Here is a 230,686-nt window from a genome sequence, read left to right as displayed (position 1 = left end):
TTTTCATATTAAATGCAAGGCCGATTAGGCCAAATGCCGTCAGGTGCCAAACCAGCTTGCCTTGTTTGACCGCCCGAAGCAGGCATGATGAACCGAGCAATAAGGTAAAGACAAGCATGCTGTCAATGTTGTTTGTCCGGCTGACGGCGACTGCAATCGGTGTCAGCGCCATGACAAGCGCGGCGGTGCGGGCCGCTCCAATGCCGAAAGTCGGTTTGATCATTCTGTACAGGAGGATTATCGAACCAACCCCAGCGAGAGCCTGAGGAATGATGACACTCCACGTATGAACACCAAAGATCAGCGCGAAGAGGGTTTGAATCCATAGTACAACAGGCGGTTTATCAACTGTTACAAATCCGGAAGGGTCAAATGACGCATAGAAGAAATTGTGGAAGCTTTGCGTCATGCTTTTCACCGCTGCCAGATAATATTGGTTCGCAGCGTCATCCTGCCAAATGTGATAGGTGTTGAGGTAAGCCGCTGCAAGCAAAATAAAAATAAGGACTGTGTCGAAACGTTTGGTTCTCATTGTTTTTCACCTCTTTATGATGTCTTATTGTAAAAAACAAATATGAAAAACTTATGAATAAACCATAAAGATTCAAAGAATGACTTACAGTTTTTTTCATAAAAAAGAGGCGGAGACATGTTCCCCGCCCATTTTCTATGCTGAATTTCGCTTTCTCTCTTTCTGAAGGACGTATCGATCGCGTCCTGCCCCGAGTCCTGCTGTTCCCATGACGATTAAAGCAGCAATAAGAAGCACAATCGGCATTGTCCATGAATGTGTCTGGTCAAAGAGAAACCCGACAAAGATCGGCCCGACAGCAGCAAGAAGGTAGCCAAATGACTGGGACATGCCTGACAGCGCTGCAGCCTGATACGCATTTTCACTGCGGAGCCCAATGAGAGCAAGTGCCAGACTAATGCTGGAGCCTTGTCCGATACCGATAATCACCATCCAGATGGCAAGCATAGCATGGCTGCCGCCTGTTAATAATCCGCATAGACCAATCAGATAGACTGCGGTCAGCGCTGCAACGATCCCGCGCTGATGTTTCACGCGGTCAGCTAAAACCGGTGTCAGAAACGTGGAAGGCAGACTCGCAAATTGCATGAGTGATACCAGCCATCCGGCGGTTGACGTATCAATCCCGTGTGAACGGAGAATCTCAGGAAACCAGGCGATACTGCTGTAAAATAAAAAGGATTGCAGACCCATGAAGATGGTGACGAACCATGCCATTTTGGAAGCCCAAATCGGACTGGTTTGAAGCTGCGGCGTCTGGTTGGACACATCCCGATGGCGAAGCTGGGGGATCCAAATCAGCAAGGCTAGACATGCCAAGCCTCCCCATAAAAGAAAGCCCTGTTTCCATCCGCCATCCAACTGGGCCGCTAAAGGTACGCTGATACCTGATGCTAAAGCAGCGAATATATTCATTGATGTCGTATACAGGCTGATCATGAGCCCTGGCTTTTCAGGGTATTTATGTTTGATTAAGCTTGGCAAAAGTACGTTTCCGATCGCAATTCCGATTCCGATGAGTGCCGTTCCGAAAAACAAAGCGGCAGTATGGCCGGCAGAGCGAATCAAAACACCGATAAACAGTACCAGGAGACCAAGCCATAAGGTTCGCTCATTTCCAAGACGACGTCCTAGCTTAGGCGCGAGCGGAGAAAGAACGGCAAACGAAAGCAGCGGCAGTGCGGTCAAAAACCCGGCTGCCCCATTGGACATGTGCAGCTCGGTCCTGATGGAGCTGATGACCGGCCCGACTGAAGTGATTGCAGGTCTTAAGTTAAACGCGATAAAGATAATACCGGCAATCAGCCAAAACGATTGGATTTTTTTATTTTGTGGATGTGGCAAAGCAGTTACTCCTCTTTTCTAACATATACTTAATATCATTCCGATACATGTAAGCAAGTATGCGAGTGCGGGTTATGATTTGTCCTCTTTCTGCAATTCAGCCATTTTGGCAAGCAGGATATGCTGAGGCATATGCATGATCTGTTCAAGCGGCAGATTCAAAGACTCTGCAAGCTTTTGTGCAGTTTCAGCAGAAATTTGCAAAGGTCTCACAAAGATCCCTCCTCTCTTTTGTCCATTGTACAAGAATCAGATGTGAAACGTAAGAAGATATCACAAAGGAATGGTGCAATCCGAAAATGCCCCTTATAAAAGAGATAAGGAGGGTTCATCATGAATAAACCGTTATCATTATTAAAACAAATGCTGTATGAGCATCAGATAGACACTGAGAGAGCTGTCACATTGGAAGAATATATCGCTTTGCGGCATAAGCTTCAGGAGCTGATGGGGAAATTTGCTTCATTTGAAGAGTGGGAGCTGTATCAAAAGGCGGCGGATATCATGATGCGTACCGGATTCAAATGGATGGAATAGCGTGTCTTACCCGCTAAAAAAAGCCCCGCGGCAGCGAAGGCTTCAGTTTGTTAGAAAGAGAGTTCCTCTTCCACATTTTTATGCTGGTCATAAATCACAAGCTTTGCCGGGCTGTTCTCTTTGGCTACCTGCTTCGCTTTTTCAATTGCGGCGTCTTTAGAGGTGTATAAAGCTGTAGGCGCCACATTATCCACTGTGATAAACCAGCCGTCCACATCGACGTTGGGTGTTACGGCGTATTTTTTCAGCATATTTATTCCTCCCTCAAGTTTTATCAGTTTTTTTCCCCAGGCTGACACTGTCCGAAACTATCCAATCTGCTGACTGAAAAAAATAGGAAACAAAGAATTTTTCTATTTTTTTTCTGGATAAATGGTAAAATGGAGTTTGGAGATTTTTTAATGAGAGGACGGTGCTTAGCATGACAGACCTTCTGAATGATCGGCTGCCGCCGCAAAATATAGAAGCCGAACAAGCCGTGTTAGGCGCTATTTTTTTACAGCCGTCTGCTTTAACACTGGCTTCAGAGGTATTGATTCCAGATGATTTCTATAGAATGTCCCACCAAAAAATTTATAATGCGATGCTGGTGCTCGGAGACCGCGGTGAACCGGTTGATTTAGTTACGGTGACGTCAGAGCTTGCCAACACGGACCTGCTGGAAGAAGTAGGAGGCATATCGTATCTGACTGATATCGCAAACTCGGTGCCGACAGCGGCTAACATAGAATATTACGCAAAAATCGTTGAGGAAAAATCAATTCTTCGCCGGTTAATCAGAACAGCGACAACAATCGCTCAGGACGGATATACCCGCGAGGACGAGGTCGAAGATTTACTCAGTGAAGCGGAAAAAACGATTATGGAAGTAGCGCAGCGCAAAAATACAAGCGCCTTTCAAAATATCAAGGATGTCCTTGTTCAGACGTATGACAACATCGAACAGCTTCACAATCGAAAAGGCGATATTACCGGGATTCCAACAGGGTTTTCTGAGCTTGACCGGATGACTGCCGGATTCCAGCGCAATGACTTGATTATTGTGGCTGCCCGTCCGTCAGTAGGGAAAACGGCCTTTGCCCTGAATATCGCGCAAAACGTAGCGACGAAGACCGACGAGAGTGTAGCCATTTTCAGTCTTGAGATGGGTGCCGAGCAGCTCGTTATGCGTATGCTTTGTGCCGAGGGAAATATCAATGCCCAAAACCTTCGTACAGGAAATCTGACAGAAGAAGATTGGGGCAAGCTGACGATGGCGATGGGAAGCCTGTCCAACAGCGGAATTTATATCGATGACACACCAGGTATCCGTGTCAGTGAAATCCGTGCCAAATGCCGCCGTTTGAAGCAGGAAAGCGGTCTTGGCATGATTTTGATCGATTACCTGCAATTGATCCAGGGAAGCGGACGTTCAAAGGATAACCGTCAGCAGGAAGTATCAGAAATTTCCCGTGAACTGAAATCGATCGCCAGAGAGCTTCAAGTCCCTGTTATCGCGCTTTCTCAGCTTTCGCGTGGCGTTGAGCAGCGTCAGGATAAACGTCCGATGATGTCTGATATTCGTGAATCAGGAAGTATCGAGCAGGATGCAGATATTGTTGCGTTCCTTTATCGTGATGACTACTATGACAAAGAAACTGAGAACAAAAACATTATCGAAATCATTATTGCCAAACAGCGTAACGGCCCGGTAGGAACCGTGTCTCTTGCGTTCGTAAAAGAATACAATAAATTCGTCAACCTGGAACGGCGTTTTGATGACGCAGGTGTTCCGCCCGGTGCGTAAACCCCAAGAGCTTCTTCTTGGGGTTTTTTTCATCCAAAAGACGGAAGAGAAACCAGCCGCTTAGTGGATGTAATAATGAAAGCGGTTTAATAAAATGAGGCAAAAAGGAGAGGGTAACAATGAGGAATCGTTTTTCACAATTTCATGCCGCACAAATTCGGATAGCAAGACATACGGGCCGGCTTGACCAGATCATTCGGTTTTATGAAAAAGGGCTGGGCTTAAAACGACTTGGTGAATTTCATCAGCATAATGGGTATGACGGTGTCATGCTTGGACTCCCCCACACCGATTACCACTTGGAATTCACCCAGCATGAAGGAGAAAGTATAGCGCCCGTTCCCCATCCAGACAGCCTGCTCGTCTTTTATGTGCCAAACGAAGAAGAAATCAAAGCCATCACTGCAAAATTAAAAAGCATGGGCTATCAGGAGGCGGAACCTGAGAACCCATACTGGAGTCATGGAGGGGTGACAATAGAAGACCCGGACGGCTGGCGGATCGTTTTCATGAACACTAAAGGGATTTCAGACAAGTGATTCTTTCCTCTGCTAAAGGATGAAAGTTTCATGAGCTTTTCGAGGAAAAGCTTCAAGAAAACGCTTCTAATATCAATTAAAGCGAACGAATAAGGATTTACAAGAATTTAATGTTCGGATTTGCAATTGACTTTCTGTTTCTTCACTGATAAACTTGATTTGTTTGAATAGAATCGTTTTTGAAAGGTTAACGGAGGTGCACGGACATGTCTTCAGTAGTTGTAGTAGGTACGCAATGGGGCGATGAAGGAAAAGGTAAAATCACAGATTTCCTATCAGAAAATGCAGAAGTGATCGCCCGTTATCAAGGCGGAAATAACGCAGGGCACACCATCAAGTTTGACGGAGTCACATACAAGCTTCACTTAATCCCGTCTGGAATTTTCTATAAAGATAAGACGTGTGTGATCGGAAACGGAATGGTTGTAGATCCAAAAGCATTAGTCACAGAGCTTGCGTATCTTCATGAGCGCAACGTCAGTACAGATAACCTGAGAATCAGCAACAGAGCTCACGTGATTCTGCCGTATCATTTGAAGTTGGATGAAGTGGAAGAAGAGCGAAAAGGAGCAAACAAGATCGGCACAACGAAAAAAGGAATCGGCCCTGCTTATATGGATAAAGCAGCCCGAATCGGCATTCGTATCGCGGATTTGTTGGATCGTGACGCGTTTGCGGAGAAACTCGAACGTAATCTTGAAGAAAAAAACCGTCTGCTTGAGAAAATGTACGAGACAGAAGGATTTAAAATAGAAGATATCTTAGATGAGTATTATGAATACGGACAGCAGATTAAGAAATATGTCTGCGATACATCAGTTGTTTTAAATGATGCGCTTGATGAAGGCCGCCGCGTGTTATTTGAAGGCGCACAAGGGGTTATGCTTGATATCGACCAAGGAACATACCCGTTTGTTACGTCATCTAACCCGGTTGCCGGCGGTGTAACCATCGGTTCAGGTGTCGGCCCGACAAAAATAAAGCACGTAGTTGGCGTCTCAAAAGCCTATACGACTCGTGTCGGCGATGGTCCTTTTCCGACTGAGCTGAAAGACGAAATTGGAGATCAAATCCGTGAAGTCGGACGTGAATATGGAACAACAACAGGCCGTCCACGCCGTGTCGGCTGGTTTGACAGTGTCGTTGTCCGCCACGCCCGCCGTGTCAGCGGAATCACAGATCTTTCTTTGAACTCAATTGACGTTCTAACAGGAATTGAAACGCTGAAAATCTGTGTGGCGTACCGCTATAAAGGCGAAATCATCGAAGAATTCCCTGCAAGCCTTAAAGCACTTGCTGAATGTGAGCCGGTATATGAAGAAATGCCGGGCTGGACTGAGGATATTACAGGTGCGAAAAGCTTGAGCGAGCTTCCTGAGAACGCGCGTCACTATCTTGAGCGCGTGTCTCAGCTGACAGGCATTCCGCTTTCTATTTTCTCTGTCGGCCCAGACCGTTCACAAACAAATGTCCTTCGCAGCGTGTATCGTGCGAACTAAGCAGAATACCCGTAAGCCCCTGTTTTCAGGGGCTTTTTTTTGTTTGAAAAATGCAGATAAGTTGGTCTGAGAAAAAAATATGAAAAAAAACCAAAAAAGTTATTGCCACTTCTATTTGTTCGTGATATTATAAATCTCGTTGTTACGGAAACTACTTCAATAGAGTACAAGATAAGAACTTGATCCAAGTCGTTTGCTCTATGAAAAATCCGGCATCTTAGGAGCCATTAGCTCAGTTGGTAGAGCATCTGACTTTTAATCAGAGGGTCGAAGGTTCGAGTCCTTCATGGCTCACCATTTTTGTGAAGGCCCGTTGGTCAAGCGGTTAAGACACCGCCCTTTCACGGCGGTAACACGGGTTCGAATCCCGTACGGGTCATTGATTTACTTTAGCGTTATTGCTAAATTCCTTATTTGTCTGCGAGAGCTGACACGACAGCTCTCCAGACAAATTACTGTAAGGTCCGGTAGTTCAGTTGGTTAGAATGCCTGCCTGTCACGCAGGAGGTCGCGGGTTCGAGTCCCGTCCGGACCGCCATTTTACTTTACTTAGTAGAGAAAAATAAATCATTTGGCTCGGTAGCTCAGTTGGTAGAGCAACGGACTGAAAATCCGTGTGTCGGCGGTTCGATTCCGTCCCGAGCCACTTACCAAACGCATCTGCAATCGTAGGTGCGTTTTTTCTTTTAAGAAAAGATAGACATGCGGAGTGTTATAATAGAAGAAAAAGGGAGAACCGGCCCTGCGGCCGGTTCAAAGAAGAAGACGTCAATGAAAAGACGCACGCAGGTGAGGGGAGGTTTCATTTAAATTATCTTTTTTAAGAAAAGTTGAAAAACATGACAAAAGATAGACAACTGGTGGATGAAGGTGAAAAATGTGTTTTTTTCTAAACCTTTATTTTTTTTATCTTTTGACCTTAAACCGTTATAATAGACAAGGACCCATTGTTCTATTTGGGCCATAAGTGATGTAACGAATGTGATATAGATGAAATGAAGACCATTCGGCAGGAGGAAAATCAAAAATGATGGATAAAAAGATCCTTGTAGTAGATGATGAAAAACCGATTGCAGATATATTGGAATTTAACTTAAGAAAAGAGGGCTATGAAGTGCATTGCGCCTATGACGGAAATGAAGCCGTCGAAATGGTGGAAGAGCTTCAGCCTGATTTAATTCTTTTAGATATTATGCTTCCAAATAAAGACGGCGTTGAAGTATGCCGTGAAGTCAGAAAGAAATACGATATGCCTATCATTATGCTGACGGCTAAGGATTCAGAAATTGATAAGGTCATTGGGCTTGAAATCGGCGCTGATGACTATGTGACGAAACCATTCAGCACACGTGAGCTTTTGGCCCGTGTGAAAGCGAACCTGCGCCGCCAGCTGACAACAGCGCCAGCGGAGGAAGAATCATCTTCCAACGACATTCATATCGGCTCCCTCGTGATCTTCCCTGACGCGTATGTAGTGTCTAAAAGAGATGAAACGATCGAATTGACCCATCGTGAGTTCGAATTGCTGCATTACCTGGCAAAACACATCGGTCAAGTCATGACACGTGAACACTTGCTGCAAACAGTCTGGGGCTACGATTACTTTGGGGATGTCAGAACGGTTGACGTAACAGTGCGCCGCCTTCGTGAAAAAATTGAGGACAACCCAAGCCATCCAAATTGGATTGTCACACGCCGCGGCGTCGGTTATTACTTGAGAAACCCAGAACAGGACTAATGCCCAATGAATAAGGTTGGTTTTTTTCGGTCGATCCAATTTAAGATTACCTTGATTTATGTGCTTTTGATAATCATCGCGATGCAAGTCATTGGTGTGTATTTTGTCAATCAGGTAGAGAAGTCGCTGATTACATCTTATGAACAATCGCTTAATCAGCGAATCGACAACCTTTCTTATTATATTGAGCAGGAATATAAGAGTGATAATGACAGCACCGTCATTAAGGATGATGTCAGCCGTATTTTGAATGACTTCACGAAGAGTGATGAGATTCGGGAAATTACTTTTGTTGATAAAAGCTATGAAGTGGTTGGCTCTTCAAGGCCATATGGAGAAGAAGTTGCAGGGAAACAAACGACGGATCTCATTTTCAAAAGAATTTTTTCTACTAAACAGTCTTATTCTAGAAAATATTATGACCCGAAAAGCAAAATAAGAGTCCTCATTTCCGCAAAGCCCGTTACCACTGAAAACCAAGAAGTTGTCGGGGCGATTTATGTGGTAGCGAGCATGGAAGATGTCTTTGGCCAAATGAAGACCATCAACACAATACTGGCCTCCGGCACTGGTTTGGCCCTCGTTTTGACAGCCCTTCTCGGTATTTTTCTGGCCAGAACTATTACCCACCCGCTTTCAGATATGAGGAAACAGGCAATGGAGCTTGCGAAAGGGAATTTCTCCAGGAAGGTTAGAAAGTATGGTCATGATGAAATTGGACAGCTCGCCACAACATTTAATCACTTAACGAGAGAGCTTGAAGATGCACAGGCCATGACAGAGGGTGAACGCAGGAAGCTTTCCTCTGTTATTGCTTATATGACGGACGGCGTTATTGCCACAAACCGAAACGGAGCGATTATCCTCTTGAACAGCCCGGCGCTGGAGCTGCTGAACGTTTCACGTGAAACAGCTTTGGAAATGCCGATTACAAGCTTGCTGGGGATTCAAGAGAATTATACCTTTGAAGATTTAGTTGAACAGCAGGACTCTATGCTGCTCGAAATTGAGCGGGACGACGAACTGACAGTGCTTCGCGTCAATTTCTCCGTGATTCAAAGGGAGCATGGCAAAATCGACGGTTTAATTGCGGTCATTTACGATGTAACCGAGCAGGAGAAAATTGATCAGGAACGCAGAGAGTTTGTGGCGAATGTATCACACGAGCTGCGGACGCCGCTTACGACAATGCGCAGTTATTTAGAGGCGTTAGCTGAAGGTGCATGGGAAAACAAAGACATTGCACCGCGTTTCCTAATGGTGACGCAGAATGAAACAGAGCGGATGATTCGGCTTGTAAACGATTTGCTGCAGCTATCTAAATTTGACAGCAAGGATTATCAATTTAATCGTGAGTGGATTCAAATCGTCCGATTTATGTCCCTCATTATTGATCGTTTTGAAATGACGAAAGAACAGCATGTGGAATTTATCCGCAATTTGCCGGACAGAAACCTGTATGTGGAGATTGACCAGGATAAAATTACGCAGGTGCTCGATAATATTATTTCCAACGCTTTAAAATATTCTCCTGAAGGCGGACATGTCACCTTCTCGATTGACGTAAATGAAGAGGAAGAACTTCTCTATATCAGTGTTAAGGATGAAGGGATCGGGATTCCGAAAAAGGATGTTGAAAAAGTCTTTGACCGCTTCTACAGGGTCGATAAAGCGAGAACGAGAAAGCTCGGCGGGACCGGTCTGGGACTTGCCATTGCGAGGGAAATGGTTCAGGCGCATGGCGGAGATATTTGGGCAGACAGTGTAGAAGGAAAAGGCACAACGATAACTTTTACTCTTCCATATAAAGAAGAACAAGAGGATGATTGGGATGAAGCGTGAAAATATAAAAACAATATTACTTACGGTACTCGTCGTCATCAGTCTTGTTTTTACATGGAGCATATGGACATTTCAGCCTAATTTTTCTGAAGGCTCGTCATCAGCAGAGTCTATGGTGCGTGAGAAACATAAAATTGAAAAAAATACCCAAAAGCTGTCTGAAACGGTAAAACCGCGGGAAATGTTCATTCATGATGACGGTGCTCATTATAAGGTCGATGATGAAACACTTTATGATGAAGTCTGGTCAGATTTGCCGCATTGGGATGTAAAAGGCATTAAAGATATATCGGATCAATATGATAAAGCCGGATTCAAAAGCTGGTTTTATGGAAGAGGCGGTTCTGCTGCCAAGCTTGATCTGCAATTCAGTGACACGATACCTATTGATATTATTCAAACGCTTCTTAAATGGTCCAATCAATCGTTTGAATACAGCTCGTTTGATCATATTATGATCCCATTCGATGAAACAAAAACGAATAAGAAGATTTATTTGGTATCATACAGCAAGCAGCTTATTCTGGAAGTGACGGTTGAATCAGCAAACTATCGGAATATCATGAATGATTTACAAAACAAAAAATCAAACATGCCTGCGTACAGTTTGTTTTCGATCGGAACAAAGAAAGAGTTCTTGCTTCCGAACAAATCGCTTACGATGGATAAAAAGGAATTTGTCACGGAATCTATTAAGACAAACACGTTTAAACAGGCACTGTTCAGCGATCCGAGCATCGTAAGAGAAGATTCAAATTATAATAACAGAAATGTACTGACGGATGGCATCAGCCGTTTAGATGTCAGCCTGACTCAGCGGCAGGTTCAATTTCAGCAGCGTAATTTAGTGCAGAGCACCTCGTATCAAACAGGTGAGTTAATCAAAAAGAGTCAGAAATACCTAGAGGATACAGGAAGTTGGACGGATCACTATCAATTTTTTAATATCAATGACAGCCAGCAGCTGAGTTTCTATATCACGATGGACCAGCTCCCGGTCATTAACAGCATGTCTAAACCGTTTGGCGGCACTTCGGCAATCACCGTGCAATGGGCCAATGACGATATTCTCAGCTATAAACGGCCGAACTACAGTCTCGGAACGAATCCGATTAAAACAAGTGAAACAGAGCTGATGAGCGGCAGTGAAGTGAGAGCTCTTCTGTCCAAACAAACGGCGTATGATACGGACAAAATTGATCAGATTTTCCCTGCGTATCAGTTGGTGTCAACATCAACCAACGATGATCCTCTTGTTGAGCTTGAACCGGTTTGGGCTATGAAAATAAACGGAAAAATGGTGCCGATTACGAAGGAATTATTGACGAAGGAGGGGGCAGACAATGGAGTGGAATAAGACAAAAACAATCTTCATCGTTGCCTTCCTCATTTTAGATATTTTCTTAGGCTATCAGTTTTTTGAGAAGCGATCGATCAGTAAAGAATATGAAGTCATTAAAAACGATGTAGAGCATGACATGAAGGCAGACCATATCACGTATGAAGGTCTGGATAAGGAAGCGATAGAAGGCTATCGGATCACGGCGAATCAAAAGGTCTTCACGAAGGATGATATCGAATCACTCAAGGATCAAAAGCCTATGATGGATATGCCTAGTGATGATCATAAAGTAACGAACCTAAAGATGAAGTTTACGAGCCCGATTGGCCTTTCTAAGAAAAACATAGAGGGCGATGCACAGGCGCTTGTGGCTTCTAAAATTCAAGATGGTGAAAAATATAAGCTTTGGAAGGTGGATAAATCTAAAAAAGAAATCATTTACTTCCAAACGTATGAAGGCCATTACATTTATCAGAAGACTGACAACTCCTCTAATATGATCGGACAAGTGATTTTGCACTTAAACGATAAAAACGAGGTTGTGTCATACGAGCAGTCGACGCTTGAGACCTTTAAGCAGATTCAGAAAGAAAGCTTAATTACTGAGCTTGATGCGGTTGAATTATTGTACTATCAAAATCAGTTAAAAGAATACTGCACCATAAAGAGTGTGAAATTCGGCTATGTTGCGCAATATCCGCTGACAAGTACGCAGGTGCTGGCGCCGGTATGGAGAGTTACGGTGGAGTATGATAAAAAAGTGAACGGCGAGAAAAAGAAAGTACAAGAGTATTTTACTGTGAATGCTTTGGAGAGTACGATTTTAGATACAGATCAATCAAAATAATGGAGTGAACTGAAATGAGCTTGCAATTTAGCGTACTTGCGAGCGGGAGTACGGGAAATGCGTTTTACCTGGAAACAGAGGATCACGCGTTTTTAGTGGACGCCGGTTTGAGCGGGAAAGCCATGGACGGATTAATGGCGCAAATCGGACGTAAGCTTGATGATGTGGACGGCATTTTTGTGACGCATGAGCATAGTGACCATATTAAAGGCCTCGGCGTCATCGCCAGAAAGTACAAGCTTCCGATCTATGCGAACGAGAAGACGTGGAAGGCGATGGAGAACCAGATCGGCAAAATTGATACCGATCAAAAGTTTGAGTTTCCGATGGAGACGGTGAAGTCATTTGGCGGACTTGATGTAGAATCGTTTGGCGTCTCTCACGATGCGGCTGAGCCCATGTTTTATGTGTTTCATTGTAATGGGCGCAAGCTCGCGTTAATGACAGACACAGGATATGTCAGCGACCGGATGAAGGGCATTATCCGGTCTGCGAATGTGTTCGTTTTTGAAAGCAATCATGATGTCGGCATGCTGCAAATGGGAAGATACCCTTGGAGTATTAAGCGGCGGATTTTAAGTGACGTCGGGCACGTTTCAAATGAAGATGCTGCTTTGGCGATGACTGATGTCATCGGCGATGAGACATCTCGTATCTATCTCGCCCATTTGAGTCAGGACAACAATATGAAAGAGCTGGCCAGAATGTCTGTCCAGCAGACCTTGGCTTCTAAAGGGTTTGTGGCAGGCGAGACATTTGATTTGTTTGATACCGACCCGAAAAAGGCTACTCCGCTTTGCGCTGTATAATTTTTTCTTATGTAACATGACTATTATAGGCGTTTCTAATCCACAATATAACCATATCAACGTTCTCTGAAAGGATGGAATATGGTGGATTACGAGCGTGAGGAACATAATACTCCTGAACAGCCGAAGAGAAGCAAAAAAGGTTATTTTCTTTCAAGTCTGATCGGGGTGATTGTCGGCGCTGTATTGATGGCGTTTCTAATGCCATACCTTTCAAATGAGGGGTTAGATACAGGTGAGGCAGATCAGCAGCTGAACAACAGGCGGGAGCCAATTCGAACAGTGAATGTTAGTGTGAACAACGCTGTCACTAAGATTGTCAGCAATGTGTCGCCAGCTGTTGTCGGTGTCGTAAACATTCAAAAAACAGATATTTGGGGAGAAAGCGGTGAAGCTGGGAGCGGCTCAGGCGTCATCTACAAGAAAAATGACAACTCAGCTTATGTCGTCACCAACCATCATGTGATCGAGGGCGCTTCCCAAATTGAAATCAGTTTAAAAGACGGTTCGCGCGTGTCTGCTGAGCTTGTCGGCAGCGACCAGCTGATGGATCTTGCCGTCTTGCGGGTGAAAAGCGATAAAATCAAAGCCGTCGCTGATTTTGGCAATTCAGATAAAGTGAAATCAGGCGAACCGGTAATTGCGATCGGCAATCCGTTAGGCCTTGAATTTGCAGGCTCTGTCACACAAGGCGTCATTTCGGGAACAGAGAGAGCGATTCCGGTTGATTCCAATGATGACGGTCAGCCTGACTGGAATGCAGAGGTGCTGCAAACCGATGCGGCTATTAACCCGGGGAACAGCGGCGGCGCTTTGTTAAATATGGATGGTAAAGTCATCGGCATCAATTCAATGAAAATCGCGGAGTCAGCGGTTGAAGGGATTGGCCTGTCTATTCCATCTAAACTTGTAATTCCGGTGATTGAGGATTTAGAGAAATACGGTAAAGTGAAGCGCCCGTTCCTTGGCATTGAAATGAAATCGTTAAATGATATCGCAAGCTACCATTGGAATGAAACGCTGAAGCTTCCTAAACATGTGACCAACGGAGCGGTGATAATGGGTGTAGATGCCTTTTCACCTGCCGGAAAAGCGGGACTCAAGGAGCTGGATGTCATCACTGAATTTGACGGGCAAAAAGTAAATGATATTGTGGATCTTCGGAAGCGGCTTTATCAAAAACGTGTTGGTGATCGGGTGAAGGTGACGTTTTACCGAGGCGGAAAAGAAAAGTCCGTTGAAGTGAAACTGTCCTCTGCAGATCAGTTAGGAAGATAATAGAAACAGTCTGGCACCAATGCCAGGCTGTTTTTTATGTAAAAAAGCGGAACGGGGGTTACGCCCGTTCCATAGAAAATACACGGATGTTACACGTGAAACAGTGTGTAAGGGCTTGTCAGCTTTCCATTTTCAGCGTTTATTTTATGGTTTGTTCTGTATGATACTGGTTTTTATTTTGCGTGCAGAGAAAACTTCTTCAGCCGGTATTGCAGGCTTTGTCTGCTGATGCCGAGCTCCTGGGCGGTTTTTGAAATGTTATGGCCGTGTTTTCTTAGAATGTTCTCGATTACATATTTTTCGAAGCTTTCCATTTTTTCTTTTAAATCAGCTGTTGGCTGATGCCCTTCGGTTTCTGGCTCCGATGTGTCAGCCGGCTTGATTTTCATGCGGTATTGATATGGCAGGTGGTTAGCCGTAATCATTTGTTCATCTGTCATGAAATTCATCGCACCCTCGATCATATGCTCAAGCTCGCGAATATTGCCCGGCCAATCATAGGATAAGAAAAATTGCTTCACATCTTCACTGATCTGTTCGACATTCATTTGAAATAGGTGGTTGTTTTTCTGGATGAACTCCGACGCGAGAAGCAAAATGTCCTCTTTGCGCTCCCGAAGAGGCGGGATGATCAGCGTCACGACGCTCAGCCTGTAATACAAGTCCTTGCGCATTCGTTCACCCGCAATGGCATCAATCGGGTCTTCGTTCATCGTGGCGATAATGCGCACGTCAATCGGTGTATCCTTGGTCGAACCAATGCGTCTGATTTTCCGTTCTTGCAGGGCGCGCAGCAATTTTGCCTGCAAGCTCAAATTCAGTGAGTTGATTTCATCTAACAGAAGTGTGCCGCCATGGGCTTGCTCAAACAGGCCAGGCTGGTCAACGGCACCTGTAAACGCGCCTTTTTTCGTCCCGAACAGGATGCTTTCCACCAAGCTGTCCGGCAGAGCCGCACAGTTTTGAGAAATAAACGGGCCGCTTGATCGGTCGCTGCCGTTATGGATACTTTGTGCGAACAGCTCTTTACCCGTGCCGGTTTCACCTGCGAGAAGAACCGATGAAGACGTGCGGGTCGCCCGCTTGGCGTTTTCGATAACATCCTGAATCGCCGGACTGGTGCCGAGAATGCTGTCAAATGTGTACGTCGCGTTTCCTTTTTTATTCATATTCTCTCTGATCAGGCGTTCAAGCTTTGTCACATCCTTGGCAATTTCGACAGCGCCTTTGATTTCGCCGTCTTGGATAATCGGATATGTATGATTGATCGTCGTGATTTCCTGGCCTTTATTATTGAAATAGCTCTGCTTTACATTGTTGATCGTTTTGCCTTCCTGAAGGGCTTGCACAAGCGTGCTGTCCTGCTGCTTCGAAAACATAAATACATCCATCAGGTTTTTATTTAAGACGTCCTGCTTCTCCATATCTTCAATCTGCATCATTTTGTTGTTATAAACAATCGTGTTTCCATGCTCGTCCACCACGTGCAGGCCGACATCAATTTCATCCAAAATGCTCTGAAACACTAATGTGAGGAATTCGCTGTCTTTGACCAAAGTATAAACCTCCCTCATTTATTTTCTTAATATTGCTTCTATTTTATAAAAGAATGGAGAGGATATGCAAAAGAATTTTGCACTTATGATTCAGTCACAGTCAATCCTTTATCACTCTTATATTGTATATTGACTGGAAAAACAAAATGATTTAGTATTTAGGTAAATATCTAAATGGTAATGTTTTCTAAATGGAGGGAGAATTATTTGAATAAGGCTTTTAAAGCTCTGGCCGATCCTACAAGGAGAAGGATTCTTGATTTATTAAAACAACAAGATTTAACAGCCGGGCAAATTGCTGACCAATTTGATATGTCAAAACCTAGTATTTCTCATCACTTAAATATTTTAAAAAACACTGATTTAGTTCGAGATCAAAAAAAGGGACAATATATTATTTATTCTTTAAATACGACTGTACTTCAAGATCTTATTGGCTGGTTTTTTTCCCTTACAGAAACAGACCATGACAAAGAAGGAAGGTGAAGAATAATGAAAAAATATCTCTTTGCACTAGTTATGATAGCATTAACAGTTTTAGCTTGGATTATAACATATTCACACTTACCTAATGAATTGGCAACACATTGGGGAATAAGCGGTAAAGCAGATGATTTTTCTAAGAAACCTACCGCTATAGCTACATTGGTAGGTATAATGATAGTCCAATATATTCTTATGGTGCTTATTCCTAAAATTGATCCCCGTCGGAACTATTCGGCTTTTACTCGTGCATACTTAACTATTTTTAATACCATGTTTCTCGTCTTATTTATCATTAATTTGATTACAATATTGACGGGGTTGGGGGTTAAACTTCCTATTCCATATTTAGGATCATTTATTCTTGGGGCTATATTTATGGTTTTCGGTAATTTTCTTCAGCAGGTTAGACCAAATTTTTTCTTGGGAATTAGAACTCCTTGGACATTAAGCAGTGAAAATGTATGGAGGCTTACACATAGATTGAGTTCAAGAATATTTGTTTTAGCCGGAATCATTATTGTTTTAACTGCATTTATTCCTGAGTCTTTTACCGAGCCGATTATTTTTATAGCAGCAATAGGCAGCATACTCTTATCCGTATTCGCATCTTATTTCATATTTCAAAAAGAACTGGATAAAAAGGCGTAATCATCCTACGGATTACGCCTTTTTATATTGTAACGAATACGCATTCTTTTAACATGTCATTCTTGTATCAATTATATTTATTTAAAGGAATTCTTCTTATCGGACTTGTGTATACCTTTTTTGTTGAACATCTTCATTCGAAAATGCAAAAGAATTTTGCACTAAAAGAAAATCCCGCGCAAAATATCTGAATATTTTTGCACCCTTGCCTCGAATATTGTAGAAAATACACGAATGTGCGAGTTGGCACGAAACTTGCATTTATAAAAAGGGAAAGCAGGATATAGTGTGGAAACAGAAAACAAGGGGGAATTCAAATATGCCAGCTTTATCAAAATCCAAAGAAATTATTGATCAGACGTCTCACTACGGTGCCAACAATTATCATCCGCTGCCGATTGTTATTTCTGAAGCGCTGGGTGCTTGGGTAAAGGACCCGGAAGGCAATGAATATATGGACATGCTGAGTGCTTATTCTGCGGTGAATCAGGGACACAGACATCCGAAAATCATTCAGGCATTAAAGGATCAGGCTGATAAAATTACGCTGACGTCTCGCGCGTTCCACAACGATCAGCTCGGACCGTTTTACGAAAAGGCGGCTAAGCTGACGGGCAAAGAGATGATTCTGCCGATGAATACGGGGGCTGAAGCGGTTGAGTCTGCGGTAAAAGCAGCGAGACGCTGGGCTTATGAAGTGAAAGGCGTAGCCGACAATCAAGCGGAAATTATCGCATGTGTCGGGAACTTCCATGGCCGGACGATGCTTGCGGTTTCTCTTTCTTCTGAAGAAGAGTATAAAAGAGGATTCGGTCCGATGCTTCCGGGAATCAAACTAATCCCTTACGGAGATGCGGAAGCGCTGCGTCAGGCGATTACGCCAAACACAGCGGCATTCTTATTTGAACCGATTCAAGGCGAAGCGGGCATTGTGATTCCGCCTGAAGGGTTTTTGCAGGAAGCGGCGGCGATTTGTAAGGAAGAAAATGTGCTGTTGATTGCCGATGAAATTCAGACGGGTCTCGGACGTACAGGCAAGACATTCGCTTGTGACTGGGATGGCATTGATCCTGATATGTACATTTTAGGAAAAGCGCTTGGCGGCGGTGTATTCCCGATCTCATGCATTGCGGCGGACCGCGACGTTTTAGGCGTGTTTAACCCGGGCTCACACGGCTCCACATTTGGCGGAAATCCGCTGGCGTGTGCGGTGTCCATCGCCTCACTGGAAGTGCTGGAAGATGAAAAGCTGGCGGAGCGTTCTCTTGAGCTTGGCGAGTATTTTAAACAAGAGCTGGAGAGCATTGATAACCCTATCATTAAAGAAGTCCGCGGCAGAGGGCTGTTTATCGGTGTGGAACTGACGGAAGCGGCGCGTCCGTATTGTGAGCGTTTAAAAGATGAAGGGCTTTTATGCAAGGAAACGCATGATACCGTCATTCGTTTTGCCCCTCCATTAATCATTTCCAAAAAGGATTTGGATTGGGCGATTGAAAAGATTAAGCATGTGCTGCAAAAGGCATAAATCCGCATCATGGCGGGATATTCACTTCATTTGTATAAATTTACAACATAAAAATCAGCACTCCCTATTTGCTCAGCTACAGTATTTTAGTATAATGTATCTTTATGAGAAGAAGTGAATTTTATATTAAATAGATAGAGACTCTTTGGACAGCAAACTGGGATACGCACCATGTAGATGTTCCAGCTTAGATCCAATACAAGTTGCTGAAGGGGTGCAGAATGTGAATACGAACCAAGATAACGGAAATCAGCTCCAGCGGACAATGAAATCTCGCCACTTGTTTATGATTTCATTGGGCGGAGTGATCGGAACCGGTTTCTTCCTGGGAACCGGGTTTACCATTAACCAAGCGGGGCCGCTCGGTGCGGTTCTGTCTTATTTAGTGGGCGGCTTTATCATGTTTTTGACCATGCTTTGCTTAGGGGAGCTTGCGGTCGCCTTTCCTGTGTCTGGGTCCTTCCAGACCTATGCGACAAAATTTATCAGTCCGGCCTTCGGGTTTGCGTTCGGCTGGCTGTACTGGCTCGGCTGGGCGGTTACATGCGCTATTGAATTTTTATCAGCGGGACAGCTGATGCAGCGCTGGTTTCCACATGTGGAGGTCTGGATCTGGTGTCTGGTCTTTGCGGCCCTCATGTTTACCTTAAATGCGATAACCGCGAAAGCCTTTGCAGAATCTGAATTTTGGTTTTCGGGCATTAAAATATTGATTATCCTTTTATTTATTATTCTCGGCGGAGCCGCTATGTTCGGCTTCATTGACCTAAGAGGCGGAGAGCAAGCACCGTTTCTGACGCATTTTTATGAAGATGGGTTATTCCCGAACGGCATAAAAGCAATGCTGATCACAATGATTACTGTGAACTTCGCGTTCCAGGGAACAGAGCTGATCGGGGTTGCTGCGGGAGAAAGTGAAAACCCTGAAAAAACGATTCCGCGGTCAATCAGACAGACGGTTTGGAGAACACTGGTCTTCTTTGTTCTATCAATCGTTGTCATTGCCGGCATGATTCCGTGGAAACAGGCGGGTGTTGTGGAAAGTCCGTTTGTTGTCGTATTTGAGCAAATCGGAATTCCATACGCTGCTGACATCATGAACTTTGTGATATTAATCGCGCTGCTATCCGTTGCAAACTCAGGTTTATACGCATCGACACGTATCCTGTTCGCGATGGCGAATGAAGGACAGGCCTTCAAAGCGATTGGCAAGACAAATAAACGCGGTGTGCCGATGAATGCGTTAATCGTGACGATGGCTGTTGCCTGCCTGTCACTTCTGACAAAATTTGCGCAGGCTGAAACCGTATATATGGTGCTTCTATCCTTGGCGGGCATGAGCGCACAGGTCGGCTGGATTACGATTTCGCTTTCCCAAATCATGTTTAGACGCAAATATATCCGTGAAGGCGGCAAGACGGAAGATTTGAAGTTTAAAACACCGCTATATCCGGTGCTTCCGCTGATCGGCCTAACGTTAAATACAGTCGTTCTCATCAGTCTCGCGTTTGATCCGGAGCAGCGTATCGCGCTGTATTGCGGAGTACCGTTTATGGTCATTTGCTACATCATTTATCATGTCGTCATTAAAAAACGCAAGCAGGCAAATCGTCAGCTAGAGCTTTAAAAACGTTGTCCGTAAGTCATCTTTGTTATAACCCGCATAGGACATTATCTTATATGTTGAGGTGGAATCACAGATGGATAAAACGATTTCGGTTATTGGAATGCCAATGGATTTAGGACAAGCACGACGAGGAGTGGACATGGGGCCAAGTGCCATCCGGTATGCCCATCTGATTGAGAGGCTGTCAGAAATGGGTTATACGGTTGAAGATCTCGGTGACATTCAGATCAGCCGTGAAAAGATCAAAAACGATGAAGAACTGAAAAACCTAAATTCCGTACTGGCAGGAAACGAAAAGCTCGCTCAAAAGGTGAACACCGTGATAGAAGAGAAAAAATTCCCGCTTGTCCTCGGCGGCGATCACAGTATCGCGATCGGCACGCTCGCAGGTACAGCGAAGCATTACGATAAGCTCGGCGTCATCTGGTACGACGCGCACGGTGACCTGAATACGCTTGAAACATCACCTTCAGGCAATATTCACGGCATGCCGCTTGCGGTCAGTCTTGGCATCGGGCACGAGTCACTGGTTAACCTTGAAGGCTACGCGCCTAAAATCAAACCGGAACATGTCGTCATTATCGGCGCCCGGTCACTTGATGAAGGAGAGCGCCAGTATATTAAGGAAAGCGGCATGAAGGTGTACACCATGCATGAAATCGACCGACTCGGCATGACAAAGGTGATCGAAGAAACCCTCGATTATTTATCAGACTGCGATGGCGTCCATCTCAGCCTTGATCTGGACGGACTTGATCCAAACGACGCACCGGGTGTCGGGACCCCTGTCGTCGGCGGCATCAGCTACCGCGAAAGCCACCTGGCTATGGAAATGCTGTATGACGCAGGCATCATTACCTCAGCTGAATTTGTTGAGGTCAACCCGATCCTTGATCATGAAAACAAGACTGGCCAAACAGCAGTAGAGCTCGTAGAATCCCTGCTAGGGAAGAAATTGCTGTAGACATGTGAAAACCCCCGCATCCCACGGGGGTTTTTTTATTATCCAATCATCTTTTCAGCGACTTTCATCTCTTGTGAATGCGATTGATGATCTGCAATAAACCAGCCGGATAAAATCACTGCTGCAACGCCTGCGCCAATTAGAAATTTTTTCATTTACATAACCTCCGTTTGTTTAATGAGTTCTTCAATCTGTAATGCTTCATAAAAAAAGTGGGCAGCTTCTTTGTAAAGCTCATTTTCCCTATACCGTTCGCCAGCCAAAATGGAAAGTTCTCTTACACTGTCGTATTCTCTTTCCGACATCAACACACCCATATGTTCTTTGCATAAGTGAAACGTTTCCGCATGACCTCCTTCTGCGTAAATGGCATATAAAATATCAATTTTTGCCTCACATACCTTATTCGGCTCAGTATTTAATTTTTCCTTCAATTTTTGGTAATAAGCTAGGGCTTGTTCTTTCTTTTCCGTCTTAAACAGCTCTCGTATCAGCAAGTAAACAGAATGATAGTAATAGGCAGATCGGGCGTACTCTTCGTTCTGTAACGCCTCTTCTAATTTTGAGATCGCCTCGTCTGATTTGCCGCTTTGGGCATGGAGAAGTCCAAAGTTATGTAAAAGCTGGGCTTCAAAAAAATGGTCCTCTAATTCTCTCGTCATGCGAATGGCTTCATCCAAATAGCTTTCCGCCTCTTCAAACTGGTTCATCTCGGTAAAATTGCCTGACATCGTAATTAACGCGGAGGCGAGTTTCTTTTTGTAATCCATTTCTTCTCTGAAGGTTTTGACCGCTTGCCTTGTATGGTTGAGAGACACAATATTTTGTCCCAGCTTATAATAGAGCTTTCCGACCTTCAGATGAAATTCGGCCTTTTCGATCGGATCTGGGATGTTGCTGAGATACTGCTCCGCTTCTTTATAGAGCCCGATGGCAATTTCGTAGTTATTTTTATAGGCTTCATACATGCCTTCAAACAGAAAAAAGTAATATTTCAGCATGTCTGACGTAGCATTCATATGAGGAGACTCCTCATGCTGAAAGCCCAGCCCTCTCGCTTCATGAAGCAAAACTTTATGGCGCAATTCTAATAAGGAGAAGTAGGCAAGCACCTCCTGATCCTCTTCCATATCATCCAATAAAGGCTTCACTTCTTCAAAGATACGGGCGGACTCTTCAACTTCATGTTTCTTGATCGCAAGGTACCAATCGTTGAGCATGTTAGCGATTTCTGCAGGTGCAATCTTATTCATTTGAAACTCCCTTCTCTATTCATTTATCAATCTCATTGCTTATCATGATAGTAACACCTCCTTCTATTTTATGTAAAATCCTCTAGTCAATAAATAAAGGAGAGGCGATATGACCATTACGCTGACCCCTATGCAAGAAGACGAATTTCGATCCTATCTGACATACACGACTAAGCATTATGCAAAAGAAAAGATAAAGGCAGGATCGTGGCTCCCTGAAGAGACCATGCTTTTGTCCAAACAGACTTTCTCTGATTTGCTGCCGAATGGGCTGCACACGCATCATCACCATCTGTGGAGTATCATCCTGAACGGTAAGGAAACGGCTGGCTGGCTCTGGATTCACGCAGAACCGGAACACCCGCAGCAGGAAGCGTTTATTTACGATTTCGGATTGTATGAATCATATCGGGGAAAAGGTTTTGCGAAGCAAGCCTTGAACGCCCTGGATGAGATGGCAGGAAACATGGGCATTCGAAAGCTGTCTCTCCACGTATTCGCTCACAATGAGACAGCAAGGCGGCTATATGAGCAAACTGGATTTCAGGAGACTGATGTGATCATGAGTAAGAATTTTTAGGCCTGGGGAAGGCCTTTTTTGTGAGACAACCTCCCTGTAAATGATTTCTAAAAATTCTGTAAATCACCTAGTTACCTTCCACATTTCCCTAATATAATGTTGATAAAGGAAAGCATCTTTCCTACACACATGAAAAGAGGAGATGTCATGAGTATGAAGAAAAAGGTATCAATTATTTTGGTAGCGCTTACAATGTGCGTCGGCCTGTTTGTTTCTCCCGCAAAAGCTGCAAGGACCACGAACTATGCTGAACAAATCGCAGCGCTTCAGCCAGGCACGACCCCAGAAGAAATCACAAAGTCCGCCAGCCAGATTGCCAAACAGCAACACGTAAAGACCGATGTGATTCTCAAACAGTTTTACAAGGAAATCACCGCCGATAAAGCAGAAGGAGACCAGCTCGCCAAGGAAAGCGGCATGTCCGTGATGGGCGGCTCCTCCGGTACGAAAAAACTTCCCACTAGCACGAAAGGAAACATCTACTACACCAACTCCTACACAGCCTACTACAACCATGGCCACGTCGGCATGTATTCCGCCGCTGACAAGATTGTTGAATCGGTTCCAAGCGACGGTGTCAGGCAGATCGCTTATAATGCCAGAGACGTGGAAGACAACTCCATCGTACAAACAGTCAACGTCACCTCATCTAAAAAAACATCCGCTGCCGACTGGGCGGTATCAAGAGTCGGCGATCCATACTCATTTAACTTCGTCAATAACAGAAATACCGGCCATGACGGCGCCAAAAACTGTTCGAAGCTCCTATGGTCTGCATTTTTACTGAAAGCCGGCATTGATATCGACAGCAATAAAGGGTTAGGCGTTTACCCGCGCGACATCACAAGTTCTTCCTATACGACAACCGTCATGACCATCAATTAGGGAGACGGATATGAAAAAATGGATGATCACCATTGTTATGCTGATTCTCGCAGGAATCGCACTATTTGTCTTCGTTTCTCCTCTCAAAAGCCATAAAACCGTGAGTCAGCAGGATCTCCGAGACCCTGATTTTCTGAACGACAAAGAAGTCCTGCTGTATTTCTCAACCTCTGCAGATCAAGATGCATTCGGCGGCGGGAAAAGCTATGCCCTGTTTATCAGCCAAGACAGGTCGCTGTCTTCATTTCAGATGAAGGGCCTTGAGCTGGGTTCCGCCAAGGTTCATGACGACAGTGTGATGCTGGAGGACAAAAACACGATTTTCACGATCAAAAACGGCTTGCACTCCCATAAAAGAGCCTATCAGCATACAGGCGACAGCGCAGGATTTCTGCAAAACACGGACGGCTTTTACACCCTCTACAATTCCGGCTACGACAAAAAGGGAGACGGGTACCGCTCTGAGCTGTACCGCCAGATGAACGGGGAGTGGAAAAAAGACATCATCCCGTACTACATCCGAGCCTCCGGTTTTCACGGTGGCGCCATTTACGCACTTGTCCCGACAGGCGACGAGAAAGGCTATCAGCTCCTCCAGATTCAGGCTGATCAAAAGAAGCTTACCTATCACGCCATCACGGAATGGCAGTATGGGGAAGGAGCTTCAATCGAATCTCAGCTTGCTGCGGACGATCAAGCTGTATATGTGATGGTTCGTGGGCAAAAAGCCAGCAATCTCTATCAAATGGTGAAAATCAATAAGAAAAACGGCAAGGTGGAGCTTTATGATATCGCCGAATACAAAAACGACGAGCAAACAATATACAGCTCTATGCCGTTCAGCTTCAAAAAAAGCTTTTTCTCTCATGATGGATATCTGTACTTCATTGAAGGCTTCGGAAAGGTATACAAGATCGATGCAAAGACAGGAAAAAGCCGGATTGCCTTCACCCTTTCCCCAGAAAAAATGAAGGCCGATTTTAAAGAAATCACACAAAGAGGCAGCAGCCTCTATTTCTTCACATATACCTACAACCAGCCTGCATACATTGAACAATACAGCCTGAAAACCGGAAAGAAAGTGAAGGAAAAAGAAATCGGGAAGGTAAAGGAGATTGTGACGCCGAAGAGTCATTTGAAGCTGTATGATTTTGAGATGATGAAGGATTTTTAAGGTGAAGGGGGTTCCGACTTGGGAGCCGTTATACTGCTCGTCGTTTTTGTTTTTCCGATGATGTCAGGCGTAATTGGTGCAGCGGGTTATTTCATATGTAAGAAAGTTTGGATGGGTCCGCTCATCGTGCTTATTGCGAGTTTGATATTGTTGTTTACGTTAGCCTCTGGTAACAGTTCATTCATGTTTTGGGTTGTGCTTTATACTGCAATTGCGTTAGCAGCCAGTGTTGTCACATTATTTCTCAGGAAATTATTATTCAACTGACCGCTGTTTATGAAGAGACTTGTGAAGTCTCTTTTTTCTGTTGCGCAATTTGATACATACCAATGATAGAACGTTGTCCAGCCTCCATCTAAAAATGGTTCAAAACGATAAAGCTTAAATGGCCTTTTCAAGCAAACAGGTGTTAATTACTGTAAAATGAATATATAAAATGGATGCAGATAAAGGAGGAATCATATGCGCACCAAATGGGTCATTCTTCTTGCAGTTATCATCAGTCTGATTTCGGCGGCTACGATGTTCCTATTAAACGGAGGAAAAGCAGATTGGTTCGACATCATCGGAACCATTATGGGCTGCTTTATTGGCATATTTGTTGTTGTAAGAATGCAGAAAAAGCAGGCGTGAAAAAGGGAAAGGGTCATGCCGAACCGAAGTCATGTTCAAGGACCAAGAGTCCAAAGACATGAATGGGAGGAATGGCGTTGAGAGGAAACAAAGCGGTTGTGTACAAAGGCAAAGGAAACGTGGCGGTGGAGGATATCGGCTATCCGGAGTTAATCTTGAAGGACGGGCCCGGCGTTCCGAAGGCGAATGTGAATCGGAAATGTGAGCACGGGGTTATTTTGAAGGTGATTACCACAAACATTTGCGGTAGCGACCAGCACATGGTCAGAGGCCGCACGACGGCGCCAGATGGCTTGGTGCTGGGGCATGAAATTACGGGAGAAGTCATTGAAACAGGTCGGGACGTTGAATTTATCAAAAAAGGCGACATCGTATCCGTTCCCTTCAACATCGCCTGCGGGCGCTGTGTGATGTGCAGAACGCAGAAAACGCACGTGTGCCTGAATGTCAATCCGGACCGGCCGGGATCGGCTTACGGTTACGTTGATATGGGCGGCTGGGTCGGCGGGCAGTCGGAATACGTCATGGTGCCGTACGCTGATTTTCAGCTGTTGGTCTTCCCGGATAAAGAACAGGCGTTAGAAAAGATTCTCGATTTGACGATGCTGTCCGACATTTTTCCGACAGGATTTCACGGTGCATATACAGCGGGTGTGCAAACAGGGTCGACCGTCTATATCGCAGGAGCGGGACCTGTCGGCTTAGCCGCCGCACACTCCGCCCAGCTCCTTGGCGCTTCCACAGTGATTGTAGGCGATTTGAATGAAGACAGACTGGCACAGGCGAGAAGCTTTGGCTGTGAAACGGTCAACGTGCAAAAACACGACCGCCTTGGCGAGCAAATTGAACAAATACTAGGTGAACCAACCGTTGATGCCGCAGTGGACTGTGTCGGCTTTGAAGCATCTGGACACGGAAGCCAAGGAGAAGCGCCGGCCGCCGTACTGAACTCGATCATGGACGTCACCCAGGTTGGCGGAAGTCTCGGTATTCCAGGCTTATACGTGACCGAAGATCCCGGTGCAAACGATGCGGACGCCAAAACAGGGTCATTAAAAATCCGCTTCGGACTCGGCTGGGCCAAAGCCCACACCTTCGTCACCGGACAAACACCCGCTATGACATACAACCGCAACTTGATGAAAGCGATCCTAAGCGGCAGAGCGCAAATCGCAAAAGCCGTCAACGCCACCGTCATTTCTCTGGACGACGCGCCAAAAGGCTACAGCGACTTTGACAAAGGAGCGGCGAAGAAATTTGTGATTGATCCGCATGGAACATTGAAATAAAAAAAAGCCGGCCGTTCAATCGAACGCCGGCTTTATTGCTGATAATCGGTTTCTTCAAAGCGATCTCCTGATTCGTCTTGGACGATTAAATCCCCTTCGATTTTGTCCAGTCCAATCAGAATATAGGGGTTTTTCTCATTTTCCTCGGGAGCCGGCTTTCGTTTCACAGTTACAATCGTTTCTTTAGGCGAGTATTTGACGTCTGACACCTCAAGCTTCTTATCCTTATCGCTGCTTCCGAGAGACACAATAACCATCTTTCTGCCTTCTAAAATGGTGAAGACTTGATACCCTTTTACGTCATCATGTGTTTGAAGGTAATTTGCGTATAATTCTAGCTCGGAACTGCCTTCACCGATCCGATCCTTCTCTAACACCCAATAAGACGACTGACACCCAGTAAGCAACAACATGATCACAAAAAGCCGAACCCATCTGAAGCGCACATGCAGACCTCCCCAAACATCGGTTACATCCAAACTAACATACGAGCGAAATAGAGTCATCAACAGCTTGTTTGTCGATTTGTGGATAAAACTCAGCCCGAAGCACTACTAACATGTGAATAAATAGGTTATATTGGGAAGAGAATATTTGCAAAATGCAAGAAACCATCGGAGGATTTGAACATGAAACAAACGTATTATTCCTGTGAAGAACACATCGAAACCGTGCTGGATATGTACATAGACGACCACGAGCTGCCGCCCGAAATCAGAAAAATCGAACATACTAACAGTTTATCCACAGCCTGTGAATTATGTGGAGATCCCGCAATATATATAGTGGGGAACGAATGATCTTACACAAAATACAGAAAAGATATCCACAATTGTGGACAACATATATGAATAACTTGTTTTTAAAGTGGGGATGACCTGTGAATATCAATATTGTGACAATCGGAAAACTAAAAGAAAAATACCTCAAGCAAGGCATTGAAGAATACACCAAACGACTTTCGGCCTACGCAAAAATCGACATCATTGAACTCCCGGACGAAAAAGCGCCGGAAAACCTAAGCGACCAGGACATGAAAATCATAAAAGACAAAGAAGGCGACCGCATCCTATCAAAAATCAGCCCCGACGCCCACGTCATCGCCCTCGCCATCGAAGGAAAAATGAAAACATCCGAAGAACTAGCCGATACAATAGATAAGCTGGCTACTTATGGAAAAAGCAAAGTCACCTTCGTCATCGGCGGATCACTTGGATTGAGTGACGCGGTGATGAAGCGAGCGGATGAAAAGCTGTCGTTCTCGAAAATGACGTTTCCTCATCAGTTGATGCGGCTTATCTTAGTAGAGCAGATTTATCGGGCTTTTCGGATTAATCGTGGGGAGCCTTATCATAAGTAAATAAAATTCTCAATTATAATAAAATTTTATATTGAATCTTTGAACTTGATTCACATATTAATTAAAGGAGGATAATCATTGGCTTCGAAGATAATAAAAGGGGTAAGGTTTATTTTTAAAAAGACCTATGCTGTTTGTTATATTGAAACATTTTCTGATGACTTAAAAAATATTATAAAACAACATTTATCTTCAATATGTCATGGCCCTTCAAAAGCATCTCAACCTAGAAAAGCATATAATTATAAAAATACCGTTAGGTCTTTTTTAGAAAGATATGAAAAAAAAGCAGAAAAAACAAAAATTGGGATGGTCGGTGAGCTATTAACTCATATTTTTATACTACAATTTTTAACTGAGTTCAAGACAGTGTCCCCTTTTTTCAATATGGAAGAGAGGAGTATAACAAAAGGATTTGATATATTATTATATTCTAAAAATCAAAATGAATTATGGATAACAGAGGTAAAGTCTGGAGAACTACAAAAAGATAAAAATTCAAACCAAACAAATAATATATTATTAGGAAAAGCAAAAATTGATCTAAAAACAAGATTAAACGAGAATAAAGATACCTTGTGGGAAAATGCTATAAATGGAGCGACAATTGCTCTGGATAATATCAAAGATACAAAAGAAGCAGTTATTTCAATACTAGGTGATATAGAAGATGAAATCTATGAACAAAAAGCGATAAGTACAGATAAAAATGTAATATTAGTTACTTCACTTTTTTCCAATTTAAAAGACCAATTACAAGAAAGTACTATTGAAAGATTCTATACTTCAACATTAAATGAAAAAATATTTAGAAAGGTATTAGTTCTATCTATTCAAAAAAATACTTATAAAAAAGTAGTAGAATTCTTAAAAGATGAGGCGGAAATATGAAAAGTCTTTCATTAAGGAGATTAAGAAATACAAAATTCAGCGAATTGTTCAAAAAATTAGCACTTGAAAAGAATTTGTCAGATTTAGAATATAAAAAGTTACTGTCGTTAGCGATAATATTTATTAACGAAAAGGATGAGAACATATTTAAACTTGGTTACAGAATAATAGTATTCTATTCTAACCAAACCAAAGACTACAGACCATTATATGATATTTCTATGAACAAAGGTCTTTACCCAGTAGTTAAATCTATAGAAAAAATTGAAAATTACAGTAAAAAAATCGAAGAATCTTTTTTTAAACTGTTTAATGCCTCCTTTGGAGAAAATTATAAAGAGGGAAATATTTATTTAAGTGAACAACAAACTGATTTATATTCATTTTTTCAAACAAAAGAAAAAGAATCAGTATCTGTAATAGCACCTACTTCTTATGGGAAGTCTGAATTAATAATCTCAACATTAAAACAAAATCAAAATAGAAACACTTGCATTGTAGTCCCTACAAAAGCGCTTATTGCACAAACAAAAAAAAGAATCATAGAGGCAAATATCAGTAATATTAAAAAAATAATTACTCACCCCGAGATGTTTTTAACAACAGATGAAAATATCACAGTGGTTTTAACACAAGAACGATTATTAAGGCTTCTAAGAAAAGAACGAGAGTTGAAATTTGATACTGTTTTTGTAGATGAAGCACATAATTTATTAGAAAATAACGAAAGAAGCCTTTTATTAGCTACTGCTATTTCAATACTAAAAAAACGAGATGAAAATGTAAAATTTAAGTTTTTAACTCCATTTCTAGTTGACAGTAACAATTTATTAGTTAGATATGCAGAGTATAAAACAGAAGCTTATAAAGTTAACGAATATATAAAGACTGAAAGATTATATATTTATGATCATAGAAAAGAAAAGAAATTAAAACTATATGATCAATTTTTAAATGAATTTTATTATGACGATGTTAGTACATTTACTGATGAGATTGATTTAATAATAAAAAAAAGCAAAAGAAAAAATATAATATATCTAAATAAACCAGCAGACATACAAAAGTTCTCACTTTCTTTTTCTAACAGACTATCATATGTTATAAATGATGAGATACAAAGAGCTGTACAGAATATAAGTAGCCTTTTAGATCCTGATTATTCGTTAATACATTGTTTAAAAAAGGGATTTATTTATCACCATGGATCGGTACCTGATAATTTGCGGTTATACATTGAAAATTTATATTCGGAGTTAGAGGAATTGAGATATATAGTAACAAGTTCCACTTTATTAGAAGGAGTTAATATTCCGGCAGTTACACTGTATTTATTGGATAATAAAAAGGGGAAACCTAATTTAAGTCCTTCACAATTTAAAAATTTAATTGGAAGAATATGCAGATTCAATGAACTATTTTCTCCCTCTGATGGTGATTTAAAAAATTTAGAACCAACTATTTATTTAGTTGGATCAAATTTCACATCTAGCAATGCAAATTTAGATAACTTTATTAAAAATTGCATGAGAGTTGATAAACCAGAAGCCGATAATGTAACTAATGTATTACTAGAACAAGTAGAAATCACAAGTGAAAATCACCAACAAAAAGAAGATGCTGACGAGTTTATTGAAAACTTTGAGCCTGGAGTAATAGAAGATTATAATAAATCATATGCTCAAACTGAAATTGGGAAGTTATGCTTTATTAATAACATTACAGAAATAGATATAATATCTAATGAAAAGCAAATGCAAAAAATTTTAGACTTAAATAGAAATGTAAAACTAAATTCTTCAAGTGAAGTTTTTGAGTATTTTCAAAGGATTTTTTTACCTTTTGTGAAAAATGCTGATAAGTACAATAATCTTCGAAGATTATCCTATGTTGAATCTCGAAATTTCTATAAGATGTTTTTAGATTGGAGAATTAGAAGTGCTTCATATAGAGAAATGATATCTAGCTTCTTGAGATATTGGAAAAGGATAGAAACTGAAAGGGAAGAAACAGATATATATGTTGGAAAATGGGGCGATAAAACTAAGAATGGTTTTAGAGAACTATGGACTGATATAAAAACTAAGTCACATAAAGAACGAGTTAACTTAGCGATAGTTCGTATAAAAGAAGAACAAGATTTTCTTGATAATATTTTTATTAAATATATAGAAGTATTAAATGATCTTGATCTACTTCAAACAGAATTTTATGAACGAATTAAGTATGGTACATCAGATAAGAATAAAATTACACTTATAAAAAATGGTTTAAGTCTTACGGTTAGTAATTTACTTATGAATAAATATAGGGCTTATTTAGATATAGACACAAACTTAAATAGTATAATAATAAATCCAAGTATTATTAAAGAAATGCAATCTAATAATGAAAATGATATTCTAATTTATGAGGTTGTGTATAATACGAAAATAAAGGAGACAAGATAGTAATTTTATTATGAAGTTCTTTATATGAAAATTACACTGTGTTTTACAATTAACTTCATTCGATATTTCAATTAGTAATTTTTTGATCACTTTTCAATTTTTATAATATGTTAAAGTGGTCTCCTTTTTCTTTATGAAAATCAAGGTTCTTCTTAATAAAATGTTCTCCCATTTGCTCATAAAACGATTATTTCCTCTAGCTTTCTTTTAACATTAAGCTCATTCCATCTGGTCAACGCAGATTTTTGGAAAACTTTTCGTGACACCTCTCTAAGTGTAGTCGTTGGATAGATGTCCTTCACGACAACGTGTTTTAGTTCCGTGGAATAGAATTTTATTTAGAATGTTCCACTCGATTGACAGTATGTTTAGTTCTCTTCTTTTGAACATCATTTCCCAACCATCAATAAGCTCCCCAAAGGCAAACATATTTTTTATTTCAACCTTTACGGGAGCCTATTATAATCTCTGAACCCCACATCCTCACTTCATATACCGATACTCCCGCAAACTCTCCAAAATCGCCACCTCCTGCAACAATTCCTCACCAACATTCGTTTCCTTCACTTTCTTCCGCTCAAGCTCTTTGTCCACTAATCGTTTCACCGTTAAGACATCAGTTCCGGTGCTTAGGACTTCTGCCTTGGAGTTGAAGTGTTTATGGGCGACGAGCTGCATGCCGTAGGAGTTGTATAGCAGCGTGTAGCCGGCGATGCCTGTTGTGGATTGGTAGGCTTTGGAGAAGCCGCCGTCGATGACGATCATTTTTCCGTTTGCTTTGATTGGGTCTTCTCCTTCGATTTCTTTTACTGGTGTATGGCCGTTGATGATATGGCCATGATCTGGATTGAGGCCGAATTCTGCCAGGATGTTTCGGCAGGTTGCCTCGTCTTCGCGTAAATAGTAATACGGGTTTTTCTTCTCTTTATGCGTTTCCTTTTCTTTGATGAAATACCGCTCAAATGTCGTCATGGCGCGTTTTCCGAAGAGGGAGGAGTACTCGCCTGTCCATAAATACCAAGCCATATCTGTCGCCAGGTCATCGGTTTCTTCCGGGTGGGCAAACGCTTCCCGTAAGAACCGCTCAAATACATCGAGCAGCTCACGGCCCGCATACGGTTTATCCTCAATCATCATCGTTTCCATATTGCCGTTTTCATCGACAGGAATACAGCCATGGATTAACAGGTTGCCGTTATATTTTAAATAAAGGCTGCCTTTTTTCATCATGAAATTCATATGACGGCCCAGCTTTTCGGAATGCTGGACAGAGAATAGCAGCTTGTCTATGACTTCTGCTTCTTCTTCTAATAGCTGATCTGGCTGCTCCGGATTGATTGTCGCAAAGCAGGTGTTTTCCAGCTGATATGTTTTTCCGTGCAACGTGATTTCATTTTTATCATAATCAATTTTCTCTAATAACAAGCGTTCTTCCATATTAAAGTTCGGCCGTCTCTTGATAATCGGGCTCTCAAGCTTGAATTGGATCATGGCAATGGCTTGATGGATTTTGGTGATTTGCTTAATCTCATCCTCTGGCCTGTTGTCATCTGCTTTCGGACGGAACGCTGGATTATCATCGTAATATTTTTCGGCCAGATTCATCAGCGGTCTTAAATTGATGCCGTACACGTCTTCAATAATGTCCAGGTTGTCATAGCGGGCACAGATGCGGATAATATTGGCCAGGCACACTTTGGAACCGGCATAGGCGCCGATCCAAAGGACATCGTGATTTCCCCACTGAATATCGACAGAATGGTAGTTGATCAGCTCCTCCATAATCCGATCCGGCTGCGGTCCGCGGTCGTAAATATCGCCGACCACATGCAGATGGTCGACCACCAATCGCTGAACGCTGTAAGCGAGGCCGGTGATCAGCTTATCAGCTTGGCCAAGTTCAATGATCTGATCAATGATTTCGGAGTAATATTGCTCCTTGTTGCCAGCTTGTTCTGTTTTGTATAACAGCTCCTCGGTAATATAAGCAAACTGGGCAGGCAGTGCTTTACGCAGTTTGGAGCGGGTATACTTCGAGGAGCAATAAGAAACAAGCCTAATCATTCGGTTAATCGTTTCTTTATACCACTCGTTTAACGCTTCTTTCGCATCAAAATCATGTTTGATTAACTTCAGTTTGTCTTCCGGATAATAGACCAATGCTGCTAAGTCATCAATTTCTTTATCGTAAATGACACCGCTGAAAATGTCGCGTATCTTCTCTTTGACTCGTCCCGAACCATTACGCAGCACGTGCTGGAATGCTTGATATTCCCCGTGCAAATCACTGACAAAATGCTCAGTGCCCTTTGGCAGGTTCAGTATTGCTTTTAAATTAATGATTTCCGTTACCACTTTTTCTTCACAATCATATTTTTGTGCGAGTAAATCTAAGTACTTGCTTTCCAAAACCGTCCATCCCCTTTTTAGAATAAACCTCTATTTATGAGCATGTGCATATCAGGTTAATTTAAAAGTATGTCATTATTTTTAAACATTGGACCCTTATACGATAGTAACGCATAACTCCTTTTAGAGACAATGAAAATGAGGGAAAGAGGGTGGCGAAATGAGTGAGGATAGAGAGAAAGGATTCTTCCTCGTGCCATAAAATTTACATCCAATACTTATAAATAAGGTGTTGACGAACTATTGTTTCTTTATTATTACAGTGCGAACAGTTGGCTTTGTTTCTCTCTACTTGAAGATTTGATCATTTACAAATTTCAACATAGTAATTCGAACTAATTCAAGCGGAATGGATTTTTATATATATTTACCTATTGTAGTCTAATGCTGTTTTGTTACGTACTCCGGTTCCTTCGAGGCTTTAAATTAAACTATGACTTTTAATCTATTCGGTATAGGTCCGTAGGGAATCTATGCAGAAGGACGAATGAGAGATATATCCTAATAACAAAAACAATATTCAGATTTTTTAGTATAATTTATTGACATACATTGGACTATATGGAATAATTGGGTTATATTAGTAGAAAAGGAGGGGATAATATGAAAAAGGAAAACACAAACAATGAGACTGTAAAAAACTTAGAATTCAAGGGTCTATTAGATGAATCACAAAAGTTAGCGAAAGTTAATGACCTTTGGTATTTTGTAAAATCAAAAGAAAGTCGCTGGATTCTTGGAAGTGGTCATTAATTAGAAGGGTATAAAGGAGAGTCTATCTCTCCTTTACAACTTTTTTGGGGGATTAGTCATGTATGATAAAACAGTTTCAATCAATTTAGATTCTAAGTGCAATGCATCTTGTGACCATTGTTGTTTTTCTAGTTCACCTACCTCTACAATTAAGATGGAAAAGGATTACATAAGAGAGTTAGTAAATGAATTTGCAAAAAACAAAACCATTCAAGTGATCTCATTTACTGGTGGGGAAATTTTTTTAGATTATGAGTTTTTGAAAGAACTAATGGAAATCATTAAACCATATGAAAAGCAAATAACGTTGATTTCTAATGGGTTTTGGGGCGTCAGCAAGAAAAAGGTTCAAGAATATTTTAATGATATGAATTCATTAAATGTAGTGGCATTAACTATAAGCTATGATGAGTATCATGCTCCATTCGTTAAATCATCAAGTATTAAAAGAATATTTGAACATAGCAGGAAATACTCAAATATCGATATTTCTCTTAATATGGCAGTTACTAAAGACAAAATGTCAAATCATATTTTGGAAGAGTTGGGTGATTCAATCTTAGGTGTAAAGATAACAAAATTTCCGATGATATCAGTTGGAGCTGCCAGAACTAGGATTAATCAAGAAAACATACATAAGTTTTACAATCTTGACGATGAAGACTCCTTGTATTGTCCGGGGTATGAAGTCGTATATCATCATGATGGAGAAATCTACCCGTGTTGTTCTCCTGCTATATTTGAAACAAAAATAACTTTAAGGGAAGAATATAATCAGAATTTCGAAAGAACAGTGGAAAAGCTAAGTTCCAATTTGTTGTTATTTATTATTAGAAAAGAAGGGTTCAAATGGTTTTTGGATATTTTAAAAGAAAATAATAAAATAGAAGAGTTTGATATCCCTTATGAATTTTCTTCTATATGTGGTGTTTGTGGATCATTATTCAACTCTGAAGAGAAGATAAATTATTTTTATCCTTACATGGAAAAGTATTATTATGAAAATTTTGAAGTATGAAGATGAAAAATATGAAGTGATTGTACAAAATAACGTATTTATAAAAGACAAAAAAAGTGGAGACTATTATAAAAACAGTTTAGATTCTATTACAAATGAACAATTATCATATTTTAAAGTTTATAAGGAGAAAGTGTCACCAAAGTTTTTTTACCTATTCGTATGTTTTACGGCTATTATGTTCATATTAAATTATATTCATTTAATAAAATTGCAAAATGAATTTTCTTCTTCTGTATTATATGGATGGAAAATGTGGATAATTATAGTTGTTTATTTTATAATGAACATAGTGCTTCACGAAATGGGACATATTTATTCTTTAAAATATTTTGGGAAAAAATTCGATAAAGTTGGATTTAAACTGAATTTTTATGTATTCCCTGCTTTTTATGTCCAATTGAATGCAACCTACATGATATCAAGAAATGAAAAGATAATTGTTCATTTATTTGGCTTGTTTATTAATTATTTTGTAATCAACACTTTAGAAACCATAAATCAATTTACAATTTCCAGTGAACCCTTAACGATGGCATTTATGCTTTTCTCGTCTACTTTATTGTGGAACTTAGTGCCAATTTTGAATTCTGATGGCTACAAAATTCTTTTAGCTTTTCTTAGCTTAGACGAATATAGTCGTTTTAAAACAAATCATTGGTTAGTTCTTACTATTCAAATAATAGGGATTAGCCTTGCGGTAAATTCCGTTGTTCATTGGATATTATATATTGTAAACTAGAGTAAAAGATCTCCAATTTAATCATCGAAAGAACATCTCTTACAGTCCGAATCGGTAAACGAAAGAGGTACCTCAATACGAAAACATTAGTAACCAAATTTCAAGGTAGAAGCGTTTCATTATTATGCAAATATTTCCTAGGAGTATGTATATGAATATAGCGAATTATACTTTAAAAGTGAAAGGCAAAACGTTACTTGAGGATACTGACTTACATTTTTCTAATGGGGAAATGAACCATATTGTTGGAAAAAATGGAGTCGGTAAATCACAGCTTGCTAAAGACTTTTTATTAAATAATAGCAAACGAATCGGTAGAGATATTCGTCAAAATGTTTCTTTAATCTCTAGCTCGTCGAATATACCTCATGATGTTTCTAAGGACTTTTTATTAAACTTTTTGAGTGAAAAGTTTGATTCAGAAATGATAAATAAGATTGCGAGTTTACTTAATCTTGATAATATAGATGGTAAAGTTCTTATCAAAAACTTAAGTGATGGACAAAAGCAAAAATTGAAATTGCTTAGCTTTTTGCTGGAGGACAAAAATATTATTGTTTTAGATGAAATAACGAATTCGTTAGACAAAAAAACGGTTATGGAAATTCATCGTTTTCTGAAAAAGTATATCCAGGAGAACCCAGAGAAGACGATCATTAATATTACACACGATTTGTCTGATTTAAAGGCGATAGAAGGACATTATTACATATTTAACAACCAAAAAATCGAAAAATATAATTCAGTAGATAAATTAATTGAAGTGTATATAAATGAGTAATAAAACAGTGGGGGCTTATGATGAAATTAGAGTTTAAAAAAAGTATGAGCAACAAAGTTTTCATTATTTTAGGATCTATGTTTGTATTTTTATTTTTACTGGGTTATTTTTTATTGGTTGGAATCGATAAAGTTAGCAATGTTACACCTGAGATGTTTTTCTTTAGCTCCTATACCGTTGCTACTCAGTTTGGTTTGATGTTATTTTCATTTGTTATCGCTTTTTTTATTAATCGAGAATATTCAAATAAAAATATTCTCTTTTATAAATTAATTGGAGAAAACATTTTTACTTTCTTTTATAAAAAGATAGCTGTTTTATTTTTGGAATGTTTTGCGTTTATCGCGCTTGGTCTGCTCATCATCTCGTTGATGTACCATGATTTTTCCCATTTTGCATTATTGCTTTTTTTATTTTCTGCCGTTATATTGCAGTATATTTTAATTATTGGAACTATAAGTATGTTATGTTCGAATATATTAACTAGTATAGGTGTTAGTATCGTTTATTGGATCACTTCAGTTATTTTAGTAGCAATAAGCAATGAAACGTTTGGTTTTATTGCTCCTTTTGAGGCAGGTAACACTATGTATCACCGAATAGAAAACGTGTTGCAATCTGATCATATGACACTTGGCAATCATGATATTTTATATATTATTTTATATTTAATTTCAATCATGATAATAAACGTAATTGTACTTCGTATTTCTAAAACTAGATGGGTCAAAATGGGCATTTAAAAGGAAGCTACTTCACGTTGAAGTAGCTTTTTTTGTACGATAAGATGACGTGCTGTGTGTATGAGTTTTGTTAAGGTGGGGTGTTTTTTAGATTTCATCAACATCTTTCTGCAATCTATTGCTGTTTTTCTTTCACCATCTTTATAAAGAGAAAGAAGATAATAAATACGATAAAGTAATTCATTGGATTCTTAAAGATACTCATATCGAGTGAGAGCTGTAATAAAATCCATAGGGCAAATATGGCTAGTATTGAAGGAATGATGATTTTGTACATTTCGATCACCTTCTATCGTTAATAAAAATGAGGGAGTGATCCCCTTTTAAAAGCAAGATGCAGCAGCCCCTGTCATTGCACCGCCAACAGCGCCAGTAATTGCACCAACGGCACCAGCACCTACAGTTCCAATGCCGGGTATCGTGACTGTTCCTACAGCAGCACCAGCAAGACCCAGAGTACCTCCACCAGTTATCGCACCGCCGCCAGTACCTAGAATACATTTTCCAACCGATTGGGTACTGACTGTACCGCTGGTTTGTCCAGATTCATGGCTTACTAGTTTGACCAGAACGCCATGATCAATTTTTTCGTATTGTAGTGTAACAGGATCACCATTTTTGTCAGTTGAGCTATTAGGGAGAACTTGCTCTTTTCCCACTACGTGATCTTTTAGTGTAGCATTTCCATCAGCGTCAATATGAACATCTGCATGATCGAACGTCATCTTCAGCACACTATCATTGAGGTTTTCAACTTTATATGTAGCTTGGGATTCTGCGGCATCTGCAAAGTTAGGCAAAACCGGGAGGGCTAAGGCACCTACTAGGAATACTAAGGCTGCCAGTTTTACTTTGGTTAGCTTTATTATGTGCATAATTATCCTCCTCCTTTGGTTGCCATACTAACAGAGACGTTTCGCCTGTTAAACCCTTTATTAAGAAATGACTGAAACTTCATTATATCGAACTACCCATATTTGCATTTCCCCTTCAAAAGTTATAGATAATTGAAAGAGACTTTTCATTCTAATATCTCACTAATCTTTTTCTAGTTACGAAAACCAAATTTTTTCTATTGAAATATTAGTAAAAGAGCTTCGTGGTTGTTAAAGTAAAACAGTTTCACAACAAAAAACTATTCGCCTGCACCACAAACTGCGACTGCTCATAATTATACGATATCTTCGAGAAATCAAACGGCTGCCCATTTGTCAGATGAAAAATACTTTCTATATAAAGCTTGGGCAGTCCAGCCTCCAGCCCCAAGTATTCCGCTTCTTCCTCATTAAGCTGACCCACGTGCAGAAACAAATCAGAAAAGCCAATCTTCAGTCCCAATCCTTCCCGGATGTAATGAAAGATTGAGTGAGACACAATTTCCTTGTTCAAGTACGTCACGATGGATTTGTTGTAATAGGATTCTTCGTAGCATAGGGTTTCGCCGTTGATGTAGCGGACCCTTTTGACAAAGTAGATGTCTTCATCTTGTCCGATATTGAGGTTTTCTGCCGCTTCCGGTGTCGGCTTTCTCACGTCCAGCTCAATGACTTTTGAGGTGACGTTGAAATCTTCGAGATCCTTTTTAAATCCTTGATTCGACAGGAGGCTGATGTAGCCTTTTCGTTTATGCTTTCTGACGAAGATGCCGCTTCCTCTGAGCTGAAAGATCGCGCCTTTTTGTTCTAGTAGATCCAGAGACTTTGTGATTGTGCTTTTGCTGACCTCAAACTGGGCCATGAGGGTTTCTAGCACTGGCAGCTTATCTCCCTGTTTCAGCTCGTGTTCTTCTATATAGTTTTCGATTTCCGCTGCGATTTGCTGGTACTTTAACATACGCATTCCTCATTCATTCGTTTAGTTTCACTTGTCAAAATTATAGCATAAACCGCTTACAGAAATGATAAAGGTATAAATACTTTGTTAGAGTATTGATAAATTATACCGGTACAATTATAATGAAAGCGTAACCAAAACAAAGGGGTGGGTGAAAATGTCGGGGAAAGTGAGAGATTATACGAGACTAGCAAAAGACATTTTGGAGGCGGTAGGCGGGGAAGAGAATGTGATAGGGGCTTCTCGCTGCGCAACCAGGCTTCGCTTGGTGCTGAAGCGGTCTAACCCTAAAGCGAAGGATATTGTAAAGTCGATGCCTGGCGTCATTACGGTTGTAGAGAACAGCGGTCAATTCCAGATTGTCATTGGACAGCATGTAGGGGACGTTTTCGAAGCGTTTTCTAAGCTGGTCAATATTGATCTTTCCGGCGAACAGAGCGAGAATAAAGGAACGATGTTGAACCGGATTATTGCGACGATGTCAGCTGTGTTTGCGCCGTTTGTGTACATTCTGGCCGCTGCTGGTATTTTGCAAGGGGCATTAATTATCATTAACTTATTGTTTTCTGGTTTTGAGAAAACAGGAGTTTATCAGGTTTTCAGTTTCATATCTTGGGCGCCGTTTACGTTTTTGCCTATTTTTATCGCGATTACGGCATCAAAGCATTTTAAAACCAACATGTATATAGCTGTGGCGTGCTGTGCCGCGTTAGTCAGCCCGACATGGGCGGAGATGGCCGCTCAAATCGCCGACGGCAAAAGCATTTCCTTCTTAGGGATTGCTTTATCGCAAACGACATATACGTCTTCCGTGCTTCCACCATTATTTTTAGTGTGGATGTTGTCTTATCTTGAACGATTCTTGAATAAGAGAATGAACGAAGTGATCAGACCGTTATTTGTTCCTTTCCTATGTATGGTCATTATGGTGCCAGTAACAATTGTCCTCATTGGCCCTGTGACAACATTAGGCGCAAATGGAATTGCAAACGGTTACAACTTCTTGGCGGAAAACGTGCCGGCTTTGGCTGGAGCCATCATCGGCGCATTCTGGCAGGTCATCGTGATCTTTGGCGTACATTGGGGCATTACGCCTATGGTATTGGCGAACTATGATCTATACGGACGGGATTCATTCCAGGCGTATCAAACGATCGCGGTGGTTGCACAGGTTGGCGCAGTGCTTGGCGTCATCTTAAAGGCGAGAAATAAGGAAACGAGAAAAGTCAGTGTGTCAGCTGGGATAACCGGTTTGTTTGGCATTACTGAGCCGGCGATCTACGGTGTGACCTTGAGATTTAAGAAGCCGTTTATCTTTGGCTGTATTTCCGGTGCGGTTGGTGCCATCACGGCCAGTTTCTTTAATCCGTATTACTTTGCGTATGCCGGACTTCCGGGTCCTCTGACGATCGTGAATGGCATCAATGAACAATTCCCGACGTCCATCTGGGGTATTTTAATCGGTGCTGCGATTGCGGTGATTCTTCCTGTTGTGCTGATTCAGATCTTTGGCTATGGTGAAGATACAGCTGCACAGCCGGAAAAGGAAAGTCTTCAAACGGCACAGGCAAATGAAGAAACCGTATATGCTCCGTTTAGCGGCAAGGTCATTCCGCTTTCTAAGGTGCCTGATGAGGTATTCAGCTCAGGTGCCATGGGTCAAGGCTTGGCGATCGAGCCATCCGATAATAAGCTCTATGCTCCGTTTGACGGAACCGTCGTTATGGTCGCGCCTACAAAGCATGCGATCGGTCTGCGTTCAACCTCTGGTGTTGAGTTGCTTGTGCACATCGGGCTGGATACAGTGACGTTAGACGGAACTCCTTTTGCCTTAAAGGTGAAAGAGGGAGATATAATTAGAAAAGGCGAGGTGCTTGCCGAATTTGATAAAGCACTCATTGAACAGAAAGGGTTAACAACGATTACCCCAGTCATCATCACGAATTCACATGCGTATCAGGAGATTCTCATCGAGGATCTTGAAGTAAGTGCGTTAGACCAAAAATTATTTACAGTCGTAAGCTAGGGAGGAATATAAGATGGAAAAAATGCCGAAGGATTTCTTATGGGGCGGCGCTTTAGCTGCCCATCAATTTGAAGGAGGATGGAATCAGGGCGGTAAAGGGCCAAGTGTCGTCGATGTGATGACAGCGGGTGCGCACGGCGTACCGAGAAAAATCACGGAGTCCATTGAAGAGAACGAATTTTATCCGAACCATGAAGCCATTGATTTTTATCACAGATACAAGGAAGATATCGCTTTGTTTGCGGAAATGGGATTAAAATGCTTGCGGACGTCCATCGGCTGGAGCCGGATTTTCCCGAAAGGCGATGAGGCTGAACCGAACGAAGAAGGCTTGCAGTTCTACGATAATGTATTTGATGAATTGCTGAAGCATGGAATCGAGCCGGTGATTACCCTGTCTCATTTTGAACTGCCGCTTCATCTGGCAAGAGAATACGGCGGCTTCAGAAATCGAAAAGTCGTAGACTTTTTCGTCAAATTCGCTGAGGTTTGCTTCAACCGATATAAAGATAAAGTGAAGTACTGGATGACATTCAATGAGATCAATAACCAGATGGATGTGAACAATCCTCTGTTCCTATGGACGAACTCAGGAGTTGTGGTCGGAGAAAATGAAAATGCCAAGGAAGTCATGTACCAAACGGCGCACCATGAGTTACTTGCAAGCGCATTGGCAGTGGCAAAAGGAAAAGAAATCAACCCTGAGTTCCAAATTGGGGCTATGGTGTCACACGTGCCGATTTATCCTTACTCCTCTAATCCGGAAGATGTGATGCTTGCTGAAGAAGAAATGAGAAAGCGTTATTTCTTCCCGGATGTGCAGGTTCGCGGTTATTACCCAAAGTATGCGTTAAAAGAGTTTGAAAGAGAAGGATACAATATCACGTTCGAAGATGGCGATGACGAGATTTTGAGAAATGGGACGGTCGATTATTTGGGCTTCAGTTATTATATGTCGACTACTGTGAAAAGCGATGTCGAAAATGACAATACGGGCGATATCGTCAACGGCGGATTACCGAATGGTGTAGAAAATCCGTACATCACATCGAGTGACTGGGGCTGGGCAATTGATCCAACTGGGCTGAGATATACGTTAAACCGTTTTTATGATCGATACCAAATTCCGTTATTCATCGTTGAAAACGGCTTTGGGGCGGTCGATACGCTTGAAGAGGACGGCACCATCCATGATCCGGAACGTATTCAATATTTGAAATCACATATTGAAGCACTGGAAAAAGCGGTCACTTATGACGGTGTAGATTTAATCGGCTACACGCCGTGGGGCATTATTGATATCGTCTCCTTTACAACAGGCGAAATGAAAAAACGCTACGGCATGATCTATGTTGATCGTGACAACGAAGGAAATGGATCCATGAAGCGGTATAAGAAGGATTCATTTGAGTGGTACAAAAACGTCATTCAAACGAATGGTGAGGAATTATAAAGCAGATGGCCCGAATCGAGCACTTAACTTAAGTGCCTGGTTCGGGTTTTTGATGTGCAAAAAAAGCCGCTATACTGCAGCTCGAGCAGCATAGCGGCTTTTCATATTAGTTACGGATAAGGTAATCAAACGCGCCTAAAGCGGCAGTTGCTCCTGATCCCATTGAAATAATGATTTGGTTGTAAGGACCGTCTGTGCAGTCGCCGGCAGCAAATAAGCCTGGTACGCTTGTTGCGCCGTGTTTGTCGACAATGATTTCGCCGATGCGGTTGCGTTCAACGGTTTCGTCTAACCATTCCGTGTTTGGCACGAGACCAATTTGGACGAATACACCTTGAAGTTCAACGTGTTTTTCTTCGCCTGTTTCGCGGTCTACATATGTGATGCCGTTAACACTCTGATCACCTGTGATTTCTTTTGTTTGTGCGTTTTTCACGACAGTAACGTTTGGCAGGCTGTAGAGACGTTTTTGCAAGACTTCGTCTGCCTTCAGTTCCGGCGCGAACTCTAGCACAGTGACGTGATTGACGATACCTGCAAGATCAATCGCTGCTTCGATACCAGAGTTTCCGCCGCCGATAACGGCTACGTCTTTGCCTTCAAACAATGGGCCATCACAGTGCGGGCAGTATGCGACACCTTTGTTTTTGAACTCTTGTTCACCAGGTACGTTGACATTGCGCCAGCGGGCACCTGTTGAAAGGATGACTGTTTTACTTTTCAGGACAGCACCGTTTTCGAGTTCAAGTTCGAACAGATCTTTTTTCTCAAGTCGTTTTGCGCGCTGAAGGTTCATGACATCAATATCATATTCCTTCACGTGCTCTTCAAGACTTGCAGCAAGCTTCGGTCCTTCAGTTGCTTTTACGCTGATGAAGTTTTCGATGCTCAGTGTGTCGAGAACCTGTCCGCCGAAGCGTTCAGCGACAACACCTGTGCGGATTCCTTTACGTGCCGTATAAATGGCTGCACTTGCGCCGGCAGGTCCGCCGCCGACAACAAGAACGTCGTAAGGATCTTTGTCAGCAAACTCAGATGCATCTGCGCCGCTGCCCATTTTCGCAAGAATCTCTTCGAGGGTCATACGGCCGCTTCCGAAGGATTCGCCGTTTAGGTAAACCGTTGGCACTGCCATGATGTTTTTGCTTTCAACTTCTGCTTTGTATGCCGCACCGTCAATCATGGTGTGAGTGATGTTCGGGTTCAGCACGCTCATCATGTTTAAGGCTTGTACAACATCAGGACAGTTGTGGCATGTCAGGCTGATATAAGATTCAAAGTGGTATTCACCGCTGATCTTCTTCACCTGATCAATGACTTTTTGATCTACCTTAGGCGGTCTGCCGCTCACTTGCAGCAATGCCAACACTAAAGAAGTGAATTCGTGTCCTAGAGGAATACCGGCGAAAGTGACGCCAGTGTCTTCTCCGACGCGGTTCACACTGAAGCTTGGCGTTCTGTTCAATTCAGCTTTTTCAACAGTGATTTTAGATGACATGGAAGCCAGCTCATCAACGAGAGCCAGCATGTCCTTAGAAGTGTCATCTTCACCTGCACTCACTTTGAGAACAATGTCGTTCTCAATTAGCTGCATGTATTGATTTAATTGTGCTTTGATATTTGGATCAAGTACCAATTGAATGCACTCCTTAGATTTTACCTACTAGATCAAGGCTAGGTGTAAGAGTTTCGCCGCCTTCTTCCCATTTAGCCGGGCAAACTTCACCTGGATTTTGACGAACGTATTGTGCTGCTTTTACTTTGCTGATCAGGTTGCTTGCGTCACGGCCGATACCGCCTGCATTGATTTCAACAGTTTGGATCACGCCATCTGGATCGATAATGAATGTTCCGCGGTCAGCAAGACCAGTTTCTTCGTCAAGCACATCGAAGTTGCGAGAGATCGTTTGAGATGGATCACCGATCATTGCGTAAGTGATTTTGCCGATTTTTTCAGAGCTGTCATGCCAGCCTTTGTGTACGAAGTGAGTATCTGTAGAGATAGAGTACACTTCAACACCTAATTCTTTAAGTGCAGCGTATTGGTTTTGAAGATCTTCAAGCTCAGTTGGGCATACGAAAGAGAAATCTGCTGGGTAGAAGCAGAATACGCTCCATTGACCTTTTAGAGATTCGTTTGTTACATCGATGAATTCACCGTTTTTGAATGCTTTTGCTTCGAATGGTTGTACTTCTTTACCGATTAAAGACATAATGTTATTCCTCCTAAAAATGGTTTAGAAAGCAATAGTGCTTTCAATAATAATTCTAATTATATATGAATTATTAATTAATATATATTTTTTGTCAAGACAAAACCCCTTAATTATTTTCTCTTTTTCCTCTCATCGTGAAGGAAAGTGCTGGTGTGATCAGCATAAATTGCACTTTGACACATATTAAATTTTATATGTTTGATTCTCAATTAGTTGTGATATGTGAGTTTATCCTATAAAAAAAGCTGGCAGCTGGTATAAAAGCTCCAGCTGTCAGCCTTAACTATTAGTTTGATTCAGACCAATTGGTATGGAAAACGCCATCCATATCTGTCCGCTCGTACGTATGGGCGCCGAAATAATCGCGCTGCGCCTGTAATAGGTTGGCGTTGGAACGCCCTGTACGGTAGCCGTCGTAGTAAGAGAGCGCGGTGCTTAAGCATGGGAACGCGCTGCCGGCGCTGATTCCCTCGCAAACAACTTTTCGCATGCCTGTCTGATAGGCTTTCATTTTTTCTGAAAAATAAGGTGCAATCAGCAGGTTTGAGAGATCAGGCTGCTCTTGGAATGCCTCGCTGATGACATTTAGGAAATCCGCGCGGATGATGCAGCCGCCGCGGAAAATCAAAGCGATGTCTTTCAGCGGCAGGTTCCATCCGTAAAGCTCAGATGACATTTTATATTGAGCAAAGCCTTGTGCGTAGGCGCATACTTTTCCCATGTATAAGGCTTGTCTGACGTATTCAATCCAGAGGTCCTTATCGTAATGTTTTTCCTCTGTTTCCGGACCGGCTAACAATGGTTCAGCCGCCATACGTTCTTCTTTTAAGGACGACAGGTAGCGGGCGAACAAGGACTCGGTGATAATAGCGGATGGAATGCCGTTATCAATGGCTTGCATGCTTGTCCATTTTCCTGTGCCTTTCTGGCCGGTTTTATCAAGAATGACATCGATCAACGGCTGACCTGTATGTTCGTCCTTTTTCCGTAAAATCACCGCTGTAATCTCTATTAAATAGCTTTTCAGCTCACCTTGATTCCACGTTTCAAAGATGCTGGCAATTTCTTCGAGCGGCAGACGAAGCGTTTCTCTAAGAAATGTATAGGCTTCTGCAATCAGCTGCATATCTGCATACTCAATGCCGTTGTGCACCATTTTTGTAAAGTGCCCTGCCCCTTTTGGCCCGATGTAGACACAGCAGGGGTCTTCTCCGACTTGCGCTGCGATTTTGGTCAGGATCGGAGCGGCTTTTTCATAGACGTCTCGATCTCCGCCGGGCATGATGGAAGGTCCTTGTAATGCGCCGACTTCCCCGCCGGAAATGCCGATTCCCAAGTAGCCGATTCCTTTTTCCTTCAGCTCGTCATATCTTCTTTCTGTGTCTTCGTAGTGGGAGTTGCCTCCGTCCATAATGACGTCTCCTTCTTCAAGCAAAGGCATTAACGAATGGATGACGGAATCGACCGGTTTTCCCGCTGTGACCATCAGAAAGATTTTTCTAGGTGTTTCTAGTGATTGAACAAAATCTTGAAGCTCGTAGTACGGGCTTAGCGATTGTCCATCCAGCTTTTTCACAAGCTGGTCCGTTAAATCTCTGGTGTAATTATAGACGGCGACTTTTTCGCCTTTATTTGCCATGTTTAAGGCGATATTGCTTCCCATTACGCCTAAGCCTATGACACCAATTGTATTGAACATGTATTACATCTCCTTCATTAATTTCATACAACTAAACTTAACAATAATATAAATCCTAGTCCAGCAACGGAGATAATTGTTTCCAGCAAGGTCCATGTGGAAAATGTTTCTTTCATGCTTAATCCAAAATATTCTTTGAACATCCAGAAGCCGGCATCGTTGACGTGTGAAGCGATGACGCTTCCCGCGCCAGTTGCGAGCACCACTAATGCAAGGTTGGCATCGGACTGTCCCAGCAATGGAATGACGAGCCCCGTCGTGCTTAATGCGGCAACGGTTGCTGATCCTAAGGAGATGCGCAGGATCGCTGCAATGAGCCATGCCAGCAGAATCGGTGATAATGCCGTTTCTTTGAATAAATCTGCTACGTAGTCGCCGACACCGCCATTGATTAACACTTGTTTAAAGGCGCCGCCTCCCCCGATGATCAACAGCATCATGCCAATTTGCGAGATGGCTGTAGAACAAGAGTCCATGACGGTTTTGATTGGAATGTTGCGTGCGATTCCCATTGTGTAAACAGCAACGAGCAGTGAGATGATCATGGCAGTCGATGCATTTCCGATTAAACGGATGAAAGCCAGGAAACTGTTATCCGCAAATCCTATTGTTTCTTGAAGCAAATCAATGATGGTAGCGATCGACATGATGATAATCGGAAGCATTGCTGTAAATACACTGATTCCAAAGCCTGGTGTTTCTTCAAGCTTGAATGTTTTTTGTGTGCCAAGTGACGAAATATTTCCGTTTTTCGCAAATGATGCAGGAACGATTTTTTTCGCCAACTTTGTAAATATTGGCCCTGCAATCAGAACTGTCGGAACAGCAACAATGAAGCCGTACAGCAGCACTTCACCGATGTTTGCGCCGTATTCCCCGGCAATCGCTGTCGGTCCCGGGTGCGGCGGCAGGAACCCGTGTGTGACGGATAATGCTGCGACCATCGGTATACCGAGATATAAAATAGAAATCTTCAATTCTCTTGAAATCGCAAAGACAATCGGGATTAATAGAACCAATCCTACCTCAAAGAACAACGCGATTCCGATAATAAATGAAGCAATCACAACAGCCCACTGTATATTTTTCTCGCCGAATTTGTTGACGAGCGTCATTGCTATACGCTGTGCGCCGCCTGAATCAGCAATCAGCTTGCCCAGCATCGCACCGAGTCCGAAGATGAGTGCGATGTGGCCAAGTGTCCCCCCTATACCTTCTTCAATAGAACTGACAACTTTATCAAACGGCATCCCAAGTGCCAGTGCCACGCCGAATGATACGATCAGTAATGAGATAAATGTGTTTAATTTTAAGCCCATAATCAAAATCAGTAAAGCTAGGATCCCAAGTGCAACAATGATTAACGGCATGGTAATGCCCTCCCCTTCATGTCATGTGCTATTTGTGTGTAATTAGGCTTCTTTGATAATTTGCAATTTGGGTATATTGATTTTCTAATGATCTTGATAGATTAATGAAAATCGGCATTAATGTTCTATATTCTTTGGCTGAGTCTTCAATTGGCGTATGTCTGTACGTGCTGCCGACCATGTCGGACACGGCATCGAACGAATCGATTGTCCCTGTCGCATACAGGCCTAAAATGCAGGCGCCGAGACATGAACTTTCATAGCTTTCCGGAACGACAACCTCTGATTCAAAGATATCCGACATCATTTGCCGCCAAACCTCTGATCTTGCAAAGCCGCCAGTCGCTTGAATTCGGGTGACTGGTCCGTCCATGCATTCTGTTAGCGCCAGGAACACAGTGTACAGGTTGTATATGACCCCTTCTAATGCTGCACGTATCATATGTTCTTTTTTATGTGACATGGTCAGGCCGAAAAATGAGCCGCGTACATCCGAGTTCCATAACGGAGCGCGTTCCCCGGCGAGATACGGATGGAACAGCAGGCCGTCAGAACCCGGTCTGACGCGTTCAGCAATCTTCGTCAGCACGTCATAAGGGTCAATTCCCAGTCTTGTCGCTGTTTCAATTTCTGATGAAGCAAATTCATCTCTGATCCAGCGAAGAACGATGCCCCCATTGTTCACCGGACCGCCGATGACCCAATGCTTGTCCGTTAACGCGTAGCAGAAAATTCTCCCCTTTTCGTCGGTTTGCGGCTGGTCGATAATGGTTCGGATAGCGCCGCTCGTACCGATCGTAACGGCGATTTCTCCTTTTTTAATGGCATTCACACCGAGATTGGACAGTACGCCGTCGCTTGCGCCGATGACAAAAGGTGTGTCCGGATTGATTCCCATCTGTATCGCTAATTTCGGGCTGCAGTGCTGAAAAATCTCGGTTGTCGGCACGAGTTTGGATAAGTGATCCGGCGTAATGCCTGCGATCGTCAGTGCTTCCTCGTCCCAATTCAAGCTTTTCAGGTTCATCATCCCTGTCGCTGATGCCAATGAGTAATCGATTACATACTCATTGAATAGCTGTTTAAAAATGTACTCTTTGATGCCGATATATTTTTTGGCTTTAGAAGCAATTTCTTTTCGTTCGTTTGTGATCCATGTAATTTTGCTTAACGGTGACATCGGATGAATGGGTGTTCCTGTTCGTTTGTAAACCTCATGCCCATTGAGCTCATCTTTAATCTTATGCGCCCAGCCTTCGCTTCGGTTGTCTGCCCACGTGATGCATGGCGTCAGCGGCTGATCATTTTCGTCCATGGCAATGACGCTGTGCATGGCGCTGCTGAAGGAAATAAATGCGATTTGTTTTTCCGGGTGCTGTTTCGTGATTTTTGCAGTTGTATGGATGACAGCCTGAAAAATCTCTTCCGGATTTTGTTCAGCTGTTGAGATGTCCGGTGTATGGAGCGGGTAGCCGATGCTTTCTTTCTGTACCACGTCTCCGTTTTCAGTGAATAATACAGCTTTTGTGCTGGTCGTACCGATATCGATTCCTAACATATAACTAGTCATTTTGGTGTTCAGCTCCTTTTGCCAGCATTTGTTGTGAGAGCCAGAGGTCCTCTACTTTTTCTTGCACATCGTCAAAATTCTGGTGCAGAGACTGAACCATCAGCGCCCTGTCCTTTGTTTTGATCGCTTGAATATATAGCTCATGGTTGTCCAGAATCCTTGAGAAATCTTCGTACTTTTCCTTTAACCGTACCCGCATTGATAAAAGAATAAAGCTTTCCATTACGGGTTTTAGATTGTTCCAGATCATCTGAATGTATGAGTGATCAATGGCGCGGATAATCGTTTCATGGAATAACACATCCTGAAATGAAAACTCGTCCGCGTCCTCGTATTTGATGGAGACTTTCATGATTTCTAGAATCTTGCTGAGATCTTTGACTAAAGGCTCAACGTCGATTTTGACAAGCCGTTCAAAGACAAACGTTTCTAATAATAAACGCACGTCATATATTTCTGCGATTTCCTTTTCAGTTAACCCAATCACAACCGCTCCCATTCGTTCTAAACGAATGATTTTTTCGGAAGCCAGTATTTTTAACGCTTCGCGAACCGGCGAACGGCTTACTGAAAACTCAGCCGCGATTGTATTTTCTGATAGAATGGTACCGCTTTCAATCATGCCTGAAATAATTCGCATTCTCAGCTCGCATGCAACGCGAACGCCGGTTGACGCTTTTGAAAGCCATTTTGCGGGATATAACAGGTCCTTGGAGTCTAGCATACGCTCACCTTCTTCACTAAGGAGTATACTTGTATACAAGTATGATAACGTGAATGTTTTATTAATGCAAACACTTTCATTTCTAATTTTTAATAAAATTTTTCCTGAAAAATTGGTATATATCGCCAAAAGTAATTATGGTAAATTGAAGAAAAGACACTGTGAATCATCACTTTTTGAAAGAGGCGATTGGATGAAAATCATTATTGCACCAGATTCTTTTAAGGAAAGCTTATCAGCGTTGGAGGCGGCTCACGCCATAGAAAGAGGCTTCAAAACAGTTTTCCCGAATGCTGAATATCGGAAGCTGCCGATGGCGGACGGCGGTGAGGGAACGGTACAGTCATTAATCGATGCCACAGGCGGAATCATAAAAGAGCAGATGGTTACGGGTCCGCTGGGGGAACCGGTAAAAGCGTTTTTTGGCGTAATGGGAGACGGAAAAACGGCTGTGATTGAGATGGCTGCCGCATCGGGATTGCACCTTGTGCCCGCAGAGAAGAGAAATCCGTTTGCCACATCTACTAGAGGAACGGGAGAATTAATCGGAGCCGCTCTTGATGCGGGTGCAGAGCAATTGATCATCGGGATCGGCGGAAGCGCCACAAACGATGGCGGAGCCGGGATGGTTCAGGCGCTGGGCGGGAGGCTTCTTGATGAATCAGGCCATGAAATTGGCCCAGGAGGCGGCGCGCTTTCTCAGCTTTCTTCAATAGATATGGCAGGACTTGATCCCAGATTACGAAATGTAAAAATCGAAGTCGCCTGCGACGTGGACAACCCGTTAACAGGGCCAAGAGGGGCTTCCGCGGTTTTCGGTCCTCAAAAAGGCGCCACGCCTGACATGGTGCGTATCCTTGACCAGAACCTGTCCCGCTTTGCGGATGTGACAGAGAAAACGCTTGAAACAAGCTTCAGGGAAACAGAGGGCGCCGGTGCAGCAGGCGGTCTCGGATGGAGTCTTCTTGCTTTTCTCCGTGCTGATTTGAAGAGAGGCATTGACATCGTCCTCGATGCGGTCCAGTTTGAAAGCGAGGTTCAGGATGCAGATCTTGTGATTACCGGCGAAGGACGGATTGACAGCCAGACAGTTTACGGGAAGACGCCGATTGGCGTGGCCAAAGCGGCTAAGGCATACGATGTGCCTGTTATTGGACTTGCGGGATCCGTTTCGCGAGACAGTGATGCGGTCTATGCACACGGGATGGATGCCCTTTTTAGCATCGTGCCGGGAGCCGTGCCCCTTGCAGACGCACTTGGGCATGCAGCCGAGAATATGGAAAGAACGGCAAGAAACATTGCGGCATCCTTAAAACTGGCGAAAACGATGTATCTGATATAAAGCCGGTCAAGCACATGCCCGTGCATATTCACCCTCCTTTCTGGGTACAGACAGGTAACAAGCACAACCTAGAAGGAGGACGCAGACATGACTGTACAAGAAATCAAAGGCAAAAAACTAGGTAAAGGCATCGCGCCGAATGTGAAACCCGAAGCCTTATTAAATGATAAACGAAAAGTATTTTTGTTTGGTTCCCCGAGTTACACAAACATCGGAGACCAAGCGATTGCGTATGCGGAAGAGAAATTTATTAAAAATCATTTTCCGTACTATGAATATATTGAAATTATGGACTACGCGACGGACGAAGGCATTGAATTGGTGAAGGAGATCATCCGTGAAGACGATATTGTCTGCTTTACCGGTGGAGGAAATCTGGGCAATCTTTATCTCGATATTGAGGAGGACAGAAGGAAGGTCTTTGCAGCGTTTAAAGACTATAAATCCATTTCTCTTCCTCAATCCGTCTATTTTGAAGATACAGAGGACGGAAACAAAGAAAAGAAAAAAACACAGGATGCGTACCATCAAAATCCACATTTAACGATTGCCGCGCGGGAGACGCAGACGCTCGATGTTGTGAAAGAAACCTTCAATTCAAATGTGATCTTTACACCGGATATGGTGCTGTCTTTGGATATCGTACCGAAAGAGCTTGAACGGGACGGCGTTCTTTTTATTTTAAGAGCGGATAAGGAGAAGGTAACCGATGAAGATTTTATTTCACACATGATGAAATGGGCAGAAAAAACAACCTATGCGGAGCGTACAGACACGGTGCTTGATACGGTCGATATGATTGATTACGAGGATCGGGAAAAGCATTTTATGGAGATGCTCGACCGCATTGGTTCCAGTCAATTGGTTGTGACAGATCGCCTTCACGCTATGATCTTCTCGATTATCACAAAAACGCCATGCCTCGTCTTTGGAAATAGCTACGGCAAAGCTAAACATTCATACCGGGATTGGCTTGAAAGCTTAAACTTCATTGAATACACAGATAAAAATGATATTGAGGAATTAGAGCAAATGATTGACCGCCTGCTTCGAGCAGAGCCGAATGATGTTGATTTGTCTAAGGATTTTCAGCCGCTGGTTGATTTCTTTAGATCGTAATGGGAAAAGCAGACTGGGAACAGTCTGCTTTTTTCTGTGCTGCGCCACTTTGTCGGAGATAATATCTTCTTTATTTTAAGCGATATGGACTCTCTACCTTATAAGCCAATGGAATTGATTACACTCGAAACATCGGAATGAACTTTATCAAATGAAAGGTGATCTTTCATTTTATCAGTGACACTATCTATTGCTTTTCCAGACATATGATGGTTGAGGATTTCTCGTTTTGTCTTTATAGCCTGCTCGGCATCAGTAATGTTTTCAAGGATCGAAGACAAATTCTTACGGTCTTCCTGAAATGCATAGCTTAATTGTTTTTTGATTGAATTCATCAACGCCAATTTTTGTTCTTGTCTCTTCTTCTCTTTGAACGCCGCCAATTGTTCAGGTGTCATTTCAGAGGTATTTACATCAGCATGTGAAAAAATTGAAGTGCTTGAATGCTGACTCGTCATTCTTTGCATAAAACGGTCAGTGTCTGTTGGTTTCTTATTCATAAAATCCATGTATCTTTCTCTCCTTATGAAATCCCCATTCGACTGGCCGCTGCCAGATCTGCATCATGATACGCATGTCCCATATGTCCGAGATCATCTGCAATCATCTGTAGAAAGTGTTGCAGATTGAGCGCTGCATCTACTGCCTGATCATATGTTTCTTTTGAGTAAAAAAGGTGGTGCGGTTTGTTCATTTTGATCTTATTGATCAGATCATCGACATCGGAAACTGATAATTCATCATAGGCGCCAAAACCAACCATTCGTGCATGCATATTCCTGACATCCTCAATTGAATCCTTTACTTTGTCATCAATTCTTTCAATCTGGCGTATAATCTTAGACCATTCTGATTCAGCGATATGTTTTAACTGGGTGCTTGTATTCATTAATACATGTGATTTGATAAGAATCGAAACACCTGTATTGGCCTTCACATTCGTTGATTTCATTTGCTTAAGCATCGCTAATGCAAAGTCAGGGTTGTTCTTTAAAACATCATCCACAGTTTGGGCAGAGCCATCTGAATGGAAGCTGTATCGATCCAAGCCGTGACTTCCCATCAAGGCTTCAGCAAATAGTGTAATATCAAGAGATTGATTGCCATAATGTTTGAGTCCAAGGCCCAGCATTTTCACTTCATCAGGGAGGCTATTATTCTGTACACCATTCGGCAAAGCTTCGTCATACATCACTTTCACTTTGCCTACCTCAGCAGCATCCCGATTCAGCAAGGATAATCCATCATTTAAATTAATATATTCTGTTAAACGGCTGCGAAACTCTCCCTTTAACGCTCGGGCTTTTACATCCTCAGGCAGGTTTTCATATATGTTAGGATTCTCGAAAGTGACACCGCGTTCTATAAAGTCATTCATCACTACGACATAGCCTGCATTAGAACCGCCTAATGAATGACCCGTTACTTGAATGTCAGCATTTTTAAAATTTTGATGTATTGTTTTTGCATATTGATCTGCCTGAATGGCCTGATTATCTGTTCCATCATCAAACGGCTTTTTGCCAACTAGATAACTAGTATCCATGTGAAGCCAATCCTGCAAAATCTCATTTGAATATTCACGAAGCCCTTTTGCTGAATCATAAAAGGAACCATCTTCATCTTCAGGAATGTTGATTCCTTTTTTCTCTACTTCTTTAATAAGCTGTTCCCGCTCATCACGATATTGTTTTATTGTATCTTGGAATTGGCCGGGGCTGATGGGTTCTGATCCACGGTATGCGATGATGGCGTTTTGGATTTTTTCTTTGTCTTTTCCATGGTTGGAAATTTTGTAATCTTTTTCGGATACTAAAGTAAGGGCATCAAGCCCTTTTTTCGTTTTTTTATGATCAACTACATATAACTTTTGTCCATTACTTATCTCAATGTTAGTACCAATACGATAGTTTCTAAGATTATATGCAGCACTTGATGCTTTATTATAATCTTCGTCTGTAAGTGAATTCTTTTTTCTAGACATAACTTCACTCTCCAAAAACTTGTATATATTGTATAATAAATTAAAAAAGGATGAAATACCATGTCATTTGTAAAAAAAATACTTATAATAGGTACGATCGTATTGATTGTTGTATTAGGTATTTCTTACGGAATAGTAAAAAAAATGAATATATCAGATCGAACAACAGAAGAGACTGGAGGTAAACAGACAGTGAAAAAAGAAGAAAAAAGCGATAAAGAAAAAGCAGAAGAATATGTAGAAAAGATGAAACCAAAAATTAAAGAACATCTAAAGGAGGAAGATATTCATAATTTTATTAAAAAAATTACTTTCGAGGATAAAGTTGAAATAAACCCAATGGGAAGAATAATAGTAAATGGATATATAAATGACAATCCAGATAAGTTTTACTTCTCAGCAGATTTAATTTATGATTCCAATAAAGTGGACGGAATGAGTTACCCTGAGGATGTAGGTAATCGTTTTACAGATTGGAGCGAATACACCAAGAAAGAAAAAGAAGAATACATCAAAACCGCTTACCCCGATAAAAAAGAGCGTGAACAATATTTAAGAGATATCGGAGAACTAAAATAAACAGGCCAAAATGCCTGTTTACTTTCGCCGATTCGTATCCCAAAAAAGACTGCCCTCCTCCGGGGCAGTCTTTCTTTATTAAATATGAAACAGCCAGATGACAAGCGGTCCGAAAAATGAGCCGAGAACCGCATAGAGTGTCATGGAGACAGAACTCATGGATACGGCTAGTTCTCCATATTCAAATGCTTTTGAGACAAGCTGCAGCTTTAGAAGCCAAGGAGCTCATCTATCGTTTTACCGATCCTTCCGATAGAAGAGTCAGTCTGTTTACTATTACAAAACTCGGCAAACAAGCATTAAAGGCAGATCAGCAGATGCGCCTAGAACGTTATGAACAGATGCTGAAAGAGTGGTCAATACATGAAAAAGAGATGTTTGGCGAACTTCTGCAGCGTATGAACAAGGCCTTTGTCGATTAACATCAAAAAACCCATGCATGTTAAATCTGCATGGGTTTTTATGTGTGCAATCAAATGGGAAGCTCTTATTTGGTGCGTTTAACGGCAGCCCAGACACAAGCAAGCCCGACAGCCGCAGCCGCAGTTACCGCCGGGCGCTTTGTGGCCTTTACATAATAGCTTCTTGACCGAAGCCACCCTTTATTTGTCCCCCTGTCATGCATGCCGTAGCCCGCATGGTAAAGCGCGCTTTCTTCACGCGGTTTGGACGGTCTTTCCGCATGCTGGCTGTAGTACATGATTTTTTCCATCAGTCTGTCGGTCAGCTGGGGAAAGAGTGCACCCAGCATGGCGATGGCTTTTGCCTGCGAGCCGATGTACATGTCGCGTTTCGGATGTTCAGCGGCAAACAGGATGGCTTCGGCTGCAGCTTCCGGCGGATAGATCATAGAGCGGTAATGAGCCGGCTGTTTGTCCAGGTAGCTTCTGGCGTGTTCGTTGTAGGGTGTGTCGATTCTGCCTGGATGGATGAGTGTGACCGAGACGGGTGCCTGTTCTTTTTCAAGCTCCATTCGGATGCTTTCTGTCCATCCGTGAAGCGCGAATTTTGCAGACGCGTAGGTGGATTGAATGACGGTTCCTCTGTCGCCGAACAGGCTTCCTACATTGATGAGAGCACCCGGACCGCCTCTGCTTGTAAAGTGTTTGACGGCTGCCCTTGTTCCATAGACTGGACCCCAGAAATTGGTGTCAAACACGCGCTTCATGTCTTCGGTGGTCACATCCATGGCGTGTCCGAAAACCGAAACAGCAGCGTTGTTAACCCATGTGTCAAAGCGGCCGAATGTGCTGATCGCGGTTTCTGCAATGCGGTTGACGTCTTCTTCTTTTCCCACATCCGCTTTTACATAGATGGCTTCGTGCCCTTTTTTCTTTACTTCATCAACGAGCTCCTGAAGGGCATCTTCATTTCGGGCTGCTGCGACGACTTTTGCTCCTTTTTCGGCTGCCATTCTCGCGGTGACGAGGCCGATTCCGCTTGTAGCACCGGTAATGACGATGACTTGATCCTTTACTTTTTTCAGTTTGAGCTTCGTTTTCGGATTTTGCTGTTTTTCAAGCTGTTCAGTATTGGTGACCGTATCATCATTTGTCATTGAGAATCCCCTCCTAGACATGTTTGTCTACATTTACCCCATCCAGGAGGTTCTTACCCCTTTTGACAATCCCATGGTTCTTTTTTATATTATATAAGTCGCTCTACCATACCTAGGAGGGAATGTTTCAATGACTAGCAGAGGAGATTCACGTGAAAAAATCCTTCACACAGCGTCACGTCTGTTCCAGCTGCAAGGATATCACGCGACGGGCTTAAACCAGATTGTGAAGGAAAGCGGTGCTCCTAAGGGATCGCTTTATCACTTTTTTCCGAATGGCAAAGAAGAGTTAGCAATTGAAGCGGTTTCATATACAGGAAAGATCGTTGAACATGTGATACAGCAAAGCATGGATGAATCCTCTGATCCAACAGAAGCGATTCAGCATTTTATCAAAAAAACCGCCAGCCAGTTTGACAATACGGAAAGCATTCAAGGAATTCCAGTCGGCTTGCTGGCAAGTGAAACGGCGTTAATCAGCGAGCCGCTGCGCACGGTTTGCATGAAGGTGTTTAAAAGCTGGGAAGCGGTTTTCGCCAGAAAATTAAAGGAAAACGGATTTGCAGAAGAAGAAGCAAATCAGCTGGGAACGCTGATCAACTCGATGATTGAAGGCGGTATTATGCTTTCTTTAACGAATAAAGACAAAACGCCCCTTCTTCTCATTGCCGAACAAATTCCAGTATTGGTGAGAAAAAAAGGGTAGCAATTTGTTATCCTTTCCCCTACAATTATATAGAACGGTCTACTCAGAAACCTAAAATATATAGACTGGTCTAAATTGGAGGAAACAACATGAAAACGTTAAGTAAACATTCACTGCCCAAAGAAAAAGTGCCTTACTTGCTCCGCAGCGGAGAGGGAGAGCGCTACTTGTTCGGCAGACAGGTCGCAACAGTGATGGCAAACGGAAAGAGTACGGGAGATTTGTTCGAGATCGTGCTGCTTTCTGGCGGAAAAGGGGATGCCTTTCCGCTTCACATTCACAAAAATACGCATGAAGGGCTTCTTGTTCTGGACGGTAAGCTTGAACTGACGCTTGATGGTGAACATTATCTTTTAGTAGCTGGTGATTATGCGAACATTCCGGCCGGAACGCCGCACAGCTACCGGATGCAGAGCCACAGAACACGGCTGGTGTCTTACACAATGAAAGGAAATGTCGCACATATGTATTCCGTGCTTGGAACGCCATATGATCACGCTGAACATCCGCCGCACGCAAGCGAAGAGGTATCAAAAGAGCGTTTTGAAAAAGCGGCTGAGGTGGCGGACATTATGTTTGCGGAGGATGAAAACCCTGCCGGTGCTCCAAAACTAGTGGAGAATACAGAACTTCCTGATAGCGTTGTTCCATATGTGCTTGAGTCTGGAGAAGGAGACCGTTTGTTGACGGGCGATCAGCTACACCGGATAGTGGCTGCGCAAAAGAATACAGACGGGCAATTTATCGTTGTATCATCTGAAGGCCCTAAAGGCGATCGCATCGTTGATCATTACCATGAGCATCATACAGAAACATTCTATTGCCTTGAAGGGCAAATGACGATGTGGGCCGATGGTGAAGAAATTCAGCTTAATCCAGGAGATTTTCTGCATGTTCCTGCCAACACTGTACACTCCTATCGCTTGGATTCTCACTATACAAAAATGGTGGGGGTATTGGTTCCGGGCTTATTCGAGCCGTTTTTCCGCACGTTAGGAGATCCGTATGAGGGGCATATCTTCCCGAGTGAACCTCAAGCTTTGCGATTCGACCGTGTCTTGCAGAATATCGAAACATTAGATTTAAAGGTCATGAAACCATAATATCATCAGGCTTCCTGTGAAGCCTGGTTTTTTATTGTGAAGGTGACAACATTGTAAGGTTTTTCCTTTGTGTTGCCATCTAAATCGATGTTTCTTTGCTTCTTTTTTTCATACGCTTGAGGTATAGAAAAAAAGGAGCGTGATTCATATGGCTTCATTACAGCCGACTCTGACAAATGAGCGGATTGGTGTGCTTGACGTGTTAAGAGGAATTGCCATTTTCGCTATCCTATTTGTGAATTTGGCGCACTTTAGTTATCCGGATATGTATTTGTCTATGCTTGGGAACGATAATTTTTTCACGGAAAAGTGGTCTGATGCAGATTTTGCTGCAGCAGACATATTGAAATTTTTGATTCAAACCAAATGTATTTTACTGTTTTCATTTTTATTTGGGTTTGGCATGGTGGTGATGATGGAGAGAGCGTTCAGCAAAGGAAAACGTTTTGTCCCGCTTTATATCAGAAGATTATTGGCACTCTTCATCTTTGGAACCATTCATGCTTTTTTGATATGGGACGGGGATATCTTAACGGAATACGCCCTGCTTGGTTTGGTTTTCCTTTTGTTCAGAAAAGCAAAGCCGAAAACACTGTTGATATGGGCAGTCTCTTTGTATCTCCTGTTTTCTCTTCCGTTCATTTTGGCAAGCTTTCATCAAGCAAACGGACAAGAATGGGCACAAGCGGCCATTCAGCAAGCGAAGCAGGCGCTGCATGCTTACGGAAATGGCAGCCTGAAAGACATTGCGGAACAGCGAATCCACGACCGTCTCGTTTATATGTCAATGAATGGCATGCTGACCTATAATCCGCTGAATTTCTTTTTTGCCTCCATCCCATATTTCAGTATGTTTTTGCTGGGCGCCGCGGCGGCAAAATCAAGATTGCTGCATCAGCCGGAAAAGCACCGCAAAGCGTTAAAAAGAGTATGGCTGTCTGGGCTGGTCATTGGCATCAGCGCTCATATATTGTACAGTGTGACCGAAAAAGAAGTATTTTTGCTGGTTGGAGCGCCTTTTCTTATGTTTTTCTACGTCACTACGATTGTGTATTTATATCATAAGACAAGACTGGCTAAGCCGCTGCAATACTTTTCTGCAGTCGGGAGAATGGCATTTACCAACTATCTCATGCAATCGATCATCTGTACGTGGGTTTTCTATCATTACGGGTTGGGGTTATACGGAAAAGTGTATCCGGCTGCGGGCGTGCTGATCACGATCGCGGTATGTGCCCTTCAAATGATTCTCAGCCACCTGTGGCTTCGAGTATTTAGAATGGGGCCGTTTGAGTGGCTTTGGAGGAGCCTTACGTATATGAAATGGCAGCCGATCTTGAAGAAATCATAGATAAATAAAAGTCTAGACTCGTATTGGAGCCTAGACTTTTTCATGTTCTCAATTATTTATATACAACCCGTGTGCGGCAAATGATGTCATGCAGGCCCTTTTTCTCTCCGAAAGCCACCATGATAAAACCGATATAAAAGATAATTCCAGATAATATGTACGCAAAGTAACGGCCGATTGCCTGCCCGATAGACACGCGTCCACCTTGTTCATTGACTACTTTCAGCCCGAGAATTTTCTTGCCGAGCGTACCTTGCATTTTAGAAGCTGTAAGCAGCCCGTAATATAACACACTGATGACGATCATAATCAGCATGGTGGGCAAAAAGGCAAGCGTTAAGTATTTCACCATATATTCGTCTTGTGTCATGTATGGGTCTGTTGCGATGGATCCAGCGATAAATACCGAATTGATAATAAATAGAATTATATAGCTAGGAACAGATACAATAATGCCATCAATCAAATAAGCTAAAACACGAATCCAAAATCCTGCCGGTTTTTCCATGTATATTTCTCTCTCCTTTGAATTAATCTGGAACAGTATACTTTGTAAAAAAAGCTTTTGCAATATGATATGGTGATAAAATCCTGATATTACTGAAAAATGAGTCTTTTATCCTTTCTTTTCTACTATATAAATATACCAGGGATGATTAAAAAACATGTCTAATACATTATTAGAAGCCATAAAGCAGTGCCAAATGACTGAGGATGCAGTTCGTTATGATGAGAAAATCGGCTTGCTTCTGCCGGATAAACGAAAGGCGAAGGGCATCGGGTGTTTAGTGTGGACGATAAGAAACGGCTGCTGTTGATCGACAGACGGGTTGGATGATATAGCACGAGCTGCGGCAGGTATGGGAGCTAATTGAAGAGAATCTGGAGAGCGAGGAAGGGGTTGGACCCTCGCATACTGGGTATTTACACCAGGTTTTGGCATAGAACACAACACTGAGATTAAGGTAGAAACACCATCGATTTCTATTAGTTTTTGCTTTATGATAATAAAGGTTAATATTTCTATTTTAGGAGGTGTCAATTGATCATGTCCAGAAAAAATCGCGTGGTGATCATGACTACAATTTCTGCATTCCTTTTTTGCGCTATGATTGCTGCGGCTTCACTTTCTCCGCTGGCAGACACGGGGTCCTCAGCTAATCAGTTCAACTCTATCGGTATGTGGTCGGCAATTGGTATGGTACTTGTTTTCTATCTCATTCCCACCCTCATTTATATGCTGGGTGTGGATGCGATGAGATTTGTGATGGCGGCGCTTTGCGGCATGGGTTTGCTGATTCACTTATCTACTGCATCCATTGTGATGATGATCAGTATATTCGGTGACCACCCGCTTTCTGACGTAATCACTGTGATGGTGCTCTGTCTCGCTTCAGCGGCTGTAAACATCATTTGGTTTTTTGCCGCTTTTCGTTCTTCGTCAAAGAAACCTGTCACAAGGGACTTTACATAGTTTTCTATTTTCATTCATGCATCATTTTTATGTGAACTACATTTATTCACAAACTGGAAATGACTGAAATGGGGAAGAAAATATGAAACTTTGTCGGGGATGATAGAAAAAGAGAATCTGCAAGGGATGCAGATTCTCTGAACCATGTTTATTTAGCTGCTTGAATAAACACACCTTTTTCATGGGAGAACTCTTTAAATCCGTATACCCCATGGTAAGAGCCGATTCCGCTTGTATTCACGCCGCCGAATGGCAGGTTGACGTCACTGAAATGAACGACGACATCATTGATGGCTGCATTTCCTGATGTGGTGTGCTGAAGGACATTGTCGATCAGGTCTTGGTTGTGGCTGAATACATAAAGCGCGAGCGGTTTATCGCGGTCATTTACGTAATCAATGACTTCATCGATGTCTTCATAGTTCATCATCGGCAGGATCGGTGCAAAGATTTCTTCCTGCATGATCTTCATATCTCGCGTAACGTTTTTTAAAACGGTTGGTGAAATGGTACGGTCGCTTGCGTCAAAGACGCCGCCGAACACAACTTCCGCGCCTTTCTCGATGGCATCGTCGTATAAAGCTTTGACGCGGTTAAAGTTGCGGTCATTGACAATTTGCGTAAATTTGTTTCGATCCGGCGTGTAATCATCTTCCATAAATCCTGCGTTGACAATGGTTTGTAAAATGCCTGCGAACTTGTCCTGCACGTCTTTTTTAATGAAGACATAATCCGGCGCGATGCAGGTTTGACCGGCATTTACGAACTTGCCGACAGCAATTTTTTTCGCTGCGTCCATTAAGTCGTATTCACTGTCGATGATGGTCGGACTCTTGCCGCCAAGCTCAAGCGTGACAGATGCCAAGTGTTTGGCGGCTGCTGTCATGACGATTTTTCCCACATTTGTGCTTCCGGTGAAGAAAATGTGGTCGAACGGCTGATCAAGAAGCTCAGTGGCCACTTCAACCTCTCCTTCAAAAATGGCAACTTCTTCTTCGTCGAAAGCATCTCGGATGACTTTTGCGGCAATGTTGCTCGTGTTCATCGTAAAGTCTGACAGCTTCACAATGGCGCTGTTTCCTGCTGCGATAGAAGCGGCAAGCGGTGCCATCGTCAGCATAAACGGGTAGTTCCATGGACCGAGGATGAGCGTAACGCCTTTAGGCTCGTACATAAGGATTCCGTTAGCATCAGAGCTTATGGATGAACCGACTTCTTTGGGTGCCATCCATGTTTCCAGGTTGTTCATATTATCTCTGATCGCTTTTTTTGTACCTTCGATTTCTGCTTTTTTGACCTCGTGATACGGCTTCCGCACGTCTTTGCGGATCGCTTCGATGATTTCCTCTTCATGTGCGATGACGGAATCCAAAAAGCGCTGAAGCTTTTCTTTGCGCTGTTCCGCTGTTGAAGCACGCAGCACTTTTTGCTGTTTTTTCTGAAGTTGGAAGACGCGCTGAATGTCGTCTTTTACTTGCTGTTCCATTGTAAAATCCCCCTCATTTGCTTTCTGCTTATCTCGGAACTATTATAAAGTGGTATCTTTTCTATAAGAAAGACAACGGAGAATCATCTATACGTTACCGTACATATATCGAACATCTGTCTAAGTTTGGAGGTGACTCTTTTGCCGGAATCTGCTGAGACTCAAATCAAACAGGCGCTTCTGGATTTATTAGAAAAAAGGGATATTCGACAGATTACAATGAAAGAAATTGCTGAACACGCACAAGTGAGCCGCGGGACACTCTATCTTTATTACGAGGATAAGTTTGCAATCATTGAGGATTTGATGGGTGACATGCAGGAAGGATTGAGCGAAGCGCTCTATGAAGCTTTCAAGCACATGGATACGCTTCATCTCAGCCAAAAGCGGCAAACCGTGCATCCGACATTGTCTTTTGTTCATCAGCATCAATCTTTCTTCTCAGCAATGATGGTTAGAGACAACGTCCCGTATCACAATTTCCACCGATTTTTTAAAGATGTGTTTCAGCAGGATGTCATGCTGTCTCCGATTCATGTCAATTTGACGCCCATGGAGCAGGAGATTTACGGACATTACAGGGCTTTGTATACGTATGCGATTATTTTGTACTGGCTGAATGAGGATGCGTCAGCGTCTCCAGAAGCCATCAGCCACAAGGTATGGGAACTTGTTTCTCAGAAACGGTTTTATTGGCTGTTTGGACAGGCTGTTGAAGCGGAGCCGGAGGAGAACAAGCAAATTGACCGTCGTGTTGTCCGCACGAGACAGGCGCTGCAGGAGGCGTTGCTGGACGTATTGGCGGAGAAAAAAGACTATGCGGCGGTGACGATTTCGGATATTACGAGAAAAAGCAACATTCGCAGGGCGACCTTTTATGATCACTATGCCAATAAAGATGAGCTGGTACAAGCGATGATTCATCAATCGTGTGCAGATATGATTGACCGGCTGACGGTGAGTGCCAGTCCGGATGAGCTTTCTTTAGCGGAAGCTGAGACGGCGCTTGCCAGCCTGCTTTCTGCGTTATCGGAGCGCTCGCCTATTGTCCGGTTTCTCAATCCTGAATGGGGAATTCCTCATGTGATACCCAGCATGTTCAAAGCGCTGGAATCTTTTTACCTGCATCAGCAGCTTGATATCCGCGCGGGAAAGAAACTTTATGCTTATTATGTTTCCGCTATGATTATCGGTTTGATGTTGTATCGGCTGGATGAGGGAAAGGCGCACGATCCGAGGGTGCTGGCCAGGGAGTTTTTGCAGTTTTTGGATGTGAAGAAGTATAAGGTTGTATTGCTTTGAAAAAAAGAGAGGGCTGAATCCCCTCTCTTATTTCGTTTCTTCCTTCCATTTCTCATCAATCAGCATCTTCCCAGGCCATGTATACGCCATGATGCCGCCGTCTGCGGTGATGTCTTCGCCTGTGACGTATGAGCTGTCGTCAGATGCGAGGAACAGCGCCACCGTCGCCATTTCCTTCGGTTTGCCGAGTCGGCCGAGCGGCGTGATCCATTTGTTGGCTTCGCGGAATTTCTCGCCCATTTCCTGTTCCTTGGTGCCAGCTAATTTGTCAATAAGCGGCGTTTCAATCGTACCCGGTGAGATGGAATTGACCCGGATGCCGTTTCTTGCGTAATCAATTGCCATCGCTCTTGTCAGGTTGGTGATACCGCCTTTTGCGGCGTTATAGCCTGAGCGGTCGAGGTCCGCAGCCCTGCCTGACATGGAGGAGGTGTTGATGATCGAGCCTCCTTTTTCGAGCATGAGCGGAATCAGGTATTTGCTGCAAAGGAACGTGCCGCGCAGATCGACTGCGATAATGCGGTCAAACAGGTCAACGGGATATTCGTGCACTTTTCCGCCTTCCTGATCGACGCCAGCGTTGTTAAAGAGAATATCAATTGTGCCGTACGCGTCTTTGAGTTGATCAGCAAATTGTTTCACATTTTCCTCATCTGACACATCAAGGTGAAAAGCCTCAGCCTGTCCTCCGTTTTGTCTGATCGCTTCGACTGTCTCTTTCATTTGATCTTCATTATTGTCGCCGACAATCACACGCGCGCCTTCATTGGCAAAAACCTCTGCCGTTGCTTGTCCAATGCCTGTCGCAGCGCCTGTGATCACAGCTGTTTTGTTTTCTAATCGTCCCATAACAAGAATCCTCCTTTTTTATTTGTCTTCCCGCTGTGTGCAGTGATAAACATGTGAAAAAAGTAATACCTGCATATGGTAAGATGAATGAGAAATTGTTGGGAGGTTTTATGTGTTTTGAAGATACAGCATAAGAAGGAACTCAAATTTTATTGTCTTGTCACGATTCCGGCTGCGTTTGCTGTGCTGACTGTCATCTCTTTTTTATTGAAAGAGATTACGTTTCCGGTTACAGCTAGCGCACTTCTGAATGCTTCATGGCATAATCTATTGTTTCTGATACCGTTCTGTTTGTTTTTCTATCCGGTGCATATTTGGATGAAGCGGGAGTTTGGCCGTTGGAATGATGCAGGAGAAAAGAGAGGCTGATCCTCTCTTTTTCTTATCAGACTGTGGAAAAAATAGTGAAAACTCACCCAACTAATGTTAAATTGACATATATATGCATCTATCGTTCTTTGATGAAAACCATATTGACAGAAGTCATCATTTGTGATAAATAGATGCTGAAAAGAGTTTACATAACATCACAAAGCATGAAAAAGGAGCGAGCGGAATGGCCAAAAAAGAGTTTAAAGCAGAGTCCAAACGACTGCTGGATATGATGATTAACTCCATTTACACCCAAAAAGAAATTTTCCTGCGCGAGTTAATTTCCAATGCGAGTGACGCGATTGACAAAATCTATTACAAAGCGCTGACGGATGATGCGCTAACCTTCGATAAAGACAATTACTACATAAAAGTTGCAACTGACAAAGGCGCGAGAACACTGACGATCACGGATACAGGGATCGGAATGACAAAGGACGAGCTTGAACAGCACCTCGGTACAATCGCCAAAAGCGGCTCTCTTGCGTTTAAAAAAGAAAACGAACTGAAGGACGGTCATGACATCATCGGGCAATTCGGTGTCGGATTTTATGCGGCGTTTATGGTTGCCGACGTGGTGACCGTTATCAGTAAGGCGCTCGGCAGCGAAGAAGCGTATAAATGGGAGTCTGCAGGCGCGGACGGCTACACAATTGAACCGTGTGAAAAGGATTCTGTCGGCACAGACATTATTCTGAAGATCAAAGAGAACACGGAAGATGAGAGCTATGATGAATTTTTAGAAGAATATCGTTTAAAAGCGATCATCAAAAAGTACTCCGACTTCATTCGCTACCCGATTAAAATGGATACAACAGTTAACAAGCCGAAGGAAGGCAGCGAGAATGAATTTGAAGAGGTGCAGGAAGAACAGACGGTTAACAGCATGGTGCCGATCTGGAGAAAAAACAAGAGCGAGCTGACAGATGAAGACTATGAAACGTTCTATTCTGAAAAGCATTACGGATTTGATAAACCGCTCACACATGTTCATATCAGTGTGGATGGTGCCGTTCGTTACAACGCGATTCTATTTATTCCAGAAAACATGCCGTTTGACTATTATTCTAAGGAATATGAGAAAGGCTTGGAGCTGTATTCCAACGGCGTGCTGATTATGAACAAATGCGCGGATCTGCTGCCGGAACACTTCAGCTTTGTAAAGGGTATGGTCGATTCTGAGGATCTGTCGCTGAACATTTCCAGAGAAATGCTGCAGCATGACCGCCAGCTGAAGCTGATTGCGAAAAACATCAGCAAAAAGATCAAAAGCGAGCTGCAGAGTCTGCTGAAAAAAGACAGAGAAAAATATGAGACCTTCTACAAATCATTCGGCAGACAGCTGAAGTTCGGCGTGTACAATGATTTTGGCGCGAATAAAGATCAATTGAAGGATCTCTTATTATTCTACTCTTCCAAAGAGAAAAAACTGGTCAGCCTAGACGAGTATGTATCCAGAATGCCTGAAGAGCAGAAATATATTTACTACGCGACCGGTGATTCATACGATCGCATTGAAAAACTGCCGCAAACGGAAATGGTAGCAGACAAAGGCTATGAAATTCTTTACTTTACAGAGGATATTGATGAATTTGCGATCAAGATGCTTGCTTCATATCAAGAAAAAGAGTTTAAATCTGTATCAAGCGGTGACCTTGGCATTGATTCAGAAGAGGATCAAAAGCAGTCTGAAGAAGAAGAAAGCAAGTACAAGGATCTGTTTGAGGAAATGAAAAATATTCTGTCCGGCAAAGTGAAAAACGTCAGAGTATCCAAACGCCTCAAATCTCATCCGGTCTGCCTTGCAGCTGACGGTGAAGTGACAATCGAGATGGAAAAGATCTTAAATGCGATGCCGGACAGCCAAAATGTAAAAGCGGACAAAGTGCTGGAAATCAACCCGAATCACGAGGTATTCAACACGCTGCAGAACGCTTTCGAACAAGATAAAGAGAAACTAAGCCTGTACACATACCTCCTGTACAATCAGGCGCTTCTGATCGAAGGACTGCCAATTCAGGACCCTGTGGAATTTACGAACAATATGTGCAAAGTAATGGTGTAAGAATAAAAAAGGAATCGTCCAAATGAGACGATTCCTTTTTTTATTTATGACGTTCGTTCATTGAGCACACGGCTTTGTCTGTTGTTTTTTCTTTTAAAACGTTGTTTCAGGCTTGCTTCAATTTCTTCTAAGCTTTTCCCTTTGGTTTCAGGAACCATGTAAAGGGCGAAGAAAAATGAGAGAAGACAAATGACTGAGAAAATCATAAAGACCCATGCGATGCCCATCACGCTGAGCATAAGCGGGAAGACGAGCGACACGATCAGGTTGGCTGCCGATAGCACCAAAGTGGTGAACCCTGTCGCTGCTCCGCGCGCTTTGGACGGGAAGAGCTCAGGCATGAGCACCCAAACCACCGGCCCCCATGTCGCCTGGTAGAATACGATATAAACTCCGAGAAATACGACGGTGAGCCAAGCTGTTGATGTAGAGAGCCCCAGCATCAGGAGCACAGCCGATAGTGCGGCCAAGCTCAGCGTAATGCCGACACTTCCCCAGATCAGAAGCTTTTTACGGCCGACACGGTCAATTAAGATCATGGCGGTGATACACATGATGACGTTGAGGACACCGATTCCCATTGTGCCGAGTGCAGAAGCTGACGTACCAAGGCCAGCCTTTGTAAAAATGGTCGGCGCATAGTATATCACCGTGTTAATGCCGACAGCCTGCTGGAATATAGCAAGACCGACCCCAATCAAAAGCATGGGACGAATCCATTTGGCTTTTAACACGCCGAGTGTTGTTTCTTTTTTCTCAGCTTCCCCTTGCTTCATCTCCGCCAATTCTATTTCAATATCTTTTGGATCATGAGTGATTTTCATGATTCGTTTTGCTTCATCTTCACGTCCGCGCTTCACGAGCCATCTTGGCGATTCCGGCATAAACGCGATCCCGATTAATAAAAGCACGGCAGGAACCGCAGCCAGCCCCACCATCCAGCGCCACGCTTCAAACGGTGTGAATAGATAGTTTACGATATATGCAAGTAAAATACCGGTGACAATCATGAGGTTGTTCATCGTGCCGAGTGTTCCGCGGATTTTTGTCGGCGCCATTTCTGAAAGGTAGACAGGCACCAGCGCCGTTGAACCGCCTACGGCTAAACCGAGAATGACCCGAGACATTATTAGCATGGTGACGGTTTGAGAAAACGCACAAGCGAGCGCCCCGATGATAAAAATGATGGAAAGGACAAATACGACTTTTCTCCTGCCCCAGCGATCGGAGCACGTCCCGCTGAATGCGGAACCAAAAATCGCGCCGAGTAGCAGCATGCTGACAACCAATCCTTCTGTCAGTGTTGTTAAAGGGATATCATTGTTGATAAATAGCAGCGCGCCCGAGATGACGCCTGTATCGTAACCGTAAAGCAGCCCCCCTAAAGCGCCGAAAAAGTAGATCAAATATTTCCTTATATTTGTCTTCACAAATGTTCCTCCTCAGTCTTTGAGCCAATGAGTATGTACTATATTTAACAAAGTTAATAGAGTAGTACCCTTTTCCTAATCGATTTGAAACATTTGTTTGAAAAAATATTGATTTCACAAAAGGAAATTCAAAGCCAAAACGAGGGATATTGGCGGTTTTTACGCAAGTTATTGATCACGATAGCGAGGATCACAATGATGACAGATCCAATGAAAACGGGAAACAGTAAATAACTCCAAGCATACGCCCCTTGAATGACAACAATGGGATCTGCGCCGGCAGGAGGATGAGTGGTTTTGGTCAGCATCATAAAGAAGATGGCAAGCCCTGTCCCCAATGCAAAAGTCCAGGGATGAGCCCCGAATATATGAAGGACAGCCAGTCCTGTAAGGGCAGATATAAAATGGCCGCCAATCACATTTCTCGGCTGCGATAAAGGTGCATTCCAAGCGCTGAATACCAGTACGCAGCTAGCTCCGAAAGGGGCCATTAACCATGGGCTTGCTGTATAAGAGGTCAATAATGCAAGAGTCAGAATGGTGATGAATCCTCCTAAAAAGCCTGTGACGGCATCCTTTCCGTTCACCTGTAAAGGTGTTTTTCCTTTTCCTTTCATTTTCAACAAGAAGTTGTTTTCCAAATTTATCCCCCCCTAGTATATATAGGATAATAGCTAAAAACTAACCTGTCAATTACATTTTAATGGTTAGTTTTTGACTTCAATAAAAAAACCGTTCTCTGGGGACGGTTTTTTACTCATTATTAATTTTTTTTTGATGGCGAGAGACTTTTTGCCTGTTACCGCATATCTTCATGGAGCACCATTTTCGCCTTCCTGTTTTATCAAGAAAAAGCAAAATGCACTTTTCGTTCGCGCACCGTTTCAGCTGATGGATGTCGTTTGTATGAATCAGCCATAATGCATCGTAAGCGATAAGCGATAAAATGGAATCATCCAGTTTTCCATTTGGAATACGGGCAAGTTTGTCATCCAAGATTTGATAAGAAAAAGGAGCGGCGGCGATTTGATCTTGCAGGAAAGCGATAAAAGCTAGAGAAGGTTCACTGCCTTCGGCAATACTCTCAAAATGTTTTCTCAGCTCCGCGCGGAATTGGTGAATCCGCTGCAATGGTTCTTGGACTTGCTGTAGTGTAAAAGAACTGAGAAAAGGAGCAGTTTCTCCCATTAATTCTAACCATGCCATCAGATCTTTTTCTGACTGGATAAGATCGTGCCGTTTATCATAGCTTATGATTTCAGTATTAACGAGATCGAGAGAAAGGTTTTGTGTGATAAGAGGGAAATGAGCATTTGCCATTGGAATCATTCCTTTCACAATCATTGTAAGCGCCAAAACCTTTTTCACGCAAGGATATGAGTAAAAGGCGGTGCTCGTCCCGTTAACGGAAAACAGGCTGCTTCTGTATCTGCACTTCATGGACGAAAGGAAAAATATATTAAAAAACCTTACTCGCCCGGAGTAAGGTTTTAATTAGGACATTTTTATGCTTCTCCCTCGTTGACGAAAACCAAGGCGGAGAATCCTTTTTTCTTATCAAACTGCAATTCAACGACGGTAACGTCTGGATTGAAGTTATGATACTCCTCTAAGAATTGAATAATGCCTTCTGAAATGTCATCTGACTCAAGCTGCTTGTGATGCAGGCCATATTTGGCTTCAGCGAAAAATCCTGTACGCTTGTTGTAAGACAGCTCTTTTACTTCAACGTCTTCAGGGTAAATCTCTTCTTCATTAGAAATATACACACAAATCCCGTCTACAATTTCTTGCTCGTTTAATACTAATTTCATTACCTAAAAGCTCCTTCTGTATGTCTTCGGTGTTTTAAATGCGCGAATGATTGCAATGACAATGATTAAAATAATGATCAAAGCGATGACATCAACGATCCAGGCAATAGGCGAAGCGCCATAAGAAACATAGCCTGGGCCCCCGACTGGATGATAGGTGTAACCCCAAGGGTGCATCATGCTGATCATGAACATGCTCGTTGTGAATCCGCTATAGTAGCCAAACCATCCTGATGGCGAGAATCCTGCATTGTAATAATGATTCACTGAAACATAACGTCCGCCAACATAAGCTTTAGATGTTTTTCCGCTGTATGTCTTTCCGCTTACTTTTGATGTGGCGCCGGAAAACGTGCCTGACGATGTTTTAGAGCTTGATGAGCTTGTCTTATCGGAAGATTTCTTTTTCAGCGAAATCGATGATGATGAATCATCAGATGTTTTGGCGTTTTTGCTTGAAGAGCTTGATCCTGAACTGTAGCTTGATTTCGGGCTGGATTTATAGCTGCCGCTGTATGACGAGCTTGAACTTCGGCTGCTGTGACTGGATGATGAGCGGCCACTAAAACTTTTCGCATGAGAAATGGTTGATGGCAGCAGTACACCTAAAGCAACGGTTACTGCAACTAAGGCTTTTACATATTTCAGTTTCATTCTGTTTCCTCCATAGGCCGCAACGGCCCGTTATTTCTGGTTTGAATCATCAGCAAAAGTGAAAGAGGGGCCAGACAGATGAGCTTATTCTAGCGGCATATCAATCTTTCATATCATATTTAGCTTTTTCAATCACTTTCTTTCTGAGATAAACTCCCTTTATTTTATCGGATCCATGGCTCTTTTTGTAAGTTCTACATCAAAATCAAACCAATTTATGGGCAAAAAAAACAGCCTTCCCAATGGAGAAGGCTGTTTTTTTCTTATGAGAACAGTTTATCAATAAATGAAATATCCTCTTGAGAAAGCGTCACGTCAGCTGTTTTAATGTTATCCAGCAGCTGATCGGCACGTTTTGCGCCAGGGATTAAAATATCGATTTCCGGTCTTGCCAAATACCAAGCCAATACGATGTGAGGGATGTCCACGTTGTGCTTTTCAGCAATTGGCGCAAGCTTGTTGACCTTTCTGATGTTTTCTTTGAAACGCTCACCCTTGAAGTGTTCCTGTTCGTTTCGCAGGTCTCCTTCAGGGAACGTTGTATCTTCTGTATACTTTCCTGCCAATAATCCAGATACGAGCGGGAAGTAAGGAATAAATGAAATATTATGCTCCTTCGTATACGGGAAGAATGTGTTTTCCGCTTCACGGTTTAACAGGTTGTATTCGCCTTGCAATACATCTACTAATCCGTCTCTGTTTGCTTCTTTCAATTGCTCTAAAGAGAAATTGGATACACCGATGGAACGGATTTTTCCGGCTTGCTTCATTTCATTCAGTGCGTTAACCGCTTCATCCTTCGGTGTATGTTCATCCGGGAAGTGAATGTAGAACAGATCGATATAATCAGTTTTCAAACGCTTCAGGCTTTCATCAACCGATTTTTTAAGAAATGCTGGTGAATTATCAAAGACAAAGTCATTTCCTTCTTTTCGGTGAGCGGCTTTCGTGGCGATGACGACATCTTCGCGGTTGAATTCGCGCAGCACCTCACCAATTAATTCTTCGGAACGGCCGATCCCATAAATGTAAGCGGTATCTAACATGGTCACGCCATTGCGAATGGCCTCGCGAACCAATTCTTTTCCGGTTTCTTCATTCAGATTCGGGTAGAGGTTATGTCCTCCTACAGCATTTGTTCCTAATCCGATAGGGAATACCTGCAAGTCTGATTTTCCGAGCGTTGCTTTTTTCATGATCTACCTCCTGGAATAAAATTGATGAAAGACTCTCAATGCTATTGTAAACGTTAAGCCAGATGAATGCCGATTTGGTGCTCATGGCAGTACTGCGTGTACTCGTCATCTAACGGCTGAGATGTCACAATACAATGCAGTCTGTCAAAGGGCGCATAGGTCAACAGCGTTGATTTTCCGAATTTAGAATGATCGGCCAATAAATACACTTCTTTCGCTTTTTCTGAAATCCTCTTTTTAATGTCGTACTCGAGCAGATCCGAATTGGTCAATCCGTGTGTCAGTGTTGTTCCGGTTGCGGACATAAAGGCTTTGTTGATATTGTACTTCTCCAAGGTACCGGGATCATCCATGCCGACAAAGGAGCGTGTTTTTCTTTTATAGTTGTTTCCGATGATGATTAAGTTGATATGTTTCAAAGCCGCCGCCGCATTGATAATGTCCAAACTGTTGGTTAAAATGGTGACATTTTTGTTCGGATCAAGCGTATCGAGAATCGATTTGGTCGTTGTTCCTGAATCAATGAAGATCAAGTCATGGTCTTCAATAAACCGGGAAGCGTAATGGGCAATTTTTGTTTTCTCATCTTGGTGCTGGATGGTGCGATTCTCAAAAGGAACCAATGCGGTTTTCTCAATTGATGTTACGCCGCCGTATACTTTTTCGATTGCACCCTTTTCCGTTAGCTTGTTGATATCGCGTCTGACTGTGTTTTTCGAGACATTGAAAACCTGGCACAGCTCATCTAAGGAAACAGTGCCATGCGATAAAATGTACTCCTCCATTTCCTGTATCCGCATCAGTTTCATACAAAAAACTCCTTCTTGAATCTTAAAGTAATGTAAATATATAATAAAAACCAAAAGTTAATCAATAGTTGCTTAAAAAATGATAACATTGGTATAAATTTTTTTCAAGATTCACCGAACTTCCAGGCGGTCTCTTCCGTTGCTGAAAGATTAGTATAATAAAAATAATGAAAAAATTTAGTGTTTATGATTGACTTATGGGTATTATACGATTAGAATATAACCAAGAAATGACCAAGAAGTAACCTGTCGTGTGTGATTTCAGTGATGAAATGGTTGCTTGCATAACACATGTATCTAACCATTGATTTTTTTTGGTTTTTTTGAAAGCGTTTAATTCTTATCATATGAATCTATCCTGAACCATCCATACAAGTGTATGTGTTTACTAATGAAGGAGGCAATAAGAATGGCAGAAATCAGAAAATTAAAAAACTATATCAACGGTGAATGGGTTGAAAGCAAAACAGATCAATATGAAGACGTTATCAATCCGGCGACGAAAGAAGTGCTGTGCCAAGTGCCGATTTCTACAAAAGAAGACATTGATTACGCGGCTCAAAAAGCGGCTGAGGCGTTTAAAACATGGTCGAAAGTGGCGGTTCCGCGCCGTGCGAGAATTCTATTTAACTTCCAGCAGCTGCTGTCTCAGCATAAAGAAGAACTTGCTCATCTGATCACCATCGAAAACGGCAAAAACACAAAAGAAGCTCTGGGAGAAGTGGGACGCGGGATTGAAAACGTTGAGTTCGCGGCAGGCGCGCCTTCTCTGATGATGGGAGACTCACTTGCATCTATTGCGACGGATGTTGAAGCGGCCAACTACCGCTACCCAATTGGAGTTGTCGGCGGAATCGCGCCATTTAACTTTCCGATGATGGTTCCTTGCTGGATGTTCCCAATGGCCATTGCACTCGGCAACACATTTATTTTAAAACCGTCTGAGCGTACGCCGCTGTTAACGGAGAAATTGGTTGAGCTCTTCGAAAAAGCGGGCCTTCCTAAAGGTGTTTTCAACGTCGTATATGGTGCACATGATGTGGTAAACGGCATTCTGGAGCATCCTGACATTAAAGCGATTTCATTTGTTGGCTCTAAGCCAGTTGGCGAATACGTCTACAAAAAAGGTAGCGAAAACTTAAAACGTGTTCAATCTCTGACAGGCGCGAAAAACCACACGATTGTCCTGAATGATGCGAATCTCGAAGACACGATCACAAACATCATCGGAGCAGCCTTCGGTTCAGCCGGAGAACGCTGCATGGCTTGTGCGGTTGTGACAGTTGAAGAAGGTATCGCTGATGAATTCATGGCGAAGCTTCAAGAAAAAGCCGCTGAGATTAAAATCGGAAACGGCCTTGATGACGGCGTGTTCTTAGGACCGGTCATTCGCGAGGACAACAAGAAACGCACCCTCAGCTATATTGAAAAAGGACTGGAAGAAGGCGCGAGACTCGTTTGTGACGGACGTGAAAATGTATCTGACGACGGCTATTTTGTCGGTCCGACAATCTTCGATAACGTCACGACTGAGATGACGATCTGGAAAGATGAAATTTTCGCTCCGGTCTTATCCGTCATCCGCGTGAAAAACCTGAAAGAAGCCATTGAGATTGCCAACAAGTCTGAGTTTGCGAACGGCGCCTGCTTGTTCACATCGAACGCAAATGCCATCCGCTACTTCCGTGAAAACATTGATGCGGGAATGCTCGGCATCAACCTGGGTGTGCCGGCACCGATGGCGTTCTTCCCATTCTCAGGTTGGAAGTCTTCATTCTTTGGAACGCTGCATGCGAACGGTAAAGACAGCGTTGACTTCTACACGCGTAAAAAAGTGGTGACGGCAAGATACCCGGCACCTGATTTCAACTAAACGACGAACAGCCGAACGGCGTGTCTCTGCGCTGTTCGGACTCATTCTTACCATAGAAAGAGGAGGGCTTAACCATGAGTCATTTGTTGCGTAAGCCGCAGTCGAATGAAGTATCAAAAGGCGTCAACCTTGTGCATGAAGTAACGAAATCAAACTCAGAGCTTACCTATGTAGAGTTTAAAGTGTTAGATCTTACATCCGGTGCAAGCTATGCAGAAGAATTGAAAAAACAAGAAATCTGCATTGTGGCACTGACGGGAAAAATCACAGTGACGGATCATGAATCTACGTTTGAACATATCGGTACGCGTGAAAGCGTATTTGAGAGAAAACCGACAGACAGCGTCTATATCTCCAATGACCGTGCCTTTGAGATTACGGCAGTGAGTGATGCGAGAGTGGCGCTTTGCTATTCGCCATCAGAGAAGCAGCTTCCGACAAAGCTGATCAAGGCGGAAGACAACGGGATTGAACATCGCGGGAAGTTTTCCAACAAACGGACCGTTCACAACATTCTTCCGGATTCAGACCCTTCAGCTAACAGTCTTTTAGTTGTTGAAGTGTATACAGACAGCGGAAACTGGTCCAGCTACCCGCCTCATAAACACGATCAAGACAACCTGCCTGAGGAATCCTTCTTGGAAGAAACCTACTACCATGAATTAGATCCGGGCCAGGGCTTTGTATTCCAGCGCGTATACACTGACGACCGTTCCATTGACGAGACAATGACTGTAGAAAATGAAAACGTTGTCATTGTACCTGCGGGATATCATCCAGTTGGTGTGCCGGACGGGTATACTTCCTACTATTTAAATGTCATGGCAGGGCCGACGCGAAGATGGAAGTTTCATAATGATCCGGCTCATGAGTGGATTTTAGAACGCTAACAAGTGAGGAGTGGCTGTTTACGATGAAGTATACATTCAATGAAGAGAAGGACTTTGATATTGTTGCCATCGGTCGGGCGTGTATTGATCTGAACGCGGTTGAATACAATCGTCCAATGGAAGAAACTATGACATTTTCGAAATACGTCGGCGGTTCGCCTGCGAATATCGCGATTGGCAGCTCAAAGCTCGGCTTAAAAGCAGGCTTTATTGGCAAAATTCCAGATGACCAGCATGGCAGGTTCATAGAGTCCTATATGAGAAACACCGGCGTAGATACAACGCAAATGATCGTTGATAAGGAAGGGCATAAAGCCGGTCTTGCATTTACTGAGATTCTGAGTCCGGAAGAATGCAGCATCTTAATGTACCGCGATGACGTGGCGGATCTTTATCTTAAGCCATCGGAGGTAAGCGAGGACTATATCGCCAATGCGAAAATGCTGCTCGTTTCCGGTACAGCACTCGCCAAAAGCCCGTCTCGGGAAGCGGTGCTAAAAGCCATTCAATTTGCTAAAAAGCATCAGGTAAAAGTCGTATTCGAACTGGATTATCGTCCATACACTTGGCAGTCAGCGGATGAAACAGCGGTTTACTATTCTTTGGTCGCTGAGCAGTCCGATATCGTCATCGGAACACGGGATGAATTCGATGTCATGGAAAACCGCACAGGCGGCAGCAATGAAGAGTCTGTCAATTCTTTATTTGAGCATTCAGCCGACCTCGTCGTCATCAAGCACGGCGTAGAAGGCTCTTACGCATACAGCAAATCCGGCGAAGTCTTCCGCGCCCAAGCGTACAAAACAAACGTGCTGAAAACCTTTGGGGCCGGTGATTCGTATGCTTCGGCCTTTATCTACGGGCTTGTCAGCGGAAAAGACATTGAAACGGCATTGAAATACGGAAGCGCGTCAGCCTCCGTTGTTGTCAGCAAGCACAGCTCATCGGAAGCCATGCCGACAGCGGAAGAAATCGTACAGCTTATTGAAGCACAGTCATAATTGAAAAAGATCGAGTAAAGGTGGGATCGTTTGTGGGTAAGAAAATTCGCTTAACAACAGCACAAGCACTGATTAAATTCTTAAACCAGCAGTACATCCATGTTGATGGAAAAGAAGAGCCTTTTGTTGAAGGGATTTTCACGATTTTCGGCCATGGAAATGTATTAGGGATTGGGCAGGCGCTTGAGCAGGATGCAGGCCATTTAAAAGTGTACCAAGGGAAAAATGAACAAGGAATGGCGCATGCCGCAATGGCGTACAGCAAGCAAATGCTGAGAAGAAAAATTTATGCGGTCTCAACATCTGTCGGACCGGGAGCGGCCAACTTAGTGGCGGCAGCCGGCACTGCATTGGCAAACAACATTCCTGTTCTCTTGATTCCGGCAGATACATTTGCGACAAGACAGCCAGATCCTGTACTGCAGCAAATGGAGCAAGAATACAGTGCGGCGGTTACGACAAACGATGCATTGAAATCTGTATCGAGATACTGGGATCGCGTTACACGCCCTGAGCAGCTGATGAGCAGCTTGCTTCGCGCTTTTGAAGTCATGACTGATCCGGCCAAAGCAGGCCCGGCGACCATATGCATTTCTCAGGATGTCGAAGGTGAAGCGTACGATTTCGATGAGAGTTTCTTCGTCAAACGGGTTCACTATATTGATCGCATGCAGCCGAGCGAGCGCGAGCTTCAAGGTGCGGCGGAGCTGATTAAAGCCAGCAAAAATCCTGTGATCCTCGTCGGCGGCGGCGCAAAATACTCCGGTGCGCGCGATGAATTGGTTGCTATTTCTGAAGCGTATCACATTCCGTTAGTTGAAACACAGGCAGGCAAGTCGACTGTGGAAGCTGATTTTGCGAACAACCTCGGCGGAATGGGCATCACAGGTACACTTGCAGCAAATAAAGCGGCCCGCCAAGCTGATTTGATTATTGGTATCGGCACAAGATATACGGATTTTGCGACATCCTCTAAGACCGCTTTTGATTTTGATAAAGCGAAGTTTCTGAACATCAATGTCAGCCGAATGCAGGCATATAAACTCGACGCGTTCCAAGTGGTAGCGGATGCGAAAGTGACGCTTGGCAAACTGCACGGTTTGCTTGAAGGTTATAAGAGTGAATTCGGTTCAACGATCAAGGAGCTGAAGGACGAATGGCTCGCTGAACGTGAACGCCTCAGCAAAGTGACGTTTAAACGGGAAGCATTTGATCCGGAAATCAAACATCATTTCTCTCAAGAGGTTCTAAATGAATACGCTGACGCGTTGAATACGGAGCTTCCGCAAACAACGGCATTGCTGACGATTAACGAGACCATCCCTGAAGACAGCGTGATTATCTGTTCGGCAGGTTCTCTTCCTGGAGATTTGCAGCGTCTGTGGCATTCTAATGTTCCGAATACGTATCACCTGGAGTACGGATATTCCTGCATGGGCTATGAAGTGTCCGGGACACTGGGACTTAAATTAGCCCACCCTGATAGAGAAGTGTATTCCATTGTCGGAGACGGCAGCTTCCTGATGCTTCATTCCGAGCTGATCACGGCGATTCAGTACAACAAGAAAATCAATGTGCTGCTCTTTGACAACTCTGGTTTTGGATGTATCAACAACCTGCAAATGGACCACGGAAGCGGCAGCTACTACTGTGAGTTCCGCACAGATGACAACCAAATCTTGAATGTCGATTACGCGAAAGTCGCTGAGGGTTACGGTGCGAAAACGTACCGTGCTAACACAGTGGAAGAGTTAAAAGCGGCGTTAGAGGATGCGAAGAAACAAGACGTTTCAACGTTGATTGAAATGAAAGTGCTGCCAAAAACAATGACGGACGGCTATGACAGCTGGTGGCATGTCGGAGTAGCTGAAGTATCTGAAAAAGAAAGCGTTCAAAAAGCATACGAAGCAAAAGAGAAAATGCTCGAATCTGCTAAGCAGTATTAGAGGGGAGGCAACATGATGGGCAAACATGAAATCCTGTGGGGGATCGCTCCCATTGGGTGGCGGAATGATGATATGCCTGAAATTGGAGCGGGAAATACACTTCAGCATTTGTTAAGTGATATTGTCGTCGCACGTTTTCAAGGGACGGAAGTCGGGGGCTTTTTCCCCGAGCCTGCCATCCTCAATAAAGAGCTTAAGCTTCGCAATTTGCGCATTGCCGGAAAATGGTTCAGCAGCTTCATTTTGCGTGACGGACTCGGTGAAGCGGCGAAGGCTTTTACCCTGCATTGTGAGTATTTGCAGCAAGTGAATGCGGATGTCGCAGTTGTCTCTGAACAAACCTACAGCGTGCAAAGCCTTGAGAAAAACGTGTTTACAGAGAAGCCGCATTTTACTGATGAGGAATGGCAACGGCTTTGCGAAGGATTAAATCATCTTGGAAAAATTGCCGATCAGCATGGCTTAAAGCTGGTATATCATCACCACCTCGGTACTGGTGTCCAAACAGCGGAAGAAGTGGACCGCCTGATGGAGGGAACAGACCCTGCACATGTGCATCTCCTCTATGATACAGGCCATTCATATATTTCTGACGGCAATTACATGGGCATGCTGGAAAAGCATATTGATCGCATTAAACACGTGCATTTTAAGGATGCCCGTCTGAACGTTATGGAACAATGCAAACTCGAAGGGAAATCGTTTCAGCAATCGTTTTTACAAGGCATGTTTACGGTTCCCGGTGACGGATGCATTGATTTTAAAGAAGTGTATCAGCTGCTGTTAAAGCACAATTATTCCGGGTGGATTGTTGTTGAGGCTGAACAGGATCCCGATATCGCAAACCCGCTGGAGTACGCATTGATCGCCAGAAACTACATTGATGAGCAATTGTTGGGTGTGGCGAAATAACTTGAGGGGGAGTGAATATATGGGCAATACCATTGCAGATTCGGCCCTCAATAAACGGACCATCGCGGCAGCATTGGCCAACTATATTGATGCCGGTTCGATTGTGGCTGGATCTGCTGGTTTATCGTTATGGGTCAGTTACCTGAAACTGTCAGATACCCAAATCGGTCTGCTCGGCGCGTTGAGCGCAAACGCCATTTCTGCCGCTGTCGGCGCTTTGCTCGGCGGATTTCTGGCGGATAGAGTTGGGCGGAAAGCTGTTTACACCAACAGCATGCTCGTTTACGCGCTGGGAATTTGTTTAGTCCTGTTTGGAGTCAATTTCCCCATGTTGTTAAGCGGTTACATGATTATCGGGTTATCGGTTGGCGCTGATATCACCGCATCGTGGACCATTATCGCGGAAAACGCGCCTAAGAAAAACCGGGCCCGCCATTGCGGAGTCGCACAGGTCGCTTGGGCCGCGGGGGCAGTCGTTGTGCTGCTTCTCTCTGTATTGGTCGGTGACTTAGGTCTCTTGGGAAATAAAATTGTATTTGCTCATCTGCTGGTGATTGCGCTGATTACGTATGTCCTCAGAATCAGACTTCCTGAGTCAGATGCATGGCAGCAGAAAAATCAGCCCGCAGACACACAAACAGAGAAGCCGGCTGTATTAAACAAAACATCGTACTTTGATTTGCTCAAGCCTATGTATCTAAAAAGCATCCTGTTTTTGATGGGTGTGTACCTGGTTTGGAATTTAGCCGCCGGGGTGATGGGCTTTTTTATGCCATACATTTACCAGCAGGTCGGCGGGGTATCTGCCAATATGGCAAATCTTTTGCAAATGGGACTGTTTATCTTTACCGGACTGGGGGTCGCCTTGATCTTCATGCCTTTTGCAGATCAATATAGAAAACGTGTTTTTGGAATCGCAGCTTTTATGGCAGTGATTGGCTGGTCGCTGTTTCTGCTGCCGGTTGAAGGCCTGCCGGTTCTGCTCCTGTTTATTGTCGTGATCGGCATCAATAACGGAGCCGGACAGCAAGCAAACTATCAGTTATGGGCCAGTGAAATCTTTCCTACGCAATATCGTGCTTCTGCACAAGGACTGATGTTTTTCCTCGTCCGTATTTCAATAGGGATTTGGAGTCTGTTTGTCCCAATGATTATGACCAATTACGGCATTGGAACGATGGCTGCAATTCTCCTCGGATGTGTGACGGCCAGTATGATCATCGGTCTTCTCTTCGCGCCGAATACATCTGGCAAGTCGCTTGAACAAATTCAAGAGGAACTCTACGGAGCGCCTTACAATCAAGTAAAACAAGGCAAAGAAAGCAAAATGATGTAACAAACAAGAGGGAGTGGCTGTCAATGAGTTTACGTATTGGTGTTATTGGAACTGGAGCAATCGGAAAAGAACACATTAACCGCATCACAAACAAACTGTCCGGCGCAGACATTGTGGCTGTAACGGATGTCAATCAAGAAGCGGCACAGAATGTGGTCGAGCACTACCAATTAAATGCAGCAGTATATCCTGATGATGACAGCCTTCTGGCAGCTGAAAATATAGATGCTGTCTTAGTGACTAGCTGGGGGCCTGCGCATGAATCGAGCGTGCTGAAAGCGATTAAAGCCCAGAAATATGTGTTCTGTGAAAAGCCGCTCGCGACAACGGCTGAAGGATGCATGCGCATCGTCGAAGAAGAAATGAAAGTGGGGAAACGCCTCGTTCAAGTCGGCTTTATGCGCCGTTATGACAGCGGTTACGTACAGCTGAAGGAAGCGCTCGACAATAATGTCATCGGCGAGCCGCTGATGATTCACTGCGCGCACCGCAACCCGACTGTAGCTGAAAATTATACGACTGATATGGCAGTTGTTGATACGCTCGTTCATGAAATTGATGTGCTGCACTGGCTCGTCAATGATGACTATGAGTCCGTTCAAGTCATCTATCCGAAAAAATCGAAAAACGCCCTGCCGCACTTAAAAGATCCGCAAATTGTATTGATTGAAACTAAAGGCGGCATCGTCATCAATGCTGAAATCTATGTGAACTGTAAATACGGCTATGACATTCAATGTGAAATCGTCGGAGAAGACGGCGTCATCAAGCTTCCTGAACCATCAAGCATCAGCATGAGAAAAGAAGGAACATTCAGCACAAATATTCTGATGGATTGGCAGAGACGCTTTGTGGCCGCGTACGATGTGGAAATCCAAGACTTCATTGATTCGATTCAAAAGAAAGGCGAGGTCAGCGGCCCTACGGCATGGGACGGCTATATTGCTGCCGTTACGACTGACGCGTGTGTAAAAGCCCAGGAATCTGGACAAAAAGAAAAGGTTGATTTGAAGGAAAAACCGGCATTCTATCAATCGTTTACAACAGTTGAAAACTAAAAAAACAGAGGAGTGAAAATATGAAATTAGCATTGGATCCATCGATGTATCGAGATGATTTAACTTTGGAGGAAATGGTCTATAAAACGGCGGAGCTTGGCTATGAATATATTGAACTGTCGCCGCGTGAGGATTTTTGTCCATTTTATAAATATCCGAAAGTCGATTCAGCAAAAATCAAACAATTAAAGCGGCTTTTAAGGGATACAGGTGTTAAGCTTTCATCACTCCTTCCTCTTTACCACTGGGCGGGTCCTGAAGAAGACCGCCGGCAGGCTGCGGTACGCAACTGGAAAAGAGCGATCGAAATTGCGGTTGAACTTGAAGTGGATTTGATGAACAGTGAATTCAGCGGTTCAAAATATGATCCTTTGACAAGTGAAGAAAAATTTATCAAATCCATGGATGAGCTTCTGCCGGTCTTTGAAAAAGAAGGCATTAAACTCAATCTTCAAGCCCATCCATACGATTTTATCGAAACGCACAAAGGTGCGATGGATATGATCCGCGCGCTTGATAAGGATTGGATCAATCTTGTCTACTCGACTGCCCATACGTTCTTCTATGATGACGGCAAAGGCGACATCGAGACCATGTTTGACGAAGCCGGCGACCGCCTCACACATGTTTTATTTGCGGATACCTTTAATCATAAAGCGGCTCATGGCCTCCGCTACATCGTCAATCCGCCTGACGCCAAAGTAACAGTTCACCAGCATTTGGACATTGGCCAAGGCGAGGTTGATTTTGAGACGATTTTCAGAAAGCTGAGAGAGATGAAGTTCGACGGAATTGCGACGAACGCCGTTTTTGCTTGGGTCGATGAAAGAGCGGATGAATCAAGCCGATTTATGCTTAAAAAAATGAAAGAAGAATTAGGTCTGGCATAAGCTGAGCATGGAGTTCGGCGGGATATGGCGAACAGCCTTCCTGCCGAACTCCCTTCATATCTAAAATTGCAGATGGGGGAGTCTGGCATGAAACTTTGTTTTAACGAAGCAACAACATTGGAAAACTCAAATCTTAAACAGGATGTAGAGCTATGTGAAAAGCATGGCTATGATTATATTGAAATCCGCACAATGGATAAACTGCCGGAGTACTTAAAAGACCATTCATTGTCCGATCTTGCGGAATACTTTCAAACCCATCACATCAAACCGCTTGCCTTAAACGCACTCGTGTTCTTCAACAATCGTGATGAAAAAGGCCGCAATGAGATCATCGCTGAATTTAAAGACATGATGGAAACGTGCAAAACACTCGGTGTGAAATATGTCGTAGCCGTTCCGCTTGTGACTGAGCAGAAGATTGTAAAAGAAGAGATCAAAAAGAGCAGTGTAGAGGTACTGACTGAGCTTTCAGATATCGCAGAGCCGTATGGCGTAAAAATCGCGCTTGAATTTGTCGGCCACCCGCAATGTACGGTCAATACGTTTGAACAGGCGTACGACATCGTAAACACTGTCGAGCGTGACAATGTCGGGCTTGTCCTTGACAGTTTCCACTTCCACGCAATGGGTTCCAATATCGAAAGCTTAAAGCAGGCGGACGGAAAGAAAATTTTCATCTACCATATCGATGATACAGAAGATTTTCCAATCGGGTTTTTAACGGATGAGGATCGTGTATGGCCGGGCCAAGGGGCGATTGACTTAGATGCCCACTTATCAGCTCTGAAGGAAATCGGCTTCTCTGATGTTGTATCGGTTGAGCTCTTCCGGCCTGAATACTATAAGCTGAGTGCTGATGAAGCCATTCAAACAGCGAAAAAAACAACGGTTGATGTCGTATCAAAATACTTCAACATGTAATGGATAAAGGAGGGGTGGACATGGCTTTTGTATCGATGAAAGAGCTTCTTGAAGATGCAAAGCAGGAGCAGTATGCGATCGGCCAGTTTAATATCAACGGTTTGCAGTGGACGAAGGCGATTTTGCAGGCGGCGCAAAAGGAGCAATCACCAGTCATCGCCGCGGCTTCCGATCGCCTTGTCGACTATTTAGGCGGATTTAAAACGATTGCCGCCATGGTCGGCGCGTTAATGGAGGAAATGGCGATTACCGTTCCCGTGGTGCTTCATCTTGATCACGGAAGCAGTGCGGAACGCTGCAGACAGGCCATTGATGCCGGATTCAGCTCAGTGATGATTGACGGCTCTCATCAGCCGATTGACGAGAATATCGCGATGACAAAAGAAGTCACCGATTATGCCGCAAAGCACGGCGTGTCAGTAGAAGCCGAAGTCGGCACGGTCGGAGGAATGGAAGACGGGCTGGTCGGCGGGGTCTGCTATGCCGATATCACGGAATGTGAGCGGATCGTCAAAGAAACCAATATCGACGCGCTAGCCGCTGCCCTCGGCTCTGTACACGGCAAATATCAGGGTGAGCCGAATCTCGGATTTAAGGAAATGGAGGCTATCTCCCGCATGACTGATATTCCCCTCGTTCTTCACGGGGCATCCGGGATTCCACGGGATCAGATCAAAAAAGCCATCACGCTCGGCCACGCTAAGATCAATATCAATACGGAATGTATGGTAGCCTGGACAAACGAAACACGTCGAATGTTTCAGGAAAACAGCGATTTGTACGAACCGCGCGGCTATATGACACCCGGCATTGAAGCCGTGGAAGAGACAGTGCGAAGCAAAATGAGAGAGTTCGGATCAGCCGGTAAAGCAGCTAAGCAGCAGGTCGGCTGAAGAGACCTGAAACCGCCGAGATGGCGGTTTTTTTGTGCGGTGTTGCGTCCATACCCCCGAAACGATTATGATGATGGCAGCAGTGTAAGAAACGGGAGTGGTTCAGTTTGAATAAAATCATGATTGTAGAAGACAGTGAAGACATTCGCGGACTATTGCAGAATTATCTCGAAAAATACGGATACCAAACCGTGGTCGCCGCGGATTTTACGGCTGTTCTTGATGTCTTTTTGCGAGAAAAGCCTGATGTGGTGCTGCTTGATATCAACCTGCCGTCCTATGACGGCTATTATTGGTGCCGCCAGATCCGCCAGCACTCCACAAGCCCGATCATTTTCATTTCAGCCAGAAGCGGGGAAATGGATCAGGTGATGGCGATTGAAAACGGCGGAGACGATTATATCGAAAAACCCTTTTCCTACGATATTGTGCTGGCGAAAATCAAAAGCCAAATCCGCAGGGCATACGGAGAGTATGCCGCAAAACAGGGGGAGAAAGTGGTTGAATATGCCGGCGTGCAGCTCTTTGTGGAACGGTTTGAACTGCGCTTTCATGACGAAAAAAGCGAGCTTTCTAAAAAAGAAAGTAAGCTTTTGGAAGTGCTGCTGGAGCGGGGAGAAAAGGTGACGGGAAGAGACCGGCTCATGGAAAAAACATGGGACACCGACATTTTCGTCGATGATAATACACTTAACGTGTATATCACGCGGCTCAGAAAAAAACTGCGGGAGCTGAATGCGCCTGTTTCGATTGAATCGGTGCGGGGCGAAGGCTACCAGCTGAGGGCACAGTCATGAAGCTGTTTCTCCGGTCTCATACAGTGCTAATTCTGCTTTTTCTCCTTCAAGGGCTGTTTGTCTTCTTTTATTACTGGTTTGCGGGTCTTCATTCTTTTTCTCACTTGTTTTACATATTGGGCGTGCAGCTTCTTATTTTGGCGGGTTATCTTGCCTATCGCTGGTACAAAGACCGCGGCGTGTATCATTGGCTCAGTTCAGGACAGGAAGGGACGGACATCCCGTATCTCGGTTCTTCAGTGTTTTGTTCAGAGCTGTATGAAAAGCAGATGGAGCTGATCCGGCTGCAGTACCAGAAGCTCCATGAGACCGAAGCCAAGCTTGACGCGCGGGTGACGTATATGAATCAATGGGTGCACCAAGTAAAGACGCCGCTGTCGGTCATTAATTTAATCATTCAGGAAGAGGATGAGCCCGTTTTTGAACAAATCAAAAAAGAAGTCCGGCAGATTGAGTTTGGGCTGGAGACGCTTCTTTATTCTTCAAGGCTCGACCTGTTTGAACGGGATTTTAAAATTGAAGCGGTTTCCCTGTCCGAGCTTCTCCAATCAGTCATTCAAAGCTATAAACGATTTTTTATTCAATACCGCGTTTATCCGAAAATGAACATTTGTAATGATCATAAGATTTACACCGATGCAAAATGGCTTAAATTTGCGATCGGCCAAGTGGTCACAAATGCGGTCAAGTATTCAGCGGGCAAGAGTGACAGACTTGAGCTGAATGTCTCCCGCGATGAAGACAGGACGGTGCTTGAAGTCAAAGATTACGGTGTCGGCATACCCTCGCAAGACATCAAGCGGGTGTTTGACCCTTATTATACTGGTGAAAACGGACGGCGTTTCCAAGAATCTACGGGAATCGGCCTCCATCTCGTCAAAGAAATTACGGACAAGCTCAATCATACGGTGGACATCAGCTCGTCTCCCGGTGAAGGGACATCGGTTCGATTTTCATTTCTTACAAAAGTGTAAGGCTGCGTTAAGAAAACAACATAGCTCGTTTTGTTTCCCCTTGATAACATGGATTTACGTCAAGGGGAATTTTTATGTCGAACGCCCCGATATTACATGAAAGCAGCACAGACCAACAAGAATAGAACCATAAGGAGGATTTTCATGGCGAATATGCTTGAAGTCAAACATATAAATAAAACCTATAAAGGACAAGTGTCCTATCAAGCCTTAAAGCAAATTTCATTTTCAATAGAAGAAGGTGGGTTCACGGCGGTGATGGGACCGTCCGGCTCCGGAAAAACAACCCTTTTGAATATCATTTCAACGATCGACCGGCCGGATTCAGGCGATATCCTGATTCACGGAGAAAACCCGCACCGGCTGAAGCGGACAAAGCTCGCTCATTTCCGCCGAAAGCAGCTCGGGTTTGTGTTTCAGGACTTCAACCTTCTGGACACGCTGACGATCGGTGAAAATATCATGCTGCCGTTAACGCTTGAAAAAGAAGCGCCGTCTGTAATGGAAGAAAAACTGCAAGGCATCGCGGCAAAGCTTGGAATCGAAGACCTGCTCAACAAACGGACGTTTGAAGTGTCCGGAGGCCAGCGCCAGCGGGCCGCCATCGCAAGAGCGGTCATTCATAAGCCGTCGCTCATCCTGGCCGATGAACCGACGGGAAACCTTGATTCCAAAGCGTCAAAAGACGTCATGGAAACGATGCAGAGCCTGAATCAGGATGATCATGTCACGGCTTTGATGGTGACCCACGATCCTGTTGCGGCAAGCTACTGCCGCCGCGTCATCTTTATAAAAGACGGCGAACTGTTTAATGAGATTTACCGCGGGGAAAACCGCCAAGTATTTTATGAACAAATTCTTGATGTGCTGTCTATGCTGGGGGGAAACGCAAATGACCTTTCTTCAGTTCGCTTATAAAAACGTCACCAGAAACAAAAGGGCCTATCTTGCATTCTTTTTAAGCAGCGCCTTTTCCGTTTTGATTTTCTTTACCTTTGCGATGTTCCTGTTTCATCCGGCATTAAAGGAAGGCTACCTGAATAGCATCGCCAAAAAAGGCTTAACCGCTGCGGAATGGATGATCTTTGTTTTTTCTTTCTTATTTGTTCTGTATTCGGTTAATGCATTTTTGAAATCGAGAAATAAAGAATTCGGCATCCTGCTCATGCAGGGCATCACGCCGGGGCAGCTAAGAAAGCTCATTACTGCGGAAAATATGATCATCGGCGTCATGTCAATTGCAGCCGGCATTATCGGAGGATTCATTTTTTCAAAGACGTTCTTTACGGTCGGCGCTTATATTTTAGAAATGGACGCGCTGCCTTTGTATATGCCTTGGAAAGCGCTCGGTATTACGGCTGGCGGATTTCTGCTCTTATTTTTCCTTTTATCGCAGTTTACGATCCTTTTTGTCAGATCAAATACGGTTATCAAATTAATAAAGGGCACTGACAAGATTAAGCCGGAGCCAAAGCCGTCCGTGCTACTGTCCTTATTCGGCATCGCCTGTCTGTGCGGCGGGTACGGCATGGTCCTTAAAGGCAATGTCCACGGGACCGAACCGTTTATCATTTTACTGCTCACCGTCATCGGAACGTATTTCTTTTTCAGCCAAAGCAGCATCTGGATTCTGCGCGCGCTGAAGAAGTGGAAAACCTTTTATCTGCGCGGGAAAAATATCATTTGGGTTTCTGACCTTGTCTATCGTTTAAAAGACAACGCCCGCCTGTTCTTTATTGTCAGCATGATTTCCGCGGTTGCGTTTACGGCTACGGGCGTGCTCGTGATGTACAAATCGACCGTCGGGGCGGAAGAGTCCGCTTATGAGATGGAGTATATATCTTACAGCGGCAATCCAAAAGAACAGACGCATTTGAAAAAAATTGACCATGAACTGAAAACACACGGATTTACGTATAAGAAAGACGAAATAGATGTTTCTTATGTTCGCTATCAGAAAGGAGAAACGGTTCCCCCTGTTTACATGATCAGCGAATCGGATGTATCAAAGTACTTCCATGTCAAGCTGAACGGCCTGAAAAATGATGAGGCTGTCTTTTTCCCGGGCACGTATGACCGAAATTTCAAAAATGAAGCGCCGGATCAGCTGAAGCTGCTGAACCAAAAAGGCAAGCCGTCTGACCAAAAACTGTCGGTAAAAGAAGTCAAAAAACCTCTGATTTCATTAAATGCCATCATCGCGGTGAACGATAAAACCTTTGATCAGCTCAAATCACTCGGTGATAAAGCGACATTATACGGCTACAGCTATGATCATTGGAAAGACAGTCTAGGGTTCAGCCAATCCTTGAAAAATGAGATTTACGGCAATTATATCGACGTGCATTCTGATTTTATGGCAAAAGCCGGGACTTACTATGATACGGTGCAGCTGCCGAGCTTAAGTTTATTCATCGGACTGTTTATCGCGATTGTCTTCTTTATCGCGGCAGCAAGTTTCTTATATTTCAGGCTGTTCACCGATTTAGAAGAAGATCGGGAGCGCTACCGTTCGCTGGCCAAAATCGGTTTGAGTGAGCGTGAGATGTCACAAAGCGTGACGATACAATTGGCGATTCTCTTTTTCTTTCCATTTGTCATTGCTGTCATGCATACGCTGTTTGCCTTGAGAACATTGGCCGTGGATGGCTATTCCGTAGTAGCGGGGCCGCTCAGTCTCACCATCGGAGGGTTTTTCATTTTTCAGCTTCTGTTCTTCCTCGCGGTGCGGTCGAGCTATTTGAAAAAAATGAACAAGTAAGGGGCGTGCAAAGATGAAAAAAGCATTGGCAATCCTGACCGTCGTAGCGGCCGCTGTCGCAATATGCGGGCTTCTCTTTTTTCATAACGATGTTACAGACAGGTTTAATCCGTTTATTCACCAGCAAAATGTCTATGTCCAGATTGATCGAGATGGCAGACATCTTAGCCCGGGCGGTACTGAGTATACATTAGATGGATATCATGCATCCGGAAAAAAAGAAGAAGTGACCTTTTTCGCCGGTAAAGACCTTCGAAAGAACGCGTATTTGAAGGTGAAGGCAAAAGGAAAGTATGTTGAGACTTGGGAAGAAGTCAGGTTTGAAGATATGCCGCACTCCGTACAGGCAGCATTAAAGTGAATCATAAAAAACGGCACAGTGTCATAACTGTGCCGTTTTCTTTATTTTTTATTTTCTTCGGCCCGTTTGATCAGCATGTCGGTGATGATATCCACCTGTTTGCTGACAGAAATCGGATCGTACGGGTAGAACGTGTCAAAGTCATTGATAAACACGCGATGATGTTTGACAGCGTCTAGGTTTCTCCAGATAGAGGAGTCCTTCAGCTTGTCGAGTGTTTTGCTTTCGCCTTTCGGATTATAGTCCGTAATGAACATATAATCTGCGGCATACTCAGGAATAACCTCTTGAGAGAGCTGTTTCATCTCTCCTTTTTTGATGACATCTTGTTTAATTTTTTCAGGCGCTTTTAACCCAAGCGCGTTGTATACAGCTTGGCCGCCGCGTCCGCCATTGTCATTGAACACCCAGAATTCGCCTTTGTCCGTGTTTTCATAAATGCCGAAGGTCGCATCCTGGTCGATGACGCCGGCAATTTTCTTTTTGGCTGTTTCCGCTTTTTTAGTAAAGTCAGCCATAAATGCTTTTGCTTTATCCTTGGCGCCCGCAATATCTCCGAACATTGCAACGGTATCCTCGATGTTTTTCGCGGTGTTATAAGGAACCACAACAGTCGGAGCGATTTTCTCTAATTTATCGACGTTCTCATCATTCATGACAACGATTAAATCAGGCTGAAGCTCCATGACTTTCTCAACGCTGATCGGATCACCGACATCTTTTACATCTTTGAGCTTCGTTTTTAAAAACGGATTATCAAATGACCATGAACCCGAGCCGACGACGTTAGCCCCGACAGATAATAGTTCTCCAGCATAAAAATCAGTAACGATGCGTTTCGGATGTGCAGGAATGTCGACGTTCCCTTTTGTTGATTTGTATGTTCTCATTTCTGTCTTATCTGAAGCTGAATCACCTGAGCTTCCTTTTGAAGCCGTGCCGCTGCAAGCACTGACAAACACGAGAAGCAGCACCAGCAAGCCCACAAGCAATGTGTTCTTTTTCATTTAAGAACCCTCCAATATGTATTTTAATCTCATTAATAATGATTATCATTATCAATTCATAATATAGCAAGAAACCTGTTATCCGTCTATCACAATTTTAAGGGGAGAAAATTTTTTGTTTACAGGTGACGCGGTATCCTTAATCTATTATTATAGGTAAATAGGAGGAGAAAATATGGAAATTACAAAAAGAGGTGCCGCGTGGGAGTGGCTGCATAGCTGGTGGATGCTGTTTATCTTCATGCCTTTTGCCATTACCAGTTTTTTTGCCTTTATATTTATTGGCATCAAGGTGAGAAATAAAAAGTGGATCATGTACGGAATTATTTATTTTTTGGTATTTGCATTTGCTTTCGTGCTGCCTGACCCGCCCGGACTACTTATTGTGCTCCCGTTGTGGGCTGTGACCATTATTCACGGTTTTAAAGTGCGTCCGCTGTATTTGATTCAGCTGGATGTCTACAAAGACAATGTGGAGGCACGGGCCTTTGCCGAGGCAAGAAGTGAAGCCGAAAGCCGATTTCATGCGCCGAAACAGTCTATTCAAGATATACATATTCGCAAAGAGCAGTAAGAAAAAAGCTCAACACTAAACATTGTGTTGAGCTTTTTATATGCTACTGCTGATAGGACTGCTGCTGGAATGGCGTCTGTTGACCGAATGGAAGTGTAGATACATTTGTATTCATCACACTTGATTGTCCATTGAGTTCCTGCTGCATCTGGTTGCACATGTTGACAACCTGCTGGCATTTTTGAATGGCTGCGTCATGCCCTTGCAGCGCTTGCTGAATGGTATGTGCAGCTTGTTGTTCGTGGTTTAGAATCTGCTGCAGCATTTGAATGTTTTGCTGCTCTTGATGAAGCATTTGACGATATTGGTTGCTGCTTTGCTGTGTTTGCTGAATAAGCTGCTGAGCTGTCTGGCGGCATTGGTTCAGCTGCTGCAGACTGTGTTGCGTATTGTGCATGTATAATCCCTCCATGTGTTTATTTGACATTTGTCGGTCTTATCATGCAACCCGAACCAGAAGAAATGCGGCAAAAGGAGAACTACAATTATTTTCCTTACTCCCCTCATTCTTTGAATGACAACGGCAAAAATTGTATACTTGTAAAAACCCTTTTTATGTAAATGTCCAGCCCTGCACATAAGAATAGCGGAAAACGAAACTCCGACATCTGGAGAATCGTATTCCGCTTTTTTCTTTTCTTGCTTCAGAAACCGCCTTCGCCCGCAGTAAACGGGATATTTAACCTGTTTTCTACCGTACGGAGACGCTGATTGAGCCGGTTTAAGCGGCGTGTATGGCGTTCAACAGCCTGGCTTAGCTGATTGACCTGATCGGCCATCCTTGCAATTTCCCGGTTTTGACGGCGATCCTCATTCGACAGACGGGTTAATTCTCTTGTTTGCTGTTCGTTTTGTCGTTCAAGCGCAGCAATTCTTCTTTCCAATGCCGGCTGTCTGTCCGTCTGGTATGGCTGGTATACATCCTGCTGCGGATATGGATTGTATTCATATTGGCTATAGTAAGGTTCCTGCTGAGGGAGCTGCGGGCTGTAATATTGATAAGGGTTCATGTAATCAATCTCCTTAAAAAGAATGTGGGTGAATTCCTTATAATCTATGTAGTCATTGGCACAGTGCCACGGCATTCGCCTAAAAAAGTAAGAAAGGACGGTGATGACGCTGAGCAGAAAAGGACCTGTTATTGTGTTCCTGTCTGCTGCATGTCTCATGCTTACGGGCTGCCAGCAGCCAAAAGAAGAGACGCCGTTTTATTACGGAACTTGGGATGAGGGCATTACCCCCGGTCCCGCGGACGGCGTGAAATCAGCAACGGTCACATTTACCAAAGACAAGGTGCTGGAGACGGAGGTGATTGAAGGGAGAGGAGAGGTACAGCTGCCCTTTATGGAATACAAGGTGGTGTCTCAAAGCACTGATGGCTCTATTGAGATCCAGTATCTTGGCTCCTATTATCCGCTCAAAAGCAAACTGAAAAGAGGGAGAGACGGAACGTTGATATGGGAACAAAATGGTCAGGCCAAAACGATGACAAGAATCGAGTCAAAGGCCTGCAAGGAGGAGAAACATGAGAAATAAAAAAGCGGAAAGTCTTGTGGTGACAGGCCTTATTTTACATATCATTCAGTGGATATTCGTATTATGGGCTTTTCTCAAGATCAAGCATTTATTTAGTGACTATACGATTTATAACCCGAATGTCATAAACGGGTCGATGCAGTCGTTATCGTTTATGCAAATGCTGCGTTCTATGATGTACTCGGGCGCACTGGTGAATTATGTTCTGTTTTTTGTGATTGCATTGCTTATGTATTGTTTAGTGCTGCATGCGATCATGATTATTCTTGAAATAGCCGCTTATGTGATGATCAGACGGAATCCTTCATCTTCTTGGGCATATTTTTTGACGGCGGCGGGTGTGAAGCTTGCCATTTTCAATATCACGGGTATTCCATTTTTAGCTGCCGGCTTCCTGCTGATGAAACAGAAACAAGCAGAAACCGGCGAAAAGGGTCCAGAAAGAAAACGCAAGCCGCGCACGCGGATCCGGAGACAAGGCAGACGTCTAAACAGAAACAGGAGAAAATCATCTCTTTCGGTTGAATATCAAAAAGAAAAAACGATATGATGGGACTATAGCCTGAAAACGACACGAAGGAGATGCAGAATGTACAAATTAATAGCAATCGATATGGACGGAACACTTTTAAATGATCATCATGAAGTGACGGCGGAGGTCCGTGACGCGCTGCATGCCGCAAAAGCGGAAGGGGTAAAAATTGTCCTTTGCACCGGCCGGCCTATCGGGGGTGTTCGGAGATACTTAGATGAACTCAATTTAATTGAGGAAGGCGACTATGTGATCGCCTATAACGGGGCGCTTGTTCAAAATACGCATACAAAAGAAGTGGTGACGGAATTGTCTCTAGGATATGATGATTTGGCATCATTATATGACCTGAGCTTAGAGCTGGAGACACCGATGCACTTCTTCGACTCAGCCAATCTGTATACGCCTAACCGTGATATCAGCGAATTTACCGTATATGAGTCGTACGTGACACAGGTGCCGCTTCATTACCGCAAAATTGAGGAGATGCCTAAAGACATTCTCATTCCGAAAGTGATGTTTATTGATAAACCAGAGCACTTAAGCCACGTCATAACATCGATACCGAAAGACGTGAGAGAAAAGTATACGATGGTCAGAAGCGCGCCTTTCTTTTACGAAATTCTGCATCCGGAAGCAAGCAAAGGAAATGCTGTGCGTCAGCTGGCGAATCTGCTCGGAATCGAGCAGGCTGAAGTTATGAGCATAGGCGACAACGGCAACGATCTGACAATGATCGAATGGGCCGGCTGCGGCGTTGCCATGGCAAACGCCATTCCGGAAGTGCTTGAGGCCGCAAACTTTCAAACGCGCTCCAATAATGAACATGGCGTTGCACATGCGATTCACGAGCTTGTTTTGGCTAAATAAAAAGTCCAGCCTTCTAAAGGCTGGATTTTTTCGTTTTATTAGATGTAATGTCAATTCTTTGACGAATCGATTTGACTTTCGTTATGCTGATAAAACCAATTCATTCACAATATGTATGATATGAATCTGAATTGAAAAGGGGACTGATCAAATGTGCACAAGTCTTACATTGGAAACTGCTGACCGTAAACATGTATTAGCGAGAACAATGGATTTTGCATTTCAGCTGGGGACAGAGGTGATTCTCTATCCGCGCCGTTACAGTTGGAATAGTGAAGCTGACGGAAAGGCCCATCAGACACAGTACGCATTTATCGGTATGGGAAGAAAACTTGGGAATATTTTATTTGCAGACGGCGTTAATGAAAACGGTTTATCGTGTGCTGCACTTTATTTTCCGGGCTATGCGGAGTACGAAAAAACGATACGGGAAGACACCGTTCACATTGCCCCGCATGAGTTTGTGACATGGGCGCTGTCAGTCTGTCAGTCTTTGGAAGACGTGAAAGAAAAGATTCGATCTTTAACGATTGTAGAGAAAAAATTAGATCTATTGGATACAGTTTTACCGCTTCACTGGATATTGTCAGACCGGACGGGACGAAGCCTGACGATAGAACCGAGAGCAGACGGTCTCAAAGTCTATGACAATCAACCTGGTGTCATGACGAACAGCCCCGACTTTTTATGGCATGTGACCAATTTGCGGCAATATATTGGAATCAGACCGAAGCAATTAGAGAGCAAGGAGATGGGCGGATTACCGCTGTCCGCTTTTGGCCAAGGCTCTGGGACTGTGGGCCTTCCGGGGGATTATACACCGCCTTCCCGGTTTGTCAGAGCTGTTTATTTGAAAGAACATCTAGAGCCGGCGGCCGATGAAACGAAAGGGGTAACAGCCGCTTTTCAAATTTTGGCTAATATGACGATACCCAAGGGCGCAGTGATAACGGAAGAAGATGAAATCGATTATACGCAATATACTTCCGTGATGTGCAATGACACTGGAAACTACTATTTCCACCACTATGACAATCGGCAAATCCAAAAAGTAAATTTATTTCATGAAGACCTTGATTGCTTAGAGCCTAAAGTGTTTCCCGCTAAAGCAGAAGAGAGCATTCATGAGCTTAATTAATTCACATCAATCAGCTGATTCTGAATCCGGAGTCAGCTGTTTTTTTATTAGAAAGTTACGATAGGCGGTTTGCAATAGCGAAAGAAAAGGCAAAGGAAACGGCGAAAAGAAAAAACTGCATTTCTATAAAATGTTTGGATAAAAACGGAGTCTCTGCTTCATCAGACTCATTTTTTTTGCCGATATAGAGGTTGCACTAGTTGAATGAACCAATGTTATTCCATCATGTTCACCTAAGGAACTCTTCAGCTTGTATAGAAAAAATTGATCTCAATTCATTGACAAACTCGCCATACAAATGTACATTTTGATTTATTCACATTAAACAACTAGGAATATAGGAGTTTATTTTTCGGACTTTTCAGCCTAAAACATGATAAAAGGAGCAGTAACGTCATGACAAGCAAAAAGAAGCAAATCAAATTAGGAGTTTTTCTTGCGGGGACCGGACATCATGTTGCGTCTTGGCGGCATCCGGACGCGCCTGCGGATGCGAGCATGAACTTGGATTATTTTAAAGAGCTGGCGAGAACAGCAGAGCGGGGCAAGCTGGATATGCTGTTTTTAGCAGACAGCCTGTCAATTGACAGCAAATCGCATCCAAATGTGTTAACAAGGTTTGAGCCATTTACTTTGCTCTCAGCTTTGGCGCAGGTGACATCAAGCATTGGACTGACTGCGACAGCTTCCACTACTTATAGCGAGCCGTTTCACATTGCCAGACAATTCGCGTCACTGGATCACCTGTCCAACGGCCGTGCTGGATGGAATGTCGTGACCTCATCCATTGAGTCAACGGCACTGAATTTCAGCGGGGAAAAGCATCTCGAACACCACTTGCGCTATCAGCGGGCAGAGGAATTTGTCGAGGTCGTAAAGGGACTCTGGGATTCATGGGAAGAGGACGCCTTTATCCGCAATAAAGAAACAGGTGAATTCTTTCATAAAGAAAAAATGCACGAGCTCAACCACAAAGGAGAGTATTTCTCAGTCCGCGGGCCTCTGAACGTTTCAAGGTCACCGCAGGGCCAGCCTGTCATGATTCAGGCGGGTTCATCAGGGGACGGGAAAGCGCTGGCTGCCAAAACGGCTGAAGTGATTTTCACGGCACAAAACCATTTGGAATCAGCACAGGAATTTTATGAATCAATTAAAAAGCAGGCAGCCGAGTTTGGCCGCGATCCTGAAAAAATCGCGATCATGCCGGGCATTTTTCCGGTCATCGCGGACACTGAGGAAGAGGCGCGGGATAAATATCAAGAGCTTCAGGATTTAATCATTCCATCTGTCGGCCTGCAAATCCTTCAGAATTATTTAGGCGGAATTGATTTGTCTGCTTATCCGCTTGACGGGCCGCTGCCAAAGCTTGACGCGGATGCTTCCAACGCGGTGAAGAGCCGATTTAAGCTTGTTCAGGAAATGGCTGAACGGGACAATATGACGATACGTGAGCTTTACAAATACGTTGCAGGCTCCAGAGGCCATCACATTTTTGTCGGAACGCCGGAACAGCTTGCCGACAAGATGCAGGAATGGGTGGATCATAAAGCTTGTGACGGATTTAATATCATGCCCCCGCTTCTTCCGGAAGGAATTGAACTGTTCGTTGACAAAGTGGTTCCGATTTTACAGGAGCGCGGCGTGTTCAGAAAAGAATATGAAGGCACAACATTGAGAGAGCATTTCGGTTTAGAAAAACCGGTAAACCGTTATGCGAGGTAAGGAGGAACGCTCGATGAAGACGCAATATCGCCTGGCAACTGAACGTGATGCCGAACAGCTTCTCGAGCTGACAAGGCGCGCCTATGAACCGATTCGAAAGCTCGGCATTCGTTTTGCCGCGGCCCAAGCGGATCTGGATCTGGTCTTAAACAATATCCGAAAAAACGCCTGTTACGTCATGGAAGAAGACGGGCGGATCATTGCGACCATCTCCTTAAGAATGCCTTGGGGACAGCAGCCTGGACCGTATGGCGTTCCTCATATCTGGTGGTTCGCTGTTGATCCTGAAACCGGGCAAAAGGGAGTCGGGACAAAACTGCTTCAATGGCTGGAGCAGACAATCCTGCGTGATACGTTAAAGGTTCCGTTTGTATCGCTTGGAACAGCGGATAAGCACCCGTGGCTGATTGAGATGTATGAAAGAAAAGGATATGTCCGAGCAGGCCAGCAGGATCTGGGCAAAGGACATATGACAGTCTATATGAAAAAACAACTGCGACATGACCTATAAAAGATAAAAGGCGGGAAAATCAAATGAAAATGAAAAAATGGACTGTGCTGGTAGTTGCTGCGTTATTAGCCGTGCTATCAGCTTGCGGCAATGGGAACAGCAGCAGTAAAGAGGATGACAACGTACTTCATGTAGGTGCGACCGGACAGAGCTACCCGTTCGCTTATAAAGAAGACGGAAAGCTGACAGGTTTTGATGTAGAAGTAATGGAAGCTGTTGCAAAGAAAATCGACATGAAACTGGACTGGAAGCTGCTCGAATTCAGCGGTCTGATGGGAGAGCTTCAAACAGGCAAGCTTGACACCATTTCCAATCAGGTAGCGGTGACAGATGAACGAAAGGACATGTACAACTTCACAGTACCGTACTCTTATGCAGGAACACAGATTGTCGTCAAAAAAGACAACAATGACATCAAATCAGCAGACGATTTAAAAGGAAAGACAGTAGCTGCTGTATTAGGTTCTAATCACGCGAAAAATCTTGAAAGCAAAGATCCTGACAAAAAAATAAATATCAAAACATACGAGACACAGGAAGGCACGCTGAAGGATGTCGCATACGGACGTGTGGACGCTTACGTAAACAGCCGAAGTGTGCTGATCGCGCAAATTAAGAAAACAGGCTTGCCATTGAAGCTTGCCGGAGATCCGATTGTGTACGAACAAGTCGCATTCCCATTTGCCAAGGATGACGCGCACGACAAGACCCGTAAAAAAGTCAATAAAGCGCTCGATGACCTGCGCAAAGACGGAACGCTTAAAAAGCTTTCAGAAAAATATTTTAACGAAGATATTACAGTAGAACAGAAGCATTAAGAAACGGCGGTGAACCACAAGAATGAATACGATTGATTGGGAATTCATGATCTCAGCATTCCCGACTTTAATTCAGGCCCTTCCGATTACATTGTTTATGGCTGTAGCAGCCATGGTTTTTGCGATTATCGGCGGACTTATTCTCGCACTCATTACAAAGAATAAAATTCCAGTGCTTCATCAGCTGTCAAAGCTGTATATCTCATTCTTCCGGGGCGTGCCGACACTTGTGCAGCTGTTCTTAATTTATTACGGGCTGCCGCAGCTGTTTCCGGAGATGAGCAAGATGACAGCTCTCACAGCTGCCATTATCGGTTTAAGTTTAAAAAACGCCGCCTATTTGGCAGAAATCTTCCGTGCTGCCCTTAACTCTGTTGATGAAGGTCAGCTGGAGGCGTGCCTGTCTGTCGGTATGACGAAGCTTCAGGCCTACAGACGAATTATCCTTCCGCAGGCAGTCAGAAATGCGATACCGGCAACGGGTAATACATTTATCGGCCTCCTAAAAGAAACCTCATTGGCATTTACTTTGGGTGTCATGGAGATGTTTGCGCAAGGTAAGATGTATGCATCGGGAAATCTGAAGTATTTTGAAACCTATTTGGCGGTTGCGATTGTCTACTGGGTCCTTACAATCATATACAGCATCCTGCAGGACTTGTTTGAACGCGCCATGAGCAAGCCATACCGGACTTAGAGGTGAAATCAGTTGATAAAAGTAAAGAATATTCGCAAAGCGTTTAAAGATCTGGTCGTGCTGGACGGAATCGACCTTGAAGTAAAACGCGGAGAAGTGGTGGCGATCATCGGTCCGTCCGGTTCCGGAAAATCAACGCTTCTTCGGTGCTTGAATCTACTGGAGCGTCCCAATCAAGGCATCATTGAAATTGGAGAAGCCAAGCTGAACGCGGAAAAGTTTACACGCAAGGAAGCATACCAGCTCCGTCAGCAAACGGCCATGGTCTTCCAAAATTACAATCTGTTCAAAAATAAAACCGCCCTGCAAAACATTACGGAGGCTTTACTTACGGTTCAAAGAAAATCACGCGATGAAGCGAACCGCATTGGGATGGAGATTCTGAAGCAGGTCGGTTTAGAGCATAAAGCGGACAGCTACCCGATCACAATGTCCGGCGGCCAGCAGCAGCGAATCGGCATCGCGCGGGCACTAGCGGTCAATCCGCATGCAATTTTGCTGGATGAACCGACTTCGGCGCTTGACCCGGAGCTTGTGGCGGGTGTGCTTCAAGTCATCAAATCGATTGCTGAAAAACAAACAACAATGATCATCGTCACGCACGAAATGGCATTTGCAAGAGAGGTTGCAGATAAAGTGATTTTTATGGCGGACGGCCATATTATCGAGCAGGGAACGCCCGAAGAACTGTTTGACCATCCGAAAAATGAACGGACAAAACGATTTATCAAGCAGGTGGGAGAGCCTGCAGAGCTTATATAGAAGGGAAGAAGAAGAATGGCCGAAGAAACGTTTCATACACGTTTAATCAATATGCGGCGTGACCTTCATGCACACCCTGAACTGTCATTTCAAGAGTTTGAAACGACAAAAAAAATCCGCCGCTGGCTTGAAGAAGAACATATAGATATTGTTGACGTTCCTCAATTAGAGACTGGCGTGATTGCCGAAATCAAAGGGCAGGAAGACGGCCCCGTTATTGCGATACGAGCGGATATTGATGCGCTCCCAATCCAAGAACAAACGAATCTGCCGTTTGCCTCTAAGATAGACGGCACGATGCATGCGTGCGGGCATGACTTTCATACCGCTTCCATCATCGGCACGGCTATTTTGTTGAATAAAAGAAGAGACAAGCTGAAAGGCACGGTCCGCTTTATCTTTCAGCCTGCGGAAGAAATCGCCGCAGGAGCAAGAAAGGTCATAGAAGCTGGCGTGCTTGATGATGTTTCCGCCATTTTTGGCATGCACAATAAGCCTGATTTGCCTGTCGGCACCATTGGGATAAAGGAAGGTCCGCTCATGGCAAGCGTTGACCGGTTTGAGATTGTTGTGAAAGGGAAAGGCGGACATGCCGGCATCCCAAATAACAGTGTTGATCCAATCGCTGCAGCAGGACAAATTATCAGCGGCCTGCAATCTGTGGTCAGCCGCAATATCAGCTCATTGCAAAACGCGGTTGTCAGCATCACAAAATTACAGGCAGGCAGTTCATGGAACGTGATTCCGGACCAGGCTGAGATGGAAGGCACCGTTCGCACCTTCCAAAAAGAAGCGAGAAAGGCCGTTCCAGAGCATATGAAACGAGTGGCTGAAGGAATCGCCGCGGGCTACGGGGCACAGGCCGAATTCCGGTGGTTTCCTTATTTGCCGTCCGTTCAGAATGACGGCACATTTTTAAACGCGGCATCCAAAGCTGCGGCACGGCTTGGCTATCAAACGGTGCAAGCGGAGCAATCCCCAGGCGGAGAAGACTTCGCTCTTTATCAAGAAAAAATTCCTGGCCTCTTTGTCTGGATGGGAACAAACGGCACAGAAGAGTGGCATCATCCGGCGTTTACATTGGATGAAGACGCACTGCAAGTTGCATCCAGCTACTTTGCTGAGCTGGCTGTACTTGTACTGGAGTCAATCAAATGATCCGAACAGAACTGACAGCAGGTCTTGCTGAGGCCGTAAGATTATCACAACCTGAGGACGCCATTGACGCGATGCGTGAAGCCAAAAAGGGATTGCTTGATTTTACAGCCGCATCATTCGCAGGAAGAGAAGAAAAAGGCATTCAAAAGCTTTTGCACCTGATCGAAGAGGAAGGCGGCACGCCCCTTGTCCCTGTTATCGGGCAAGGGAAAAAGGCAGCGCCATTACAATCTGCGCTGCTCAATGGATTTATCGCCCATGCTCTGGATTTCGATGATGTCCATTCCGATGTAAGGGGACATCCAAGTGCAGTGATTTTGCCGGCACTCATTGCTTCAGCTGCCGCTCGCGAAAGTGACGAGCGGCTTCTTGGCGCTTATATTGTCGGTGTGGAAGTGATGGCAAGGCTTGGAGAGTCAATTGGCAGCCTGCACTATGAAAAAGGCTGGCACAATACGGGAACGCTCGGAGCCATAGCTGCCGCCTGTGCTGTAGGGTACGCGGAGGAACTCACTCAAGAAGAACTGGAAAAAGCAATCGGTTTTGCCGCAACGCAGTCTGCCGGAATGAGGGTGCAATTCGGTACAGAAATGAAACCGCTGCACGCAGGGCTGGCAGCTCAATCAGGCTTGCTTGCTGTTAAGCTGGCCCAATCTGATGTTGGAGGCACTCGTACGGCATTGGATGGAGAAAAAGGTTTCTTCGGCCTATACGGTGATGTAGACAAGGCCCAAACCACGCTGTTAAGCCATTGGGGGGAACCATGGAGAATCGTGAAGCCAGGCCTATGGTTTAAAATCTATCCATTCTGCTCCGCGGCACACCACGCGGCAGATGCCATTCGCCAGCTTATCTCTCAGGAAGCCATTTCTGCTGACAATACAGAACGGATTGAAGTCGTCTTTCCGCCTGGCGGAGATGCTGCATTAACGGCAAGATCACCAAACACAGGAGAGGAAGGCCGCTTTAGCGTTGAATATGTCATTGCCCTCGCCCTGCACGGACAGAAGCTGATTGCTGAACATTTCAACAGCAACCCGGTACCAAATCACATGCACGCCGCAATGCGTCATATTCAGCGTGTGTATGACAATCGCATTCAGCCAGCCTCTCAAGCGGTTCCAAAGGGCCGTTTCACCATTGTTCGTGCATTTTTATCAGATGGCCGCATATGTGAAGCGCGGGTGGACTGCCCAAAGGGAGCTCCTGGAAACGGTCTGTCTGAAGAAGACGTAAAAGAAAAATTGAAATCAGCGCTGTCAAGTGATGTGCAAAAAGTAGCGCAAATCATAGGAGCCATTGAGCGCGCTGACATGAAAGAATTTTTATCGCATTTAGATTAGAATTCGCCTCCCATCCCCTTCTTCAGATGATATGATAAAGCCAAATCTTACGTTTGAAAAAGGAGAAAGGCCATGACGGTAAATGATGCGGTTGTATGTATTCTGGCCATCTTTTTATTATTGGGAGCAGCTGATTATTGCTTGGGAAACAGGTGGGGGCTTGGCGAGCGGTTTGCGGAAGGCTTTAAGGCCATGGGGCCGCTTGCGCTGTCAATGGTCGGGATTGTGTCGCTGGCGCCAGTGCTTGCGGGAATACTGATTCCCGTCGTGTCCCCGGTCTATGCCGCCATTGGCGCAGATCCATCCTCCTTTGCCAACACCATTCTGGCCATTGATATGGGAGGCTATGCGCTGGCAGCAGAAATGGCGAAAGATCCGGACGCTGGCGTGTTTTCATGGGTATTTCTGGGGACGATGATGGGGCCGACAATCGTGTTCACCATTCCTGTTGCTCTTGGCATGATTGAAAAACAGGATCACCCGTATTTTGCAAAAGGCATTTTAATTGGACTGTGCACTGTGCCGATCGGATGCTTTGTAGGCGGAGTAGCTGCGGGATTTGAGATGGGATTGATCCTGAAAAACATTCTGATTCCCATTCTTTTTTCTGCGGTTATCGCTTTTGGATTATGGCGCTACACCGACAAAACAATCCGCGTATTTCACGTTTTTGGGAAGGCTGTCAGTATTGTTGCGATCATTGGGCTTGTTGCTGTTTCGATTGAAACGCTGACAGGCATTTTACTAATACCAGGCCTCGAAAAGATTGAAACAGGCATACAAACCGTAGGCACCATCGCGGTTGTATTAGCGGGCGCTTTTCCGCTGACAGCTTTTATCACAAAAACTTTTGGTAAACCGCTCCATACTTTGGGCAGGGTATTACACCTAGATCAGGCAGCGACAGCGGGAATGGTTGCTTCTTTGGCACACCATATCCCAATGCTCGCCACCTTAAAAGACATGACGCCAAGAGGAAAGGTTATCAATGTCGCGTTTGCGGTCAGCGCCGCCTTTGTGCTCGGCAGCCACCTCGGCTTTGTGGCGGGAATGAAAAAAGATATGGCAGCAGCCATGATCATCGGGAAATTAGCTGGCGGTATCACAGCTGTCGCGGTAGCTGCGTGGGCCACGCCCGCCTATTCAGCCGGGCAGCAAAGAAAAAACTCTCTTGAACAAAACTGAGGAAGGCTGTTTCAACTCTCCTCATTAGGGAAATGATACAGTAACGATTCCGGAAAGAGGGTTGGGCACATGGATGCGAAGGACCAGTGCATCTCTAAAATAAAACAGGAATCCAAGCCTTGGATAAAGCGGTTCGGAAGGCTTGGTTATTTTACATTCGGCGGTGTTTTTATCTTGCTCGGCATTCTGGCGTTGATGACGGCTGCCGGGTCTGGAAGCGGGGCAAAGGATTCAAGCGGAGCACTTCAAACCTTATCACGCATGCCGTTTGGGTCGATTTTGCTTTTCTTCATCGGAGTCGGACTCATCGGGTATGTTATATGGATGGTGTTGAGTGCGGTTAAGGATACAGAGGGCCACGGCACAGGAAGAAGGGGCCTGTCACGAAGAACGGGAAATTTGTTCAGTGCCGCCGTATACGCATCAATTGCGTGGAATGCCCTTCGGTTTGTCTTTGATCAAGGGAGCGGCAGCACATCAGAACAGACGTGGTCTGCTTATATATTGGCGCAGCCGTTTGGGCAGTGGCTGACGGGACTCACAGGAGCGGGCTTTATCCTATTTGCAGTGGTTCAATTCATAAAAGGTATCCGTGCTTCTTTTATGAAAGAATTCGATACGTCCAAAATGAGCAAAGAAATGATATGTATTGCAAAAAACACAGGACGCGCAGGCAACATCGCCCGTGCTATTATTTTCTCAGCCATCGGCTTCTTTCTCATAAAAACCGCTCTTACTTCTGATCCGGACGACACAAGAGGCTTTGACGGGGCGCTCGCTGAACTCGCGCAGCAGCCGCATGGCAGACTGATTCTGATCTTCTTGGCGTGCGGGCTTGTGTTATATGGAATATACGCCATCATGAAAGGTATTTATCAATATATGAAGTGGGAAAAATAAGCTCTGAACGAGAAATGACAGAGCTTTTTTAAAATCAATGATTATTTATTGTTATACTTAATCGTTAACGCTAGAATGAATAATTTCCTTTTTATTCATAATGAGTATAGTTAAAATAATTGTAATTAAAATAAACGATATTTGGAGTGATATTGTAATAATAATAGAGTTATGTGAAAAAGTATTAAGGGATCTAAGAATCATACTAAGATTTCCAATAAGAAAAATATTATCATTGAAAATAGATAAAACAAGCCATGTGGCTGCAGTTAAGAGTGAATAGATAGGTTTAATAATATAAGAGAGTGCAGTGAAAAAGAAAACAACTGAAAGCATTCCTAAAAAAGTTGAAAAGATAATAAATACGAGCAATTGTTTGTAAGTAAAGGTACTCTCGGTAAAGCTAAGTGTGTGTATAGTATACTCTGTGTAATTGATAGCATCTATTTTAAATATTTCGCATAAAAAAAAGAGTAATATAAATACAACAGCACAAAAAATGAATGTACTAATAAAAATAATACAGAACTTACTGAGGATGAGTTTCCACTTTTTACGCACTCTAATCCTTATAAAGGAACCTGAATCTATTACATCGTTTCTTGCCCATGTATTTACTAACAGCACCATATTGAATTGCATAAAAAGCCATATAAAAGGAAACGAAAAAGATTTCTCTTTTACAAGTTCAATGGGAACTCCGCCAATTCCAAGAATTAATGTATCTAAAAAGGAATAATGCAAGCCATTATCATAAGATTTAATTAGGATGATTGGATAAAATAAAAAGAATAGATTTAAAATGATCAAAAAAAAGAAATTAAACTTTATATGGTTATAACCTGTGAATAAATCTCTTTTGAATAATAAATAAAAGTCTCTCATATTTCTCCTTCCTGTATTTACTAAAAGACTGGAATCTTAAATAAATTAATAACCCTACCTTTTCGATCATTTATATTTAGTTGTAAAGGTTTCACAACATGGTTGTCGTTGTATGTAAATATTACTTTCCCATGTATTATGGTGTTAGGTGGTATACTTAAAAATCTTTTTTTGGTCTTATCGTCAATAAAGTCAATACTTTGAGTCATATCTTCTTCATGCATTAAACGATAAAACTCTGGGTGAAGATCGACTGTTTTGCCTGTACTATTTTTAAATGTAAAAGGAATAATATAATTCGTAACTTCATTTAACATTTCATCTTTGATAGTTTCAGTTTTGGCTTGACCAAAGGTTTGTGTTAAACCCAATGCATTAATTGTGGATTCAGTTTTTGAATTGATGATGTTCAATTTATATCCTCTATAAGGCTTATTTACTGACGTATATTGAAAAATACTAAAGGCTATGGCTAGAACCAGAAAGCACATAAATATTAAAATGAAATTTCTTTTTGTCATGAGTTTACATTCCTTTCGGATTCATTAACAATACGACCCCCATCAATATCGAAAATTTTATCAGAAACAGTTTTAAGCGTTTCATAATCATGACTTGCAATTAGAATAGTTTTACCTTCAGCTTTTAAATCGAAAAAGAGCTTTTCAACTAGATGAACGGCTTCTCTATCTAAAGCATTTGTAGGCTCATCTAGCATAATTAACTGCTGGTTCTCCATTATAGCTTGTGCAATGCCTAATCGTTGTTTCATCCCTAAAGAATACTTCTTATACTTTTTTTTATCATCAGGGTCAAGTCCGACACTTGTAATAGCTTTTCTAATATCGGTATCGTTAATTTTAGATCGTATCATTGATAGTAATTTTAAATTTTTAAAACCTGTGTAATTAGATACGAAACCTGGATATTCTATAAGTACACCAATATCATCTGGAAAATTGCCCTGTTTTGTTATGTTAGTCCCATTAATCCAAATTTGCCCTTCAGTGGGCTTCATTAATCCAGAGAGTATACGGAGAAGCATTGTTTTGCCGGATCCATTTCTCCCTTGAAAACCGTATATTTTCCCTTTTTCCAACGATAAAGATATATTATCTAACACTTTATTTTTCTTGAATAATTTGGTTACACCTTCTGCTTTTAAATAGGTTTCTGACACTTTTTTCACTCCAAACTTTTTATTTTCGTTTGTTTATATCAATGGTTCCGTTAGAGAAATCTTTTGTTATCATTCCAATATATATCCCACATAGAAACAGAATCGTCCCCCCTAAATATAAAAACACTGTAATTTCGAAAGATCCTGGTACTAGCCATTGAGTTAATTCTAAAGAGAGATAATCATGTAAAATCGATATGTTAAAAAATGTATTCGACATTCTATCCATCATAAGGAGACATATTATTGATATAAAACTATAAATATATTTTGAAAAGATTAAATAAAATGCACTGGTACAGGTTATAAAAAAAGAGAAAACTAAAAAGGCTGTTGTGATATAACGAAATATCATCCATATAGGAGAAAATATAGTAACCTGCAATTGTTCCCCATATAATAAATAGGGCGTTCCATTAGTTGTATCCCAGTTATGAACAAACCCTCCGCACCAAATTACGCTTATAATAAAACCAAATAATAAAAAAACAAATGTAAAGCAAGAAGAGATCCCAAAAATTCGACCGACAAAAGCCAAAAAAAGTTCTGCCCTTGATTTATAGCGAATAACTCGAAATAGAGAAAAGAAAGGCAAAAGACCAATTGCAATGAACAAAAGTAAAAGTGGGATAACAGGAAAAACAAATGTGTAAACCGAAAAAAATTGATCCATTGCATCAGCAATGCTAATCGTGCCTTTTACGTCTTCAAGCCGTGCACTCTTAATTAAAGAAAGAATTGTGAGGATCAGTAAGCAAAACCATCCCAACAACTTCCATTTATCGGCGCACAGATCTGCTATAAGGCTTTTCCACTCTCTAACTATGAACATACCTTCGAACTCCTATAACATAAAGTATAATACTAAGAACAGCCATTCCTATTAATTGAAAACACATGCCTGAAAAGCTTGCGCCATTAGAGGCTTGTTGTTGTAAGAAACTAGACGCTTGAAAACTATCCTGCCCTATCGTTGAAAAAATAGTATTAAGAATGAATTCAAAAGCAAATGAAGACAACACCACAACGAAGGTGTTTTTAAAAAACATACCTACACTTAAGGCTAGAGTAGCCCAGATGCCTGCAAATAAACCAGTCAGTATGATATAGAAAAAAATATGCAGCAACGGATGGGAGTAGTATAAATTCGGAAAAAATGTATATCCTGTGACTAATGGCATTTCATTATTGATTACTCGGTCAGGCGGGATATTAGGAAGTTTCATAAAAGATAGATAAAGATTAATACATAAAGGAATTGCTCCGGCAAAAAAGCCTGCCGCAAAATTTATACTTAATAAATGTTTAAAATAAGAACTAGCTTTCTTTCTTGAAAATAAAAATGCCGTGAAACCTGTACGATGATCACTGGCAAATAAATCTGCCAATGGCAGAGTGGCCAATATGGGTAACAAAAATAAAAACAATGCGGGATAATCTGAAAATCCTCCTATACCCATCCATTTTGTATAAGGAGTGAATGCAACTCCCCCATCTTTTTCAAGTGATTCAGTTAAGAAAAGTTCATCAGAATAAAAATAGGCAATTGCACAAAATAATCCAACTAATAGCGATATATAAAATGATTTTCTATGTAGAAGACGATGTAAAATTAATGCCCCCATATAATCCCTCCATTTAAAGTATAAATATAAATAGGCACTGAGCGTAGTCAGCACCTAAATAATATATTACTAGCTAAGGAGTCACTAATGAACTTAAATGTTCCTTAAACTAAATAATATAAATGATTATTCTATGTTATTAAGAGTTTTTATCATAATCAGGACTCCAAACGCCGTTTGAATGACCCTTCCCATCCTTTTTAGCTGCAATAGAAGTTGGTACATAGTCAGCCCACCAGCCTTTATGGTCTTCAACTGCCCAGTTAGTCATGAGAACTACGCCTTTTGATTTAACAGTGTAGATGTGTCCTTTTGAGGCATCCTTTCCTTTCGCTTTCACCCAAGATTTATAGGAAATATTAACATCTTCCACTTTTTGATAAACATAGGTTGGTCTATACTTATCACGTTGTTTTGTTTCATCATATGGATTACCCTTTAAAAATCCAAAATGAAATGAAGTATCTTTATAGTTAGCATCGGGTGGGTGTATTGCAAAAACCTTAATTGCACCAAGTGATGTAATGCTGATCCCCAGCACTAGCATCAATACAAACAATTTCTTTTTCAAATGTATTCACTCCTAAATTTTTTTTATATTAAAAACCTTGTCCGCCACACCGTAGCATTCTTGGTTTTCATTCATCCAAATAAACCTTAGAGAGATAGTAGCGGTACTGCCTTTAAAAGATGGCAGCTCAATTAAATAATCACTATCACTATCAGGCTCCTTATATTCCTGTTTCCATGTAATTTCTTTTCCACCAGCACTATTTATTTTGCCCAAAATATATGCTGGGGTAGGATGTTTTAAATCTGTAACCATAGAAATTTTATAATGTTTAGGAAGGGGAGCTGTGTCAGTCTTTTTATCTTTTAAAACTTGCTTACTATCAACATCATTAGAAGCGATTTGTTTTTTATAAAATGGTCCACCATCAATGTCTGATGACCAAAATATTTCTTTGAAATAAATATGTTTTGATCCAGAATCCAACCAAAACGTATTATCTTCATTTTTTGAATTTTTATCTGTATCTGTAATAACAATTATTGGTTCGGAAATTTCATCTGTTACCATTTTTATTTTGTCATTATTACATGCTGATAATAAGTACAAAGATACTATAGATAGTAATATGAGAGATGCTTTTTTCAAATACAAAACCCTTCCTTTTATTAAATGTGCTAATTCAATATAACTATATTAAACTGGGAAGTCAACTATATTTTTCTATTTAATTGAATAAATTTGTAATGTTATATATAAAAATGTATTTTTCTGATTTCAAAAGTTTTTTCTATTTTTTCGCCTGCTTTTAATATGATTTGGGTGTTGGAAGAGTAATTTATATATTGGAGAATGGAAAACTTCATAGTATGCTGTATATGAAAATAAAGTTAAATTAAATACGCGGGAAAGTTTAATGATCTAAGCAGCTCGTATAACAGATTTAAGTGATTGGAAATATAAACAATTAATACGTTGTATGTAATCCAAGGGAGGTGCGGAATGGATCGGGAAAAACAACAATTAAGCATAGAAGCGGCAAGGCTTTATTATCAGTCTGACTACAGTCAGCAGCAAATCGCAGAGCATCTCAGTATTTCTAGGCCGACCGTTTCCCGATTGCTGCAATACGCAAAAGAAAAAGGATTTGTCCAAATTCGCGTGATGGACCCTTTTGAAGATTTAGATGCGCTGGGTTCGATGCTGGAAGAGAAATACGGTCTTCTCGAAGCACACGTTGTGTTTTCTCCGACACCGGACTATGCAGCAATCACACATGACTTGAGCCGTTACGGTGCACAATATATGCATGAAACGGTAAAAGACGGCGACATCGTCGGCGTCAGCTGGGGAACCACGATGTATCAGATCGCGCAAAACATGGAGCCAAAGCAAATAAAGGGTGTAGAGGTCGTCCAACTGAAAGGCGGCATCAGCCATTCCCGGGTAAACACCTATTCGGCTGAAACGATTCAGCTGTTCGCAGAGGCTTTTCAAACGATGCCGCGCTATCTCCCGCTTCCCGTCGTTTTTGATAACGCCGATGTAAAGCGAATGGTAGAGAAGGATCGCCATATCGCACGGATTATCGAGATGGGCAAGCAGGCCAATATCGCTCTCTTTACAGTTGGTACCGTCCGGGACGAGGCGCTGTTATTCCGGCTCGGCTATTTTAACGAAGAAGAGAAAGCATTGCTGAAACATCAGGCTGTTGGAGATATCTGTTCGCGGTTCTTTGACGAGGAAGGGAATATTTGCAGCACCGCCATCAATGACCGGACCATAGGCGTCGAGCTTGAAGATCTGAGGCTGAAGGAACGCTCTATATTAGTGGCCGGCGGAAGCCGAAAAGTGCCCTCCATCCACGGTGCGTTAACAGGAAAATATGCTAACGTGTTAATCATTGACCAGCATACCGCAAGGGCACTTGTTAATGATTTGTGACACCTTCAGACCGTTCGCTGAACAAAATTTCAATTACCAATTTACATATGTTCAAAAGTCGGTTATGCTAAAAAATATCTTAACAAAAAAGGAAGTGTGCGAAGGATGACATTAGCCAATAAAATTGATCATACAGCTTTGAAACCGCATACACAAAAAGCGGATATTCTGAAATTAATAGAAGAAGCGAAAACATACAAATTCGCTTCTGTATGTGTAAACCCGACATGGGTGCAGCTGGCTGCGAAAGAGCTTGAGGGAACAGGAGTTGACGTATGTACAGTCATCGGCTTCCCGCTCGGCGCCAATACAACAGAAACAAAAGCGTTCGAAACGAAGGATGCGATTTCAAAAGGCGCCACTGAAGTGGACATGGTCATTAACATCGCCGCTTTGAAAGATAAAGAAGATGACGTGGTGGAAGCGGATATTCGCGGTGTGGTGGAAGCTGCAGCCGGAAAAGCACTTGTCAAAGTTATTATTGAAACATGCCTGCTGACAGATGAAGAAAAAGAGCGTGCATGCCGTTTAGCAGTTTCTGCGGGCGCGGATTTCGTGAAAACCTCAACAGGTTTTTCAACAGGCGGCGCAACGAAGGAAGATATCGCTTTAATGCGCAAAACAGTAGGTCCTGATATCGGCGTAAAAGCATCCGGGGGTATCAGAACGAAAGAAGATGTAGACACGATGATCGAAGCAGGTGCAAGCCGCATTGGCGCAAGTGCAGGCGTTTCCATTGTAAAAGGAGAGAACGGTGCCGGCGGAGACAATTATTAAGAAGCAGACGGAAGGCAAATTGCTTTCCGTGCCCTGCTTTTCTTTCCGGGGAAATAATAATGTAAGCGAATACAAATAAAGGAGAAACACATATGAAGTATTTGATCGGGATTATCGGTTTAATCGTGTTTTTAGGCCTTGCGTGGATCGCGAGCAGCGGCAAAAAAAGAATTAAGGTCCGCCCAATTATTGTCATGCTCATTTTGCAGTTTATTCTCGGTTATATTCTCCTTAATACGGGGATCGGGAATTTTCTCGTAGGAGGATTTGCACAAGGATTCAGCTACCTGCTTGGCTATGCGGCAGAAGGAATCAACTTTGTGTTTGGCGGTTTGGTGAATGCAGATCAATCGACATTCTTTATGAACGTTCTCTTGCCGATTGTATTTATTTCTGCACTCATCGGAATTCTGCAAAAATGGAAGATCCTCCCGTTTATTATTAAATACATCGGCCTTGCCCTCAGCAAGGTAAACGGAATGGGAAGACTTGAGTCATATAATGCTGTCGCATCTGCCATTTTAGGGCAATCAGAAGTATTTATCTCCTTAAAGAAAGAACTCGGTTTACTGTCACAGCAGCGTTTGTACACGCTTTGCGCTTCTGCGATGTCAACCGTATCCATGTCAATCGTCGGCGCTTACATGACGATGCTAAAGCCTGAATACGTCGTAACGGCTCTTGTATTGAACTTATTTGGCGGTTTTATCATTGCCTCTATCATTAATCCTTACGAGGTCGCAAAAGATGAGGATATGCTCCGTGTAGAAAATGAAGAAAAACAATCCTTCTTCGAAGTGCTCGGAGAATACATCTTAGATGGTTTCAAAGTAGCGGTTGTTGTCGCAGCAATGCTGATTGGATTTGTCGCGATTATTGCTTTGATCAATGGTATCTTTAACGCTGTACTCGGTATTTCCTTCCAAGACCTGCTTGGATATGTGTTTGCTCCATTCGCTTTTCTTGTCGGTATTCCATGGAATGAAGCTGTTAACGCCGGAAGCATTATGGCAACAAAAATGGTATCAAACGAATTTGTCGCCATGACGTCTCTTTCGCAAAACGGTTTTCACTTCAGCGGCCGCACAACAGCGATTGTATCAGTATTCCTCGTTTCGTTCGCGAACTTCTCTTCCATCGGGATCATTGCCGGTGCTGTAAAGGGTCTGAATGAAAAACAAGGAAACGTCGTTGCTCGTTTCGGTCTGAAATTATTATACGGTGCTACGCTTGTCAGCTTTTTAACAGCGGCAGTTGTAGGTCTGATTTACTGAACATAATCGAAAAGGATCGGTGACTAAAATGAGAATGGTAGATATTATCATCAAAAAACAAAACGGAAAAGAACTCACCACAGAAGAAATCCAGTTTTTCGTAAACGGCTATACGGACGGCAGCATTCCTGATTATCAGGCAAGCGCGCTTGCCATGGCGATTTATTTTCAGGATATGAGTGATCGTGAACGGGCGGACTTAACAATGGCTATGGTGAACTCCGGTGAAACGATTGATCTTTCTGCCATCGAGGGAATTAAAGTGGATAAACATTCAACTGGCGGCGTCGGCGACACGACAACACTCGTGCTTGCACCGCTTGTCGCGGCTCTTGATGTGCCGGTTGCCAAAATGTCCGGCCGCGGTCTCGGGCATACGGGCGGAACAATTGATAAATTAGAGGCGATCGACGGGTTTCACGTGGAACTGTCTAAGGACGAATTTATTAAGCTTGTGAACCGCGACAAGGTTGCCGTCATTGGCCAAAGCGGCAACTTAACGCCGGCGGATAAAAAACTGTACGCCCTGCGTGATGTAACGGGTACGGTAAATTCCATCCCGCTTATCGCTAGCTCCATTATGAGCAAAAAAATCGCTGCCGGAGCAGATGCGATCGTGCTTGACGTGAAAACGGGAGCAGGCGCCTTCATGAAAACAGAGGAAGATGCGGCTGAACTCGCGAAAGCAATGGTACGAATCGGCAACAAAGTCGGCCGCCAAACGATGGCTGTCATCTCTGACATGTCCCAGCCGCTCGGCTTTGCGATCGGAAATGCGCTTGAAGTGAAAGAAGCGATAGACACGCTCAAAGGCGAAGGTCCTGAAGACCTGCACGAGCTAGTCTTAACACTCGGCAGTCAAATGGTCGTGCTTGCGAAAAAAGCAGGTACATTAGACGAAGCAAGAGCAAAACTTGAAGAGGTCATGAAAAACGGCAAAGCGCTTGAGAAGTTCAAAGATTTCTTGAAAAACCAGGGCGGTGACAGCTCGATTGTTGACGATCCGTCTAAGCTTCCGCAAGCGGCTTATCACATTGATGTGCCAGCAAAAGAAGCGGGTGTGGTCTCCGAAATCGTCGCGGACGAAATCGGCGTTGCTGCCATGCTGTTAGGAGCCGGACGCGCCACAAAAGAAGACGAAATTGATTTAGCCGTCGGCATCATGCTCCGCAAAAAGGTCGGCGACAAGGTAGAAAAAGGCGAACCACTCGTGACGCTTTACGCCAACCGCGAAAACGTCGATGAAGTCATCGCGAAAGTCTATGACAACATCCGCATCGCAGCGGAAGCGAAGGCGCCGAAGCTGATTCATACATTAATTACGGAATAAAAATAAAGCACATCCCATCCTGAGTGGGGTGTGCTGTTTTGATTACAGAATATGATCAACCTGATAATCCTCATGTTCGACTTTTTTTGCTTTCGTAAGATTTTTTCTGAAATAGTAGATGAGATAGCATAGGATGATACAAGGAATTCCGCAGAAGAGAGCGATTCTTTGATTAGGATCAAAAGCCAGGCCGATACAAGAAGCTGAACATAATAAAAGAGCTGCTATAGGCATAAGAGGATAAAGCGGTGTGCGAAATGTCAGATCTTTTACATTCCCCCCTTTTTTAAGAAATCTCTTTCGAAACAAGAGTTGAGACAGCGCAATGCTCATCCAGACCACAACCCCTGCAAATCCAGCAATCGCTACCATCACCACATATACAGTTCCAGGTGCCACAATACTGGATACGAGAGATAAACAAGATACAGCCATACTGATGATTAAGGCATTTAGTGGAATGCCTTTAGATGTGACTTTTTTAAAACGAGAGCTGATCATGTTTTCATTTGCTAACGACCACAGCATACGAGTTGAGGCATATAGGCCAGAATTGGCCACGGACAGCAAGGCTGTTAATATAACAAAATTCATAATATCTGCGGCGTAAGGGATTCCGATCTCTGCAAACACTGCTACAAAGGGGCTTTCAATTACTCCTGCTTCTTTCCATGAAATCAGTCCGGATAATACGAAGATGGCACCAATGAAAAAAATGACTGTCCTCCATGCGACATTACGGATGGAGCGCGGAATATCCTTTTGAGGATTTGCGGATTCTCCTGCTGTGACACCGATTAATTCTGTTCCGGAAAAGGCAAAACTCACAGATATCATGGCGATAAATACGGCGAGGAAGCCGTTTGGAAACAATCCTCCATGACCGGTGAAATTTGAAAACATAGGGGCATCAGCCGTCCCGTTTAAAGAGATCAAGCCAAACATGGCGGCGCCTCCTAAAATGATAAATAAAATGATGGTGACAATCTTCACGCTCGAGAACCAAAATTCGGTTTCCGCAAATAATTTGACTGAAAATGCGTTGCATACGAAAAGGAGAGCTGCAAAAATCGCGCTCCACATCCATACGCTGCTGTCAGGAAACCAGCGCTGCATGAGAATACCGGATGCGGTAAACTCAGAACCTACCGTCACCACCCAATTCACCCAGTACATGATGCCGACCATAAAACCGGTAGATGGCCCGATGAATGTTGTAGCGTATTTTTGAAAGGAACCGGTCACCGGCATGGCGACTGACAATTCACCGAGACATTGCATAACGAGGTACATCATCAATCCGCCAATTAAATAAGCGAGTATCGTCCCACCGGGCCCGGCTTGGCTTAGCGTATAGCCCGTACTGAGGAAAAGTCCTGTTCCTATGACGCCTCCCAATGAGATCATAAATAAGTGCCTGCTTTTCATTGTCCGTTTCAGCTGATGGCCGCTTTTCTCCTGAAGACCCACCGTCTCGTCCTCCTTTTAGCTGCCGTTTATCAGGCAGATGAGTTTCTTGTAACCAACATACAACCTGCCGGAAGATCACTTGAATCGGGAGCGTTTCATCCCTTTTAATGCGTGTAACAGAACGTGAGCTGCGGCTCTGCTTGTCATATCCCGAAAATCGAGGGTGGGATCAACTTCAACAATTTCGATCCCTGCGACATTGGGCTCTTGTGCGATGTACTTGATTGCTTCAAGTAATTCGTCTGTATAGAGGCCGCCCGGGCCAATTGCTGGACAGCCGGGTGCATGAGACTGGTCTAAGACATCCATATCAACAGATATAAAAATATAGTCTGTTCCTGTTTGAACAGCAGGCAGGATTTCTTTAATAGTCGGGATCAGTCCTTTTTCACGAATCATTCTCATCGTGTGGATGTCCACGTGATGATTTTTCGCGTATGTTTCATAAGCCAAGCTGTTGCTGAATTCTCTGATACCCAGTTGAATCAAATGCTGACCTTCTATGATCTCTTCATCCAAAAGGCGGCGGAAGGGGGTGCCGTTTGTCGGCCCCCCGTCCTCCGTGTTCCGCACATCGTGATGGGCATCAAATTGAATAACGGCTGTCGTTCCTTTCGTTTGCGCAATCGCTTTTATGGTGGAGTAGCTGATGGAGTTATCTCCCCCGAGTATGAGCGGCACCCAATCTGGATAATCCGAAAGCAGAGCATGCATGGTTTGGAAGATTTGATCATGTGATTTCACGATATCAGTCACATGAATATCGACATCCCCCAGATCATAAAGAAAATCTGATACGACATGTTCCCCAAGCTCAGCAGAATAGGCCGATGAATGTTTTAGAGCCTGGCGTATTGTTCCGGGGGCAAAGGAAGCGCCGGAATGACTGATGGACGATTTTGATAGGGGGACACCTATCAGTGCCGGCCCCTTAATGCTTTGGCCGTTCCATTTTTCTATCAGATCGCTCATTTTTGTGACATCTCGGTCTTTAAACGAAGAACCTGCCTCTCTGAGAAAAGGGTATTTATCCATGAATGCCTCCCTCCCTGTTGACTACAATTGTTCCGTTTTTCATGACTTGATGTACATGATTGACACCGTAGTGATACGGAATATACATGTAATTCGAGGCTTGCCAAATGACAAGATCTGCAGAGCGTCCAGCTTTGAGCTGCCCTGCTTCATCACCTTTTCCTATGGCATATGCGGCATTGACTGTGACGGCATGCCATATTTCTTCTGCGGTCATTTTCAGGTGAAGCGCGGCAATCGACATGATCAGCTGAATATTTTCAGTTGGGGAGCTGCCCGGATTAAAGTCCGTTGCCAAGCTGACACGTACCCCCGCATCAATCATGTCTCTTGCTCTGGCATATGTGTGTTTGCCAAGATAAAACGTCGTGCCCGGCAAGAGGACAGCAATGGTTCCTGATTCAGCCATTTGCTGTATGCCTTCATTTGAGGCCCCCACCAAGTGATCGGCTGAGACAGCTCTTAGCTCAGCCGCTAATTCAGCTCCTCCAAGAGGATCAATTTCATCAGCGTGGATTTTTAATCCGAATCCCGCCTCAGCCGCTTTTTTTAAGTAACGTCGGGATTGGCTGACTGTAAAAACGCCTGTTTCTGTAAAAATATCTGCAAAGGCTGCGAGCTCTTCCGCTTTTATTTCCGGCAAGAGATCCAGCATGCGATCTAAAAACTCATCGGGGCGGTCCTTATCTTCAGGAGGTATGGCATGAGCGCCCATGAAAGTGGAGACAAGGTCAATGGGCTGGCTCTCATGCAGTTGTTTCGCGACACGCAATTGTTTCAGCTCTGTATCTTTATCTAAGCCGTAGCCGCTCTTCACTTCAGCTGTGGTCGTGCCATATGACAGCATTCTTTTCAGATGTAAATGGCCTTTTTGCAGCAGCTCTTCCTCCGAGGCAGCCCGGGTGTCTTTGACAGTGGACAAAATCCCGCCGCCCTGCGCCAGAATTTCTAAATAGGAAATGCCCTGAAGCTTTAGATTCATCTCCTTTTCCCGAGATCCGCCAAATACAAGATGGGTATGCGGATCGACGAGGCCCGGTGTTACAAGCCGTCCCGAACAGTCAATGATGTCGTCTGCCTCGTAATCGGCTTCAGCCCCTTTTTTTCCGGCGAACACAATCTTCTGTTCGTGGATTCCGACAACAGCGTCTTCGATCACATGAAGATCCTGCATGCTTTTGCCCGCGCGGGGGCCGCTGCTTTCCATCGTCAAAAGCTGACCGATGTTGATGAGTATCGTATCAATTTGTTTCGGCATGTTATCACTCCTTTATTTTTGCATCGGCACGATAACGTCTTGTTTTTTCGCTACTTCAACAGCACGTTCATAACCCGCATCCGCATGACGGATAATGCCCATTCCCGGGTCGCTCGTTAAGACTCGGGCGAGCCGTTCGTCAGCCAGCTTGCTCCCATCGGCAACTGTGACCATACCGGCATGCAGCGAATAGCCCATTCCAACGCCGCCGCCATGGTGGAAGGAAACCCAGCTCGCACCCGCCGCTGTGTTGACAAGCGCATTGAGCACAGCCCAATCGCCGACAGCGTCACTTCCGTCCTTCATCGCTTCTGTCTCCCGGTTTGGAGAGGCGACAGACCCGCAGTCCAAATGATCTCTCCCAATGACGACAGGCGCTTTTAGCTCCCCGTTTCGAACCAATTCGTTAATGGCAAGCCCCATCTTTTTTCGTTCTCCGTATCCAAGCCAGCAAATACGGGACGGCAAGCCTTGGAAAGCGACTTTTTCCTGAGCCATATCGATCCAGCGGTGAAGGGCTTTATTTGTCGGAAACAGTTCTTTTAATAACGCATCCGTACGGTAAATATCTGCCGGATCACCGGAAAGCGCCGCCCAGCGGAATGGCCCTTTTCCTTCACAGAATAAGGGGCGGATGTAAGCAGGGACAAACCCTGGAAAATCGAAGGCATTCTCCAGGCCTTCATCTTTAGCAACTTGCCGGATGTTGTTGCCGTAATCAAATACAACTGAGCCCTTTTGTTGAAAGGCCAGCATGGCTTCCACATGTTTTTTCATGCTTTGTTTCGCAAGGCGCACGTAAAGGTCTGGATTGTCTTGGCGCAAACGATCAGCTTCATCAAGTGAATAGCCCTCAGGAACATAACCGATTAATGGGTCATGGGCAGATGTCTGATCGGTGACGATATCAATGGTGACGCCGCGGTTCAGAAGGGTATGGTGAACCTCTGCCGCATTTCCAAGAAGAGCGATGGAGAGAGGTTCTCCTTCTAGCTTTGCTTCTTCAGCCCACGCTAAGGCTTCCTCAATCGACGCTGTTTTCCGGTCACAGTATTTTGTTTCAAGTCGTTTGTCGATTCGTTTCTCATCAACCTCGACGGCAATCACAACTCCGTCATTCATCGTGACAGACAGCGGCTGGGCGCCTCCCATTCCGCCGAGACCGGCTGTCAGCGTCAATGTCCCTTTTAAGCTTCCTCCGAAATGCTGTCTCGCGAGCTCAGCGAAGGTTTCATAGGTTCCTTGCAAAATGCCTTGTGAGCCAATGTAAATCCAGCTGCCTGCTGTCATCTGCCCGTACATCATTAACCCTTTTTTCTCAAGCTCGTGGAAATGCTCCCAGTTCGCCCACTTCGGAACAAGCACAGAGTTTGCTAAAAGCACGCGCGGCGCCTGCGGGTGTGTACGGAACATGCCAACGGGCTTTCCGGATTGCACGAGCAATGTCTCATCATGTTTTAGTGTTTTTAAGGATTGCTCAATGGCATGAAAAGCGTCCCAATCCCGTGCGGCTTTGCCAATCCCGCCATATACAATAAGGTCTTCCGGCTTCTCGGCGACTTCCGGATCAAGGTTGTTTCGAAGCATCCGAAGCACCGCCTCTTGCTCCCACCCTAAGCATTCAAGTTCTGTTCCTCTATTGGCACGGATTGATTTTTTTACATCAGTCATATGTTCATCCCCCTTAGTTCTTCTTTCTGATAATTAGGTAATAAAGATTCCTTCTTCAGCCAGTCAGTCAAGCGTTCAATGTCATAGGAAAAAACACGGTCCTGCTGAATGGACGGCACGACTTTTCTCATTTCTTGAAAAAGCTGTTTGGTGTAGGAGGCTGCATGTTCTATGCCTCTGTATTCCACAGCCTGCAATGCGCAAATCGCTTCAATCGCAATGACTCTCCTTGTATTTGCGATCACCTGATAAGCATGCCGCGCGGCGATGGTACCCATGCTGACATGGTCCTCTTGGTTGGCGGATGACGGAATAGAGTCCACACTTGCGGGATGGGCCAGTGTTTTATTTTCAGAAACAAGTGAGGCCGCGGCATACTGCATGATCATTGCACCGGATTGCAGACCGGGATGAGGGCTTAGGAATGGCGGCAGGTCATTCAGCTGCGGGTTTACAAGGCGCTCGATCCTGCGTTCTGCGATATTCGCAAGCTCTGATACTGCGATTTTTAGAAAATCCATGGCAAAGGCGATCGGCTGTCCGTGAAAGTTTCCGCCAGAAATGACTTTGTCCCCGTCATTGAAAATAAGAGGGTTGTCCGTAGCTGCATTCATCTCAATCTCTAATTTTTCTTTCACATAGCCTAACGTCTGCCAGATCGCACCGTGCACTTGCGGAATACAGCGCAATGAATACGCATCCTGGACCCGCAGTTCTCCCTGAGAGGTCGTCAAGCTGCTGTCAGATAGATAAAAACGGATTCGCTCTGCGACATCGATCTGCTCCTGATAGCCGCGGGCGGAGTGAATATCCTCGTCAAACGCATCGATAATTCCGCGGAGCCCTTCAATCGTTAAGCTGGCAATGCGCTCTGTTTGATAGGCTAGTTTTTCCGCTTCAATGTATGCGACCACACCCATAGCAGTCATGGCCTGAGTCCCATTAATCAAGGCAAGCCCTTCCTTGGATGTCAGTGATACCGGTTGAATTCCAGCTTTTTTCAAGCCTTTCATTGCCGGCATCCTTTCTCCCTCAAAAAAGACTTCTCCTTGCCCAATCAGCGCAAGCGCCAGATGGGAGAGCGGCGCCAGATCCCCGCTTGCGCCAAGTGATCCCTGCTGGGGGATGACAGGATGGACGCGTTTATTTAAAAAGGCAAGCAATTGTTCAATCAGCTCCGCACGTACACCGGAAAACCCTTTTAACAGCGCATTGGCGCGCAAAAGCAGCATGGCGCGAGAAACACACTCAGGAAAAGGATCGCCGACTCCGCAGGCATGAGAAAGGATTAAATTCAGTTGCAGCGCCGCCGAGTCTTCTTTCTGAATCAAGACATCACTGAATTTGCCAAACCCGGTGGTGATGCCGTATATTGTCTTTTCCTCGTGAACAATCCGTTCCACTGCCGCTCTGCTTTTCTTCACGCGCTCCATACTTTCCTCGGAAGCCGCTGCCTCTTCAAAATCAAACAGCACACGAGCAACGTCCACTGTTGTCAATGAAGAACCGTCTAAAGTCACCATAAGCCCAACTCCTTTTTCTTTACTTTGGTAAAGCGCCCATACAAAAAGGGGCTATGCTGTGAAAATTGGATTTCACGCATAGCCCCCTATCGTCTAAGATCTATGGGCTGTTTCATATGTGATTGATTCCAACGCCGAATGTCTCATGCTCAAGTCCCTTAATCGGCGCTCCTATTGTTCCGTAAAGCGAGACAGCAATCCAATCGCCTTCCGCTTCACTTTCATAAGGATTTCCCCTCAAAACGGCAAACCTCAGGCCAACCGTCCGAAGCAGCGATCCAAGCAGCATTTCACCTCTGGTCACGCCATGCAAAGCCTCCATCGTCGCATGATAAAGCGCATGTGACTCGCGATAGCCCTCAGATTGAATGACACCGCTCTTTTTGGAAGCGGTTTCAATTGCGGCTACTACTTTATGCGCGTCCATTGATCCTACCTTGCCAAGACAGACTTTCCATCCATCTCGCTCCAGCTCCTCGACCTGTGTACGTTCTTCAGCTTCATTCAGCAGCAGAAGAACAGACAGCCGGCCGATCCGGCGCTCTTTGTGCAGTGTCATATGAATCACTCGATTCCTAAAAATTCTGATAACTATTAACTGAGTATTATATTAATTGGTTCAGCAGCAGAAGTCAAAAGGTTTTTTACAGTCTTTAACAAGTTAGATTGGTATTATGATATCGTGATGCAGAAATCTCAGCACATTGCACATCATTCATGCCAGATAGGTGTGTGGATGGCGGCGCACTCTTGGACACAGGAGCCTATGGCTCTCTTCCGCAAGGTATTTTCTCACGGGCCAGCCGAATGAGATTCTCAGCCCTGCCAAGCCGACTGTAGACGAGCAGTCGGGCATCATCTTAAAAAACCTCGACAACTTTACAAGGCCGGACAAAGCACTCATTACGTACGCCAATGGAAAAACAGAGGTGATTGAAGAAGGAGAAACCGCAAAAGGGTTGAACTATGAAGTAGAGGATATGCAAAATGCAGTCCTGCATCAAACAGGCAGCCAGACCATCAGTCTCTCCCTGGAATGTCATGAGCATCATGGACAATGTAAGAGAATAGTGGGGCATTACGGCATTACCTACCCATTTGAATATGAAAACATCCGGCCTTCATAACGGGCCAGTGTTTCTTCATAGAAGGATGTAAGCGCTTAAAAATCTAATAAAAAAAGTGAGGCGAATTGTTTAGATGTTCAACCGATTGTTCCGTGTATGTTTTCTGGCAGCCCTTATCATGGCCTTCACCCTGCCAAACTCCGTCTATGCACAAAAGGCAGAAAAACCCGTCTTTAAAGAAGTCAGTGTCCATGATCCTTCCATCATTGAGTCAAACGGCACCTTTTATGTTTTTGGATCTCATCTCGCTTCAGCGAAAACGAATGACCTCATGCAATGGCAGCAGCTGACCACCAGCGTCAGCAACGACAACCCACTTATTCCAAATGTCTATGAAGAATTAAAAGATACCTTCGAATGGGCCCAATCCGATACCCTGTGGGCGGCTGATGTCGCGCAGCTGGCGGACGGCAAATACTATATGTACTACAACGCCTGCCGCGGTGACTCACCAAGATCCGCCATGGGAGTGGCCGTCGCTGATAACATCGAAGGGCCCTATAAAAACAAGGGCATCTTTTTGAAATCAGGCATGGAAGGCACAAGCAATGACGGAACACCGTATGACGCAACCAAACACCCGAACGTCGTAGACCCACACACCTTTTTTGATCAAAACGGCAAGCTGTGGATGGTGTACGGATCATATTCAGGCGGCATTTTCATTCTTGAAATGAATCCGAAAACGGGCTTCCCGCTCCCTGGACAGGGCTACGGCAAAAAACTGCTCGGCGGCAACCACAGCAGAATCGAAGGCCCATATGTGCTCTACAATCCGGACACCCAGTATTACTACTTATACCTATCATATGGCGGTCTTGATGCAACAGGCGGTTATAACATCCGTGTCGCCCGCTCCAAGAAACCAGACGGCCCGTATTATGATGCAGAGGGCAACCCAATGATTGACGTCCGCGGCAAAGAAGGCACATTCTTCGACGACCGCTCCATCGAACCATACGGCGTCAAACTCATGGGCAGCTATTCATTTGAAACAGAAAATGAAAAAGGAACCGGCTATGTCTCACCGGGCCACAACTCCGCATACTATGACGAAAAAACCGGACGCTCCTATTTAATCTTCCACACCCGCTTCCCGGGCAGAAGTGAAGAACATGAAGTCAGAGTCCATCAAATGTTCATGAATAAAGACGGCTGGCCGGTTGTAGGGCCATATCGTTACGCAGGAGAAACTCTGAAAAAAGTAAAACAAAAAGACATCACAGGAACATATAAACTCATCCAGCACGGAAAAGACATCTCAGCCGACATCAAAAAAACCATCAACATCAAACTCAACAAAAACCACACCATTTCCGGGGAAATGACCGGAACATGGCAGAACACCGGAAAGAATACCGCTGAACTTACGTTAGCTGGCAAGACGTATCATGGCGTATTTTTACGCCAGTGGGATTCGGTGAGAGAGAAGAACGTGATGACGTTTAGTGTATTGAATGGCAGCGGTGAGGCTGTATGGGGATCTAAATAAGATGGAGAAGGCGCCTTCGAGGGAAGGCGCTTTTTCCTTTTACATAAGATGACGTTTCCAGATTATAAATGTGTTATCACCTATATTGACGATAAGAAATGGGGAAGGACAGAAAGCGAGAGAGAAAAGATTAGGGGAAATAAGACCTATCCTTATAGTCCTGTTATGTTGAATGTCACTACTTTTTATAGAGAGTTGATAGGTTTATAGCGATTTAGTCCCTCTGCATTTCTGTTTAACACAATCCTTTTTGCCTATTTATCCAATGTGATCCATCATGTAATATGAAAATAGTCTGTATTGTCAAAGATTAACATAGTTTGATAGAAACATGAGGTGTTGCGGCATGCATAGTGAAATGTTGTTACATTCGGTCAAAGCCGACTTACATGAAAAACAGGAACAGATCCATCAGTTAAAACGAGTGCTGCACGAAATCAGGCAAATCAAACACGAATTTTCCGAGGCCCAGCATCTCATTCATCGGCCTCATCTTAACGGGAATGCATGGAGAGGAACACATGCTGAGCGGTTTGAAGATATTCGTGAAGGAATGAACAAAGCATATCGTCAAATCAAAAGCGAACAAGTCAACGGAATCATCGAAAGTATAGATGAAAAAATTCATTCTCTAGAGGGTGACGTCTATTCCATGAGACGCCAAATCACGAGAATAGAGCATGAAATAGAGAAGGAAAAACATAAAAAGTGAGGTGAGCACAAATGGCACAGGAAATCAAAATGGTCTATGGCACAGTGAAGCAAGGGCTTTCTCAGCTGAAGAATTCAGCTGAACTCAAATCCTCCTTGCCCGGTCATCTCTCAGGCAGAAACCATTTGAATGTTGTGAAGTCCATCGAGCAATTAAATGAGGACATCAAAGAGCTCACTGAAGCATATGCGTCCGTTCTTGCCAAGCATATTGCACAAACGGAAAGCGCGGTAAACGCCATGAAGGAAACGGACGAAAACATATCATCTTCCATGAAATAAAGCGCGGGAGGACAAGGGATTGAAAACATTAGATGTCCACGCTCTTCACGAGGGCATTCAGCATACGATTGAGAAACTGGACAAGCAAAAACAACAGCTGGAGAAGCTGGAAAAAAGCGTTGAGCATCTGGCAGGCATGAAGGATGCGCTGAAAGGAAAAGGCGGAGATGCCATCCGGACCTTTTACGAGGAGTGCCACAAGCCTTTTCTCCTTTTCTTTGGCATGTTTATCGACGAATACAAAAAAGTGCTGAAACAAACACAGCATGCGATTTCCTCTGTAGAATCTGACTCCCACGGCATGATTGCGGAGGCTTTTCTCTCACACGATGCCAGACATGGGATCAAGCATGCACGAGAAGTGACAGAGCAGCTCACAGATGCAGTCAATCGTCAGACGTCGACCATTGATCACATCGTCAGCCTGCCGACAGTCAAGGATTCCTTTTTTCGGATGGAAACAGAGCAGGCTGAGCGGCTGATTACAGACACCCTGCATAAGCTTTTTCAATTTGACGGCCAGCAAACCAACGCATTAGAAACGGCAAAAACAGATTTTCAAACGATGAAAAAATACATAGATCAGCTCGAAACGATGTACACCGGGCCAAGAATTGAAATTACGGGCTACAAAAGCGGCTCCATCTTGAAATCACAGGAAGAAGAAAACATCAACCAAACCTTTGGTGCGATTAACTCGCAAATGAAGCAGCCTGATGATTCACCGATGGAGTTGATGTTGAAAAAGCTGGAGAAACATAAGCAATCAAACGTTGATTCTGTGATGATGGATGACAAACAACAAAAGATCGAGCGTGAGATTTATGGTGATGACAGTAACTTGACGGTACTGCAGAAAGAAGCAGCAGCCCACCCGAAAGTCTATGGAGACATACGGGTGATAAATGATAAACTATATAATCATAAAGGATTAAAAAAGATAGATACGATAGAAGTGATTGACGAACTAACTCGCGATACCGCAAGCATCGACTACGTCGGCGGCAAATATTTTGTATATGAAAACGGCCAAATTGTGAGAGAATTCTACGCTGGAGGGAAAAAGCGGCTAGAAGAGGTTTCTTACATTCCAGAAGATAAAGTAGGCGGAGCTAAGCCACTTGATTCGTTTCTTGCCGGAACGCAGTACGAATTTATTGAGTGGGTAAGTCCTCAGGGCGCTGTTAAAAAATTGGCGGTCCGAGGCGGGAAGCGTGTTGTTACAGATGTGGCTAAACATGTTGCGGAGAAGGAAAGTAAGGGTGTTAATAAGGTTGTTTCTAAAAATACGATTAAAAATATTTCTCATCCGGTACTTGATAATACACGCTCAGGGAGTGCTTTAAAGAAACCTGATGGTCAACATGGATTTAATGATATTATTGATAATTATACTCCGCAGGCTAAAGAATTTGAGATAGTTGGTGGTGACAATGTCAAAAGGAAATTATATCAAATTGAGGGTGGAATGAAGTACTACGATTATAAAGATGTATATAATAAAGGCCTAAGAATTAATGAGAGAATAACAACTATTAAGGATCAAAATGGAGTATTTGAATGGATTGTTGATCCGACTAAAGGAGTTACACATAGAAGATTTATTCCTAATGGGCAAATAACTGGTTCTCCAAATCAAAGACCATAAAGTTAAGGTGATGTAAATGAGTGTCTATGTAGACGTTTTAAAACAATATAAAATAAAGTATGATTGGAAAACACTTTATGTTGGGCTAAAACTTGATCTAATAAATTATGGTGATGTCACTAATTATGCGGTAGATTTTTTAACAAGGCATCCGGAAACTAATGATCAAAATATTATTCAGCTAGCTTGGGGAGATCAAGATTTTGATTACGAGAGTTTACTCTTAAGTATATTAAAAGAGTCAAATATTGATGGCTTGAATCTAGATGCCGATGCTCTGCAAGTTGAAAAAAGAAAATGGAGATTTGGTATGCTTGTTTTTTTGAAAAAAAAGCATCAAAAAGATTTTGAGGAGTTATTAAATCAGATTGCAGAAGTATATGCAGATTTTAATTATCCAGAAGATATGGATAGTTTTATTAATTATTTACCTTCTAAAGATAACCTTCAATCAAAATACTCAAAAGAAGAGAATATAGCTAGGTTAATTAACTTGTTTAATGTATTCTTGAACAAAGAACACAAATATCTACAAAATTGAGATACTTGGCTTTAAATTTGTTACCTATATTATCAAAAAAAGAGGATAGGTAAAAGAAAAGTGCAGTCAATTGGATCTGCATAGTGAAAGCTGGTTTTAAAATGGGAAAAACATTGGCTACATATGTTTTATTAGTTTGAAAATGATAAATTAATATTTTTTGAAGGTAGTGAATCAGCATTAATGTCAATTGATTTAAATGAAAGCATTGAAAATCCGATTTACTATTATGATATTCAAATTGCAACTTCTCTTACCGAATTTTTAAGAAAAATAGAAGAGAACGATCAGTATTATCTTGATTTATTAGATGATGAGTGATTTACATATTATAGCTTTAAAATGAAATATCTAATATGGGGTAGTTATCCCATTAGCTCTCCCTAAAAGGAGCGAGATGACATGTTATCGATCAATAAACAAGAGGACCCTGTTTTTCAGTTTTTGGCTGGAACATTCCATCAGGATATTGAAACCTCCTGTTGACGCTTTACAAGAATTATTAACAAAGGAAAGTAAAGAATATTTGGAGTATGCAATTGTTTTTTTAACGGATTTTCTTAAAGTGAGCATTCAGACAATGAGAAAAATGATTACATTCAATCTTGCGCAGATGGCGTGTATTTTCCTGCGTTTAATTTAAAACCGATTGAATGTCTAAAAACTATAATAGTACAAATAAAGAAGTCTTTAATTAATTTAAACGATGACGATTCTTAAGCTTTTCAAGTTTTTTTAAGCCAAGATCGTAAGTCGGCAGCCGGGACATCAGCGGCCTGAAAGAGATGATGCTGGTAGCGTCAGCCATAAAGTAAAGTGTCTCAATTATCGCCTTGTCCTGTATTAATTGTTCGATAGATAAAAATGTACATGTTACCCAAAAGAGGCGCTCCGTTAATCAGTAAGGGGACGCCTCTTTCTTGTTTGGCTTCAAATATTAATACGCATATGTTTAAATGACCAATATACTTTTATATCTTTATTTCTCTGTTGATTTATTGGCCGGCGCAAACCAGCCGAATAAAGCAATGGCTACTAATACGCCGTAGAAGATTAGCGTCCAGGTGGTGCTGTGTGGAAAGTGATGATCTAGGATTCCAATGTCTTCATGGGCAAGGGTAATGACCACCAGTTTGACGCCGACCCAGGCCACAATGGCATATGCGGTTGTTTCCAGTGCAGGGCGTTGATTAAGAAGCTTTACAAACCAAGTTGCTGCAAACTTAATTAGGATAAGGCCTGCAATCCCACCTAGGACAACAATAATAAATTGTCCTCCATCCATGCCGCCTAAATCATCAAGTGGTGAATCAGGAAGCCCGAGAGCTAAAGCAACCGCAGCCAGAATCGAATCAATGGCAAAAGCGAGGTCCGCTAAAGCAATTTTTCCGACTGTGGGCCAGAAACCTTTCCCGGCAGCCTCCTCTTTGTCCTCCTCATGAATATTCTTACTTTTTTTCCCGAAACGGGCCTTAATCACATGCTTTAAGCCCAGGTAAAGAAGATACGCTGCTCCTATCGCCTGAATCTGCCAGACGTTTGCGATAAACGAAATGGCAAAAAGCGCCGCAAACCGGAAGGCAAATGCCATTATGATACCATAATTTATCGCTTTCTTTTTCTGATCATTGGGTAAATGCTTGGCGATAACTGCCAGTACAAGAGCATTGTCAGCCGATAGCAGTCCTTCTAATCCGATTAAAATGAACAATGTCCAGACATATTCAAGCCAGATAGACTCCATCCACATCTTTCCTTTCTAAAATGTAAAGTATGCTGTAAAAGTATCAATATCAACAGTATTACCCTTCTCATTTATAGTTAACTCTAAAGAGTAGTTCGGTATTTAATGGATTTTTCTTTCTTACTAGAAAAAATAACCTGGAACAAGAAAGGAATCCGAGGCTTTTTTGAAACAGATACAGATGTAAAATAGTCATATGATCATTTCATCGTGCACCTGTAGCTTGAACCATAATGATCTCTCTAATTAAAAAAACAGATGAGTTTTTTGGTAAAGGTCTGTATGATAAACATATGGAAAATAGAGGATGGGTGGCGATCCTACATGATATTACAAACTATAATATGCAAGCTTATGTAAAATTATCAAAATGAGTAAAAGAAGAAAATGGAAAAAAAAAATAACTAATTACTGGGGTAAATAGAGAAACGGCAATCAGCTTTTCGGCGGTCACATAATCTTTAGCGAACAGCTTCCGGGTCGATGGAGTAGATATTCAAACAAATGAAATGTCAGAATTTATAGTAAACAGGAATAGGCAGACTTGTCTGAAGTCCAGCAGACGGAATCTTTGATGCCAAAGCTTGAAGAAAAGCCAATTACATCCGGATATCTTATTCAACGCAGCAGGAATAAGGGAAATCACCCCTGTTCTAGAATGATCAGCCGCATCATTCAAATAGTCATATACATGATAGCAAGGCTGTAATCTGAGGGGGGAAAACAAGGTGTATGATTAACATCGCTCTGTGTCCACTTAATGGCATAGCCTGCGCGGGCTATTTATATGTCCTCCAAGCATGCGGTCATCGGACTGACAAAGCAGCTCGCTATGTTCAAAGGGAATCAGGAATAGCATTTCAACGGGTGTGATCCAAACAGAATTAACGGAAGAATCGTTTCAAGGACGATGAAATGGTTCAGTAATACGTTTCTCTATGAAGTTAATGCTTCTAATGAGGCACACTTTATTACAGCTCAAACTTAGCCATAGACGGCTGGACGGCCGGCAAGAAACTATAATAAAGGGAAAGGCACCTTGCAGTTGGGGTGCTTTTCCATATACATAACTGGAGGTAGAATACACTTGATGCAGCAGGATCTCTCAATTACACCAAAACAAAAATCAACAGCCGTAATCAAAATGGTCATCTCTATGGTCATTTTCGGCTCCATTGGCTTTTTCTCAGAGCATACCAATCTCCCCTCATTTGAATTGGTATTTGTCCGCTGCCTATGCGCGACGCTATTTTTAAGCTTTTGCTGGCTGGCGTCCGGTCAGTATAAAACCGAAAAGTGGATAAAGAGAGACGTGCTGCAAACATTGGCGTGCGGTTTCTTTCTTGTATTTAACTGGGTCTTCTTATTTAAGTCTTTTGAAGAAACGTCAGTTACAATTGCCATTTCTGTATACCACCTTGCACCGGTGCTTGTTCTTCTCCTGGGGAGCATCATCTATAGAGAAAAATTGAATGTCATCTCCGTCAGTTCCATTATGATCTGTTTTCTTGGCACGGCGCTGATTTCCGGCATTAACGGCAATACTTCATTCAGCCAGCTGATGGGATCGGGGATCATTTGGGCTGTTCTCGCTGCTCTGTTTTACGCATTCACAACGTTATTAGGAAAGGGCATTCACAATCTGAGCCCCTATACAACAACCTTTTTGCAGACCGGATTAGGTGTCATCATCCTCCTTCCGTTTATTCATTTTGGCGCTTTTGCTGACCTGTCTCAGGGGAACTGGATCATGGTCGTCTCCACTGGTATTATTCATACAGGTATTGTGTATTTGCTTTTTTTTGACAGCTTGCGATTTTTATCAACGAAATTTATTTCGATCATTGTCTTCCTCGACCCCGCTGTCGCGATCGTGCTTGATACCGTGTTTACAGGGTTCCGCCCGGACCTTTATCAAACGATCGGCATTGTGATGATCTTTGCGGGTATGGCTTTAACGCTTGTGAGGAGGCAGGGGAAGGCGGATGCAGCTGCTGAAGAAAAGGATTTAGAACAATTTCAATCATGATAGAAAAACGTGTAAAGGCCTTAAATGGGCCTTTTTTTGGTTTTTTGGGTCTTTTTGCTCTGTTTAAATCTTAAAATAAGATAAATTTTCTAGAAAAATATTGTAATAATATTTCAGTAACGTTAACATTGTTGAGTAAATATTACTTTTATTACAAAAGGAGAGAGGAAATGAAAAAAAGAAAGAGGCGGAACGTTAAGAGATTCATTGCCGTATGTTTAGTGTTGGCGCTAATGATTTCATTATTGCCAGTAGATGTACTTGCAAAAACTTCAGAAGAAGAGTCCGGAAATCGTGTCGCAGCTGCTGATCCGGAAGAAACCCTTCAGAATGATCAAACAGAGAAAGCTGTACCATTTAATGAGAAGGATATAAACAAAGAGGGAGAAATCACCTCAGAAAGAACGGAAAACACAAAGCTTTATTATGAAGGGGACGGTGTTTATAAACAGGAAGTATACCTTGATCCTATTCATACAAAGGAAACATCGAATGCAGACTGGGAGGAGATTTCTCCTGAATTAAAAGAAACGACAAGCAAACAAGTCGAAACTGAAAATGCCATTTTGAATTCAGATTTTCAAAAGCAAATGAAGAACGGACTTTATGCGACTTTTGAGCACAATGATCACAAGCTTACATATTCACTTGTAGAAGCAAAAGGTCCAAATAAAACTTCACTTACTCCGAAAGATACTCCAGCAGATTATAAGACTGATGGTAATGAGATTGTTTATCCGGATGTTTTTCCGAACATTGATCTTCAGACTTTCACATTCAACGAAAACATAAAAGAAGATGTAGTCCTTCATCAGTATGATGGGTACAACACATTTACATTTCAGGTGAAAACCGATTTGCAGGCAAAAGAACAAGAGGACGGATCAATAGATTTTTCTGATGAAAAAGGAAAAGTTGTTTTTTCTGTGCCTAAACCTTTTATGACTGATTCAAAACTGGATGAGCTTTCCGGTGAGGTGGGACGATCAGAAAAAGTCAGCTATAAGCTGGAAAAGAATGATGAAGGGTATTTGCTTCATCTCACGGCAGACGAGAACTGGCTGAAAGACCCTGAACGCGTGTATCCAGTGTCTATCGACCCGTCAACGTCTTTATCTGTTTCATCAGATACGTTTGTCATGAGTGCCTACCCGACGACCAACTATTCGGCATCTTCACAGAAATGGGATGCTAATCTGAAGGCCTATGTACTGAAAACGGGTTATTACGACAAAACAACAGGCACAAACTATGCGTTCATGAAATTTAACAACCTAAAACCGATTCAAAATATGACGGTCACCAAAGCGACATTAAAAACATACGTCGCCCATTCCTATTATGGAACAAAAGCAACTGGTCTTTGGCTGGATACGGTCAACAGCAATTATGATCATGCGAAAGTAACATGGAACACCAAACCGGCATCTAAAAATATCGGAAAAGCCGACGTCCATAAAGGACAGTGGGCGAGTTACGATGTGACCGCCGCTGTAAAGGCATGGAACTCCGGCGGGGCCAACTATGGATTCAAGCTTCATGCAAACGGAAACGGTAAGGAATACTGGAAAAAACTAATTTCCTCAGCGAACTCAAACAATAAGCCTTATATTGAAGTGACATACACCATCCCGAAGGCGAGCACACCTGCTATTAAGGCATACAATAACGGGAACGGCACTGGTTTTTTCAATATCAGCTGGAAAAAGGCCGAGGGTGCAAAAGGCTATAAGGTATGGATTTATAATGGGAAAGAATATCAAGCGATCTCAGTCGGCAACACGACATCCTGGAGCACAAAAGGGAAAAACATTTGGCCGACAAGTGCAGAAATTTCATCCGGTAAGTACAAGCTTCACCTTGATGGCAAAGGCGGTACTGAATTAGCGCTAGATCCATCTCCAGTGTATAAAAACTCCGGCGGAAGCTATGCCACAAGCAAAAACTATTGGATTGGCGTCAGTGCAATCTTTGATCAGGGAGAAGGAGCGATGTCCGCACCGGCAAAGCCTGTTATCCCTAATGTAGGAAAAGCACAAGCACCGTCAACAAAGGGCTTTAATAATGGGAATGCCACAGGATACTTCGACCTTTCTTGGAAAGCTGTATCCGGTGCAACAGGCTATAAAGTCCAGGTGTTCAATGGGAAAGGCTTTGAAACACTTGATCTCGGAAATCAGACGTCTTGGACCACCAAGGGGAAAAAGATCTGGCCGACAAGTGCAGAAATGAAAGCGGGAAAATATGCTCTTCACCTAAAGGATGGAAGCGGAGCAGAGCTGCCGATCAATCCCGGACCAACCTATAAAAACGCTGGTGGGGATGCAGCCAAAAAAAATTACTCATTTAAGATAATCGCCTATAACAAAGACGGCGAAGCCATCGCATCACCGGCTGCCAACCCGACACTTCCTGATATCGCTAAGCCGAAAAATTTAACTGGCTATTTGTATACAAACACAAAGTCGAGTCAAACCGGCTATGTGAATTTGATATGGGAAAAGGTTCAAAATGCGAAAGGCTATAAAATTAATATCTATAACGGCAAAGAATATCAGTCTTATGATGTTGGTGACGTGGATCATTGGACAACCCAAAATAAAAACATTTGGCCGACTTCTGAGGAAATAAAAGCCGGAAGCTACAAGCTGCATACAGATGGAAAAGGCCGTGAATTGGCGCTTGACCCGTCACCTGTCTATAACAATGCAAATGGAAATTATAAAGGGAAGAAGAATTATTCCTTCACGCTTTCCGCCTATGATGCGAATGGTGAAACGATCCCGACAGCACCCTTTAACCCAACGTTCCATGAAGGCGCAGAATTCCTTGGAACAGAAGAATACTGGTCTATCATTGATATCCCAAGCGGCCAGTTAAACGGTGCGACAGGAAATGTCATCGTGAATGAAGAAGATCTGTCAATTGACGGACGCGGACCGGGACTGGGCTTATCGAGAACCTACAACAGTCTTGACAGCTCTGATCACTTATTTGGACAAGGCTGGTATGCTGATGCAGAAACATCTGTCATCCCGACGGACGGCGGGGCAATGTATATTGATGAAGACGCTACGACACATCGCTTTACTAAAAAAGCCGATGGCACGTATCAGCCGCCGACCGGTGTCTATCTTGAATTAACAGAAACAGCTGATCAGTTCATATTAAAAACAAAGGATCAAACAAACGCCTATTTCAATAAAAAAGGCGGCAAGCTTCAAAAGATAGTGGATGGCCACAACAATGCAACCGTCTACACTTATAATGACAAGAATCAACTGACAGCCATTACAGATGCATCAGGCCGCAAGCTCACACTCGCATATGATGAAAATGGCCATGTGACTTCCATCATCGGGCCTAAGAATAAGAAAGTCACCTACTCATATGAAAATGATTTGCTGAAGAAAGTCACGGATACAGATGGGACTGTCACAAGCTATGACTATGATGGTGAAGGACGCCTTATCAAACAATATTCAGCCAACAGTACCGAAGCAAAGCCTGTCTTTACCGAATATCAGTATAGCGGGCACCGTCTCGATAAAGCGATTAACGCTAAGAAAGAAACATATGTCTATAGCTATGATGCTGATAAAAAGACGCTTCTCATGACACAGCCGAATGGCCGGAAAGTAAAGTATGGCTATAATGAAGCGGGAAATCCGATTCAGGTCATTGATGATGCGGAAGGGTTAAAAATTACAACGAATACAAAGTATGAAGGCAACAATGTCGTAGAAGATGTAGATCCAAACGACGTCGGCACCGGAAAAGCAACGGAAAGCTATCAATATGACAAAGATGGCAACGTTACGTCTGTTAAAGACGCATATGGAACTGAGACATACGAATACAACAAAAACAACGATGTCACAAAAATGAAGGATACCGAGGGCAATGTCACGGATATTGCTTATGACGGACTGGATGCTGTATCCGAAACCGATCAGAGCGGAAAATCATCGTCAGCAGCCGTTTATGATAAATACGGAAATCAGATTCAATCCAGCAAAGATTTATCAGCTTCAACTAATATTTTGAAAGATGGAAGCTTTGAAGCACAAAAATCCGGCTGGAATCTGACTGCTTCTAAAGACAGCGGCAAAATTTCAGTCATCACCGATAAAAGCGGGGTTCTTTCCGGATCAAAGGCATTGGAAGTCTTGAGCCAATCAACGTCTGCAGGAACAGATCACGGGTATTCCTCAGCGACTCAAACAGTGGAACTGGAGCCGAATACAACCTATACATTAAGCGGGAAAATCAAAACGGATCTTGCGAAATCAAGAGCCTACTTTAACATTGATTTGCGAGACAAAGATCAAAAGCGAATTCAATGGATTCACAATGAATACAGTGCATTAGCCGGAAAAAATAACTGGACAAAACGGCAAATCACTTTTACGACACCAGCAAATGCAGGAAAAGCCGTAGTGTATATGGAAGTCGACCATAAAGATAAAGATGGCAAAGGGAAAGCATGGTTTGATGAAGTTCAGCTGGAAAAAGGCGAAGTATCGTCAAGCTATAACCCAGTTCAAAACAGCAGTTTCACATCAGCAACGGAAAACTGGAGCGCAAGCGGGGCATCCGTTGATTCTGAAGAAGGCTTTAATGATGACGTATCATTAAAAGCTGCCCGGACCAGTGCGTCCCAAGCCGGATCAGTAACAAAACAAACCGTTGTCTTAGGGCAAAGCGCAAACGACAAACCGGTTTATCTCACACTGACAGGCATGTCGAAAGCAAGCAGTGTCAAGTTCACAGATGAAAAAGACTATTCTTTGCAGGCTAATGTCACTTATGCGGACGGAAGCACAGGCGTATACAATGCGAAATTCCCTTCTGGAACACAGGAATGGAACCGCGCAGCTGTCGTCATACCAAAAACAAAACCGATTAATAAAGTCGATATCAGCATTCTGTTCCAAAAGAGTGCGACAGGAACAGTCTGGTTTGATGATATCCGTCTGATTGAAGGAAGCCTTCTAACAAAAAGCACGTATGACAGCAATGGAAACTATGTGACCAAGGAAGAAGATGAACTAGGATACTCTACTTCAACTGATTACGATGAAACGGGTAAGAAAACAGCTGAAACGGATGCAAAAGGTGAAAAAACAACCTATACGTATGATCAGGCAGACCAATTGACAAACATGACGCTCTCTAACGGCACGTCTATCCTTCACAGCTATGATAAGGAAGGCAATGAGGTAAGCAAAACCATTCGGGCGGGAGCAGATCAAACCTATCAATACGAATATGATGTCATGGGCAAGCTTGTCAAAACAACTGACCCTCTGGGTAATGTGCTAGCAAGTGAATATGATGCCAACAGCAACCTGACCAAAACCATTTCACCGAATGGCAACGAAGTGTCTCTTTCTTATGATGGAACAGACCGGGTGAAATCAAAATCGTATAACGGTACAGAAAAGTACAATTTCACGTATGACAAAAATGGAAATGAAACATCGGTCGTCAATAAAGAGCAGAACACCACAAAGAAACGGACATTTGACAACAAAAACCGTTTAACCGAATTGACTGACCGCGGCGGCAGCCAAACTTGGACATACCCTAGTGACTCCGATAAGCTGAAAACCTTCTCATGGAGCCATGGGGACCAAAAAGGAACGAATCAATTTACGTATAACAAGCTGGATCAAATGGTTGAGATGAAAGATAGTACATCTTCCTATTCATTTGATTATGATGAAAATGGCAACGTCCAAACCTTTATTACGGGCAACGGCGGCGGAACAAGTTTTTCATATGACGAAAGAAACCTTGTAAGCTCGCTTCATATCGGCGACAAAAATGGCGGAAGCATTCTGACAGAAAGCTATGAATACGATGCAAACGGCAACCGCACAACGATAAACAGCTCAGCAAGCGGCAAGGTGAAATATGAGTATGGAAAGCTGAATCAGCTTATCAAGGAAACCCATGAAGACGGAACTGTCATTGAATACACATATGACGGATTCGGCAACCGGAAAACCGTTACAACTGTAAAAGACGGTACAAGCAAAACGGTGAACGCTTCCTTCAACATCATGAACCAGCTGACAAAAGTCAATGATGAAAGCATCTCTTACGATAAAAACGGCAACCGCACATCCGACGGCAAATTCACATATACGTGGGATGCAGAGGATAACCTGACTGCCGTTACAAAACAAGGCGAAGACAAGCCGTTCGCAACATACAAATATGATGAAAAAGGAAACAGAATCCAAAAAACCGTCAACGGAAACGTCACGAACTACTTCTACGATGGAGACAGCCTGAACGTCTTGTATGAAACAGACGCGGACAACAACGTCACAAAATCATACACGTACGGAGACAGCGGCCAGCTGTTATCCTACACAGAGAATGGCAAGAAATATTTCTATCACTACAACGCACACGGAGACGTCATCGCGATCTCAGACAGCTCTGGAAAAACGGTTGCCAAATATCAGTACGACGCATGGGGAAATCCAACAAAAACCGAAGCAAGCGACGAAGTGAAAGACAACCGCTACCGCTACGCAGGCTACCAATACGACGAAGAAACCGGCCTGTACTATCTCATGGCCCGCTACTACGAGCCAAGAAACGGCGTGTTCTTATCGCTCGACCCAGACCCGGGCAGCGACGGAGATTCATTGGATCAGAATGGGTATACTTATGGAAATAATAACCCGGTGATGAATGTTGATCCGGATGGGCATTGGGTATGGCTTGTGGTAAATGCCGGGTTTGCGGCTTATGATGGATATAAGGCATATAAATCAGGTAAAGGGTGGAAAGGTGCTGCTTGGGCAGCTGCTTCTAACTTTGGTCCTGGGAAGATATTTAAGGGTGCTAGTCGGGTTTATAAAGCGGTTAAAAGTTACAAATTCGTTCGAAAATCAAAAGGTGTAAAATATAGAGGGAAAATAAGAAAGAGTAATAGATATGTTACATTTAAAAAACCAGTAGCGAAGGGGGGAAAACGGAACAGCACTGTATATTGGATAAAGAAGAAGAAAATGCATCAAAAAAGAAGATATGATCATCGAGGATGGGCAAAATACGATATTGATTATACTAATCATGGAAACGCAAAAGAACATCCAATAGTTCCTCATAAGCATAGATGGGATTGGAGTAAAGTGAAGCCAAGACAACGATGGGAGAGACCATAAGGTATAGATTAGGAGGCAAAGAATGAGAATTGTGTTAGAAGATAATGATCAATACTTTAATTTAAAACTCTTATTAGACAAGATAGATTTGAAAATAGAAGAATATAATTGGCTTATCAGTGATCTTTCTGATATAACATTGTTTGAAAATAAAAATTATATTGAGCATGAATTATTCTCAAGACACTTAGAATTCGTGTATATAAAAGGTGAAAATTTAAAGGAGATACTCAGTACTTATGACATCGTTCCCACTTTTGGAGTATTTACAGCTGTCTCTAAATCATTGAATAAACTGTCTCTATCCTCGGTACCAGTTATTAATGAGAATAGGGCTTATTGGGATAAAGACTACAACTCGCCAGTAGAAGGAGCTGTATTCGAAGTCGGTTTTTTTGACTCCTCTGATATTGTCTTCACGGGCTGCCCTGAGTTAATAGTTAATCTCAAAAGGCTATTACCAAATGTAAAAACAATTGAGGAATATTTAGGATAATACTTAGTGTAGTGTGGTTATGGGAAACAAATTAATTTGTTATAAGAGCAAAAAAAAAGCTTGTATCAATAAGCGATACAAGCTTTTTTTAGAACAAATCTGAATGATAAATGACAAAGAAAACAAGAGAAAGAATAATCAAATGAAAAGAACTTGAGAAATTGGCGTAGATGGAGACAGCGGCCAGCTGTTATCCTACACAGAAAATGGTAAGAAATATTTCTATCACTACAACGCACACGGTGACGTCATCGCGATCTCAGACAGCACTGGAAAAACCGTTGCAAAATATCAGTACGATGCGTGGGGAAATCCGACAAAAACCGAAGCAAGCGACGAAGTAAAAGACAACCGCTACCGCTACGCAGGCTACCAATACGACGAAGAAACCGGCCTGTACTACCTCATGGCCCGCTACTACGAGCCAAGAAACGGCGTGTTCCTATCGCTCGACCCAGACCCAGGAAGCGATGGAGATTCACTAGATCAAAACGGATATACCTATGGAAACAACAACCCGGTCATGAATGTCGATCCAGACGGCCATTGGGTATGGTTTGTTGCAGGATTTGCGGTATATGATGGATACAAAGCTTATAAATCAGGCAAGGGTTGGAAAGGCGTAGCGGTTGCAGCCGCATCAGGATTTGTAGGTGGTGGAAAGTTAAAATTAACAAAAAAAATCGGAAAATGGGCCACCTCAAGACATTGGTATAAAGGAACATTTAAAACTAAAAGAAAGTCATTGGACTATCATCATAATAAACATATTGTGAGAAATGGTAAATCTTACAGTAAAAAGAGATATACAAAAGTTGCTAGAGCATTTTATAGATCTAATAAGCATTTACGCGAAAAAGTAATACTAGCTACTGGAAAAAAAGGTTACAGGATTAAGAATGGAAAAAGAACTGGTTATTACACAAGAAGTGGAAAGGTAGTTACATTTGTGAATAATAAATGGAAGAAAAAGAAAAAGAGTTAATTTTAATTTCTACAATATAGAAGGGCCTGAATATGGATGAAATTTTTTAAAAGATATAATATTGATCAAAAAACATTAGATGAGTTCAAAAAATATTATGTATTATTACATGGTCCGTTTCCAAATGATATGTATGATTTTGAAGAAGAAACAAATACTTCTTTAGATGAATTTTATGAATTTTTTGCCTTAATAACTGGAAGTTTAAATTATATAATTGAAGATAAAAAAATTCCTAGATATCAAAGAGAAATGTTAAAAAAAACGTTCTATGAACATTATCCTCATTTTAGGAATTATAAAAGTGATATTTTAAAATATCAAGAATTAAGTGAATGCTTAGAATTTCATGAAAAAATTAGGATTTTGATTAATAAGCTTATAACAGGAGTATGAATCTTTAAACTAAAATAATAAACAAAAACAGCTGTCAAGTATATTTGACAGCTGTTTTAATTAATTCGGGAAAGACACAATTTATTTTTACAGCGACAGTCTGAATGTGTATACTTTCACAAAAGCATACACATACGGTGATAGTGGACAACTGCTAGCAGTCACGCAAAATGGCAAGAAATATTTCTATCACTACAACGCACAAGGTGACGTCATTGCAATCTCAGACAGCACTGGAAAAACCGTTGCCAAATATCAGTACGACGCATGGGGAAATCCAACAAAAACCGAAGCAAGCGATGAAGTAAAAGACAACCGCTACCGCTACGCAGGCTACCAATACGACGAAGAAACCGGCCTGTACTATCTCATGGCCCGCTACTACGAGCCAAGAAACGGCGTGTTCCTATCGCTCGACCCAGACCCGGGCAGCGACGGAGATTCATTGGATCAGAATGGGTATGCTTATGGAAATAATAACCCGGTGATGAATGTTGACCCGGATGGGCATTGGGTATGGCTTGTGGTAAATGCCGGATTTGCAGCCTATGATGGATATAAGGCATATAAATCAGGTAAGGGGTGGAAAGGTGCTGCTTGGGCAGCTGCTTCTAACTTTGGTCCTGGGAAGATATTTAAGGGTGCTAAGAGGGTTTATAGATTTGCGAAATCAGGTAAAAATTTCAACTGGAAACATATCAAAAAAGATCATGGTCCTAAGTCGAGGGCACGAATGCCAAATGGGCAACCAAAAAGCAAGTTTAGAAGTGCTAAAACTTTAAGAAGAACAACTAAGGCAACAGCAAGAACTAGACCGGCATACGTCCAAAAAGATGGTAGAACAGTTCACTTTAAGAAGTTTAAAAAGCCTATTGGAAGAAAAACGAATGGTCGGCATACTTATACTGTAAAGGTTGTTAAGTCTGGAAGGTATGTTGTAACGAGTTACCCTTATTAAAAAGTGAATAAAAGGAAGAGGGATGATTCTTTCTTCCTTTTTAAAAATAGAAAGGATGTCATCTATGCATGAACTAAAATTTAGAGATTTGAATGTAGAAGTAAATGAGGAAGATACAGTATTACTATCGATGACTGAATCAGAAATAATTGTATTGACTAAAAAGGAAATCGATTATGGTGCTAAATATATAAATCATATTGTTCTCTACTGTAACACTGATGGACGGTTCTTAAATAGCTTTAGCATACAAACAAACGAACAAGTCATAAATGTACAAAAAGTTGATGATTCATTCTTGTTTTTAATTGATAAAGAGTACGAGGATAGTGTTAGAGACGTTGAACCCAATATATATTTGTGGAATCCGATTGAAGGATTCCATCAATCTTTTTATGCGGGGCGATACATTAATTCAATGATAATAGATCAAAATAAGAATTTATGGGTCGGCTATGATGAAACGGGTATATTTTCATGCGTTGATCAGGAAATAAGCACGAGAGGGATTAATAAATTCGTTTTGGAAAATGGAAAATATGAATTGTATTCCCACGGTGTTAGTTCTTATGTGATTGACCAATATTATTCTACTTTTGTAAGTGAGGATGCCATCTATTTGTATTACAGATCGATGGGTGAAGATTATTTACAAAAATTGAATTTACTTGGAGAAACATTAGAAAGAGTTGAGGTTGGAATAGAGTGTAGTTCATGCATCAAAAATGGATCATCTATTTATCTTTTCAGTCGTGATGATGACTCTTACAATATTAAAAAAGTATTCAAGACGAATGACATGCAAAATTATGTAGAACAAAAAATTTCAAATGAAAACAATGGAGAAAGTCTATGTTTTACACAAGTAGCTTCCTATAAAGATAAGGTTGCAGGAATTGATCATAATAATAAGCTTTTTCTGTTAAATAATCAAAGTTTATAAAAGGGGATACTTAACAAGTAGACTCATCAAATTTGGTTAGCAGTGAAAGTGAGAAATTTAGATGAAACATAAAAATATGAGGAATCCATTTGAATATCACAATACGAGAATTTGAAAAAGCATCATGCAGATATAGGTCCATTTACATTAAACGAGTTTTCTTTCTATATGAAAGAAGATGATCGTTATATTCATATTCCTGTGTTTGAATTAAAACTTTCTGCTCAAACCTGTGACATTCAATTGCGGTTTGAAAAAAACATTAGTGCATCAAAGCTGGATGACCTTGAATCCATCAATGCGGTTGAGTTAGAGATTGAACCGACTGATGATCAGTGGGAAAGGCTCCGTTATTATGTGTATGACGAAGAAAACCAAATAAGCTTCTATTGCGGAGGATGGGATGTAATCAAGTGTGACAAGAAGTCACACTGATTTTCCCCACTTTCCCAGCGTTCTTGCTTTTGTTGCCGCATATGTCACAAGAAACGGGATAGTCACAATCAGGAAAAACAAAGGCACCCAATTTGATAATCCGGTTACATAATGGAGTGAAATGGACAAGAGAGTCAGGAAACTCAAGGTGCAGGTGACATTTCGAATGTCTTTTTCACTTCTTTTATATTTCTCTCTCATGGTGGATTGATCACTGTATATCGGCGAAGTCCCAGGCTCAGCCGAAAAGATATGCATACCTCGTGAAGAGCAAACACGTTCCCACCCGGCCGCTTCAAACATCGCGGTGTATTCCGCCAAGCTTTCTTCCTCAACATCATGATAATCAATACTGTAGATCAATTTCCGCGGCTCAGCTTTTCTAAGCTTATACCCCATAAACGCAAAAGAATCGAGTACCCAGCCTTTGCTGGCCATATCACTTAGTCTCTTCATATCCTTTTCTTCTGAAAAGGCCAATCCTTCAGACATCATAAATTTTTTCTGTTTCATGACGAATCCCCTTTCAATTGTTGAAAAGCGCGTTCGCCGTGTTCAGCCATTACTTTTCTGCGCTGCATTTCTTTTTTGAGTAATTTTTGGCCGTGCAGGGTTGTCTGGTACACTTTGCGGCGCGGGTTGTCATTGTTGACAAGCTCAATGATCTCTTCCTGTAATAATTTCTTTAACAATGTATATAGGGTAGCTGGGCCGATCGTAAAGGAGTCATCGGTCATGTCCTCAATCTCCTGCATGATCGAATATCCGTGTTTTGGCTCCAGCAAGGTTAAGACAATATAATAGGCTGGATCGGTAAGCTGATCCATTTCCTGCGGACGTTGCTTTGGCAAGCGGTCACCTCATTTCTTATATCAACTAATGATATATCAATTATTGATATAATAAAATCTTCCTTTTCCTTTGTCAATGCAATTTTTTTCTGCATTCAGTCATCATAAAGAAACAATCACCGAGTATGCATTAATGAATGTGTTTTCATAGAGGGGGATTCTTAATGAAAAAATGGATAACAGCGGGTTTTGTGATGATGTTGATGTTGGGTTTCAGCGGGGCGGAGAGTGTGAAGGCGTCAGAGCCGAAGGTATATCAGTTTGACTTTGGAAGCGGTTCGGTTGAGCCCAATTACATTGGGGTAAGGGCGTCTGACCGTTATAACCCGTCAAAGGGCTACGGTTTTCAAACGCCGGAACATATGAAGGATGTGGCGGCATTCGGGACGGGCGTGAAAAGTGATGCGGTTCAATTTTTGGCGTATGGGACGAAAAGCGACAATACGTTTAACGTGGATCTTCCGAACGGACTTTATGAGGTGAAAGTGACGCTTGGCAATACGGCAAGGGCCAGTGTGGCGGCGGAGGGTGTGTTTCAGGTCATCAATATGACGGGAGACGGTGCGGAGGATACGTTTCAAATTCCTGTCACCGACGGGCAGCTGAATCTGCTGGTGACTGAAGGCAAGGCGGGTACCGCTTTTACGCTCAGCGCCCTGAAGATCAAGAAATTGTCTGATCAGCCGGTGACAAACCGAACGATCTATATCGGCGGCGATTCGACGGTGTGCAATTATTATCCGCTCAACAGCAGCAAGCAGGCGGGCTGGGGGCAGATGCTGCCTCACTATGTCGACAAGCGTACCTTTCAAGTGAGAAACATGGCATCAGGCGGGCAGATTGCGAGAGGGTTTCGAAATGACGGACAGTTGGAAGCGATCTTGAAGTACATCAAACCGGGTGATTACTTTATGTTGCAGCTCGGCATTAACGATACAAATCCGAAGCATAATGAATCTGAAGCGGAATTTAAGGAGATTATGCGTGATATGATCCGGCAGGTGAAAGCAAAGGGAGCGGAAGTCATCCTTTCAACACCTCAGGGCCGGGCGACCGATTTCACTTCTGAAGGCATCCATTCGTCTGTAAACCGATGGTACAGGGCTTCTATTTTGGCTTTGGCCGAAGAGGAAAAAACACATCTCATTGACTTGAATGTCCTCAGTTCGGCATACTTTACATCGATCGGTCCGGAAAAAACGCTCGCACTTTATATGGATGGAGATACACTGCATCCGAACCGCGCGGGGGCCGATGCACTGGCGCGATTGGCCGTTCATGAACTAAAAAGACAGGGGATTGATGGCTTCTAAAACGTCATTTTTCGGCAAAACACATACGCTGCCGGAAATTAGAGTATAATGAGAACATCTGCAAGAGACAGGAGTTTATACATGAGTCATTTTAAAAACTATCAAATCAGTCATGACATTTTACGAGCATTGGAAGGACTGGGGTATACAGAACCGACCGAGGTGCAGCGAAACGTGATTCCGGCAGCCCTTGAACGAAAAGATCTTGTCGTCAAATCACAGACGGGAAGCGGGAAAACAGCTGCGTTTGGCATTCCTCTCTGCGAGCTGGCGGATTGGGACGAAAACAAACCGCAGGCACTGGTGCTGACACCGACCCGTGAGCTTGCCGTGCAAGTAAAAGAGGATATCACGAACATCGGAAGATTTAAACGAATCAAAGCCACAGCTGTGTTTGGAAAATCATCTTTTGATAAACAAAAAGCCGAGCTGAAGCAAAAAAGCCATATCGTTGTCGGCACACCGGGACGCGTCCTAGATCATATTGAAAAAGGCACGCTGCCGCTGGATCGCCTTTCCTATCTGGTCATTGATGAAGCGGATGAGATGCTGAATATGGGCTTCATCGATCAGGTGGAGGCGATTATCAAGCATCTCCCGGTTAAGCGCACAACGATGCTGTTTTCTGCGACACTGCCAGAGGATATTGAGAAATTAAGCCGTCAATATATGCAAAACCCAGAGCATATCGAAATCAAAGCGGCTGGCCTCACCACAAGGAATATTGAACATGCGGTGATTCAAGTCAGAGAAGAGAATAAGTTTTCTTTGCTGAAGGATGTACTCATCACTGAGAACCCGGACAGCTGCATCATTTTCTGCCGGACGAAAGAGCATGTCAATCAGCTGACTGATGAATTGGATGACTTAGGGTATCCATGTGATAAAATTCACGGCGGGATGATTCAGGAAGACCGCTTTGACGTCATGAATGAATTTAAAAGAGGCGAGTACCGGTATCTAGTCGCGACAGACGTCGCCGCACGGGGGATCGATATAGAGAATATCGCCCTTGTCATCAACTATGATCTGCCTCTTGAGAAAGAAAGCTACGTACACCGTACAGGACGGACAGGACGAGCCGGAAAACAGGGAAAAGCGATTTCATTTGTGGCGCCGTTTGAAAAGCGGTTCCTAGCTGAAATAGAAGACTATATCGGATTCGGGATTCAGACATTAGAAGCTCCGTCCCAAGAGGAAATCGCAAAAAAGAAACCGGATTTTCTCGCTAAACTGAAGGACCGTCCGGCGATCAAAAAAGACAAGAGCGAAGAGCTGAATAAAGACATTATGAAGCTGTATTTTAACGGCGGAAAGAAAAAGAAAATCAGAGCCGTTGATTTTGTCGGAACGATCGCTAAAATAGACGGGGTTTCTGCTGATGACATTGGCATCATTACAATCATGGATAACGCCTCGTACGTAGAAATTTTAAACGGAAAAGGCCCTCGTGTTCTCAAAGCCATGAAGGATACAACCGTCAAAGGGAAAAAGCTTAAGGTGAATAAAGCGAATAAATGATGAATGACCTGCTCCCAGTTAAAGGGGCAGGTCATTTTTGTGATGGCTGACATCGGCACTGTTCTCTTCCGGCACAAACGCGAGGATGACAATTCCGATCACAAACAAAATGATTAGGCTGAACACCGCAGTCGAGGATTTCCCGGTTAGCTGGGCGGTAACGGCGATGAGCAGCGGCCCCATAATTGAGGCGAATTTCCCGAAAATGTTGTAGAAGCCGAAGAATTCATTTGCATGGTGTTTTGGGACGAGCTTGGCGAAATAGGAGCGGCTTAATGCTTGAATGCCGCCCTGCGAGGTGGCGACAAGCATGGCTAGAATCCAGAAATCAAACGTCGTTTCCAGAAAATACGCATATACGCAGACAATCATATATATGACGATGCCAACGTACAGCATTGTTTTCCCTGTGAAGCGTTCCGCCAGTCTTCCGTATAAAATGGCAAACGGCGCGGCGACGACCTGAGTGACAAACAGGATGATCAGGAGACTTGTGGAGCTGATGCCCAAGTCTGACCCGTAGGACGTCGACATCGTAATAATGGTGCCGACTCCGTCGATATAAAAGAAATAAGCGAGCAGAAAAAGGAACAGCGCCCGGTACCGCCGGATCCGTTTCATCGTTTGCCCGAGGCGTTTAAAGCTGTTGGCTATGATGCGGGGTTCTTTTTTAATGTAATAGCGCTGATGAACGTGTTTCAGCATCGGAATGGTAAACAGCCCCCACCAAGCGGCCGTTATAAAAAAGGACAGCTGGCTTGCGGCAGACACAGACATCGGAATTGTTTCTGCTTGTGCAAGCAGGATGACGGCGATGCTGAGGATAAATGGGATCGTGCTGCCGATATAGCCTAAGCCAAAGCCGCGGGCGGAGACGAGATTCATTCGCTCCTCAGGCGTGACGTCAACGAGGAAGGCGTCGTAGAATACATTGGCGCCGGAAAAACCGACAGCCGATATGGTGTAGAACAGCAGCAAAAGAAGCCAATGTTCACTTGGAATAAAGGCAAGCGCCGCGGTGCTGGCGACACCCGCTGACACAAAGAAGCCGAAGAACTTTTTTTTGCAGCCTTCATAGTCGGCGATGGTTCCTAAAATCGGGCCGAGCATGGCGAGAATAAAGGTAGAAATCGCAATCGTATAGCCTAAATAAGCAGTAGATTGAGCAGCACTGACACCGCCTTCCGCAGCGGCTGATTTATAAAACAACGGAAAGACTGCGGTTGTGACGACAATTGAATAAGCAGAGTTTGCCCAGTCATATACAACCCAGCTGTTTTCTTGTTTCGTAAAACGTTTCATCTGCAGAGCCCCTCCCCAGTCACGATACTTCTATTGTACGAGAAACCACGTAGAATAGGATGAAACCACCGTCAATTTTTACAAAATGTTTAGTCTATGACCGCTACCAGCTGCCATTAATCATGACAGAAAACGGGTTAGGCGCTTTCGATAAATTCGATGCTGCAAGAAAAGCTTTTATTGGTATAAAGAGCTGATGGCTTCGAATGGCAGGTCATCGAACAGATAGAAAAAATAAACAATTCATGAAAATAAATATAATTATGTAAATGATCCAAGCCCCTTGCCGATATGTATAGTATAAAATTGGAAAGGGGTTTGTATATGAAGAACAAAAAAATTGTTTCACTGCTTTTTTTGTGTACTGTGTTGCTTGTTGTTTTTAGTTTAGGTATGAATTCAAATGCTGCCTCAGCGCAAAGTGTGTTAAAAGAAAAAACAATTATGGAGCAGCAGGAAAAACTGAAAAAACAAAAGGAAACTGAGGGTGTTTCATTAAATCAAGCGAAGCAAGTAAGCCTTAAAACGGACAATAACACAGAAAAGATGAAAGTGAAGAAGCCTTCGGATGAGAATGTTTTTAAAACAAGTTCCATGTACAACTCCGATGACCAGGTTTTCAATACAACCTCTGTTCTTGATGAAAATAATCCAGATGATATGTACTTTTTCAGTACTTCGTCAGATCGAACCCTTATCACAAGAATTCTTTCAAACAACAGCGATTACCATCTGAAATTGTATGTTGTCAATTGGGATACAGGAGAAGCTCAGCCGTCTAATATATCAATGGCAGCAGGGAACTTAGTGCTTTTAAAAGAGCTTCCCGCTGGCGATTATATGATCCGGGTTTACTCTGAAGGAACGACGGGAGATTCATATAACATTCAGTTAAATGCGAAAAACCCTTCTAATTATTCAAGTGTAAAATCGGTAACGTCTAATTTACAAGCCTTTGTTGCTGAGTATGGAGACGGTTCCGTTTATGCGAATGGTACACTGCTGTACAATTCTAATACGAAAACATCTTCATTAAACTGGGAAAGAGTATATTATTTTTCCTATGGTGGCGGGTATAATCAGCGCACCCATTCCATTTCTGATGTGAAGGTTAAACATATTTCTGACCCTGTCACTTATCGTTCGAGTTATGCAAGTTCTAGCTCAGCCATCATGGTTTACTTAGACACAGGCACGCTTTTTATGCATCATGTATCAGCTTATCAGTCCGGGGTAGGTTATGATGATTCTTTCCTTGATACGTTAGGTAAAAAAACACCGAGAAGGCTTGATGCGGATGATCAGAACTATGGGGATCATATATTAATCGTTGATCTAAAAACCGGCAAAGCGGTAGACTTTTTCAGTGTTTTAAATTACTACTATGCTTCAGGTGTTGAAAGCTTGCCTGTCATAAAATATATCAATTAAATGACCAAAAAAGGATTTCCGGCAGCGGAAATCCTTTTCTCACGTTAAAACGAAATAATCCCCATCAGCAGTGCCGCAATCGTCATCACAATGGTTGTTCCCACGGCCCATTTGATCGTGAATTTTTGATGGTCGCCAAAGCTGACGCCCGCCATTCCGACCAATAAATAAGTGGAAGGCACGAGAGGACTGAGCAAATGCACAGGCTGGCCCAGCAAAGAGGCTCTGCCGATTTCTGCGGCATCGATTCCGTAAGCAGCGGCGGCTTCTGTGATGATCGGCAGGACACCGAAGTAAAAGGCGTCATTCGACATAAAAAAGGTAAATGGCATGCTGACGATGGCTGTAATCAAGGGCAGGTGCGGACCCATGGCGTCAGGGATGAGTGATACGAGAGAATGCGCCATGGCGTCTACCATTTTTGTGCCCGACAAAATGCCTGTGAAAATACCGGCGGCAAACACCATGGAGACAACGTTTAAGGCATTTCCTGCATGTGCTGAGATTCGCTTTTGCTGCTCTTTTACGTTTGGATAGTTCACCATCAAGGCGATAGCAAATGCGATCATAAAAAGAACAGGGAGCGGGAGCAGGCTGGTGATCAAAGCGGCCATCAGCACGACAGTCAGCAGCAGGTTAAACCACTGGAGAGCGGGGCGTTTGAGCGGCGCTGTATCCGGATTGGACGCGTGCTGGTGTTCAATTGAAATGACGCCGAGCCGTTTCCGTTCTTTTTTTCCTAGAATATAGGCTACGGCAAGCACCCAAAGAATGCCGGCAATCATAGCAGGAATCAGCGGAGTGAAGACTTCTGACGTGTCCAATTTTAAAGAAGCCAAAACCCTTGCAGTCGGCCCTCCCCACGGAATAATATTCATGACTCCCGACCCGAGCATTGCAATTCCCGCCAATACCAGCCGGTTCATGCCGAGCCGTTTGTATAGCGGAAGCATCGCCGCAATGGTAATCATGTACGTTGTTGTCCCATCTCCGTCCAGCGAAATGGTCATCGTCAGTACCGCTGTGCCGACAGCAATTTTTAATGGATCTCCTTTGACAAGGGATAAGATTTTGGCAATGAGCGGATCGAACAAACCTGAATCAATCATGATGCCGAAATACAGGATCGCAAATAATAGCATGATGCCTGTCGGAGCGAGGCCTGTTACACCCTGAAGCATCATATCGCCCAGGTCTTTGCCGAATCCGCTGATCAGGGCAAACACAACAGGAATGACAATCAAGGCAATAAGAGCGGAAAGCCGGTTAGACATAATAAGATACATGAAGACAATGATCATCACAAAACCAAGTATGGCAAGCACGATATGACCTCCCCCATTCAACAGAACAATTTTGTAAGCGCTTCCGCATTTCGAGAAGGCTTATTTCAAATATTTATGACCTCATGTTGACAAGTAGACCTAAAAACCTATAGAGCAGATGAGCAGTTTATATACAGATCGCCAAGGGTAAATGTGCTGTAGAATGTTTATTTTTTGAGATCTGGAATAGGAAAAGGGGGAGCAGACATGAGTGATGATCAAAACAAACGAGTCAATGAACACTCAAAAGACGAGCAGCTCGAACAGTACAGGGTTGATAACAGCGGAAAGAAAATGACGACAAACCAAGGCGTACGGGTGTCTGAAGACGAACATTCGTTAAAAGCCGGAGTTCGCGGCCCGACGTTGATGGAGGATTTTCACTTTCGGGAGAAGATGACCCATTTTGACCATGAGAGAATCCCTGAACGGATCGTGCATGCGCGCGGGTATGGCGTGCATGGCTTTTTTCAGGTTTACGAACCGATGACAGAATTCACCCGGGCGAAATTTCTTCAGGACCCTTCGGTGAAGACACCGGTATTTGTCCGGTTTTCAACGGTTGCGGGCTCCAAAGGCTCCGCTGACACGGTGCGTGACGCTAGAGGCTTTGCAACAAAATTTTATACTGAAGAAGGAAACTATGATCTTGTAGGCAATAATATCCCGGTGTTCTTTATTCAGGATGCGATCAAATTCCCGGATTTGGTGCATGCGTTTAAGCCTGAGCCACACAATGAAATGCCGCAGGCCGCTACTGCTCATGATACGTTTTGGGACTTTGTCGCCAATAACCCTGAGTCGGCCCACATGGTGATGTGGACGATGTCTGACAGAGGCATCCCCCGCAGCTACAGAATGATGGAGGGCTTCGGCGTTCACACGTTCCGGTTTGTCAATGAACAAGGAAAGGCGCGTTTCGTAAAATTTCATTGGAAGCCGGTGCTCGGCGTGCATTCTCTCGTATGGGATGAAGCGCAGAAAATTGCCGGAAAAGACCCCGACTTCCACCGCCGCGATCTGTGGGAAACGATTGAAAACGGCGGTACGGTTGAATATGAGCTAGGCGTGCAGATGATAGAGGAAGAAGATGAATTCAAATTTGATTTTGATATTCTTGATCCGACAAAGCTTTGGCCGGAAGAGCTTGTGCCGGTGAAGATCATTGGGAAAATGACGCTGAACCGCAATCAGGATAATGTATTTGCGGAAACGGAGCAAGTCGCATTCCACCCAGGAAATGTTGTGCCGGGCATCGACTTCACAAATGATCCGCTCCTGCAGGGACGGCTTTTCTCTTATACAGATACACAGCTCATCCGTCTTGGCGGCCCGAACTTCCACGAGATTCCGATTAACCGCCCGGTATGTCCGTTCCATAACAACCAATACGACGGTTATCATCGGATGACCATCAATAAGGGGCCGGTTGCTTATCATAAAAACTCTCTGCAGAACAATGACCCGTCTCCTGCGTCAGCCGAAGAAGGCGGTTACGTCCACTATCAGGAGAAAGTAGAGGGCAGAAAAATCCGCCAGCGGAGCGACAGTTTTAACGATTATTATTCACAGGCAAAACTGTTCTGGAACAGCATGTCCCCGGTTGAGAAAAAGCACATCATTTCCGCCTTTTGCTTCGAGGTCGGGAAGGTCAAAAGCAAAGATGTGCAGCGGCAGGTCGTAGATGTCTTCAGCAACGTAGATACTGTCCTGGCAGAAGAAATCGCAAAAGGAGTAGGTGTGGCACCGCCGGCGAAACGCAAAGCATCAAAAGAAATCCTTACCTCACCTGCATTAAGCCAAGCCCGTACAGTGAAAACAGCGTCAACGAGAAAAGTCGCGGTTCTCGCCGGCAATGGTTTTGATGAAAAAGAACTGCAAACAGTGCTGGACGCCTTAAAACAAGAAGGGATCATAGCGGATGTCATCAGTCAAACGCTGGGGTACATCACAAGCGGCGCCGGACAGCAGCTTGAGGTCGGCGGCACATTCCTGACGACAGACTCCGTTCTATATGACGCGGTTTATGCTGCAGGAGGACCTGAACGAAAAGAAGATAAACAAGCGATGGCGTTTATCAGAGAAGCCTACAATCACTATAAGGCGATCGGTGCGGCAAATGAAGGAGTTGGCCTCCTCAAATCAGCTGTCGGCGCAACAGAGGGGCCGGGAATTGTGACAGCAGAAGACGAAGAGGACTACACCGGCTTCAGCAAAGCGTTTATCGAAGCAGTTGCCGCCCACCGCCATTGGGATAGACGAATTTGATTCGCTCCTGTATCGTAGAGGAAGATACTTAAGGATAAGGAGCATGACAGATGAACGAAAAACAGCTCGCAGAGGCTTACGAGCGCGACGAAAATATGATGATATTAGTGTTCGCCCAATGGTGTGTCAACCATGATCTTGATCCATTGGAGCTATATGCCAAAGCGTATCCGCAGCAAAAGCTGAATGAAAGCTTGAAAAAAACAGTGGAAGAACTGATCGTGCCGAAGAACGAGTCAGAACACATACCTGACCAGACCGTCATTGCGGTGTTAGAGATGTTTGGGAATATTGATTTGGCACAAGCGGTTCACGAAGTGATTGCTGAGCGTAAACAGTAAAAAAGAGACAGTATGTTGTCTCTTTTTTATTTGGGAAAAATCGAGCAGATCGACCTAGAAACTTCTTTTCACTTCATCGGTCTATAACAGTGTGCGTTGCAGAAAAAAGGGAATGATAAACAAAGAAAATCAAAGGAGGAGATTGTATGAAATGGAATAAAATGATGAAATTTGCCGTAGCTGCTGCTGTCCTGCTTTTTAGTGTATTTGCATATGCGGCCCCATCTTTAAAAGCAGTTCAAGCGAAAACGCCGACTGTCAGCAGCCATACGTACAAGAAGATCAAGGAATTAAAGTATCCTCAGGTGCATCACATCGGGAATGCCGCGTTTGAAAAAAACATCAATCAAGAGCTGAAAGCCTACATTGAACAATCGTATCAAGAATACCTGAAAAACAAAAAAGCCGGTGAACAGCAGGGCTTCAAAGCGGAATATCAAACATCCTTCAGCGTCAAATATAATGCGGCGGGCAAGCTCAGCATTCAAACGCTTAATTATATCTATTCAGGCGGCGCCCACGGCTTAACATCTGTTCAGTCCTTCAACTACGACTTGAACACACACAAGCGGGTGACACTGAATCAGATTCTGAATACCAAAACAAAAGTCAGCAAAACGAAAGATTACCTATACAGCTATATCAAAAAACATGACACGCTGTTTTTCCCTGATGTAAAGAAAGAGGATATTACCCTTAACCAAGACACAACGTTTTACTTTACGAAAAACGGGATCGCCATCGTCTTCGGCCAGTATGACTTGGGACCTTATGCAGCTGGAATTCGTGATGTGCAGGTGCCTTCCTCTATTTATCAATAATCAAAAGAGCCATATCCTTAAAAGGGATATGGCTCCATTTTTCTACCACACAAACAGACCGACAATCGCAGCACTTAGTAAAGATACCGCAATTCCGCTGACGAGCAGCTTCCACACGTTTCTCCCGATGACCGTTGACTTTTCGCCGTCAAGGATCGAGTTGTATGTTCCGTAAATCATGCCGACAGTACTGAAGTTGGCAAATGACGTCAGGAATGTCGTCGCTACCGCAACTGTGTGAGGCGGTAGTGTTTTAAGGTTGTTTTTCAAGTCAAGCATCGCAACAAACTCGTTCGTCGCCAATTTCATTCCCATCAGCTGCGCAACATACATCGCATCATGTCCCCCTAGCCCAAGCAGGAATGCGAACGGACTGAAGAGATAAGCGAAAATCGTCTGGATGGTCAGGCCGTGTACGAAAACACCAAGAATGCCATTAACCGCTGACGTTAACGCCACATATCCGATGACCATTGCCAAAATAACGATGACCATGTTCATGCCGACAAGCATACTGTTAGAAATCGTAGAGAAAAAGTCTTTTTTCTCTTCTTTAGGCGGTGTATAGATGATGTCTTCATCCTCTGGCACATGCACAGGATTCAGCAGGTTTGCGATAATCAGCGCGTTTAAGCAGTTTAATGGAATGGCTGTAAACACGTATGTCGCCGGCACCATTGACAGGTAAGATCCAATAATGGAGCCGCTGATGCTGCTCATGCTCATTAAGCCGAATGTGAGCAGGCGGTTGTTGTTTAATACTGTGAGCTGCTGGCGGATGACTGCCAGTGCTTCTGTATTTCCTAAGAACATCATTTGAATAGAGAAAAAGCTCTCTAATTTCGGCAAGCGGGAAGCCTTTGAGATCACCCAGCCGATTTTATCAATCAGCCATGGCAAAATGCCGAAATATGTTAAAATGTCAAAAAATGTGACGATGAAAATAATTGGAAGAAGTGCGCTGAAGAAAAAGTCTACCGTTTCATTTGCCATCACAGAAGGGAAGGCAAAGGCGATCCCGTCACTGGCACAAGCAATCAGCCAAGTGAAGAAATTTCCAATTTGTCCGATGGCCCAGCTGCCGATTTTTGTCCCCAGCATAAACCACGTAATCAAAAGCTCCAGAACAATTAACGTAATGATCGGACGCCACTGGATTTTCTTTTTCTGCGGGGAGCATAGGAACACAACTGCCATAATCACAATGAGACCGACAAGGTTTAATAAAAAGTACATGATAGCAACTCCTATGAGGTTTATTATGGAAATGAAAAAAGCCCTTATTCTTCACAAATTCTGGAAGTGCAGAAAGTGTGAAAAATAAGAGCAAACAGAAAAGAACTTGTCCTTTTCAACTCGTTCAAATTTATTCAAACTTTCTTGTAGTCTAGTTTTTTACGGTTACTAGGTAGAAACAATCAGACCATATTACTGATCATATACAAGAATGTCTTTTTTCTAAGATGATAGCAGTATTTTATCCTTTCACTTTTTGAAAATCAACCTTTTTAACTATTTTCAAAATAATAAATTTATATTTCGAAGTCGAGAAAATAAAGGAAAATCATATTGGATTGCTATGCTGAAATTGTGATCAGGAGGAAAAAACGAAGCATATCATCATCACAGGCATGCCAATACATGCTGACCATCGGCTGTACTGTATTTCAAGACAGAATAATCAAAAGCTGATCGACTTGGACAGCAGTGATTTTAGAGATAGCCACGGGATTGAGGCGCTCTTTGATGAGTTGTTTCAGCCCATTAGCCTTAATAAGGAGCCGGAAGCATTTATGTAATCAATAATGCGGGTGTACTGGCGCCATTGGGCCGATTGAACAAAATAAAACGGAGGACATTATAGAAAACCTGCAGGTCAACTTAATTGCACCTATGGTGATCACTTCCCATTTTGTGAAGCACACGAAGCACATCAAAACGGATAAGCGAATCATGAATATCTCGTCAGCTTCAGCCAAATATCAACTGCCTTCACAAAGCTGCTATAGCACGTCAAAAGCGGGTCTGGATTCATTTTCTAAAAGCATCAGTCTGGAGCAGGCGGATCAGCTGAATCCGGTTAAAATCGCAGCGGTTTATCCCGGGGTGATTGATACCCAGTTGCAAACTGAAATCCGGTCAGTTGGTAAAGAGGATTTTCCTTATGTTGATCAATTCATTCAGTTAGAAAAAGAAGGAAGATTGCAGTCTGCTGAAGAAACAGCCCGCTTATTAATTGATCTTCTAAACAGTGAGGAGTTCGGGCAGCCGTCTGTCGTTGAGAATCTCGTTCCTATTCCTGGATGATTGATATATCATAATAATGGGGGGAAACCCTCTATGCAGCAAAAAGGAGTTCTTTTTTATGATTATTCAATTCATTCGTTATAGATAATGACAGGTATAGACGACATTCCAGACCTGGCCAAAAAGTTAGATAGGCCCAGGTTTATTTGTCTATGCCTTTTTCATTTATTTAAAAACGAATGAATGAGGTGTTTTTTGTGTCAAACATAAAGAAGCATGCTGCTTATATGAATCAATTTGTCTCTCTATTTCGATGCCCGATTTGCGATTCTTCAATGAAGGTCACATCTTGGAAAAGTTTGGTTTGTTTCAAGAGCGGGCATACGTTTGATATATCCCGGCATGGGTACGTAAATTTCCTGACAAAGCCGGTCAAAAGCAGCTATCGGGCGGGGCTTTTCGAAGCAAGAAGCCGGCTGATGGCAGAATATCACTTTTTTGCACCGCTACATCAGGCATTAGCTGACTTGATCAGTGACCGGAAGTCTGAAAAAGAGACGTTAACCATTTTAGATTGCGGATGCGGTGAGGGGACCCACTTGAAAGCGGTTTGCGAGCTGCTTCAAGAGAAGAAAACGGTTCACGGCATTGGGATTGATATTGCCAAGGATGGCATATTACAAGCTTCAAAAAATATTGGCGGGAAGCTGTGGGCCGTAGCTGATGTAGCTAATGCGCCCTTTCAAGACCGGCAATTTGATGTCATTCTATCGATTTTCTCACCTTCAAATTATGCAGAGTTTCACAGACTGCTGAAAAAAGATGGTTTGGTTATAAAGGTTGTCCCTCAAAAGGATTACTTAACAGAACTAAGGCAGGTTTTATATGCAGATTCAGAAAGACGAACCTATTCCAATACACCTGCAATTGAGCGCTTTACCACACATTTTCAGCTCGATCATCTGATGAGGCTGTGCTATACCAAAACGCTTCATCAGCAAGGCGTAGAATGGCTTCTGAACATGACACCGTTAGCCTGGTGCGCATCGGCTGAAAAAATCAACCAGTTTAGAGAAATGAAATCGGCTCAGCTGACAGTTGATGTCGATGTATTAATCGGAACGAAATGAGTGAAAGAGGAAAGCTCCCAAAAAGAGCTTTCCTTTTGTTTTCCGCAAAAACGGAATTTTCCACTGGGTTGGAATAGTTATCGCTCATTTTCCGTAAATATGGAAGAGGAAAGGCTTGAAATGGTGATCTGGTAATTGGCACAGAACTTGCATTAGAAATGACGGAAAGGGAGGAGAAATTTTGTAAACGCTTTCCTTTTCTCAGACAAGCGGAAAAGAGGGATGTTTGTGGACATTATGATTATTCTTTTGGCTTTGGGTTTGCTGATGTTTGTCGCCTATCGAGGGTTTTCTGTCATTTTGTTTGCCCCGATTTGCGCCTTATTTGCTGTGCTGCTGACAGATCCAAGCTTTGTGCTTCCTTTTTTCTCAACCATATTCATGGAGAAGATGGCAGGCTTTATTAAGCTGTACTTTCCAGTATTTCTGCTTGGCGCCATTTTCGGAAAGGTTGTCGAGATGTCCGGCTTGGCGGCTTCCATTGCGAAGACTATTGTCAGATTGGTCGGGGCGAAACGAGCAACACTCGCTATCGTATTGATGGGCGCTATTTTAACGTACAGCGGAGTCAGCCTGTTTGTTGTCGTCTTTGCTGTATACCCCTTTGCGAAAAATCTGTTTAAAGAAGCTGACATCCCGAAGCGCCTCATACCGGGAACGATTGCTCTCGGGGCTTTTACTTTTACGATGGACGCACTGCCGGGTACACCGCAAATCCAAAATGTAATTCCTACGACGTTTTTCAAAACAGACATTTATGCCGCCCCTTGGCTTGGTATAATCGGCGCGGTATTTGTGCTGGCGGCGGGTATGTTCTACTTGGAATCGAGGCGCAAAAAAGCAGAAAAAACAGGGGAAGGCTTCGCCGGTTTTCGATCGGAGATTTCTGCCGCGCGTGAGCCAACTGATCTTGCCCCGGAACAAAGCCCGCCGGCCTTAGAGCCTGACACAAGCAAGGTCCGGCACGCACTCGCTTTTGTTCCTCTTATTCTCGTTGGTGTGATGAACAAATGTTTCACTACGATCCTCCCCAAGTGGTATCCGAATGAATTCGATTTTTCCGCCATAGGATTGGGAGAGTTCGGGAAACTTGATATCTCCTCCGCGGTTGCCATTTGGTCAGTGGAGCTGGCCCTCCTGATCGGAATCATCGCAACCATTTTGTTTGATTGGAGAAAAGTGTTTGGACAGCTAAAGGAAGGGTTGAATGAAGGGATCGGCGGTGCCCTGCTGGCATCGATGAATACAGGCGCCGAGTATGGTTTCGGCGGCATTATTGCTGCGCTGCCGGGGTTTCATAAGCTGAGCAGCGGCATTTCACATACGTTTACAGATCCGCTTGTAAACGGAGCGGTAACGACAACAACGCTGGCAGGGATCACCGGATCGGCCTCAGGGGGAATGGGAATCGCGTTAAGCGCGATGTCTGATCAATATGTGAAAGCGATTCAGACCTACAACATACCGCCTGAAGTGATGCACCGGGTTATTTCGATGGCGTCAGGAGGCATGGATACGCTTCCGCATAATGGGGCGGTGATCACCCTGCTGGCTGTGACGGGTTTGACTCATCGCCAATCGTATCGGGATATTTTTGCGATTACTCTCATCAAAACCGCCGCCGTATTTGTGATTATCGCGATTTACAGTTTGACTGGTCTTGTATAGGACAAAACGAAAGGGGAATCAGATATGGGAAAAGTGCTGTCATCGAGTAAGGAAGCCGCGGAACTCATTCGGGAGGGGGATACACTGATCGCGGGCGGATTCGGCCTGTGCGGAATTCCCGAGCAGCTCATTCTGGCGATAAGGGATAAAGGGGTAAAAGATTTAACCGTCGTCAGCAATAATTGCGGAGTTGATGATTGGGGGCTCGGTCTGCTGCTGGCAAACAAACAAATCAAAAAAATGATCGCTTCCTACGTCGGAGAAAACAAAATTTTTGAAAAGCAATTTTTAAGCGGAGAATTGGAAGTGGAATTGGTCCCCCAAGGAACGCTCGCTGAAAGAATCCGAGCCGGAGGAGCGGGTATACCGGGATTTTACACAGCCACAGGCGTCGGAACATCTATCGCTGACGGGAAAGAGCATAAAACCTTTGACGGACGCACCTATGTGTTAGAAAAAGGGATTACTGGGGATGTCGCCATTGTAAAAGCGTGGAAAGCGGACACCATGGGAAATTTAGTTTTTCGGAAAACGGCAAGAAATTTCAATCCGGTTGCCGCCATGGCGGGAAGGATCACAATTGCCGAGGCAGAAGAAATTGTTGAGGCGGGAGAGCTCGATCCCGACCACATCCACACGCCTGGTATTTACGTACAGCATGTTGTGCTCGGCACACATGAAAAGCGGATTGAAAAACGAACTGTTCAGCAAGCGGAGGGAAAGGGGGCGGCACAATGAAGGAAGCCAGAAAACGAATGGTCAAACGTGCTGTAAAGGAAATAAAAGACGGTATGAACGTCAATCTTGGGATAGGGATGCCGACACTTGTCGCAAATGAAATACCGGAGGGCGTGCATGTGATGCTTCAATCAGAAAACGGCTTGCTTGGGATCGGCCCCTATCCGCTGGAAGGAACAGAAGACCCGGATTTGATCAATGCGGGGAAAGAAACGATCACCGCCGTAACAGGCGCATCCTATTTCGACAGCGCAGAATCCTTTGCGATGATACGAGGCGGTCATATCGACCTGGCCATCCTCGGGGGCATGGAGGTTTCTGAGCAAGGGGATTTGGCGAACTGGATGATCCCGGGGAAAATGGTGAAGGGAATGGGCGGCGCTATGGATTTGGTCAACGGGGCTAAGCGAATCGTTGTCATCATGGAGCACGTCAATAAACATGAGGAATCGAAGGTGAAAAAACAATGCTCCCTCCCGCTGACAGGACAGAAAGTCGTTCATCGGCTGATCACTGATTTAGCTGTTTTTGATTTTGATAACGGCCATATGACACTGACTGAGCTCCAGGACGGCGTCACGCTGGAAGAGGTATATGAGAAAACTGAAGCTGACTTCGCCGTAAGCCAGTCAGTCATCCGGCAAAAATCTTAAGCAGGAAGGTGTATGACATGAAAACACAAGTCGCTCTTGTGACAGGCGCAGCCGGCGGAATCGGATTTGAAATCGCAAAGGAATTCGCCCGGGAAGGCGCCGAAGTCATTATTTCAGATGTAAATCAAAAAGCGTGCGGGGAGGCCGCCGCCAAGCTGAACGAGGAAGGCTTTAATATCACGGGCATTCCATGTGACGTAACAAAGGAAGAGCAAATCGCTGATATCGTCCATACTATCAAGACCCGATACGGACGTTTGGATACTTTGGTGAATAACGCAGGCATGCAGCATGTCGCGCCGATTGAAGAGTTTCCGACAGAACGGTTTGAACAGCTTATTCGCGTCATGCTGACCGCGCCATTTATTGCGATGAAGCATGTCTTTCCCCTTATGAAAAAACAGCAGTTCGGCAGGATCATCAATATCGCGTCTGTGAACGGACTGGTGGGGTTTGCAGGAAAAGCCGCTTATAACAGCGCAAAGCATGGCGTCATTGGGCTGACAAAGGTGGGAGCGCTGGAAGGCGCGCCCCACGGGATTACGGTGAATGCACTCTGCCCGGGATATGTGGACACACAGCTTGTCCGCAATCAGCTGAGCGATCTTTCTAAAACAAGAAATGTTCCCTATGAATCGGTTCTGGAAGAGGTGATTTTTCCGCTTGTTCCGCAAAAACGTCTTCTATCGGTTAAAGAAATTGCTGATTATGCCGTATTTTTGGCGAGTGAAAAGGCGAAAGGCGTCACAGGCCAGGCGGTCGTGCTGGATGGAGGCTATACAGCTCAATAATAGATTCTTGTATTCATAGGAGGCTCTCGTTTATCATAAGGGTGAAAGCGATTACAAAGTGACGGGAGCGACAGGGAGATGAAACATTCTATTAAAAGATTACCCTTTGAATGGCTGGATGAAATCATCAACCTTGCGGCGGAATGTATTGTTGTGGTTGATCATGAGGGGAACATTCTCTATATCAATCCGGCATACTGTGACTTTCTGAAAAAAACAGAGAACGAAGCGATAGGAAAACCCGTTCAGGACGTGATTGAAAATTCGAGAATGCATATCGTGGCGAAGACGGGGCAGACAGAGGCCGCCGCTATTCATCCGATTAATGGCAGCGAAATGATCGCCAACCGGTATCCGCTCTATGTGAACCAGCAGCTTGTCGGAGCGGTCGGAACCGTTATGTTTCGCAATCCGCAGGAATGGATGGATTATTCAAGAAAAATTAAACCCATCCTCAATGAACTCAATTATTATAAAAATAGATACGAAAAAGAGCTTTTCAGTAAATATCACTTTGGCGACTTGATTGGAAACAGCCCTCTCTTTATGGACGCGAAACGGCTGGCTGAACGGGTATCTGACAGCCAATCGGCCGTTTTGCTTTTAGGAGAATCCGGCACGGGAAAAGAGCTGTTTGCCCACGCCATCCATCAGAACAGCCGCCGCCGGTATGCTCCCTTTCTGCGCGTCAACTGCGCTTCGATCCCGGAGCAATTGTTTGAATCAGAAATGTTCGGATACGAAGACGGAGCGTTTACGGGGGCGAAAAAAGGCGGGAAAAAAGGAAAATTTGAACTCGCGCATCAAGGAACCATTTTCCTTGATGAAGTAGGTGATATGCCGCTGCATATGCAAAGCAAAATCCTTCGCGTCCTGCAGGAGAAAGAGATAGAGCGGGTCGGCGCAGGAAGCCCGGTCCCGATAGATGTACGAGTGATTGCGGCGACACACCGAAACCTCGAAAAAATGGTCCGGGAAGGAGACTTCCGGCAAGACCTCTATTACCGATTGAATGTAATCAAAATTCAAATCCCGTCCCTAAGAGAGCGCATAGAGGATGTTGTGCCCATCGCAGGGCTTCTATTAAAAAAACTTGAACGGAAATTTGGCTTTGATGGCTTGGAGCTTTCTAAAGAAGCGATTGCAGTGCTTCAGAGCTATTCTTGGCCGGGCAACATACGTGAACTGGAAAACGTCCTAGAACGGGCTGTCAACGTCCTCGACGGCAAACGAATCGAACCGAAACACCTGAATCTCGCTCCTGAAGATCAACCCATCCAAAGAACAATCAAAGTCCGAGAATATCAATCGATACAGCCATTAAAAGAGACAATCGCTGAGGCGGAAAAAAACGCGATCATCGAGGCGCTTGCCGCAGCAGACGGCAATAAAATAATGGCAGCAAAGCTATTAGGCATAGGAAAAACAAGCTTATATGAAAAATGCAAAGCCTATCAAATTGAGCAGGCATAAAAAACACACTTGTCCCGCCAAGGAATCAAGTGTGTTTTTCTGTTCTTTATTTCCAAACATCGTTAGCGATCTCAACAACATGGCGCAGCTTCGCCCATTGCTGTTCCTCGGTCAGCTTGTTGCCTTCCTCAGTCGAAGCGAACCCGCATTGCGGACTCAGGCACAGCTGGTCTAAGCTGACATAACGTGACGCTTCTTCAATACGGCGTTTCACGTCGTCCGGATGTTCAAGCTCACCGAATTTAGATGTAACTAAACCGAGAACAAGCTGAAGATCAGTGCGTTTCACATAACGGAGCGGTTCGAATCCGCCTGAGCGTGAATCATCATACTCTAAGAAAAGCCCGTCCAGATTCAAGCCGTCAAAAATGGTTTCGGCCGCCGCATCATAACCGCCTTCAGCTGTCCAAGTGGACTGAAAGTTGCCGCGGCAGATATGCATGGTGATTGTCATATCATCCGGACGGTCAGCAATGGCGTCATTGATCGACTTCGCAAACAGTTGGCGAAGCTCGTCAGGCGTTGTTCCGAATGCTTCCACTTGTTTTAAGCCTTTTTCAGATAAGAAAACAGCCCATGCTGTATCATCAAGCTGGAGGTAGCGGCAGCCTCTGTCATAAAACGCTTGAATTGCTTTCTTATATGCTTTTGATACATCATGCTGGAAAAGAGCATAATCGTTCCTGTAGGCATCCTTTTCCAGTCTCCCTCGGAAAAATAGCATATTCGGACTCGGAATTGTCATTTTTGGCGTGGCATCACCAGCGATGCCATGTAAAAATGAGTAATCTTCGAGCATGGGGTGATCTGAGAAATCAATATCGCCCGTCACTTTGATGCCGCGTGCTTTTGTCTGCACATTATGGAACTGGATACCCTGTTCAGGTATAAACGGCTCAACGCCATCCAGATTTTCCAGGAAATCAAAATGCCACCACGCTCTGCGGAATTCTCCGTCTGTCACGACGTTCAGGCCGGTTTCCTTTTGTTTTTCCACAATGCGGATGATTTCATCGTTTTCAATCTGGCGAAGCTGTTCGGCAGTCATTTCGCCGGCCGCCTTTTGCAGCCGCGCTTTTTTGACGGGCTCAGATCTCAGCAGGCTTCCGACTTGATCCGCGCGAAACGGCGGTTTTTTTCTCTGAAGCGATTGTTTTTGTTCTGCGGGTGTTGTTTGCTGTGACATGTTGTCCATTCCTTCTTTCCATTCGAATATAAAAAAGCTCTTCCTCTGGATAAGGAAGAGCTTGCGTGAACAATCTCAACCTTATCTACAAGAGCACAAATCTGCTCTAAAGGATTTAGCACCATTCTGTGTAAAACAGCGGTTGCCGGGTATCGCAGGGCCAGTCCCTCCACCTCTCTTGATAAGGAAAACCTTTTTATTAAATTTTCTGATAGTATCTATTATTCACACATTTTTCGCTTCTGTCAACGATAGATTATGTCCACACATCATTGGCAATGTCGACCACATGACGGAGCTTCGCCCATTGCTGCTCCTCAGTCAGAAGGTTTCCTTCTTCTGTAGAAGCGAAACCGCACTGCGGGCTTAAGCAAAGCTGATCTAAGCTGACAAAGCGCGCAGCTTCATTGATTCGGCGTTTGACATCCTCTGGATCTTCAAGCTCTCCGTATTTGGATGTAATCAAGCCCAAGACAATCTGCAGATCCTTGCGTTTGACAAAGCGAAGCGGGTCAAAGTTTCCGGAGCGGTCATCATCGTATTCCAGGAACAAGCCATCAAGGTTTAAACCGTCAAGAATCGTTTCCGCTACAGCGTCATAGCCTCCTGATGCGGCCCAAGTCGAGCGGAAGTTGCCGCGGCAGATGTGCATCGTAACCGTTAGGTCATCAGGACGGTCCGCCACTGCATCGTTAATTGTTTTGGCAAACAACGCAGGCAATGTTTCCGGATCACCGCCGAGGGCACGGACAACCTCTCTGCCTTTTTCTTCAAAGAAGAGAGACCAAGACGTATCATCGAGCTGAAGATAGCGGCAGCCCGCATCATAGAAAGCGGTAATCGCTTTTTTGTACGTCTGGGCCAGGTCATGAAAATATTCCTCCTGATCGGGATATACGCCTTGATCAGCTTTTTCACCGAAAAACAGCATATTTGGACTTGGAATCGTCAATTTTGCTGTCGCATCTCCGGCAATGCTGTGTAAAAATTGATAATCGGCAAGCGCCGGATGGCTGGTGAAATCCAGTTTTCCTGTGACTTTAATGCTGCGGGCTTTTGTTTTCGCATGATGGAATTGAATCCCTTCGGCCGGAATGAAGGGTTCTACACCATCAAGCCCTTCAAGAAAATCGTAATGCCACCAAGAACGGCGGAACTCTCCGTCAGTTACGACGTTTAGGCCGATTTCCTTTTGCTTTTCGACAATGCGGGTAATTTCTTTATTTTCAATATCACGAAGCTGTTCTGCCGTGATCTCGCCGGCAGCTTGTTTTTGCCGCGCCTCTTTTACTGGTGCGGATCGTAATAAACTGCCGACATGATCGGCGCGGAAAGGAGCTTTCTTCTGTTTTTCTGATTTCTGTGCTGCGAGGTTTACTTGCTGAGCCATATCATTCGCCTCTTTTCTAAAATGTTTGCTGCATGAAAAAAGCTCTTCCTTTGTGTAAGGAAGAGCTTGAACGATCAAATCTCTGCCTCATCTGCAAGAACGCGATGTTCTTAAGGATTTAGCACCATTCTGTGTAAAACAGCGGTTGCCGGGTATCATAGGGCCAGTCCCTCCACCTCTCTTGATAAGGTAAATCTACATATTGAGTTTTCAATTATCTTAATATTATTAGTTTTGCATGAATTGTCAACAGTTTTTTAGAAGATTGGCTTATCTTCATCGTCAACCAATACCATATCCAGCACAATCGCGATGGCTGTGCAAATCAGCACATCTTCTCATGTGCAATCTGCAGGCGATACGTATCACCCCAGCTGAGCTGCTTTTTGCTGACAGACATTCGCACATTCTGGCCGTCCGTCAGCTGGAATTTGTCCTTCCATCAATCACAGTCGATTTCCCAATTCAGTTTGGTAATTTCAAATTTCGGTTTGAATAACGTTAATTTCTTCATCACCTCACAAACCGTTTCTCCCCCGATAGAAATGACATAACGGGGCAAAAAAGACATGGGCTTCTGCTCAATGGAAGCGAGCGTTTCTCCAGAGGAATCTGTTATGTGTAGCGAGTCTCCGAATGAAAACAATCGGCTCTCCACCTTGAATTTCTCTTGTTCATTCTGACCATAAATGTGAAAAGCATTTTTAAACGAAAAGATCCGTTGTTTCAACAATCATTCGATCATTACTGAAGTCTAGTTTCAGGAATAACGAAAAGGCTGCATATCTGCAGCCTTTTCATTTATAAGGTATGTCTTAGGAAAGATGCATCCGGCGTTTTTGGCGGATGGCGTCAAGGTCGATTAGGTTGTTATGATGAGGAACGGGTGCAGGCAGAGGGCTTGTCTTTTGCGGTTTTCGTCTATTGTCTTTGCTGAATGAAAAGAGAAGATAGCCACATAATGCGATGATAATAAATAAGATCATTTTACATACCTCCCAAAAAAAGTTTTGGTATTCTCTATTGTACGGATAAAACGTCTAAAAGTATTCAAAAAATTCTAAATCTAATAATAATAAATGCGTGTCCCTCAAAAATCCTTTTCGTTGATGACCTGAAAATAGTCTTGCATTAAGCTAGTGTTTTTTCTTTTGATTGGTTCTATAGTTACTATCGACGTTAAAATGAATTCCTTTATATAACTTTTAACCTAAATTTCTGTAATCCAAATTAACTATATATGGATAATGTGTTCTTCTTTGTTTGATATATACCCTATTTTGAGGAATTGAACACAAAAAACCCAAATTTCGGAGCATTTGGGCGGGAATTTGGAATGGATGCCTGATTTGAGGGGAGTCTGGCGAAGGGTCAGAAAAAGCGTTTGAACATTCTTCTAATCTTTTTAAATGGGTTTGATCGTTTTGTTTGCATTTTGAGCGGGCGCGTAATCATCCATTTTTTGAACAGGCTTTTTGCGGCAATTGTATTCTTCATCTTTGCATTTCCTCCTCATCCGTTGATAGTTGTTTTACGGACAGAGCTTTTAAAACGTTTCATTTTCACGCAAAAAACCAGTCCTTTTTTGGACTGGTTTTTCAGCTTACGCCTGTTCTTCAAACAGTTTTGCAATTTCAACGATAACGTTTACGGCTTTGACCATGTTGTCGGCAGAAATATATTCAAATTTGCCATGGAAGTTTTCCCCGCCGGTAAAGATGTTCGGCGTCGGGAGTCCCATGTAAGAAAGCTGCGAGCCGTCCGTGCCGCCGCGGATTGGAGAGATTTTCGGTTCGATGCCGAGGTTTTCCATTGCTTGTTTGGCAATGTGGACGATTTCGATGACAGGCTCAATTTTTTCTCTCATGTTGTAGTATTGATCGTTCATATCAAGCTGAATGCGATTTTGTCCGTATTCGTTTTGGAGCTCTTCAACGATGCGCTGCATGGTTTTTTTTCTGTTTTGGAAGATGTCTTTGTCAAAGTCTCTGATAATGTAGTTGAGCCTGGTCTCTTCTACGTCTCCCTGAATGGAAAGCAGGTGGTTGAAGCCTTCGTAGCCCTCTGTATATTCAGGTGCCTCATCTGCCGGCAGCATGCTGTTCAGCTTCATTGCGATTTTTGCAGAGTTGATCATTTTGCCCTTTGCCGTGCCGGGATGTACATTGTTGCCTTTGATCGTGATTTTCGCTGCGGCAGCATTGAAGCTTTCATATTCAAGCTCACCGAGCGGGCCGCCGTCAACAGTATAGGCAAAGGAGGCATTGAACCGCGCAACATCAAATTTGTGCGGGCCCCTGCCGATTTCTTCATCAGGTGTAAATGCAACTCTAATGGTGCCGTGCTTGATTTCAGGGTGTTTGATGAGATAATCCATGGCAGTCATGATTTCAGCGATGCCAGCCTTATTGTCAGCGCCAAGAAGGGTTGTGCCGTCAGTGGTGATCAGAGTGTGTCCTTTGTAGCCCGACAGTTCAGGGAATTGATCAGGCGATAGGATGACCTGCAGCTTTTCATTGAGCGTGATGTCTTTTCCATCGTAGCTTTCAACGATTTGCGGATTGACATTTTTGCCGGTAAAGTCTGTGGCGGTATCAACGTGGGCGAGAAAGCCGATTGTCGGCACGTCTTTGTCAGTATTGGAAGGAAGAGTCGCCATGACATAGCCGTTTTCATCAATGGCTGCGTCTTCCATGCCGATTGACTTTAATTCCTCAACAAGCATGTTTCCTAACGTCAATTGGCCGGGTGTGGAAGGGCAGGTGTCGACTGATTCATCTGACTGCGTGTCGACCTTTACGTATGTAGTAAACCGTTCAATGATGTCTTCTTTCATTTCCAATCATCTCCTTTGTCTTATTCTATCATGCCGAGATGAGAGATTTCTATTTCACAATGCCGTTTCGAATGGCAAAAACGACTGCCTGTGTCCGGTCTTGGGCATTGGATTTTTGCAGAATTCGATGCACGTGGGTTTTGACGGTGCTTTCGCTGACAAAAAGCTTGTCGGCAATTTCCTCATTTCTCAAGCCATAGGCCATTTGCTGAAGTACCTCGAGTTCTCTTTTGGTAAACGGTTCAGTCAGTTTTTCAGTATAAGACTTTTGCTTTGCACGGAATGTCTCACTGATGATTTTAGCGGCTGTGACTGTGCGGAAAATCGCTTCGCCTCTGGAGGCAGCCCGAATGGCGTCTATCAGTTCTTCAGGAAGCGTGTCCTTCAGCAGGTAGCCGACAGCGCCGGCGCGAATGCCTTCAAATACGTATTCTTCAGTGTCAAAGGTCGTTAAAATGACGATTTTTGTATCCGGGAGGGCGGACATGATGTCCTTGGCCGCTTCGATGCCTGAGCATGACGGCATTTGGACATCCATTAAGATGACGTCAGGTTTTGTTTTCTTAGCGAGGTCAATGATTTCATGACCGTCGCCGGCCTCACCGGAAACAGCCATATCCGGCTGAGCGTTGATGACATAGCGGAAGCCCTCACGCACAAGCGGCTGATCATCCGCAAGTGCGACGCGTATTTTATGATTGTTCATCTCTTTGCTCCTTATTCGTTGTTGTAAGCGGCAATGACAGCTCAATTTGCAGGCCGCTCGGCTGAACAGCTTTAACAGAAAGGGAACCGCCTGCTTTTTCGGCGCGCTCTTTCATCCCTGACAGCCCGAACCCGAAAGTGAGATTGCCGGTGAATTGTCCGTCGTCGGTGATTTTCACATGGAGATGGGTCTCATCGTTACAAAAGACGACAGCTATACGGGAAGCGTTGGCGTGACGGATGGTATTTGTCAGTGCTTCCTGCAAGACACGGTAGATCGTCTCGCTTATGTTCTGGGGCCAAGATTCTTCCTGCAGAACGGAGGTGTCTAATGAAATGGATAAGCCGCTACGCTCCTCCACTTGATGGATAAGGCCCCGTAAAGCGGAAAGACCTACCATTGATTCACTTCGGCCCATTTGGTGAACGACAGACCGTACTTCCTGAAGACATTCTCTGGCGACAGTCAGTACATTTTGTATGACTTTTTCTGAATCCTCCTTGCTGCTTTTCAGGATATAAGGGAGAGACTGAAGCTGGACGATCACAGAGGTTAGCTCATGGCCGATGCTGTCGTGTATGTCCCGCGCGATTCTCGTTCTCTCCTCAAGCACAGCGTATCTCAAGGAAAGAACAGAAGCCTCCTGTAACTCAGTATGCGCTTTCTGAAGTTCTTCGTGAGCTTGCTCCAGCTGTACATGCATGTTTGCCAATTCAGCATGATTTCGTTCTGCCTCTCTTCTCGCTTCGCGTCTAAAGCGCATTGAGGAGAAGAATACGTACAGTCCGATCATGATAGAGATGTTGCCAATGATGGTATTCAAGTTTCCTCCGTTTGAGGATAGTAATAATATGTTGCCTCCAATTAAACATGCTGTAAATATCAAGGAAAGCCGTGAAGGGAGCCTAAAGGCTGCATAAATCATTAAAAATACAATCAAAAAATAGGCGGCTCCCTGCTCTTGGCCAGAAACAGCCCAAAGGAAAACGGTCAGGAGCCAAAGTCCGATGAATATGCCCAAATTGACAGCAGCGGATGCCACATAGGAAATGATCCACACGAATGCTAAGTAAACCGCAAACACAAACGCTAACAAAATAGGATCAGCTTTGGATGGGTGAGATAAAAATTGTAAGCCATTCAAAATGAGAATAAGGCTCGGCACAAGTTTCTTGTAGTGCCGAGCCGAAGATTGTCGGTTCATGCGGGTCCTTCTTTCAGTTATTGAATCGATACTTTGCCTGCGGTCAGCCGTCTGTATGCTTTGTAAAGCATGATGTTACGGGCTGTGATGGTACCGAGGGGAATGAAGAACATAGAATGAATAATAGCAATAAAAAGCTCGTTGCTCTCAGGCAGCCATATTCTCGCAGCCATGCGCAAAGAAAGTATCACTAAAATGAGAATAACACTTCCAAGAGAGCCGCGTGAAGTGACCTTTCCGGTTTCTGGGTGAATCCGCACATTTACCATCTTCCCGATGCCAAATCCGCAGGCCAGCCCGATCAGTAATAACATACCGCTGATCGCCGCGTGTAAAACGGAATGAAAATATGCCGGCTGAAATGATGCTGATACGCCCCATAAAAGAAGAAACGGAATGATCAGCAGTTTCCCGGGCTTTACAGTTCTTTCTCGATACATCGATAAAATAATAAGAATAAATACAATAAAAATATATGGGCTCATCGCCATGTCATCAAATCCTTTCTGCCATAAGTATAACGATTCTAGGAAAAGAAAACGTCAATCGGCAGATTGATTTTAGACCTGTTCGGACTGCATGAAGTCCTGCAGCATGGCGTGAAAATGCTGAATGTCCTCACTATTCCTTTTCCACATCATAAATGTCCGGGACGCCGGCAATTCAAGATGCGGCGGCGTGTTTACAGCCATCAGCTTTTTTTCGTCCTCTTCCTGTTTAATGATGTAGGTGGGGAGGAAAGAGGCACCCATTCCCGCTTTTATCATATGAACAGCCGTATCAGTCTGCCCGACAGCCATCGTTTGAATATGCGGGTAATGTGAATGGATGCGGTCCAAAAAGGCATCCCCATATGACGGATGATCATGCGTTAGCAGCCGATAGCGGCTGAAGATAGATGCAGCATCCGCAGGCCTGCTTTTTTGAAAAGGAGCAGCCAGACACAGCGTACCTTCGCATATGTGCTGATAATAAAGAGTGCCGGAGTTCGGGTCTTTTCGCGACAAACCAATATCAGCTTCATTGTGTTCTACCGCTAGTTTGATATCGTCAGATTCAGCTACATGAGTTGAAAGCTCGACATGCGGATGTTTTTGGATATAGGCGGGCAGAAAGCGAGGCAATATATAGGACGCGATATAGGGGTGTACGGCTAGTGTAAGTGCCCGGCTGTACCCCTGCTTCCATTGGCTGACTTTGTGCTTTCCGGCTTGGTATGCATTGATCATTTCTTTGGCATAAGGCAAAAACAGCCTGCCTTCGTCAGTCAGGACAACCCTTCTTCCGCTATGCAAAAACAGCTGCATGTCCAGTTCATCTTCCAATTTCCTCATATGTTGAGAAACAGCCGGCTGCGTGAGATAAAGACGCTCAGCCGTTTCCCTGAAGTTTTCTGATTCCGCTGCGGAAATAAACGTTTGCAGCCATTTTAAATCCATGAAATACCTCCTTCACTGCTAATTGATAACAAATTGTTAATTGAAAATGCGTATTTGCTTATCACTGATTATACTTCCATTCGTTTAGTATACCTATAGAACGAAAAAATGGAGAGAGGGAATCACATGAACATATACGTAGAAGCAAATCCTTATTTACATGACAAATACTCAAAATATGCAGATGAAAAATATAAGAGAGACGGGAATCCATTTGTATCCTTTCCGATTCGTTTTGAGGAAGTCCCGCTTGGTGCAAAGACGCTCGCACTGACTTTCATCGACCATGACGCCATTCCCGTATGCGGATTCAGCTGGATTCACTGGATAGCGGCGAACATCCCAGCACACATCGGAGAGCTTCCTGAACATGCGAGTGAGGAAAGACAGGACTTGATGATACAGGGGCAAAACAGCTTTGCTTCAGCGCTTGCGGGAAGCATCAATCCAAAGGTGATTCACCAGTATTGCGGGCCGACGCCGCCTGACGAGGATCATACATATACGCTGACGGTCTATGCTTTGGATGCTGAACTAAATCTTCAGCAGGGCTTTTATATGAATCAGCTCTACCAAGACATGAAAGAACGCATTCTCGCTGAGGCCTCTATTGAATTGCTGGCAAGGGTTTAGGGCAGAAAATATGAAGAAACGATTAATAAACGATTAAACTTCATGAAAATGGATGTAGACCAGTTCTAAACACTATATAATAATAGCAGGTCATTTTTTAGGAGGGTTTACATCATGGCAATACTTGTTACAGGCGGCGCCGGATACATCGGAAGTCACACATGTGTGGAGTTATTGAACAGCGGCTATGAGATTGTCGTTCTTGATAATCTGTCCAACAGCTCAGCTGAGGCGCTGAACCGCGTCAAGGAGATTACGGGAAAAGAATTAACGTTCTATGAAGCGGATCTATTGGATCGGGAAGCGGTAGATTCGGTTTTTGCGGAAAATGAAATTGAAGCTGTGATTCATTTTGCGGGATTAAAAGCAGTCGGTGAATCTGTTGCAATTCCGCTCAAATATTATCATAACAACCTCACGGGAACGTTTATTTTATGTGAGGTCATGGAGAAATACGGCGTCAAGAAAATCGTGTTCAGTTCATCTGCGACAGTATACGGCGTTCCGGAAACATCACCGATTACGGAGGACTTTCCATTAGGCGCGACAAATCCTTATGGACAGACAAAGCTCATGCTTGAACAAATATTGCGTGACTTGCATACAGCCGACAATGAGTGGAGTGTTGCCCTGCTGCGCTATTTTAATCCGTTCGGCGCACATCCAAGTGGACGAATCGGTGAAGATCCGAATGGCATCCCAAATAACCTCATGCCGTATGTGGCGCAGGTAGCCGTCGGCAAGCTGGAGCAATTAAGCGTATTCGGAAATGATTATCCGACCAAAGATGGGACAGGCGTACGCGATTATATTCATGTCGTCGATCTCGCAGAAGGCCACGTCAAAGCGCTTGAAAAAGTATTGAACTCCACTGGAGCAGATGCATACAACCTCGGAACAGGCACAGGCTACAGTGTGCTTGAAATGGTCAAAGCCTTTGAAAAAGTGTCAGGGAAAGAGGTTCCGTATCGATTTGCGGACCGCCGCCCTGGAGACATTGCAACCTGCTTCGCAGATCCTGCAAAAGCCAAGCGGGAACTGGGCTGGGAAGCAAAAAGAGGCCTTGAGGAAATGTGTGCCGATTCTTGGAGATGGCAGTCTTCTAATGTGAATGGGTATAAGAGTCTGGAATAAGAATGGAGGCCTTCTCAACAGAGAAGGCCTTTTTTTAAGAAAAAGGGTGCCTGTTAAGGCACCCTACTCTACTATTATTTGATTTTTACAATAACATCATTGCTGAATTTGAGTTTCCAAGTTCCTTTTGCATAAGCTTCCTTGTCAACTTCAAATGCTTTTACACCTGTTACTTTAATATTAGGATTTAGATCACTCAAAATTTTAGAGTTATCAACTTTTGTCTCAGTTGCATAGTTTACAGAAGCATCAATATCAGAATCATAAGAAGTGCCATCGGCATCAACTAATTTAACAGTTGGAATTGAAAAAGAACTTATTGGCTTTTTAGATACGTTTTTAATTGTATATTGAACAGCTACAATAGTGCCTCCATCAGAAGCTTTCTTTTCAACATATTGAGTACCGACAGTATCTCTGTCCTCTACCTTCGTAACTGTCACTTCAGTTTTCTCAGTCTTAACAGTATCACCGATATTGTATGTTTTTTCAGTTTCTGCTTTGCTGCTGCTTGATGTTTTGGAAGTGGCTTCTGAACCGCCTCCGCCGCCAATGTTAGCAATAATAATGATGACAACAACTGCGAGAATAAATGTAATAATTTTATGTCTCATAAAAAAGTTACGCTGATCTTTACCACAGTTAGGACATTTTTTTACACCTTTTGCAATTTCTTGACCGCAAGCTTTACAAGGAACTAGTTTTCCTGCCATTATATTTCCTCCTATGTCATTAAAATACACAAAACATATGTACTATAATGCCTATATTATTTCACTTAGTCAATACAAAATTATGAATTTATTATATTATTTATCATTCATAGTTATATTTTCTTGTGAAAATACATGCTTATTTTCTTATCGTCTATATCACACATATGTTAATAGCTAAATTGTATTTTCTTGAATTTTCACTTGTATATAAATCTCCGCAAATACCCCTTGAACCAATTTGCTCAGTCCCTTATAATGCTAATATTGGAAAGTGAAAAGGATATACTAAAACATTGGTTTTCTAGGGTTCCGCAATGCATATTGGCCTGTGACCGAGAGAAAACACATAACAGCCTGGCTGTTATGACACGGTGGGATAAAAGCCCAGGAGTTTCTGCTCTTTTGCGAGAGCGTACTCCTGGGTTTTTTTGTTGATACGATCTGAAGGAGGAGTTTGTGATGAAAAAGAAAATGCTTGATGTGCTGATGCTTGTGATTGGCGCTTTTTTCTTCGCGCTTGCTGTGAATTTATTCGCGATTCCCAATGACCTTGGGGAAGGCGGCGTTACGGGGATTACGCTGATTTTGTACTATGTGTTTCAATGGTCTCCCGGGGTGACAAACTTTATATTAAACGCTTTTCTGCTATTGATCGGATATAAATTTCTCGACGGGAAAACTACGGTTTATACGATTATCGCCGTGGCAGCAAACTCGCTTTTTCTGCATTTGACTCACGGGTGGAGCACACCGTCTGATGAGCTGATCATTAACACGATTTTCGCAGGAGTGTTTGCGGGTGTCGGGATCGGTATGATCATTCGGGTCGGCGGCACAACAGCCGGTTCGGCCATTCTGGCCAGAATCGCCAATAAATATTTAGATTGGAATATCAGTTACGCGTTGCTCTTTTTTGATTTAATTGTCGTCTTCAGCTCTTATTTTATTATTGGTGTGGAAAACATGATGTTTACGATTGTGATGCTATATATCGGAACGAAAGTGATGGACTTTATTATTGAAGGACTGAATACAAAAAAAGCAATTACCGTCATTTCGGAAAATAAAGGTGAAATTGCCGAGCAGGTCAATACGCTGATGGATCGGGGCGTCACCATTTTATCAGGTAAGGGAAACTATACCGGCCAGTCAAAAGAGATTTTGTACATCGTCATTAACAAACAGGAGCTTTCTATGCTGAAGAAAATCATCAGAAGCTGTGACAAAAAAGCATTTGTGATTGTCCATGACGTGCGCGATGTGTTTGGTGAAGGGTTTGTGGATATTTCAAAATAAGGAGATCCCTCTGCGCAGCTGCAGAGGGATTTATTTGTTTAGAATGGATATGTGCGGTATTGTTTCTGTATTCGTCTCAGTTCATGCATATCCTCTATTGCCGTTGAAGCAAGGCTGTAAACGAAAGGAAGCCCATCTTATGCGAAAAAGTAGCTGGAGAACATGTGTATTTCGCCTTATACTGAAAATACATATCCTTACATAGGAGAGGAGACCATATGAAGTCGCTGTTGGCTATTTACCCCGGTTCGATTGTGTCTGACAAGCTTTGTACAAAGGAAGACTGTCTATGTTTTTTTGATGAAAACAGTCAGAAATATATCTCGATCCCAAAAACGGAGATCAGCCAAAAGGAGACGTTGCTGCTCCAGTCATTTTTAACGCTAGCGGAAGAGGCAGATCACAAGTCGTTCAAATCGCCAGAAGAAAACAAGTGGTTTGCGTTTCTATTCTCGAAAGGAGAAGTGCCCCCGAATATCACTAAGAGGACAAGGTTCATTCATTTTCATTTGATTGGCAAAACAGAACGGGCGTCATTTGCGGAAGCGATGCGCCACTTTTGGCCGGTGTCTTTTGTGATCGTTTGGATGCATGAGGACAGAGGCGTGATTGTTGAGCAGGAAAGTGAAGCGGCGGCCGGGAAAGACGAACTGGAGTCGCTCGCCAGGGTTCTTGAAAGTGATTTCTACTTCAGTGTCCGTTTTTACGCCGGAAGGTTTTATGAAACAGATGAGCGCTTACGAAAGCATTATGCCCGTGAACAAACGTATTTTCTATTTGCTGAAAAGCGGCTGCCGCAGGTTCAGAGTGTGACGTTTGATATCATGTTCCCTTTTTTATTATTGGAAGAAGAAAAGGGACGGCTGAAATCACTGCTTTGTGAAGAAGCCGAGCTATTATTTGTAAATGAACCTGAGCTGAGAAAAACAATCAAGCTGTTTATTGAAAACAACTCAAACGTGACATTAACAGCGAAAAAACTGCATCTGCACCGCAACAGCCTGCAGTACCGAATTGATAAATTTATCGAGCGGTCAGGAATAGACATTAAAACGTATACAGGCGCTCTGCTTGCGTATTTTATCTGCCTGCAAGACAAAGGTTCAGAATAAACTGGAAATATGCACGAAAACGGCCGTGTGATTTTATGAATGCTGCCCATTTCAGTGTTGGATAAATGCTGATACACTTGATTTAAGAAAGCGTTTACAATATTAAAGGGGGATGTTAGATGGCTGAATTGCGGATGGAGCACATTTATAAATTTTATGATCAGAAGGAAGCGGCGGTAGACGACTTTAATCTTCACATAGCGGATAAGGAATTTATCGTATTTGTCGGCCCGTCCGGCTGCGGCAAATCAACGACACTGCGGATGGTCGCAGGACTTGAGGAAATTTCGAAAGGCGATTTTTATATTGAAGGAAAACGGGTAAATGATGTGGCGCCAAAGGACAGGGATATCGCGATGGTGTTCCAAAACTACGCACTCTATCCGCATATGACGGTATACGATAATATCGCATTCGGGCTGAAGCTCCGCAAAATGCCGAAGCCTGAAATTAAAAAAAGAGTGGAGGAAGCCGCTAAAATTCTCGGGCTGGAAGAATATTTGCACCGCAAGCCAAAAGCGCTCTCAGGCGGTCAGAGACAGCGGGTTGCGCTGGGAAGGGCGATCGTGAGGGATGCAAAGGTATTCCTGATGGATGAGCCTTTGTCGAATCTGGATGCAAAGCTTCGGGTGCAAATGAGAGCCGAAATCATTAAACTCCATCAGAGACTGCAAACCACCACGATTTATGTCACGCATGATCAGACAGAAGCATTGACGATGGCGACTCGAATTGTGGTCATGAAGGACGGCAAAATTCAGCAGATCGGGACGCCGAAGGATGTTTACGAATTCCCTGAAAACGTATTCGTGGGCGGTTTTATCGGATCACCAGCCATGAACTTTTTCAAAGGAAAGCTGTCTGACGGCACAATCAAAATCGGTTCTTCCGTGTTGAGCGTGCCGGAGGGGAAAATGAAGGTGCTTCGTGAAAAGGGCTACATTGGCAAAGAAGTCATTTTCGGCATCCGCCCTGAGGATATTCATGATGAATTGATTGTCGTGGAATCGTATAAGAGCTCTTCAATTAAAGCGAAAATCAATGTTGCGGAGCTCCTGGGATCTGAGATCATGATTTATTCGCAGATTGATAACCAGGACTTTATTGCGAGGATCGATGCCCGTCTCGATATTCAGTCAGGTGATGAGCTGACAGTTGCGTTTGATATGAATAAAGGCCATTTCTTTGATAGTGAAACAGAAAATAGAATTCGTTAAGCTGGAAAACCGGACATGGAGAGATGTCCGGTTTTTTGCATTCCCTCTCTTTCAAGGTTTACAGCAAAAATCGCGGCGGGTAGTGGTTTGTAGAAAGGAGAGATCGAGATGTGGAATGCGGCGATGTGGGGCGGGATTTCCGGCTCTGCTGTTTTGCTGGGCGCGCTGGCGTCGATGTTTCTTCCGATTGGCAAGCGTATCATCGGTTATATCATGGCTTTTGGCACAGGGGTATTAATCGGCGCTGCCGCCTATGAACTTTTTGAGGATGCGGTGAAGGATGGCGGAATGGTCTCGACAGGCGCTGGATTTATAGCAGGCGCTGTCGTGTTTACCCTTTTTGATTACGCGGTTTCGAAAAGAGGTGCGTCACAAAGAAAAAGGTCGGGACAAGCAGCTGCAGGCGGCGGGGGGATCGCGATTTTTATCGGCACCATCATGGATGCTGTCCCCGAGTCTATTATGATTGGAGCCAGTCTTCTTGAGGAACAATCCGTCAGTTTCCTTTTGGTGGTCGCAATTTTTATCAGCAATATACCTGAAGGGCTGTCCAGCACGGCCGGCATGAAGAACAGCGGATATTCAAAGGCGAAAATCTTGCTGCTTTGGGCGGCGGTACTGATGATTTCTATTTTTGCCTCATGGTCAGGATATTATTTCCTGGATGGTGCTCCTGAGGAGATGATGTCGGCAATCGCCGCTTTTGCGGGCGGAGGCATCATCGCAATGATTGCATCCACGATGATGCCCGAGGCATATGAAGACAGCGGTCCGATGACAGGGTTAATTGCTGCTCTTGGTCTTTTAACGTCTTTGATTTTGAATCAGTTTTCCTAATCTGCACCGGACATGGCTACATGTCTGGTTTTTTCACTTGAAAATCACGCAAATCAACCGATGAAAAGGAGGAAGAAATAGACAGAAAGCAGGAAAACGATGAAACGATTTATCTTATGCATCTTTCTTTTGGGCAGCTGTTTGGCTCTTGCCGCTTGCGCTGATAAAGAGGCGAACGCAGAGCAGCAGATGCCAAAAGCGGAACAAAAGAAACCGGAAGAAAAGACAGTACATGTGCAGAAAAAAGAAGATGATACATCCGGATGGATCAAAACAGAGAAACCGGCAAAGCTGCCGATTTTGATGTACCACAGCATCTCTTCAGGCAACAGCCTCCGTGTGCCAAAGAAAGAATTTGAGGCACATATGAAATGGCTGCATGATAACGGCTACCAGACATTAACCCCAAAAGAGGCGTATCTCATGCTGACTCAGGACAAGAAGCCGAGTGAGAAATGTGTGCTGATCACGTTTGATGACGGATACACCGATAATTACAAAGACGCGTATCCGGTATTAAAGAAGTACGGCATGAAGGCGACGATTTTTATGATCGGCAAATCAATTGGACATAAACATCATCTGACAGAGGATCAAATGAAAGAAATGGCACAGCATGGCATATCGATTGAAAGCCATACGATTGACCACCTTGAGCTGAACGGTTTAACGACTGAACAGCAATATAGCGAAATGGCAGATTCAAAAAAACTGTTTGATAGGATGTTCAATCAGCAAACGGCCATCATCAGCTATCCGGTTGGGCGCTACAACGAAGATACGCTGAAGGCCGCTGAAGAAACCGGTTATCAAATGGGAGTGACGACTGAACCTGGTGCAGCCTCCAGAGATCAGGGGATGTACGCCCTCCATCGCGTACGTGTATCCCCGGGAATGTCAGGGGTGTCCTTTGGTGCGTACATTGAGTCGATGAAATAAAAATGGCGGCGATTAATCGCCGCCGCCCCCTCCGCCGTCACAGCCGGAATCCGCGAAGCCTCCGTCACTGCCGCATCCATCATGGCGGGAATCACCATCGGATCCGAAAAAACCGCTGTCCGCCCGCTGGCGTCCTTTGGTTTCTGAATCGAATGATCGAGCCGATTGATAAATGACGATCATACCGAAGATCAAAGCGATAAGAATAACAATCATATGGCTCCCCCCTTAAACAATGATTTTTTATACGTTTTAAAATCTGAAAAGTTTCACTTGAGGGAGACAGATTCTTTCAGCCGATCTCTCAGCCAGCGCTTGACCATGCCGTGTCCTTTGTTCGAAAGCAATGCGCTGACACGCCAATACATAGGCGGATGAGGAGAAAACTGAAAGTCTATGATTCTGAAAAGCCAGCTATTATCCCGGGTGAGAGAGTTCACCTTAACCTCCTCTTCATTTATATCAGAGCTGTAGGTATTTTGTTTTTGCAGAGCTTCATCCTGGCGAACCGCCAGGATCTTTAAGGATTCGGCCATCTGCCTGTATCCGCCCTCCAGCAGTGAAGCGCCAAGGTGATCGGCGCGCACCTCCATCCATTGGGAACAAAATGACTGATAAAGCTGAAATAGAATGATGATTCCCATGATCAACGCCCAAAGTGCGATTTTGTAAGCGCCGGGATGGGCGATGTAATGCTCAAGTAAAAGAATGATCCCGATGACTGCCCCAAGATAAAGAAAGCGCAACAGCTGCATGGACAGCACATCACGTTTTTTAATATGAACAGCTTCATGGGCAAGAATACCCTCAATGACATGCGGCGGAAGGGTTAATGTAGCGCTTGTCAGAATCACCATTGATCTTCCTACATTCATTCCGACAGCCATGCCGTTATATTCATCACTATCCGTTTCATATACCTCCACATGCGAAATGCCTGCTTTTCTAAACATCTTATCTGCCGCTGCCTGAACGTCTGAATTCAGACAAGGCCTGGCATCCATTGCTGTCCGCAGCACTCGGTCAGATAGATACATATTCAAAGCCCAGTACAAAACTACGGCACCAGTCATGACCCAAGGTGAGGCGTGTAAGGCATATAAAGCAAGCACCAATATGGCGTAAGCAGATATCCCTTTTACGCTTGCGGCAAAATAAAGTTTACCTAAAAGCCGTTTCACATTTTTCCGATGATAAAGCGGCAGGACAGCAATAACCGTTTCCTCTTTGTTTTCGGATTCTAGAAATTCCCCGAGGATCGATTTCCATTTTTTAGGTTCCTTCACGGTCAGATATAGCGTTTCGCCGGGAAGAGAGAGCCTTATGACTTGCTGAAAGCTTGTCGTCATATCGAGCCGGGATGAATACATTGTCAAAAGCGGATGAAGTTTTAACAAATCTGCCGTCGATTCAAGCCGGATGTCTTTCAGGTCTGAAAGCGGATAGGTGCGGGTTTCATAACGTGAGCTGATATGCCATGTTTCTAAAGATGAAGAATAAAAGACTTTTACACTTAGAAAATTTAATATGCGTTTTACCAGTGCTGCGCCGCCCGACATGAAACCGAACAGGATCACATATTTTAGAACACTGGTGTCAGGCCCGTAAATGAAGAAAACAATAGCGCCCGCAAACACAATGACAGTCAGGGCAATGTCCGAGAGGAGGCGTGTGTGGTCTCTTGCAAGCTCAATTTCCTGCCAATCGCCTGATGGTTTTTCAATACGGCTGGGGACAGTCAGATCCAATGCGGTCCAGTAGCTGGTGAACATCAATGCCAGAGAGACGATGCCTTCTATGAAAGGCTGTTGAGAGAAGATAAAGCTAGCAGCGCCGACCCAAAGAACAATATCAATCCAGAGTTCTAATGCCGGAAGAAGCTTTGCTGCAAGGGCTGATATCAGCTGAATGCCCAGCCCGAGAATGATAAAGAGAAAAAGACTGGTTCCCATAGGCATGCTAGAGTCCTTTCTATCATAATCTTTCCAACTACTACTATAGCATGCGGCGGGAATTTGTAAAAACACGGAAATGCAAAAAAGCAAGCTCTTTCGTTATACGAAGAGCTTGCTTTCAGCGTATCAATAAAACTGGTGTAACAGCAATAACGTTAGGGACACTGTGATGGCCCCTCCAATTCTAGTGGACACCTGGGCAAAAGGCATCAGCTCAAGCCTTTCTGCGGCGCTTAATATCGCGACGTCACCGGTGCCTCCTTGCCCTGAATGGCACGCATTAATAATGGCTGTTTCGATCGGGTACATGTTCAGCCATTTTCCCGTGAAAAAGCCGACCGTCATCATTGTCACAACGACAGACAGAATCGTAATAATATTACTGAGATTAAAGGCGGCCACAAGCTTGTCCCACGGCGTCATGGACACGCCGATTGCAAAGAGCAGCGGATAGGTGACTGCCGTGGAAAAGAAGCGGGACACGCCAAACGCGCCGTTTTCAATTGAGGCAGGGACCAGTCTGAACAGCTTGATCAAAACAGCTAACAGCAGCATGGCAACAGGGGCAGGAAAACCGAAAAAGTCGTGGGCGAGCATACCGACCAAATACAAGGAGACGGCAAGGATTCCCCCGGACGCAAACAGAGAAAGGTTGAACATGTGCTGGCCGTTTTGCGATTCCTCCAGCGCAGGTGAATCTTCTGAACGGTCAACTTTACCGTTGCCGGTCCATTCCGGTTTTTTCTTGCCGATTCTGTTGAGCAGGCCCGCTAAAATGATCGCACACAGACTGCCGAGCATGATCGATGGAAGAACAAGTGCAAACGCTTCCCCTTGAGTCATCGGCATGATATCGGAATAACCGATGGACAGAGGGATGGCGCCTTCTCCGACGCCGCCAGCCATAATAGGAATCACGACGTACAGAAGGGTGTGCTGAAATCCGAGGCCGAGCAATGTACCGACAGCCAGTCCCACAATGGCGGCCGCGACAGAACCGGCGATAAGCGGTATAAAAATTTTCATAAATGCATTTACAAGTGTTTCTCTTTTCATGCCGAGGATGCTTCCGACAACAATTCCGGCAATAAACAAATAAAGAAAGTTTGAGTTTTCTGTAAATTCTGTGGTGGATTTGACAATATCATTTGGCAGCAGGTGATAGTAGACGACAGCAGATGGAATAAAAGTAGCAAGGATGGCCGGACCGCCTATAGAGCGCACAATCGGTATTGATTTTCCGATTTGGGCAAAGGTAAATCCGAAAAACGCCATGACGGCAATGGATGTCAAGAGGTCGCTTTTTACATCATGATGCAATACAAAAATAGTAATTAATATAAACAGCAGGGCATAAACAGGAAGCGGTATAATACCTACTTTTATATTCATAGCCTTCGCAAACCAATTCTCTTTTCGAACCCCTTCGTGAATTGTATCCGTTTGCATTTGTAATTGAGTTTGAAGCTCTCCCATTAAAAAACCTCCCCTAATCTTGTTGCCAGTGAAATTGTTCACTATGTTAAGTATACTAAAAAATTGAAATTATTAATATATTAAAAATTTACTATTCAAACTTTTCTTTTTTATGATTCAGCTGAAAAGAGATGTTCTGACTAAATTCCGGATGTGCCGGAGTGCCGAGAACCCAGTGCTGATGCCGGTCAAGCATTTTATTCGCAAGGAGCGAGGTGTTGATGTACGATAATAAAGGGTCATTTATCCTAGCGACCGCCATAAATCAGCAACAAAATAGACAATAATCCGTCACATAGCGCAGGGCTTTTTAGGTATTTTGGGCTTTATTTTTGAAACAGATCGTTGTAAAGTACTTAATATGAACCATTCAGGGATGTGTGCCATTCGTCAGTCTGGCAATCTTGAATCATATTGGATGACTTTTTGACGTATTTGTGAAATATTGAGCAATATTTTTTTCGTCTATTTTGTGAAATACTGATCAAAGTTTCGGTTCTGCTTGTGAAGTAGTGAACAATATAACATTTTCAACCGGAAATGGAGGATAAAGCATGAGTGAATTAGTATTAGCCCGCATTCAATTTGCATCAACAACGTTGTTTCATTTCTTGTTTGTGCCAATGTCGATCGGGCTTGTGTTTATGGTTGCATTGATGGAGACTCTTTATCTTGTGAAGAAAAATGAGCTGTACCTCAAAATGGCGAAGTTTTGGGGACACTTATTCTTAATAAATTTTGCAGTCGGTGTTGTTACGGGGATTTTGCAAGAATTCCAGTTTGGGCTGAACTGGTCTGATTATTCCCGTTTTGTCGGAGATGTATTTGGCGCGCCGCTTGCGATTGAAGCATTATTGGCGTTTTTCATGGAATCAATTTTTATCGGATTGTGGATTTTCGGCTGGGACCGTCTGCCTAAAAAAATTCACGCGCTCTGCATTTGGCTCGTGTCATTCGGAACGATTATGTCGTCCTTCTGGATTTTAACAGCGAACTCCTTTATGCAGGAGCCGGTCGGCTTTACGATCAAAAACGGCCGCGCGGAAATGAATGATTTTGGCGCGCTGATAACAAATCCGCAGCTATGGGTTGAATTCCCGCACGTCATTTTCGGTGCGCTTGCCACCGGGGCCTTCTTTATCGCGGGTGTCAGTGCTTTTAAACTATTAAAGAAAAAAGAAGTGCCATTCTTTAAACAATCTTTCAAACTCGCAATGATAGTGGGTCTTTGCGCAGGCCTTGGCGTTGGCCTGAGCGGCCACATGCAGGCTGAACACTTGATGGAATCACAGCCAATGAAAATGGCTGCCAGTGAAGGGCTTTGGGAAGACAGCGGCGACCCTGCTGCTTGGACGGCCTTTGCCACAATTGATACGAAAAATGAAAAGAGCTCAAATGAAATCAAAGTTCCATACGCATTGAGCTACCTGGCTTATCAAAAATTCAGCGGCAGTGTCAAGGGAATGAAAACACTTCAGGCAGAGTACGAAAAAGTGTATGGAAAAGGCGACTATATTCCGCCTGTCAAAACGACATTCTGGAGCTTCCGTATTATGGTTGGAGCAGGTGTTGTCATGATACTTGCTGCGTTAGGCGGCCTTTGGCTGAACCGCCGCAAAAAGCTGGAAAACAGCAAATGGTATTTGCGCATCATGATCGCATTGATTTCCTTCCCGTTTATTGCGAACTCCGCGGGCTGGATTATGACAGAAATCGGGCGTCAGCCTTGGACGGTCATGGGTTTGATGACAACGGCTCAATCCGTGTCGCCTAACGTAACGGCGGGCTCCCTTTTATTCTCAATCATCGCATTCGGTGTGATGTATATGATTTTGGGCGCATTGCTCGTCTTCTTGTTCATCCGTGAAATTAAAAAAGGCGCGGAGCATGATAACCATCATGATGTTCCTGTATCAACAGATCCTTTTAGTCAGGAGGTATACCATGGCATCTCTTCATGATCTTTGGTTTATACTCGTTGCTGTATTGTTTATCGGTTTCTTCTTTTTGGAAGGCTTTGATTTCGGGGTCGGCATGGCGACCCGTTTTCTTGGCCATAATGAATTAGAGCGCAGAGTGCTGATCAACACGATCGGGCCGTTCTGGGACGCGAATGAAGTATGGCTTTTGACTGGTGCGGGTGCTATCTTCGCGGCGTTTCCAAACTGGTATGCAACGATGCTGAGCGGTTATTACATTCCGTTTGTCATTGTGCTGCTTGCGTTAATGGGCCGCGGAGTCGCGTTTGAATTCCGCGGCAAGGTTGATCATCTGAAATGGGTAAAGGTTTGGGACTGGGTGGTTTTCTTCGGCAGTCTGATTCCTCCGTTTGTGCTTGGTGTGTTATTTACGACATTATTCCGCGGTATGCCGATTGATGCCGATATGAACATTCACGCGCATTTCTCTGATTATATCAATGTATATTCTGTACTTGGCGGCGTGACCGTAACACTTCTCTGCTTCCTGCATGGATTAATGTTCATCACGCTGCGTACGATTGATGATTTGCAGCAGCGCGCCCGACAAATGGCGCAAAAGATAATGGGTATTGTTTTTGTGGCAGTGCTTGCTTTCGCGGCTCTTTCTGCTTATGAGACAGACATGTTTACACGCCGCGGCGAGATTACAATACCGCTTGTTGTTTTGATTGTCATCTGCTTTATGCTTGCAGCTTTATTCATCCGTAAGAGTAAAGACGGCTGGACATTTGCGATGACAGGCGCGGGTCTTGCTCTGACCATAGGAATGATTTTCATTTCGTTATTCCCTCGGGTGATGGTCAGCTCGATTCAAAGCGCGTTCGATTTAACAGTAGCTAACGCTTCTTCCGGTGATTATTCGCTTAAAGTCATGTCAATTGCAGCATTAACGCTATTGCCGTTTGTCATCGGCAGTCAGATCTGGAGCTATTATGTCTTCCGGAAGCGCGTCAGTCATAAGGAGCCTATGACTTATTAATGGGAAAAGACCTGTTTCGATATAAAGGAATGAAGCGGATTCTCACCGTGATTACTTGCTTAACGCTGATTCAGACAGCCGCTATTATCATGCAGGCAGAGTGGCTGAGTGAAGCTGTAACCGGACTGTTCAACGGGAAGAGCATTGCCTCCCTGTTTCCGGTGATCGGCTTTTTCCTCATCGCTTTTGTTGCGCGGCACGGGGTGACAGTGGCGCGTCAGAAACTCGTCTATCATTATGCCGCCCAGACGGGAGCTGATTTGAGAAAGAGCTTTCTCGATCAGCTGTTCCGTTTAGGCCCCCGCTTTGCAAAGAAAGAGGGGACGGGACAAATGGTGACGCTGGCGATGGAAGGCATCAGCCAGTTCCGCCGCTATCTTGAACTGTTTTTGCCGAAAATGGTCAGCATGGCGATTGTGCCAGCTGCGGTTGTCATCTACGTGTTTTTTCAGGATCGGACGTCGGCGATTATTTTAGTCGCGGCCCTGCCGATTCTGATTATTTTCATGATTCTTCTTGGCCTTGTCGCACAGCGAAAAGCGGATCGCCAGTGGAAATCATATCAGACATTGTCCAACCATTTCGTTGATTCTCTTCGCGGATTGGAGACATTGCGTTTTTTAGGATTGAGCAAATCGCATAGCAAAAACATTTTCCACGTCAGTGAGCGGTATCGCAAAGCGACAATGAGTACACTGCGGGTGGCGTTTTTATCTTCATTTGCTCTCGACTTTTTCACGATGCTGTCTGTGGCGACAGTTGCTGTGTTTTTGGGACTGCGTTTGATTGACGGCGATATTTTGCTTGGCCCTGCATTAACGGCGCTTATCCTGGCACCTGAGTATTTTCTGCCGGTGCGGGAAGTGGGGAACGATTATCACGCAACGCTAAACGGGCAGGAGGCAGGGAAAACCATTCAAGAGATATTGTCGCAGCCTGGCTTTAGAGAAGAGGCGCCTCTTCAGCTTGGGATGTGGTCCGATCAAGATGAGCTGAAGCTGTCAGGCGTGTCAGTTGGCCGGTCGGTGTCTGATATTGATTTGTCATTCAAAGGCAAGAAAAAAATCGGCATTATTGGTGCAAGCGGTGCCGGAAAATCAACATTAATTGATATCCTCGGCGGGTTTTTGGAGCCGGATGGCGGTGTTATTAATGTGAACGGTTCAAGCCGTTCGCACCTGCAGGACGGGAACTGGCAGAAAAACCTTCTCTATATCCCGCAGCATCCTTATATTTTTGATGATACGCTGGCGAACAATATCCGCTTTTATCACCCAAGCGCTTCTGCTGAAGATACAGCCCGCGCTGCTGACTCAGCGGGATTGACGGAGTTTGTAAACACCCTTCATGAAGGGTTGGAGGGACGGATCGGAGAAGGCGGCCGGGCGCTCAGCGGCGGTCAGGCTCAGCGTGTCGCGCTGGCCCGCGCCTTTTTGGGAAACCGGCCAATTCTGCTGCTGGATGAGCCGACCGCCCATCTGGATATCGAAACAGAATATGAAATAAAAGAAACGATGCTGGATCTATTTGATGATAAGCTTGTCTTTCTCGCGACACACCGCCTCCATTGGATGCTTGATATGGATGAAATGATCGTGCTGGACGGAGGCAAGGTTGCAGAAATCGGGACTCACGATGAATTGCTGGCGAAAAACGGTGTGTACACCAAACTCGTGAAGGCACAACTGGGGGAAAGAGCATGAAGAAAGAAGAATGGATTCTGCCGTATATCAAGCAAAATGCCCGTCTGTTTGTTCTTGTTGTCTTTTTAGGCGCGGTGACGATTTTTTCCGCTGCTTTTCTCATGTTTACGTCAGGGTTTTTAATTTCAAAAGCGGCGACAAGACCGGAGAACATCCTGCTCATTTATGTCCCGATTGTCGCCGTTCGAACCTTTGGGATTGCCCGGTCTGTGTCACGCTATGTGGAGCGCCTGATCGGCCATCACATCATTTTGAAAATCGTGTCCGACATGCGCGTCCGCCTTTACAACATGCTTGAGCCGGGCGCTTTGATGCTGCGATCCCGTTTTCGCACGGGAGATATGCTCGGCATTTTATCTGAGGATATTGAGCATTTGCAGGATGCCTTCTTAAAAACCATTTTCCCTGCCATCTCAGCCTTGCTTTTGTATGCTGTTTCAGTGATTGCGCTTGGTTTCTTCTCCTGGCCGTTTGCCATTTTGCTGGCGGTGTATCTGTTTGTTCTGGTTGTGCTGTTTCCGGTTGTGTCTTTGCTTGTGACGAGGGCGAAGAATGCCAAGCTGAAAAGCGGGCGGAATGTGCTCTACAGCCGTCTCACAGATGCCGTGATGGGTGTCAGCGACTGGATGTTCAGCGGACGCCGGCATGCTTTTATTGATTCCTATGAAAAAGAAGAAAATACGTGGTTTGAGCTGGAACGTAAAAAACATCGTTTTACAAGATGGCGGGATTTCGCCGCACAATGCCTTGTCGCCGGCCTCATTTTGCTGATGCTGTTTTGGACGGCGGGGCAGCATGCAAATGGCGAACTCGCCAGAACAATGATTGCAGCCTTTGTGCTTGTTGTGTTTCCGCTGACAGAAGCTTTTCTGCCGCTTTCTGATGCGTTGGGCGAAGTGCCGGGTTATCAGGATTCTATCAAAAGAATGAACAAGGTGGCTCCTCAGCCTGAGTCTTCGCAAACAGAGTCTGCGGCTGATAGGCTTGATCTCAAAGATGTCACCTTGGTGTTTCGAGATGTGACGTTTTCTTATGACAACAGCCAAGTACTGAACCATTTTTCCTTTACGCTGCGCCAAGGAGAAAAAATGGCGCTGCTCGGCCGGAGCGGATCAGGAAAATCAACGTCACTCGCATTAATTGAGGGCGCCTTGAAACCTGACTCAGGCTCGGTAACGTTAAACGGAGTGGAAACGGCGTTTTTAAAGGGCCAGATTGCTGATGCGGTGGCTGTGTTAAATCAAAAGCCTCACTTGTTTGATACAAGCATTTTGAATAACATCAGGCTTGGAAACGGAAAGGCGAGCGACGAGGATGTGCGCCGCGCCGCAAAGCAGGTGAAACTGCATGATTACATTAAGTCGCTGCCTGACGGGTATCATACTTCAGTTCAGGAAACCGGAATCCGATTTTCAGGAGGAGAGCGGCAGCGGATCGCGCTCGCCCGGATTTTGCTGCAGGATACGCCGATCATTATACTTGATGAGCCTACAGTAGGCTTAGACCCTATTACGGAACGCGAACTGATGGAAACCGTGTTTGAGGTGCTGAAAGGTAAAACGATTCTATGGATTACGCATCACTTGGCGGGTGTGGAAGCAGCCGATAAAATCGTCTTTCTGGAAAACGGAAAAACAGAAATGGAAGGAACGCACGAGGAACTGCTGGCGACGAACGAACGATATCGCCGTCTTTATCACCTCGACGTTCCTGTAAAATAGAAGACAGCCTTTTGGGCTGTCTTTTTTGTTTGAAAAGGAAGAAGTGCAGGAAAAATAAGAAGAGATAATAAGAGGAGGTATGAATATGAATGTTCCGATTTGGACGGAAGAGCATGTGAGGGCTGCGCTCCCTGAAAGAGATGCAGCGAGCCATAAAGGTACGTACGGTACGGCTTTGCTGCTGGCGGGAAGCGATGACATGCCGGGCGCTGCGCTTTTAGCCGGGCTTGGTGCCATGCGGAGCGGTCTCGGCAAGCTTGTCATCGGCACGTCTGAAAGCGTGATCCCGCTGATCGTTCCGGTTCTGCCGGAGGCCACGTATTGGCGTGACGGCTGGGAAAAAGCGGCGGGCTCTCGGCTTGAAGAGACGTACCGGGCGATTGCGATCGGTTCGGGGCTTCCGCAAACAGAGAGAGTGCAGCAGGCTGTTGATCATGTGCTTGAGAAAGACTGCCCTGTTATTTTGGATGCCGGAGCGCTGACAAAACGCACGTATCCGAAACGGGAGGCGCCCGTCATCCTCACGCCGCATCCAGGTGAGTTTTCCCGAATGACAGGGGTTCCGGTGAAAGACTTACAAAACAAAAGAGCGGAATATGCCAAGGAGTGGGCGGTTCAGCTGCAAACGGTGATCGTGTTAAAAGGAAATCAAACCATCATCGCGTTTCCCGATGGCGACTGCTGGAGCAATCCGACCGGAAACGGGGCACTCGCCAAAGGAGGAACCGGCGACACGCTAACGGGAATGATATTGGGCATGCTTTGTTGCCACAAAGACCCGAAACATGCCATATTAAATGCCGTATACTTGCACGGTGCATGCGCCGAGCTTTGGACTGACGAACACTCTGCTCATACGCTGCTCGCCCACGAGCTCTCTGACATGTTGCCTCGTGTGTGGAAACGATTTGAATGAAAAAAGCTGTCTTCATAGGGAAGACAGCTTTTCTTGATAGCTCGCTCGTTTTTTCAGGCGTGGTTTCATGAGTACATAATATAGAACAGAAGGCACGGCTAACCCGATAATCCATGCGATATCCCCGCCGCCAAACATTTTTGCCAATGGCCCGATGTAAAAGGATGTATTGATAAACGGAATTTCTAACAAGATGGATAGAATGAAAGCAATCGTTGTGATCCAATTGACTCTTCCATATGGCCCGTTGACATCAAACATCGCTTTGACCTCATAGTTCCCGTGGCGGACGAAGTAGTAATCCACTAAATTGATCGCCGTCCATGGAATTAAGAAATAACTGATAAAAAAGATGAAATTCAAAAACAGCTCCATAAAATTACTTTGCCCGAGAAGGCTTAGGACTGTTCCGACGATTGTGACGCCAAGGATCATGATGATTCTGATTTTCGGTGTGACTTTTAATTTCAGAAACGGCTCAAGCGTAGTCGTCGTGGACATAAAAGCTCCATACAAGTTAAAGACATTAATCGCCATCTGGCCAAATAAAACAATGATCAGCATAATGAACGAGAAGGGGCCGAACAATTGCACAATCTGGGTCCCTGAGTTTGTCGTAAAATCAGGAAGTGCTGTGGTCAGCAGCGCGCCGAGCAGCATCATCCAGATGGAGCTGACAGATGTTCCTGCGTAGCTGTACCAAAACGTTTTGGACGCCGGTGTTTTAATGGGCAGATATCTGGAATAATCGGCGACATAAGGCGCATAGGCAAGCTGCCAAGTCGCTACTGCGCTGACTGCCACCAAGAAAACGGGCAAGTCGACCGTTCCGGGCACCCAGCTGCCTGCCGGAATCGGTAATTGGAAAATGAGTATCGTTGCAGCAAAAAATACGGCAAAAGAGGTCCAAGAAAGGATTTTTTGCATTTTATGAATCAAATCATGACCGAAAATGGTGAGTAAAAAACATGCGGCGCTTAAGCCTATAATGCTCCATGATCCCGGGATGGGAACAAAGCTGCTTAAGGTCCCGGCCGCCAGAATCGTACTGCTTGCGAAGAAACCAAGGTAGATAAACATGACTAAGAAGAGGGGAAGAATCGCTCCGATTACGCCGAATTGGGCACGGCTTTGAATCATTTGCGGGATGCCGAGCTGAGGTCCTTGCGCGGAATGAGAAGCCATAAATATGGCACCAATTAAGGTTCCGCAAATAATAGCGGCAACACTCCAAAACAGATTAAGTCCCATTGCAACGGGAAGAGTACCGGTCACTAACGTGGTGATATGCATATTGGCCCCGAACCATACGGGAAATAAATCTTTTGCTTTACCATGTCTTTCTTCATTTGGAATATATTCAATCGTTCGCCTTTCTACTTTCAATGCATCGTCCTCCATATATAATGAAATTTTGAAATAGACATAAAAACATAGCTTAACAGACTGTACTTCGCTTTACAAATTTAGATGTTCACGAAAACTGATGAGAGGCCAGTAAAGTCAATAGATCAAAAGAATTATAAAAAAAGTTGAACGCTCTGGAATCCGGTGTCGTCTCATAAGGCAAAATAACAAAAAAAGGGGGGATCGCGGCCGTTGGATACAAATGAAGAACAGCAATTGATTCAGCAGGCGAAAGAGGGAAGCGACGAGGCGTTTACAGCCCTTTTTCAGCATTATTATTCTTTTCTATATAAATACTTGTTAAAGCTTTCCCTTCACCCTGACGTCAGCGAGGATCTAGTTCAGGAAACCTTTCTGAAAGGATACGTCCATCTGGGGAGTTTTCAAGGACGATCCAAATTCTCCACTTGGCTGATCTCTATCGCGTCAAGACTCTACCTTGATCACCAGAAAAAGAGAAAGAGAGAATGGAAACGAAATCAGGCTGTTACAGAGGAAACGATACGCAAGATCAAGTGGGACGTGTCAACGAAAGGCTCTGAGTGGAGCGAGACGCTTGATCTCTTTTCTCAGCTTGACCCGAAGCTGCGCACGCCCGTCTTATTAAGGCACTATTACGGCTATACCTATGCGGATATCGGGGTGATGCTGCATATCAAAGAAGGCACGGTAAAGTCCAGAGTCCATAAAGGGCTCCAGCAAATCAGAAAGGAGTGGACTGATGAATAAAGAAAAGCGATCTGTTCATTTAAAATCGGAATTGCAGAAAATTGACCAATGCGCCAACCCGACTATACCGAGTCAAAAAGAATTGCTTGATCAACTGTCACAAATGAAAGCCGAACGAAGAAAAAGCGTGCTGAAAGAAGTTATCTTATTTGTGTTCTCTGCACTGATGGTGGTAAGCGCGGCGACTCTGGCATTTACTCAAGTTCCCGCTGCTTTTGTCGTGCTTCAGGTCTGTGCGCTGGCTGTCCTGCCGATTTTGATTGCAGCTGAGAAAAAACGATACCTTGGCGAACGTGAGGTGAAGCGCTGATGTCCCAAACAGATTTGACGATTTTTGTGTTTGCTTATCTGATTGTATTGGCACAGGGCATCTTTTTATTCATTGATGCGAAAAAACGGGATCGCCTGGCATGGGTGTGGGGAATTGTCGGACTGATTACAGCGCCGATGCCTCTGATTTGCTATTACTTTTTTGTGATAAGGCCGGACCGAAAAAATAGGGGGATCAGCTAATGAATATTTCTTGGGAAATGATTGTACCGCTGATTGTGTTACAGGCCGTGCTGGCAGTGTTTGCCTTGATCAGCTGTGTGAAAGAAGAGCGGACAAACGGGCCGAAATGGATGTGGGCAGCAGTGATTATATGCATCAATATTATTGGGCCGATTTTATTTTTTACCGTCGGCAGAAAGCAAAGGTGAGCGAGCATGCTATCTATTGAGTCATTGTGCAAATCATATCGGCATCATCAAGCTGTCCAGAATGTCAGTTTTCAAGTCAAGGAAAACGAGTGTGTCGCTCTATTAGGACCAAATGGGGCTGGTAAAACCACAACGCTTCAAATGCTGTCCGGACTGCTGTCACCCACCTCCGGGACAATCAGGCTGTACGGGGAGCAAAGAGCAGATCGCAGTATGATCGGCTACCTTCCGCAGTACCCGGCTTTTTATTCATGGATGACGGCAAATGAATTTTTAACCTTTGCCGGGAGACTGTCTGGCCTTTCAAAGAAAAAAAGCCTTGAGAAAATAGGTGAAATGCTGGAGTTTGTCGGGTTGCAGGACGCGGCAAACAAAAGAATCGGCGGTTATTCTGGCGGCATGAAACAAAGGCTCGGCTTGGCTCAGGCTCTGCTTCATAAACCGAAGCTTTTGATTTTGGATGAACCGGTATCTGCCCTGGACCCTTCTGGGCGTATCGAGGTGCTGGATATGATGCGGGAGTTGAAAAAACATATGGCTGTTTTGTTTTCTACTCACGTTTTGCACGATGCGGAGCAGGTGTGTGATCAAGTCGTGATCATGCAAAATGGTGAGATTTCATGGAAAGGCGCTTTACAGCAGCTTAAAGAACAGCATCAAACGAATGTTTTCACTCTTACTGTAAAAGAGAAACTGAAGGGCTGGCTTGAAGAGAGGCCTTATATATCCCATGTCGTCTATAAGAATCCGTCCCAAGCTGTTTTTGAGCTAAGCGATACAGGCTCTGGCAGGACATTGCTGAGTGATTGTATCCAAATGGGATTGACAATCACCTGTTTTGAACAGAAAACCGAGTCTCTCGAAGACGTCTATCTTAAGGTGGTGCACGCATGAATGTCATGATGACGCTATTACAAAAGGAATGGCTGGAAGGCTGGAGAAGCGGCAAGCTGATCTGGCTGCCCATCGCAATGATGATCGTGGGGCTGACGCAGCCGCTGACCATTTATTACATGCCGGAAATCATTGCGCATGGGGGGAGCCTTCCAGACGGTATGAAAATCAGTTTTACCATGCCTTCCGGCTCTGAGGTGATGGTGAGCACGCTTTCCCAATTCAACACGCTTGGCATGGCGCTGATCATCTTTAGTGTCATGGGCAGTGTGGCGAATGAAAGAAATCAAGGTGTAACGGCGCTGATCATGTCACGGCCTGTGACGGCAGCCCAGTATATATTGAACAAATGGATCACCCAAAGCATGATTGGAATTGCGTCGTTTGCAGCTGGGTACGGACTTGCTTATTATTACGTCCGGATATTGTTTGAGCACGCATCGTTCAGCCGCTTTGCAGCAAGCCTCGGCCTCTACTCTCTTTGGATGATGTTTATTGTTACTGCAGGGCTAGCCGGAAGCGTGATGTTTCGGTCTCTCGGAGCAGCCGCGGCAGCCGGAATTGGGCTGACTGCTGCAGTTTCCTTTGCTGTCTCGCTTTTTCCTGATGGTGCGAAATGGCTGCCGGCTGAGCTATGCAAGCAGGCGGAGCATATTCTGCTTCATGGAGAGCAGGCGGACTTTTTCGGGTGGTCGCTCACATTCTCCATTCTGTGCATCATACTTCTTGCCATTTTTTCTGTGTGGCGCTTCCGGCGGTATGAAAGCTATTAACCGATCATTTTTCGCTTTGTGGCCAGCATCATCAACAAAGCGGAAAATGCCATCAATCCCGCTCCATAAAATACCTCTGCCAAACCGAAAACCTGTGCGATTTTTCCGGCGAGAAGGGGGCCGATAAAGATGCCCAGCGCATAAAACGATTGATAAAATCCCATGGCTGACATTTTTAAACGAGCTGAGCTGATATCGACGACCCGGCTTAACAATAGGGGAAACACAAAGCCAAGCGCCAGACCGATGAAAGCATGGGTCATGCAAACCGTGGACAATGAAGCTGAAAAAGGGACGAACATCAAACAGACTCCAATGACAGCAAAACAAATCAGCATGGTGCCATAGGCGATTCTCCCGGTAAAGCGCAAAAACAAAAAGCTCAGGGTAGCCGCTGCATGAGGGAGAAAAAAGGCGCTCATCACCCGAAGCAGTTCAATGTCTCCCATTCCGAGCTGATTTGTATAAAGCGGCGTAAAACCAAACACCGTCATAAATAGCACGGCATGAGCTGTCATAGATAGAATCGTGAAGAGCTTCAGCCTCGGCAGCCGCAATGTTTCTTTGATGTATTGTGTTATACGGAGAGCCTTACGTTGCCCAGGAGAAACGGACGGATCTTTAATAAAGCAGCATATCACAAGGCCGATGCACGAGGCAGCCAGTGCCATCCAAAACGGAACCTGCCTGCCTAAATGCGCTGCTGCAAGCCCGCAGAACACAATGCTGACAAACTGAGGCATGACGGTAAAAAACTGCATAATGCCCATTGCTTTTGACGCACTGCCATCTTTGAAATAATGAGCGTATAGAATCGTCGCCATCACCCACATGGATGCTGTTAACCCCGCGAGAAGCCGGGCGGTCAGGACGAAGAAAAAAGAATCAAACGCAAGAAAAAGCACGCTGCTGAGAATGGAACATCCAAAGCCGGCAATTAACAGTGGCTTACGCAGAGAAAAAAGAATTTCTGACAGAACCCCAAGCGGGAACCGCAGCAGGATTTGGGTCACCCCGTAGCTTCCGAGAATCATGCCGATCGCTCCGTATGAAAAGTGCAGATCCTCCAAATACAGGCTGAAAACAGGAACGTAAATATAGCCCGAAAACCAAAAACAAAATACCATGCATAAGAAAACGGCGTGATCTAAAGTGCCGATTGTTTTTTGCTGAGGAATCAGCGGCTGCTGAATTTCCATGTTCTCACCACCTCTTTCCTTCCAGTACAACACAATTTGTGGAAACGTTTCAATAGAGAAATGAAAAAACAGGACTTCAAAAAAGTCCTGTTCTTGGTGTTAATACGGATCAGACGGATGGCTTTCCTGTTCGGCCTGCTCGACGGCTTGAGCCGTTTCTGTCGTGCCAACCGGTCCGTTGCTGTTATTTTCTGAAGCCTTTTTCAGCCCTTCCGCCACGCGTTTTCCGTAGTCCGGATCGGCTTTTGTGAAATTCTCAATCATTTGCTCCTGAATTTCTTTTCTGCAGGTTGAAAGCGTATTGACCAGATTTGTGATGAGTTCAGTACGCTCAAACTCAGTAAATCTCCGGTACGTTTCACCGGCTTGTCCGAAATTGTTCGTTCTGTCGATCGCTTCCCGCTTCAGGTCGCCTTCGACATGCGGGGTATGGTCTTTTGCCTGCTGGTTTGCTTCCTTTAGTCCGCCCATAATAGACGGTTCATAGTTGACGTGCGGATTTTGACCTTCGCCGATATCCACACGGTATTGCATTTGCCCTCCCTGTTGGTTGGTCGCGACGTGTTTTTTCGGTGAGTTGATTGGCAGCTGCAGGTAGTTTGCGCCAACTCTGTACCGCTGCGTATCGGAATAGGCAAACGTCCGGCCTTGAAGCAATTTGTCATCAGAAAAATCAAGTCCGTCGACAAGGACCCCTGTACCGAATGAAGCCTGTTCTACTTCAGAATGGTAATTCTCAGGGTTTTTGTTTAACACTAATTTGCCGATCGGTTTCCACGGGAAATCATCCTTATACCACAGCTTAGTCGGATCAAGCGGATCAAAGTCGAGCTCCGGATGCTCGTCATCACTCATGATTTGGGCATAAACCTCCCACTCCGGATAATCGCCGTTTTCAATCGCTTCATACAAATCCTGTGTTGCGTGGTTGAAGTTTTTCCCCTGAATCTCTTCCGCTTCCTTCTGTGTCAGATTGCGGATGCCCTGTTTCGGTTCAAAATGGTATTTTACAAGAACGGCCTTGCCTTCCTCATTCACCCATTTGTAGGCGTGAACGCCTGAACCCTGCATCTGCCGGTAGTTGGCAGGAATGCCCCAAGGCGAAAACAAGAATGTGATCATATGTGTCGCTTCAGGAGATTGAGAAATGAAGTCGAAAATACGTTCACCATCTTGGATATTGGTCACCGGGTCAGGCTGAAACGCGTGTACAAGGTCCGGGAACTTCAGCGGATCGCGAATAAAAAAGATTTTCAGGTTGTTCCCGACCAAATCCCAGTTTCCGTCTTCGGTATAAAGCTTAACGGCAAAACCGCGGGGGTCCCGTAAGGTTTCAGGTGAATGTTTTCCGTGATTGACCGTAGAAAAACGGACAAATGCCGGCGTTTTCTTGCCTTTTTCCTGGAAGAGCTTCGCTCGCGTGTACTTTGAAATCGGCTCGTCTCCAAAACTTCCGTAGGCTTCAAAATAACCGTGTGCGCCCGCGCCCCTGGCATGTACAACACGTTCAGGGATGCGTTCCCGGTCAAAGTGGCTGATCTTTTCGAGAAAATCGTAATTCTCCAGCGTTGTTGGTCCTCTGTTCCCGACCGTTCTCACATTCTGGTTGTCAGTGACGGGATGCCCCTGTCTGTTCGTTAAGGTATCCTCTGACTCGTTTTTCCCGGATGTCTTATGAGAAAGCGCATCCTCACTGCCTTCGACATTTGTGCCATGATATTCTTTTTGATGATCATCTTTCATTGATTGATCCTCCTTTTTAAACAATAACAATATTCCCTAGATGGAAGAATTTTAAAACTGAAGTTTTTTTTTAGCTGCTTCGGGAATGGTACAATTACCAAACCGAAAAAAGGAGAGTACGACATCCGTGACCAGAAAAAGAAATCCGCTGCCCATCACGTTTTATCAAAAAACGGCCCTAGAATTGGCTCCCTCTCTTCTTGGCTGTCTTTTGGTAAAAGAAACGGATGAAGGGACAGCTTCAGGTTATATTGTGGAAACAGAGGCCTATATGGGAGCCGGGGACAGAGCGGCCCACAGCTTTAACAACCGCCGGACGAAACGGACTGAGATTATGTTTGCTGAAGCTGGCCGTGTGTATACGTATGTGATGCACACCCATACATTGCTGAACGTCGTTGCCGCAGAAGAGGATGTTCCGCAAGCGGTATTAATCAGGGCGATTGAGCCTCAAGAAGGCCAGCTGTTAATGGAGGAAAGAAGGCCGGGCCGGTGTCCGAGGGAATGGACAAATGGTCCCGGAAAATTGACGAAAGCGCTTGGCGTCACGATGAATGACTACGGGCACTGGATCACGGAACAGCCGCTTTACATTGAAAGTGGGTACACACCGGAAGAAATATCAACCGGCCCGCGGATCGGCATTGACAACAGCGGAGAGGCGCGCGATTATCCGTGGCGTTTCTGGGTGACGGGAAACAGGTACGTATCGCGTTAGCATGTTTAAGCAAAGGGGAATCTAGGGAATAGTTGAGAAAAAAGAAGGGAGAATCGGAGCTTTGAAAAAAATGGTCAAAACCGTTATCAAATGGGCGCCGGTCATTTACCCGATCGTTCGAAAAATCATGAAAGACCGCAAGGCGTCTAAACAAAAGAACATGTCCGCATCCCGAACAGCCGGCTGATTCCGGCTGTTTTTTTATGGGTCTGTTTTCCCTCTTGTCCTCCCGATGTTCATTGACTTGCATTTCTCCCCATTATAGAATTTATATACATTTTGCTTTCCCTTCACCACATCCTTTCTGCCTACTTATGTAATTCCTGCATCTATCATGATAGGAGGTTTTTCTCATGCTGCATGGGCGACTTCGTGAAATTCTGCGCTTATTGATGGCGGCAGAAGCTCCGGTGACAAGCTCGGTATTTGCCGCACATTTACATGTGACGACGCGGACGGTCCGCAATGATATAAAGGAACTCCAAGATGTGATAAGCGCCCATGGCGCTTTGGTTCAATCGGTAAGAGGCTCGGGATACAAGCTGCGCATTCATGACGACCAGACCTTTAGAATGCTGCTGCAAGACGAGTTTCATCAGAAAAAGGGACTGCCGGTAATTCCCGAGGAGAGGATTACATATCTCATGAAACGGCTGCTGCTGGCGGATCATTATCTCAAGCTGGATGAGCTGGCTGAAGAACTATTTATCTCAAAATCTACACTTCAAACCGATTTAAAGGAAGTGAAGAAACGGCTGCTCCCTTACCGCATTGTCATGGAAACACGCCCGAATTACGGCTTCAAGCTGCGCGGAGATGAGGTGCAGATGAGGTATTGTATGGCGGAGTACATTGTCGATGAAAGAGAAACAGAGATCGATGTTCTGAATGAAAAGGCTGATATATTGCCGAAGGAACAAATCGATATCATCCATTCTATTATTATGAAAAGGGTCAAAAATGACCGGATTCCTCTGTCTAACCTTGGATTGAATAACCTCATCATTCATATCGCCATCGCCTGTAAGCGGATCAGAACGGAACACTATGTGTCTCTTTTCCCGGAAGATATGGAACACATTCTGCATCAAAAAGAATACCAGACTGCAGAAGCCATTGTGAGAGAACTGGAATCAGCCCTTGATGTCACGTTTCCGGAAAAAGAAACAGCATATATCGCCATGCATCTTCTCGGCACGAAACGAATGACACAGCCGCAGTGCGGGGACGGCGAATTTTCAATTGATGAAGAAACAGATCGGCTGACTGCCGCCATGATCGAAGCGGTCGATCGAGAATTAAAGCTCGGCATCCTGCATGATCAAGAGCTGAAAATCGGCTTGGCACTGCATGTAAAACCCGCGGTCACCCGCAACCGGTATGGTATGAATCTGAGAAATCCGATGCTGGCAGCGATCAAAGAAAATTATCCTCTCGCCTTTGAGGCCGGAATCATCGCTGGAATCGTCATAAAAGAGAAAACGGGCATTGATATCCATGAAAATGAAGTCGGTTATTTAGCTCTGCACTTCGGCGCCGCAATTGAACGGAAGAAAACAGAAAGCCCGCCGAAGCGCTGCATCATCGTTTGTGCATCGGGTGCCGGAAGCGCCCAGCTTCTGAGGGAAAAACTTCGCTCCCATTTCGGCAAACGGATTGATATTCTCGGCACGGCTGAATATTACAGTCTTGACCAGATGTCTTACGAATCGATTGATTTTGTTGTCAGCACCATTCCGATCAAAAAAGAACTCCCTGTGCCTGTACTGAAGGTAAACACCATCTTAGGCGGAACCGATTTTGCAAAAATAGAATCTATCCTCAATGATGAGAAAGAAAAAGCGATCAGCTATCTCAAAAAAGATCTCGTTTTTTTTCAGAAGGATCTGCGTTCGAAAGAAGAAGTGATTCAATTTTTAGGTCAGAAAGCAGTGGAAGGCGGCTATGCGAATAAGGAAATCATAGATTCTATATTTGAAAGAGAAGAGATGTCGCCAACGTGCTTCGGCAACCTCGTGGCCATTCCGCACCCGCTCGTCCCGCAGACGCAAACGACATTTTGGGCCGTCTGCACGCTCAAAAAACCGATAGACTGGGAGAATAAACGGGTTCAATTTGTCTGCCTGCTTTGTGTCGAAAAGGAAAACAAGGCGGATTTGCAAAGCATGTATAAACTGCTCGGCAGCATTTTGGATGACCCGGCAGCGGTAAGCCAGCTGTTAAAAAGCCGCACATACCAAGAGCTCTCCGATGTGTTTGACAAAAAACGATAAACTGACAGCCTGGATATACCTTTTTTCCGTTTCCTGCGGAAAAACCTTGAGTGTTTATGAAAGCGATTTCATAATATGATGTTATCAACAGCAGGACATACAAATTCTATCAAACTCTTAGGGGGTCTCTTACATGAATATATTACTCGTTTGTGCAGCAGGCATGTCAACAAGCTTACTCGTCAGCAAGATGGAAAAAAGCGCGCAGGAACAAGGAAAAGACTATACCATTTGGGCAGTATCAGGTGATTCTGTACAAAATCATATCGATAAAGCGGATGTATTGCTCCTCGGCCCGCAAGTCCGTTACATGCTTCCTCAGCTGAAAAAACTAGGTGAATCAAAGGGTGTTCCGGTAGACGTCATTAACACAGTCCATTATGGGACGTGCAACGGAGCGGAAGTGCTGAAATCGGCTGAACAGCTTGGAAACGCGTCATAGAGAGGGGCGGGCTATGTGAATAAAGTCAATCAGTTGTTAGAAGAGAAGGTCATGCCTATAGCAGGAAGAATTGCGGGACAGCGTCATTTGCAGGCGCTCCGTGACGGTATCATTTTAACAATGCCGCTTATTATCATCGGCTCCTTTTTCCTCATCATCGGCAACCTCCCGATTCCCGGATATGCCGATTTTATGGCAAAAACGTTTGGAAGCGCTTGGTCAGAGAAGCTCGCTTACCCGGTTGACGCGACCTTTGAAATTATGGGGCTTGTCGCTGCATTCGGCATTGCCTACAGGCTGGCCGAGAAATACGGGGTTGATGCTTTGTCGGCAGGTGCCATCTCTCTTGCGGCTTTCCTCTTAGCGACACCATATCAAGTGCCGTTTACGCCGGATGGCTCGACAAAAGAGATGATGGTCAGCGGCGGTATTCCGCTATCGCTGATGGGAAGTAAAGGCCTGTTTGTCGCCATGATTATCGCAATGGTGTCAACAGAGATTTACCGTCTCATTATCCAGCGTAATATGGTTTTTAAAATGCCGGATGGCGTTCCGCCAGCGGTCAGCAAGTCATTTGTCGCTTTAATCCCCGGCTTTGCCGTCATCTTCCTGATTTGGGCAGCCCGACTGATTGTGGAAGCGACGCCGTTTGAAAGCCTTCATAATATTGTAAGCGTTTTACTGGGGACGCCGCTCTCCATTCTTGGCGGAAGTCTTGGGGGAAGCCTTATCGCAGAAGCTGTCAAAATGCTTTTATGGGCCTGCGGTCTTCATGGCGCCAACATTGTCGGCGGCGTCATGGCACCGATTTGGTACGGCGCCATGGATGCCAACCGGATCGCCTTCCAAGCCGGTGAGGCACTGCCTAAAATTTTCACCCAGCAATTTTTCGATATCTGGATCAATATCGGCGGAAGCGGTGCCACTCTTGCACTGGTTGTCACGATGTTCCTTCGCGCCCGAAGCAAACAAATGAAGCAGCTCGGAAAGCTTGCGATCGGCCCGGCGGTCTTCAATATTAACGAACCGATCATTTTTGGAATGCCGATCGTCATGAACCCGATGCTCTTAATTCCGTTTATCGTCACGCCGCTCATCACACTGACACTCACATACATCGGAATGAGCACCGGACTTGTCGCCAAACCGGCGGGTATCGCAGTCCCTTGGACCATGCCGCCGATCTTTTCAGGCTATTTGGCGACAGGAGGCAAAATATCAGGCGCGGTCATGCAAGCCATTAATATCACCGTTTCCTTTGTTGTCTACTACCCGTTCTTCAGAATGTGGGATAAACAGAAGCTGAAAGAAGAAAACGAATTAGAGCTCGTTCAAACGCCTGCTGTTTCAGACGACAAAGAGGCAGCTTTGTAAAGAAAGGAGTGAATCGCGTGAATGAGAAAATGGAGCAAATTATTTTTCAAATCATACTTCACGGAGGAAACGGAAGGAGCTCCGCAATGGAAGCGATCGCCGCCGCGAAAAACGGCGACAGCGAAGAGGCGCGGAATAAGCTTCAAGACGCTGCGGATGAATTGTCAAAAGCCCATCATTATCAGACAGAACTGATCCAAAGTGAAGCAGGCGGAGATAAAACAGAAATGACACTGCTGATGGTCCACGCGCAGGATCATTTAATGAATGCCATGACAGTCAAGGATTTGGCGGCTGAATTCATTGAGCTATATGAAAAAATCACCGTGCAAGGGGGAGCAAGCATATGACAAAAGGATTGAAAATTGTAACGATTGGCGGAGGTTCAAGCTACACACCGGAGCTCGTGGAAGGTTTAATCAAACGGTACGAAGAGCTGCCTGTACGTGAATTATGGCTCGTTGATATTCCTGAAGGCGAGGAAAAGCTGAACATTGTCGGCACGCTCGCCAAGCGGATGGTTGAAAAAGCTGGTGTCCCGATTGACATTCACCTCACTTTGGACAGAAGGGAAGCGCTGAAAGATGCAGACTTTGTGACGACTCAATTTCGGGTCGGATTGCTGCAAGCGAGAGCCAAGGATGAGCGCATTCCATTAAAATATGGCGTCATCGGCCAGGAAACAAACGGCCCGGGAGGACTCTTTAAAGGATTGCGCACGATCCCGGTCATCTTAGAGATTGCCAAGGACATCGAGGAGCTTTGTCCGAATGCATGGCTCGTTAATTTTACAAACCCTGCAGGTATGGTGACGGAGGCCTTGCTTCGCTACTCCAACCTGAAGAAAGTTGTTGGTCTCTGCAATGTTCCAATCGGCATGAAAATGGGCGTAGCGAAAGCGCTCGATGTAGAGGTTGACCGGGTAGAGGTTCAATTTGCCGGATTGAATCATATGGTGTTCGGAATGGACGTCTTCTTAGACGGTGTCAGCGTCAAGGATAAAGTCATTGAAGCGATGGGTGATCCGAAAAACGCGATGACAATGAAAAACATCTCCGGCGCTGAGTGGGAGCCAGAATTCTTAAAGGCACTCAACATGATTCCTTGCGGCTATCACCGCTACTATTTCAAAACAAAAGAAATGTTCGAGCACGAGCTTGAAGCATCACAAACGGAAGGCACGCGTGCTGAAGTGGTGCAAAAGGTAGAGCAAGAGCTGTTCGAGCTTTATAAAGATCCAAATTTGGCGATCAAGCCGCCGCAGCTTGAGAAACGCGGAGGGGCATACTACAGTGACGCAGCGTGTAATCTCATCAGCTCCATTTACAATGATAAACACGACATTCAGCCGGTGAACACGATCAATAACGGTGCGATTGCAAGCATTCCAGATGATTCCGCTGTTGAAGTGAACTGCGTGATGACGAAAAACGGCCCTAAGCCAATCGCCGTAGGCGACCTGCCAGTATCTGTCCGCGGCCTTGTCCAGCAAATCAAATCATTTGAGCGTGTTGCGGCAGAAGCGGCTGTCACAGGCGACTACCAAACAGCGCTGCTCGCCATGACGATTAACCCTCTCGTACCATCCGACACAGTGGCCAAACAGATCTTAGATGAAATGCTGGAGGCGCACAAAACACATCTGCCGCAGTTCTTTAACAAAATTGAAGCATAAAAAAACGGCCCGTTTCGGGCCGTTTTTTGTTTATTTGCTTTCAGTGAGCGCTGCGACTTCAGTGGTCCATCCAAACTCATCAGGAACTGTACCCTTCTGAATGCCTGTAATCGTGTCATACAGCTTTTTGGAGATTTCTCCTGTTTCTCCGTTATTGATCATCAGTGTTTCGTCATTCCAGATCAGCTCGCCGACTGGAGAAATAACTGCCGCTGTACCCGTTCCGAAGGCCTCTTCAAGAACACCGTCTTTATGGGCTTGGATGACTTCATCAATGGTGATTCTTCGTTCTGATACCGGAAGCCCCCAATGCTTAAGCAAGGTAATGACGGAATTGCGCGTGATGCCTTCCAGAATGCTGCCGTTCAGCATCGGTGTCACAATTTCACCGTTGATTTTAAAGAAGATGTTCATGCTGCCGACTTCTTCGATGTATTTTTTCTCAATGCCGTCCAGCCAGAGAACCTGAGAAAATCCTTTCTCTTCTGCTACCTGCTGCGCTTTTAAGCTTGAAGCGTAGTTTCCTGCGGTTTTCGCATCTCCCGTTCCGCCTTTTACCGCGCGGACAAATTCACTTTCCACAGCTATTTTGACAGGCTTAATGCCTTCCTTGTAATATGAGCCGACCGGAGAAAGGATGATAAAGAGCTTATACGTATGAGATGCCGCGACACCAAGGAAAGGTTCGGTTGCGATAATGAATGGACGGATGTAAAGGGACGTGCCCTCCGCATTCGGAATCCAGTCTTTATCAATAGAGATCAGCTGTTTTAAACCCTCAAGAACCTGTTCTTCATCAATTTGCGGAATACAGATGCGGTCATTTGATTTGTTCAGGCGCTCCATGTTTTTTTCCGGTCTGAAAAGCAAAACATGGTCATCCTCTGTGACGTAAGCCTTTAAGCCTTCAAACACCGTTTGGCCATAGTGATAGACCATTGCGGCCGGGTCCATTGAAACGGGTTGATAAGGAATGATTCTCGGATCGTACCAGCCTTTATCAGATGCATAGTCCATTACAAACATGTGGTCTGTAAACACTCTTCCGAAAGAAAGCTGATGTGGATCTGGTTTCGGTTTTTTGGCTGATGTTAATTCAACTCGAATCGTTTGTTTAGTCATGGTCAATCTCCCTGTTGTTAAATTGTTTATATTATCAAACTTATTTGAAAATATTTTATATTCTATTGTATACCTTCACCAAATAATCGCAATAGGTTTGCTCAAATTTGTAAGAAATTTATAAGAAAAAGCAGGAGAATTTAATTCTCCTGCGCATTCATTTGTTCAAATACTCTGTCGTAATCGGCACGGACTGCATTCCGCAGACCTTCGACACGTTCATTTGTAATCTCTTGTTTGCCTTCTTTTAAGCCGTCTAAGAAATATTGAACATATTCTTCAGGTGTAATGCCGCGGTGCGTCAAACCTTGCTTATCGCGTGATTTTTGATTTAATCCCGTGTCAACCATAGGGGGCGCCATCTCAATCACTTCAACGCTTGTATCGCGAAGCTGGTGTCTGAGCGTGAGTGAGAAGGAGTGGAGCGCCGCTTTTGTTGCACAGTACACCGGATAAACAGCTAACGGGTTAAACGCGAGCCCCGATGTTACCTGAACAATTGCCGCTTCCGGCTGATTCATCAAGTGGGGTGTAAAAAGAGCTGATAAATGGACAGGCGCTTGGATATTCAGCTCAATTTCATCCCCGTCCACAAAAAGCTCCTCAGTCCCTTTTTTAAAGTCGATTTCCTTTTGAATGCCCGCATTGTTAACGAGAACGTTCAGCTTTGGAAATTCCTTCTGGACCCATTCAAACAATGCCTGACGCTGTGTGCGGTCTGCGACATCGCATTGTTTTGTATGGAGGGCTGGGAGCTGTTTTTTTGCTTCTGCAAGACGCGTTTCGCTGCGTCCGCAAATGATCACTTCATTCTCGAGCTTAAGCAGCCGTTTGGCCAGTTCAAGCCCGATGCCTGCTGAACCGCCTGTGATTAAAACCGTATTGCCTGTCATCTTCATTGATGTAACACCTCTTATCAAGCTGGCTGTGATTCCTTTACTATTTCAAATCTTAGCAGGAAATATGCAGCCGCGTCCTAATAGATGCTCACGATGAAGTAACCTTTCCGGTTTTATAGAATTCATCAATTGCCTTATCCACATACACCCAGCCTTTCCAGCCGATGTGGATGGTATCTTTCATAAAATAAGGGTCATATTCATGACCAGAAAAATCAGCGACTTGGAAGCCCTTCGCTTTAATCTGTTTATTGACCTTTTCATAATAGTCAGTGCGCCCTTTTTTCGGGAAGCCTGTGTAGTCATACCATTTTCCGTTAACAGGGATGGTGACAAACATAGGCTCTGCGCCCGCGTCTTTCAGGATATTCAGCATCAGCTCAAAGTCGCCGTATTCCGGTGACTTCGCATACGATCTGCCTTTGTTTTTCCCTTTCAGCTTAGGCACTTTCGGCTTTAGCTTTTTATAAACAGGATTGTCGATGTGAAAATCGTTAGACCCGGAGTGGCGTTTGCCTGATTCATCGGCCAGTTTATTTAATTCCGACCATGACTTATCCTTCACGGATTGTGAGATATAACGCTTTGGTCCTGTGGTTTCCGTCGCTGAATAATAAAGGTCTTTCTTTTCGAGCATCTTGTAATAAACTTTTGCCGCCGGCTTCAGCGCGTTCACTTTCCATGTCTGACCGTTCACCATCGCCTTATAAAGCTCGGAAAGTACAGCATCGTTTTGAACAGCTTTGAAGCGCAGCATACGCTTCATCATTTTCTTTTTCACGTCAGGATCGATCTGTTCGTTAAATGCCAGATCCAGCCCTTGAAGCGCGGAATAGTTCGGCGCAAAATGCTGTTCATCAGACCCGCGCTTAATAAACCACTGCGGAGAAACGATGAAAACAATTTTTTTGCCCTTCAGCTGATCCATATGGGCAGCGAAGTTTAAAGAATGTATCAATGACTGGGACCCGCCTTTGCCGACAAGGTAAGGCGTAAATCCCTCATTGTTTACTTGAAAATAATTAGATGGGTGGAACTCGTCCAGCCGAGAAAGCTCAGAAGACCCGTAAATCGGAAGATACTTCGGATCATTGAGCATCTGATTTTGTAAATAAAGCCCCTGAAACATACTCGGGTTCAAGGTTGTTGCTGACTCTTCAACCCGTTTATCAGTAATAAAACGAGTCAGCCATGAAGATGGAACTGCGATGGCGCCTGCGAATAGAATAAACGCCAAAATAATTGGACCGAAAAAACGCTTTTTCATTATTTCAACTCAGACAGCTGGTTTACAATGTTATTAGGCGTATTCCATACATCCCGGTCGAATTCAGTGATAGGCACCAGAATATCAAAACGGTTTTCAATCGCAAGCAGCAATTCTACTGTTCCAAAAGAATCAAGCAAACCTTCTTCAAAAATTTCAATATCAGGGTTTTCCTTTACGATGTCATCCTGGCAAACCTCTGCTAAAACGTCTAATACCTCTTGTTTAAAATCCATAGTTTTCTAATCTCCTTTAATGATGGTGATGAAATGGTTTTCCTGAGAAAATATAAAACCCAAAGCAAACAAAATGGAACGTGATCACAATGGCGAGAATCGTTGTCCAGCGGTTGGACGGGAGCCATTTATATTTCTTATTCCACTTCTCGAAAAAGTTGTAACACGTCATCAGGACGGCGTGATAGAGGCCGTAGATGATATATTGCGGCGCAAGGCCGTGCCAAACCCCCATCAGCATAAACAGCAGGAAATACCCGATATTTGAGACGGCCATACGGTTTTTGATCCACTTTTTCTTTGTCATCCAAAATACAAATCTCATAAATACATAGTCTCTGAACCAAAATGACAGAGACATGTGCCAGCGGTTCCAGAAATCTTTAATATTTTTGCTGATAAACGGTTTATTAAAGTTTTCCGGCGATTTAATCCCCATAATATAGCTGACCCCGACGGCAAACATCGTGTAGCCGGCAAAATCAAAGAATAAATACATGCTGTAGCCGTACATGTACAGCAGATTCCCGAGGATCTTATTGTGCGTGATCGCGGGAAGGTTCATGATGAAATATGTGTTGATCGCATAGCCGATAATGAACTTGTAAAGGAATCCAATGAAAATCTTGTGAATCCCCGTATACAGCAGATCGGCATATTCCTCTTTTGTCCAGGCCTTCTGCTCATCCTTGACGAATCTGCGGTACCTGTCAATCGGACCGGAAGAAATCGTCGGGAAAAACAGGATGAAATACAGCAGGCGGTGAAGCGGCAGCTGTTCCTTCAGCAGCCCGTCTCTCGCTTCCATAATCAGCTGAACGCCTTTAAAGGTTAAATACGAAATCCCTAAAAAGCTGATCAGGTTATGCGCCGGATGATGCGGCTGCGGATGAGAAAGAAACGGCCATATTTTTGACAAGAATAAAGGCAGAATAGACGCGATAACAGCCGAGCAAAAGACAAAGCCGCTGTTCGCTTTCTGCCGGTACGCCAGGTAGCCGCTGATCAGGAGCACCTGCCATATGGTAAACAGACACAGGGCGATGACGCCGTGTAAGTCATGCGAGAAAATCAGAGCCAATATAAGAATGGATATAAACATGTTGTATGCCTGGAATCTTTTCCCGTTTAGGCCGAGAATAATGGTCGGCAGAAGAAGAATGCCAAGCAATATAAAGAATAAAAATGAGCTGTAAGGCGTCATACAAGAACCTCTTCGCGGATGCGTTTCCTGTCAATTTTGCCGTTAGCCGTCATTTGAATGTGATCCTGATAAATGAACTTTCTCGGAATCATATAAGCCGGCAGGGAAGCGGCAAGCTCTTTTTTAATCGCACTTGTCAGCTGGAACTCCTTCTGGAATTCATGCTCCTCAGGCACAATTGCAGCTATCAGATATTCAACTGTTCCGTTTGGCTGATACGGAATCACAACAGCTGAGCGCACGTACTGAGACTGTCTCACATGAAACTCAATTTCCTCCAGCTCCATTCGGTACCCGTGAAGTTTAATCTGGAAATCCAAGCGGCCTTGGCAGAAAATCTGACCATCTTGTGTATAACCAGCATCGCCAGTTCGGTATGCCCATTGGCCTTCATAAGAGAAGAACGCTTTATCTGTCAGCTCAGGCTCACCGAGATAGCCGCGGCTTACACTCGGACCTGCAATGACAATTTCGCCTTTTTCTCCATCCGGGAGCTGATTTCCCTGTTCATCCATAATCAAAATGTTCATATCTGGTTTGGCGAAGCCGACTGGCAGAGATTCGTGCCGGCTGATGATGTCACTTGTAATTTCAACGGACGTAACAGCGACTGTCGCCTCAGTCGGACCGTACGTATTAAAGATTCTAGCTTTCGGGAAACGCTCAAGCAGCGCTTCGGCTACAGAAACCGGGAGAACCTCTCCGCAAAACATAAATGTGTCCGCCTCAGGAAGCAGATCTTGTGAAAATCCAGGGTCCATCAGGCACATTTGCACAAAGGATGGCGTCGATGTCCATATATTCAGCCCGGACTTTTTGAGCTCTTCGAATAGGATCTTCGGCTTATTCACGGCGTCCTTTGTCACACAGTGTAAAGTACCGCCTGACTGAAGGCACGGATAAAGATCCATGACGGATAAATCAAATGAAAACGGCGCTTGGTTTAAAAACGTTTTGCCTCCGTTGATCGGGAAGTCCGCGCAAATCCAGTCTGTGAAGCTTTGAAGGTTCTCGGCTGAAATCTGCACGCCTTTCGGATTGCCCGTGCTTCCGGAAGTGTAAATGATATAAAACGTTTCGTGTTCCGTCACCCATTGATCACGGCTGACAGTGCCTTCGTTTTCCAGCAGTTCTTCCGCTGAAACTGTTTGAATCAGCCCGCTGTCAATATCAACAGGAAGACCAGATCCATGAATCAGCAATTCGGCGCCCGAGCTTTCAATAATTTTCGCAATCCGCTCGGACGGAATGGACAAGTCAACCGGGATATAAGGGTGTCCCGCCTTGACGCTTCCTAAAAAGGAGACAATCATGTGCGGCTCCATATGTCCGTACACCAGAACAGGAGAACCCTTTTCTCCGGAAACGCGTTTTTTGATTGCGGCAGCCGCGCGGTCAGACAGTGCCCAAAGTTCCTGATATGTGAGCGACTGGCCTTGAGAGCGGAAGGCTTCGGTTTGCGGATAAGTTTCCGCATGTGTTTGAATAGCATCTAAAAGTTTCATTGTTATTCTCTCTCCAATTAGAAATCGTTATAAATATAAGAACCGGTATTCGCGGTGTGAAAACCATACATAAAAAACAAAACAAGCAGTATCAACAAATAAAAGCCTGTATGACAAGTCCACTTGACAGCGGGTTTTTCATACAGCTGTTTCATCAATTGCAGCATATCTAAATTCCCTTCCCGTTTTTTCGATAATTACATGAGTATATGACGAGCGGATGCGCAAAAAGTTTCATATTTTCCCTAATCTCCCTCAAATTTATATATCGGCTTCTGCCTTCAGAAGTGAATTTTTATCTCAGAGAGAGAGTATGAATGAAGCTTCTCTGACTGATTCATTATAAAGGAAAGATCAAATGTAATGAAGAAAACTTTTTAACTTTTAAAAAGCGAAAATGTATTTAAAAAAATTTTTCCGCTCCTGTTTGTAAAGGCACAGGCAGAACCCTAATGAAATCAGGGCAGAAAGGGTATAATAAGAAGGAAAACGCCCGCTCAAGGTATCTTGTGAAATGGTGGAGAAGTCATTATGATAGATAAGGAAGCAAAACGCAAGTCTCATCAAGTGGCCGGCTGAAATAAAGTAAGCCTTTTAATAGAAAGGAAGAGGAAGATGAACCAAACAAATAAGGGTGAGGGTCAGACAGCGCCGGAAAAAGAAAGTATGGGGCAGATTCTTTGGCAATTAACGCGTCCGCATACATTAACGGCGTCGTTTGTTCCTGTGCTTTTAGGAACAGTTTTGGCGATGTTTTATGTGAAGGTTGATTTGCTGCTGTTTCTGGCTATGCTGTTTTCTTGCTTATGGATCCAGATCGCGACGAACTTATTCAATGAATACTACGATTTTAAACGCGGGTTAGATACAGCTGAATCTGTCGGAATCGGCGGCGCAATTGTCAGACATGGTATGAAGCCCAAAACGATTCTGCAATTAGCTCTCGCTTCATACGGCATTGCCATTTTGCTCGGTGTGTATATTTGCATGAGCAGCAGCTGGTGGCTGGCTGTCATCGGCCTCGTGGGAATGGCGATCGGTTACCTGTATACAGGCGGGCCTCTGCCAATTGCATATACACCGTTCGGTGAGTTATTCTCAGGCATTTGCATGGGTTCGGTATTTGTGCTGATTTCATTTTTTATTCAGACAGATAAGATCAATATGCAAAGCATTTTGATTTCGATTCCGATTGCGATTCTTGTCGGCGCGATTAACCTGTCGAACAACATTCGCGATATCGAAGAGGATAAAAAAGGCGGACGCAAAACATTGGCAATCCTGATGGGGCATAAAGGAGCTGTCACTCTGCTGGCTGCATCTTTTGCTGTCGCGTATATTTGGGTTGTCGGCTTGGTCATTACAGGAGCTGCAAGCCCATGGCTGTTTGTCGTCTTTTTGAGCGTGCCTAAACCAGTTCAGGCGGTGAAAGGCTTCGTCAAAAAAGAATTGCCAATGAATATGATTGTGGCGATGAAATCTACAGCGCAAACCAATACATTTTTCGGATTCCTGCTGTCAATTGGATTATTGATCAGTTATTTCCGGTAAGAAAGAAGACCGCTTTTTCATGCGGTCTTTTTTTGTTACATTCGACAGGATTTTGTAAAAAAATTCATAGAACCTAGCAGCAGGCAGGCACGTCTAGTACATGGACAGCGGATAAAGATCCGTTAAAGGAGATGACGAAAATGGATTTATCTGTAACACATATGGACGATCTAAAAACGGTCATGGAAGATTGGAAAAACGAACTGTTGGTTTATAAATTCGCACTTGATGCACTTGATACAAAGTTTTCGATTATCAGTCAGGAATATAATTTAATTCATGGCCACAATCCGATTGAGCATACAAAATCGCGTGTGAAAAGCTTTGAAAGCATCGTAAATAAACTCATGAGAAAGGGCTGCGAGATTACGACACAGGAAATGAAGGAACATATCAACGATATTGCCGGTGTGCGTATCATTTGTTCCTTTATTTCTGATATTTATAATGTCGTGAACGTCCTGAAGCAGCATGAGGATTTGCGGATCGTGAAGGTAAAGGATTATATTCAGAATCCGAAGCCGAACGGCTACCGAAGCCTGCATTTGATTATTGAAATGCCTGTGAACTTAACGAACAGGGTGGAATACGTCAAAGCAGAAATTCAAATCCGCACCATCGCCATGGATTTCTGGGCGAGCTTGGAGCATAAAATCTACTATAAATTGAACAACGACGTTCCTAAACATTTAACCGATGAACTGAAGGAAGCGGCGGAGATTGCCCATTATTTAGATGAGAAAATGCTGGGGATTAAGAAAGAAGTGGATTAAAAAAAGACGGCAGCGATGTGCCGTCTTTTTTTTATTTCATATCTTCATAAATGTCAGAGGCTTTTGCCTTTATTTGTTTCTTATTGGCTTTCGGTTTTTTCTCTTTCTTCACAGCTTCATAGACAGAGGCTGTCACAAGGTCGCCGGCCTGCTGAAGGCGTTCTTTACTGATATGTTCGATAGAGTCTTCAGGGGTATGGTACCACGGCTCTACGTCTTCGGTTTCTGGATCTCCCCAAATAAAGTTAGCGGAATCTATACCGGCTTCATGGAACGGCACGTGATCGGATGAGCCTCCTTGTGTCAGAGACAGGCTGTCGAATCCAATTTTTTCAGCGGCCGTATGGCTGGATTCCCAAACGTAGTTAGATTGTCCATCCAATGTGTTGACATACAGCTCAGACGCATTCTCCCAGCTTGTACCCACCATGTCTAAATTGAAGTTCACTTCGCTTCGTTTCAACTCTTTTTCTGATAGATGATCTACATAATGAGAGGAGCCGAGCAGGCCGAGCTCTTCAGCGCCAAAAGCGATAAAGCGGATTTCCTTGTCAGAAGGAATGCTTTTCAAGACGCGTGCCATCTCCAGCATGACAGAAGTTCCTGATCCGTTGTCATTTGCGCCGGGTGAGAAAGGAACACTGTCATAATGTGCTGTGACGTACACAATATCAGGATTTTTGATGTTCTTTGGTTTTTTGACACCGATGATGTTCTGGGAGGTTTGATTTGAGAGCGCGTTTATTTGTAAGGTTGCTTCTTTTTGCTGGATAAGGGTTTCACCGTCTTCTTTTTTAATTCCGACGACAGGGATGCTGACTGTATTTCCTGATAGATTTGGGGTGACAGGAACAAGGCTTTCTTTGTTGTTATAAATGATGACAGCCTTCGCTCCGGCGTCTTCGGCGTTCTTGGCTTTCTCGTAAAATGTCAGGTCTCCTCTTGAAATCAAGGCGATTTTGCCCTTGGCGTCAGCGGTGAAGTCCTTTGGATAGCCTAAGCCGGCATTGTAAAGCGGAGCCGTCAGCCCTTTTTCCTCAGTCGGGGCTGAGCCGGATGCCGCCCGGAGAAGAATGTCGCGTCCTTCTGAAGACAGCGTTCCCTCAAGCCGGTCAGGAATGCCGAATCGTTGAACCTTCACATCAAGCTTTAATTTTCTCAAGGTTGAGACGATCCATAAGGCACTCTTTTTTTCAGCGGCAGTTCCGGCTATTCTGGGGCCGATTGTTTCACTAAGCTGAGAAATGGTGGAATACGCACGCTTTGCTTTGAATGGAAGCTCCCGCTGGCTATCTGATACTTGGACAGCGTGCGCAGCAGGGGTGACACTCTGTGCTGGCAAGAGAACCGTGCCGGCCGTGAAAACGGCCATTGTTATTACAGTCAAAAGCTTTTTCATAAACATGAACCTCCCCTAATGTTTGGATGGGGAATATTTCGGGATGCTAAAGGGTTTTCCTGCTACCTGAAGCGCATTTTTGAAAAGACAGTGCTTTATACCTGCAAAAAAACGCTTATGAAAGCCGATTTCATAAGCGTCAGGACATCAAATTATTGGAGTTTTAAAAACTTGCGTTTGCCGACCTGGATGATCATATTCTCTTTTATCTCTGCATCGGCGTGAATGTCTGTTATTTTCTCTCCGTTCATCCGGACACCTCCGTTTTGAATCATGCGGCGCGCCTCGCTTTTCGAAGAGAGAAGATCAAGAGTGACGAGCAGATCGATCATCGCTATTGTTTTCTCACCTTTCCAGTTTACAGCCGGAATATCCTCAGGCAGGCTGTTTTCCTGAAAGACTGTTTTGAAAGATTGTTCGGCTGCTTCAGCGGCTTCCAATCCGTGATACATTCGGACGATTGTTTTGGCTAAAAGCATTTTGGCATCTCTTGGATGAACGGCGCCGGTTTCTAAGTCCTTCACGAGCTGTTTTTTTTCTTCAAGCTCAAGATCCGTAGCCAAATGGATGTATTTTTTCATTAGGCTGTCGGGCAGTGACATCGTTTTCCCGTACATGTCGTTTGGATGTTCGTCAATGCCGATATAGTTGTTTTTTGACTTCGACATTTTTTCAACGCCGTCCAAGCCTTCCAAAAGCGGCATCAGGATGACGACTTGTTTTTCTTTGTTGTATCGTTCTTGGAAATGCCGTCCCATCAGCACATTGAAATGCTGGTCTGTTCCGCCTAATTCGATATCGCTTTCCAGAACGACGGAATCGTATCCCTGCATCAACGGGTAAAAAAATTCATGCAGGGAGATCGGTTTTTGCATGGCGATGCGTTCTTCAAAGTCATCGCGTTCCATTAGACGCGCTACCGTTATTTTGCCTGCCAAGTCAATGACATCCTCCAGATGCAATGTTTTCAGCCATTTCGAGTTGTAGTGAAGCTCGACTTTTTCTGGATCAAGCACTTTCCCGAATTGCTGGAAGTATGTTTTGGCGTTGTGCTGCACTTCTTCATCAGTCAGCTGCTTTCTGGCTGCTGATTTTCCGGTCGGATCACCGATTTTTCCTGTGAAATCCCCAATTAACAGCTGGACAATGTGGCCGTTTTCTTGAAATTGACGAAGCTTGTTTAACACAACCGTATGACCCAGATGTACATCCGGTGCAGACGGATCTAATCCGAGCTTAATTTTTAATGGTATTCCTGTAGAAATTGATTTCACGAGCTTGGCCTTTAATTCCTCCGGCGGTATGACTTCTTGGGCGCCTGTCATATATAAATCAAGCTGTCTTTCGACTTCTTTTTGCTGTGCTGCTGTGAGCTGATCAAATGTTTTCATCGTTCTTCCTCCTTTTTTAGAAACACAAAAAGAGCCGCATCCCGATAAGGGACGTGGCTCAATGCACGCGGTACCACCCTGGTTGAAGACATCGTCTTCCGCTCATTCGAATAACGGTTTCCCGTCCTTTGCTACTAACGTTCACAAAGAAAGCTCGGGGAGGTAATTCGCGTTTGCCTGTGTGCCGGCTCGCACCTTCCGCCGGCTCTCTGAAACAGGGAGACAAACCGCTACTGGATTCCCGTCAAAGCTTATGATGTATGAAGATTGTCCGCTACTTTTCTAAGCAGTCCTGTCAGGGTTTTCTGCTCCTCTTTTGTCAAGCCCGTAATCAATTCCGTTTCCCCTTTGTGAAACTCGGGGTAGAGTTCTTCGATCGCTTGTTTGCCAGTTTCAGTAATTGTGACAAAAACAAGTCGCCGATCTCTGGTATCGATGCTTTTGGAGCAAAAGCTTTTTTTTTCGAGCGTTTTGATCACGTTGCTTGCTGTAGCTGTTGAAATGCCTGACAGCTCAGCGATTTTTCTCGTTTCGAGTTTGCCCCATACCCATAGATCGTAAAGAATGGAGAAAGCGGTCCAAGATAATTTGTAAGAAGAAAGGACCTCAGTCTCCATTTTGACACGAAGCCTTTGCGCAGACCGATACAGATTCGTCGCGATCGAAATGGCTTCCAGGTTGAGTGACTCAACGGGCATTTGTCTAAGCTTGCTGAGTGTGTCATGCTCTTCTTTGCGAAGCTGCTGCTGTGTATTTAAACGTTCCATTTATCAGGCCTGCCTTAAATTATCAGAATCATTAGCTATGAAATGAATTGTAGCAGAGACGATGGTGAACTTCAAGCCTATATATTTCAGTTGAATAAAAAAAGCCAAAAGAACACCACAATAAAGAAAAATCCGCTAACGAGGGGTGCAGTTGTGCAAAAATATGTTCAAGGCGTGTATAGACACGATCCATTTCATCTGTTTTCGACAGAGCATGCAGTGACATTAGGCTTGATCGGCGTGCTTGCCATCCTATTGTTTCTGTTCCGCCGGTCAGTGAAGCAGCCTGCATTCAGTACATTTCTGCGCTATTTATTTGTGTTTCTTTTGCTTGCTTCACAAATTGGTTACCAAATATGGATGATCGCCACGGGCAGGTGGTCGGTGCGGACTTCTCTGCCTCTTCAGTTGAGTGACTTGTCTGTTTATTTATCAGCGATCATGCTGGTGACAAAGAGCAGGAAGCTGTTTGTGTTTTTGTATTTTGTCGGTATTGGAAGTTCGCTTCAGGCGCTTCTGACCCCAGATCTTGGTATGTTTTCATTTCCGCATGTGCGATATATTCTCTTTTTTATTTCGCATGGGTCCGTATTTCTATCCTGTCTGCTTATGGCGGTGATTGGCACGTACAGACTCAGACAGCGCTCTTTATGGGTGACTGTTTTGATTGTCAATCTGTACGGAGGGATCATTTATCTGGTTGACCGCTGGCTGAATGCGAATTATATGTATTTAACGAAAAAGCCGGGCGGCTCTTCACTTTTGGATGTTCTGGGGCCTTGGCCATGGTATATCGCCTCAGCTGAAGCGATTGCAATCGCGAGCTTTTTCATCCTTTATTGGCTTTATCGCATGTTCAAAAAATAATAGCCTTTTTGTTGTATAGCACATTCTATTAAAAAAAATATTGGAGAATGGTGTTTAATTTTCTGAAAAAGGGAATGTAACTTGTACAACACAAAGGGAGATGAATACCAGTGAAGAAAGATGAATTTATGCATATCGTATCATGCGCAGATGATAATTATGCTCGTCATTTAGGTGGGATGTTCGTTTCTTTACTGACAAACATGGACCAGAACAGAAAAGTAAAGCTATATGTGATTGATGGGGGAATTGAGCCTGATAACAAAAAAAGGCTGGAAGAAACGACATTGAAGTTCGGCGTGCCGATTGAGTTCTTAGAAGTGGATGCCAACCAGTATGAACATGCGGTGGAAAGCAGCCACATTACAAAAGCGGCGTATTACCGCATTTCGATTCCTGACTTAATTAAGGATGAGAGCATCAAACGTATGATATATGTCGACTGTGATGCACTTGTCCTTGAGGATATTTCGAAACTATGGGACTTGGACATCTCTCCATACACCGTTGCTGCTGTGGAAGATGCGGGGCAGCATGAACGTTTGAAAGAAATGAATATCACGGACACGGGAAAGTATTTTAACTCAGGTATTATGATTATTGATATGGAACCTTGGAGAAAGCAAAACATCACAGAAAAAGTTCTCAACTTTATCAATGAAAACGGTTCTGAAGATTTTCTTGTGTTACATGACCAAGATGCGCTGAACGCGATCTTATATGATAAGTGGTATGAGCTTCATCCGCGCTGGAACGCTCAAACATATATCATGTTAAAACTGAAAACACCACCGACACTGTTAGGACGGAAGCAATATAATGAAACGAGAGAAGACCCGGCAATCGTCCACTTCTGCGGCGGAGAAAAGCCTTGGAACTCCAATACAAAGCATCCGTACCGCGATGAGTATTTCCATTACATGTCCTATACGAAGTGGAATACGATTGGGAGCCCGGCCATCAACCAATAATCTATATATAGAAAAAACGCTTTTGAGATCATCAAAAGCGTTTTTTTTTGTTTGTCAGCGCGCCACTGACCGATGATAAAACCGTTCAATATGCATGGCGATGTAGCACAATTCTTTTTCAGGAAACTCAAAGCCATATTCCTTTTTTACAAATGTGCCGATGCTTTTGGCGCATAGGAAAGCATCCTTGAATCTTTCTTTAATGATGGCAATCATTTCTGAATCCAACTCGTAAATGGTTTCGCCTGCTTTGATATGCTGAATGGCAAAGCGCAAATGGGTCACGAGCCTTTCGTAAGAAATGGTATCCTCCACAATGTTGATCGACAGCTGGGTTTCAATAATGTTGATAATGTCACGGATCATCGTGGTAATATCAAGTGTCTGTGTCATGTCGCCGGCGTTGTTTCTGGCTGTGTGAATGTGCATGGCGATATTGCCGATTTCATCCTCAGGAATCTCAATGCCCAGCTTCTCTTTAATCAGCGCTCTAGCCCACATGCCGATTTGGAATTCCTTCGGATAAAGAACTTTGATCTCATTCAGCAGCGGATTTTTGATGACCATTCCGTTGCTCAGGCGTTCAATCGCAAATGAGAGGTGATCTGAAAACGCGACGTGAATCCGTTCATTGATTTTAATGTTCAGTTCTTGTTCAGCATGAGAAATAATTTGCTCGGAGATTTGAATATGGTCTTCCGGCAACGTTTCTAAAATCTCTTCGAATTGTTTATAGTCAGGTGTATCTTTTCTGACGAATGTTTTTTCTATTTTAGACGGATCGACAATATCATTTTTTCTTTTATCGAACGCAATACCTGCACCCAAGAGAATCTTCTCTTCATTTTGATCCTTTACGACGATTGCATTATGATTTAAGATTCTTTTAATTTTCATAGCTTTTTTCCTTTCATCCCCCGTTTTATGAATGAAATCGAATAAATCCAGTTATTCTGTCTCTTCTTTAAACCCGAGAAACAATGTAGCTATAAAAGCAGAGACGGCCGCGATCAAAAAACCGATCATATAATGAACAAAATTCGCAATGCCAAATGGCAGCACGATTGAAATCATCGGGATGCCGGTCAGTCCGTAGGAATTCGAGACGACGTGTGCCCCAACTACATACGCCCCGCCGAGAGCACCGCCAATAGCGGCTCCGATAAAGGGGCGGATCAGCTTCACATTTACCCCGAACACAATCGGCTCCACAATACCTAAAAACGCGGTAAGGGAAGCGGGGAGCGCGATTTTCTTCAGGCTGGACTGCTTCGTTTTGAAGAAAACCGCCAGTCCCGCTCCGCCTTGCGCCACATTCGCCATTGACCATATCGGCACCAAAAAGTTTACACCCACATGAGGGTCGGCAAGCAAAGTCGCTTCAATTGCATAAAAGCTATGATGCAAGCCTGATAGAACGATAGTGGAATAGATGCCCCCGAAAAGTGCTCCGGCAGCAATGCCTGCGTGGTGATAAATGTATTCAATCGATTGCGATATGACCTGGCCGATAATAACTGCGGCGGGGTTCATCACAATCAGCGCGAGACACCCCGTCACCATCACAGTGATAAAGGGAATGATCACGACATCAAGTGACTTGGGCACAATCGTTTTTAAAAGCTTCTCAATTTTGCTCATGATATAAACGGAGAGAAGAATCGGTATAATGGCGCCCTGATAGCCCATCAATGGAATATGCAGCCCCCATATGTCCAAGGAAGCGGGGGTCTTGCTGCCGAGCATGGATGGATCAAGCAAATCAGGATGAGTCAGAAGCCCTCCTATCAATGCCCCTAAAAATGGGTTGCTGCCAAATTGTCTGGCGGCACTAAAGCCAACCAAAATCGGCAGCAGAATAAATGCGGTGCTGGATACGAGATCCAGCATTTTGATCCACGGGCTGTCGGCAGAGAACCAGTGAAAGACCTGAATCATGCCGATCAGCCCCATGAGCAAACCGTTTGCTGTTATCGCCGGGATAATCGGCATGAAAATATCGGACAGCGTTTTAGCAAATGTTGTGACGGGGTTCAGTTTGCGGCTGGCATGTTTCTCTTGAACAGCCTCTTCAGAAGGAGATTCCTCCCACACACAAACGACTTCTTTATAAATTTTGTTGACGACACCCGCCCCAAAAATAATTTGGAACAGGCCATATCTGAAAAAGGTGCCCTGCACACCTTGCAGATTTTCAATAGCACGTATGTCGATTTTCGTTTCATCCTTTACTTCAAAACGAAGACGAGTTGTACAGTGGCTGATGCTGATAATGTTGTTTTTTCCTCCTGCGAGGAGCAATAATTCTTTCGCAATCTCTTTTTGCAAACAATAAAAACCTCCTCTGCTGAAGAAAAGTCGGCTTGTTCATCGTATCAAATGAAAAGTTGACAATCAAAATGAAAAAAGTGAGAAAAAATATAAAGCATGCAGAGCCATCAAAAAATGCCCTCGTCGGTGACGGGGCATTACGAAACATATAAAGCAGAAATGTCCATGGCGCCGTTACGAGCCCAACACGAAAAGAAGAGTTAAAATACCTTTCTTTTTCTAGGCACTAATACTCCCTTTGCATCGTTGGGTCTTGCCTGCTTGCCAGTCACAATCCCGCATTATGCAGTTGATATCTGTAGTAACGTTCATTTTATGCTGTTCACAGCAGGATAGCAATAGTATGAAAAGCCTGTGAAGCAAATGGGAAAAAGGTTGCGTACACAATGTAACAGATGAAAAAACCTTTAAGACGAGCGTTATGCCTTAAAGGTTTTTCAATTATTTCTTCGGCTTAACGGCGTTCAGCCGTTTTTGCAGCTTTGTTTTTTCATGGGACGCTTTTAATTGATTTACTGCGGACTGAGCGGCTGTTTTTGATTTTTTTGTCTTGTCTTTTTCCGCTTTTTTCACTTTGGCTTTGGCTGTTTCGACTTTTTTGGCTTCAGCTGCCGCTACTTTTTTCTTCACTTTATCTAACCGTTTTTGCAATGACGTTTTGTCTTTTCCGGATTGAAGTTCATTGACAGCCTTTTGGGCTTTCGCCGCATTTGCGTCAGTTGATTTCTTTTCCGCTGCGGCGACAGATTGCTTCGCCGTTTTTACATTGATGCTTTTCACTTTGTTGAGACGCTTCTGCAGGGACGTTTTTTCTGAGCTTGCCGAAAGCTTGCTGACTGCCGCTTGAGCGATTTCGATATCTGTTTTCTTTTTGCTTTTTTCCGCTTTGGCGACTTTGTCCTTCGCTTGCTTTGATGCGATATAGCGCTTGACCTGATCTAAGCGTTTTTGCAGGTTCTTTTTATCCGTACCGTTCGGCAGTTTGTTGATTGCGGCTTGTGCTGTATCAACGGTTTGCTTGGTTTTGTACTTTTCTGCCTTTGCCACTTTGTCCTTCGCGTCTTTTACATTTCTGTATGCCTGAACGTTATCCAGTCTTTTTTTCAAAGCTTTTTTTGCGTTGGAATCTGGCAGCTGGCTGACGAGCTTTCTCGCTTTGTCAATATCGGCTTGTGCTTTTGTCTGTTCAGCTTTTTTAACCGCTTGCTCAGCAGCCGCGTACGCTTTATCTGCCTGCTGGGCTTTATACTGGATCAGGCCATAGCCGAATTGCTGATCGCGCCCCGTCATTCCGAGATCAACGATGTTTTTCTCCATAAGGGCGCGAAGCTGCACGTTCGTGTGACCAGGATCTCGCTGTTTTAATAAAGCAAACATGGCAGCGGCGTGCGGTGTCGCTTGGGATGTGCCGCTTCCCGTCGCGTAATATTGATGTAAATACGTGCTCGTGATGTCTGTTCCCGGTGCTGAAAATTCAACTTCATTTCCTGTTGTCGAAAAGGCCGCGAGATGATTGTGTTGATCTGTCGCTGACACTGCAACGACACTGCTGTATGCCGCAGGGTAATTTACTGGCTTTCCGTTTCCGTCATTTCCGCTTGCGGCAACGAGCAGTACGCCTTTTTCATATGCTTTGTCCATGGCGTCATGAAGAATCTGGCTGTCTGAAGACGTACCAAGGCTCATATTGACGATATCCATCCCATTCGCTATCGACCAGTCGATCCCTTTGAGAAGGCCTTGAAGATCTCCCGAGCCGTTCTGATCAAGCGCTTTAACCGCATATATTTGTGCTTCCGGTGCGACGCCGTCAATTCCGTAGCCGTTATGCTTAGCGCCGATAATCCCGGCGACATGTGTTCCGTGACCGTTATCGTCTTTGTAAGAAGAGGTGTAACTGACAGCTGAGTACCCGCCGGAAATCGACAGGTCGTCGTGGGGGGAGATCCCGCTGTCGATGACAGCGATCTTGACGTTTTTCCCTGTCAGCCCTTCCTTCCAAGCTTGTTTGACCTGAATCGGTTCAAGGTTCCATTGTTCGAAGTTGTCAGAGTTGTCGGCGTCCTCTGACAGTATTTTGAGGTCTGTATTGTCCGCTGCGGTGAACGTGACATTGTTTTCGACATACAAAATATCAGGATCCTGTTTGAATTCTTTTACTGTCTTTTGATCTGCTTTGACCGCTACCGCCGGAAGATGCTTATACTGCTGCTCAACCTCAGCATCACTGTCTAGTACAGTTTCCTTGCCGTCTTTGTTTTTATAGACCACAATGATTTCATTCCCGCTGCTGTTTTCTGCATGTGCAAGTGGCCCTAGGGCGAGAAAACTGAAAAACAGAGTGGCTGATACAACAAGTTTGCAAAACGTGTTTTTCATAGTTCTTCTCCTTTTTCTATGATGTTTGATATATATATCGGAGGATAATGTGATTTTGATAGTAAGAAGGAAAAATTTTTTCATTGATAGGATGGCTCAGGAGAATTCAGATTTTTTCCGCAGGAAGAGGAAATTTTCCACATGAATTTGTAAGCGTTTTCAAAATAAGATAAAGAAAACATTGCAAAGGTTGTTCACAAAGCAATGAGAAAAGGGGGCTTTTCAGATGAGCGCGTTCACTCGGGTGATGGAAGAAAAAATCATGCCTGTCGCTGGGAAAATTGCCGGACAGCGGCATCTCAGCGCATTGCGTGACGGAATTGTTTTGACCATGCCGCTGATTATTATCGGTTCTGTCTTTTTGATTTTAACCAGCCTGCCGATTCCCGGTTATGCTGATTTTATGGCGAGTGTGTTTGGGGAACAGTGGGCGGATAAGCTCGGCTATCCTGTCAATGCTTCATTCGATATTATGGCAATGATTGCGGCTTTCGGGATCGCCTATCGGCTGGCGGAAAGCTACGGTGTTGATGCGCTGTCGGCCGGAGCGATTTCAATTGCAGCTTTCTTATTGGCAACGCCGTTTGAGGTGCCTTTTACGCCGGATGGCTCAACAGAATCAATCATGGTCGGAGGCGGAATTCCCATTACATTGCTCGGCAGCAAGGGACTATTTGTCGCCATGATCATCGCCTTGTTTTCGACTGAAGTCTATCGGTACATCATTCAAAAAAATATTGTGTTTAACATGCCTGACGGCGTGCCGCCGGCAGTAAGCAAATCATTTGTCGCGCTGATTCCCGGCTTTATCATCGTATTTCTTATATGGCTGGCGCGTCTTTTGGTTGAAATGACGCCTTTTGAAAGCCTGCACAATGTTGTCGGAGACCTGCTCGGCACACCGCTTTCCATCCTTGGCGGCAGCCTCGGCGGGAGTCTGATCGCTGAATTCGTGCAAATGCTGCTTTGGTCGTGCGGCATTCACGGCGCTTCGATCATCGGCGGTATTATGGCGCCGATTTGGTATGGCGCCATGGATGCAAACCGTCTCGCGTTTCAAGCGGGCGAGGCGCTACCGAGCATTTTTACGACTCAGTTTTTTCAAATTTGGATTAATGTCGGCGGAAGCGGGGCAACGCTGGCACTTGTACTCACTATGCTTGTGCGGTCCCGGAGCAAACAGATGAAACAGCTCGGCCGCTTAGGCATCGGGCCCGCGCTCTTTAACATCAACGAGCCGATCATTTTCGGCATGCCGATTGTGATGAACCCGCTCCTTATCGTTCCGTTCATTATAGCCCCGCTCCTCACCATTACCGCCACTTATATTGGCATGAGCACCGGACTGGTGGCAAGGCCCGCCGGGATTGCCGTGCCATGGACCATGCCGCCGATCATTTCAGGGTACCTGGCGACAGGCGGAAAAGTATCGGGCGCCGTCATGCAGCTGGTGAACCTGCTCATTACATGTGCTATCTACTATCCGTTTTTCAGAATTTGGGATTATCAAAAATGGAAGGAAGAGAGTGTGGTTGAATCCGGGGATAAAAATATGTCTTGATGTAATGTTATAGATCATCAGCTGCTAAAGGGCTGATGATCTTCTTTTAACTATAGGTGAATGTTAGAATATGTAAAGGAGGTGCGCATGCTAGAATACATATGGTTAGATGACGAATCACCAATCTTAAAACAACTACCAGTTGAATATACATCAGCTGCTATTTTATTTTCTCCTTTTATTCAAATGCCTGAAGGGTGGGAAAAAGCTAAGAGAAAAAATGAATATGAGCATATTTATCCAAATGATCAAGAAGTAAGGGAAAAAGGAAAAGCAGTTACATGGAAAGAAATCATGTCTTCATGCGGATTCCAAACACATGCAGAGCTGGGGCTGGCTTTGAAGACATCGATATTTGCTTTAAGGGATGAGTACGCGAGAGAGGATTTAGCTGAACGTTTACATGCGAACTTAAAAGGAGATCTCTTTTATCCTAGTGAGGACCATATTTCAAATTTTCATATTCCCGGTTTGGTAAAAGTGCTTCGTTACAACGGGTCCAATGGGTTTTATTACTCAGAACCAATTGTGGAAAACAGCGGCTTTCTGGACACAACTGAGGCTAACTTGCGGATGGTTCTTGATGAAGCCGCCGCAGAGCTCATGTTGACTGATGAGAAAATGGATTTTGTATTTATGAGTGTATACGACTCATTCATTAATGTTTTTCTTGCGAAAGATGAAAACATTCATGACATGGTTCAGGGTATGGGCTGGGAAGCCATGTTTTGCGATGAGTCAACGTATATCAGTTGGTATAGATAAACAAAGAACGTACATGACAAAATGTACGTTCTTTGATTTTTACCGCTGAAAGAACTCAATCCACTCGCCGTCAGGGCCTTCGATATAAAAATAACGATACCCGTTTGGAAGTGTTGTGATCTCTTCGTCGATAAATTTCGCATTCATTCTTTCCGCTTTTGTATATTCGGCCGCGATGTCATCAGTCAGCAGGGCAATGTGATGCACTTTACCTTCGGCGGGAAGCTCGCTGCTGTAGCCTTGAATCAGTTCGATTTCTGTTTCCGGACCATCTTCAAAGCCAAGAAAAGCAAGCTCGATAATACCGTTCGTATGAGTGATGCGGTCTTTCAATTTCATGCCGAGAACCTCTTCATAAAATGTAATAGACGCGTTAATATCTCTTACCATAATGCCTGTATGGTCAATTCGTTTTGCCATGCTGTTCCTCCTAGAAACTCTTTTTGTCTATCGTAGAAAAACCTTTCCTTTCTGTCAATGCAGACATCTTGGCGTTTTGTGGTACGATAAGAAAAAGCAAACAGAAAGAGGACGAACATATATGAAGCTACTCACCCTAAAGAAAGCACACGCTGCAAAAATCAAAAAAGGCTATCCGCTCATCGAAAAGGAAGCTCTCACCGGCAGTGCGGGGCACGTCAAAGAAGGCGACCTCGTTGATGTCGTATCTGAAAGCGGCGAGTTTCTCGCAAGGGGCTATTACGGCCTGCAAAACAAAGGGGTCGGCTGGACGCTCACACGCAATAAAAATGAACATATCGACCAAACATTTTTCCTCAGCAAATTAACAAAAGCGGTACAAGCGCGTGCAAGTCTTTTCGCGGCGCCTGATACAACGGCTTTCCGACTCTTCAACGGGGAGGGCGACGGCATCGGCGGTGTCACTGTTGATTATTATGACGGGTACCTGCTCCTCCAATGGTACAGCAAAGGCATTTACACCTTTAAAGAAACGTTAATTGCCGCTCTGGATGAACTGGATATTGAATATAAAGCGATTTACGAAAAGAAACGCTTCGATACGGCTGGACAATATGTCGAGGATGATGACTTCGTGAAGGGAGAAAGAGGCGAGTTCCCGATCATCATTCAAGAAAACGGGATACAATACGCGGTTGATTTAAACGAAGGCGCCATGACAGGCATCTTTTTAGATCAAAGACATGTGCGCAAAGCGATCAGAGACCGCTATGCCAGTGGAAAAAACGTCTTAAACACGTTTTCTTATACAGGGGCGTTCTCAGTGGCGGCAGCGCTTGGCGGAGCGGAGAAAACAACAAGCGTGGACGTGGCAAATCGAAGCCTGGCCAAAACGATCGAGCAATTCAGCGTGAACAAGCTGGATTACGAGGCGCACGATATTAAAGTGATGGATGTTTTCAAATACTTCTCATATGCGGCGAAAAAGGATCTGCGCTTTGATCTGATTGTTCTCGACCCGCCATCCTTTGCCCGCACAAAAAAACGCACCTTCAGCGCGGCCAAGGATTATAAAAATCTGCTGAAGGAAACGATCGCCATTACAGCCGACAAGGGCATCATTGTCGCCTCTACAAACAGCAGCGCCTTCGGAATGAAGAAATTCAAAGGCTTTATCGATACCGCGTTCAAAGAAACAAATGAAAGCTATACGATTATAGAGGAATTTACATTGCCGGAGGACTTCAAAACGATATCGGCATATCCAGAAGGCAATTACTTAAAAGTTGTCTTTCTGCAGAAAAAATAAAAAGAGAGCTGCCCGGTTCAGGGGCAGCTTTTTATGTAGAAATGATCTGCTGGACGCGTCCGATACGGCCATCTTCAAGACGGACTTTAATGCCGTGCGGATGATAGCTAGATTTCGTTAAAATATCCTTCACTGTGCCTCGCGTCAGTTTTCCTGTTTTTTGATCCGCTTTCAAGACAATATCGACCTGCAATCCTTTAGAAATGCTGCTCCGTTCTTGCCCGTTCATAGCACACTTCCTTCCTTTTTATTCATTATAGTCGTTATGCTTTAAAAGTAACAGCCGTCTGATGAAGCGAATGTTTATTTTTTTCTGCTTTTATTAAATATAATGTCAGCCCTGCGCCTGCTATGCTAAGAATGGCAAAGAGCAGATAGACTGCGAAAATGGAAACGTAGTCAAAAATGTATCCGCCAACAAACGTACAGAACCAGTTGCCGAATCCGTTGCCGATGGCGGCGTACATGGTTAGCGCTGTCGCCTCCACGTGGCTTGGGGTAATTTTTTTGACGTATTGCAGCGCCGCCGGAATAAATAAACCAATGGAAACGCCTTGGAGACATACCGTCGCATAAATAATCCATAACGAAGGCTCTGTGAAGTAAAGCGTCCACCTGAATAATGAAACGCCGCCTGACAGCATAATGACAGTGAGCAATCCCATTTTATCTATGAATTTCTGCGCAAACCTCATAAACGGAATCTCTGAGATCACTCCGATAAAAAATAAAAGGCCAATGGCGGAAAGAGACGCGCCGCTTTTGTCGAGAAACAGACTGAAGTATGTATTGTTCGCTAAATTTGGTGCAAATGACGTAAAGGTGATGATCATAAAGATGAGGAAAGGTTTGTTGCTGATCAGCTCCCGGAACCCTTTGCGGATATTGATCTTTGTTTTGGCTTTCTGCTGCCCAGGCATTTGTGAGGCCAATATGGCTGCCATGCACAGAAAGGCACAGCCAAAAATAAAGATGACGTGAATGGGGTACAGCTGATTCGTCACCTGTCCCATGACAAACACCGCAATGCCGAAGCCGAGAGAACCAAACAGGCGGATTCCGCCGTAGTTTCCGTTTGTTTGTTGTGTGTAGCGTAAAGAAATGCTGTCTGACAATGGAATGATAGTGCTCTGAAAGGCTGCAAAACAGGCCGCAACCAGAATAAACAGCGGAAAGCTTTCAAATAAGACATAGCCGAGCCCAATTACACCCGTTACTGATGTGCAAACCGCAAGCAGGCTTTTTGTTTTTTTCGTATAATCGCTCAGCATACCCCAAAACGGCTGGAAAAAGATCATCACAATCGGGCCGAGTGACATAATCAAGCCGACTTGTGAGCCACCTAAATGCTGTTCCTTTGTTAAATACATGCTGAGCAGGGGAATGATACTGCCTGTGCCCAGGAAAGCAAACAAATAAAATCCTTTTAACGCTGCGTAGTGCCGTTTCACCTGCAAGTTGTGCATGGGGGTGCCTCCTTTGGTATCCACAAATTACATTATATTGTAATTTCTCAGCTTTTCAATGGAAGGAGACATAAAAAAACTGCCCTTGCCAGGACAGTTTTTTCTTCCTACATAAATGAAATTAAAAACGGCGCCGCGCAAAGCGTCATAATCGCTGCGAGGATCATTGACACGCTGGAAATCGTGCCGGACACAGAGCTGAGCTCAAATGCTTTAGATGTGCCCGCTCCATGTGCGCTTGTGCCGAGCAGCACGCCCCGCGCTATTTCGTTATCAATGCGGAAATAGCGGATGACCATCGGGCCGATGACGGTGCCGAACAAAGCGGTCAAAATGACAAATACCGCTGTGACCGCAGGCATTCCGCCGATCATTTCAGATACGTTCATGGCGATCGGCGTTGTCACTGATCTTGGAACGAGGCTGTCAATCAAACCAGTTCCGAGATGAAGCCATTTCGCAATAAGAGCTGTAGAAATAATCGCGATGCATGAGCCGAAGGCGACGTTCAAAATAATTTCCACTGCGTATTTCTTTAAAACAGGGAAATATTTATAAAGCGGGATCGCAAATGCCACGGTAGCCGGCTGAAGCATATCGGTCAGCACTTCTCCGCCGAGATTATATGTCTCGTACGGGACATTCACCAGCAGCAGCAGACCGACTAACACAGCGGGCGTCACCAATAGCGGCGACGTATAGACTCGCGGAAAACGCGAATATACTTTTTTTGCTCCTAAATACACCAAAACCGTTAATAACAAACTTACAATTCCGATGAGCACGTATGTTTTTTCTCCTTTCTTTTTGCAATAAGTTGTGTAAGCGTTCCTGTGGACACCATCACGACAAACGTGCTGATGATGACAACAAGCAAAATGCTGACACCGAATTTTGACATAATGTCTCCGTATTCAATCACTCCGACGGCAGACGGGATAAAAAATAAAAGCAGCTCCCCAAGAAGCCACGCCGCGCCAAGCTCTATCCATTCAAGCTTGATGATGTTAAATTGTAATAATGTGAAAAGAATCACAATCCCAATTATACTGCCGGGAATATTTATATGAAGAAGGGCTGTCACCCAATTGATCAGCCGAGCGAATATAAATAACAGAGCGATTTGAATAACGGTAAGCAACAGTTTTTTCATTTTGATGCCTCCCTTATATTCATATTGTACATGAGGTTACGCTATAGGTAAAATATATATTAAGCATAATAAGTATTCCTTTTGTCTATAGAAAGGGTGAAACAAATGGACATCCGCCATTTAACATATTTTTTGGAGGTCGCCCGTCTGAAAAGTTTTACGAAGGCGTCTCAATCACTTTATGTTTCTCAGCCGACGATATCGAAAATGATCAAAAATTTAGAAGCGGAGCTTGGGATCGAGCTTTTTTACCGAAACGGCAGACAGGTGGAACTGACGGACGCCGGCCATAGCATGTATGTGCAGGCGCAGGAAATTATTAAATCATTTCAAAACCTGACATCCGAGTTAAATGATATTATGGAGGTCAAGAAAGGGCATGTGCGAATCGGGCTGCCGCCGATGATCGGATCAGGATTTTTCCCGCGAGTGCTCGGCGATTTTCGGGAAAATTATCCGAATGTGACCTTTCAGCTCGTTGAGGACGGCTCTATCAAAGTCCAAGAAGGCGTTGGAGACGGTTCCCTCGACATTGGCGTTGTTGTTCTTCCCGCAAACGAAGACATTTTTCATTCATTTACGATCGTAAAAGAAACATTAATGCTTGTCGTACACCCTTCCCACCGGCTGGCGGGTGAGAAAGAGAGCCGATTACAGGATTTGAAGGAAGAGCCTTTTATTTTCTTCAGGGAGGATTTTGTTCTCCACAATCGAATTATGATGGAATGTATCAAGGCCGGATTCAGACCTCATATCATTTACGAAACCTCACAATGGGATTTTATCAGTGAGATGGTGTCAGCCAACCTGGGGATCGGACTTTTGCCGGAACGCATATGTCGCGGTCTTGACCCGGAAAAGGTCAAAGTCATTCCGCTTGTCGATCCGGTCATTCCTTGGCATCTTGCGATTATATGGAGAAAGGACCGCTATTTGTCCTTTGCGGCAAGAGCCTGGCTTGAACATACGAAATCGTATTTATGGGATTCGAAAAAAAGAGAGAGTAAAGGATGATGCTAACATGGATGCACAATCAGCAGCAAAACGACTAACAGCCGTCCGGAAGCATAGCCCTCTGGTGCACAGCATAACAAACAATGTGGTGACGAATTTTACAGCGAACGGTCTGCTCGCCCTCGGTGCATCACCCGTAATGGCTTATGCGAAAGAAGAGGTCGCCGACATGGCGAAAATCGCGGGCGCGCTCGTTTTAAATATTGGAACGCTAAGCAAGGAAACTGTCGAAGCTATGATCATTGCGGGTAAATCAGCGAATGAACATGGCGTACCCGTCATTCTTGATCCCGTGGGGGCTGGTGCCACACCGTTCCGCACTGAATCGGCACGTGAGATTATTCGTGAGGTGCGCCTCTCTGCAATCAGAGGAAATGCCGCTGAAATT

The 230,686-nt window shown here is 44.1% G+C and carries 219 protein-coding genes, 4 tRNA genes, 12 pseudogenes, 4 riboswitches and 1 other annotated feature (2 of these 240 cut by a window edge); of the genes and pseudogenes, 146 read left to right on the top strand and 89 right to left on the bottom strand.

The genetic code is table 11. From position 1 onward, the window contains the following. From V6D42_RS14545 to V6D42_RS14535, 3 genes are all read right to left on the bottom strand, one after another. A protein-coding gene (locus V6D42_RS14545; RefSeq protein WP_333513678.1) for an ArnT family glycosyltransferase crosses the window boundary here: on the bottom strand, nt 1–532 show its 5' portion. It extends 1,571 nt beyond the left edge of the window; the window shows 532 of its 2,103 coding nt (coding positions 1–532); its start codon is at nt 530–532; its stop codon lies off the left edge, out of view. Between the two features lie 135 nt (nt 533–667). After that, nucleotides 668–1,876 (bottom strand): CynX/NimT family MFS transporter, encoded by a 1,209-nt coding sequence (locus tag V6D42_RS14540; protein ID WP_333513677.1) that lies wholly within the window; start codon nt 1,874–1,876, stop codon nt 668–670. Between the two features lie 72 nt (nt 1,877–1,948). Beyond that, a complete protein-coding gene (locus tag V6D42_RS14535; RefSeq protein ID WP_003242786.1) occupies nt 1,949–2,089 on the bottom strand; it encodes a YycC family protein in 141 nt (46 codons plus the stop codon). Between the two features lie 120 nt (nt 2,090–2,209). Here V6D42_RS14535 and V6D42_RS14530 point away from each other — a divergent pair, with 120 nt between their 5' ends. Further along, the gene (locus V6D42_RS14530) at nt 2,210–2,413 is read left to right on the top strand and encodes a hypothetical protein (protein WP_010332605.1); all 204 of its coding nucleotides are present in this window, start codon (nt 2,210–2,212) and stop codon (nt 2,411–2,413) included. A gap of 50 nt (nt 2,414–2,463) precedes the next feature. On the opposite strand, the gene V6D42_RS14525 is transcribed toward V6D42_RS14530, so the two are convergent. Further along, nucleotides 2,464–2,664, bottom strand: coding sequence for a DUF2188 domain-containing protein (locus V6D42_RS14525; RefSeq protein ID WP_010332604.1), 201 nt, complete (start codon nt 2,662–2,664; stop codon nt 2,464–2,466). A gap of 170 nt (nt 2,665–2,834) precedes the next feature. Here V6D42_RS14525 and dnaB point away from each other — a divergent pair, with 170 nt between their 5' ends. The 13 genes from dnaB (at nt 2,835) to V6D42_RS14460 (ending at nt 14,093) form a co-directional block, all read left to right on the top strand. Next, a complete protein-coding gene (gene dnaB / locus V6D42_RS14520) occupies nt 2,835–4,199 on the top strand; it encodes a replicative DNA helicase (RefSeq protein ID WP_010332602.1) in 1,365 nt (454 codons plus the stop codon). A gap of 119 nt (nt 4,200–4,318) precedes the next feature. Beyond that, complete coding sequence (locus V6D42_RS14515; RefSeq protein ID WP_333513676.1) at nt 4,319–4,738, top strand: VOC family protein; 420 nt, start codon at nt 4,319–4,321, stop codon at nt 4,736–4,738. Nucleotides 4,739–4,944: 206 nt separating this feature from the next. After that, a complete protein-coding gene (gene purA, locus V6D42_RS14510; RefSeq protein WP_010332600.1) occupies nt 4,945–6,237 on the top strand; it encodes an adenylosuccinate synthase in 1,293 nt (430 codons plus the stop codon). Nucleotides 6,238–6,458: 221 nt separating this feature from the next. Continuing rightward, a tRNA-Lys gene (locus V6D42_RS14505) sits at nt 6,459–6,534 on the top strand. A gap of 10 nt (nt 6,535–6,544) precedes the next feature. Then, nucleotides 6,545–6,616, top strand: a tRNA-Glu gene (locus V6D42_RS14500). An 82-nt stretch (nt 6,617–6,698) separates the two neighbouring features. Beyond that, a tRNA-Asp gene (locus V6D42_RS14495) sits at nt 6,699–6,775 on the top strand. A gap of 35 nt (nt 6,776–6,810) precedes the next feature. Continuing rightward, nucleotides 6,811–6,883 (top strand) — tRNA-Phe (locus V6D42_RS14490). Nucleotides 6,884–7,267: 384 nt separating this feature from the next. Further along, nucleotides 7,268–7,975, top strand: a complete 708-nt coding sequence (gene walR / locus V6D42_RS14485) for a cell wall metabolism DNA-binding response regulator WalR (RefSeq protein ID WP_010332599.1) — start codon at nt 7,268–7,270, stop codon at nt 7,973–7,975. Between the two features lie 6 nt (nt 7,976–7,981). After that, nucleotides 7,982–9,817 (top strand): cell wall metabolism sensor histidine kinase WalK, encoded by a 1,836-nt coding sequence (walK, locus tag V6D42_RS14480; protein WP_010332598.1) that lies wholly within the window; start codon nt 7,982–7,984, stop codon nt 9,815–9,817. Beyond that, nucleotides 9,807–11,174, top strand: coding sequence for a two-component system activity regulator YycH (yycH, locus tag V6D42_RS14475; protein ID WP_333513675.1), 1,368 nt, complete (start codon nt 9,807–9,809; stop codon nt 11,172–11,174). Before walK ends, yycH begins: the two co-directional genes overlap by 11 nt. Beyond that, on the top strand, nt 11,161–12,006 hold the full coding sequence (locus tag V6D42_RS14470; RefSeq protein WP_333513674.1) for a two-component system regulatory protein YycI: 846 nt from the start codon (nt 11,161–11,163) through the stop codon (nt 12,004–12,006). Before yycH ends, V6D42_RS14470 begins: the two co-directional genes overlap by 14 nt. A gap of 14 nt (nt 12,007–12,020) precedes the next feature. After that, nucleotides 12,021–12,815: an MBL fold metallo-hydrolase gene (locus V6D42_RS14465; protein WP_010332595.1), complete on the top strand. Its 795-nt coding sequence runs from the start codon at nt 12,021–12,023 to the stop codon at nt 12,813–12,815. A gap of 81 nt (nt 12,816–12,896) precedes the next feature. Beyond that, entirely contained in the window at nt 12,897–14,093 is a 1,197-nt protein-coding gene (locus V6D42_RS14460) for a S1C family serine protease (protein ID WP_333513673.1), read from the top strand. A 173-nt stretch (nt 14,094–14,266) separates the two neighbouring features. On the opposite strand, the gene rocR is transcribed toward V6D42_RS14460, so the two are convergent. After that, a complete protein-coding gene (gene rocR / locus V6D42_RS14455; protein WP_268449233.1) occupies nt 14,267–15,649 on the bottom strand; it encodes an arginine utilization regulatory protein RocR in 1,383 nt (460 codons plus the stop codon). Between the two features lie 207 nt (nt 15,650–15,856). Here rocR and V6D42_RS14450 point away from each other — a divergent pair, with 207 nt between their 5' ends. From V6D42_RS14450 to rocF, 5 genes are all read left to right on the top strand, one after another. After that, a complete protein-coding gene (locus tag V6D42_RS14450; protein WP_333513672.1) occupies nt 15,857–16,135 on the top strand; it encodes an autorepressor SdpR family transcription factor in 279 nt (92 codons plus the stop codon). A 6-nt stretch (nt 16,136–16,141) separates the two neighbouring features. Continuing rightward, a complete protein-coding gene (locus V6D42_RS14445) occupies nt 16,142–16,783 on the top strand; it encodes an SdpI family protein (RefSeq protein WP_333513671.1) in 642 nt (213 codons plus the stop codon). Nucleotides 16,784–17,102: 319 nt separating this feature from the next. After that, nucleotides 17,103–18,308 (top strand): ornithine aminotransferase, encoded by a 1,206-nt coding sequence (rocD, locus tag V6D42_RS14440; RefSeq protein ID WP_024123511.1) that lies wholly within the window; start codon nt 17,103–17,105, stop codon nt 18,306–18,308. A 223-nt stretch (nt 18,309–18,531) separates the two neighbouring features. Further along, nucleotides 18,532–19,935 carry an amino acid permease gene (locus V6D42_RS14435; RefSeq protein WP_333513670.1) on the top strand — a complete coding sequence of 468 codons (1,404 nt, stop codon included), beginning with the start codon at nt 18,532–18,534 and terminating at the stop codon, nt 19,933–19,935. 73 nt (nt 19,936–20,008) lie between these two features. Next, nucleotides 20,009–20,899, top strand: a complete 891-nt coding sequence (gene rocF / locus V6D42_RS14430; protein WP_333513669.1) for an arginase — start codon at nt 20,009–20,011, stop codon at nt 20,897–20,899. Nucleotides 20,900–20,937: 38 nt separating this feature from the next. Here rocF and V6D42_RS14425 read toward each other — a convergent pair whose 3' ends face one another. Further along, a complete protein-coding gene (locus V6D42_RS14425; protein WP_010332587.1) occupies nt 20,938–21,054 on the bottom strand; it encodes a Phr family secreted Rap phosphatase inhibitor in 117 nt (38 codons plus the stop codon). Then, complete coding sequence (locus V6D42_RS14420) at nt 21,055–22,152, bottom strand: Rap family tetratricopeptide repeat protein (protein ID WP_333513668.1); 1,098 nt, start codon at nt 22,150–22,152, stop codon at nt 21,055–21,057. It abuts the gene before it with no gap. Between the two features lie 109 nt (nt 22,153–22,261). Between V6D42_RS14420 and V6D42_RS14415 the strand changes: the two genes are divergently transcribed. The 6 genes from V6D42_RS14415 (at nt 22,262) to fdhA (ending at nt 26,713) form a co-directional block, all read left to right on the top strand. Continuing rightward, entirely contained in the window at nt 22,262–22,732 is a 471-nt protein-coding gene (locus V6D42_RS14415) for a GNAT family N-acetyltransferase (RefSeq protein WP_333513667.1), read from the top strand. A gap of 147 nt (nt 22,733–22,879) precedes the next feature. Continuing rightward, nucleotides 22,880–23,617, top strand: coding sequence for a YiiX/YebB-like N1pC/P60 family cysteine hydrolase (locus V6D42_RS14410; RefSeq protein WP_268445062.1), 738 nt, complete (start codon nt 22,880–22,882; stop codon nt 23,615–23,617). 10 nt (nt 23,618–23,627) lie between these two features. Then, entirely contained in the window at nt 23,628–24,791 is a 1,164-nt protein-coding gene (locus V6D42_RS14405; protein ID WP_333513666.1) for a hypothetical protein, read from the top strand. 18 nt (nt 24,792–24,809) lie between these two features. After that, nucleotides 24,810–25,058 (top strand): DUF2651 family protein, encoded by a 249-nt coding sequence (locus V6D42_RS14400; protein WP_333513665.1) that lies wholly within the window; start codon nt 24,810–24,812, stop codon nt 25,056–25,058. A gap of 195 nt (nt 25,059–25,253) precedes the next feature. Next, a complete protein-coding gene (locus V6D42_RS14395; RefSeq protein ID WP_333513664.1) occupies nt 25,254–25,424 on the top strand; it encodes a hypothetical protein in 171 nt (56 codons plus the stop codon). 62 nt (nt 25,425–25,486) lie between these two features. After that, the gene (gene fdhA / locus V6D42_RS14390; RefSeq protein WP_333513663.1) at nt 25,487–26,713 is read left to right on the top strand and encodes a formaldehyde dehydrogenase, glutathione-independent; all 1,227 of its coding nucleotides are present in this window, start codon (nt 25,487–25,489) and stop codon (nt 26,711–26,713) included. A 32-nt stretch (nt 26,714–26,745) separates the two neighbouring features. Here fdhA and V6D42_RS14385 read toward each other — a convergent pair whose 3' ends face one another. Continuing rightward, nucleotides 26,746–27,159 (bottom strand): hypothetical protein, encoded by a 414-nt coding sequence (locus V6D42_RS14385; protein WP_333513662.1) that lies wholly within the window; start codon nt 27,157–27,159, stop codon nt 26,746–26,748. A 183-nt stretch (nt 27,160–27,342) separates the two neighbouring features. Here V6D42_RS14385 and V6D42_RS14380 point away from each other — a divergent pair, with 183 nt between their 5' ends. The 4 genes from V6D42_RS14380 (at nt 27,343) to V6D42_RS14365 (ending at nt 31,414) form a co-directional block, all read left to right on the top strand. Then, nucleotides 27,343–27,513, top strand: coding sequence for a CxxH/CxxC protein (locus V6D42_RS14380; RefSeq protein ID WP_333513661.1), 171 nt, complete (start codon nt 27,343–27,345; stop codon nt 27,511–27,513). Between the two features lie 80 nt (nt 27,514–27,593). Continuing rightward, nucleotides 27,594–28,073 (top strand): 23S rRNA (pseudouridine(1915)-N(3))-methyltransferase RlmH, encoded by a 480-nt coding sequence (gene rlmH, locus V6D42_RS14375; protein WP_003226975.1) that lies wholly within the window; start codon nt 27,594–27,596, stop codon nt 28,071–28,073. A 78-nt stretch (nt 28,074–28,151) separates the two neighbouring features. Then, nucleotides 28,152–28,964, top strand: a complete 813-nt coding sequence (locus tag V6D42_RS14370) for a hypothetical protein (RefSeq protein WP_333513660.1) — start codon at nt 28,152–28,154, stop codon at nt 28,962–28,964. Continuing rightward, the gene (locus V6D42_RS14365; RefSeq protein WP_333513659.1) at nt 28,961–31,414 is read left to right on the top strand and encodes a DEAD/DEAH box helicase; all 2,454 of its coding nucleotides are present in this window, start codon (nt 28,961–28,963) and stop codon (nt 31,412–31,414) included. Before V6D42_RS14370 ends, V6D42_RS14365 begins: the two co-directional genes overlap by 4 nt. A gap of 483 nt (nt 31,415–31,897) precedes the next feature. Here the strand turns inward: V6D42_RS14365 and fbp are convergent, their stop codons facing one another. Next, a complete protein-coding gene (gene fbp / locus V6D42_RS14360) occupies nt 31,898–33,823 on the bottom strand; it encodes a fructose-1,6-bisphosphatase (protein WP_333513658.1) in 1,926 nt (641 codons plus the stop codon). A 603-nt stretch (nt 33,824–34,426) separates the two neighbouring features. Here fbp and V6D42_RS14355 point away from each other — a divergent pair. The 5 genes from V6D42_RS14355 to V6D42_RS14335 all read left to right on the top strand — a co-directional run bounded on the left by V6D42_RS14355 (nt 34,427) and on the right by V6D42_RS14335 (nt 37,860). Next, on the top strand, nt 34,427–34,576 hold the full coding sequence (locus V6D42_RS14355) for an epipeptide YydF family RiPP (protein ID WP_151174654.1): 150 nt from the start codon (nt 34,427–34,429) through the stop codon (nt 34,574–34,576). 58 nt (nt 34,577–34,634) lie between these two features. Then, nucleotides 34,635–35,594 carry a YydG family radical SAM peptide epimerase gene (locus tag V6D42_RS14350; protein WP_333513657.1) on the top strand — a complete coding sequence of 320 codons (960 nt, stop codon included), beginning with the start codon at nt 34,635–34,637 and terminating at the stop codon, nt 35,592–35,594. Further along, the gene (locus V6D42_RS14345; RefSeq protein ID WP_333513656.1) at nt 35,575–36,336 is read left to right on the top strand and encodes a peptidase; all 762 of its coding nucleotides are present in this window, start codon (nt 35,575–35,577) and stop codon (nt 36,334–36,336) included. The genes V6D42_RS14350 and V6D42_RS14345 overlap by 20 nt, the downstream gene beginning before the upstream one ends. 151 nt (nt 36,337–36,487) lie before the next feature. Beyond that, nucleotides 36,488–37,117 (top strand): ATP-binding cassette domain-containing protein, encoded by a 630-nt coding sequence (locus tag V6D42_RS14340; protein WP_333513655.1) that lies wholly within the window; start codon nt 36,488–36,490, stop codon nt 37,115–37,117. Between the two features lie 20 nt (nt 37,118–37,137). Continuing rightward, the gene (locus tag V6D42_RS14335; RefSeq protein ID WP_333513654.1) at nt 37,138–37,860 is read left to right on the top strand and encodes a peptide ABC transporter permease; all 723 of its coding nucleotides are present in this window, start codon (nt 37,138–37,140) and stop codon (nt 37,858–37,860) included. Between the two features lie 115 nt (nt 37,861–37,975). On the opposite strand, the gene V6D42_RS14330 is transcribed toward V6D42_RS14335, so the two are convergent. The 3 genes from V6D42_RS14330 to V6D42_RS14320 all read right to left on the bottom strand — a co-directional run bounded on the left by V6D42_RS14330 (nt 37,976) and on the right by V6D42_RS14320 (nt 39,693). Further along, nucleotides 37,976–38,137: a hypothetical protein gene (locus V6D42_RS14330; protein ID WP_333513653.1), complete on the bottom strand. Its 162-nt coding sequence runs from the start codon at nt 38,135–38,137 to the stop codon at nt 37,976–37,978. A gap of 46 nt (nt 38,138–38,183) precedes the next feature. After that, nucleotides 38,184–38,735 (bottom strand): Pathogenicity island protein, encoded by a 552-nt coding sequence (locus tag V6D42_RS14325; protein WP_442893231.1) that lies wholly within the window; start codon nt 38,733–38,735, stop codon nt 38,184–38,186. A 247-nt stretch (nt 38,736–38,982) separates the two neighbouring features. Next, entirely contained in the window at nt 38,983–39,693 is a 711-nt protein-coding gene (locus V6D42_RS14320) for a GntR family transcriptional regulator (protein WP_333513652.1), read from the bottom strand. Between the two features lie 157 nt (nt 39,694–39,850). Between V6D42_RS14320 and V6D42_RS14315 the strand changes: the two genes are divergently transcribed. Both V6D42_RS14315 and bglA read left to right on the top strand, forming a co-directional pair. Further along, on the top strand, nt 39,851–41,719 hold the full coding sequence (locus V6D42_RS14315) for a beta-glucoside-specific PTS transporter subunit IIABC (RefSeq protein ID WP_333513651.1): 1,869 nt from the start codon (nt 39,851–39,853) through the stop codon (nt 41,717–41,719). A 13-nt stretch (nt 41,720–41,732) separates the two neighbouring features. After that, the gene (gene bglA / locus V6D42_RS14310; protein WP_333513650.1) at nt 41,733–43,172 is read left to right on the top strand and encodes a 6-phospho-beta-glucosidase BglA; all 1,440 of its coding nucleotides are present in this window, start codon (nt 41,733–41,735) and stop codon (nt 43,170–43,172) included. A 106-nt stretch (nt 43,173–43,278) separates the two neighbouring features. On the opposite strand, the gene ahpF is transcribed toward bglA, so the two are convergent. From ahpF to gntR, 6 genes are all read right to left on the bottom strand, one after another. Further along, nucleotides 43,279–44,808 (bottom strand): alkyl hydroperoxide reductase subunit F, encoded by a 1,530-nt coding sequence (ahpF, locus tag V6D42_RS14305; protein ID WP_333513649.1) that lies wholly within the window; start codon nt 44,806–44,808, stop codon nt 43,279–43,281. A 13-nt stretch (nt 44,809–44,821) separates the two neighbouring features. After that, nucleotides 44,822–45,385 (bottom strand): alkyl hydroperoxide reductase subunit C, encoded by a 564-nt coding sequence (ahpC, locus tag V6D42_RS14300; protein ID WP_010332567.1) that lies wholly within the window; start codon nt 45,383–45,385, stop codon nt 44,822–44,824. Between the two features lie 289 nt (nt 45,386–45,674). Then, the gene (gene gnd, locus V6D42_RS14295; RefSeq protein ID WP_333513648.1) at nt 45,675–47,087 is read right to left on the bottom strand and encodes a decarboxylating NADP(+)-dependent phosphogluconate dehydrogenase; all 1,413 of its coding nucleotides are present in this window, start codon (nt 47,085–47,087) and stop codon (nt 45,675–45,677) included. A 23-nt stretch (nt 47,088–47,110) separates the two neighbouring features. Next, entirely contained in the window at nt 47,111–48,457 is a 1,347-nt protein-coding gene (gene gntP / locus V6D42_RS14290; protein WP_168749245.1) for a gluconate permease GntP, read from the bottom strand. A 28-nt stretch (nt 48,458–48,485) separates the two neighbouring features. Then, nucleotides 48,486–50,027 (bottom strand): gluconokinase, encoded by a 1,542-nt coding sequence (gntK, locus tag V6D42_RS14285; RefSeq protein WP_333513647.1) that lies wholly within the window; start codon nt 50,025–50,027, stop codon nt 48,486–48,488. Beyond that, nucleotides 50,020–50,751: a gluconate operon transcriptional repressor GntR gene (gene gntR, locus V6D42_RS14280; RefSeq protein WP_010332563.1), complete on the bottom strand. Its 732-nt coding sequence runs from the start codon at nt 50,749–50,751 to the stop codon at nt 50,020–50,022. The genes gntK and gntR overlap by 8 nt, the downstream gene beginning before the upstream one ends. A gap of 193 nt (nt 50,752–50,944) precedes the next feature. On the opposite strand from gntR, the gene V6D42_RS14275 reads away from it, so the two are divergent. Together V6D42_RS14275 and V6D42_RS14270 are read left to right on the top strand one after the other, a co-directional pair. Further along, a complete protein-coding gene (locus V6D42_RS14275; RefSeq protein ID WP_333513646.1) occupies nt 50,945–52,093 on the top strand; it encodes a glycerate kinase in 1,149 nt (382 codons plus the stop codon). A gap of 87 nt (nt 52,094–52,180) precedes the next feature. Continuing rightward, entirely contained in the window at nt 52,181–53,212 is a 1,032-nt protein-coding gene (locus V6D42_RS14270; protein WP_333513645.1) for a polysaccharide pyruvyl transferase family protein, read from the top strand. 98 nt (nt 53,213–53,310) lie between these two features. Here the strand turns inward: V6D42_RS14270 and V6D42_RS14265 are convergent, their stop codons facing one another. Beyond that, on the bottom strand, nt 53,311–53,721 hold the full coding sequence (locus V6D42_RS14265) for a hypothetical protein (RefSeq protein ID WP_333513644.1): 411 nt from the start codon (nt 53,719–53,721) through the stop codon (nt 53,311–53,313). 14 nt (nt 53,722–53,735) lie between these two features. Next, the gene (locus tag V6D42_RS14260) at nt 53,736–55,196 is read right to left on the bottom strand and encodes a lipase (RefSeq protein ID WP_333513643.1); all 1,461 of its coding nucleotides are present in this window, start codon (nt 55,194–55,196) and stop codon (nt 53,736–53,738) included. 60 nt (nt 55,197–55,256) lie between these two features. Here V6D42_RS14260 and V6D42_RS14255 point away from each other — a divergent pair, with 60 nt between their 5' ends. Next, nucleotides 55,257–55,775 (top strand): DUF1433 domain-containing protein, encoded by a 519-nt coding sequence (locus tag V6D42_RS14255; protein ID WP_010332558.1) that lies wholly within the window; start codon nt 55,257–55,259, stop codon nt 55,773–55,775. Between the two features lie 78 nt (nt 55,776–55,853). Here the strand turns inward: V6D42_RS14255 and V6D42_RS20360 are convergent. Continuing rightward, nucleotides 55,854–55,970: pseudogene (locus V6D42_RS20360) on the bottom strand (LrgB family protein); the annotation flags it as partial. On the opposite strand from V6D42_RS20360, the pseudogene V6D42_RS14250 reads away from it, so the two are divergent. After that, nucleotides 55,949–56,197 (top strand): annotated as a pseudogene (locus V6D42_RS14250) (MarR family winged helix-turn-helix transcriptional regulator); the annotation flags it as partial. The pseudogenes V6D42_RS20360 and V6D42_RS14250 overlap by 22 nt on opposite strands. A 65-nt stretch (nt 56,198–56,262) precedes the next feature. Here V6D42_RS14250 and V6D42_RS14245 read toward each other — a convergent pair. Continuing rightward, the gene (locus V6D42_RS14245; RefSeq protein WP_333513642.1) at nt 56,263–57,333 is read right to left on the bottom strand and encodes an SDR family oxidoreductase; all 1,071 of its coding nucleotides are present in this window, start codon (nt 57,331–57,333) and stop codon (nt 56,263–56,265) included. A gap of 130 nt (nt 57,334–57,463) precedes the next feature. On the opposite strand from V6D42_RS14245, the gene yxaF reads away from it, so the two are divergent. The 3 genes from yxaF to V6D42_RS14230 all read left to right on the top strand — a co-directional run bounded on the left by yxaF (nt 57,464) and on the right by V6D42_RS14230 (nt 60,493). Beyond that, nucleotides 57,464–58,039: a transcriptional regulator YxaF gene (gene yxaF / locus V6D42_RS14240; RefSeq protein WP_268504204.1), complete on the top strand. Its 576-nt coding sequence runs from the start codon at nt 57,464–57,466 to the stop codon at nt 58,037–58,039. 89 nt (nt 58,040–58,128) lie between these two features. Then, entirely contained in the window at nt 58,129–59,142 is a 1,014-nt protein-coding gene (locus V6D42_RS14235; RefSeq protein ID WP_333513641.1) for a quercetin 2,3-dioxygenase, read from the top strand. A 148-nt stretch (nt 59,143–59,290) separates the two neighbouring features. After that, nucleotides 59,291–60,493 carry a DUF418 domain-containing protein gene (locus V6D42_RS14230; RefSeq protein WP_333513640.1) on the top strand — a complete coding sequence of 401 codons (1,203 nt, stop codon included), beginning with the start codon at nt 59,291–59,293 and terminating at the stop codon, nt 60,491–60,493. A 52-nt stretch (nt 60,494–60,545) separates the two neighbouring features. On the opposite strand, the gene V6D42_RS14225 is transcribed toward V6D42_RS14230, so the two are convergent. Beyond that, nucleotides 60,546–61,001: an RDD family protein gene (locus V6D42_RS14225; protein ID WP_202656518.1), complete on the bottom strand. Its 456-nt coding sequence runs from the start codon at nt 60,999–61,001 to the stop codon at nt 60,546–60,548. A 157-nt stretch (nt 61,002–61,158) separates the two neighbouring features. Here V6D42_RS14225 and V6D42_RS14220 point away from each other — a divergent pair, with 157 nt between their 5' ends. After that, nucleotides 61,159–61,311: a MerR family transcriptional regulator gene (locus V6D42_RS14220; RefSeq protein WP_333513639.1), complete on the top strand. Its 153-nt coding sequence runs from the start codon at nt 61,159–61,161 to the stop codon at nt 61,309–61,311. Between the two features lie 230 nt (nt 61,312–61,541). Continuing rightward, nucleotides 61,542–61,967 (top strand): DUF5391 family protein, encoded by a 426-nt coding sequence (locus V6D42_RS14215; RefSeq protein ID WP_333513638.1) that lies wholly within the window; start codon nt 61,542–61,544, stop codon nt 61,965–61,967. 148 nt (nt 61,968–62,115) lie between these two features. Here the strand turns inward: V6D42_RS14215 and V6D42_RS14210 are convergent, their stop codons facing one another. Beyond that, nucleotides 62,116–63,453, bottom strand: coding sequence for an aldehyde dehydrogenase family protein (locus tag V6D42_RS14210; RefSeq protein ID WP_333513637.1), 1,338 nt, complete (start codon nt 63,451–63,453; stop codon nt 62,116–62,118). A gap of 141 nt (nt 63,454–63,594) precedes the next feature. Between V6D42_RS14210 and V6D42_RS14205 the strand changes: the two genes are divergently transcribed. Further along, a complete protein-coding gene (locus tag V6D42_RS14205; RefSeq protein ID WP_333513636.1) occupies nt 63,595–64,755 on the top strand; it encodes a TetR/AcrR family transcriptional regulator in 1,161 nt (386 codons plus the stop codon). Nucleotides 64,756–64,782: 27 nt separating this feature from the next. Here the strand turns inward: V6D42_RS14205 and V6D42_RS14200 are convergent, their stop codons facing one another. Then, on the bottom strand, nt 64,783–65,604 hold the full coding sequence (locus V6D42_RS14200) for an SDR family oxidoreductase (protein ID WP_333513635.1): 822 nt from the start codon (nt 65,602–65,604) through the stop codon (nt 64,783–64,785). 117 nt (nt 65,605–65,721) lie between these two features. Here V6D42_RS14200 and V6D42_RS14195 point away from each other — a divergent pair, with 117 nt between their 5' ends. Together V6D42_RS14195 and htpG are read left to right on the top strand one after the other, a co-directional pair. After that, nucleotides 65,722–65,973, top strand: a complete 252-nt coding sequence (locus V6D42_RS14195; protein ID WP_333513634.1) for a hypothetical protein — start codon at nt 65,722–65,724, stop codon at nt 65,971–65,973. A gap of 187 nt (nt 65,974–66,160) precedes the next feature. Next, nucleotides 66,161–68,041, top strand: coding sequence for a molecular chaperone HtpG (gene htpG / locus V6D42_RS14190; protein ID WP_333513633.1), 1,881 nt, complete (start codon nt 66,161–66,163; stop codon nt 68,039–68,041). 44 nt (nt 68,042–68,085) lie between these two features. On the opposite strand, the gene V6D42_RS14185 is transcribed toward htpG, so the two are convergent. The 7 genes from V6D42_RS14185 to iolR form a co-directional block, all read right to left on the bottom strand. Continuing rightward, nucleotides 68,086–69,471 (bottom strand): sugar porter family MFS transporter, encoded by a 1,386-nt coding sequence (locus V6D42_RS14185; RefSeq protein WP_333513632.1) that lies wholly within the window; start codon nt 69,469–69,471, stop codon nt 68,086–68,088. Nucleotides 69,472–69,599: 128 nt separating this feature from the next. After that, the gene (locus V6D42_RS14180; protein ID WP_333513735.1) at nt 69,600–70,088 is read right to left on the bottom strand and encodes an HPP family protein; all 489 of its coding nucleotides are present in this window, start codon (nt 70,086–70,088) and stop codon (nt 69,600–69,602) included. A 136-nt stretch (nt 70,089–70,224) separates the two neighbouring features. After that, nucleotides 70,225–70,791 carry a CGNR zinc finger domain-containing protein gene (locus tag V6D42_RS14175; protein WP_333513631.1) on the bottom strand — a complete coding sequence of 189 codons (567 nt, stop codon included), beginning with the start codon at nt 70,789–70,791 and terminating at the stop codon, nt 70,225–70,227. 185 nt (nt 70,792–70,976) lie between these two features. After that, nucleotides 70,977–71,285, bottom strand: coding sequence for a DUF2653 family protein (locus tag V6D42_RS14170; protein WP_095712624.1), 309 nt, complete (start codon nt 71,283–71,285; stop codon nt 70,977–70,979). A gap of 3 nt (nt 71,286–71,288) precedes the next feature. Beyond that, the gene (locus V6D42_RS14165) at nt 71,289–71,939 is read right to left on the bottom strand and encodes a hypothetical protein (RefSeq protein ID WP_333513630.1); all 651 of its coding nucleotides are present in this window, start codon (nt 71,937–71,939) and stop codon (nt 71,289–71,291) included. Nucleotides 71,940–72,202: 263 nt separating this feature from the next. Then, a complete protein-coding gene (locus V6D42_RS14160) occupies nt 72,203–73,135 on the bottom strand; it encodes an aldo/keto reductase (protein ID WP_326191365.1) in 933 nt (310 codons plus the stop codon). Nucleotides 73,136–73,188: 53 nt separating this feature from the next. Next, on the bottom strand, nt 73,189–73,944 hold the full coding sequence (gene iolR, locus V6D42_RS14155) for a myo-inositol utilization transcriptional regulator IolR (RefSeq protein ID WP_010332530.1): 756 nt from the start codon (nt 73,942–73,944) through the stop codon (nt 73,189–73,191). Nucleotides 73,945–74,353: 409 nt separating this feature from the next. Here iolR and iolA point away from each other — a divergent pair, with 409 nt between their 5' ends. The 15 genes from iolA to V6D42_RS14080 all read left to right on the top strand — a co-directional run bounded on the left by iolA (nt 74,354) and on the right by V6D42_RS14080 (nt 90,560). Continuing rightward, nucleotides 74,354–75,817, top strand: a complete 1,464-nt coding sequence (gene iolA / locus V6D42_RS14150) for a methylmalonate-semialdehyde dehydrogenase (protein ID WP_333513629.1) — start codon at nt 74,354–74,356, stop codon at nt 75,815–75,817. 74 nt (nt 75,818–75,891) lie between these two features. Then, the gene (iolB, locus tag V6D42_RS14145; protein WP_333513628.1) at nt 75,892–76,707 is read left to right on the top strand and encodes a 5-deoxy-glucuronate isomerase; all 816 of its coding nucleotides are present in this window, start codon (nt 75,892–75,894) and stop codon (nt 76,705–76,707) included. A 23-nt stretch (nt 76,708–76,730) separates the two neighbouring features. After that, complete coding sequence (iolC, locus tag V6D42_RS14140) at nt 76,731–77,708, top strand: 5-dehydro-2-deoxygluconokinase (protein WP_333513627.1); 978 nt, start codon at nt 76,731–76,733, stop codon at nt 77,706–77,708. A 32-nt stretch (nt 77,709–77,740) separates the two neighbouring features. Continuing rightward, nucleotides 77,741–79,654 (top strand): 3D-(3,5/4)-trihydroxycyclohexane-1,2-dione acylhydrolase (decyclizing), encoded by a 1,914-nt coding sequence (iolD, locus tag V6D42_RS14135; RefSeq protein ID WP_333513626.1) that lies wholly within the window; start codon nt 77,741–77,743, stop codon nt 79,652–79,654. A gap of 15 nt (nt 79,655–79,669) precedes the next feature. Further along, nucleotides 79,670–80,566, top strand: a complete 897-nt coding sequence (gene iolE / locus V6D42_RS14130; protein WP_326193351.1) for a myo-inosose-2 dehydratase — start codon at nt 79,670–79,672, stop codon at nt 80,564–80,566. 19 nt (nt 80,567–80,585) lie between these two features. Beyond that, nucleotides 80,586–81,902 carry a myo-inositol transporter IolF gene (gene iolF, locus V6D42_RS14125; protein WP_333513625.1) on the top strand — a complete coding sequence of 439 codons (1,317 nt, stop codon included), beginning with the start codon at nt 80,586–80,588 and terminating at the stop codon, nt 81,900–81,902. A gap of 23 nt (nt 81,903–81,925) precedes the next feature. Continuing rightward, a complete protein-coding gene (gene iolG / locus V6D42_RS14120) occupies nt 81,926–82,960 on the top strand; it encodes a bifunctional inositol 2-dehydrogenase/D-chiro-inositol 1-dehydrogenase (protein WP_333513624.1) in 1,035 nt (344 codons plus the stop codon). A 20-nt stretch (nt 82,961–82,980) separates the two neighbouring features. After that, the gene (locus V6D42_RS14115) at nt 82,981–83,850 is read left to right on the top strand and encodes a sugar phosphate isomerase/epimerase family protein (protein ID WP_229148338.1); all 870 of its coding nucleotides are present in this window, start codon (nt 82,981–82,983) and stop codon (nt 83,848–83,850) included. An 87-nt stretch (nt 83,851–83,937) separates the two neighbouring features. After that, nucleotides 83,938–84,774, top strand: a complete 837-nt coding sequence (iolI, locus tag V6D42_RS14110; RefSeq protein ID WP_333513623.1) for a 2-keto-myo-inositol isomerase — start codon at nt 83,938–83,940, stop codon at nt 84,772–84,774. Nucleotides 84,775–84,794: 20 nt separating this feature from the next. After that, nucleotides 84,795–85,667, top strand: a complete 873-nt coding sequence (gene iolJ / locus V6D42_RS14105) for a 6-phospho-5-dehydro-2-deoxy-D-gluconate aldolase (protein WP_333513622.1) — start codon at nt 84,795–84,797, stop codon at nt 85,665–85,667. A 107-nt stretch (nt 85,668–85,774) separates the two neighbouring features. Then, nucleotides 85,775–86,464 (top strand): two-component system response regulator YxdJ, encoded by a 690-nt coding sequence (yxdJ, locus tag V6D42_RS14100; protein ID WP_095712634.1) that lies wholly within the window; start codon nt 85,775–85,777, stop codon nt 86,462–86,464. Further along, the gene (gene yxdK / locus V6D42_RS14095) at nt 86,461–87,438 is read left to right on the top strand and encodes a two-component system sensor histidine kinase YxdK (RefSeq protein WP_333513621.1); all 978 of its coding nucleotides are present in this window, start codon (nt 86,461–86,463) and stop codon (nt 87,436–87,438) included. Before yxdJ ends, yxdK begins: the two co-directional genes overlap by 4 nt. Nucleotides 87,439–87,582: 144 nt before the next feature. Next, complete coding sequence (gene yxdL / locus V6D42_RS14090) at nt 87,583–88,356, top strand: ABC transporter ATP-binding protein YxdL (RefSeq protein WP_106019832.1); 774 nt, start codon at nt 87,583–87,585, stop codon at nt 88,354–88,356. Next, nucleotides 88,331–90,199, top strand: a complete 1,869-nt coding sequence (gene yxdM / locus V6D42_RS14085) for an ABC transporter permease YxdM (protein WP_333513620.1) — start codon at nt 88,331–88,333, stop codon at nt 90,197–90,199. Before yxdL ends, yxdM begins: the two co-directional genes overlap by 26 nt. A 13-nt stretch (nt 90,200–90,212) precedes the next feature. Then, a complete protein-coding gene (locus V6D42_RS14080; RefSeq protein ID WP_333513619.1) occupies nt 90,213–90,560 on the top strand; it encodes a YxeA family protein in 348 nt (115 codons plus the stop codon). Nucleotides 90,561–90,601: 41 nt separating this feature from the next. Here the strand turns inward: V6D42_RS14080 and V6D42_RS14075 are convergent, their stop codons facing one another. Next, nucleotides 90,602–91,567: an iron-hydroxamate ABC transporter substrate-binding protein gene (locus V6D42_RS14075; protein WP_333513618.1), complete on the bottom strand. Its 966-nt coding sequence runs from the start codon at nt 91,565–91,567 to the stop codon at nt 90,602–90,604. Between the two features lie 175 nt (nt 91,568–91,742). Between V6D42_RS14075 and V6D42_RS14070 the strand changes: the two genes are divergently transcribed. Continuing rightward, nucleotides 91,743–92,141 carry a hypothetical protein gene (locus V6D42_RS14070; RefSeq protein WP_333513617.1) on the top strand — a complete coding sequence of 133 codons (399 nt, stop codon included), beginning with the start codon at nt 91,743–91,745 and terminating at the stop codon, nt 92,139–92,141. Between the two features lie 43 nt (nt 92,142–92,184). Here V6D42_RS14070 and V6D42_RS14065 read toward each other — a convergent pair whose 3' ends face one another. Together V6D42_RS14065 and cotNE are read right to left on the bottom strand one after the other, a co-directional pair. Continuing rightward, entirely contained in the window at nt 92,185–92,538 is a 354-nt protein-coding gene (locus V6D42_RS14065) for a hypothetical protein (protein WP_326203839.1), read from the bottom strand. A gap of 247 nt (nt 92,539–92,785) precedes the next feature. Beyond that, nucleotides 92,786–93,151, bottom strand: a complete 366-nt coding sequence (gene cotNE, locus V6D42_RS14060; RefSeq protein ID WP_010332511.1) for an inner spore coat protein CotNE — start codon at nt 93,149–93,151, stop codon at nt 92,786–92,788. A 103-nt stretch (nt 93,152–93,254) separates the two neighbouring features. Between cotNE and V6D42_RS14055 the strand changes: the two genes are divergently transcribed. The 14 genes and pseudogenes from V6D42_RS14055 to V6D42_RS13990 all read left to right on the top strand — a co-directional run bounded on the left by V6D42_RS14055 (nt 93,255) and on the right by V6D42_RS13990 (nt 105,313). Further along, nucleotides 93,255–93,677, top strand: a complete 423-nt coding sequence (locus V6D42_RS14055) for a DUF3255 family protein (protein WP_333513616.1) — start codon at nt 93,255–93,257, stop codon at nt 93,675–93,677. Further along, complete coding sequence (locus V6D42_RS14050) at nt 93,667–94,227, top strand: hypothetical protein (RefSeq protein WP_333513615.1); 561 nt, start codon at nt 93,667–93,669, stop codon at nt 94,225–94,227. Before V6D42_RS14055 ends, V6D42_RS14050 begins: the two co-directional genes overlap by 11 nt. A gap of 39 nt (nt 94,228–94,266) precedes the next feature. After that, nucleotides 94,267–95,079 carry a sugar-phosphatase gene (yidA, locus tag V6D42_RS14045; RefSeq protein ID WP_010332508.1) on the top strand — a complete coding sequence of 271 codons (813 nt, stop codon included), beginning with the start codon at nt 94,267–94,269 and terminating at the stop codon, nt 95,077–95,079. A gap of 151 nt (nt 95,080–95,230) precedes the next feature. Next, the gene (yxeI, locus tag V6D42_RS14040) at nt 95,231–96,217 is read left to right on the top strand and encodes a penicillin V amidase (protein WP_333513614.1); all 987 of its coding nucleotides are present in this window, start codon (nt 95,231–95,233) and stop codon (nt 96,215–96,217) included. Continuing rightward, nucleotides 96,204–96,425, top strand: a pseudogene (locus V6D42_RS14035) (hypothetical protein). The gene yxeI and the pseudogene V6D42_RS14035 overlap by 14 nt, the downstream one beginning before the upstream one ends. A gap of 188 nt (nt 96,426–96,613) precedes the next feature. Then, nucleotides 96,614–97,939, top strand: a complete 1,326-nt coding sequence (locus tag V6D42_RS14030) for an LLM class flavin-dependent oxidoreductase (protein ID WP_333513613.1) — start codon at nt 96,614–96,616, stop codon at nt 97,937–97,939. Nucleotides 97,940–97,952: 13 nt separating this feature from the next. After that, nucleotides 97,953–98,450, top strand: a complete 498-nt coding sequence (locus V6D42_RS14025) for a GNAT family N-acetyltransferase (protein WP_168749196.1) — start codon at nt 97,953–97,955, stop codon at nt 98,448–98,450. Nucleotides 98,451–98,473: 23 nt separating this feature from the next. Then, nucleotides 98,474–99,268 (top strand): amino acid ABC transporter substrate-binding protein, encoded by a 795-nt coding sequence (locus tag V6D42_RS14020; RefSeq protein WP_333513612.1) that lies wholly within the window; start codon nt 98,474–98,476, stop codon nt 99,266–99,268. Between the two features lie 22 nt (nt 99,269–99,290). After that, nucleotides 99,291–99,965, top strand: a complete 675-nt coding sequence (locus V6D42_RS14015; protein ID WP_010332503.1) for an amino acid ABC transporter permease — start codon at nt 99,291–99,293, stop codon at nt 99,963–99,965. Between the two features lie 12 nt (nt 99,966–99,977). Next, nucleotides 99,978–100,727, top strand: coding sequence for an amino acid ABC transporter ATP-binding protein (locus tag V6D42_RS14010; RefSeq protein ID WP_268444898.1), 750 nt, complete (start codon nt 99,978–99,980; stop codon nt 100,725–100,727). A gap of 15 nt (nt 100,728–100,742) precedes the next feature. Then, nucleotides 100,743–101,885, top strand: a complete 1,143-nt coding sequence (locus V6D42_RS14005; protein WP_326218659.1) for a M20 peptidase aminoacylase family protein — start codon at nt 100,743–100,745, stop codon at nt 101,883–101,885. Beyond that, nucleotides 101,882–103,228, top strand: a complete 1,347-nt coding sequence (locus V6D42_RS14000; RefSeq protein ID WP_333513611.1) for an MmgE/PrpD family protein — start codon at nt 101,882–101,884, stop codon at nt 103,226–103,228. The genes V6D42_RS14005 and V6D42_RS14000 overlap by 4 nt, the downstream gene beginning before the upstream one ends. Nucleotides 103,229–103,300: 72 nt before the next feature. Further along, nucleotides 103,301–104,413 carry an ethanolamine utilization protein EutH gene (eutH, locus tag V6D42_RS13995; RefSeq protein WP_333513610.1) on the top strand — a complete coding sequence of 371 codons (1,113 nt, stop codon included), beginning with the start codon at nt 103,301–103,303 and terminating at the stop codon, nt 104,411–104,413. Between the two features lie 69 nt (nt 104,414–104,482). Further along, nucleotides 104,483–105,313, top strand: coding sequence for a DUF1206 domain-containing protein (locus V6D42_RS13990; protein ID WP_333513609.1), 831 nt, complete (start codon nt 104,483–104,485; stop codon nt 105,311–105,313). 57 nt (nt 105,314–105,370) lie between these two features. Here the strand turns inward: V6D42_RS13990 and V6D42_RS13985 are convergent, their stop codons facing one another. From V6D42_RS13985 to V6D42_RS13955, 7 genes are all read right to left on the bottom strand, one after another. Continuing rightward, nucleotides 105,371–106,198 carry a hypothetical protein gene (locus V6D42_RS13985; protein WP_333513608.1) on the bottom strand — a complete coding sequence of 276 codons (828 nt, stop codon included), beginning with the start codon at nt 106,196–106,198 and terminating at the stop codon, nt 105,371–105,373. A 20-nt stretch (nt 106,199–106,218) separates the two neighbouring features. Continuing rightward, on the bottom strand, nt 106,219–106,719 hold the full coding sequence (locus V6D42_RS13980; RefSeq protein ID WP_333513607.1) for a hypothetical protein: 501 nt from the start codon (nt 106,717–106,719) through the stop codon (nt 106,219–106,221). Then, a complete protein-coding gene (locus V6D42_RS13975; protein ID WP_333513606.1) occupies nt 106,716–107,378 on the bottom strand; it encodes an ATP-binding cassette domain-containing protein in 663 nt (220 codons plus the stop codon). Before V6D42_RS13975 ends, V6D42_RS13980 begins: the two co-directional genes overlap by 4 nt. 19 nt (nt 107,379–107,397) lie before the next feature. Beyond that, a complete protein-coding gene (locus V6D42_RS13970) occupies nt 107,398–108,210 on the bottom strand; it encodes a hypothetical protein (RefSeq protein WP_333513605.1) in 813 nt (270 codons plus the stop codon). Then, a complete protein-coding gene (locus tag V6D42_RS13965) occupies nt 108,197–109,003 on the bottom strand; it encodes a hypothetical protein (RefSeq protein ID WP_130573051.1) in 807 nt (268 codons plus the stop codon). Before V6D42_RS13965 ends, V6D42_RS13970 begins: the two co-directional genes overlap by 14 nt. A 139-nt stretch (nt 109,004–109,142) precedes the next feature. Next, entirely contained in the window at nt 109,143–109,574 is a 432-nt protein-coding gene (locus tag V6D42_RS13960) for a hypothetical protein (RefSeq protein ID WP_333513604.1), read from the bottom strand. 12 nt (nt 109,575–109,586) lie between these two features. Continuing rightward, a complete protein-coding gene (locus V6D42_RS13955; protein ID WP_333513603.1) occupies nt 109,587–110,162 on the bottom strand; it encodes a hypothetical protein in 576 nt (191 codons plus the stop codon). 354 nt (nt 110,163–110,516) lie between these two features. Here V6D42_RS13955 and deoR point away from each other — a divergent pair, with 354 nt between their 5' ends. The 4 genes from deoR to V6D42_RS13935 all read left to right on the top strand — a co-directional run bounded on the left by deoR (nt 110,517) and on the right by V6D42_RS13935 (nt 114,839). After that, nucleotides 110,517–111,458, top strand: coding sequence for a DNA-binding transcriptional repressor DeoR (gene deoR / locus V6D42_RS13950; RefSeq protein ID WP_333513602.1), 942 nt, complete (start codon nt 110,517–110,519; stop codon nt 111,456–111,458). A 105-nt stretch (nt 111,459–111,563) separates the two neighbouring features. Further along, nucleotides 111,564–112,235, top strand: coding sequence for a deoxyribose-phosphate aldolase (gene deoC, locus V6D42_RS13945; RefSeq protein ID WP_059353261.1), 672 nt, complete (start codon nt 111,564–111,566; stop codon nt 112,233–112,235). Nucleotides 112,236–112,327: 92 nt separating this feature from the next. Continuing rightward, nucleotides 112,328–113,509, top strand: coding sequence for a nucleoside permease NupC (gene nupC / locus V6D42_RS13940; RefSeq protein ID WP_010332495.1), 1,182 nt, complete (start codon nt 112,328–112,330; stop codon nt 113,507–113,509). 28 nt (nt 113,510–113,537) lie between these two features. Beyond that, the gene (locus tag V6D42_RS13935) at nt 113,538–114,839 is read left to right on the top strand and encodes a pyrimidine-nucleoside phosphorylase (protein ID WP_010332494.1); all 1,302 of its coding nucleotides are present in this window, start codon (nt 113,538–113,540) and stop codon (nt 114,837–114,839) included. A gap of 42 nt (nt 114,840–114,881) precedes the next feature. Here the strand turns inward: V6D42_RS13935 and V6D42_RS13930 are convergent, their stop codons facing one another. The 6 genes from V6D42_RS13930 to hutP form a co-directional block, all read right to left on the bottom strand. Further along, a complete protein-coding gene (locus V6D42_RS13930; protein WP_079287628.1) occupies nt 114,882–116,309 on the bottom strand; it encodes an amino acid permease in 1,428 nt (475 codons plus the stop codon). A 75-nt stretch (nt 116,310–116,384) separates the two neighbouring features. Then, nucleotides 116,385–117,344, bottom strand: coding sequence for a formimidoylglutamase (hutG, locus tag V6D42_RS13925; protein WP_333513601.1), 960 nt, complete (start codon nt 117,342–117,344; stop codon nt 116,385–116,387). Further along, a complete protein-coding gene (hutI, locus tag V6D42_RS13920; RefSeq protein WP_333513600.1) occupies nt 117,337–118,602 on the bottom strand; it encodes an imidazolonepropionase in 1,266 nt (421 codons plus the stop codon). The genes hutG and hutI overlap by 8 nt, the downstream gene beginning before the upstream one ends. A gap of 12 nt (nt 118,603–118,614) precedes the next feature. After that, nucleotides 118,615–120,273: a urocanate hydratase gene (hutU, locus tag V6D42_RS13915; RefSeq protein WP_333513599.1), complete on the bottom strand. Its 1,659-nt coding sequence runs from the start codon at nt 120,271–120,273 to the stop codon at nt 118,615–118,617. Then, the gene (hutH, locus tag V6D42_RS13910) at nt 120,270–121,796 is read right to left on the bottom strand and encodes a histidine ammonia-lyase (RefSeq protein WP_333513598.1); all 1,527 of its coding nucleotides are present in this window, start codon (nt 121,794–121,796) and stop codon (nt 120,270–120,272) included. The genes hutU and hutH overlap by 4 nt, the downstream gene beginning before the upstream one ends. Before the next feature lie 112 nt (nt 121,797–121,908). Beyond that, nucleotides 121,909–122,355 carry a hut operon transcriptional regulator HutP gene (gene hutP / locus V6D42_RS13905; RefSeq protein ID WP_069838380.1) on the bottom strand — a complete coding sequence of 149 codons (447 nt, stop codon included), beginning with the start codon at nt 122,353–122,355 and terminating at the stop codon, nt 121,909–121,911. A 169-nt stretch (nt 122,356–122,524) separates the two neighbouring features. Here hutP and V6D42_RS13900 point away from each other — a divergent pair, with 169 nt between their 5' ends. From V6D42_RS13900 to V6D42_RS20355, 9 genes and pseudogenes are all read left to right on the top strand, one after another. Next, complete coding sequence (locus tag V6D42_RS13900; protein ID WP_333513597.1) at nt 122,525–122,923, top strand: hypothetical protein; 399 nt, start codon at nt 122,525–122,527, stop codon at nt 122,921–122,923. Nucleotides 122,924–122,996: 73 nt separating this feature from the next. Continuing rightward, complete coding sequence (gene abnB / locus V6D42_RS13895) at nt 122,997–124,415, top strand: arabinan endo-1,5-alpha-L-arabinosidase AbnB (protein WP_333513596.1); 1,419 nt, start codon at nt 122,997–122,999, stop codon at nt 124,413–124,415. 346 nt (nt 124,416–124,761) lie between these two features. Continuing rightward, nucleotides 124,762–125,127 carry a YwqH-like family protein gene (locus V6D42_RS13890; RefSeq protein ID WP_106019816.1) on the top strand — a complete coding sequence of 122 codons (366 nt, stop codon included), beginning with the start codon at nt 124,762–124,764 and terminating at the stop codon, nt 125,125–125,127. Between the two features lie 11 nt (nt 125,128–125,138). Next, nucleotides 125,139–125,408, top strand: coding sequence for a YwqI/YxiC family protein (locus V6D42_RS13885; RefSeq protein ID WP_014481382.1), 270 nt, complete (start codon nt 125,139–125,141; stop codon nt 125,406–125,408). Between the two features lie 19 nt (nt 125,409–125,427). Next, a pseudogene (locus V6D42_RS13880) lies at nt 125,428–126,196 on the top strand (ribonuclease YeeF family protein); the annotation flags it as partial. An 876-nt stretch (nt 126,197–127,072) separates the two neighbouring features. Continuing rightward, nucleotides 127,073–127,597, top strand: coding sequence for a DUF2247 family protein (locus V6D42_RS13875; protein ID WP_333513595.1), 525 nt, complete (start codon nt 127,073–127,075; stop codon nt 127,595–127,597). Between the two features lie 135 nt (nt 127,598–127,732). Further along, nucleotides 127,733–127,918 (top strand): annotated as a pseudogene (locus V6D42_RS13870) (hypothetical protein); the annotation flags it as partial. Nucleotides 127,919–127,999: 81 nt separating this feature from the next. Then, a pseudogene (locus tag V6D42_RS13865) lies at nt 128,000–128,317 on the top strand (contact-dependent growth inhibition system immunity protein). Nucleotides 128,318–128,349: 32 nt separating this feature from the next. Then, nucleotides 128,350–128,455 (top strand): annotated as a pseudogene (locus tag V6D42_RS20355) (universal stress protein); the annotation flags it as partial. A 121-nt stretch (nt 128,456–128,576) separates the two neighbouring features. Here the strand turns inward: V6D42_RS20355 and V6D42_RS13860 are convergent. After that, nucleotides 128,577–129,341 (bottom strand): TerC family protein, encoded by a 765-nt coding sequence (locus V6D42_RS13860; RefSeq protein ID WP_333513594.1) that lies wholly within the window; start codon nt 129,339–129,341, stop codon nt 128,577–128,579. 1,090 nt (nt 129,342–130,431) lie between these two features. On the opposite strand from V6D42_RS13860, the gene V6D42_RS13855 reads away from it, so the two are divergent. From V6D42_RS13855 to V6D42_RS13820, 8 genes and pseudogenes are all read left to right on the top strand, one after another. After that, nucleotides 130,432–131,370: a DMT family transporter gene (locus V6D42_RS13855; RefSeq protein WP_333513734.1), complete on the top strand. Its 939-nt coding sequence runs from the start codon at nt 130,432–130,434 to the stop codon at nt 131,368–131,370. Nucleotides 131,371–131,540: 170 nt separating this feature from the next. Next, entirely contained in the window at nt 131,541–138,557 is a 7,017-nt protein-coding gene (gene wapA / locus V6D42_RS13850) for a tRNA nuclease WapA (protein WP_333513593.1), read from the top strand. A gap of 22 nt (nt 138,558–138,579) precedes the next feature. After that, nucleotides 138,580–139,053 (top strand): hypothetical protein, encoded by a 474-nt coding sequence (locus tag V6D42_RS13845; protein WP_129550932.1) that lies wholly within the window; start codon nt 138,580–138,582, stop codon nt 139,051–139,053. A gap of 172 nt (nt 139,054–139,225) precedes the next feature. Continuing rightward, a pseudogene (locus V6D42_RS13840) lies at nt 139,226–140,038 on the top strand (RHS repeat-associated core domain-containing protein); the annotation flags it as partial. 36 nt (nt 140,039–140,074) lie between these two features. Beyond that, nucleotides 140,075–140,434, top strand: a complete 360-nt coding sequence (locus tag V6D42_RS13835; protein ID WP_121643646.1) for a YxiJ family protein — start codon at nt 140,075–140,077, stop codon at nt 140,432–140,434. Nucleotides 140,435–140,501: 67 nt separating this feature from the next. Further along, nucleotides 140,502–141,392, top strand: a pseudogene (locus tag V6D42_RS13830) (RHS repeat-associated core domain-containing protein); the annotation flags it as partial. Nucleotides 141,393–141,414: 22 nt separating this feature from the next. Then, the gene (gene wapI, locus V6D42_RS13825; protein ID WP_333513592.1) at nt 141,415–142,335 is read left to right on the top strand and encodes an immunity protein WapI; all 921 of its coding nucleotides are present in this window, start codon (nt 141,415–141,417) and stop codon (nt 142,333–142,335) included. A 93-nt stretch (nt 142,336–142,428) separates the two neighbouring features. Next, nucleotides 142,429–142,545: pseudogene (locus tag V6D42_RS13820) on the top strand (hypothetical protein); the annotation flags it as partial. A gap of 216 nt (nt 142,546–142,761) precedes the next feature. On the opposite strand, the gene V6D42_RS13815 reads toward V6D42_RS13820, so the two are convergent. Both V6D42_RS13815 and V6D42_RS13810 read right to left on the bottom strand, forming a co-directional pair. Then, on the bottom strand, nt 142,762–143,283 hold the full coding sequence (locus tag V6D42_RS13815; RefSeq protein WP_333513591.1) for a DUF2812 domain-containing protein: 522 nt from the start codon (nt 143,281–143,283) through the stop codon (nt 142,762–142,764). Then, nucleotides 143,280–143,621, bottom strand: a complete 342-nt coding sequence (locus V6D42_RS13810) for a PadR family transcriptional regulator (RefSeq protein ID WP_333513590.1) — start codon at nt 143,619–143,621, stop codon at nt 143,280–143,282. Before V6D42_RS13810 ends, V6D42_RS13815 begins: the two co-directional genes overlap by 4 nt. Nucleotides 143,622–143,785: 164 nt before the next feature. Between V6D42_RS13810 and V6D42_RS13805 the strand changes: the two genes are divergently transcribed. Together V6D42_RS13805 and V6D42_RS13800 are read left to right on the top strand one after the other, a co-directional pair. Then, a complete protein-coding gene (locus tag V6D42_RS13805) occupies nt 143,786–144,934 on the top strand; it encodes a rhamnogalacturonan acetylesterase (protein WP_333513589.1) in 1,149 nt (382 codons plus the stop codon). An 81-nt stretch (nt 144,935–145,015) separates the two neighbouring features. Then, the gene (locus V6D42_RS13800; RefSeq protein ID WP_333513588.1) at nt 145,016–146,455 is read left to right on the top strand and encodes a DEAD/DEAH box helicase; all 1,440 of its coding nucleotides are present in this window, start codon (nt 145,016–145,018) and stop codon (nt 146,453–146,455) included. A gap of 18 nt (nt 146,456–146,473) precedes the next feature. Here V6D42_RS13800 and V6D42_RS13795 read toward each other — a convergent pair whose 3' ends face one another. Next, nucleotides 146,474–147,757: an MFS transporter gene (locus V6D42_RS13795; RefSeq protein ID WP_101864263.1), complete on the bottom strand. Its 1,284-nt coding sequence runs from the start codon at nt 147,755–147,757 to the stop codon at nt 146,474–146,476. Between the two features lie 324 nt (nt 147,758–148,081). Here V6D42_RS13795 and V6D42_RS13790 point away from each other — a divergent pair, with 324 nt between their 5' ends. Then, nucleotides 148,082–149,188 (top strand): hypothetical protein, encoded by a 1,107-nt coding sequence (locus tag V6D42_RS13790; RefSeq protein ID WP_333513587.1) that lies wholly within the window; start codon nt 148,082–148,084, stop codon nt 149,186–149,188. Between the two features lie 44 nt (nt 149,189–149,232). On the opposite strand, the gene citH is transcribed toward V6D42_RS13790, so the two are convergent. Further along, a complete protein-coding gene (gene citH, locus V6D42_RS13785; RefSeq protein ID WP_333513586.1) occupies nt 149,233–150,513 on the bottom strand; it encodes a citrate transporter CitH in 1,281 nt (426 codons plus the stop codon). A gap of 207 nt (nt 150,514–150,720) precedes the next feature. On the opposite strand from citH, the gene V6D42_RS13780 reads away from it, so the two are divergent. The 3 genes from V6D42_RS13780 to V6D42_RS13770 all read left to right on the top strand — a co-directional run bounded on the left by V6D42_RS13780 (nt 150,721) and on the right by V6D42_RS13770 (nt 153,943). Further along, on the top strand, nt 150,721–152,781 hold the full coding sequence (locus V6D42_RS13780) for a catalase (RefSeq protein ID WP_333513585.1): 2,061 nt from the start codon (nt 150,721–150,723) through the stop codon (nt 152,779–152,781). 50 nt (nt 152,782–152,831) lie between these two features. Then, nucleotides 152,832–153,122 carry a hypothetical protein gene (locus V6D42_RS13775; protein ID WP_024123376.1) on the top strand — a complete coding sequence of 97 codons (291 nt, stop codon included), beginning with the start codon at nt 152,832–152,834 and terminating at the stop codon, nt 153,120–153,122. A 146-nt stretch (nt 153,123–153,268) separates the two neighbouring features. Further along, a complete protein-coding gene (locus V6D42_RS13770; protein ID WP_333513584.1) occupies nt 153,269–153,943 on the top strand; it encodes a DUF3298 and DUF4163 domain-containing protein in 675 nt (224 codons plus the stop codon). Nucleotides 153,944–153,985: 42 nt separating this feature from the next. Here V6D42_RS13770 and V6D42_RS13765 read toward each other — a convergent pair whose 3' ends face one another. Beyond that, nucleotides 153,986–155,179 carry a NupC/NupG family nucleoside CNT transporter gene (locus tag V6D42_RS13765; protein WP_333513583.1) on the bottom strand — a complete coding sequence of 398 codons (1,194 nt, stop codon included), beginning with the start codon at nt 155,177–155,179 and terminating at the stop codon, nt 153,986–153,988. Between the two features lie 127 nt (nt 155,180–155,306). Next, nucleotides 155,307–155,408: riboswitch (purine riboswitch) on the bottom strand. Nucleotides 155,409–155,767: 359 nt separating this feature from the next. Between V6D42_RS13765 and V6D42_RS13760 the strand changes: the two genes are divergently transcribed. The 7 genes from V6D42_RS13760 to V6D42_RS13730 all read left to right on the top strand — a co-directional run bounded on the left by V6D42_RS13760 (nt 155,768) and on the right by V6D42_RS13730 (nt 162,643). Next, nucleotides 155,768–156,250 (top strand): SDR family NAD(P)-dependent oxidoreductase, encoded by a 483-nt coding sequence (locus tag V6D42_RS13760; protein WP_333513733.1) that lies wholly within the window; start codon nt 155,768–155,770, stop codon nt 156,248–156,250. A 227-nt stretch (nt 156,251–156,477) separates the two neighbouring features. Then, a complete protein-coding gene (locus V6D42_RS13755) occupies nt 156,478–157,320 on the top strand; it encodes a methyltransferase domain-containing protein (protein ID WP_333513732.1) in 843 nt (280 codons plus the stop codon). A gap of 228 nt (nt 157,321–157,548) precedes the next feature. Further along, nucleotides 157,549–158,988 (top strand): GntP family permease, encoded by a 1,440-nt coding sequence (locus tag V6D42_RS13750; protein ID WP_333513582.1) that lies wholly within the window; start codon nt 157,549–157,551, stop codon nt 158,986–158,988. Between the two features lie 24 nt (nt 158,989–159,012). After that, the gene (locus V6D42_RS13745; RefSeq protein ID WP_333513581.1) at nt 159,013–159,726 is read left to right on the top strand and encodes a CoA transferase subunit A; all 714 of its coding nucleotides are present in this window, start codon (nt 159,013–159,015) and stop codon (nt 159,724–159,726) included. Then, on the top strand, nt 159,723–160,379 hold the full coding sequence (locus V6D42_RS13740) for a CoA transferase subunit B (RefSeq protein ID WP_333513580.1): 657 nt from the start codon (nt 159,723–159,725) through the stop codon (nt 160,377–160,379). Before V6D42_RS13745 ends, V6D42_RS13740 begins: the two co-directional genes overlap by 4 nt. A 17-nt stretch (nt 160,380–160,396) precedes the next feature. Then, entirely contained in the window at nt 160,397–161,170 is a 774-nt protein-coding gene (locus tag V6D42_RS13735) for a 3-hydroxybutyrate dehydrogenase (RefSeq protein WP_326191407.1), read from the top strand. Nucleotides 161,171–161,248: 78 nt separating this feature from the next. Beyond that, nucleotides 161,249–162,643 carry a sigma-54 interaction domain-containing protein gene (locus V6D42_RS13730; protein WP_333513579.1) on the top strand — a complete coding sequence of 465 codons (1,395 nt, stop codon included), beginning with the start codon at nt 161,249–161,251 and terminating at the stop codon, nt 162,641–162,643. Nucleotides 162,644–162,689: 46 nt separating this feature from the next. Here the strand turns inward: V6D42_RS13730 and V6D42_RS13725 are convergent, their stop codons facing one another. The 10 genes and pseudogenes from V6D42_RS13725 to V6D42_RS13680 form a co-directional block, all read right to left on the bottom strand. Beyond that, nucleotides 162,690–163,829, bottom strand: coding sequence for a 5-methyltetrahydropteroyltriglutamate--homocysteine S-methyltransferase (locus V6D42_RS13725; protein ID WP_333513578.1), 1,140 nt, complete (start codon nt 163,827–163,829; stop codon nt 162,690–162,692). A 78-nt stretch (nt 163,830–163,907) separates the two neighbouring features. Continuing rightward, nucleotides 163,908–164,017: riboswitch (SAM riboswitch) on the bottom strand. Nucleotides 164,018–164,085: 68 nt separating this feature from the next. Beyond that, nucleotides 164,086–165,219 carry a 5-methyltetrahydropteroyltriglutamate--homocysteine S-methyltransferase gene (locus tag V6D42_RS13720; protein WP_333513577.1) on the bottom strand — a complete coding sequence of 378 codons (1,134 nt, stop codon included), beginning with the start codon at nt 165,217–165,219 and terminating at the stop codon, nt 164,086–164,088. 84 nt (nt 165,220–165,303) lie between these two features. Beyond that, a riboswitch (SAM riboswitch) is annotated at nt 165,304–165,410 on the bottom strand. Between the two features lie 66 nt (nt 165,411–165,476). Next, nucleotides 165,477–165,952, bottom strand: a pseudogene (locus V6D42_RS13715) (LURP-one-related/scramblase family protein). A gap of 82 nt (nt 165,953–166,034) precedes the next feature. Then, a pseudogene (locus tag V6D42_RS13710) lies at nt 166,035–166,313 on the bottom strand (hypothetical protein). A 277-nt stretch (nt 166,314–166,590) separates the two neighbouring features. After that, nucleotides 166,591–166,716 (bottom strand): hypothetical protein, encoded by a 126-nt coding sequence (locus V6D42_RS13705; RefSeq protein WP_333513576.1) that lies wholly within the window; start codon nt 166,714–166,716, stop codon nt 166,591–166,593. 106 nt (nt 166,717–166,822) lie between these two features. Then, nucleotides 166,823–168,055: a peptidase T gene (pepT, locus tag V6D42_RS13700; RefSeq protein ID WP_333513575.1), complete on the bottom strand. Its 1,233-nt coding sequence runs from the start codon at nt 168,053–168,055 to the stop codon at nt 166,823–166,825. A 49-nt stretch (nt 168,056–168,104) separates the two neighbouring features. Continuing rightward, nucleotides 168,105–168,761, bottom strand: a complete 657-nt coding sequence (locus tag V6D42_RS13695) for a response regulator transcription factor (RefSeq protein WP_333513574.1) — start codon at nt 168,759–168,761, stop codon at nt 168,105–168,107. After that, a complete protein-coding gene (locus tag V6D42_RS13690; RefSeq protein WP_333513573.1) occupies nt 168,748–169,965 on the bottom strand; it encodes a sensor histidine kinase in 1,218 nt (405 codons plus the stop codon). Before V6D42_RS13690 ends, V6D42_RS13695 begins: the two co-directional genes overlap by 14 nt. 17 nt (nt 169,966–169,982) lie before the next feature. After that, nucleotides 169,983–170,456: a DUF1453 domain-containing protein gene (locus tag V6D42_RS13685; protein ID WP_333513572.1), complete on the bottom strand. Its 474-nt coding sequence runs from the start codon at nt 170,454–170,456 to the stop codon at nt 169,983–169,985. A gap of 69 nt (nt 170,457–170,525) precedes the next feature. Beyond that, nucleotides 170,526–171,404, bottom strand: a complete 879-nt coding sequence (locus tag V6D42_RS13680) for a LysR family transcriptional regulator (RefSeq protein WP_333513571.1) — start codon at nt 171,402–171,404, stop codon at nt 170,526–170,528. 126 nt (nt 171,405–171,530) lie between these two features. Between V6D42_RS13680 and V6D42_RS13675 the strand changes: the two genes are divergently transcribed. Next, the gene (locus V6D42_RS13675; RefSeq protein WP_333513570.1) at nt 171,531–172,037 is read left to right on the top strand and encodes a YbhB/YbcL family Raf kinase inhibitor-like protein; all 507 of its coding nucleotides are present in this window, start codon (nt 171,531–171,533) and stop codon (nt 172,035–172,037) included. A 114-nt stretch (nt 172,038–172,151) separates the two neighbouring features. Then, nucleotides 172,152–173,171, top strand: a complete 1,020-nt coding sequence (gene galE, locus V6D42_RS13670) for a UDP-glucose 4-epimerase GalE (protein WP_326204772.1) — start codon at nt 172,152–172,154, stop codon at nt 173,169–173,171. A 74-nt stretch (nt 173,172–173,245) separates the two neighbouring features. Here the strand turns inward: galE and V6D42_RS13665 are convergent, their stop codons facing one another. Continuing rightward, nucleotides 173,246–173,785: a DUF4352 domain-containing protein gene (locus V6D42_RS13665; protein ID WP_136975890.1), complete on the bottom strand. Its 540-nt coding sequence runs from the start codon at nt 173,783–173,785 to the stop codon at nt 173,246–173,248. A 392-nt stretch (nt 173,786–174,177) separates the two neighbouring features. After that, nucleotides 174,178–174,280: riboswitch (guanidine-I (ykkC/yxkD leader) on the top strand. A gap of 66 nt (nt 174,281–174,346) precedes the next feature. On the opposite strand from V6D42_RS13665, the gene V6D42_RS13660 reads away from it, so the two are divergent. The 5 genes from V6D42_RS13660 (at nt 174,347) to V6D42_RS13640 (ending at nt 179,288) form a co-directional block, all read left to right on the top strand. Further along, nucleotides 174,347–175,183 (top strand): YitT family protein, encoded by an 837-nt coding sequence (locus V6D42_RS13660; protein WP_168749119.1) that lies wholly within the window; start codon nt 174,347–174,349, stop codon nt 175,181–175,183. 218 nt (nt 175,184–175,401) lie between these two features. Further along, nucleotides 175,402–176,295, top strand: coding sequence for a PucR family transcriptional regulator (locus tag V6D42_RS13655; RefSeq protein WP_333513569.1), 894 nt, complete (start codon nt 175,402–175,404; stop codon nt 176,293–176,295). Between the two features lie 119 nt (nt 176,296–176,414). Beyond that, entirely contained in the window at nt 176,415–177,512 is a 1,098-nt protein-coding gene (gene msmX / locus V6D42_RS13650) for a maltodextrin ABC transporter ATP-binding protein MsmX (RefSeq protein WP_333513568.1), read from the top strand. 108 nt (nt 177,513–177,620) lie between these two features. Continuing rightward, the gene (locus V6D42_RS13645) at nt 177,621–178,349 is read left to right on the top strand and encodes a ZIP family metal transporter (protein ID WP_333513567.1); all 729 of its coding nucleotides are present in this window, start codon (nt 177,621–177,623) and stop codon (nt 178,347–178,349) included. A gap of 99 nt (nt 178,350–178,448) precedes the next feature. Then, nucleotides 178,449–179,288, top strand: a complete 840-nt coding sequence (locus V6D42_RS13640) for a polysaccharide deacetylase family protein (RefSeq protein WP_333513566.1) — start codon at nt 178,449–178,451, stop codon at nt 179,286–179,288. 12 nt (nt 179,289–179,300) lie between these two features. Here V6D42_RS13640 and V6D42_RS13635 read toward each other — a convergent pair whose 3' ends face one another. The 3 genes from V6D42_RS13635 to cimH form a co-directional block, all read right to left on the bottom strand. Further along, on the bottom strand, nt 179,301–179,501 hold the full coding sequence (locus tag V6D42_RS13635; RefSeq protein WP_442893238.1) for a hypothetical protein: 201 nt from the start codon (nt 179,499–179,501) through the stop codon (nt 179,301–179,303). A gap of 56 nt (nt 179,502–179,557) precedes the next feature. Then, the gene (locus V6D42_RS13630) at nt 179,558–181,246 is read right to left on the bottom strand and encodes a M56 family metallopeptidase (RefSeq protein ID WP_333513565.1); all 1,689 of its coding nucleotides are present in this window, start codon (nt 181,244–181,246) and stop codon (nt 179,558–179,560) included. Between the two features lie 123 nt (nt 181,247–181,369). Then, nucleotides 181,370–182,719 (bottom strand): citrate/malate transporter CimH, encoded by a 1,350-nt coding sequence (cimH, locus tag V6D42_RS13625; RefSeq protein WP_333513564.1) that lies wholly within the window; start codon nt 182,717–182,719, stop codon nt 181,370–181,372. Nucleotides 182,720–183,273: 554 nt separating this feature from the next. Between cimH and cydA the strand changes: the two genes are divergently transcribed. The 5 genes from cydA to V6D42_RS13600 all read left to right on the top strand — a co-directional run bounded on the left by cydA (nt 183,274) and on the right by V6D42_RS13600 (nt 190,020). Beyond that, on the top strand, nt 183,274–184,680 hold the full coding sequence (gene cydA, locus V6D42_RS13620) for a cytochrome ubiquinol oxidase subunit I (protein WP_333513563.1): 1,407 nt from the start codon (nt 183,274–183,276) through the stop codon (nt 184,678–184,680). Then, nucleotides 184,664–185,680: a cytochrome d ubiquinol oxidase subunit II gene (gene cydB / locus V6D42_RS13615; RefSeq protein WP_168749106.1), complete on the top strand. Its 1,017-nt coding sequence runs from the start codon at nt 184,664–184,666 to the stop codon at nt 185,678–185,680. The genes cydA and cydB overlap by 17 nt, the downstream gene beginning before the upstream one ends. Further along, nucleotides 185,680–187,383: a thiol reductant ABC exporter subunit CydD gene (cydD, locus tag V6D42_RS13610; protein WP_333513562.1), complete on the top strand. Its 1,704-nt coding sequence runs from the start codon at nt 185,680–185,682 to the stop codon at nt 187,381–187,383. The genes cydB and cydD overlap by 1 nt, the downstream gene beginning before the upstream one ends. Next, on the top strand, nt 187,380–189,104 hold the full coding sequence (gene cydC, locus V6D42_RS13605; RefSeq protein ID WP_333513561.1) for a thiol reductant ABC exporter subunit CydC: 1,725 nt from the start codon (nt 187,380–187,382) through the stop codon (nt 189,102–189,104). The genes cydD and cydC overlap by 4 nt, the downstream gene beginning before the upstream one ends. Before the next feature lie 85 nt (nt 189,105–189,189). After that, entirely contained in the window at nt 189,190–190,020 is an 831-nt protein-coding gene (locus tag V6D42_RS13600) for an NAD(P)H-hydrate dehydratase (protein WP_333513560.1), read from the top strand. Nucleotides 190,021–190,032: 12 nt separating this feature from the next. Here the strand turns inward: V6D42_RS13600 and V6D42_RS13595 are convergent, their stop codons facing one another. Further along, complete coding sequence (locus tag V6D42_RS13595; protein WP_101864288.1) at nt 190,033–191,406, bottom strand: purine-cytosine permease family protein; 1,374 nt, start codon at nt 191,404–191,406, stop codon at nt 190,033–190,035. Nucleotides 191,407–191,619: 213 nt separating this feature from the next. On the opposite strand from V6D42_RS13595, the gene sigY reads away from it, so the two are divergent. The 6 genes from sigY to V6D42_RS13565 are packed head-to-tail and all read left to right on the top strand — an operon-like array spanning nt 191,620 to nt 194,524. Then, nucleotides 191,620–192,156: an RNA polymerase sigma factor SigY gene (gene sigY, locus V6D42_RS13590; protein ID WP_101864289.1), complete on the top strand. Its 537-nt coding sequence runs from the start codon at nt 191,620–191,622 to the stop codon at nt 192,154–192,156. Further along, nucleotides 192,149–192,466 (top strand): YxlC family protein, encoded by a 318-nt coding sequence (locus V6D42_RS13585; protein ID WP_333513559.1) that lies wholly within the window; start codon nt 192,149–192,151, stop codon nt 192,464–192,466. The genes sigY and V6D42_RS13585 overlap by 8 nt, the downstream gene beginning before the upstream one ends. Further along, the gene (gene yxlD, locus V6D42_RS13580; protein ID WP_333513558.1) at nt 192,466–192,669 is read left to right on the top strand and encodes a sigma Y negative regulator YxlD; all 204 of its coding nucleotides are present in this window, start codon (nt 192,466–192,468) and stop codon (nt 192,667–192,669) included. The genes V6D42_RS13585 and yxlD overlap by 1 nt, the downstream gene beginning before the upstream one ends. Continuing rightward, entirely contained in the window at nt 192,669–192,857 is a 189-nt protein-coding gene (yxlE, locus tag V6D42_RS13575) for a sigma Y negative regulator YxlE (RefSeq protein WP_024123344.1), read from the top strand. The genes yxlD and yxlE overlap by 1 nt, the downstream gene beginning before the upstream one ends. Before the next feature lie 6 nt (nt 192,858–192,863). Then, a complete protein-coding gene (locus tag V6D42_RS13570; protein ID WP_333513556.1) occupies nt 192,864–193,751 on the top strand; it encodes an ABC transporter ATP-binding protein in 888 nt (295 codons plus the stop codon). Then, nucleotides 193,748–194,524 carry an ABC transporter permease gene (locus V6D42_RS13565; protein WP_333513555.1) on the top strand — a complete coding sequence of 259 codons (777 nt, stop codon included), beginning with the start codon at nt 193,748–193,750 and terminating at the stop codon, nt 194,522–194,524. The genes V6D42_RS13570 and V6D42_RS13565 overlap by 4 nt, the downstream gene beginning before the upstream one ends. Here V6D42_RS13565 and V6D42_RS13560 read toward each other — a convergent pair. Together V6D42_RS13560 and katX are read right to left on the bottom strand one after the other, a co-directional pair. Next, entirely contained in the window at nt 194,521–195,723 is a 1,203-nt protein-coding gene (locus V6D42_RS13560; RefSeq protein WP_333513554.1) for an MFS transporter, read from the bottom strand. The two genes, V6D42_RS13565 and V6D42_RS13560, sit on opposite strands and share 4 nt — an antisense overlap. 99 nt (nt 195,724–195,822) lie before the next feature. Next, nucleotides 195,823–197,466, bottom strand: coding sequence for a catalase KatX (gene katX / locus V6D42_RS13555; protein WP_010332400.1), 1,644 nt, complete (start codon nt 197,464–197,466; stop codon nt 195,823–195,825). Between the two features lie 127 nt (nt 197,467–197,593). On the opposite strand from katX, the gene V6D42_RS13550 reads away from it, so the two are divergent. From V6D42_RS13550 to licH, 7 genes are all read left to right on the top strand, one after another. Next, complete coding sequence (locus V6D42_RS13550; protein WP_333513553.1) at nt 197,594–198,184, top strand: DNA-3-methyladenine glycosylase; 591 nt, start codon at nt 197,594–197,596, stop codon at nt 198,182–198,184. Nucleotides 198,185–198,212: 28 nt separating this feature from the next. Beyond that, nucleotides 198,213–198,371, top strand: coding sequence for a hypothetical protein (locus tag V6D42_RS13545; RefSeq protein ID WP_063334873.1), 159 nt, complete (start codon nt 198,213–198,215; stop codon nt 198,369–198,371). A 166-nt stretch (nt 198,372–198,537) separates the two neighbouring features. Continuing rightward, nucleotides 198,538–200,457: a transcriptional regulator LicR gene (gene licR, locus V6D42_RS13540; protein ID WP_333513552.1), complete on the top strand. Its 1,920-nt coding sequence runs from the start codon at nt 198,538–198,540 to the stop codon at nt 200,455–200,457. A gap of 133 nt (nt 200,458–200,590) precedes the next feature. Further along, nucleotides 200,591–200,899, top strand: a complete 309-nt coding sequence (licB, locus tag V6D42_RS13535; protein ID WP_024123336.1) for a PTS lichenan transporter subunit IIB — start codon at nt 200,591–200,593, stop codon at nt 200,897–200,899. A 15-nt stretch (nt 200,900–200,914) separates the two neighbouring features. Beyond that, nucleotides 200,915–202,273, top strand: coding sequence for a PTS lichenan transporter subunit IIC (gene licC, locus V6D42_RS13530; protein WP_333513551.1), 1,359 nt, complete (start codon nt 200,915–200,917; stop codon nt 202,271–202,273). Nucleotides 202,274–202,290: 17 nt separating this feature from the next. After that, entirely contained in the window at nt 202,291–202,623 is a 333-nt protein-coding gene (gene licA / locus V6D42_RS13525) for a PTS lichenan transporter subunit IIA (protein WP_333513550.1), read from the top strand. Beyond that, nucleotides 202,620–203,948, top strand: coding sequence for a 6-phospho-beta-glucosidase LicH (gene licH / locus V6D42_RS13520; RefSeq protein ID WP_326329015.1), 1,329 nt, complete (start codon nt 202,620–202,622; stop codon nt 203,946–203,948). Before licA ends, licH begins: the two co-directional genes overlap by 4 nt. 30 nt (nt 203,949–203,978) lie before the next feature. Here licH and V6D42_RS13515 read toward each other — a convergent pair whose 3' ends face one another. The 7 genes from V6D42_RS13515 to V6D42_RS13485 form a co-directional block, all read right to left on the bottom strand. Next, on the bottom strand, nt 203,979–205,070 hold the full coding sequence (locus V6D42_RS13515; RefSeq protein ID WP_333513549.1) for a branched-chain amino acid aminotransferase: 1,092 nt from the start codon (nt 205,068–205,070) through the stop codon (nt 203,979–203,981). A gap of 140 nt (nt 205,071–205,210) precedes the next feature. Then, nucleotides 205,211–205,969, bottom strand: a complete 759-nt coding sequence (locus tag V6D42_RS13510; RefSeq protein WP_333513548.1) for an SDR family oxidoreductase — start codon at nt 205,967–205,969, stop codon at nt 205,211–205,213. A gap of 88 nt (nt 205,970–206,057) precedes the next feature. Next, nucleotides 206,058–207,236, bottom strand: coding sequence for a D-alanyl-lipoteichoic acid biosynthesis protein DltD (dltD, locus tag V6D42_RS13505; protein ID WP_333513547.1), 1,179 nt, complete (start codon nt 207,234–207,236; stop codon nt 206,058–206,060). Further along, nucleotides 207,236–207,472, bottom strand: a complete 237-nt coding sequence (gene dltC / locus V6D42_RS13500; RefSeq protein WP_003227325.1) for a D-alanine--poly(phosphoribitol) ligase subunit DltC — start codon at nt 207,470–207,472, stop codon at nt 207,236–207,238. The genes dltD and dltC overlap by 1 nt, the downstream gene beginning before the upstream one ends. A gap of 16 nt (nt 207,473–207,488) precedes the next feature. Next, nucleotides 207,489–208,676 carry a D-alanyl-lipoteichoic acid biosynthesis protein DltB gene (gene dltB, locus V6D42_RS13495; RefSeq protein ID WP_229148499.1) on the bottom strand — a complete coding sequence of 396 codons (1,188 nt, stop codon included), beginning with the start codon at nt 208,674–208,676 and terminating at the stop codon, nt 207,489–207,491. After that, entirely contained in the window at nt 208,673–210,181 is a 1,509-nt protein-coding gene (gene dltA / locus V6D42_RS13490; RefSeq protein WP_333513546.1) for a D-alanine--poly(phosphoribitol) ligase subunit DltA, read from the bottom strand. Before dltA ends, dltB begins: the two co-directional genes overlap by 4 nt. A 17-nt stretch (nt 210,182–210,198) precedes the next feature. After that, nucleotides 210,199–210,348: a teichoic acid D-Ala incorporation-associated protein DltX gene (locus V6D42_RS13485; protein ID WP_010332387.1), complete on the bottom strand. Its 150-nt coding sequence runs from the start codon at nt 210,346–210,348 to the stop codon at nt 210,199–210,201. Between the two features lie 448 nt (nt 210,349–210,796). Here V6D42_RS13485 and V6D42_RS13480 point away from each other — a divergent pair, with 448 nt between their 5' ends. Continuing rightward, the gene (locus V6D42_RS13480; RefSeq protein ID WP_010332386.1) at nt 210,797–211,732 is read left to right on the top strand and encodes a 1,4-dihydroxy-2-naphthoate polyprenyltransferase; all 936 of its coding nucleotides are present in this window, start codon (nt 210,797–210,799) and stop codon (nt 211,730–211,732) included. A 140-nt stretch (nt 211,733–211,872) separates the two neighbouring features. Then, complete coding sequence (gene ywaC / locus V6D42_RS13475) at nt 211,873–212,505, top strand: GTP pyrophosphokinase YwaC (RefSeq protein WP_010332385.1); 633 nt, start codon at nt 211,873–211,875, stop codon at nt 212,503–212,505. Nucleotides 212,506–212,536: 31 nt separating this feature from the next. Here the strand turns inward: ywaC and V6D42_RS13470 are convergent, their stop codons facing one another. The 3 genes from V6D42_RS13470 to V6D42_RS13460 all read right to left on the bottom strand — a co-directional run bounded on the left by V6D42_RS13470 (nt 212,537) and on the right by V6D42_RS13460 (nt 216,062). Further along, nucleotides 212,537–213,904: a M28 family metallopeptidase gene (locus V6D42_RS13470; RefSeq protein ID WP_333513545.1), complete on the bottom strand. Its 1,368-nt coding sequence runs from the start codon at nt 213,902–213,904 to the stop codon at nt 212,537–212,539. A gap of 152 nt (nt 213,905–214,056) precedes the next feature. Next, nucleotides 214,057–215,295 carry a tyrosine--tRNA ligase gene (gene tyrS, locus V6D42_RS13465; RefSeq protein ID WP_333513544.1) on the bottom strand — a complete coding sequence of 413 codons (1,239 nt, stop codon included), beginning with the start codon at nt 215,293–215,295 and terminating at the stop codon, nt 214,057–214,059. 44 nt (nt 215,296–215,339) lie between these two features. Then, nucleotides 215,340–215,552 (bottom strand) — a binding site (T-box leader). Next, the gene (locus V6D42_RS13460; protein WP_333513543.1) at nt 215,547–216,062 is read right to left on the bottom strand and encodes a MarR family transcriptional regulator; all 516 of its coding nucleotides are present in this window, start codon (nt 216,060–216,062) and stop codon (nt 215,547–215,549) included. Its footprint overlaps the feature before it by 6 nt. A gap of 153 nt (nt 216,063–216,215) precedes the next feature. Between V6D42_RS13460 and V6D42_RS13455 the strand changes: the two genes are divergently transcribed. Together V6D42_RS13455 and V6D42_RS13450 are read left to right on the top strand one after the other, a co-directional pair. Next, the gene (locus V6D42_RS13455) at nt 216,216–216,929 is read left to right on the top strand and encodes a YwaF family protein (protein ID WP_333513542.1); all 714 of its coding nucleotides are present in this window, start codon (nt 216,216–216,218) and stop codon (nt 216,927–216,929) included. Between the two features lie 110 nt (nt 216,930–217,039). After that, the gene (locus V6D42_RS13450; protein WP_010332380.1) at nt 217,040–217,900 is read left to right on the top strand and encodes a glycosyltransferase family 8 protein; all 861 of its coding nucleotides are present in this window, start codon (nt 217,040–217,042) and stop codon (nt 217,898–217,900) included. Nucleotides 217,901–217,954: 54 nt separating this feature from the next. Here V6D42_RS13450 and V6D42_RS13445 read toward each other — a convergent pair whose 3' ends face one another. From V6D42_RS13445 to V6D42_RS13435, 3 genes are all read right to left on the bottom strand, one after another. After that, entirely contained in the window at nt 217,955–218,797 is an 843-nt protein-coding gene (locus tag V6D42_RS13445) for a PRD domain-containing protein (RefSeq protein WP_010332379.1), read from the bottom strand. A 51-nt stretch (nt 218,798–218,848) separates the two neighbouring features. Beyond that, a complete protein-coding gene (locus V6D42_RS13440; RefSeq protein WP_229148508.1) occupies nt 218,849–220,228 on the bottom strand; it encodes a sucrose-specific PTS transporter subunit IIBC in 1,380 nt (459 codons plus the stop codon). Between the two features lie 444 nt (nt 220,229–220,672). Next, entirely contained in the window at nt 220,673–222,610 is a 1,938-nt protein-coding gene (locus V6D42_RS13435; RefSeq protein WP_333513541.1) for a S8 family peptidase, read from the bottom strand. A gap of 226 nt (nt 222,611–222,836) precedes the next feature. On the opposite strand from V6D42_RS13435, the gene celB reads away from it, so the two are divergent. Together celB and V6D42_RS13425 are read left to right on the top strand one after the other, a co-directional pair. After that, nucleotides 222,837–224,171, top strand: a complete 1,335-nt coding sequence (gene celB, locus V6D42_RS13430) for a PTS cellobiose transporter subunit IIC (protein ID WP_333513540.1) — start codon at nt 222,837–222,839, stop codon at nt 224,169–224,171. Between the two features lie 87 nt (nt 224,172–224,258). Then, nucleotides 224,259–224,936 carry a DUF2711 family protein gene (locus V6D42_RS13425; RefSeq protein ID WP_333513539.1) on the top strand — a complete coding sequence of 226 codons (678 nt, stop codon included), beginning with the start codon at nt 224,259–224,261 and terminating at the stop codon, nt 224,934–224,936. Between the two features lie 39 nt (nt 224,937–224,975). On the opposite strand, the gene glxA is transcribed toward V6D42_RS13425, so the two are convergent. Continuing rightward, nucleotides 224,976–225,356 carry a glyoxalase GlxA gene (gene glxA, locus V6D42_RS13420; RefSeq protein ID WP_087993211.1) on the bottom strand — a complete coding sequence of 127 codons (381 nt, stop codon included), beginning with the start codon at nt 225,354–225,356 and terminating at the stop codon, nt 224,976–224,978. A 121-nt stretch (nt 225,357–225,477) separates the two neighbouring features. Here glxA and V6D42_RS13415 point away from each other — a divergent pair, with 121 nt between their 5' ends. Further along, nucleotides 225,478–226,665 (top strand): class I SAM-dependent rRNA methyltransferase, encoded by a 1,188-nt coding sequence (locus V6D42_RS13415; protein WP_333513538.1) that lies wholly within the window; start codon nt 225,478–225,480, stop codon nt 226,663–226,665. 31 nt (nt 226,666–226,696) lie between these two features. Here the strand turns inward: V6D42_RS13415 and V6D42_RS13410 are convergent, their stop codons facing one another. The 4 genes from V6D42_RS13410 to V6D42_RS13395 all read right to left on the bottom strand — a co-directional run bounded on the left by V6D42_RS13410 (nt 226,697) and on the right by V6D42_RS13395 (nt 229,284). After that, complete coding sequence (locus V6D42_RS13410) at nt 226,697–226,894, bottom strand: YwbE family protein (protein ID WP_010332373.1); 198 nt, start codon at nt 226,892–226,894, stop codon at nt 226,697–226,699. Between the two features lie 34 nt (nt 226,895–226,928). Further along, entirely contained in the window at nt 226,929–228,131 is a 1,203-nt protein-coding gene (locus V6D42_RS13405; RefSeq protein ID WP_333513537.1) for an MFS transporter, read from the bottom strand. A gap of 107 nt (nt 228,132–228,238) precedes the next feature. Continuing rightward, nucleotides 228,239–228,916, bottom strand: a complete 678-nt coding sequence (locus V6D42_RS13400; RefSeq protein ID WP_333513536.1) for a CidB/LrgB family autolysis modulator — start codon at nt 228,914–228,916, stop codon at nt 228,239–228,241. Beyond that, nucleotides 228,898–229,284 carry a CidA/LrgA family holin-like protein gene (locus V6D42_RS13395; RefSeq protein ID WP_333513535.1) on the bottom strand — a complete coding sequence of 129 codons (387 nt, stop codon included), beginning with the start codon at nt 229,282–229,284 and terminating at the stop codon, nt 228,898–228,900. The genes V6D42_RS13400 and V6D42_RS13395 overlap by 19 nt, the downstream gene beginning before the upstream one ends. Nucleotides 229,285–229,389: 105 nt before the next feature. Between V6D42_RS13395 and cidR the strand changes: the two genes are divergently transcribed. Together cidR and thiM are read left to right on the top strand one after the other, a co-directional pair. After that, nucleotides 229,390–230,298 carry a cidABC operon transcriptional activator CidR gene (gene cidR / locus V6D42_RS13390; protein WP_095712727.1) on the top strand — a complete coding sequence of 303 codons (909 nt, stop codon included), beginning with the start codon at nt 229,390–229,392 and terminating at the stop codon, nt 230,296–230,298. A gap of 7 nt (nt 230,299–230,305) precedes the next feature. Beyond that, a protein-coding gene (thiM, locus tag V6D42_RS13385; protein ID WP_333513534.1) for a hydroxyethylthiazole kinase crosses the window boundary here: on the top strand, nt 230,306–230,686 show its start. Its footprint extends 438 nt past the window's final position; the window shows 381 of its 819 coding nt (coding positions 1–381); its start codon is at nt 230,306–230,308; its stop codon lies off the right edge, out of view.

Source organism: Bacillus sp. 0909A (genome assembly GCF_036765115.1).
GTDB classification, from domain to species: Bacteria; Bacillota; Bacilli; order Bacillales; family Bacillaceae; genus Bacillus; species Bacillus mojavensis.
The sequence above is the reverse complement of the archived record's forward strand: the minus strand, read 5'-3'. Positions and strand labels throughout refer to the sequence as shown.

Excerpts from the sequence above, each read along its gene's own strand:
- dltB (WP_229148499.1), bottom strand. The coding sequence starts at position 208,676 with ATGACGCCTTACAGCTCATTTTTATTCTTTATATTGCTTGGCATTCTT.
- celB (WP_333513540.1), top strand. The coding sequence starts at position 222,837 with ATGAGCGCGTTCACTCGGGTGATGGAAGAAAAAATCATGCCTGTCGCT.
- V6D42_RS13660 (WP_168749119.1), top strand. The coding sequence starts at position 174,347 with ATGAAAAAGAAAATGCTTGATGTGCTGATGCTTGTGATTGGCGCTTTT.
- V6D42_RS13705 (WP_333513576.1), bottom strand. The coding sequence starts at position 166,716 with ATGAAGAATACAATTGCCGCAAAAAGCCTGTTCAAAAAATGGATGATT.
- V6D42_RS13970 (WP_333513605.1), bottom strand. The coding sequence starts at position 108,210 with ATGTTCATAGTTAGAGAGTGGAAAAGCCTTATAGCAGATCTGTGCGCC.
- V6D42_RS14345 (WP_333513656.1), top strand. The coding sequence starts at position 35,575 with ATGAAAATTTTGAAGTATGAAGATGAAAAATATGAAGTGATTGTACAA.
- V6D42_RS14180 (WP_333513735.1), bottom strand. The coding sequence starts at position 70,088 with ATGAAAGGAAAAGGAAAAACACCTTTACAGGTGAACGGAAAGGATGCC.
- V6D42_RS13795 (WP_101864263.1), bottom strand. The coding sequence starts at position 147,757 with ATGAAACGTTTTACGAAACAAGAAAACAGCTGGGTTGTATATGACTGG.
- licR (WP_333513552.1), top strand. The coding sequence starts at position 198,538 with ATGCTGCATGGGCGACTTCGTGAAATTCTGCGCTTATTGATGGCGGCA.
- V6D42_RS13725 (WP_333513578.1), bottom strand. The coding sequence starts at position 163,829 with ATGTCACAGCAAACAACACCCGCAGAACAAAAACAATCGCTTCAGAGA.
- V6D42_RS13765 (WP_333513583.1), bottom strand. The coding sequence starts at position 155,179 with ATGTACTTTTTATTAAACCTTGTCGGTCTCATTGTGATTATGGCAGTT.
- cydA (WP_333513563.1), top strand. The coding sequence starts at position 183,274 with ATGAGTGAATTAGTATTAGCCCGCATTCAATTTGCATCAACAACGTTG.
- V6D42_RS13800 (WP_333513588.1), top strand. The coding sequence starts at position 145,016 with ATGAGTCATTTTAAAAACTATCAAATCAGTCATGACATTTTACGAGCA.
- purA (WP_010332600.1), top strand. The coding sequence starts at position 4,945 with ATGTCTTCAGTAGTTGTAGTAGGTACGCAATGGGGCGATGAAGGAAAA.
- V6D42_RS14235 (WP_333513641.1), top strand. The coding sequence starts at position 58,129 with ATGAAAACGTTAAGTAAACATTCACTGCCCAAAGAAAAAGTGCCTTAC.
- iolF (WP_333513625.1), top strand. The coding sequence starts at position 80,586 with ATGGGCAATACCATTGCAGATTCGGCCCTCAATAAACGGACCATCGCG.
- V6D42_RS14425 (WP_010332587.1), bottom strand. The coding sequence starts at position 21,054 with ATGAAAAAATTTCTAATTGGCGCAGGCGTTGCAGCAGTGATTTTATCC.
- V6D42_RS14365 (WP_333513659.1), top strand. The coding sequence starts at position 28,961 with ATGAAAAGTCTTTCATTAAGGAGATTAAGAAATACAAAATTCAGCGAA.
- hutH (WP_333513598.1), bottom strand. The coding sequence starts at position 121,796 with ATGGTGACTTTAGACGGTTCTTCATTGACAACAGTGGACGTTGCTCGT.
- V6D42_RS14220 (WP_333513639.1), top strand. The coding sequence starts at position 61,159 with ATGTCTAATACATTATTAGAAGCCATAAAGCAGTGCCAAATGACTGAG.
- V6D42_RS14170 (WP_095712624.1), bottom strand. The coding sequence starts at position 71,285 with ATGAAATTAGTATTAAACGAGCAAGAAATTGTAGACGGGATTTGTGTG.
- deoR (WP_333513602.1), top strand. The coding sequence starts at position 110,517 with ATGGATCGGGAAAAACAACAATTAAGCATAGAAGCGGCAAGGCTTTAT.
- V6D42_RS13560 (WP_333513554.1), bottom strand. The coding sequence starts at position 195,723 with ATGGAAATTCAGCAGCCGCTGATTCCTCAGCAAAAAACAATCGGCACT.
- V6D42_RS14465 (WP_010332595.1), top strand. The coding sequence starts at position 12,021 with ATGAGCTTGCAATTTAGCGTACTTGCGAGCGGGAGTACGGGAAATGCG.
- V6D42_RS13395 (WP_333513535.1), bottom strand. The coding sequence starts at position 229,284 with ATGAAAAAACTGTTGCTTACCGTTATTCAAATCGCTCTGTTATTTATA.
- dltD (WP_333513547.1), bottom strand. The coding sequence starts at position 207,236 with ATGAAAAAGCGTTTTTTCGGTCCAATTATTTTGGCGTTTATTCTATTC.
- V6D42_RS14225 (WP_202656518.1), bottom strand. The coding sequence starts at position 61,001 with ATGGAAAAACCGGCAGGATTTTGGATTCGTGTTTTAGCTTATTTGATT.
- nupC (WP_010332495.1), top strand. The coding sequence starts at position 112,328 with ATGAAGTATTTGATCGGGATTATCGGTTTAATCGTGTTTTTAGGCCTT.
- V6D42_RS14175 (WP_333513631.1), bottom strand. The coding sequence starts at position 70,791 with ATGGCAAATGCTCATTTCCCTCTTATCACACAAAACCTTTCTCTCGAT.
- V6D42_RS13570 (WP_333513556.1), top strand. The coding sequence starts at position 192,864 with ATGCTATCTATTGAGTCATTGTGCAAATCATATCGGCATCATCAAGCT.
- V6D42_RS13410 (WP_010332373.1), bottom strand. The coding sequence starts at position 226,894 with ATGAACGGGCAAGAACGGAGCAGCATTTCTAAAGGATTGCAGGTCGAT.
- V6D42_RS14005 (WP_326218659.1), top strand. The coding sequence starts at position 100,743 with ATGGCCGAAGAAACGTTTCATACACGTTTAATCAATATGCGGCGTGAC.
- V6D42_RS14270 (WP_333513645.1), top strand. The coding sequence starts at position 52,181 with ATGACTGTACAAGAAATCAAAGGCAAAAAACTAGGTAAAGGCATCGCG.
- V6D42_RS13860 (WP_333513594.1), bottom strand. The coding sequence starts at position 129,341 with ATGGAGTCTATCTGGCTTGAATATGTCTGGACATTGTTCATTTTAATC.
- V6D42_RS13770 (WP_333513584.1), top strand. The coding sequence starts at position 153,269 with ATGAAATGGAATAAAATGATGAAATTTGCCGTAGCTGCTGCTGTCCTG.
- V6D42_RS14055 (WP_333513616.1), top strand. The coding sequence starts at position 93,255 with ATGACGCTGAGCAGAAAAGGACCTGTTATTGTGTTCCTGTCTGCTGCA.
- hutU (WP_333513599.1), bottom strand. The coding sequence starts at position 120,273 with ATGACTGATGTAAAAAAATCAATCCGTGCCAATAGAGGAACAGAACTT.
- cydD (WP_333513562.1), top strand. The coding sequence starts at position 185,680 with ATGGGAAAAGACCTGTTTCGATATAAAGGAATGAAGCGGATTCTCACC.
- V6D42_RS14330 (WP_333513653.1), bottom strand. The coding sequence starts at position 38,137 with ATGTACAAAATCATCATTCCTTCAATACTAGCCATATTTGCCCTATGG.
- glxA (WP_087993211.1), bottom strand. The coding sequence starts at position 225,356 with ATGGCAAAACGAATTGACCATACAGGCATTATGGTAAGAGATATTAAC.
- V6D42_RS14525 (WP_010332604.1), bottom strand. The coding sequence starts at position 2,664 with ATGCTGAAAAAATACGCCGTAACACCCAACGTCGATGTGGACGGCTGG.
- hutP (WP_069838380.1), bottom strand. The coding sequence starts at position 122,355 with ATGACACTGCACAAAGAGCGCCGGATCGGCCGGCTGTCTGTTCTTCTG.
- V6D42_RS13695 (WP_333513574.1), bottom strand. The coding sequence starts at position 168,761 with ATGAACAATCATAAAATACGCGTCGCACTTGCGGATGATCAGCCGCTT.
- cydC (WP_333513561.1), top strand. The coding sequence starts at position 187,380 with ATGAAGAAAGAAGAATGGATTCTGCCGTATATCAAGCAAAATGCCCGT.
- V6D42_RS13855 (WP_333513734.1), top strand. The coding sequence starts at position 130,432 with ATGCAGCAGGATCTCTCAATTACACCAAAACAAAAATCAACAGCCGTA.
- V6D42_RS14025 (WP_168749196.1), top strand. The coding sequence starts at position 97,953 with ATGAAGACGCAATATCGCCTGGCAACTGAACGTGATGCCGAACAGCTT.
- iolC (WP_333513627.1), top strand. The coding sequence starts at position 76,731 with ATGAAGTATACATTCAATGAAGAGAAGGACTTTGATATTGTTGCCATC.
- hutI (WP_333513600.1), bottom strand. The coding sequence starts at position 118,602 with ATGCCGAAACAAATTGATACGATACTCATCAACATCGGTCAGCTTTTG.
- V6D42_RS14115 (WP_229148338.1), top strand. The coding sequence starts at position 82,981 with ATGAAATTAGCATTGGATCCATCGATGTATCGAGATGATTTAACTTTG.
- yxdM (WP_333513620.1), top strand. The coding sequence starts at position 88,331 with ATGACCTTTCTTCAGTTCGCTTATAAAAACGTCACCAGAAACAAAAGG.
- V6D42_RS13990 (WP_333513609.1), top strand. The coding sequence starts at position 104,483 with ATGGATGCGAAGGACCAGTGCATCTCTAAAATAAAACAGGAATCCAAG.
- V6D42_RS13680 (WP_333513571.1), bottom strand. The coding sequence starts at position 171,404 with ATGGATTTAAAATGGCTGCAAACGTTTATTTCCGCAGCGGAATCAGAA.
- V6D42_RS14215 (WP_333513638.1), top strand. The coding sequence starts at position 61,542 with ATGTCCAGAAAAAATCGCGTGGTGATCATGACTACAATTTCTGCATTC.
- V6D42_RS14415 (WP_333513667.1), top strand. The coding sequence starts at position 22,262 with ATGACCATTACGCTGACCCCTATGCAAGAAGACGAATTTCGATCCTAT.
- V6D42_RS14445 (WP_333513671.1), top strand. The coding sequence starts at position 16,142 with ATGAAAAAATATCTCTTTGCACTAGTTATGATAGCATTAACAGTTTTA.
- V6D42_RS14420 (WP_333513668.1), bottom strand. The coding sequence starts at position 22,152 with ATGAATAAGATTGCACCTGCAGAAATCGCTAACATGCTCAACGATTGG.
- V6D42_RS13630 (WP_333513565.1), bottom strand. The coding sequence starts at position 181,246 with ATGCCTATGGGAACCAGTCTTTTTCTCTTTATCATTCTCGGGCTGGGC.
- V6D42_RS14460 (WP_333513673.1), top strand. The coding sequence starts at position 12,897 with ATGGTGGATTACGAGCGTGAGGAACATAATACTCCTGAACAGCCGAAG.
- htpG (WP_333513633.1), top strand. The coding sequence starts at position 66,161 with ATGGCCAAAAAAGAGTTTAAAGCAGAGTCCAAACGACTGCTGGATATG.
- V6D42_RS14515 (WP_333513676.1), top strand. The coding sequence starts at position 4,319 with ATGAGGAATCGTTTTTCACAATTTCATGCCGCACAAATTCGGATAGCA.
- V6D42_RS14335 (WP_333513654.1), top strand. The coding sequence starts at position 37,138 with ATGAAATTAGAGTTTAAAAAAAGTATGAGCAACAAAGTTTTCATTATT.
- V6D42_RS14000 (WP_333513611.1), top strand. The coding sequence starts at position 101,882 with ATGATCCGAACAGAACTGACAGCAGGTCTTGCTGAGGCCGTAAGATTA.
- V6D42_RS14530 (WP_010332605.1), top strand. The coding sequence starts at position 2,210 with ATGAATAAACCGTTATCATTATTAAAACAAATGCTGTATGAGCATCAG.
- V6D42_RS13480 (WP_010332386.1), top strand. The coding sequence starts at position 210,797 with ATGAACCAAACAAATAAGGGTGAGGGTCAGACAGCGCCGGAAAAAGAA.
- V6D42_RS14275 (WP_333513646.1), top strand. The coding sequence starts at position 50,945 with ATGAAAATCATTATTGCACCAGATTCTTTTAAGGAAAGCTTATCAGCG.
- V6D42_RS14355 (WP_151174654.1), top strand. The coding sequence starts at position 34,427 with ATGAAAAAGGAAAACACAAACAATGAGACTGTAAAAAACTTAGAATTC.
- V6D42_RS13965 (WP_130573051.1), bottom strand. The coding sequence starts at position 109,003 with ATGGGGGCATTAATTTTACATCGTCTTCTACATAGAAAATCATTTTAT.
- V6D42_RS13730 (WP_333513579.1), top strand. The coding sequence starts at position 161,249 with ATGAAACATTCTATTAAAAGATTACCCTTTGAATGGCTGGATGAAATC.
- V6D42_RS13600 (WP_333513560.1), top strand. The coding sequence starts at position 189,190 with ATGAATGTTCCGATTTGGACGGAAGAGCATGTGAGGGCTGCGCTCCCT.
- V6D42_RS14350 (WP_333513657.1), top strand. The coding sequence starts at position 34,635 with ATGTATGATAAAACAGTTTCAATCAATTTAGATTCTAAGTGCAATGCA.
- V6D42_RS14470 (WP_333513674.1), top strand. The coding sequence starts at position 11,161 with ATGGAGTGGAATAAGACAAAAACAATCTTCATCGTTGCCTTCCTCATT.
- iolI (WP_333513623.1), top strand. The coding sequence starts at position 83,938 with ATGAAACTTTGTTTTAACGAAGCAACAACATTGGAAAACTCAAATCTT.
- ywaC (WP_010332385.1), top strand. The coding sequence starts at position 211,873 with ATGGATTTATCTGTAACACATATGGACGATCTAAAAACGGTCATGGAA.
- V6D42_RS13775 (WP_024123376.1), top strand. The coding sequence starts at position 152,832 with ATGAACGAAAAACAGCTCGCAGAGGCTTACGAGCGCGACGAAAATATG.
- iolJ (WP_333513622.1), top strand. The coding sequence starts at position 84,795 with ATGGCTTTTGTATCGATGAAAGAGCTTCTTGAAGATGCAAAGCAGGAG.
- V6D42_RS14260 (WP_333513643.1), bottom strand. The coding sequence starts at position 55,196 with ATGTCTAGAAAAAAGAATTCACTTACAGACGAAGATTATAATAAAGCA.
- yxeI (WP_333513614.1), top strand. The coding sequence starts at position 95,231 with ATGTGCACAAGTCTTACATTGGAAACTGCTGACCGTAAACATGTATTA.
- V6D42_RS13875 (WP_333513595.1), top strand. The coding sequence starts at position 127,073 with ATGAGTGTCTATGTAGACGTTTTAAAACAATATAAAATAAAGTATGAT.
- rocF (WP_333513669.1), top strand. The coding sequence starts at position 20,009 with ATGGATAAAACGATTTCGGTTATTGGAATGCCAATGGATTTAGGACAA.
- iolG (WP_333513624.1), top strand. The coding sequence starts at position 81,926 with ATGAGTTTACGTATTGGTGTTATTGGAACTGGAGCAATCGGAAAAGAA.
- yycH (WP_333513675.1), top strand. The coding sequence starts at position 9,807 with ATGAAGCGTGAAAATATAAAAACAATATTACTTACGGTACTCGTCGTC.
- dnaB (WP_010332602.1), top strand. The coding sequence starts at position 2,835 with ATGACAGACCTTCTGAATGATCGGCTGCCGCCGCAAAATATAGAAGCC.
- gntR (WP_010332563.1), bottom strand. The coding sequence starts at position 50,751 with ATGCTAGACTCCAAGGACCTGTTATATCCCGCAAAATGGCTTTCAAAA.
- iolA (WP_333513629.1), top strand. The coding sequence starts at position 74,354 with ATGGCAGAAATCAGAAAATTAAAAAACTATATCAACGGTGAATGGGTT.
- iolE (WP_326193351.1), top strand. The coding sequence starts at position 79,670 with ATGGGCAAACATGAAATCCTGTGGGGGATCGCTCCCATTGGGTGGCGG.
- yxaF (WP_268504204.1), top strand. The coding sequence starts at position 57,464 with ATGACTAGCAGAGGAGATTCACGTGAAAAAATCCTTCACACAGCGTCA.
- V6D42_RS13745 (WP_333513581.1), top strand. The coding sequence starts at position 159,013 with ATGGGAAAAGTGCTGTCATCGAGTAAGGAAGCCGCGGAACTCATTCGG.
- V6D42_RS13780 (WP_333513585.1), top strand. The coding sequence starts at position 150,721 with ATGAGTGATGATCAAAACAAACGAGTCAATGAACACTCAAAAGACGAG.
- V6D42_RS13890 (WP_106019816.1), top strand. The coding sequence starts at position 124,762 with ATGCATAGTGAAATGTTGTTACATTCGGTCAAAGCCGACTTACATGAA.
- galE (WP_326204772.1), top strand. The coding sequence starts at position 172,152 with ATGGCAATACTTGTTACAGGCGGCGCCGGATACATCGGAAGTCACACA.
- fdhA (WP_333513663.1), top strand. The coding sequence starts at position 25,487 with ATGGGAGGAATGGCGTTGAGAGGAAACAAAGCGGTTGTGTACAAAGGC.
- V6D42_RS13655 (WP_333513569.1), top strand. The coding sequence starts at position 175,402 with ATGAAGTCGCTGTTGGCTATTTACCCCGGTTCGATTGTGTCTGACAAG.
- cotNE (WP_010332511.1), bottom strand. The coding sequence starts at position 93,151 with ATGAACCCTTATCAATATTACAGCCCGCAGCTCCCTCAGCAGGAACCT.
- dltA (WP_333513546.1), bottom strand. The coding sequence starts at position 210,181 with ATGAAACTTTTAGATGCTATTCAAACACATGCGGAAACTTATCCGCAA.
- msmX (WP_333513568.1), top strand. The coding sequence starts at position 176,415 with ATGGCTGAATTGCGGATGGAGCACATTTATAAATTTTATGATCAGAAG.
- V6D42_RS14245 (WP_333513642.1), bottom strand. The coding sequence starts at position 57,333 with ATGACAAATGATGATACGGTCACCAATACTGAACAGCTTGAAAAACAG.
- V6D42_RS13805 (WP_333513589.1), top strand. The coding sequence starts at position 143,786 with ATGAAAAAATGGATAACAGCGGGTTTTGTGATGATGTTGATGTTGGGT.
- licH (WP_326329015.1), top strand. The coding sequence starts at position 202,620 with ATGACAAAAGGATTGAAAATTGTAACGATTGGCGGAGGTTCAAGCTAC.
- V6D42_RS13510 (WP_333513548.1), bottom strand. The coding sequence starts at position 205,969 with ATGAAGATGACAGGCAATACGGTTTTAATCACAGGCGGTTCAGCAGGC.
- cidR (WP_095712727.1), top strand. The coding sequence starts at position 229,390 with ATGGACATCCGCCATTTAACATATTTTTTGGAGGTCGCCCGTCTGAAA.
- V6D42_RS14200 (WP_333513635.1), bottom strand. The coding sequence starts at position 65,604 with ATGGGACGATTAGAAAACAAAACAGCTGTGATCACAGGCGCTGCGACA.
- V6D42_RS14410 (WP_268445062.1), top strand. The coding sequence starts at position 22,880 with ATGAGTATGAAGAAAAAGGTATCAATTATTTTGGTAGCGCTTACAATG.
- V6D42_RS14065 (WP_326203839.1), bottom strand. The coding sequence starts at position 92,538 with ATGCACAATACGCAACACAGTCTGCAGCAGCTGAACCAATGCCGCCAG.
- wapI (WP_333513592.1), top strand. The coding sequence starts at position 141,415 with ATGATTCTTTCTTCCTTTTTAAAAATAGAAAGGATGTCATCTATGCAT.
- V6D42_RS13445 (WP_010332379.1), bottom strand. The coding sequence starts at position 218,797 with ATGAAAATTAAAAGAATCTTAAATCATAATGCAATCGTCGTAAAGGAT.
- gnd (WP_333513648.1), bottom strand. The coding sequence starts at position 47,087 with ATGTTCAATACAATTGGTGTCATAGGCTTAGGCGTAATGGGAAGCAAT.
- V6D42_RS13585 (WP_333513559.1), top strand. The coding sequence starts at position 192,149 with ATGAATAAAGAAAAGCGATCTGTTCATTTAAAATCGGAATTGCAGAAA.
- iolR (WP_010332530.1), bottom strand. The coding sequence starts at position 73,944 with ATGAAACTGATGCGGATACAGGAAATGGAGGAGTACATTTTATCGCAT.
- walR (WP_010332599.1), top strand. The coding sequence starts at position 7,268 with ATGGATAAAAAGATCCTTGTAGTAGATGATGAAAAACCGATTGCAGAT.
- yxdL (WP_106019832.1), top strand. The coding sequence starts at position 87,583 with ATGGCGAATATGCTTGAAGTCAAACATATAAATAAAACCTATAAAGGA.
- katX (WP_010332400.1), bottom strand. The coding sequence starts at position 197,466 with ATGAAAGATGATCATCAAAAAGAATATCATGGCACAAATGTCGAAGGC.
- V6D42_RS13985 (WP_333513608.1), bottom strand. The coding sequence starts at position 106,198 with ATGAGAGACTTTTATTTATTATTCAAAAGAGATTTATTCACAGGTTAT.
- V6D42_RS13515 (WP_333513549.1), bottom strand. The coding sequence starts at position 205,070 with ATGACTAAACAAACGATTCGAGTTGAATTAACATCAGCCAAAAAACCG.
- V6D42_RS13425 (WP_333513539.1), top strand. The coding sequence starts at position 224,259 with ATGCTAGAATACATATGGTTAGATGACGAATCACCAATCTTAAAACAA.
- tyrS (WP_333513544.1), bottom strand. The coding sequence starts at position 215,295 with ATGAAAACATTTGATCAGCTCACAGCAGCACAGCAAAAAGAAGTCGAA.
- V6D42_RS14080 (WP_333513619.1), top strand. The coding sequence starts at position 90,213 with ATGAAAAAAGCATTGGCAATCCTGACCGTCGTAGCGGCCGCTGTCGCA.
- V6D42_RS14165 (WP_333513630.1), bottom strand. The coding sequence starts at position 71,939 with ATGAAACTGAAATATGTAAAAGCCTTAGTTGCAGTAACCGTTGCTTTA.
- V6D42_RS13885 (WP_014481382.1), top strand. The coding sequence starts at position 125,139 with ATGGCACAGGAAATCAAAATGGTCTATGGCACAGTGAAGCAAGGGCTT.
- V6D42_RS14050 (WP_333513615.1), top strand. The coding sequence starts at position 93,667 with ATGAGAAATAAAAAAGCGGAAAGTCTTGTGGTGACAGGCCTTATTTTA.
- V6D42_RS13935 (WP_010332494.1), top strand. The coding sequence starts at position 113,538 with ATGAGAATGGTAGATATTATCATCAAAAAACAAAACGGAAAAGAACTC.
- V6D42_RS14015 (WP_010332503.1), top strand. The coding sequence starts at position 99,291 with ATGAATACGATTGATTGGGAATTCATGATCTCAGCATTCCCGACTTTA.
- wapA (WP_333513593.1), top strand. The coding sequence starts at position 131,541 with ATGAAAAAAAGAAAGAGGCGGAACGTTAAGAGATTCATTGCCGTATGT.
- V6D42_RS14320 (WP_333513652.1), bottom strand. The coding sequence starts at position 39,693 with ATGTTAAAGTACCAGCAAATCGCAGCGGAAATCGAAAACTATATAGAA.
- V6D42_RS14380 (WP_333513661.1), top strand. The coding sequence starts at position 27,343 with ATGAAACAAACGTATTATTCCTGTGAAGAACACATCGAAACCGTGCTG.
- V6D42_RS13835 (WP_121643646.1), top strand. The coding sequence starts at position 140,075 with ATGAAATTTTTTAAAAGATATAATATTGATCAAAAAACATTAGATGAG.
- V6D42_RS13485 (WP_010332387.1), bottom strand. The coding sequence starts at position 210,348 with ATGCTGCAATTGATGAAACAGCTGTATGAAAAACCCGCTGTCAAGTGG.
- V6D42_RS13690 (WP_333513573.1), bottom strand. The coding sequence starts at position 169,965 with ATGAACCGACAATCTTCGGCTCGGCACTACAAGAAACTTGTGCCGAGC.
- V6D42_RS13735 (WP_326191407.1), top strand. The coding sequence starts at position 160,397 with ATGAAAACACAAGTCGCTCTTGTGACAGGCGCAGCCGGCGGAATCGGA.
- cydB (WP_168749106.1), top strand. The coding sequence starts at position 184,664 with ATGGCATCTCTTCATGATCTTTGGTTTATACTCGTTGCTGTATTGTTT.
- V6D42_RS14325 (WP_442893231.1), bottom strand. The coding sequence starts at position 38,735 with ATGCACATAATAAAGCTAACCAAAGTAAAACTGGCAGCCTTAGTATTC.
- V6D42_RS13980 (WP_333513607.1), bottom strand. The coding sequence starts at position 106,719 with ATGACAAAAAGAAATTTCATTTTAATATTTATGTGCTTTCTGGTTCTA.
- V6D42_RS13740 (WP_333513580.1), top strand. The coding sequence starts at position 159,723 with ATGAAGGAAGCCAGAAAACGAATGGTCAAACGTGCTGTAAAGGAAATA.
- V6D42_RS13720 (WP_333513577.1), bottom strand. The coding sequence starts at position 165,219 with ATGGCTCAGCAAGTAAACCTCGCAGCACAGAAATCAGAAAAACAGAAG.
- abnB (WP_333513596.1), top strand. The coding sequence starts at position 122,997 with ATGTTCAACCGATTGTTCCGTGTATGTTTTCTGGCAGCCCTTATCATG.
- walK (WP_010332598.1), top strand. The coding sequence starts at position 7,982 with ATGAATAAGGTTGGTTTTTTTCGGTCGATCCAATTTAAGATTACCTTG.
- V6D42_RS14020 (WP_333513612.1), top strand. The coding sequence starts at position 98,474 with ATGAAAATGAAAAAATGGACTGTGCTGGTAGTTGCTGCGTTATTAGCC.
- V6D42_RS13565 (WP_333513555.1), top strand. The coding sequence starts at position 193,748 with ATGAATGTCATGATGACGCTATTACAAAAGGAATGGCTGGAAGGCTGG.
- rocD (WP_024123511.1), top strand. The coding sequence starts at position 17,103 with ATGCCAGCTTTATCAAAATCCAAAGAAATTATTGATCAGACGTCTCAC.
- yxlE (WP_024123344.1), top strand. The coding sequence starts at position 192,669 with ATGAATATTTCTTGGGAAATGATTGTACCGCTGATTGTGTTACAGGCC.
- V6D42_RS14405 (WP_333513666.1), top strand. The coding sequence starts at position 23,628 with ATGAAAAAATGGATGATCACCATTGTTATGCTGATTCTCGCAGGAATC.
- V6D42_RS13665 (WP_136975890.1), bottom strand. The coding sequence starts at position 173,785 with ATGAGACATAAAATTATTACATTTATTCTCGCAGTTGTTGTCATCATT.
- V6D42_RS13640 (WP_333513566.1), top strand. The coding sequence starts at position 178,449 with ATGAAACGATTTATCTTATGCATCTTTCTTTTGGGCAGCTGTTTGGCT.
- cimH (WP_333513564.1), bottom strand. The coding sequence starts at position 182,719 with ATGGGAGAGCTTCAAACTCAATTACAAATGCAAACGGATACAATTCAC.
- V6D42_RS14255 (WP_010332558.1), top strand. The coding sequence starts at position 55,257 with ATGTCATTTGTAAAAAAAATACTTATAATAGGTACGATCGTATTGATT.
- V6D42_RS13755 (WP_333513732.1), top strand. The coding sequence starts at position 156,478 with ATGAATCAATTTGTCTCTCTATTTCGATGCCCGATTTGCGATTCTTCA.
- V6D42_RS14340 (WP_333513655.1), top strand. The coding sequence starts at position 36,488 with ATGAATATAGCGAATTATACTTTAAAAGTGAAAGGCAAAACGTTACTT.
- eutH (WP_333513610.1), top strand. The coding sequence starts at position 103,301 with ATGACGGTAAATGATGCGGTTGTATGTATTCTGGCCATCTTTTTATTA.
- V6D42_RS14075 (WP_333513618.1), bottom strand. The coding sequence starts at position 91,567 with ATGAAAAAGAACACATTGCTTGTGGGCTTGCTGGTGCTGCTTCTCGTG.
- bglA (WP_333513650.1), top strand. The coding sequence starts at position 41,733 with ATGGAAAAAATGCCGAAGGATTTCTTATGGGGCGGCGCTTTAGCTGCC.
- V6D42_RS13470 (WP_333513545.1), bottom strand. The coding sequence starts at position 213,904 with ATGAAAAAGCTTTTGACTGTAATAACAATGGCCGTTTTCACGGCCGGC.
- V6D42_RS13415 (WP_333513538.1), top strand. The coding sequence starts at position 225,478 with ATGAAGCTACTCACCCTAAAGAAAGCACACGCTGCAAAAATCAAAAAA.
- V6D42_RS13685 (WP_333513572.1), bottom strand. The coding sequence starts at position 170,456 with ATGGCGATGAGCCCATATATTTTTATTGTATTTATTCTTATTATTTTA.
- V6D42_RS13815 (WP_333513591.1), bottom strand. The coding sequence starts at position 143,283 with ATGAAACAGAAAAAATTTATGATGTCTGAAGGATTGGCCTTTTCAGAA.
- V6D42_RS13645 (WP_333513567.1), top strand. The coding sequence starts at position 177,621 with ATGTGGAATGCGGCGATGTGGGGCGGGATTTCCGGCTCTGCTGTTTTG.
- V6D42_RS14070 (WP_333513617.1), top strand. The coding sequence starts at position 91,743 with ATGGAAATTACAAAAAGAGGTGCCGCGTGGGAGTGGCTGCATAGCTGG.
- V6D42_RS13675 (WP_333513570.1), top strand. The coding sequence starts at position 171,531 with ATGAACATATACGTAGAAGCAAATCCTTATTTACATGACAAATACTCA.
- pepT (WP_333513575.1), bottom strand. The coding sequence starts at position 168,055 with ATGAAAGAAGACATCATTGAACGGTTTACTACATACGTAAAGGTCGAC.
- yxlD (WP_333513558.1), top strand. The coding sequence starts at position 192,466 with ATGTCCCAAACAGATTTGACGATTTTTGTGTTTGCTTATCTGATTGTA.
- V6D42_RS14315 (WP_333513651.1), top strand. The coding sequence starts at position 39,851 with ATGTCGGGGAAAGTGAGAGATTATACGAGACTAGCAAAAGACATTTTG.
- ahpC (WP_010332567.1), bottom strand. The coding sequence starts at position 45,385 with ATGTCTTTAATCGGTAAAGAAGTACAACCATTCGAAGCAAAAGCATTC.
- V6D42_RS13435 (WP_333513541.1), bottom strand. The coding sequence starts at position 222,610 with ATGAAAAACACGTTTTGCAAACTTGTTGTATCAGCCACTCTGTTTTTC.
- gntP (WP_168749245.1), bottom strand. The coding sequence starts at position 48,457 with ATGCCGTTAATCATTGTTGCACTTGGGATCCTAGCTTTACTGATTTTG.
- V6D42_RS14160 (WP_326191365.1), bottom strand. The coding sequence starts at position 73,135 with ATGAAAAAAGCAACGCTCGGAAAATCAGACTTGCAGGTATTCCCTATC.
- V6D42_RS14230 (WP_333513640.1), top strand. The coding sequence starts at position 59,291 with ATGGCTTCATTACAGCCGACTCTGACAAATGAGCGGATTGGTGTGCTT.
- V6D42_RS13790 (WP_333513587.1), top strand. The coding sequence starts at position 148,082 with ATGAAGAACAAAAAAATTGTTTCACTGCTTTTTTTGTGTACTGTGTTG.
- V6D42_RS14395 (WP_333513664.1), top strand. The coding sequence starts at position 25,254 with ATGCGCACCAAATGGGTCATTCTTCTTGCAGTTATCATCAGTCTGATT.
- V6D42_RS13845 (WP_129550932.1), top strand. The coding sequence starts at position 138,580 with ATGAGAATTGTGTTAGAAGATAATGATCAATACTTTAATTTAAAACTC.
- V6D42_RS13460 (WP_333513543.1), bottom strand. The coding sequence starts at position 216,062 with ATGGAACGTTTAAATACACAGCAGCAGCTTCGCAAAGAAGAGCATGAC.
- yidA (WP_010332508.1), top strand. The coding sequence starts at position 94,267 with ATGTACAAATTAATAGCAATCGATATGGACGGAACACTTTTAAATGAT.
- iolB (WP_333513628.1), top strand. The coding sequence starts at position 75,892 with ATGAGTCATTTGTTGCGTAAGCCGCAGTCGAATGAAGTATCAAAAGGC.
- V6D42_RS14030 (WP_333513613.1), top strand. The coding sequence starts at position 96,614 with ATGACAAGCAAAAAGAAGCAAATCAAATTAGGAGTTTTTCTTGCGGGG.
- gntK (WP_333513647.1), bottom strand. The coding sequence starts at position 50,027 with ATGACTAGTTATATGTTAGGAATCGATATCGGTACGACCAGCACAAAA.
- licB (WP_024123336.1), top strand. The coding sequence starts at position 200,591 with ATGAATATATTACTCGTTTGTGCAGCAGGCATGTCAACAAGCTTACTC.
- V6D42_RS14265 (WP_333513644.1), bottom strand. The coding sequence starts at position 53,721 with ATGGATTTTATGAATAAGAAACCAACAGACACTGACCGTTTTATGCAA.
- dltC (WP_003227325.1), bottom strand. The coding sequence starts at position 207,472 with ATGGATTTTAAACAAGAGGTATTAGACGTTTTAGCAGAGGTTTGCCAG.
- V6D42_RS13405 (WP_333513537.1), bottom strand. The coding sequence starts at position 228,131 with ATGCACAACTTGCAGGTGAAACGGCACTACGCAGCGTTAAAAGGATTT.
- hutG (WP_333513601.1), bottom strand. The coding sequence starts at position 117,344 with ATGGATAAATACCCTTTTCTCAGAGAGGCAGGTTCTTCGTTTAAAGAC.
- yxdK (WP_333513621.1), top strand. The coding sequence starts at position 86,461 with ATGAAGCTGTTTCTCCGGTCTCATACAGTGCTAATTCTGCTTTTTCTC.
- V6D42_RS14210 (WP_333513637.1), bottom strand. The coding sequence starts at position 63,453 with ATGGAACAGCAAGTAAAAGACGACATTCAGCGCGTCTTCCAACTTCAG.
- deoC (WP_059353261.1), top strand. The coding sequence starts at position 111,564 with ATGACATTAGCCAATAAAATTGATCATACAGCTTTGAAACCGCATACA.